Source organism: Streptomyces sp. NBC_00464, assembly GCF_036013915.1.
Classification (GTDB): Bacteria; Actinomycetota; Actinomycetes; order Streptomycetales; family Streptomycetaceae; genus Streptomyces.
Map to the genome: position 1 here is coordinate 3,423,096 of NZ_CP107899.1, position 230,686 is coordinate 3,653,781.

181 protein-coding genes, 15 tRNA genes, 6 rRNA genes, 1 other RNA gene, 2 pseudogenes and 1 riboswitch (2 of these 206 only partly in view) are annotated in these 230,686 nt (G+C 69.5%); of the genes and pseudogenes, 108 read left to right on the top strand and 97 right to left on the bottom strand.

Annotation, left to right across the window (positions count from 1 at the left end):
- The 4 genes in view from OG912_RS15300 to OG912_RS15315 are tightly spaced (at most 40 nt apart) and all read left to right on the top strand, a layout consistent with a single transcriptional unit that may run on beyond the window.
- Positions 1 to 522, top strand: the 3' end of a protein-coding gene (locus tag OG912_RS15300) for a hypothetical protein (protein ID WP_327709818.1). 870 nt of this gene lie to the left of the window's left edge; only the last 522 of its 1,392 coding nucleotides appear in the window; the start codon falls outside the window, past its left edge; the stop codon is at positions 520 to 522.
- Positions 519 to 2,069, top strand: a complete 1,551-nt coding sequence (locus OG912_RS15305) for an SCO6880 family protein (RefSeq protein WP_327709820.1) — start codon at positions 519 to 521, stop codon at positions 2,067 to 2,069. Before OG912_RS15300 ends, OG912_RS15305 begins: the two co-directional genes overlap by 4 nt.
- Positions 2,070 to 2,109: 40 nt before the next feature.
- On the top strand, positions 2,110 to 3,528 hold the full coding sequence (locus OG912_RS15310) for an ATP-binding protein (protein WP_326737585.1): 1,419 nt from the start codon (positions 2,110 to 2,112) through the stop codon (positions 3,526 to 3,528).
- A 1-nt stretch (position 3,529) separates the two neighbouring features.
- Complete coding sequence (locus OG912_RS15315; protein WP_327709821.1) at positions 3,530 to 5,122, top strand: type IV secretory system conjugative DNA transfer family protein; 1,593 nt, start codon at positions 3,530 to 3,532, stop codon at positions 5,120 to 5,122.
- 13 nt (positions 5,123 to 5,135) lie between these two features.
- On the opposite strand, the gene OG912_RS15320 is transcribed toward OG912_RS15315, so the two are convergent.
- The gene (locus OG912_RS15320) at positions 5,136 to 5,693 is read right to left on the bottom strand and encodes a GNAT family N-acetyltransferase (protein ID WP_327709822.1); all 558 of its coding nucleotides are present in this window, start codon (positions 5,691 to 5,693) and stop codon (positions 5,136 to 5,138) included.
- Positions 5,694 to 5,834: 141 nt separating this feature from the next.
- Here OG912_RS15320 and OG912_RS15325 point away from each other — a divergent pair, with 141 nt between their 5' ends.
- The 4 genes from OG912_RS15325 to OG912_RS15340 are packed head-to-tail and all read left to right on the top strand — an operon-like array spanning position 5,835 to position 9,553.
- Positions 5,835 to 6,767: an ABC transporter ATP-binding protein gene (locus OG912_RS15325; RefSeq protein ID WP_327709823.1), complete on the top strand. Its 933-nt coding sequence runs from the start codon at positions 5,835 to 5,837 to the stop codon at positions 6,765 to 6,767.
- Complete coding sequence (locus OG912_RS15330; protein WP_327709825.1) at positions 6,764 to 7,567, top strand: ABC transporter permease; 804 nt, start codon at positions 6,764 to 6,766, stop codon at positions 7,565 to 7,567. Before OG912_RS15325 ends, OG912_RS15330 begins: the two co-directional genes overlap by 4 nt.
- Before the next feature lie 31 nt (positions 7,568 to 7,598).
- Positions 7,599 to 8,891, top strand: a complete 1,293-nt coding sequence (locus OG912_RS15335; protein ID WP_327709826.1) for a sensor histidine kinase — start codon at positions 7,599 to 7,601, stop codon at positions 8,889 to 8,891.
- A complete protein-coding gene (locus OG912_RS15340) occupies positions 8,888 to 9,553 on the top strand; it encodes a response regulator transcription factor (RefSeq protein ID WP_327709827.1) in 666 nt (221 codons plus the stop codon). The genes OG912_RS15335 and OG912_RS15340 overlap by 4 nt, the downstream gene beginning before the upstream one ends.
- Positions 9,554 to 9,615: 62 nt before the next feature.
- On the opposite strand, the gene rrf (OG912_RS15345) is transcribed toward OG912_RS15340, so the two are convergent.
- From rrf (OG912_RS15345) to OG912_RS15370, 6 genes are all read right to left on the bottom strand, one after another.
- Positions 9,616 to 9,732: ribosomal RNA gene (gene rrf, locus OG912_RS15345) — 5S ribosomal RNA — on the bottom strand.
- Positions 9,733 to 9,811: 79 nt separating this feature from the next.
- A 23S ribosomal RNA gene (locus OG912_RS15350) occupies positions 9,812 to 12,936 on the bottom strand.
- 297 nt (positions 12,937 to 13,233) lie between these two features.
- Positions 13,234 to 14,759: ribosomal RNA gene (locus OG912_RS15355) — 16S ribosomal RNA — on the bottom strand.
- The 16S, 23S and 5S rRNA genes sit together here, the layout of an rRNA operon.
- A 757-nt stretch (positions 14,760 to 15,516) precedes the next feature.
- On the bottom strand, positions 15,517 to 16,074 hold the full coding sequence (locus OG912_RS15360; protein WP_327709828.1) for a GNAT family N-acetyltransferase: 558 nt from the start codon (positions 16,072 to 16,074) through the stop codon (positions 15,517 to 15,519).
- Between the two features lie 67 nt (positions 16,075 to 16,141).
- The gene (locus OG912_RS15365; RefSeq protein WP_327709829.1) at positions 16,142 to 16,417 is read right to left on the bottom strand and encodes a hypothetical protein; all 276 of its coding nucleotides are present in this window, start codon (positions 16,415 to 16,417) and stop codon (positions 16,142 to 16,144) included.
- Between the two features lie 357 nt (positions 16,418 to 16,774).
- On the bottom strand, positions 16,775 to 17,176 hold the full coding sequence (locus tag OG912_RS15370) for a DUF1877 domain-containing protein (RefSeq protein ID WP_327709830.1): 402 nt from the start codon (positions 17,174 to 17,176) through the stop codon (positions 16,775 to 16,777).
- 205 nt (positions 17,177 to 17,381) lie between these two features.
- Between OG912_RS15370 and OG912_RS15375 the strand changes: the two genes are divergently transcribed.
- A complete protein-coding gene (locus tag OG912_RS15375) occupies positions 17,382 to 17,585 on the top strand; it encodes a transposase (RefSeq protein WP_327709831.1) in 204 nt (67 codons plus the stop codon).
- Between the two features lie 98 nt (positions 17,586 to 17,683).
- On the opposite strand, the pseudogene OG912_RS15380 reads toward OG912_RS15375, so the two are convergent.
- The 6 genes and pseudogenes from OG912_RS15380 to OG912_RS15405 form a co-directional block, all read right to left on the bottom strand.
- Positions 17,684 to 18,217, bottom strand: a pseudogene (locus OG912_RS15380) (transposase); the annotation flags it as partial.
- 137 nt (positions 18,218 to 18,354) lie between these two features.
- Positions 18,355 to 19,449, bottom strand: coding sequence for a DUF4037 domain-containing protein (locus OG912_RS15385; protein WP_327709832.1), 1,095 nt, complete (start codon positions 19,447 to 19,449; stop codon positions 18,355 to 18,357).
- Between the two features lie 272 nt (positions 19,450 to 19,721).
- Positions 19,722 to 19,838, bottom strand: a 5S ribosomal RNA gene (gene rrf / locus OG912_RS15390).
- A gap of 79 nt (positions 19,839 to 19,917) precedes the next feature.
- Positions 19,918 to 23,042 (bottom strand): 23S ribosomal RNA (locus OG912_RS15395).
- Between the two features lie 296 nt (positions 23,043 to 23,338).
- Positions 23,339 to 24,863: ribosomal RNA gene (locus OG912_RS15400) — 16S ribosomal RNA — on the bottom strand.
- A 596-nt stretch (positions 24,864 to 25,459) separates the two neighbouring features.
- Positions 25,460 to 26,014, bottom strand: a complete 555-nt coding sequence (locus tag OG912_RS15405) for a MarR family winged helix-turn-helix transcriptional regulator (RefSeq protein WP_326737575.1) — start codon at positions 26,012 to 26,014, stop codon at positions 25,460 to 25,462.
- Between the two features lie 147 nt (positions 26,015 to 26,161).
- Here OG912_RS15405 and OG912_RS15410 point away from each other — a divergent pair, with 147 nt between their 5' ends.
- Positions 26,162 to 27,469, top strand: a complete 1,308-nt coding sequence (locus OG912_RS15410; protein WP_327713445.1) for an MFS transporter — start codon at positions 26,162 to 26,164, stop codon at positions 27,467 to 27,469.
- Between the two features lie 22 nt (positions 27,470 to 27,491).
- Here OG912_RS15410 and OG912_RS15415 read toward each other — a convergent pair whose 3' ends face one another.
- Positions 27,492 to 29,156, bottom strand: coding sequence for an ATP-binding SpoIIE family protein phosphatase (locus tag OG912_RS15415; protein WP_327709834.1), 1,665 nt, complete (start codon positions 29,154 to 29,156; stop codon positions 27,492 to 27,494).
- 194 nt (positions 29,157 to 29,350) lie between these two features.
- Positions 29,351 to 30,748: an NAD(P)/FAD-dependent oxidoreductase gene (locus tag OG912_RS15420; protein ID WP_327709835.1), complete on the bottom strand. Its 1,398-nt coding sequence runs from the start codon at positions 30,746 to 30,748 to the stop codon at positions 29,351 to 29,353.
- Between the two features lie 336 nt (positions 30,749 to 31,084).
- On the opposite strand from OG912_RS15420, the gene OG912_RS15425 reads away from it, so the two are divergent.
- Complete coding sequence (locus OG912_RS15425; protein ID WP_327709837.1) at positions 31,085 to 31,999, top strand: TetR/AcrR family transcriptional regulator; 915 nt, start codon at positions 31,085 to 31,087, stop codon at positions 31,997 to 31,999.
- Positions 32,000 to 32,505: 506 nt separating this feature from the next.
- Positions 32,506 to 34,503, top strand: coding sequence for a sigma-70 family RNA polymerase sigma factor (locus OG912_RS15430; RefSeq protein WP_327709838.1), 1,998 nt, complete (start codon positions 32,506 to 32,508; stop codon positions 34,501 to 34,503).
- Positions 34,504 to 34,587: 84 nt separating this feature from the next.
- Here OG912_RS15430 and OG912_RS15435 read toward each other — a convergent pair whose 3' ends face one another.
- Positions 34,588 to 37,914 carry an ATP-binding protein gene (locus OG912_RS15435; RefSeq protein WP_327709839.1) on the bottom strand — a complete coding sequence of 1,109 codons (3,327 nt, stop codon included), beginning with the start codon at positions 37,912 to 37,914 and terminating at the stop codon, positions 34,588 to 34,590.
- 240 nt (positions 37,915 to 38,154) lie between these two features.
- On the bottom strand, positions 38,155 to 40,272 hold the full coding sequence (locus tag OG912_RS15440) for an asparagine synthase-related protein (protein WP_326737569.1): 2,118 nt from the start codon (positions 40,270 to 40,272) through the stop codon (positions 38,155 to 38,157).
- A 1,305-nt stretch (positions 40,273 to 41,577) separates the two neighbouring features.
- Here OG912_RS15440 and OG912_RS15445 point away from each other — a divergent pair.
- The 4 genes from OG912_RS15445 to OG912_RS15460 all read left to right on the top strand — a co-directional run bounded on the left by OG912_RS15445 (position 41,578) and on the right by OG912_RS15460 (position 47,357).
- Positions 41,578 to 43,302 carry a sporulation protein gene (locus OG912_RS15445; RefSeq protein ID WP_327709840.1) on the top strand — a complete coding sequence of 575 codons (1,725 nt, stop codon included), beginning with the start codon at positions 41,578 to 41,580 and terminating at the stop codon, positions 43,300 to 43,302.
- A 133-nt stretch (positions 43,303 to 43,435) separates the two neighbouring features.
- Positions 43,436 to 44,692: an L-2-hydroxyglutarate oxidase gene (lhgO, locus tag OG912_RS15450; RefSeq protein WP_327709841.1), complete on the top strand. Its 1,257-nt coding sequence runs from the start codon at positions 43,436 to 43,438 to the stop codon at positions 44,690 to 44,692.
- Complete coding sequence (gene trmB / locus OG912_RS15455) at positions 44,682 to 45,629, top strand: tRNA (guanosine(46)-N7)-methyltransferase TrmB (protein ID WP_327713446.1); 948 nt, start codon at positions 44,682 to 44,684, stop codon at positions 45,627 to 45,629. The genes lhgO and trmB overlap by 11 nt, the downstream gene beginning before the upstream one ends.
- A 96-nt stretch (positions 45,630 to 45,725) precedes the next feature.
- Positions 45,726 to 47,357: a PrsW family intramembrane metalloprotease gene (locus OG912_RS15460; protein ID WP_327709842.1), complete on the top strand. Its 1,632-nt coding sequence runs from the start codon at positions 45,726 to 45,728 to the stop codon at positions 47,355 to 47,357.
- Between the two features lie 32 nt (positions 47,358 to 47,389).
- Here the strand turns inward: OG912_RS15460 and OG912_RS15465 are convergent, their stop codons facing one another.
- The 4 genes from OG912_RS15465 to OG912_RS15480 all read right to left on the bottom strand — a co-directional run bounded on the left by OG912_RS15465 (position 47,390) and on the right by OG912_RS15480 (position 51,608).
- On the bottom strand, positions 47,390 to 48,334 hold the full coding sequence (locus tag OG912_RS15465; protein ID WP_326737565.1) for an aldo/keto reductase: 945 nt from the start codon (positions 48,332 to 48,334) through the stop codon (positions 47,390 to 47,392).
- Positions 48,335 to 48,547: 213 nt separating this feature from the next.
- Positions 48,548 to 49,717, bottom strand: coding sequence for a M23 family metallopeptidase (locus tag OG912_RS15470; RefSeq protein WP_327709843.1), 1,170 nt, complete (start codon positions 49,715 to 49,717; stop codon positions 48,548 to 48,550).
- Positions 49,718 to 49,728: 11 nt separating this feature from the next.
- Positions 49,729 to 49,882, bottom strand: a riboswitch (cyclic di-AMP (ydaO/yuaA leader).
- Positions 49,883 to 50,167: 285 nt separating this feature from the next.
- Complete coding sequence (locus OG912_RS15475; protein ID WP_327709844.1) at positions 50,168 to 51,331, bottom strand: PP2C family protein-serine/threonine phosphatase; 1,164 nt, start codon at positions 51,329 to 51,331, stop codon at positions 50,168 to 50,170.
- A 203-nt stretch (positions 51,332 to 51,534) separates the two neighbouring features.
- Positions 51,535 to 51,608, bottom strand: a tRNA-Met gene (locus tag OG912_RS15480).
- Between the two features lie 501 nt (positions 51,609 to 52,109).
- Between OG912_RS15480 and OG912_RS15485 the strand changes: the two genes are divergently transcribed.
- The 5 genes from OG912_RS15485 to OG912_RS15505 all read left to right on the top strand — a co-directional run bounded on the left by OG912_RS15485 (position 52,110) and on the right by OG912_RS15505 (position 56,181).
- Positions 52,110 to 52,490 carry a hypothetical protein gene (locus tag OG912_RS15485; protein WP_327709845.1) on the top strand — a complete coding sequence of 127 codons (381 nt, stop codon included), beginning with the start codon at positions 52,110 to 52,112 and terminating at the stop codon, positions 52,488 to 52,490.
- 166 nt (positions 52,491 to 52,656) lie between these two features.
- Positions 52,657 to 53,067 (top strand): SHOCT domain-containing protein, encoded by a 411-nt coding sequence (locus tag OG912_RS15490; protein WP_327709846.1) that lies wholly within the window; start codon positions 52,657 to 52,659, stop codon positions 53,065 to 53,067.
- Between the two features lie 324 nt (positions 53,068 to 53,391).
- Positions 53,392 to 54,135, top strand: coding sequence for an FHA domain-containing protein (locus OG912_RS15495; RefSeq protein ID WP_327709847.1), 744 nt, complete (start codon positions 53,392 to 53,394; stop codon positions 54,133 to 54,135).
- Complete coding sequence (locus tag OG912_RS15500) at positions 54,132 to 55,475, top strand: protein kinase domain-containing protein (RefSeq protein ID WP_327709848.1); 1,344 nt, start codon at positions 54,132 to 54,134, stop codon at positions 55,473 to 55,475. Before OG912_RS15495 ends, OG912_RS15500 begins: the two co-directional genes overlap by 4 nt.
- A 127-nt stretch (positions 55,476 to 55,602) precedes the next feature.
- Complete coding sequence (locus OG912_RS15505) at positions 55,603 to 56,181, top strand: peptidoglycan-binding domain-containing protein (RefSeq protein WP_327709849.1); 579 nt, start codon at positions 55,603 to 55,605, stop codon at positions 56,179 to 56,181.
- 86 nt (positions 56,182 to 56,267) lie between these two features.
- Here the strand turns inward: OG912_RS15505 and OG912_RS15510 are convergent, their stop codons facing one another.
- Positions 56,268 to 58,184 (bottom strand): alkyl/aryl-sulfatase, encoded by a 1,917-nt coding sequence (locus OG912_RS15510; RefSeq protein WP_327709850.1) that lies wholly within the window; start codon positions 58,182 to 58,184, stop codon positions 56,268 to 56,270.
- 229 nt (positions 58,185 to 58,413) lie between these two features.
- Between OG912_RS15510 and OG912_RS15515 the strand changes: the two genes are divergently transcribed.
- Positions 58,414 to 58,674: a hypothetical protein gene (locus OG912_RS15515; RefSeq protein ID WP_327709851.1), complete on the top strand. Its 261-nt coding sequence runs from the start codon at positions 58,414 to 58,416 to the stop codon at positions 58,672 to 58,674.
- A gap of 147 nt (positions 58,675 to 58,821) precedes the next feature.
- On the opposite strand, the gene OG912_RS15520 is transcribed toward OG912_RS15515, so the two are convergent.
- Positions 58,822 to 59,763, bottom strand: a complete 942-nt coding sequence (locus OG912_RS15520; protein WP_327709852.1) for an SDR family oxidoreductase — start codon at positions 59,761 to 59,763, stop codon at positions 58,822 to 58,824.
- Between the two features lie 47 nt (positions 59,764 to 59,810).
- Positions 59,811 to 60,443, bottom strand: coding sequence for an NADPH-dependent F420 reductase (locus tag OG912_RS15525; protein ID WP_327709853.1), 633 nt, complete (start codon positions 60,441 to 60,443; stop codon positions 59,811 to 59,813).
- A 280-nt stretch (positions 60,444 to 60,723) separates the two neighbouring features.
- Here OG912_RS15525 and OG912_RS15530 point away from each other — a divergent pair, with 280 nt between their 5' ends.
- Positions 60,724 to 61,635 carry a LysR family transcriptional regulator gene (locus OG912_RS15530; RefSeq protein ID WP_327709854.1) on the top strand — a complete coding sequence of 304 codons (912 nt, stop codon included), beginning with the start codon at positions 60,724 to 60,726 and terminating at the stop codon, positions 61,633 to 61,635.
- Between the two features lie 129 nt (positions 61,636 to 61,764).
- Here the strand turns inward: OG912_RS15530 and OG912_RS15535 are convergent, their stop codons facing one another.
- Positions 61,765 to 62,781 (bottom strand): ArsR/SmtB family transcription factor, encoded by a 1,017-nt coding sequence (locus tag OG912_RS15535; protein WP_327709855.1) that lies wholly within the window; start codon positions 62,779 to 62,781, stop codon positions 61,765 to 61,767.
- Positions 62,782 to 62,807: 26 nt separating this feature from the next.
- Between OG912_RS15535 and OG912_RS15540 the strand changes: the two genes are divergently transcribed.
- A complete protein-coding gene (locus OG912_RS15540) occupies positions 62,808 to 64,145 on the top strand; it encodes an MFS transporter (protein ID WP_327709856.1) in 1,338 nt (445 codons plus the stop codon).
- 104 nt (positions 64,146 to 64,249) lie between these two features.
- On the opposite strand, the gene OG912_RS15545 is transcribed toward OG912_RS15540, so the two are convergent.
- The 8 genes from OG912_RS15545 to OG912_RS15580 all read right to left on the bottom strand — a co-directional run bounded on the left by OG912_RS15545 (position 64,250) and on the right by OG912_RS15580 (position 73,048).
- The gene (locus tag OG912_RS15545; RefSeq protein WP_327709857.1) at positions 64,250 to 64,468 is read right to left on the bottom strand and encodes a hypothetical protein; all 219 of its coding nucleotides are present in this window, start codon (positions 64,466 to 64,468) and stop codon (positions 64,250 to 64,252) included.
- Between the two features lie 24 nt (positions 64,469 to 64,492).
- Positions 64,493 to 64,984 carry an AAA family ATPase gene (locus tag OG912_RS15550; RefSeq protein WP_327709858.1) on the bottom strand — a complete coding sequence of 164 codons (492 nt, stop codon included), beginning with the start codon at positions 64,982 to 64,984 and terminating at the stop codon, positions 64,493 to 64,495.
- A gap of 250 nt (positions 64,985 to 65,234) precedes the next feature.
- Positions 65,235 to 65,308: transfer RNA gene (locus OG912_RS15555), tRNA-Lys, on the bottom strand.
- 91 nt (positions 65,309 to 65,399) lie between these two features.
- On the bottom strand, positions 65,400 to 67,004 hold the full coding sequence (locus OG912_RS15560) for an amino acid permease (protein ID WP_327709859.1): 1,605 nt from the start codon (positions 67,002 to 67,004) through the stop codon (positions 65,400 to 65,402).
- A gap of 68 nt (positions 67,005 to 67,072) precedes the next feature.
- A complete protein-coding gene (locus OG912_RS15565) occupies positions 67,073 to 69,214 on the bottom strand; it encodes an FG-GAP repeat domain-containing protein (protein ID WP_327709860.1) in 2,142 nt (713 codons plus the stop codon).
- Positions 69,215 to 69,445: 231 nt separating this feature from the next.
- Complete coding sequence (locus tag OG912_RS15570; protein WP_443060982.1) at positions 69,446 to 71,734, bottom strand: DEAD/DEAH box helicase; 2,289 nt, start codon at positions 71,732 to 71,734, stop codon at positions 69,446 to 69,448.
- 211 nt (positions 71,735 to 71,945) lie between these two features.
- The gene (locus OG912_RS15575) at positions 71,946 to 72,521 is read right to left on the bottom strand and encodes a hypothetical protein (RefSeq protein WP_327709862.1); all 576 of its coding nucleotides are present in this window, start codon (positions 72,519 to 72,521) and stop codon (positions 71,946 to 71,948) included.
- Between the two features lie 176 nt (positions 72,522 to 72,697).
- Positions 72,698 to 73,048, bottom strand: a complete 351-nt coding sequence (locus OG912_RS15580; protein WP_206309567.1) for a metallopeptidase family protein — start codon at positions 73,046 to 73,048, stop codon at positions 72,698 to 72,700.
- 85 nt (positions 73,049 to 73,133) lie between these two features.
- On the opposite strand from OG912_RS15580, the gene OG912_RS15585 reads away from it, so the two are divergent.
- From OG912_RS15585 to OG912_RS15600, 4 genes are all read left to right on the top strand, one after another.
- The gene (locus OG912_RS15585) at positions 73,134 to 74,699 is read left to right on the top strand and encodes a metallophosphoesterase family protein (RefSeq protein ID WP_327709863.1); all 1,566 of its coding nucleotides are present in this window, start codon (positions 73,134 to 73,136) and stop codon (positions 74,697 to 74,699) included.
- 176 nt (positions 74,700 to 74,875) lie between these two features.
- Positions 74,876 to 74,948, top strand: a tRNA-Glu gene (locus OG912_RS15590).
- A 36-nt stretch (positions 74,949 to 74,984) separates the two neighbouring features.
- Positions 74,985 to 75,059, top strand: a tRNA-Asp gene (locus OG912_RS15595).
- Between the two features lie 22 nt (positions 75,060 to 75,081).
- Positions 75,082 to 75,158: transfer RNA gene (locus OG912_RS15600), tRNA-Phe, on the top strand.
- 38 nt (positions 75,159 to 75,196) lie between these two features.
- Here OG912_RS15600 and OG912_RS15605 read toward each other — a convergent pair.
- The 3 genes from OG912_RS15605 to OG912_RS15615 all read right to left on the bottom strand — a co-directional run bounded on the left by OG912_RS15605 (position 75,197) and on the right by OG912_RS15615 (position 77,343).
- A complete protein-coding gene (locus tag OG912_RS15605; protein ID WP_326737553.1) occupies positions 75,197 to 76,069 on the bottom strand; it encodes a cytochrome c biogenesis CcdA family protein in 873 nt (290 codons plus the stop codon).
- Entirely contained in the window at positions 76,066 to 76,920 is an 855-nt protein-coding gene (locus tag OG912_RS15610; RefSeq protein ID WP_327709864.1) for a DsbA family protein, read from the bottom strand. The genes OG912_RS15605 and OG912_RS15610 overlap by 4 nt, the downstream gene beginning before the upstream one ends.
- 63 nt (positions 76,921 to 76,983) lie before the next feature.
- Positions 76,984 to 77,343: a hypothetical protein gene (locus OG912_RS15615; RefSeq protein ID WP_327709865.1), complete on the bottom strand. Its 360-nt coding sequence runs from the start codon at positions 77,341 to 77,343 to the stop codon at positions 76,984 to 76,986.
- 158 nt (positions 77,344 to 77,501) lie between these two features.
- Here OG912_RS15615 and hrpA point away from each other — a divergent pair, with 158 nt between their 5' ends.
- The 3 genes from hrpA (at position 77,502) to OG912_RS15630 (ending at position 82,468) form a co-directional block, all read left to right on the top strand.
- Positions 77,502 to 81,422, top strand: a complete 3,921-nt coding sequence (hrpA, locus tag OG912_RS15620; RefSeq protein WP_327709866.1) for an ATP-dependent RNA helicase HrpA — start codon at positions 77,502 to 77,504, stop codon at positions 81,420 to 81,422.
- Positions 81,423 to 81,537: 115 nt separating this feature from the next.
- Positions 81,538 to 81,612 (top strand) — tRNA-Asp (locus tag OG912_RS15625).
- Between the two features lie 139 nt (positions 81,613 to 81,751).
- The gene (locus OG912_RS15630; RefSeq protein ID WP_327709867.1) at positions 81,752 to 82,468 is read left to right on the top strand and encodes a DUF6274 family protein; all 717 of its coding nucleotides are present in this window, start codon (positions 81,752 to 81,754) and stop codon (positions 82,466 to 82,468) included.
- A gap of 445 nt (positions 82,469 to 82,913) precedes the next feature.
- Here the strand turns inward: OG912_RS15630 and bldC are convergent, their stop codons facing one another.
- Together bldC and OG912_RS15640 are read right to left on the bottom strand one after the other, a co-directional pair.
- On the bottom strand, positions 82,914 to 83,120 hold the full coding sequence (gene bldC / locus OG912_RS15635) for a developmental transcriptional regulator BldC (RefSeq protein WP_003949541.1): 207 nt from the start codon (positions 83,118 to 83,120) through the stop codon (positions 82,914 to 82,916).
- 512 nt (positions 83,121 to 83,632) lie between these two features.
- Complete coding sequence (locus OG912_RS15640) at positions 83,633 to 84,478, bottom strand: hypothetical protein (RefSeq protein ID WP_327709868.1); 846 nt, start codon at positions 84,476 to 84,478, stop codon at positions 83,633 to 83,635.
- 176 nt (positions 84,479 to 84,654) lie between these two features.
- Between OG912_RS15640 and OG912_RS15645 the strand changes: the two genes are divergently transcribed.
- On the top strand, positions 84,655 to 85,737 hold the full coding sequence (locus tag OG912_RS15645) for a Leu/Phe/Val dehydrogenase (RefSeq protein WP_326737548.1): 1,083 nt from the start codon (positions 84,655 to 84,657) through the stop codon (positions 85,735 to 85,737).
- A gap of 331 nt (positions 85,738 to 86,068) precedes the next feature.
- Positions 86,069 to 86,326 (top strand): DUF3073 domain-containing protein, encoded by a 258-nt coding sequence (locus OG912_RS15650; RefSeq protein ID WP_327709869.1) that lies wholly within the window; start codon positions 86,069 to 86,071, stop codon positions 86,324 to 86,326.
- 184 nt (positions 86,327 to 86,510) lie between these two features.
- On the opposite strand, the gene purM is transcribed toward OG912_RS15650, so the two are convergent.
- On the bottom strand, positions 86,511 to 87,584 hold the full coding sequence (gene purM / locus OG912_RS15655; RefSeq protein ID WP_326737546.1) for a phosphoribosylformylglycinamidine cyclo-ligase: 1,074 nt from the start codon (positions 87,582 to 87,584) through the stop codon (positions 86,511 to 86,513).
- 60 nt (positions 87,585 to 87,644) lie between these two features.
- The gene (purF, locus tag OG912_RS15660) at positions 87,645 to 89,171 is read right to left on the bottom strand and encodes an amidophosphoribosyltransferase (RefSeq protein WP_326737545.1); all 1,527 of its coding nucleotides are present in this window, start codon (positions 89,169 to 89,171) and stop codon (positions 87,645 to 87,647) included.
- Between the two features lie 483 nt (positions 89,172 to 89,654).
- On the opposite strand from purF, the gene OG912_RS40060 reads away from it, so the two are divergent.
- A complete protein-coding gene (locus tag OG912_RS40060; RefSeq protein ID WP_398965465.1) occupies positions 89,655 to 89,747 on the top strand; it encodes a putative leader peptide in 93 nt (30 codons plus the stop codon).
- 350 nt (positions 89,748 to 90,097) lie between these two features.
- Positions 90,098 to 91,540 (top strand): sulfatase family protein, encoded by a 1,443-nt coding sequence (locus OG912_RS15665; RefSeq protein ID WP_327709870.1) that lies wholly within the window; start codon positions 90,098 to 90,100, stop codon positions 91,538 to 91,540.
- Between the two features lie 19 nt (positions 91,541 to 91,559).
- Here the strand turns inward: OG912_RS15665 and OG912_RS15670 are convergent, their stop codons facing one another.
- From OG912_RS15670 to purS, 5 genes are all read right to left on the bottom strand, one after another.
- Positions 91,560 to 92,360 (bottom strand): maleylpyruvate isomerase family mycothiol-dependent enzyme, encoded by an 801-nt coding sequence (locus OG912_RS15670; RefSeq protein ID WP_327709871.1) that lies wholly within the window; start codon positions 92,358 to 92,360, stop codon positions 91,560 to 91,562.
- 140 nt (positions 92,361 to 92,500) lie between these two features.
- Positions 92,501 to 93,139 carry a TetR/AcrR family transcriptional regulator gene (locus OG912_RS15675; protein WP_327713447.1) on the bottom strand — a complete coding sequence of 213 codons (639 nt, stop codon included), beginning with the start codon at positions 93,137 to 93,139 and terminating at the stop codon, positions 92,501 to 92,503.
- A 181-nt stretch (positions 93,140 to 93,320) separates the two neighbouring features.
- Positions 93,321 to 95,570, bottom strand: a complete 2,250-nt coding sequence (gene purL / locus OG912_RS15680; RefSeq protein WP_327709872.1) for a phosphoribosylformylglycinamidine synthase subunit PurL — start codon at positions 95,568 to 95,570, stop codon at positions 93,321 to 93,323.
- Positions 95,567 to 96,247 (bottom strand): phosphoribosylformylglycinamidine synthase subunit PurQ, encoded by a 681-nt coding sequence (purQ, locus tag OG912_RS15685; protein WP_326737540.1) that lies wholly within the window; start codon positions 96,245 to 96,247, stop codon positions 95,567 to 95,569. The genes purL and purQ overlap by 4 nt, the downstream gene beginning before the upstream one ends.
- Complete coding sequence (gene purS, locus OG912_RS15690) at positions 96,244 to 96,504, bottom strand: phosphoribosylformylglycinamidine synthase subunit PurS (RefSeq protein ID WP_030929711.1); 261 nt, start codon at positions 96,502 to 96,504, stop codon at positions 96,244 to 96,246. Before purS ends, purQ begins: the two co-directional genes overlap by 4 nt.
- Before the next feature lie 384 nt (positions 96,505 to 96,888).
- Here purS and OG912_RS15695 point away from each other — a divergent pair, with 384 nt between their 5' ends.
- From OG912_RS15695 to OG912_RS15730, 8 genes are all read left to right on the top strand, one after another.
- On the top strand, positions 96,889 to 97,224 hold the full coding sequence (locus tag OG912_RS15695; RefSeq protein WP_326737539.1) for a histone-like nucleoid-structuring protein Lsr2: 336 nt from the start codon (positions 96,889 to 96,891) through the stop codon (positions 97,222 to 97,224).
- Positions 97,225 to 97,389: 165 nt separating this feature from the next.
- Positions 97,390 to 97,461 (top strand) — tRNA-Gly (locus OG912_RS15700).
- An 80-nt stretch (positions 97,462 to 97,541) separates the two neighbouring features.
- Positions 97,542 to 97,614, top strand: a tRNA-Gly gene (locus OG912_RS15705).
- Positions 97,615 to 97,815: 201 nt separating this feature from the next.
- Positions 97,816 to 98,760: an ABC transporter ATP-binding protein gene (locus OG912_RS15710; protein ID WP_327709873.1), complete on the top strand. Its 945-nt coding sequence runs from the start codon at positions 97,816 to 97,818 to the stop codon at positions 98,758 to 98,760.
- A complete protein-coding gene (locus OG912_RS15715) occupies positions 98,760 to 99,572 on the top strand; it encodes an ABC transporter permease (protein ID WP_327709874.1) in 813 nt (270 codons plus the stop codon). The genes OG912_RS15710 and OG912_RS15715 overlap by 1 nt, the downstream gene beginning before the upstream one ends.
- A gap of 19 nt (positions 99,573 to 99,591) precedes the next feature.
- Positions 99,592 to 100,884, top strand: a complete 1,293-nt coding sequence (locus OG912_RS15720; RefSeq protein ID WP_327713448.1) for a sensor histidine kinase — start codon at positions 99,592 to 99,594, stop codon at positions 100,882 to 100,884.
- On the top strand, positions 100,881 to 101,492 hold the full coding sequence (locus OG912_RS15725; protein WP_326737536.1) for a response regulator transcription factor: 612 nt from the start codon (positions 100,881 to 100,883) through the stop codon (positions 101,490 to 101,492). Before OG912_RS15720 ends, OG912_RS15725 begins: the two co-directional genes overlap by 4 nt.
- 22 nt (positions 101,493 to 101,514) lie before the next feature.
- Positions 101,515 to 101,587: transfer RNA gene (locus tag OG912_RS15730), tRNA-Gly, on the top strand.
- 60 nt (positions 101,588 to 101,647) lie between these two features.
- On the opposite strand, the gene OG912_RS15735 is transcribed toward OG912_RS15730, so the two are convergent.
- From OG912_RS15735 to ffs, 6 genes are all read right to left on the bottom strand, one after another.
- Positions 101,648 to 102,562, bottom strand: coding sequence for a phosphoribosylaminoimidazolesuccinocarboxamide synthase (locus OG912_RS15735; protein ID WP_327709875.1), 915 nt, complete (start codon positions 102,560 to 102,562; stop codon positions 101,648 to 101,650).
- A gap of 126 nt (positions 102,563 to 102,688) precedes the next feature.
- Positions 102,689 to 104,152 carry a N,N-dimethylformamidase beta subunit family domain-containing protein gene (locus OG912_RS15740; RefSeq protein WP_326737534.1) on the bottom strand — a complete coding sequence of 488 codons (1,464 nt, stop codon included), beginning with the start codon at positions 104,150 to 104,152 and terminating at the stop codon, positions 102,689 to 102,691.
- Positions 104,153 to 104,352: 200 nt separating this feature from the next.
- A complete protein-coding gene (locus tag OG912_RS15745) occupies positions 104,353 to 106,074 on the bottom strand; it encodes a hypothetical protein (RefSeq protein WP_327709876.1) in 1,722 nt (573 codons plus the stop codon).
- Between the two features lie 282 nt (positions 106,075 to 106,356).
- Positions 106,357 to 107,607 carry a phosphoribosylamine--glycine ligase gene (gene purD, locus OG912_RS15750; protein WP_327709878.1) on the bottom strand — a complete coding sequence of 417 codons (1,251 nt, stop codon included), beginning with the start codon at positions 107,605 to 107,607 and terminating at the stop codon, positions 106,357 to 106,359.
- A 234-nt stretch (positions 107,608 to 107,841) separates the two neighbouring features.
- A complete protein-coding gene (locus OG912_RS15755; protein WP_327709879.1) occupies positions 107,842 to 110,010 on the bottom strand; it encodes a DNA polymerase III subunit gamma and tau in 2,169 nt (722 codons plus the stop codon).
- A 121-nt stretch (positions 110,011 to 110,131) separates the two neighbouring features.
- Positions 110,132 to 110,228, bottom strand: an RNA gene (gene ffs, locus OG912_RS15760) — signal recognition particle sRNA small type.
- Positions 110,229 to 110,360: 132 nt separating this feature from the next.
- Between ffs and OG912_RS15765 the strand changes: the two genes are divergently transcribed.
- Positions 110,361 to 110,448, top strand: a tRNA-Ser gene (locus OG912_RS15765).
- 125 nt (positions 110,449 to 110,573) lie between these two features.
- Here the strand turns inward: OG912_RS15765 and OG912_RS15770 are convergent.
- Positions 110,574 to 111,329, bottom strand: a complete 756-nt coding sequence (locus OG912_RS15770) for an HNH endonuclease signature motif containing protein (protein WP_327709880.1) — start codon at positions 111,327 to 111,329, stop codon at positions 110,574 to 110,576.
- On the bottom strand, positions 111,326 to 112,678 hold the full coding sequence (locus OG912_RS15775; protein ID WP_327709881.1) for an AAA family ATPase: 1,353 nt from the start codon (positions 112,676 to 112,678) through the stop codon (positions 111,326 to 111,328). Before OG912_RS15775 ends, OG912_RS15770 begins: the two co-directional genes overlap by 4 nt.
- A 268-nt stretch (positions 112,679 to 112,946) precedes the next feature.
- Between OG912_RS15775 and OG912_RS15780 the strand changes: the two genes are divergently transcribed.
- From OG912_RS15780 to OG912_RS15790, 3 genes are read left to right on the top strand one after another with little or no spacing between them, the layout of a single operon-like run.
- The gene (locus OG912_RS15780; protein ID WP_327709883.1) at positions 112,947 to 115,952 is read left to right on the top strand and encodes a DEAD/DEAH box helicase family protein; all 3,006 of its coding nucleotides are present in this window, start codon (positions 112,947 to 112,949) and stop codon (positions 115,950 to 115,952) included.
- 3 nt (positions 115,953 to 115,955) lie between these two features.
- On the top strand, positions 115,956 to 117,551 hold the full coding sequence (locus OG912_RS15785) for a hypothetical protein (RefSeq protein ID WP_327709884.1): 1,596 nt from the start codon (positions 115,956 to 115,958) through the stop codon (positions 117,549 to 117,551).
- A complete protein-coding gene (locus OG912_RS15790; RefSeq protein WP_327709885.1) occupies positions 117,548 to 119,122 on the top strand; it encodes a class I SAM-dependent DNA methyltransferase in 1,575 nt (524 codons plus the stop codon). Before OG912_RS15785 ends, OG912_RS15790 begins: the two co-directional genes overlap by 4 nt.
- A gap of 100 nt (positions 119,123 to 119,222) precedes the next feature.
- Here OG912_RS15790 and OG912_RS15795 read toward each other — a convergent pair whose 3' ends face one another.
- From OG912_RS15795 to OG912_RS15805, 3 genes are all read right to left on the bottom strand, one after another.
- Positions 119,223 to 120,995: a tyrosine-type recombinase/integrase gene (locus OG912_RS15795; protein ID WP_327709886.1), complete on the bottom strand. Its 1,773-nt coding sequence runs from the start codon at positions 120,993 to 120,995 to the stop codon at positions 119,223 to 119,225.
- Complete coding sequence (locus tag OG912_RS15800; RefSeq protein WP_327709887.1) at positions 120,992 to 121,291, bottom strand: helix-turn-helix domain-containing protein; 300 nt, start codon at positions 121,289 to 121,291, stop codon at positions 120,992 to 120,994. Before OG912_RS15800 ends, OG912_RS15795 begins: the two co-directional genes overlap by 4 nt.
- Positions 121,292 to 121,421: 130 nt before the next feature.
- Positions 121,422 to 121,967 carry a helix-turn-helix transcriptional regulator gene (locus OG912_RS15805; RefSeq protein WP_327709888.1) on the bottom strand — a complete coding sequence of 182 codons (546 nt, stop codon included), beginning with the start codon at positions 121,965 to 121,967 and terminating at the stop codon, positions 121,422 to 121,424.
- A gap of 275 nt (positions 121,968 to 122,242) precedes the next feature.
- Here OG912_RS15805 and OG912_RS15810 point away from each other — a divergent pair, with 275 nt between their 5' ends.
- From OG912_RS15810 to OG912_RS15830, 5 genes are all read left to right on the top strand, one after another.
- The gene (locus OG912_RS15810; RefSeq protein WP_443061092.1) at positions 122,243 to 123,772 is read left to right on the top strand and encodes a DnaB-like helicase N-terminal domain-containing protein; all 1,530 of its coding nucleotides are present in this window, start codon (positions 122,243 to 122,245) and stop codon (positions 123,770 to 123,772) included.
- A 296-nt stretch (positions 123,773 to 124,068) separates the two neighbouring features.
- Complete coding sequence (locus OG912_RS15815; RefSeq protein WP_327709890.1) at positions 124,069 to 124,857, top strand: DUF2637 domain-containing protein; 789 nt, start codon at positions 124,069 to 124,071, stop codon at positions 124,855 to 124,857.
- Positions 124,858 to 125,176: 319 nt separating this feature from the next.
- Positions 125,177 to 125,728: a MobC family plasmid mobilization relaxosome protein gene (locus OG912_RS15820; protein WP_327709891.1), complete on the top strand. Its 552-nt coding sequence runs from the start codon at positions 125,177 to 125,179 to the stop codon at positions 125,726 to 125,728.
- Positions 125,729 to 125,733: 5 nt separating this feature from the next.
- Entirely contained in the window at positions 125,734 to 127,467 is a 1,734-nt protein-coding gene (locus OG912_RS15825; RefSeq protein ID WP_327709892.1) for a relaxase/mobilization nuclease domain-containing protein, read from the top strand.
- A 470-nt stretch (positions 127,468 to 127,937) separates the two neighbouring features.
- Positions 127,938 to 128,792, top strand: coding sequence for a DUF4231 domain-containing protein (locus tag OG912_RS15830; RefSeq protein ID WP_327709893.1), 855 nt, complete (start codon positions 127,938 to 127,940; stop codon positions 128,790 to 128,792).
- Positions 128,793 to 129,692: 900 nt separating this feature from the next.
- Here OG912_RS15830 and OG912_RS15835 read toward each other — a convergent pair.
- The 6 genes from OG912_RS15835 to OG912_RS15860 all read right to left on the bottom strand — a co-directional run bounded on the left by OG912_RS15835 (position 129,693) and on the right by OG912_RS15860 (position 133,599).
- Positions 129,693 to 130,058 (bottom strand): hypothetical protein, encoded by a 366-nt coding sequence (locus tag OG912_RS15835; RefSeq protein ID WP_327709894.1) that lies wholly within the window; start codon positions 130,056 to 130,058, stop codon positions 129,693 to 129,695.
- Positions 130,059 to 130,079: 21 nt separating this feature from the next.
- Positions 130,080 to 130,667: a class IV adenylate cyclase gene (locus OG912_RS15840; protein ID WP_327709895.1), complete on the bottom strand. Its 588-nt coding sequence runs from the start codon at positions 130,665 to 130,667 to the stop codon at positions 130,080 to 130,082.
- Positions 130,668 to 130,687: 20 nt separating this feature from the next.
- Positions 130,688 to 131,341: a class I SAM-dependent methyltransferase gene (locus OG912_RS15845; protein ID WP_327709896.1), complete on the bottom strand. Its 654-nt coding sequence runs from the start codon at positions 131,339 to 131,341 to the stop codon at positions 130,688 to 130,690.
- Entirely contained in the window at positions 131,259 to 131,903 is a 645-nt protein-coding gene (locus OG912_RS15850) for an AAA family ATPase (protein WP_327709897.1), read from the bottom strand. The genes OG912_RS15845 and OG912_RS15850 overlap by 83 nt, the downstream gene beginning before the upstream one ends.
- On the bottom strand, positions 131,896 to 132,798 hold the full coding sequence (locus OG912_RS15855; protein ID WP_327709898.1) for a radical SAM protein: 903 nt from the start codon (positions 132,796 to 132,798) through the stop codon (positions 131,896 to 131,898). Before OG912_RS15855 ends, OG912_RS15850 begins: the two co-directional genes overlap by 8 nt.
- A gap of 108 nt (positions 132,799 to 132,906) precedes the next feature.
- Positions 132,907 to 133,599, bottom strand: coding sequence for an HAD family hydrolase (locus OG912_RS15860; protein WP_327709900.1), 693 nt, complete (start codon positions 133,597 to 133,599; stop codon positions 132,907 to 132,909).
- 98 nt (positions 133,600 to 133,697) lie between these two features.
- Here OG912_RS15860 and OG912_RS15865 point away from each other — a divergent pair, with 98 nt between their 5' ends.
- Both OG912_RS15865 and OG912_RS15870 read left to right on the top strand, forming a co-directional pair.
- A complete protein-coding gene (locus OG912_RS15865; RefSeq protein ID WP_327709901.1) occupies positions 133,698 to 134,471 on the top strand; it encodes an XRE family transcriptional regulator in 774 nt (257 codons plus the stop codon).
- Complete coding sequence (locus tag OG912_RS15870) at positions 134,458 to 134,925, top strand: NUDIX hydrolase (protein WP_327709902.1); 468 nt, start codon at positions 134,458 to 134,460, stop codon at positions 134,923 to 134,925. The genes OG912_RS15865 and OG912_RS15870 overlap by 14 nt, the downstream gene beginning before the upstream one ends.
- On the opposite strand, the gene OG912_RS15875 is transcribed toward OG912_RS15870, so the two are convergent.
- Entirely contained in the window at positions 134,913 to 135,476 is a 564-nt protein-coding gene (locus tag OG912_RS15875) for an HD domain-containing protein (protein WP_327709903.1), read from the bottom strand. The two genes, OG912_RS15870 and OG912_RS15875, sit on opposite strands and share 13 nt — an antisense overlap.
- Before the next feature lie 268 nt (positions 135,477 to 135,744).
- On the opposite strand from OG912_RS15875, the gene OG912_RS15880 reads away from it, so the two are divergent.
- The 5 genes from OG912_RS15880 (at position 135,745) to OG912_RS15900 (ending at position 140,254) form a co-directional block, all read left to right on the top strand.
- Positions 135,745 to 136,959 (top strand): PIN-like domain-containing protein, encoded by a 1,215-nt coding sequence (locus OG912_RS15880; RefSeq protein ID WP_327709904.1) that lies wholly within the window; start codon positions 135,745 to 135,747, stop codon positions 136,957 to 136,959.
- A 650-nt stretch (positions 136,960 to 137,609) separates the two neighbouring features.
- The gene (locus OG912_RS15885) at positions 137,610 to 138,665 is read left to right on the top strand and encodes an LAETG motif-containing sortase-dependent surface protein (protein WP_327709905.1); all 1,056 of its coding nucleotides are present in this window, start codon (positions 137,610 to 137,612) and stop codon (positions 138,663 to 138,665) included.
- Positions 138,666 to 139,015: 350 nt separating this feature from the next.
- Positions 139,016 to 139,231 (top strand): type II toxin-antitoxin system VapB family antitoxin, encoded by a 216-nt coding sequence (locus OG912_RS15890; RefSeq protein ID WP_327709906.1) that lies wholly within the window; start codon positions 139,016 to 139,018, stop codon positions 139,229 to 139,231.
- Entirely contained in the window at positions 139,228 to 139,650 is a 423-nt protein-coding gene (locus tag OG912_RS15895) for a PIN domain nuclease (protein ID WP_327709907.1), read from the top strand. The genes OG912_RS15890 and OG912_RS15895 overlap by 4 nt, the downstream gene beginning before the upstream one ends.
- Positions 139,651 to 139,939: 289 nt before the next feature.
- Positions 139,940 to 140,254 (top strand): hypothetical protein, encoded by a 315-nt coding sequence (locus OG912_RS15900; RefSeq protein ID WP_327709908.1) that lies wholly within the window; start codon positions 139,940 to 139,942, stop codon positions 140,252 to 140,254.
- Between the two features lie 25 nt (positions 140,255 to 140,279).
- On the opposite strand, the gene OG912_RS15905 is transcribed toward OG912_RS15900, so the two are convergent.
- Positions 140,280 to 143,894 (bottom strand): WD40 repeat domain-containing protein, encoded by a 3,615-nt coding sequence (locus tag OG912_RS15905; protein ID WP_327709909.1) that lies wholly within the window; start codon positions 143,892 to 143,894, stop codon positions 140,280 to 140,282.
- A 490-nt stretch (positions 143,895 to 144,384) separates the two neighbouring features.
- Here OG912_RS15905 and OG912_RS15910 point away from each other — a divergent pair, with 490 nt between their 5' ends.
- Entirely contained in the window at positions 144,385 to 145,689 is a 1,305-nt protein-coding gene (locus tag OG912_RS15910) for a glycosyltransferase family 39 protein (protein ID WP_327709910.1), read from the top strand.
- Between the two features lie 362 nt (positions 145,690 to 146,051).
- On the opposite strand, the gene OG912_RS15915 is transcribed toward OG912_RS15910, so the two are convergent.
- Both OG912_RS15915 and uppS read right to left on the bottom strand, forming a co-directional pair.
- Positions 146,052 to 147,461 (bottom strand): oxygenase MpaB family protein, encoded by a 1,410-nt coding sequence (locus tag OG912_RS15915; protein ID WP_327713449.1) that lies wholly within the window; start codon positions 147,459 to 147,461, stop codon positions 146,052 to 146,054.
- Between the two features lie 98 nt (positions 147,462 to 147,559).
- The gene (uppS, locus tag OG912_RS15920) at positions 147,560 to 148,327 is read right to left on the bottom strand and encodes a polyprenyl diphosphate synthase (protein ID WP_443061093.1); all 768 of its coding nucleotides are present in this window, start codon (positions 148,325 to 148,327) and stop codon (positions 147,560 to 147,562) included.
- Positions 148,328 to 148,916: 589 nt separating this feature from the next.
- Between uppS and OG912_RS15925 the strand changes: the two genes are divergently transcribed.
- From OG912_RS15925 to OG912_RS15950, 6 genes are all read left to right on the top strand, one after another.
- Positions 148,917 to 149,213: a hypothetical protein gene (locus OG912_RS15925; protein WP_326737529.1), complete on the top strand. Its 297-nt coding sequence runs from the start codon at positions 148,917 to 148,919 to the stop codon at positions 149,211 to 149,213.
- Positions 149,214 to 149,572: 359 nt separating this feature from the next.
- Positions 149,573 to 149,986, top strand: a complete 414-nt coding sequence (locus OG912_RS15930; RefSeq protein WP_326737528.1) for a YciI family protein — start codon at positions 149,573 to 149,575, stop codon at positions 149,984 to 149,986.
- A complete protein-coding gene (locus OG912_RS15935) occupies positions 149,983 to 151,230 on the top strand; it encodes an RNA polymerase sigma factor (protein ID WP_327709912.1) in 1,248 nt (415 codons plus the stop codon). Before OG912_RS15930 ends, OG912_RS15935 begins: the two co-directional genes overlap by 4 nt.
- A 162-nt stretch (positions 151,231 to 151,392) precedes the next feature.
- On the top strand, positions 151,393 to 152,013 hold the full coding sequence (locus OG912_RS15940) for an HhH-GPD-type base excision DNA repair protein (protein WP_327709913.1): 621 nt from the start codon (positions 151,393 to 151,395) through the stop codon (positions 152,011 to 152,013).
- Positions 152,014 to 152,436: 423 nt separating this feature from the next.
- Positions 152,437 to 152,733, top strand: coding sequence for a type II toxin-antitoxin system VapB family antitoxin (locus OG912_RS15945; protein ID WP_073736427.1), 297 nt, complete (start codon positions 152,437 to 152,439; stop codon positions 152,731 to 152,733).
- A 156-nt stretch (positions 152,734 to 152,889) separates the two neighbouring features.
- Positions 152,890 to 153,486: a LytR C-terminal domain-containing protein gene (locus OG912_RS15950; RefSeq protein WP_326740687.1), complete on the top strand. Its 597-nt coding sequence runs from the start codon at positions 152,890 to 152,892 to the stop codon at positions 153,484 to 153,486.
- 79 nt (positions 153,487 to 153,565) lie between these two features.
- Here OG912_RS15950 and upp read toward each other — a convergent pair whose 3' ends face one another.
- Complete coding sequence (upp, locus tag OG912_RS15955; RefSeq protein WP_219573448.1) at positions 153,566 to 154,201, bottom strand: uracil phosphoribosyltransferase; 636 nt, start codon at positions 154,199 to 154,201, stop codon at positions 153,566 to 153,568.
- A gap of 103 nt (positions 154,202 to 154,304) precedes the next feature.
- Between upp and OG912_RS15960 the strand changes: the two genes are divergently transcribed.
- The 9 genes from OG912_RS15960 to OG912_RS16000 all read left to right on the top strand — a co-directional run bounded on the left by OG912_RS15960 (position 154,305) and on the right by OG912_RS16000 (position 160,108).
- Complete coding sequence (locus OG912_RS15960; RefSeq protein WP_326737525.1) at positions 154,305 to 154,514, top strand: hypothetical protein; 210 nt, start codon at positions 154,305 to 154,307, stop codon at positions 154,512 to 154,514.
- Positions 154,515 to 154,763: 249 nt separating this feature from the next.
- Positions 154,764 to 155,324, top strand: coding sequence for a tRNA adenosine deaminase-associated protein (locus OG912_RS15965; RefSeq protein ID WP_326737524.1), 561 nt, complete (start codon positions 154,764 to 154,766; stop codon positions 155,322 to 155,324).
- A 9-nt stretch (positions 155,325 to 155,333) separates the two neighbouring features.
- Complete coding sequence (tadA, locus tag OG912_RS15970) at positions 155,334 to 155,846, top strand: tRNA adenosine(34) deaminase TadA (RefSeq protein WP_443060983.1); 513 nt, start codon at positions 155,334 to 155,336, stop codon at positions 155,844 to 155,846.
- Positions 155,847 to 155,924: 78 nt separating this feature from the next.
- Positions 155,925 to 156,009 (top strand) — tRNA-Ser (locus OG912_RS15975).
- Positions 156,010 to 156,468: 459 nt separating this feature from the next.
- Positions 156,469 to 156,633: a hypothetical protein gene (locus OG912_RS15980; protein ID WP_187285206.1), complete on the top strand. Its 165-nt coding sequence runs from the start codon at positions 156,469 to 156,471 to the stop codon at positions 156,631 to 156,633.
- A 9-nt stretch (positions 156,634 to 156,642) separates the two neighbouring features.
- Positions 156,643 to 156,936 (top strand): Dabb family protein, encoded by a 294-nt coding sequence (locus tag OG912_RS15985; RefSeq protein ID WP_326737522.1) that lies wholly within the window; start codon positions 156,643 to 156,645, stop codon positions 156,934 to 156,936.
- A gap of 343 nt (positions 156,937 to 157,279) precedes the next feature.
- Positions 157,280 to 158,104 (top strand): RNA polymerase sigma factor SigF, encoded by an 825-nt coding sequence (locus tag OG912_RS15990; protein ID WP_443061094.1) that lies wholly within the window; start codon positions 157,280 to 157,282, stop codon positions 158,102 to 158,104.
- A 234-nt stretch (positions 158,105 to 158,338) separates the two neighbouring features.
- Positions 158,339 to 159,205, top strand: a complete 867-nt coding sequence (locus OG912_RS15995; RefSeq protein ID WP_326737521.1) for an RNA polymerase sigma factor SigF — start codon at positions 158,339 to 158,341, stop codon at positions 159,203 to 159,205.
- A gap of 57 nt (positions 159,206 to 159,262) precedes the next feature.
- Positions 159,263 to 160,108 carry a hypothetical protein gene (locus OG912_RS16000; protein WP_327709914.1) on the top strand — a complete coding sequence of 282 codons (846 nt, stop codon included), beginning with the start codon at positions 159,263 to 159,265 and terminating at the stop codon, positions 160,106 to 160,108.
- Positions 160,109 to 160,137: 29 nt separating this feature from the next.
- Here OG912_RS16000 and OG912_RS16005 read toward each other — a convergent pair whose 3' ends face one another.
- Positions 160,138 to 160,350, bottom strand: a complete 213-nt coding sequence (locus OG912_RS16005; RefSeq protein WP_326737519.1) for a hypothetical protein — start codon at positions 160,348 to 160,350, stop codon at positions 160,138 to 160,140.
- 491 nt (positions 160,351 to 160,841) lie between these two features.
- Here OG912_RS16005 and OG912_RS16010 point away from each other — a divergent pair, with 491 nt between their 5' ends.
- The 5 genes from OG912_RS16010 to OG912_RS16030 all read left to right on the top strand — a co-directional run bounded on the left by OG912_RS16010 (position 160,842) and on the right by OG912_RS16030 (position 166,297).
- Complete coding sequence (locus OG912_RS16010) at positions 160,842 to 161,363, top strand: MarR family winged helix-turn-helix transcriptional regulator (RefSeq protein ID WP_327709915.1); 522 nt, start codon at positions 160,842 to 160,844, stop codon at positions 161,361 to 161,363.
- Between the two features lie 23 nt (positions 161,364 to 161,386).
- Positions 161,387 to 163,852 (top strand): MFS transporter, encoded by a 2,466-nt coding sequence (locus OG912_RS16015; RefSeq protein WP_326737517.1) that lies wholly within the window; start codon positions 161,387 to 161,389, stop codon positions 163,850 to 163,852.
- Between the two features lie 199 nt (positions 163,853 to 164,051).
- Complete coding sequence (locus tag OG912_RS16020; protein WP_326737516.1) at positions 164,052 to 164,870, top strand: YceI family protein; 819 nt, start codon at positions 164,052 to 164,054, stop codon at positions 164,868 to 164,870.
- A gap of 24 nt (positions 164,871 to 164,894) precedes the next feature.
- A complete protein-coding gene (locus OG912_RS16025) occupies positions 164,895 to 165,365 on the top strand; it encodes a PPOX class F420-dependent oxidoreductase (protein ID WP_327709916.1) in 471 nt (156 codons plus the stop codon).
- Between the two features lie 5 nt (positions 165,366 to 165,370).
- On the top strand, positions 165,371 to 166,297 hold the full coding sequence (locus OG912_RS16030) for an NAD(P)-dependent oxidoreductase (protein WP_327709917.1): 927 nt from the start codon (positions 165,371 to 165,373) through the stop codon (positions 166,295 to 166,297).
- On the opposite strand, the gene OG912_RS16035 is transcribed toward OG912_RS16030, so the two are convergent.
- Together OG912_RS16035 and OG912_RS16040 are read right to left on the bottom strand one after the other, a co-directional pair.
- The gene (locus OG912_RS16035; RefSeq protein WP_327709918.1) at positions 166,291 to 167,085 is read right to left on the bottom strand and encodes a TetR/AcrR family transcriptional regulator; all 795 of its coding nucleotides are present in this window, start codon (positions 167,083 to 167,085) and stop codon (positions 166,291 to 166,293) included. The two genes, OG912_RS16030 and OG912_RS16035, sit on opposite strands and share 7 nt — an antisense overlap.
- 93 nt (positions 167,086 to 167,178) lie before the next feature.
- Positions 167,179 to 168,702 carry an MFS transporter gene (locus OG912_RS16040; protein ID WP_327709919.1) on the bottom strand — a complete coding sequence of 508 codons (1,524 nt, stop codon included), beginning with the start codon at positions 168,700 to 168,702 and terminating at the stop codon, positions 167,179 to 167,181.
- A gap of 162 nt (positions 168,703 to 168,864) precedes the next feature.
- Between OG912_RS16040 and OG912_RS16045 the strand changes: the two genes are divergently transcribed.
- A complete protein-coding gene (locus OG912_RS16045; protein WP_327709920.1) occupies positions 168,865 to 169,728 on the top strand; it encodes an endonuclease/exonuclease/phosphatase family protein in 864 nt (287 codons plus the stop codon).
- A gap of 24 nt (positions 169,729 to 169,752) precedes the next feature.
- Here the strand turns inward: OG912_RS16045 and OG912_RS16050 are convergent, their stop codons facing one another.
- The 6 genes from OG912_RS16050 to OG912_RS16075 all read right to left on the bottom strand — a co-directional run bounded on the left by OG912_RS16050 (position 169,753) and on the right by OG912_RS16075 (position 177,541).
- The gene (locus tag OG912_RS16050) at positions 169,753 to 171,924 is read right to left on the bottom strand and encodes a glycosyltransferase family 39 protein (protein ID WP_327709921.1); all 2,172 of its coding nucleotides are present in this window, start codon (positions 171,922 to 171,924) and stop codon (positions 169,753 to 169,755) included.
- A complete protein-coding gene (locus tag OG912_RS16055) occupies positions 171,921 to 173,267 on the bottom strand; it encodes a bifunctional glycosyltransferase family 2/GtrA family protein (protein WP_327709922.1) in 1,347 nt (448 codons plus the stop codon). The genes OG912_RS16050 and OG912_RS16055 overlap by 4 nt, the downstream gene beginning before the upstream one ends.
- Positions 173,268 to 173,293: 26 nt before the next feature.
- Positions 173,294 to 174,820 carry a HAMP domain-containing sensor histidine kinase gene (locus tag OG912_RS16060; protein WP_327713451.1) on the bottom strand — a complete coding sequence of 509 codons (1,527 nt, stop codon included), beginning with the start codon at positions 174,818 to 174,820 and terminating at the stop codon, positions 173,294 to 173,296.
- Between the two features lie 64 nt (positions 174,821 to 174,884).
- Positions 174,885 to 175,625, bottom strand: a complete 741-nt coding sequence (locus tag OG912_RS16065) for a response regulator transcription factor (RefSeq protein ID WP_327709923.1) — start codon at positions 175,623 to 175,625, stop codon at positions 174,885 to 174,887.
- Between the two features lie 92 nt (positions 175,626 to 175,717).
- Positions 175,718 to 176,590, bottom strand: a complete 873-nt coding sequence (locus OG912_RS16070) for an amidohydrolase family protein (protein WP_326737507.1) — start codon at positions 176,588 to 176,590, stop codon at positions 175,718 to 175,720.
- Positions 176,591 to 176,623: 33 nt separating this feature from the next.
- A complete protein-coding gene (locus tag OG912_RS16075; protein WP_327709924.1) occupies positions 176,624 to 177,541 on the bottom strand; it encodes a DUF2797 domain-containing protein in 918 nt (305 codons plus the stop codon).
- Between the two features lie 170 nt (positions 177,542 to 177,711).
- Here OG912_RS16075 and OG912_RS16080 point away from each other — a divergent pair, with 170 nt between their 5' ends.
- The 5 genes from OG912_RS16080 to OG912_RS16100 all read left to right on the top strand — a co-directional run bounded on the left by OG912_RS16080 (position 177,712) and on the right by OG912_RS16100 (position 183,279).
- Positions 177,712 to 179,109: an FAD-binding oxidoreductase gene (locus tag OG912_RS16080; protein ID WP_327709925.1), complete on the top strand. Its 1,398-nt coding sequence runs from the start codon at positions 177,712 to 177,714 to the stop codon at positions 179,107 to 179,109.
- A 46-nt stretch (positions 179,110 to 179,155) separates the two neighbouring features.
- Positions 179,156 to 180,136, top strand: coding sequence for a tetratricopeptide repeat protein (locus OG912_RS16085; protein WP_327709926.1), 981 nt, complete (start codon positions 179,156 to 179,158; stop codon positions 180,134 to 180,136).
- A gap of 30 nt (positions 180,137 to 180,166) precedes the next feature.
- A complete protein-coding gene (locus OG912_RS16090) occupies positions 180,167 to 181,111 on the top strand; it encodes an RNA polymerase sigma-70 factor (RefSeq protein WP_327709927.1) in 945 nt (314 codons plus the stop codon).
- A 103-nt stretch (positions 181,112 to 181,214) separates the two neighbouring features.
- A complete protein-coding gene (locus tag OG912_RS16095) occupies positions 181,215 to 182,432 on the top strand; it encodes an NAD(P)/FAD-dependent oxidoreductase (protein WP_327709929.1) in 1,218 nt (405 codons plus the stop codon).
- A 436-nt stretch (positions 182,433 to 182,868) separates the two neighbouring features.
- Entirely contained in the window at positions 182,869 to 183,279 is a 411-nt protein-coding gene (locus tag OG912_RS16100; RefSeq protein ID WP_327709930.1) for a hypothetical protein, read from the top strand.
- Positions 183,280 to 183,356: 77 nt separating this feature from the next.
- Here OG912_RS16100 and OG912_RS16105 read toward each other — a convergent pair.
- Together OG912_RS16105 and OG912_RS16110 are read right to left on the bottom strand one after the other, a co-directional pair.
- A tRNA-Arg gene (locus OG912_RS16105) sits at positions 183,357 to 183,429 on the bottom strand.
- 219 nt (positions 183,430 to 183,648) lie between these two features.
- Positions 183,649 to 183,739, bottom strand: a tRNA-Ser gene (locus tag OG912_RS16110).
- Between the two features lie 224 nt (positions 183,740 to 183,963).
- On the opposite strand from OG912_RS16110, the gene OG912_RS16115 reads away from it, so the two are divergent.
- Entirely contained in the window at positions 183,964 to 184,422 is a 459-nt protein-coding gene (locus OG912_RS16115; protein WP_327709931.1) for an SSI family serine proteinase inhibitor, read from the top strand.
- A gap of 213 nt (positions 184,423 to 184,635) precedes the next feature.
- Positions 184,636 to 189,024 carry a PAS domain-containing protein gene (locus OG912_RS16120; RefSeq protein ID WP_327709932.1) on the top strand — a complete coding sequence of 1,463 codons (4,389 nt, stop codon included), beginning with the start codon at positions 184,636 to 184,638 and terminating at the stop codon, positions 189,022 to 189,024.
- A gap of 92 nt (positions 189,025 to 189,116) precedes the next feature.
- Here the strand turns inward: OG912_RS16120 and OG912_RS16125 are convergent, their stop codons facing one another.
- The 8 genes and pseudogenes from OG912_RS16125 to OG912_RS16160 all read right to left on the bottom strand — a co-directional run bounded on the left by OG912_RS16125 (position 189,117) and on the right by OG912_RS16160 (position 197,466).
- Positions 189,117 to 190,766: a long-chain fatty acid--CoA ligase gene (locus OG912_RS16125; RefSeq protein ID WP_326737497.1), complete on the bottom strand. Its 1,650-nt coding sequence runs from the start codon at positions 190,764 to 190,766 to the stop codon at positions 189,117 to 189,119.
- Positions 190,767 to 190,966: 200 nt separating this feature from the next.
- A pseudogene (locus OG912_RS16130) lies at positions 190,967 to 191,494 on the bottom strand (SigE family RNA polymerase sigma factor); the annotation flags it as partial.
- Positions 191,495 to 191,961: 467 nt separating this feature from the next.
- Positions 191,962 to 193,128: a lipid-transfer protein gene (locus OG912_RS16135; RefSeq protein WP_326737495.1), complete on the bottom strand. Its 1,167-nt coding sequence runs from the start codon at positions 193,126 to 193,128 to the stop codon at positions 191,962 to 191,964.
- Positions 193,125 to 193,520 carry a MaoC family dehydratase gene (locus tag OG912_RS16140; RefSeq protein WP_327709933.1) on the bottom strand — a complete coding sequence of 132 codons (396 nt, stop codon included), beginning with the start codon at positions 193,518 to 193,520 and terminating at the stop codon, positions 193,125 to 193,127. Before OG912_RS16140 ends, OG912_RS16135 begins: the two co-directional genes overlap by 4 nt.
- Positions 193,517 to 194,587 (bottom strand): acyl-CoA dehydrogenase family protein, encoded by a 1,071-nt coding sequence (locus tag OG912_RS16145; protein ID WP_327709934.1) that lies wholly within the window; start codon positions 194,585 to 194,587, stop codon positions 193,517 to 193,519. Before OG912_RS16145 ends, OG912_RS16140 begins: the two co-directional genes overlap by 4 nt.
- A 1-nt stretch (position 194,588) precedes the next feature.
- A complete protein-coding gene (locus OG912_RS16150; protein ID WP_327709935.1) occupies positions 194,589 to 195,623 on the bottom strand; it encodes a bifunctional MaoC family dehydratase N-terminal/OB-fold nucleic acid binding domain-containing protein in 1,035 nt (344 codons plus the stop codon).
- Positions 195,620 to 196,792: an acyl-CoA dehydrogenase family protein gene (locus tag OG912_RS16155; protein ID WP_327709936.1), complete on the bottom strand. Its 1,173-nt coding sequence runs from the start codon at positions 196,790 to 196,792 to the stop codon at positions 195,620 to 195,622. The genes OG912_RS16150 and OG912_RS16155 overlap by 4 nt, the downstream gene beginning before the upstream one ends.
- Positions 196,793 to 197,154: 362 nt before the next feature.
- A complete protein-coding gene (locus OG912_RS16160; protein ID WP_327709937.1) occupies positions 197,155 to 197,466 on the bottom strand; it encodes a hypothetical protein in 312 nt (103 codons plus the stop codon).
- A 310-nt stretch (positions 197,467 to 197,776) separates the two neighbouring features.
- Here OG912_RS16160 and OG912_RS16165 point away from each other — a divergent pair, with 310 nt between their 5' ends.
- A complete protein-coding gene (locus OG912_RS16165; RefSeq protein ID WP_327709939.1) occupies positions 197,777 to 198,643 on the top strand; it encodes a bifunctional DNA primase/polymerase in 867 nt (288 codons plus the stop codon).
- Between the two features lie 94 nt (positions 198,644 to 198,737).
- Here the strand turns inward: OG912_RS16165 and OG912_RS16170 are convergent.
- Positions 198,738 to 198,824, bottom strand: a tRNA-Ser gene (locus OG912_RS16170).
- Between the two features lie 53 nt (positions 198,825 to 198,877).
- On the bottom strand, positions 198,878 to 200,371 hold the full coding sequence (locus OG912_RS16175) for a S1C family serine protease (RefSeq protein WP_327709940.1): 1,494 nt from the start codon (positions 200,369 to 200,371) through the stop codon (positions 198,878 to 198,880).
- A 189-nt stretch (positions 200,372 to 200,560) separates the two neighbouring features.
- On the opposite strand from OG912_RS16175, the gene OG912_RS16180 reads away from it, so the two are divergent.
- The 3 genes from OG912_RS16180 to OG912_RS16190 all read left to right on the top strand — a co-directional run bounded on the left by OG912_RS16180 (position 200,561) and on the right by OG912_RS16190 (position 203,384).
- The gene (locus OG912_RS16180; RefSeq protein ID WP_327709941.1) at positions 200,561 to 201,406 is read left to right on the top strand and encodes a glycerophosphodiester phosphodiesterase; all 846 of its coding nucleotides are present in this window, start codon (positions 200,561 to 200,563) and stop codon (positions 201,404 to 201,406) included.
- An 86-nt stretch (positions 201,407 to 201,492) separates the two neighbouring features.
- On the top strand, positions 201,493 to 202,164 hold the full coding sequence (locus OG912_RS16185) for an ATP-binding protein (RefSeq protein WP_327709943.1): 672 nt from the start codon (positions 201,493 to 201,495) through the stop codon (positions 202,162 to 202,164).
- Positions 202,165 to 202,418: 254 nt separating this feature from the next.
- A complete protein-coding gene (locus OG912_RS16190) occupies positions 202,419 to 203,384 on the top strand; it encodes a DUF5926 family protein (protein WP_327709944.1) in 966 nt (321 codons plus the stop codon).
- Between the two features lie 754 nt (positions 203,385 to 204,138).
- Here the strand turns inward: OG912_RS16190 and OG912_RS16195 are convergent.
- Positions 204,139 to 204,894, bottom strand: coding sequence for a bifunctional DNA primase/polymerase (locus tag OG912_RS16195; RefSeq protein ID WP_327709945.1), 756 nt, complete (start codon positions 204,892 to 204,894; stop codon positions 204,139 to 204,141).
- A 480-nt stretch (positions 204,895 to 205,374) separates the two neighbouring features.
- Between OG912_RS16195 and OG912_RS16200 the strand changes: the two genes are divergently transcribed.
- Both OG912_RS16200 and OG912_RS16205 read left to right on the top strand, forming a co-directional pair.
- Entirely contained in the window at positions 205,375 to 206,862 is a 1,488-nt protein-coding gene (locus OG912_RS16200) for a PP2C family protein-serine/threonine phosphatase (protein WP_327709946.1), read from the top strand.
- A 122-nt stretch (positions 206,863 to 206,984) separates the two neighbouring features.
- Positions 206,985 to 208,448 (top strand): aminopeptidase P family protein, encoded by a 1,464-nt coding sequence (locus OG912_RS16205; RefSeq protein ID WP_327709947.1) that lies wholly within the window; start codon positions 206,985 to 206,987, stop codon positions 208,446 to 208,448.
- A 37-nt stretch (positions 208,449 to 208,485) separates the two neighbouring features.
- Here OG912_RS16205 and OG912_RS16210 read toward each other — a convergent pair whose 3' ends face one another.
- The gene (locus OG912_RS16210; protein ID WP_327709948.1) at positions 208,486 to 209,085 is read right to left on the bottom strand and encodes an ATP-binding protein; all 600 of its coding nucleotides are present in this window, start codon (positions 209,083 to 209,085) and stop codon (positions 208,486 to 208,488) included.
- Between the two features lie 257 nt (positions 209,086 to 209,342).
- Here OG912_RS16210 and OG912_RS16215 point away from each other — a divergent pair, with 257 nt between their 5' ends.
- From OG912_RS16215 to OG912_RS16255, 9 genes are all read left to right on the top strand, one after another.
- Positions 209,343 to 210,140 (top strand): hypothetical protein, encoded by a 798-nt coding sequence (locus tag OG912_RS16215; protein ID WP_327709950.1) that lies wholly within the window; start codon positions 209,343 to 209,345, stop codon positions 210,138 to 210,140.
- A 102-nt stretch (positions 210,141 to 210,242) separates the two neighbouring features.
- Entirely contained in the window at positions 210,243 to 210,986 is a 744-nt protein-coding gene (locus OG912_RS16220) for a YcnI family copper-binding membrane protein (protein ID WP_327709952.1), read from the top strand.
- Between the two features lie 47 nt (positions 210,987 to 211,033).
- Positions 211,034 to 211,687, top strand: a complete 654-nt coding sequence (locus OG912_RS16225) for an SCO family protein (protein ID WP_326737477.1) — start codon at positions 211,034 to 211,036, stop codon at positions 211,685 to 211,687.
- Positions 211,684 to 212,133 (top strand): copper chaperone PCu(A)C, encoded by a 450-nt coding sequence (locus OG912_RS16230; protein WP_326737476.1) that lies wholly within the window; start codon positions 211,684 to 211,686, stop codon positions 212,131 to 212,133. Before OG912_RS16225 ends, OG912_RS16230 begins: the two co-directional genes overlap by 4 nt.
- A 14-nt stretch (positions 212,134 to 212,147) precedes the next feature.
- Positions 212,148 to 214,139 carry a copper resistance CopC/CopD family protein gene (locus OG912_RS16235; RefSeq protein ID WP_327709954.1) on the top strand — a complete coding sequence of 664 codons (1,992 nt, stop codon included), beginning with the start codon at positions 212,148 to 212,150 and terminating at the stop codon, positions 214,137 to 214,139.
- Between the two features lie 8 nt (positions 214,140 to 214,147).
- Positions 214,148 to 215,491, top strand: a complete 1,344-nt coding sequence (gene efeB, locus OG912_RS16240) for an iron uptake transporter deferrochelatase/peroxidase subunit (RefSeq protein ID WP_443060984.1) — start codon at positions 214,148 to 214,150, stop codon at positions 215,489 to 215,491.
- Positions 215,492 to 215,518: 27 nt separating this feature from the next.
- Entirely contained in the window at positions 215,519 to 216,454 is a 936-nt protein-coding gene (gene pheA, locus OG912_RS16245) for a prephenate dehydratase (protein ID WP_326737474.1), read from the top strand.
- 719 nt (positions 216,455 to 217,173) lie between these two features.
- The gene (gene serS, locus OG912_RS16250) at positions 217,174 to 218,463 is read left to right on the top strand and encodes a serine--tRNA ligase (RefSeq protein ID WP_326737473.1); all 1,290 of its coding nucleotides are present in this window, start codon (positions 217,174 to 217,176) and stop codon (positions 218,461 to 218,463) included.
- Positions 218,460 to 219,257 carry an HAD family hydrolase gene (locus OG912_RS16255; protein ID WP_327709955.1) on the top strand — a complete coding sequence of 266 codons (798 nt, stop codon included), beginning with the start codon at positions 218,460 to 218,462 and terminating at the stop codon, positions 219,255 to 219,257. Before serS ends, OG912_RS16255 begins: the two co-directional genes overlap by 4 nt.
- Positions 219,258 to 219,286: 29 nt before the next feature.
- Here OG912_RS16255 and OG912_RS16260 read toward each other — a convergent pair.
- The 6 genes from OG912_RS16260 to OG912_RS16285 all read right to left on the bottom strand — a co-directional run bounded on the left by OG912_RS16260 (position 219,287) and on the right by OG912_RS16285 (position 224,271).
- A tRNA-Ser gene (locus OG912_RS16260) sits at positions 219,287 to 219,374 on the bottom strand.
- Between the two features lie 313 nt (positions 219,375 to 219,687).
- Entirely contained in the window at positions 219,688 to 220,383 is a 696-nt protein-coding gene (locus OG912_RS16265) for a hypothetical protein (RefSeq protein ID WP_327709956.1), read from the bottom strand.
- Between the two features lie 329 nt (positions 220,384 to 220,712).
- Positions 220,713 to 221,432 carry an ABC transporter permease gene (locus OG912_RS16270; RefSeq protein WP_326737470.1) on the bottom strand — a complete coding sequence of 240 codons (720 nt, stop codon included), beginning with the start codon at positions 221,430 to 221,432 and terminating at the stop codon, positions 220,713 to 220,715.
- Positions 221,433 to 221,460: 28 nt separating this feature from the next.
- Entirely contained in the window at positions 221,461 to 222,372 is a 912-nt protein-coding gene (locus OG912_RS16275) for an ABC transporter ATP-binding protein (RefSeq protein ID WP_326737469.1), read from the bottom strand.
- Positions 222,369 to 223,277, bottom strand: a complete 909-nt coding sequence (locus tag OG912_RS16280) for an ABC transporter permease (RefSeq protein ID WP_326737468.1) — start codon at positions 223,275 to 223,277, stop codon at positions 222,369 to 222,371. Before OG912_RS16280 ends, OG912_RS16275 begins: the two co-directional genes overlap by 4 nt.
- Positions 223,267 to 224,271, bottom strand: coding sequence for an ABC transporter ATP-binding protein (locus OG912_RS16285; protein ID WP_327713453.1), 1,005 nt, complete (start codon positions 224,269 to 224,271; stop codon positions 223,267 to 223,269). The genes OG912_RS16280 and OG912_RS16285 overlap by 11 nt, the downstream gene beginning before the upstream one ends.
- A gap of 330 nt (positions 224,272 to 224,601) precedes the next feature.
- Between OG912_RS16285 and OG912_RS16290 the strand changes: the two genes are divergently transcribed.
- The 4 genes from OG912_RS16290 to OG912_RS16305 all read left to right on the top strand — a co-directional run bounded on the left by OG912_RS16290 (position 224,602) and on the right by OG912_RS16305 (position 228,890).
- Positions 224,602 to 225,453: a M24 family metallopeptidase gene (locus OG912_RS16290; RefSeq protein ID WP_327709957.1), complete on the top strand. Its 852-nt coding sequence runs from the start codon at positions 224,602 to 224,604 to the stop codon at positions 225,451 to 225,453.
- Positions 225,450 to 227,231, top strand: a complete 1,782-nt coding sequence (locus OG912_RS16295; RefSeq protein ID WP_327709958.1) for an SDR family oxidoreductase — start codon at positions 225,450 to 225,452, stop codon at positions 227,229 to 227,231. The genes OG912_RS16290 and OG912_RS16295 overlap by 4 nt, the downstream gene beginning before the upstream one ends.
- A complete protein-coding gene (locus OG912_RS16300; protein ID WP_327709959.1) occupies positions 227,228 to 228,199 on the top strand; it encodes a MerR family transcriptional regulator in 972 nt (323 codons plus the stop codon). Before OG912_RS16295 ends, OG912_RS16300 begins: the two co-directional genes overlap by 4 nt.
- Before the next feature lie 148 nt (positions 228,200 to 228,347).
- Entirely contained in the window at positions 228,348 to 228,890 is a 543-nt protein-coding gene (locus OG912_RS16305; protein ID WP_327709960.1) for an RNA 2'-phosphotransferase, read from the top strand.
- Positions 228,891 to 229,019: 129 nt separating this feature from the next.
- On the opposite strand, the gene OG912_RS16310 is transcribed toward OG912_RS16305, so the two are convergent.
- On the bottom strand, positions 229,020 to 229,982 hold the full coding sequence (locus tag OG912_RS16310; RefSeq protein WP_327709961.1) for an LLM class flavin-dependent oxidoreductase: 963 nt from the start codon (positions 229,980 to 229,982) through the stop codon (positions 229,020 to 229,022).
- A 287-nt stretch (positions 229,983 to 230,269) separates the two neighbouring features.
- Between OG912_RS16310 and OG912_RS16315 the strand changes: the two genes are divergently transcribed.
- On the top strand, positions 230,270 to 230,686 hold the beginning of the coding sequence (locus OG912_RS16315) for an HAD hydrolase family protein (protein WP_326737462.1). The gene runs 450 nt beyond the window's last position; the window shows 417 of its 867 coding nt (coding positions 1-417); the start codon lies at positions 230,270 to 230,272; its stop codon lies off the right edge, out of view.

Here is a 230,686-nt window from a genome sequence, read left to right on the forward strand (position 1 = left end):
CTCGGCCTGGCCGGCGCGCTGTCCTCGGACGACGGGCCCGACGCGTTCTCGGCCGTCGTGTCCGGACTGGCCATCATCCTCCTCGCCATCTTCGCCTCCGGGATGATCTACCGCTTCGTCCCCGGCTTCGGCGACGAGATCCAGGGCGCCCGTACCAACCGCAAGCAGGCCACCGACGGCTCCCAGGCCGCCGCGATGATCAGCTCGCCCGCCGCTCTCGTCTCGCAGGGCATCAAGACCCACAGCAGCCGCGGCGGCGGCCAGGACGGCAGCGGCGGCGGCAACAGCGGCGGCGGACGGCCCGCCAACCCGGCCAGCGGCGGAGTCGCCGCACACAGCTCCCGTAACTCCGGGAGCGGGGTCGGCGGCGGATCTGTCCCCTCCGCCGCACCTCCGCCCCGCAGCGGTTCGGGCCCCACGTCCGGCACCCCGCACGGCAGCCGCGGCTCACGCGGCGGATCAGGCGGATCAGGCGGATCAGGCAGTTCAGGTAACAAGATCACAGGAGGTGGCGGGCGTTGAGCACGCAGTCCCATCCGATCGCGCCCCGCCGTACGTATCTCATCGGCCGTGCCCGGCCGAACGCGATCGTCGGCAAGAACCGCGAGACGGGCGAGATCGCCCTGATCATCGGCGGCGCGTTCCTCGGCATGATGAGCGGGCTGCTCGTCCCGGTCCTGTCCCTGCGGATCGTGCTGCTCACCGGCTTCCCGCTGCTCGCCCTGGCGATCGTCTACGTCCCGTACAACCACCGGACCTTCTACAAATGGTTCGAGATCAACCGCAGCTTCAAGCGCTCCCTGCGCCGCGGCACGTCCTACCGCTCCACCGCCATGGAGGCGGGCATCAGCTCCGACGGGCGTGAGGTCGAGATCGGGCCACCCCCCGGCATCGGCCGGATCAATTGGCTGGCCGCACCCTTCGGGCCCGACGAGATCGCCGTACTGCTGCACGCCGACCGCCGCACCGTCACCGCGGCCATCGAGATCGAGGGGCCCGGCGTCGGGCTGCGCGACAGCGAGGACCAGGAAGCGCTCGTCGACCGCTTCGGCACCCTGCTCAAGCACGTCGCCAACGGCGACGGCTTCGTGACCCGCATCCAGATGCTGGCCCGCACCCTGCCCGCCGACCCCGACGCCCACGCCAAGGACGTCGCCCAGCGCGGCGACAAGGCCTCCCCGGGCTGGCTGCAGGAGTCGTACGAGCAGCTCCAGTCCATGGTCTCCACCTCCAGCGAGCAGCACCGCGCCTACCTCGTCGCCTGCATGCACTTCAACCGCGAGCTCGCCGCCGAGGCCCACGCCATGGCCCGCGCCGCCCGCCCGCACGCCGGCCGCAAGATCGACCGGGACGCCGGACTCGCCGTCGTCATGGCCCGCGAGCTCACCGACATCTGCGCCCGCCTCGCCGAGGCCGACATCCGGGTCCGCCAGCCGCTCGGCCAGAGCCGGCTCGCCTCCCTGGTCCACTCGATGTACGACCCCGACCACCCCATCGACCACATCCAGGCCATGACGAAGCGCAACGCCTGGCCGGCCGAACTGGACGCCGTCGAGCCGACGTTCCTCCAGGCCAAGACCCGCGAGTCCTCCACCCGCGCGCCCTGGTGCCACTCCACGGCCTGGGTGAAGGAGTGGCCGATGACACCCGTCGGCGTCAACTTCCTCGCCCCGCTCCTCGTCCACACACCCGACGTGATCCGTACGGTCGCGGTCACCATGGACCTCGAACCCACCGAGATCGCCATCGAGCGGATGCTCACCGAGAAGACCAACGACGAGGCCGAGGCCAGCCGCCAGGCCAAGATGAACCGCACCATCGACCCCCGCGACACCGCCGCCTACGGCCGGCTCGACCAGCGGGGTGAAGATCTCGCGAGCGGCGCGGCCGGGGTGAACCTCGTGGGGTACATCACCGTGTCGTCGCGTTCCCCCGAGTCCCTCGCCCGCGACAAGCGGACGATCCGGGCCTCGGCAGGGAAGTCGTATCTGAAGCTGGAGTGGTGCGACCGCGAGCACCACCGCGCCTTCGTGAACACCCTGCCGTTCGCCACCGGCATCCGCCGCTAGCCCACCAGTCCGCGACACAGAGAGGGAGGTCAGTCACGCCATGCGAGATCCGATGTCCGCGTTGTCGGACGCCTTCACCGCCTTCCTCTTCGGGAAGGTGGAGACGACCCGGCTGCCCGTCCGCACCTCGACCGGACAGGCCCAGGCGGTCTACCTGCCCACCGCCGCCCCCGGCCTCGGCGACTCCGGCGTGATCATCGGCCGCGAGGTGTACTCCGGCAAGGGCTACATCTACGACCCCTTCCAGCTGTACGGGCAACAGCTCCCCGCCCCGCACTGGCTGGTGCTCGGCGAGTCCGGCAACGGCAAGTCCGCGCTGGAGAAGACGTACGTGCTGCGCCAGCTCCGCTTCCGCGACCGCCAGGTCGTCGTCCTGGACGCCCAGGGCGAGGACGGCGTCGGCGAATGGAACCTCATCGCCCAGGAACTCGGCCTGACCCCCATCCGCCTCGACCCCACCTCCGCGCTCAACGGCGGCATCCGCCTCAACCCGCTCGACCCCGCGATCACCACCACCGGCCAGCTCGCCCTGCTGCGCACCATCATCGAAGTCGCCATGGGCCACGGCCTCGACGAACGCTCCGGCTTCGCACTCAAGGTCGCGCACGCCTATGTGAACGAGACGACGACCGACCGCCAGCCGGTACTGATGGACATCGTCGACCAGCTCCGCCACCCGGAGCCCGAATCCGCCGAGGCGATGAACGTCGACATAGACGACGTACGGGCCTGGGGCCTGGACGTCGCCCTCGTCCTGGACCGGCTCGTCGACGGCGACCTGCGCGGCATGTTCGACGGACCGACCTCCGCAGGCATCGACCTCGACGCCCCGCTGATCGTCTTCGACCTCTCGCACATCGACCGCAACTCGATCGCCATGCCGATCCTGATGGCGATCGTCGGCGTCTGGCTGGAACACACCTGGATCAGGCCCGACCGGAAGAAACGCATCTTCCTGGTGGAAGAGGCCTGGCACATCATCAACTCCCCCTTCGTCGCCCAGCTCTTCCAGCGCCTGCTGAAGTTCGGCCGCCGCCTCGGACTCTCGTTCGTCGCCGTCGTCCACCACCTCAGCGACGTGGTCGACGGAGCCGCGGCACGGGAAGCGGCGGCCATCCTGAAGATGGCCTCCACCCGCACGATCTACGCCCAGAAGGCCGACGAGGCCCGAGCGACCGGCCGGGTCCTCGGGCTGCCCCGATGGGCGGTCGAGATCATCCCCACGCTCACCCCCGGCATCGCCGTCTGGGACGTCAACGGCAACGTACAGGTCGTCAAACACCTGATCACCGAGGCCGAACGCCCCCTCGTCTTCACCGACCGCGCCATGACCGAGTCCTCCGCCGTCGACCTGCTCCCCGAGGACGTACGCGCCGCCGAGCTGGAGGCGGAGCAACGCGCGGCACGCATCGAGAACCAGCAACGGCTGAACGAGTCGTCCGAGTCAACGGTGGCATGACATGGCGGGTGCGGGGCGCGGCAACGTACGCAACGGGAACGGCGGCGACAACGGCAACGGGAACGGCAGCGGAGGCATCCCCGACGGGCTGCTGATCGGTCTGCTGCTCTTCCTCCTCGGCCTGACCCTGCTGGCCTGGACGGCCACCGGCCTGGCCGGGCTCCTCGCCCACGGCGCCTGGCCGGAGGGTGTCACCCTCGCCGAGACCCCACTGGCCATGCGCCGGCTGGTGGAGGCCCCGCACGACCTGCCCGCCGCCTGGCCGGTCACCCCGGCCGGGGAGCTCTCCGGATACGGGCTGTTCTGGGGCCTGTTCATCGGCGAACTGATGGTGCTGGTGGTACTGACGGTGTTCGTGATGGGCGTGGTCGCCCGCTGGCGAGGCGTACGGGCACGCCAACGCGCCGAACGCCTGGAGCAGCGGAACGAGGAGCCGCGGGGTGAACCGCGGCAGGAGTACGCGTACGAGGAACAGGCCGCCCACCGGAAACCCACCCCCGAACCGGTCAACGAACCGGTCTCCGACCAGGTCACCGAACAGGCACCCCCGCCCGACGCCCCCCATACCCAGACGCGCCAGACCCCCCAGGCTTCCCCCGTCCCCGTCCCCGTCCCCGTCCCCGTCCCCGTCCCCCTCCCGCCCGTCGTCCCCTCCCCGCGCACCCCCCTCGTCGTCTACGGCCCCGCCGCCACCCGCCGGCCCACCGCCGTCCAGGCCATCCGCGAGGCGGACGGGCCCGTGCTCGTCGTCACCTCCGACCCCAGCGTCTGGGCCGAGACGAAGGACGCCCGCGCCAAGCTCGGCCCGGTCCTCGTCTACGACCCCGGCCACCTCTGCGACACCCCGGCCCGGCTCCACTGGTCCCCCACCGCCGGCTGCGAACAGCCCGACCGCGCGGCCGCCCGCTCCGCCGCACTCCTCGCCCCCGTACGACCGCAGTCCCGCATCGACGCGGCGACGGCCGACACCGCGGAGACCCTCCTGCAGTGCTGGCTGCACGCCGCCGCCATCGACGGCCGCCCCTTCCGCCAGGTCCACCGCTGGGCCCTCGGCGGCAGCGCCCACGAACCGGTGCGCCTGCTCCGTACGCACCCCAAGGCAGCCTCAGGACTCGCCGGACTCCTGGAGTCCGCGCTCACCGGCTATCCCGAACGCCGCGAGATGGCACAGGAACTGACGGTGCGGGCCTTCGGCGCCCTGTCCTCGGTCCACATCCGGGACGCCTGCACACCGAACCGCGCCGATTCGCTCGCGCTGGAATCTTTTGCGGACGAGGGGGGCAGCCTTTACGTGGTCGGCGAACCCATCGAGAACCCGCGCTCGGGCCCCGGGGCGATGCCCCTGCTCACCGCGCTCGCCGCAGACGTGGTCGAGCACGGCCGCCGCATGGCCGCACGGTCATCCGACGGTCGGCTCGACCCACCAATGACGCTCGTCCTCGACGACATCGCGGCCGTGGCGCCACTGCCCCGGCTGCCTGAGCTGCTGACGACCGGCGAGGACCAGGGCCTGCCCACCGTCGCCCTCCTCCGCTCCCCCGAACAGGCCCGCGCCCGCTGGACCCAGCAGCTCCCCACCCCGACCACGCTCTGACCACAGCCGCCCCTCAGGGACGCGCCACCGCGTACTCCAGCTCCCGGGCCGTCGGATCACCCGGCATCGGCACGGTCTCCCCGGTCGGCACGAACCCGATCCGCCGGTACAGGGCCGCGGCCCGCGGATTGTCCTCGTGCACATACAGCCGTACGCGCTCGATCAGCGGCTCACCCAGCGACCACGCCCAGTCCATGCCCACCCGGAACAGCTCCTCGGCCAGCCCGCCGCCCCGCACCTCGGGCCGCACGAACACGCCGACCACATGGGCCTGGTGGACCACGGGCGCCCCACCGAACACCGCGCTCCCGTCGGGCCGCTCGATCAGCACGGTCACCGTGCCCGCCCAGCTCCCGTCGGGCGCCTCGGCGACGAACTGCCGCACCCCGCCCGATCCTTCTTCCGAAGCGCCGAGCGTCCGCTCCCGCCAGAAGTCGTCGCTGCGCTCCAGGCCCTGCTCGTACGTCTCCAGAAACGCCACCGGAGCGGCCGGATCCTGTAGCGCAACCAGCCTGAGTTCCTTCGCCGACTGCCACTCATCGGCACGCACGGCTCGTATCACGTAGTCCATGCACCGATCCTGACCTGCTGCCCACGGCCGTGCAAACAAATTCGGCCGACGCCGAAACGTCGTACCCCGGTACTACGTCCACCGCCACGTCCCACCCCCGGTCCGACGCCCGGCGCCCGCCCGCTCCGTAGCGTCGACCGCATGATCAGGGCATACGAACTCACCAAACGGTACGGCGACACCACCGTCGTCCAGGACCTCGACTTCACGGTCCGGCCCGGCACAGTCACCGGCTTCCTCGGCCCGAACGGCGCCGGAAAGTCCACGACCATGCGCATGCTCCTCGGCCTGGACGCACCCACCCGCGGCCGCTCCACGGTCGGCGGACGCGCGTACGCCACCCACAGCGCACCCCTCACCGAAGTCGGCGCGCTGCTGGAGGCCCGCTCCGTCCATCCCGGACGGACCGCCTTCCACCATCTGATGGCGCTCGCCCACACCCACGGCATCCCGCGCAGCCGCGTCGAACACGTCCTCGGCCTGGCCGGCCTGACCGCCGTCGCCGGAAAGCGGGTCAAGGGGTTCTCGCTCGGCATGGGCCAGCGCCTCGGTATCGCCGCGGCCCTGCTCGGCGACCCGGCCACCCTGATCCTCGACGAGCCGGTCAACGGCCTCGACCCGGAGGGCGTGCTCTGGATCCGTAACCTGCTCAGATCCCTCGCCGCACAGGGCCGCACGGTCCTCGTCTCCTCACACCTGATGAGCGAGATGGCCCTGACCGCCGACCACCTCGTCATCATCGGACGCGGCCGCCTTCTCGCCGACACCACAGTCGCCGACTTCGTCGCCACGGCAGGCGGCGGCGCCGTCAAGGTCGTCACCCCGCGGGCCACAGCCCTGCGCGACCTCCTGCGCGGCCCCGGCATCGACATCACCACCGCGGACAGCCCCGACCAACTGGAGATCCGCGGCACCGACGCCGCCCACATCGGCCGCACCGCCGCCGCCCACGCCATCCCCCTGTACGAACTCACCCCGCTCGCCGCCTCGCTGGAGATGGCCTTCATGGACCTCACCCAGGACTCGGTCGACTACCGGATCACCACCCCCGAACCGACCGGAGCCCTCGCATGACCACCACGGCACCCACTCCAACGCCCGCCCCGCGCCCCTACCGCGTCACTCCCACCCGGGTACTGCGCTCCGAGTGGCACAAGCTCCGCACCCTGCGCTCCAGCTGGATCACCCTGGGCTCCGCCGCCGCACTGGTCCTCGCCGTCGGCATCGTCATGGGCACCACCTACACGTCCGACGGCGGCGACTCGGACGTCGACACCGTCATCCTGGTCCTCTACGGCACCACGCTCGGCACGCTGTGCACGGTGGTGCTCGGCATCCTCGTCACCGCGGGCGAGTACTCCTCCGGCATGATCCGCGCCTCGCTCACCGCGGTCCCACGACGGCTCCCGGTCCTGTGGGCCAAGGCGGCCGTCTTCACCGCCACCGTCCTCGGCACCATGCTGGCCACGTCACTGCTCACGTTCGTCGTCGCACAGTTCTTCCTCCACGACACGGACCAGGCCGCCTCCCTCACCGACCCCGGCGTGCTCCGGGCCGTCGCGGGCAACGCCGTCGGGGCCACGCTCCTCAGCCTCATCGCCCTCGGCCTCGGCGCCCTGCTCCGCTCGGTTCCGGGCGCGATCGGCGCCTTCATCGGAGGCGTGATGGTCCTGCCGGAGGTGCTCACCATGCTCCCGTACGACGCCGTCGAAACCGCCGTCCGCTACTTCCCCACCCAGGCGGCCGGCGTACTGGGTTCCGCCACACCGCTCCCCGACGCCGCCTCCACCGGCGGAGCCCTGCTCGCCCTCGTCCTGTGGGCTGCGGCCACACTGATCGCAGCGGCCCAGCTCCTGCGACGCCGCGACGCATGACGCGGACGCGACCGGACGCGAGGATGGGCAAGTGACGGACCAACCAGTGACGGACGACGACGAAGGCACGCACCGCCCGCCCGGCGGCGCCTCCCCCCTCACCGGTCACATCCAGCGCCTGCTCCAGTGTGTCCGCGCGTCCGACCGCCGTCGGCCTCTCGTCTGGGACGGTCTGCTCACCACGTTCTGGGTGCTGTTCGCCGTCCTCGACGTCTCGTCCGGCGGCTGGCGCACGGTCGCCGTCGACCGGGACGTGTCGGCAACGCTGGTGTTCTGGATGAGCGTGGCGTTCTCCGCCCCGCTGCTGTGGCGCCGCACCCATCCGCTGGCCGTGCTGGTGTTCATGGCGCCGTTCTCCCTGGTCAACGTGTGGACGGGGGCAGTCATTCAGGCCGCCTTCCTCCAGGAGATCGTCGTCTTCAACATCGCGCTACGGCAGCCGATGCGCACCCTGGCCGGGTCGGGCGCCATCGTCCTCGCCCCGCTCGTGATCGGCTCGGCCCACTTCCCGGACGACTGGAACCGGCTCTTCATCCCTCACCTGTACGCGTTCGCGTTCGCGTCCCTGGTCGGCATCGTGGTGCGTACGCGCAAGGAGTACACGGAGGCCCTCGTCGACCGCGCCAACCGGCTCGAACTCGAACGCGACCAGCAGGCCCAACTCGCGGCAGCAGCCGAACGGACCAGGATCGCCCGGGAGATGCACGACATCATCGGGCACAACCTCTCCGTCATCACGGGCCTCGCGGACGGCGGCGCCTACGCCGCGGCCAAGAACCCCGAACGGGCCACCCAGGCCCTGGACGCCATCGGCACCACCAGCCGCCAGGCCCTCGCCGAACTCCGCCGCCTGCTGGGCGTCCTGCGCGACCACCCGGACCGGGCCGACCGCACCCCGCAGCCCACCCTCGACGACCTGGACGCCCTGATCGCAGGCGTACGCAGCGCAGGCCTCCCCGTAACCCTGCACCTCCACGGCACACCACCGGCCGTCCCACCCACCCCCGGGCGTCAACTGACGGTGTACCGGGTGGTGCAGGAGGCACTGACGAACACGCTGAAGCACGCCGGACCGGCCCCCGCTCTGGCGGCGGAGGTCACGCTGACATACGGTCCGGCGGAGCTGGAGGTCCTGATCACGGACAACGGCCCCCCACACCCCACCGCCGGCCCGCCCGACAGCACCGGCCAGGGCATCACGGGCATGCGTGAACGCGCATCCCTGTACGACGCCACACTCGAAGCGGGCCGACCAGCCACCACAGCCTCGGAACCCGGCTGGCAGGTACGGCTCCGACTCCCCCTGGAGGACTCCCCCTCGTGACGACCGTGCTCATCGCGGACGACCAGCCGATGCAACGCTTCGGATTCCGCATGCTGCTGGAGAGCCAGGACGACATGACAGTCGTCGGCGAGGCCGCCAACGGCCACGAAGCCCTCCAACTCGTCGCCCGGCACCAGCCGGACGTCGCCCTGATGGACATCCGCATGCCCCTGCTCGACGGCATCGAGGCCACGCGCCGCATCATCAGGACCGGCTCCCGTACGCGCGTCCTCATCGTCACCACGTTCGACCTGGACCGCTATGCGTACGACGGTCTGCGCGCCGGCGCCAGCGGCTTCCTGATCAAGGACGCGCTGCCGGAGGAGCTCCTCTCCGGCATCCGCGCGGTGGCCGGCGGCGACGCGGTGGTCGCCCCGAGCCTGACCCGCCGCCTCCTGGACGCGTACGTACAGCACTTGCCGGCCACCCCCGGCGGACCCGCAACACCGGACGCCCGTATCGCGAAGCTAACCGACCGGGAACGCGAAATCCTCACCGTGATCGGCCAGGGCTGGAGCAACACGGAAATCGCCGAACGCTTCCACCTGGCCGAATCGACCGTGAAGACCCACGTCTCGCGCATCCTCGCAAAGACCGAAGCCAGAGACCGAGTACAGGCAGTCATCCTGGCGTACGACACCCACTTGGTCACCGCAGGCTGAAGACCCTGTAAACGCAGAAAAGCCCCGTGCCACAAGGGCACGGGGCTTAACTATCAAAAGGAGTTCGGCGGCGTCCTACTCTCCCACAGGGTCCCCCCTGCAGTACCATCGGCGCTGAAAGGCTTAGCTTCCGGGTTCGGAATGTAACCGGGCGTTTCCCTAACGCAATGACCACCGAAACACTATGAAATTAACCAACACCGGATAAAAACACGGCCGTTCGTTATTTCAGAACTAACACAGTGGACGCGAGCAACTGAGGACAAGCCCTCGGCCTATTAGTACCAGTCAGCTCCACCCGTTACCGGGCTTCCACATCTGGCCTATCAACCCAGTCGTCTACTGGGAGCCTTAACCCTTCAAGAGGGTGGGAATACTCATCTCGAAGCAGGCTTCCCGCTTAGATGCTTTCAGCGGTTATCCTTTCCGAACGTAGCCAACCAGCCATGCCCTTGGCAGGACAACTGGCACACCAGAGGTTCGTCCGTCCCGGTCCTCTCGTACTAGGGACAGCCCTTCTCAATATTCCTACGCGCACAGCGGATAGGGACCGAACTGTCTCACGACGTTCTAAACCCAGCTCGCGTACCGCTTTAATGGGCGAACAGCCCAACCCTTGGGACCGACTCCAGCCCCAGGATGCGACGAGCCGACATCGAGGTGCCAAACCATCCCGTCGATATGGACTCTTGGGGAAGATCAGCCTGTTATCCCCGGGGTACCTTTTATCCGTTGAGCGACAGCGCTTCCACAAGCCACTGCCGGATCACTAGTCCCGACTTTCGTCCCTGCTCGACCCGTCGGTCTCACAGTCAAGCTCCCTTGTGCACTTACACTCAACACCTGATTGCCAACCAGGCTGAGGGAACCTTTGGGCGCCTCCGTTACTCTTTAGGAGGCAACCGCCCCAGTTAAACTACCCATCAGACACTGTCCCTGATCCGGATCACGGACCCAGGTTAGACATCCAGCACGACCAGAGTGGTATTTCAACGACGACTCCACAACCACTGGCGTGGCCGCTTCAAAGTCTCCCACCTATCCTACACAAGCCGAACCGAACACCAATATCAAACTATAGTAAAGGTCCCGGGGTCTTTCCGTCCTGCTGCGCGAAACGAGCATCTTTACTCGTAGTGCAATTTCACCGGGCCTATGGTTGAGACAGTCGAGAAGTCGTTACGCCATTCGTGCAGGTCGGAACTTACCCGACAAGGAATTTCGCTACCTTAGGATGGTTATAGTTACCACCGCCGTTTACTGGCGCTTAAGTTCTCAGCTTCGCCGACCCGAAAGTCAGCTAACCGGTCCCCTTAACGTTCCAGCACCGGGCAGGCGTCAGTCCGTATACATCGCCTTACGGCTTCGCACGGACCTGTGTTTTTAGTAAACAGTCGCTTCTCGCTGGTCTCTGCGGCCACCCCCAGCTCACCGAGTAAATCGGATCACCAGTGATGGCCCCCCTTCTCCCGAAGTTACGGGGGCATTTTGCCGAGTTCCTTAACCATAGTTCACCCGAACGCCTCGGTATTCTCTACCTGACCACCTGAGTCGGTTTAGGGTACGGGCCGCCATGAAACTCGCTAGAGGCTTTTCTCGACAGCATAGGATCATCCACTTCACCACAATCGGCTCGGCATCAGGTCTCAGCCTTAATGTGTGACGGATTTACCTACCACACGGCCTACACCCTTACCCCGGGACTACCACCGCCCGGGCTGGACTACCTTCCTGCGTCACCCCATCGCTTACCTAGTACAAGTCTGGTTCGTCGGCTCCACCACTACCCTCAACTCCGAAGAGATCGGGCCGGCTTCACGGACTTAGCATCGCCTGATTCAGTATTGGGCGTTTCAAAGCGGGTACCGGAATATCAACCGGTTGTCCATCGACTACGCCTGTCGGCCTCGCCTTAGGTCCCGACTTACCCTGGGCAGATCAGCTTGACCCAGGAACCCTTAGTCAATCGGCGCACACGTTTCTCACGTGTGTATCGCTACTCATGCCTGCATTCTCACTCGTGAACCGTCCACAACTCGCTTCCGCGGCTGCTTCACCCGGCACACGACGCTCCCCTACCCATCCACACAGGCGTTGGCCCTATATGTGTGAATGACACGACTTCGGCGGTACGCTTGAGCCCCGCTACATTGTCGGCGCGGAATCACTTGACCAGTGAGCTATTACGCACTCTTTCAAGGGTGGCTGCTTCTAAGCCAACCTCCTGGTTGTCTCTGCGACTCCACATCCTTTCCCACTTAGCGTACGCTTAGGGGCCTTAGTCGATGCTCTGGGCTGTTTCCCTCTCGACCATGGAGCTTATCCCCCACAGTCTCACTGCCGTGCTCTCACTTACCGGCATTCGGAGTTTGGCTAAGGTCAGTAACCCGGTAGGGCCCATCGCCTATCCAGTGCTCTACCTCCGGCAAGAAACACACGACGCTGCACCTAAATGCATTTCGGGGAGAACCAGCTATCACGGAGTTTGATTGGCCTTTCACCCCTAACCACAGGTCATCCCCCAGGTTTTCAACCCTGGTGGGTTCGGTCCTCCACGAAGTCTTACCTCCGCTTCAACCTGCCCATGGCTAGATCACTCCGCTTCGGGTCTTGAGCGCGCTACTAAATCGCCCTATTCGGACTCGCTTTCGCTACGGCTTCCCCACACGGGTTAACCTCGCAACACACCGCAAACTCGCAGGCTCATTCTTCAAAAGGCACGCAGTCACGACGCACCGAGCAAGCTCGATGCGCGACGCTCCCACGGCTTGTAGGCACACGGTTTCAGGTACTATTTCACTCCGCTCCCGCGGTACTTTTCACCATTCCCTCACGGTACTATCCGCTATCGGTCACTAGGGAATATTTAGGCTTAACGGGTGGTCCCGCCAGATTCACACGGGATTTCTCGGGCCCCGTGCTACTTGGGTGTCTCTTAAACGAGCCGTTGATGTTTCAGCTACGGGGGTCTTACCCTCTACGCCGGACCTTTCGCATGTCCTTCGCCTACATCAACGGTTTCTGACTCGTCTCACGGCCGGCAGACCATGAAAAAGAGATCCCACAACCCCGCATGCGCAACCCCTGCCGGGTATCACACGCATACGGTTTGGCCTGATCCAGTTTCGCTCGCCACTACTCCCGGAATCACGGTTGTTTTCTCTTCCTGAGGGTACTGAGATGTTTCACTTCCCCTCGTTCCCTCCACACTGCCTATGTGTTCAGCAGTGGGTGACAGCCCATGACGACTGCCGGGTTTCCCCATTCGGAAACCCCCGGATCAAAGCTTGGTTGACAGCTCCCCGGGGACTATCGTGGCCTCCCACGTCCTTCATCGGTTCCTAGTGCCAAGGCATCCACCGTGCGCCCTTAAAAACTTGGCCACAGATGCTCGCGTCCACTGTGCAGTTCTCAAACAACGACCAGCCACCCATCACCCCACCCTTACCGGATGAGTTCACTGGGGCCGGCAACCGAAGGACGACCATTACGGCCGTACCTTCAGATACCCAACAGCGTGCCCGACCCGACCGATCACCCTCACATTCCACGCCGAAGCAGTACTAGTGAGAACAACCTGTCGTGCCGAATAGTCAACGTTCCACCCATGAGCTAACCACCGCCGAACATTTGCCGGCGTAGTGGCTCTGGATTCCTTGCGGAATCTAGATGCTCCTTAGAAAGGAGGTGATCCAGCCGCACCTTCCGGTACGGCTACCTTGTTACGACTTCGTCCCAATCGCCAGTCCCACCTTCGACAGCTCCCTCCCACAAGGGGTTGGGCCACCGGCTTCGGGTGTTACCGACTTTCGTGACGTGACGGGCGGTGTGTACAAGGCCCGGGAACGTATTCACCGCAGCAATGCTGATCTGCGATTACTAGCAACTCCGACTTCATGGGGTCGAGTTGCAGACCCCAATCCGAACTGAGACCGGCTTTTTGAGATTCGCTCCGCCTCGCGGCATCGCAGCTCATTGTACCGGCCATTGTAGCACGTGTGCAGCCCAAGACATAAGGGGCATGATGACTTGACGTCGTCCCCACCTTCCTCCGAGTTGACCCCGGCAGTCTCCTGTGAGTCCCCATCACCCCGAAGGGCATGCTGGCAACACAGAACAAGGGTTGCGCTCGTTGCGGGACTTAACCCAACATCTCACGACACGAGCTGACGACAGCCATGCACCACCTGTATACCGACCACAAGGGGGGCACCATCTCTGATGCTTTCCGGTATATGTCAAGCCTTGGTAAGGTTCTTCGCGTTGCGTCGAATTAAGCCACATGCTCCGCTGCTTGTGCGGGCCCCCGTCAATTCCTTTGAGTTTTAGCCTTGCGGCCGTACTCCCCAGGCGGGGAACTTAATGCGTTAGCTGCGGCACCGACGACGTGGAATGTCGCCAACACCTAGTTCCCAACGTTTACGGCGTGGACTACCAGGGTATCTAATCCTGTTCGCTCCCCACGCTTTCGCTCCTCAGCGTCAGTAATGGCCCAGAGATCCGCCTTCGCCACCGGTGTTCCTCCTGATATCTGCGCATTTCACCGCTACACCAGGAATTCCGATCTCCCCTACCACACTCTAGCCTGCCCGTATCGACTGCAGACCCGGGGTTAAGCCCCGGGCTTTCACAACCGACGCAACAAGCCGCCTACGAGCTCTTTACGCCCAATAATTCCGGACAACGCTTGCGCCCTACGTATTACCGCGGCTGCTGGCACGTAGTTAGCCGGCGCTTCTTCTGCAGGTACCGTCACTTTCGCTTCTTCCCTGCTGAAAGAGGTTTACAACCCGAAGGCCGTCATCCCTCACGCGGCGTCGCTGCATCAGGCTTTCGCCCATTGTGCAATATTCCCCACTGCTGCCTCCCGTAGGAGTCTGGGCCGTGTCTCAGTCCCAGTGTGGCCGGTCGCCCTCTCAGGCCGGCTACCCGTCGTCGCCTTGGTAGGCCATTACCCCACCAACTAGCTGATAGGCCGCGGGCTCATCCTTCACCGCCGGAGCTTTTAACCTTCCCCCATGAGAGGGAAAGTGTTATCCGGTATTAGACCCCGTTTCCAGGGCTTGTCCCAGAGTGAAGGGCAGATTGCCCACGTGTTACTCACCCGTTCGCCACTAATCCACCCCGAAGGGCTTCATCGTTCGACTTGCATGTGTTAAGCACGCCGCCAGCGTTCGTCCTGAGCCAGGATCAAACTCTCCGTGAATGTTTTCCCGTAATCGGGTAGACACCACGAGAGCGGAACGACCATGTCGGAATATGACCGGTCGTCCACTGAATCCTCGCTGTGTGCATTGCCTACCAGGCCAGAGGCCTGTTAGGACTTTCAAAGGAACCTCGAACCTGCCGAAGCAGGTCGGGGTATCAACATATCTGGCGTTGACTTTTGGCACGCTGTTGAGTTCTCAAGGAACGGACGCTTCCTTTGTACTCACCCTCAGAACATTTTCTGGGGCTTTCCTCCGGGCGCTTCCCTTCGGTCTTGCGTTTCCGACTCTATCAGACTCTTTCGTGTCCGATTCCCGGTCGAAGCGGGCCTCGCGTTTTCGCTTTCCAGTTCTTCGCTTTCGCGCTTTCCCTTTCCAGCGAGCTCAACTCTACCAGAGTATTTCGGGCCTGTTTCCCACTGCCGAGCCGAACCTGACGACCCCTCGTCCGACAGATCGCCGTCGTGAGATCGGCCTGCTGACGGTGCGTCACGCGGTCCCGCCGGGCCCCGGTGATCCTGGGGCCTGTGCAGCAACGATACCCACGTCCAACTCGCCGGCGGATTCGGGGCCCGGGTTCTCCGTGGTCTACCGCTGCATCCGCGAGGCGACAGAGATCCTGGCCTAGGTCACACCGCCTGAGCGTTGCCACTCGCCACATCCTCGGAGATGCCCCTATGGACGAAGCCCTGGTGACGTTCCTCAGGGCACGGTTGGACGAGCCGCGGGACCACGGGCTCCGCCCGGGGGCTGCTGTCAGCGCAGGTCGAGAAGCATCACGTCATGGAGGTCAGCATTTGTCCCCCAGGGCCGCGCCTCGCCGATCTTTCGGTATCCCCACGCCCGATAGGCCGCCGGCGCTGCCCAGCTGCCCGGGTGGACGTTCAACAACACCCGATCTGCCTCGATGCCGTCGAGCAGCGTCTCGTGCAGACGCCGCGCGATGCCCTGCCCGCGCCACGGTCCACGCACGGCAAGTTCCATCAGCCCGAAGGTCCGGCGTCCGTCCTCCCGTCGCAGGTCGTCGGAGACCGGCTCCGTCAGCTCGTCCCACCAGCCCGTATCGGGCTCGAGCGGGAAGCCGTACGTCATTCCGACCGGCTCACCGTCCTCGGTACGGGCCAAAGCAGCGCAGAAGGTGTGCTTGCGTGCCTGGGAGGGAAAACGTCGGAAGGCGGCGGCAACATCGTCCTCGGTCTCGTTGTAGGGAGACTCGGCGAACGCCTCGGCGTAGATCAGCCTGAACGCGTCCTCGACCTGCGCTGCGGCTGAGCCGTCCATGCGCGCTATCGCGACAGTCTCCTGCTGCCTCATGTGATGCCCCTTCGGACGGTCTCACGGATGCCCTCCCCACACAGGCACGTCCGTCTCGGTCTCGGGACTATGACACGCCCAATGACAGGAGTCGACGGATGTCTGCCATTGCTCGGTGCAAGTACCCGTTCATGGAGGAGCGGGAGCCGGCCCGGCCGAACATCTGGCGCTTGAGCATCTTGATGTGGTTCCTCCGGACCTCGACGGGGCCGGTGTTCCAGTGACCGGCCAGGCTCTGGACGACGCCCCCGTCCTCCTCCCGGTCGGTGGCGAAAGAGTGGAGGCCGGGAAGGTCCTCGGCTCGTGCGCGGACTCCCGCCCTGCCGGCGAGCACGACGGCCACCGCCTCCAGGAGTCGGCTCGAGGCAGACGTCCGTTTCCCGTAGGGAACCTCAGCCCTTCGACAGAGCGGACAACGTCCCCATTTGTCAGACCGCTTCGCTCTCTACCTCTCCGGCTTTGAGGAGGGCTCCCAGAAGCCGTTGCCGTATCGATCGTGAGGCCTGCCGATCGAACGAGAATCCACCCTGCACCGAAGCCAGTGAGGTCGATCCGCAGAATCTGAACCCTCGTCGTGTCCCGGGCCGGGCTCAGTCCCACCACAGGACGACGGTGAGCCGCCCTTCAGCCGCCTGTTCGTAGAAGGTGCGGAGTGCCTCGAAGTGGCAGGTGAGGTACGGGCGCGGGTCGCCGGTGATGTTCATTCCCAGGGCAGTTGAGCCACTTGGGCATCCCCCGGCAGCACCGCGATTGCAGCCTCCCAGTCGACCGCAGCGAGCGTGGTGGCGATCTCCGCTACCGCGGCGGGGGCTACGGCTCTGGGCGGAGGCCCGAAGATGCCCACGGCGTCGTCATGGTCGAGGTAGGCAACATCGACCAGCGCATCGCCGATGGTGGACCGTTCGAGTGCTGCAACTGCCGCCGGTCCGACCTTGGCCAGCTGGAGGAGTTGCCGGAGGGACTCGGGCGCCCAGTCGAGATCGATCCAGTCAGCCCTCGGCGGGTCCCACTGGGGATTGGCGTCCGGAGAGACCTCTGCTGCCTGCCGGCAGAAATTCAAGTACTCCGTCGTCACTCGTGCGAGCTGCTGCGTTACTGCCATGGCGGCAGTGTTCCGAACGGGCTTCGCCGCTCACCAGCGGATTAATACGCCAGTACTGGAAGCCGCTGCCGTCCCGATCTTGTTCGATCGCAGGAGCTCAGTGGGGTGATCTTGTGGCCTGCCATGCATGAGGACAGGGCGGCCTCCGGTACAGCTCGTGGGTGTTGAAGCCGGAAAGGCACCAGGGAAGCCGTATCCCTCGGGCATGACGGATGCCGAATGGGCCATGGTCCGCATGTGCTGCCGGTACCGAGGTGGCTGGAGGGTGTGGGGAGGGCAGCCGGAGGGCTACTGCCACCGGCAGTTGGTCGACGCCGTGCGTTGCCTGGTCGCGGGCGGGATCACCTGGCGGGCGATGCCCGCGGACTTCCCCGCCTGGGACCGCGTCTACGCCTTCCTCCGACGCTGACGGGACAAGGGCCTGATCGCGGAACTCCACGACCGGCTGCGGGACCAGGTCCGCGAGGCAGCGGGCCGCGCTCCCGAGCCGACCGCCGGAATCATCGACTGGCCGGCCGCGATGAGCCGCTCGATCACGGCGCGGAGCTGGGCGGCGGTGACCGCAGTCGCATCATCTTTGGGATCGAGCCGGACTACGTCCACAATTCCCGTCCACGATGTGGCCCCGGGCTCCAGGACGGCGACGAAGGAGTACGGCCGGCCCGGGATGAACTGCGACGCCGACTTCGCCCGTCCGTAGACATGGCAGAACAACCGGTCTGCCGAACATGACGCATCCGAGCGTAGCCACAGCGACACGTCGACGGCGAGCACCAGGCGACCGCCGTCAGAACGTGGCAGGGACATGTCGACCAGCAGAGTCCGCAACCTGTCGACGTTGATCCGGCTGCGGTTGAGGGCTCAGTACCGAGCGCCATACCCACGCCGGTGCTCGGGCGCCAGCGTCAACTCCACCGGTAGGGCGTCGGCCAACTCGAACAACTCATCCCGGCGGGCGGTCGGGCACTCGTGGAACTCGCCCCGGAAGCGTGACGCTTCCGCGAACGCTTCCTGCCGGACATCATGGTGCAGCAGACTCACCCCTGGCGGTCTAGGCCCCGGTTCGGCTCTTGATGAAACACGCGCTCTGGACAGCACGCAGGATCACGCCGAGGACGCCCCACCCCTGAGTGATCAAGTTCGGGATGTCGTTCGAGGCCGGTAGATGAAGAACAAGCTCAGCGGAAGAGCAAACCGTCGGTGGCGGCGCGTGCCAGTCCCGGGTGGCTGAGGACGTCCGTGCTGTCCACGAATTGATCGACTGCGCCGACCGTCGGCAGGGAGCTGATGTCAGGGTCGTTGATGCGGGCGCTCAGCGCCGCGGTGAATCGTTCCGCATGCAGAACCTGGAATGGTCTGTTGTGGTAGGGCCGTGTGTCGGGGTCGACAGGGTCGGTCAGGCCGAGCTGGTTGTGTGTGGCCGCGACGGCCTCGTAGGCACGGGCCAGGTGGTGCTCGCGTGTGTGCCAGTCGGTGGCGGCAAGTGCCGCCGTGAGGACCGGGGTGAGGGCGGGCGCCTGGGGAGAGCGGGCGAAGGCGCTGCCGAGCCATTTGCTGTAGGGCGGGTAGCGGCGCTCCATGAGCAGGCAGAGCCGCATCAGCTCGCGGACCAGGCGGGCGGCGACGACAGCGGAGCCGAGTTCGTCACCCACTTCGCCGCAGCGGCCCACAAACGCCTCCTCCTGGGAGATGCGCTGCCACTGGCAGGCGAGTAGGTGGAGCCAGAAGTCGTGGGGGTACCAGTCGAGTTTGGCGCGGGCCGGTACGAGTTCACCGAGCCCATCGTGAAAGACGGCACCGGCAGTGGCCTCGGCGAGGAGCTGAGTCGGGGTGGCCAGCCAGTCCGCCAGGGTGATGTCGGTACGCGGGTCGAAGCCCAGGTGCGCAGTGAACCAAGCACCTGCGTCAGTGACTTCGACTCGGTGGTGGACCGGCCCGTCAGTTGCCTGCATGACCCGGATGTCTGCGTCGCCGGCAGATACGAAGTGCGTCGGGTACCCGCAGAAGGATTTCGGCAGGCGCTCGGAGAGCAGTGCCGAGATCCTCGCACCGTGGCGTGTGGCGTCCTGCGAGCGCAGGAAGATCTGCAGGCGGGGTCCCCATTCGTGGTCGGCGGAGCGAGCGGTGTCGAATCCGAGAACCTCCGAGCCGGCGCCGAGGCGGGCAGCGGAGTGCGTAACCCCCGGGGCGGCCTCGTCCAGCAAAGGCCGTACGGCTTCGAAGTAGAAATGGCGGGAGAGTTCCAGGCCAGGGATGAAGGACGACGTGGTCATGCTGGAGAGGATGCCGGATCGGGATTTGGTCGGTCGAAGGGTTTTCCCGTCTGCAGCTGATCGTGCGGTGGGGCAGCACCAGTTCGGTGCGCTGTCCACGGCCGGCCAGCGGCGGTGGCTGCCGCCACGAGGCGGAGGCCATCCTGACGCGTCGCTTCTCGCAGACAGGCGTAGAGGTGCGACCAACCCGTCGATTCCGGCCCGGTTCGTCCTGGTCCGGAACGCAGAAAAGCCCCGTGCCACAAGGGCACGGGGCTTAACTATCAAAAGGAGTTCGGCGGCGTCCTACTCTCCCACAGGGTCCCCCCTGCAGTACCATCGGCGCTGAAAGGCTTAGCTTCCGGGTTCGGAATGTAACCGGGCGTTTCCCTAACGCAATGACCACCGAAACACTATGAAATTAACCAACACCGGATAAAAACACGGCCGTTCGTTATTTCAGAACTAACACAGTGGACGCGAGCAACTGAGGACAAGCCCTCGGCCTATTAGTACCAGTCAGCTCCACCCGTTACCGGGCTTCCACATCTGGCCTATCAACCCAGTCGTCTACTGGGAGCCTTAACCCTTCAAGAGGGTGGGAATACTCATCTCGAAGCAGGCTTCCCGCTTAGATGCTTTCAGCGGTTATCCTTTCCGAACGTAGCCAACCAGCCATGCCCTTGGCAGGACAACTGGCACACCAGAGGTTCGTCCGTCCCGGTCCTCTCGTACTAGGGACAGCCCTTCTCAATATTCCTACGCGCACAGCGGATAGGGACCGAACTGTCTCACGACGTTCTAAACCCAGCTCGCGTACCGCTTTAATGGGCGAACAGCCCAACCCTTGGGACCGACTCCAGCCCCAGGATGCGACGAGCCGACATCGAGGTGCCAAACCATCCCGTCGATATGGACTCTTGGGGAAGATCAGCCTGTTATCCCCGGGGTACCTTTTATCCGTTGAGCGACAGCGCTTCCACAAGCCACTGCCGGATCACTAGTCCCGACTTTCGTCCCTGCTCGACCCGTCGGTCTCACAGTCAAGCTCCCTTGTGCACTTACACTCAACACCTGATTGCCAACCAGGCTGAGGGAACCTTTGGGCGCCTCCGTTACTCTTTAGGAGGCAACCGCCCCAGTTAAACTACCCATCAGACACTGTCCCTGATCCGGATCACGGACCCAGGTTAGACATCCAGCACGACCAGAGTGGTATTTCAACGACGACTCCACAACCACTGGCGTGGCCGCTTCAAAGTCTCCCACCTATCCTACACAAGCCGAACCGAACACCAATATCAAACTATAGTAAAGGTCCCGGGGTCTTTCCGTCCTGCTGCGCGAAACGAGCATCTTTACTCGTAGTGCAATTTCACCGGGCCTATGGTTGAGACAGTCGAGAAGTCGTTACGCCATTCGTGCAGGTCGGAACTTACCCGACAAGGAATTTCGCTACCTTAGGATGGTTATAGTTACCACCGCCGTTTACTGGCGCTTAAGTTCTCAGCTTCGCCGACCCGAAAGTCAGCTAACCGGTCCCCTTAACGTTCCAGCACCGGGCAGGCGTCAGTCCGTATACATCGCCTTACGGCTTCGCACGGACCTGTGTTTTTAGTAAACAGTCGCTTCTCGCTGGTCTCTGCGGCCACCCCCAGCTCACCGAGTAAATCGGATCACCAGTGATGGCCCCCCTTCTCCCGAAGTTACGGGGGCATTTTGCCGAGTTCCTTAACCATAGTTCACCCGAACGCCTCGGTATTCTCTACCTGACCACCTGAGTCGGTTTAGGGTACGGGCCGCCATGAAACTCGCTAGAGGCTTTTCTCGACAGCATAGGATCATCCACTTCACCACAATCGGCTCGGCATCAGGTCTCAGCCTTAATGTGTGACGGATTTACCTACCACACGGCCTACACCCTTACCCCGGGACTACCACCGCCCGGGCTGGACTACCTTCCTGCGTCACCCCATCGCTTACCTAGTACAAGTCTGGTTCGTCGGCTCCACCACTACCCTCAACTCCGAAGAGATCGGGCCGGCTTCACGGACTTAGCATCGCCTGATTCAGTATTGGGCGTTTCAAAGCGGGTACCGGAATATCAACCGGTTGTCCATCGACTACGCCTGTCGGCCTCGCCTTAGGTCCCGACTTACCCTGGGCAGATCAGCTTGACCCAGGAACCCTTAGTCAATCGGCGCACACGTTTCTCACGTGTGTATCGCTACTCATGCCTGCATTCTCACTCGTGAACCGTCCACAACTCGCTTCCGCGGCTGCTTCACCCGGCACACGACGCTCCCCTACCCATCCACACAGGCGTTGGCCCTATATGTGTGAATGACACGACTTCGGCGGTACGCTTGAGCCCCGCTACATTGTCGGCGCGGAATCACTTGACCAGTGAGCTATTACGCACTCTTTCAAGGGTGGCTGCTTCTAAGCCAACCTCCTGGTTGTCTCTGCGACTCCACATCCTTTCCCACTTAGCGTACGCTTAGGGGCCTTAGTCGATGCTCTGGGCTGTTTCCCTCTCGACCATGGAGCTTATCCCCCACAGTCTCACTGCCGTGCTCTCACTTACCGGCATTCGGAGTTTGGCTAAGGTCAGTAACCCGGTAGGGCCCATCGCCTATCCAGTGCTCTACCTCCGGCAAGAAACACACGACGCTGCACCTAAATGCATTTCGGGGAGAACCAGCTATCACGGAGTTTGATTGGCCTTTCACCCCTAACCACAGGTCATCCCCCAGGTTTTCAACCCTGGTGGGTTCGGTCCTCCACGAAGTCTTACCTCCGCTTCAACCTGCCCATGGCTAGATCACTCCGCTTCGGGTCTTGAGCGCGCTACTAAATCGCCCTATTCGGACTCGCTTTCGCTACGGCTTCCCCACACGGGTTAACCTCGCAACACACCGCAAACTCGCAGGCTCATTCTTCAAAAGGCACGCAGTCACGACGCACCGAGCAAGCTCGATGCGCGACGCTCCCACGGCTTGTAGGCACACGGTTTCAGGTACTATTTCACTCCGCTCCCGCGGTACTTTTCACCATTCCCTCACGGTACTATCCGCTATCGGTCACTAGGGAATATTTAGGCTTAACGGGTGGTCCCGCCAGATTCACACGGGATTTCTCGGGCCCCGTGCTACTTGGGTGTCTCTTAAACGAGCCGTTGATGTTTCAGCTACGGGGGTCTTACCCTCTACGCCGGACCTTTCGCATGTCCTTCGCCTACATCAACGGTTTCTGACTCGTCTCACGGCCGGCAGACCATGAAAAAGAGATCCCACAACCCCGCATGCGCAACCCCTGCCGGGTATCACACGCATACGGTTTGGCCTGATCCAGTTTCGCTCGCCACTACTCCCGGAATCACGGTTGTTTTCTCTTCCTGAGGGTACTGAGATGTTTCACTTCCCCTCGTTCCCTCCACACTGCCTATGTGTTCAGCAGTGGGTGACAGCCCATGACGACTGCCGGGTTTCCCCATTCGGAAACCCCCGGATCAAAGCTTGGTTGACAGCTCCCCGGGGACTATCGTGGCCTCCCACGTCCTTCATCGGTTCCTAGTGCCAAGGCATCCACCGTGCGCCCTTAAAAACTTGGCCACAGATGCTCGCGTCCACTGTGCAGTTCTCAAACAACGACCAGCCACCCATCACCCCGTTCCGAAGAACGAGTGCACTGGGGCCGGCAACCGAAGGACGACCATTACGGCCGTACCTTCAGATACCCAACAGCGTGCCCGACCCGACCGATCACCCTCACATTCCACGCCGAAGCAGTACTAGTGAGAACAACCTGTCGTGCCGAATAGTCAACGTTCCACCCATGAGCTAACCACCGCCGAACATTTGCCGGCGTAGTGGCTCTGGATTCCTTACGGAATCTAGATGCTCCTTAGAAAGGAGGTGATCCAGCCGCACCTTCCGGTACGGCTACCTTGTTACGACTTCGTCCCAATCGCCAGTCCCACCTTCGACAGCTCCCTCCCACAAGGGGTTGGGCCACCGGCTTCGGGTGTTACCGACTTTCGTGACGTGACGGGCGGTGTGTACAAGGCCCGGGAACGTATTCACCGCAGCAATGCTGATCTGCGATTACTAGCAACTCCGACTTCATGGGGTCGAGTTGCAGACCCCAATCCGAACTGAGACCGGCTTTTTGAGATTCGCTCCGCCTCGCGGCATCGCAGCTCATTGTACCGGCCATTGTAGCACGTGTGCAGCCCAAGACATAAGGGGCATGATGACTTGACGTCGTCCCCACCTTCCTCCGAGTTGACCCCGGCAGTCTCCTGTGAGTCCCCATCACCCCGAAGGGCATGCTGGCAACACAGAACAAGGGTTGCGCTCGTTGCGGGACTTAACCCAACATCTCACGACACGAGCTGACGACAGCCATGCACCACCTGTATACCGACCACAAGGGGGCACCATCTCTGATGCTTTCCGGTATATGTCAAGCCTTGGTAAGGTTCTTCGCGTTGCGTCGAATTAAGCCACATGCTCCGCTGCTTGTGCGGGCCCCCGTCAATTCCTTTGAGTTTTAGCCTTGCGGCCGTACTCCCCAGGCGGGGAACTTAATGCGTTAGCTGCGGCACCGACGACGTGGAATGTCGCCAACACCTAGTTCCCAACGTTTACGGCGTGGACTACCAGGGTATCTAATCCTGTTCGCTCCCCACGCTTTCGCTCCTCAGCGTCAGTAATGGCCCAGAGATCCGCCTTCGCCACCGGTGTTCCTCCTGATATCTGCGCATTTCACCGCTACACCAGGAATTCCGATCTCCCCTACCACACTCTAGCCTGCCCGTATCGACTGCAGACCCGGGGTTAAGCCCCGGGCTTTCACAACCGACGCAACAAGCCGCCTACGAGCTCTTTACGCCCAATAATTCCGGACAACGCTTGCGCCCTACGTATTACCGCGGCTGCTGGCACGTAGTTAGCCGGCGCTTCTTCTGCAGGTACCGTCACTTTCGCTTCTTCCCTGCTGAAAGAGGTTTACAACCCGAAGGCCGTCATCCCTCACGCGGCGTCGCTGCATCAGGCTTTCGCCCATTGTGCAATATTCCCCACTGCTGCCTCCCGTAGGAGTCTGGGCCGTGTCTCAGTCCCAGTGTGGCCGGTCGCCCTCTCAGGCCGGCTACCCGTCGTCGCCTTGGTAGGCCATTACCCCACCAACTAGCTGATAGGCCGCGGGCTCATCCTTCACCGCCGGAGCTTTTAACCTTCCCCCATGAGAGGGAAAGTGTTATCCGGTATTAGACCCCGTTTCCAGGGCTTGTCCCAGAGTGAAGGGCAGATTGCCCACGTGTTACTCACCCGTTCGCCACTAATCCACCCCGAAGGGCTTCATCGTTCGACTTGCATGTGTTAAGCACGCCGCCAGCGTTCGTCCTGAGCCAGGATCAAACTCTCCGTGAATGTTTTCCCGTAATCGGGTAGACACCACGAGAGCGGAACGACCATGTCGGAATATGACCGGTCGTCCACTGAATCCTCGCTGTGTGCATTGCCTACCAGGCCAGAGGCCTGTTAGGACTTTCAAAGGAACCTCGAACCTGCCGAAGCAGGTCGGGGTATCAACATATCTGGCGTTGACTTTTGGCACGCTGTTGAGTTCTCAAGGAACGGACGCTTCCTTTGTACTCACCCTCAGAACATTTTCTGGGGCTTTCCTCCGGGCGCTTCCCTTCGGTCTTGCGTTTCCGACTCTATCAGACTCTTTCGTGTCCGATTCCCCGTCAGCGGGGTTTGTCTTCCCGGCTGTTGGGCCGTTCCGACGTCCAAACTCTAGCGAATTTTCCCGGCGACTCATAATCGAGTCTTCGTTCTCTATTTCGGCATGCCGAAATAGATCCCGAGTGGGAGTTCGTACTGAGTGTTGGTTGCCGCATTCGCGGCGGATCGGTTGTCGTGGAACCGTTCCGGCTCCGTGACAACTCGAAGAACCTTACGGATCCCGGCGGGGCGTGTCAACCCCTCCCCTGCGGCCCCCGCAGGGGTCGCGCCGGGCGGTCTCAGCCCAGGTCGGTGAGCCGGCCGCCGGCGTCCGGCTGGGCGTGCTCGACGCGGCGCAGGAGGCGGATCAGCATCTCGCCGAGGACGCCTCGCTCATCGCCCGAGAGGTCCTGGAGCAGGTCCTCCTCGAAGTGCGAGGCCATCCGCATCGCCTCCAGCCACTTCGTACGGCCCTCGTCCGTCAGCTCGACGATGACGCGCACCCGGTTGTTCTCGTCGCGGTCGCGGGTCACGAGGCCCTCGCCCGCCATGCGGTCGATGCGGTGTGTCATCGCGGCCGGGGTGAGCCCGAGACGCTTGGCGAGCTCCCCGGGGCCCAGTCGGTAAGGGGCACCGGACAGGACGAGGGTCTTGAGGACCTCCCACTCGGCATTGCTGATGCCGAGGGCGGCGACCTGCCGTCCGTACGCCACGTTCATCCGGCGGTTCAGCCGGCCGAGGGCCGAGACGACCTGCTCGACCTGCGGGTCCAGGTCGTGGAACTCGCGCTGATAGGCGGCGATCTGCTCGTCGAGGCTCGGCTCCTGGAGCTCGGGCTCGGTGGTGTCAGGCATGGCGCGCAGTATGGCACGCCCTCCATAGCTGTCGAAGTCCTTCGATCTGTATTGTTGAACCTCTAACTTTAGTGCTAAAGTCTTCGGGTTCGAGTCGTTCGATGACGTGGTTTCGAGACCTTGAGGTAGGTGAGTGTGACCAGGGAAATGGGTGCAGCACTGCGGCGGATCCAGCTGGGGAGCGCGCTGAGCGCGTTCGGGCTGGGGTTCACCGTTCCGTATCTGTACGTCTACGTGGCGCAGGTGCGGGATCTGGGTGCCGGTACGGCGGGCGTCGTACTGGCGGTCTTCGCCATGGCAGCGCTGGTCGTCCTTCCGTTCACCGGCCGGGTCATCGACCGCCGCGGGCCGCTGCCCGTGCTGGTCGTCGCCTCGGCCGTCGCCTCCCTGGGCGCTGTCGCACTGGGCTTCTCCTCGCAGGTCACCGCCTCCGTCCTGTCGGCGGCGGTGCTCGGTGCGGGCACGGCTGTCATGCAGCCGGCCCTCGCCACGATGCTCGTCCGCTGCTCCGACACCACCACCCGCACCCGCGCCTTCGCGACGCAGTTCTTCCTGCAGAACCTGGGACTGGGCATCGGTGGTCTGGTCGGCGGGCTGATCGTGGACACGAGCCGGGCCTCGTCCTTCACCCTGCTGTTCCTGATCGAAGCGGTGATGTTCCTCGTGCTCGGCGCCATCTCGGCGACCGTGCGGATGCCGCGTACCCCTGCCGTCGTGAAGGTAGCGACGGCCGACGGGTCCGCTCCGCGGGGCGGGCTGCGGGTGCTGCTCTCGCACCGGGCCATGGTGCAGCTGTGCGTGCTGGGCTTCGTGCTGTTCTTCGCCTGCTACGGACAGTTCGAGTCCGGGCTCGCGGCGTACGGCACCGAGGCTGCCGGGATCCAGCCCTCGACGCTCGGGATCGCGCTGGCCGCCAACACGGCCGTCATCGTCGTGGCCCAGTTCGTGGTGCTGCGTCTGGTGGAGCGCCGCAAGCGCAGCCGGGTCATCGCGTCGGTCGGTCTGATCTGGGCGTTCGCCTGGATCGTGGCGGGCTACGCGGGCCTCGGACACGGCAGCCAGACCATGGCGACCGCCGCGATGATCTCCACATACGCGCTGTTCGGGCTCGGTGAGTCGATGCTGTCGCCGACCGTCGCGCCGCTGGTCGCGGATCTGGCGCCGGAGTCGATGGTGGGGCAGTACAACTCGGCGTTCGCTCTGTGCAAGCAGCTGGCGCTGGCTGTCGGGCCCGCTGTGGGCGGTCCGATGGGGGCCTCGCTGCACGGGCCGTACATCGTGACGTTCGTACTGTTCTCGCTCGGCATCACCGTGCTCGCTCTGCGGCTCGGGCGGCGGCTCACCCCCGTACAGGACCAGCCCTCCCTCGCGGCCGTGCCGTCACGGGTGGTGGCCGTGTCACTGCCGGAGAACGCCTCGGCCGAGGGGCCGGCGCCGGTCGCCGCCGTGCACTGACGGGCCGGCCGGCTCCGGTCGGCTACTGCGGCAGGGAGAACTCGCACCAGACCGCCTTGCCGCCGCCGGGTGTGCGGCGGCTGCCCCAGGACGTGGCGATCGAAGCGACGATGGAGATGCCCCGGCCCGCCTCGTCCCCCGGTTCGGCACGGCGGCGGCGCGGCAGGTGGTCGTCGCCGTCGGTCACCTCGATGATCAGCCTGCGGTCCGTGCGCCGCAGGCCCAGGCGCATCGGCGGCGTCCCGTGCTGCAGGGAGTTGGCCACCAGCTCACCGGCCGCGAGGACGCCCAGCTCGCACAGCTCCATCGGGAAACGCCACGACGTCAGCACACCCGTCGCGAAGGCGCGGGCGCGCGGGGCCGCCTCGATGCCGCCGAGCAGGTCGAGCGAGGCGTTGTGGAACAGCTCCGCCGTCGGGCCCGTGCGGGCGGGGTGCTGGACGACCAGCACCGCCACGTCGTCGTCGTGTTCCGCGGTGATGTTGAGGGAACGCATCAGGCGGTCGCAGACCACCTGCGGCGCGCCCTTCGCGCCGGACAGCGCCCGCTCCAGCGCGGCCATGCCCTCGTCGATGTCCTCGCTGCGACGCTCGACCAGGCCGTCCGTGTAGAGGACGGCGGTGGAGCCGGGCGGCAGGGCGATCGTGCCCGAGGTGTGGATCCAGCCGCCGGTGCCGAGCGGGGGGCCGGTCGGGTCCTCGGCGCGGTGGACCGTACCGTCCTCGTCGCGCACCAGGATCGGGAGGTGGCCCGCGGAGGAGTAGACGAGCAGGCCCTCGTTGGGGTCGTGGACGGCGTAGGCGCAGGTCGCGATCTGGCTGGCGTCGATCTCGGCGGCGAGCCCGTCGAGCAGCTGGAGCACCTCGTGCGGCGGGAGGTCGAGGCGGGCGTAGGCCCGCACCGCCGTGCGCAGCTGGCCCATCACCGCGGCGGCGCGCACCCCGCGGCCCATCACGTCCCCGATGACCAGCGCGGTGCGGCCGGCGCCGAGCGTGATGACGTCGTACCAGTCGCCGCCGACCGCGGCGTCCGTGCCGCCCGGCTGGTAGGTGGCGGCGATCCGCAGGTCGTCGGGCTGTTCCAGCTCCTGTGGGAGCAGCGAGCGCTGAAGGGTGACGGCCGTTTCGCGGTGCCGGCTCTCGCTGGTGCGCAGCCGCTCGGCCGCCTCGGCGTGGTCGGTGACATCCGCGGCGTAGACCAGGACGCCGCTCTCGTGCTTCTTGTCCTTGTCGCGCCGTACGGGGGTGCAGGTGACGGTGTACGAGTTTCCGCTGCCGGCCTTGCGGGACTTGACCGTGCGCGGTGTGCCGCTGCGCAGGACCTGGTCCATCAGCGGCAGCAGGCTGAGCTCGGTGAGCTCGGGCATGGCCTCGGCTGCGGGCACACCGCAGGGGCGGGGGCCGAACGCTGCGGTGTAGGCGTCGTTGACGTACGCGACGCGGTGGTCGGGTCCGTGCACCAGGGCGACGAGGGCGGGCAGCTGGCCGAGGATGTCGCGGGCGGAGAGGTCTTCCAGGGCGGGTGCGGCGGACCGGGTGCCGGGGCCGCCCGGATCGCCGTCCGGAGGGCCCGATCCGGTGTCGGCCTGTGCATACTCTGCGCGGGCCGCCGGTACGGGACTGCGGTCGTCCCGGGCGGCTCGACGCTGCGTACCGGGTAGGCGGGCGCTCCAACGCGTGAAGTTCACGGAATCCATTGCCTCGTGTGTCGGTCTGGTCCGCTCGGGCGGGCTGCTTCCTCTGCCGGGGCGTCACAAGTATGTGGTGGCGGTCTGTTGCCCCTGGGACGGTCTTCCTCGATGGTCACTGTCGGTCGCTGCCTGCCGGGTCACTCTGTGCAGATGTGAGCCCACCTATGGTCACACGTCCAGTGTGTCGGACCCTACTGACAGTCGCCGTCGTCCGGCCTGGGGCGCCTGCCTGCGGCGATTTGGAACTCGGCCCGTGGGTGTTCCAGTGAGCCCAGGGAGACGATCTCGCGCTTGAAGAGTCCGGCGAGGGTCCATTCGGCCAGCACCCGGGCTTTCCGGTTGAACGTCGGGACGCGGCTCAGGTGGTACATGCGGTGCATCAGCCAGGCCGGATAGCCCTTGAGCCGGCGTCCGTACACGTGGGCTACGCCCTTGTGGAGGCCGAGCGAGGCGACGGATCCCGCGTAGCTGTGCCGGTACTCCTTGAGCGGGCGGCCGTCGATCGCCGCGACAAGGTTGTCGGCGAGGACCTTGGCCTGGCGGACCGCGTGCTGGGCGTTGGGGGCGGTCTCCCTGCCCGGTTCGGCGGCGGTCAGATCGGGGACGGCGGCGGCGTCACCGGCGGCCCAGGCGTGCTCCGTCCCGTCGACGGTGAGCCGGGCGGTGCAGACGAGCCTGCCGCGTTCGTTGAGGGGCAGGTCGGTGGCGGCGAGCAGCGGGGCGGGTTTGACTCCGGCGGTCCACACGAGTGTGCGCGTCGGGAAGCGGGAGCCGTCGCTGAGCACGGCGATCCGGTCCTCGCAGGACTCCAGCCGGGTGTCGAGGCGTACGTCGATGTTGCGGCCGCGCAGTTCCCCTACCGCGTATCGGCCCATCGACTCCCCGACCTCGGGCAGGATGCGGCCGGTCGCTTCCACGAGGATCCATTTCAGGTCCTCGGCCTTGATGTTGTGGTAGTACCGCGAGGTGTAGCGGGCCATGTCCTCCAGCTCTGCCAGCGCCTCCACGCCTGCGTAGCCGCCGCCGACGAAGACGAAGGTGAGGGCGGCGTCGCGGATGGCGGGGTCGCGGGTGGCGGAGGCGATGTCCATCTGCTCGATCACGTGGTTGCGCAGGCCGATGGCCTCCTCGATGGTCTTGAAGCCGACGCCGTGATCGGCGAGGCCGGGGACCGGGAGGGTGCGCGAGACGGAGCCGGGGGCGAGGACGAGTTCGTCGTACGGGATCTCGATGGCGCCCGTGCCGTCCTCGCCCGTGGCGAGCGTGGTGACGGTGGCGGTGCGCTTGGCGTGATCGATGCGCCGGGCCTCCCCGACGACGAGGGTGCAGTGCTTCAGGACCCGGCGCAGCGGCACGACGACATGGCGCGGCGAGATGGAACCGGCGGCGGCTTCGGGGAGAAACGGCTGATAGGTCATATAGGGGTCGGGGGTGACGACGACGATCTCCGCCTCACCGCTTCTCAGTCTCTGCTTCAGCTTCTGTTGGAGACGCAGCGCCGTGTACATCCCGACATAGCCCCCACCGACGACGAGAACGCGCACACCCGGCGGGGGGCCGGGGGGTGTTCCCCCGGAATCTGAAGCCATCACCACCCCATGACGCAACGTGCGCAGGAGTTTGTCCACAGCCCCGGCAAATTGTGTGACCGGAGGATTCCCGCGGATCGCGACCGGCCTCCGTGCCGTATGTACGGAAGCTCGCAGGTCAGGGGTTATGGGAGGGGTGAGGGGAGGGGTGTGGATCGGTGACCGGCCGGTCCGTGCCCCGATCGGGGGGCGCTCCCGGCGGGCTGCCCTCTTCTGAATTGACCCTGGCTCAACTATGTTCGTATGTCGTCGGGGTGTCGGACGGTGACCATCGGTCCACCCTGACTGACACGGCGGGAGTCTCCGGGGGGAGACGTCATAACCGGGGGAAAAGTTATGCATATTCAGGAATCGCATTGGCCGAATGCTGCGGTCACGTCCGAAGGAAACGGACGGATCGGGGCAGTCGGCACAGTGAGCGGTGTCGGGTCCAGCGGGACCACCGCACCGTCGGCGGCCGTGAGCACCCTGGGGGCCGCGCTCGGCGCCCAGGCCGGTGGAGCCGGCGCCCACAGCCGTTCCGCACCGCTGCGCGTGGACGCGCAGCGCAATCTGGAGCACGTGCTGCGTGCCGCACGCGAGGTGTTCGGCGAGCTGGGGTACGGCGCTCCGATGGAGGACGTGGCGCGTCGCGCCCGGGTCGGCGTCGGCACGGTGTACCGGCGCTTCCCCAGCAAGGACGTGCTGGTGCGCCGGATAGCCGAGGAGGAGACCTCCCGGCTGACCGACCAGGCCCGGTCCGCGCTGGGCCAGGAGGAGGAGCCGTGGTCGGCGCTGTCGCGCTTCCTGCGGACCTCGGTGGCCTCGGGCGCCGGGCGGCTGCTGCCTCCGCAGATACTGCGGGTCGGCGTCGAGGCCGATGAGTCTGCGGTGGTCGGCGATGCGGGTGCCGCACGGGCGGGAGGGGCGCCGGGTGACGGCTGGGACGAACCTCGGGTGCCACAGCAGCGCCAGGAGGCCGGGCAGGCCTCGGCCCAGAGCGGTCCAAGGGGAGCCGAGCACCGTTCCGGACCGGTTGAGGCGGAGGACGAGGACCTCGGCGCCGGAGCGGCCGATCTGTTGGAGGTCGTGGGCCGGCTGGTCGACCGGGCGCGCACGTCCGGTGAGCTGCGCCGCGATGTGACGGTGGCCGATGTACTGCTGGTCATCGCGACGGCGGCGCCCTCGTTGCCGGACGCGGCTCAGCAGGCGGCGGCGTCCGCCCGGCTGCTGGACATCCTGCTGGAGGGACTGCGCTCGCGGCCTGCGTGAGGCCGCCTGATTGAGGCCGCCTGATTGAGGCCGTCCGACTGAGGCCTCCTGATTGAGCGCGGCCTCATGGCGGACTGGGCAGGCCCTCGTCCGGAGGGGGCGGCCTCGTCCGGGGTGCGGTGCTGTCCGAGTGGGGCGGCACTCGTTCAGGGGGCGGTTCCTGCGATGCCTGTCCGAGTGGGGCGGCCTCGTCTGGGTGAGACGACCCTCGTCCGGGTGGGGCGGTCCCCGTCCGGAGGAGGTGGCCCCTTCCGGAGAAGGTGGTCCCCCTCCGGAAGGGGCGACCCTGCCCGGAAGGGGCGCTTCCGCCGCGCTCGTCGTGTTCCGTCCCAACTGTCCCGTCAACACGTCCCGTTACTCCTTCCCCGAATGAGTGCCCGCTAGTGCTCGCATTCGGGAAAGCGCCCCGGATGAGTGGTTGGCGGGGCTGAAGGGTCGCCGCTTCCACGCTCTGTGGCACGCTTGCCCGGTGTTCGGGTCCGAAAGCGCATACGGGGGCGTCCGCGATGAGCGGTGACGGGCAACAGGAAGAGTCGCTCGACGGTGTCTCCACCGCGGACGGCGGCATGGAGTCGACCGGGCTGCCCGGGCACCAGGTGCCGAGCCAGGCCGGGCCTCGGCGCTCGGACGACGGGGAAGAGAGCGGCGGCACCGTCCTGCCCGGACCGTGGCCGCCCGCTCCGGCCGAGAACCCGGCGGACACGGACGCGATCGATGCCGCCGCCGCGGTGCCCATGCAGCGGGCCCCCAGCAGCATGCCCGCCGGGGACGCGCCCTCCGACGCCCAGTTGATCCAGCGGATGCGGGACGGCGACGACCTCGCGTACGAGGCGCTGTTCCTTCGCCACTCCGACGCCGTACGCCGCTACGCGCGCACCTGCTGCCGGGACGCGCACACCGCCGACGACCTGACGGCCGAGGTCTTCGCCAGGACCCTGCAGGCGGTACGGGGCGGCAAGGGGCCGGAGGAGGCCGTGCGGGCCTACCTGATGACGGCGGTCAGGCACGTCGCCGCCGCATGGACGAAGACCGCGAAGCGCGAGCACCTGGTCGACGACTTCGCGGTGTTCGCCGCGCAGGCGTCGCGCACCTCGGAGGTGTCGGACGCGGACACGCTCGATCTCGGCGCCGACGTGATGGCGATGCACGAGGCCGAGCAGTCGATGGCGATGCAGGCGTTCCGCAGCCTCCCGGAACGCTGGCAGGCCGTCCTGTGGCACACCACCGTCGAGGAGGAGTCGCCCAGCGACATCGCGCCGCTGTTCGGACTGACGGCCAATGCCACGTCGGTGCTGGCCAGTCGCGCCCGTGAAGGGCTCAAGCAGGCCTATCTGCAGGCCCATGTGAGCCAGGCGCTGACCTCGGGCGGCGACTGCGCGCGCTACGCCGACCGCCTCGGCGCCTATGCCCGCGGGGGCCTGCGCATGCGGGCCGAGCGCGGCCTGCGCGGGCATCTGGACGAGTGCGTGAAGTGCCGGCTCGCGGCGGGCGAACTGGCCCATGTCAACGCCGGGATTCCCGCACTGCTGCCGGTCGCGGTCATCGGCTGGTTCGCCGCCGGATACGCGCTCAAGGCCGCCGGGATTGTGGCGGGCGGGGCTGCCGGTGCCGCCGGTGCGGGAGCCGCAGCCGCAGCGACCGGAGGAAGCTCGTCCGCTGGTTCTGCCGGTGGCGCCGCAGCCTCCGAGGGGCTCGGCGCTCCGGCGAAGGCCGGCATCGCGGCGGCGGTCGCCGTCGCGGCCGCGGCCGGGCTGGTGTGGGCGCTGGTCGGGGACGACCAGCCGCGCCCCGAGGCGAAGCCGGTCGCCAGGCCCCCGGCCGTGGCACCTGCGGTGCCGACCCCCGCACCGCCGAAGCCGGAGCCGAAGCCCAAGCCGACACCCCCCGCGCCCGCGCCGCCGGCACCCTCACCGCCGGCACCCACGCCTACGCCCACCCCGACGCCGACGCCCACTCCAACGCCGACGCCGACCCCAACGCCCACACCCACGTCCCCTCCAACCCCTCCGCCGCCCGCGCCGAAGCCCACACCGCCCCCGTCCCCGACTCCCCCGCCCGCACCCGCGCCGGAGGTGTACCAGATCAGCGAGCTGGACTACACCCTGCTCGGCGACCACACCGGCCCCGAGGTGGTGCTCGGTGAGAGCAGTTGGGTCTGGCAGCGTTCGGGTATGTCCATCGGCGGCACGCAGTACGCGCACGGGGTCACGGTCCACAGCCGTTCCTCGGTCTACATCCAGCTGAACCGCCCGTGCACGCGTTACGAGGCGATGGTCGGCGTGGACGACCTGACCATGGGGCTCGGCTCGGTGCGGTTCTCGGTGTTCAACAACGACGGGGCGCGGCTGTGGCAGTCCCCGGTGATGAACGGCGACGACCCGGCCGTTCCGGTCAGCGTCGGCGTCGAGGGGCAGGAGCGGATCCGGCTCGTCGTGGAGCCCGCGACACCGTTCGGCAGGGTCGCTCTCGCCGACTGGGCCGAATCACGGATCAGCTGCCGCTGACCGGGCCGGAGCCGCGTCGTACGCTGCCGCTGACCGGGCCGGAGCCGCGTCGTACGCTGCCGCAGCCCTGCGGGCGGAGCTCACTCACGGGAGGTCCGCGGTGACGCCCTCCATCAAGTCGATGACGTCGTCGAGGGTCAGCTCGCGACCCGCCGCGTACTCCTCCTCGTACCGCAGATCGCCCAGCTCCTTGCGGGCCTGCCGCTCGGCGGCGTCCACCTCGGACTGCTCCGCCGCGGACCTGTGACCGGACAGCCTCCAGTCGTCGGCGGCGCCCAGGACGCGTGCGGCCTCCGCGGGGCGGCCCACCTTCGGCAGCACGATCGCCGCACCGTCCGCCAGATACCCCGTGACGATCTCGGCGCACTGCGCGTCCTTCGCCACGACCAGGGCCGCCGTCAGCCCGCACACCCCGGCGGCGGGGCCGCCGGCGGGCTCCGGTTCGTACATCGCGATCCGGGCCGAGAGCCCGTCCTGGACGACGGTGAAGTGCGACGCCGGGCCGCCGCGCCCGTTCGCCTCCTGGGCGGACGTGAGCTTCCGCCTGGCTGTCACCGGATCGCCCTGGTCGAGCGCCATGAGGGCTCGCAGGTAGTGGACGTACGAAGTGGCGTCATGCGTCCGGTGGCGCTCCGCCTCGGACTCCGAGCGGTCCAGGCCCTCCTCGGCGGCGGCCAGGTCGCCGGTGCGGTAGGAGAGTTCGGCGAGCCGGGCCAGCAGGAACGGGGCCTCGGCATGGGCTCCGACCTCACGGGCGAGCAGCAGCGACTCCTCGTAGTCCGCACGCGACTCCTCGTACCGTCCGCGCATCATGCCTGCCTCGGCCGCCGCGCTCGCGACCTGGGCGCGCATCCAGCGGTCGCCGATGCGGCGGCTCAGCACACGCAGTTCGGCGAGGTCCTCGTCGACGCCGGGCATGCCACCCGGCATGTCGACGACCATGTGGGTGCGGAACATCAGGGTGATGCCGTACTCCCAGTCCCCGCCGTGGGCGCGGGCGTTGTCGACGGCGACGTCGATCTTCTGCCGTACGTCGACCGTGGACCAGGTGAGGAACGAGGTCATAGGCCAGAGCAGTCCGGGGAACCGGCCGCCATGCGGCCCGGACGCGGCGAACGCCACGGCCAGGCGGCCCATGAGCTCCTGGACCCCGGGGTCGTTCTGATCCTGAGTCTCCGGCCGGCTGTCCATCGCGAAGAAGAACCGCAGCATCTGCAGATTCATCCAGGGCCAGTAGCGGGGATCCGCCTCGTCGGCGGGCTCCGGGCCGAGGGACAGGGTGCGCTCGGTCCACGTGAGGCCTTCGGGGCGGTAGTTGCGCAGCCACCAGAACCAGGCCATGCCCAGCACCAGTCGTGCCGCTTCCGCCTCGTGGGGCGGACCGGCGGCCGTGGTGCGCTGAAGGGCGGCACGGATGTTGTCGAGGTCCGTCTCCAGCCGCCGGATCCAGGGCAGTTGCTCGCCCGAGCGCAGGAGCGGTTCGGCCTCCTCGACGAGCGCGGTGAAGTACGCGGTGTGCGCGCGGCCGGCTGCGGTCCGTATCTCCGGGGCCTCGGCGCAGCGCTCCACGGCGTACTCGTGAATGGTCTCCAGGAGGCGGTAGCGCATCGTGCCGTCCCCGGCCGGGGCGGCGACGACGAGGGACTTGTCCACGAGGGCGCCGATCAGGTCCGCGGTGTCGCCGCGGGCGTTACCGCGGCCGGGGCCGTCCGGTGTACCGACGACGGATTCCGCGGCGGCCAGGTCCCAGCCGCCCGCGAAGACGGAGACCTGGCGCAGGGCGGTGCGTTCGTCCTCGTCGAGGAGGTCCCAGGACCAGTCGACGACGGCCCGCAGCGTCTGCTGGCGAGGCAGCACGGTGCGGCTGCCGCTCGTCAGCAGGCGGAACCGGTCGTCGAGCCGGTCGGCGATCTGACGCGGACCGAGCAACCGGAGTCGGGCGGCGGCGAGTTCGATCGCGAGCGGCAGACCGTCCAGGCGGCGGCAGATCTCGGCGACGGCCTCGGGGTCGTGCGCCGGCTCGTGCTCGGGGTCGAATCCGGGGCGTACGGCCCGCGCACGCTCGGTGAACAGGCGCAGGGCGGGATCGGCGGGCAGCGGGTCGACCGGCCGTACGGACTCGCCGGGGACGCCGAGCGGTTCACGGCTGGTGGCGAGGACGCGCAGGTCCGGGCAGCGGGTCAGCAGCGTTTCGGCCAGTGCGGCGGCCGCGTCGATGACGTGCTCGCAGTTGTCGAGGATGAGGAGAACGGACCGGGCGGGGGAACCGTGCGCGAGATGGTCGACGAGCACGTCGACCGGGTCGGTGCGCGGCAGGGGGCCCTCGTGGGTGCTGTCCCGCAGCAGTGAGGTCTCGCGCAGCCCCAGCGCGGAGAGTACGGCTCCGGGGACGGCTTCGGGGTCCTCCACCGGGGCGAGTTCGGCCAGCCAGACCTCTCGTGGGGCTGCGGCCGTGCGGCTCGCGTGGGCTGCGGACTCCTCGGCGAGACGGGTCTTCCCCGAGCCGCCTGGGCCGGTGAGGGTGACCAGCCGGGACCGGGTCAGGTCGTGGCGGATGGCGCGGAGTTCGGGCTCGCGCCCGACGAACGAGGTGAGGCGGGGGCGGAGGTTGCCACGGGCGGGGGCAGGTTCGAGCGGTCCGGGAGCCGCGAAGAGGAGCTCTTGGTGGAGGGTGGTCAGTTCGGGTCCGGGGTCGGTGCCGAGGCCGTCGGCGAGGGTGCGGCGCGCGTCCTCGTACGCCGCGAGGGCGTCGGCCTGTCTGCCGTCGGCGCGCAGGGCGCGGATGAGCTGGGCCCGGAAGCGCTCGTCGTACGGCTGGGCGGCGGTCAGCTCCGTCAGCTCGGCGACGAGGGAGGCGGGGTCCGGAGCGGCGTCGCCGTCGTCGGCCTGGGTCGCACCGGCCGCCGCCGCCCACCGCAGGTCGGCCTCGATCCGGCGCTCCCGTGCGGCCAGCCGGTGGGCCTCGGGGCGCAGGGCGTGGCCCTGGTCCCCGTCGGGCAGGTCGGCGAGTGCGGGGCCGCGCCAGAGGGACAGTGCGGTACGCAGCGTGCGGGCGGCCTCGGCGGGGGCGTCGGCCTCCAGCTCGGCCGCGCCCTGCCGGGCGAGCCGCTCGAACACGTACAGGTCGACGTCGTCCTGACCGGCCGTGAGGCGGTAGCCGCCCGGGGTGCTGGCCAGCGCGTCCTTCCCGAGCACCCGGCGCAGCCGCCCGACGAGGGCCTGGAGCGCGGCGGGGGCGTCGGCCGGAGGATCGTCGGCCCAGACGTCGTCCACGAGGTCGGTGACCGGCACCGGGCGGCCGGGCCGCAGGGCGAGGGCCGCGAGCAGGGCGCGCAGACGCGTGCCGCCGAGGGGCAGCGCACCGCCGCTCTCGTCTCGCGCCTCCGTGACGCCCAGGATCAGATACCGCACCCTGCCATTGTGTCCCGCCCCTCGGACAGCGGTCACCGAACACCTGTACCGGGCGCGGTCACGGGCCGTGGGCAGCGGCCGACAGGCCTCGGACCACCGCCCCAGCGACCGACGTACCGGGGTCACCGCCCCAGCGACCGACAGGCCTCGGACCACCGCCCCAGCAGCCGACGTACCGCGGTCACCGCCCCAGCAGCCGACGTACCGGGGCCACCGCCCCAGCGACCGACAGGCCTCGGGTCACCCCTGCAGCGACCGCCGTGCCGGGGCCACCCCGCCGGCGACCGCGCGCTGCCGGGGCGCCGCCGTCCCCGTCCAGCAGGTGCCGCGTCGCGAGATGAGGCGGCGCAGCCACAGTTCCGTGGAGGCGAGGTCGGCCAGGCCGTCCAGGGGGAGGGGTTCCCCCTCGGAGGCGGCGCGCAGGGCTTTGCGTACGACGCGGGCCTCGACCAGACCCGCGTCGGCGAGCAACGGGGCGTCGAAGAGGGCGATCAGTTCGGGCAGCGATGCGCGCAGGCCGGTCCGGGTGACGGCGGTCGAGGTGGCCTGGGAGGGGGTGCCCCAGCCCGGCGGCAGCTCGTGGATGCCCGCACCCGCAAGGACCCGGCGCAGGATCGCCGCGCGGGCGCCCGGCTGGACCCGGAGGGATTCGGGGAGCGCGCGGGCGGCCCGTACGACCTGGTTGTCCAGGAAGGGGGCGTGCAGCCGCTGGCTGCGGACCTCGGCGGCCTGTTCCAGGATGCGGTGGCCGGCGGCGTGCCGGGCGAGGGCGGCTCGGGCGCGGGCTTCGCCGGGGCGCTGGACGGAAGTGGGGCGGATCGCCGCCTCCTGAAGGCGAACCGATACTTCAGCCAGCGCCTCCCCGGTGAGCCACCGGGCCGCGGGACCGGGGCGGGACCAGGTCAGCGCGGCGAGCGAGGCGTCGGCGGGGGTGTCGAGGCCGGGAGTGAGGCGGTTGGCGTCGGGCAGGCGGTCGGCGGCCGCTTCGAGACCGGTGCGGTAGGACGTACGGGCCAGCCGGCGGGCCGCCCGGTAGACGGTCAGCGGGACGAACAGGGAGTGCGCGGACGGGCCTTCGGCCTTGGCGAGTGCGGCGACCGGGCGCAGCAGATGGCGGCGTCTGCGGTCGATCAGCAGATCGGCGAGGCGGGCCGGATGGGCGTCGAGCACCTGCCGGGCGCCGTCGCCCACGAAGTGGTCGGCGCTGCCCGCGGAGAGACGGCGGCGGTTGCGTTCGACGAGGACGAGGGAGGGGGCGGGTTCATCGGTGAGCGGGCCGCTCTCCAGGTCCAGGTCGGCGTACGGCAGGGCCTCTTCGCCCGCGGCGACCACGACATGGTGGAGTCGCGGGTTGGCGGCGATGACGCGGGCGCGTTCGAGCTCGTCCTCGTGGGCGCGGGTCGTCAGGTCGTTGAAGGTGACGGCGAGCAGCCGCTCCCCCGCTCCCGTGCCGTGGCCCAGGATCGTGCCGGGCAGACCGGGGAGCCCGGCGGCGAGCAGGGCGAGGGTCGCCGAGGCGCTGCCCCCGGAGAGGTCGGAGCCGATTCCGGGGACGGGCGCGCCCCGGGCGGCACGGCGTTCGGCCGGGCCCATGCCGGGAACGGGGCCGGGGTCGGGGGGCTGGGTCTCCGGGGCGTGGCGCGGGGCCAGGAGCCGGGCCCGCACCGCTTCGACGAGGGCGTCGCGCACCCCGTCGACCGCGCTCACCGGGTCGAGTTCGGGCGCGGCCACGGCGAGGGAGGCCACCGCCTCGTATCCCGTGATCTCCCGCGAGCCCTCGCGCAGGATCAGCGCGTGCCCGGGAGGGATGCGCTTCACCCCCTCGTACGGAGTGCCGTCGCGCAGCGCCTCCGGGGTTTCGGGGCAGGCGAGCAGGGCGGCGAGGTGACCGATGTCCAGCTGGGCCTCGATGAGGTCGGCGAGGGGGAGCGCGGCGGTGGCGTAGGCCGTGCCGCCGGCCCAGGGCGTGTAGAAGACCGGGCGGGCTCCGGCGAGGTCTCCGGCCACGGTGATCCGTCGGCCTATCTGGACGACGGCCGTGTAACTGCCGGTCCATGCCGTGAGGTGGCGCAGAGCCCCGCCGCGGGCGGCGAGCAGGCCGACGCGCAGTTGTTCGTCCGTGGCACCGCAGCAGCCGAGGACGGCAAGCCGTGCGGTGGGGGTGCCCTCGGCGGTGTCCACCCGGACGGTGCGGATCTCGTCGGGCCGCCAGTCGCCCACCGCCCAGAGCGGATCCGGGTCTCCCCACAGGAGTTGGGAGCCCACGGGGTGCATGGTGCGTCCCTCGTCGCTGCCGCCGACCGCCCCGGCCGTGCCGAAGCTCGCGGCGATACTGCTCCAACCCACCAACCAACGCATCGCCGCCTCCACAGGCTGTGGACAAAACGGCACAGCAGGGCAGTATCGGGAGAACTCCGGTAACGCGCGGCGCCGTTGCGGACATGCTGCCACGACAACGGCGTGCAGGAGTGGCTACGGACGGCGCACGTCGCGAGCGCATGCGCCCCTGGCAAAGGCCGGAGAGCGGCCGTCGGACCTGGTGTTCCGCGAACGGCCCGCGCGCGTCGGCCCCGGCGGCAACGGAGTTACGGATTCCGCGCGTTGCGTTCCCCGCACGGGGCGAGGCGTAACGGCCCGGATCCGGCCACGGCCGACGCCCCGGCCGGGTGGTCGTCGGGATGTCCGCGAATCCGTCGGCCCAACCTCGACCGACCGGCGACATCAGGCCAATCTCAGGGGGTACGGGAACCGTTCGACCGGCGCACAGTGGAGTCTTTTATTACTGTATGCACTCTTTGTTCCGGGCCGTGGGCGGGCTGCGGCACACCCGGCCCGAACCCGTGGCGCTCCTCACCCGAGCCCCGGAAGTACTCCGTCGTCCCCTCTCGGGCGACCCGCGCCGCACCGGCTCGACACACGGTCCGGGAGGTGTGGTCCACCCCCCGGACCGGTCCGCCGCCTGCGGGGAATGAGGCGACGGTGTTCCCCCAGCCCGCCGTTTCCAGTGCGACGGGCCGACCCACGCAGCACCCATGCAAGCGCTCCCGCCGAGGCCGGGCCAGAGCGCACGGCCGGGCGCACGGCCACACACAAGGAGCACGCGCGGGCACCCCGGACGGGGCTCCGGCGATGACCGCCGGAACCGTACGAACAGGGCGCCGGCCCCAACCCCTCGCGCGCGGGTCCGGGCTGGTCCGCGGCCTGGACCGCATCCCCTCCCCCGTTCTCCGCACCGCGCCCGCGGCCTCCGTCCGCCCCCTCCCGGGCACCACCCCGGCGATCTCCGCACGGGGGCGCGGGCGGGCTCCACGAAGTCTCCTCCCGGCCCCCGCTCTTTCTCCGCCTTTCCTCCGCGCGACGTCCGCCTCCCCCTCGCCCGTCCCGCCCCTTCGGCCCCTCGGGCCGCCCGACTCCCCGTTGTTCGCCGCGCGGTGGCCGGTACGGACAACAATCCCGCCATACGGACGTCCGGCCCTTAACGGTAGGGATGCGGCGAACTACGCTGGGTTTACTGATGTTCTCAGCAGGGCGGCATATTCCTCGGGGCTCGGCCAAATGCGTGTGCGGCCGGAGTGCCGGGGTTCGTCCCTGGGGAGAACCCGGTACGAATGCCGCGCGCCGCATCGGTGACGCGGCTGCCGTCTGTGTGTCGAGGGGTGGCGCATGTCCAGGGAGCAACGCGGGCCGAACGAGAAACTCGGAACCGTTCTCGCCCTCGCGGGAATCAGCAACGCCGGGCTCGCCCGGCGGGTCAACGACCTCGGGGCGCAGCGCGGACTGACACTTCGGTACGACAAGACCTCGGTGGCCCGGTGGGTCTCCAAGGGCATGGTGCCCCAGGGCGCCGCGCCCCATCTCATCGCCGCGGCGATCGGCGCCAAGCTCGGCCGGCCGGTCCCGCTGCACGAGATCGGGCTGGCCGACGCCGACCCGGCGCCGGAGGTCGGGCTGGCGTTCCCGCGCGATGTGGGTGAGGCGGTCCGTTCGGCGACCGAGCTGTACCGGCTGGATCTGGCCGGGCGGCGGGCGGGCAGCGGCGGGATCTGGCAGTCGCTGGCGGGTTCGTTCTCGGTGAGTGCGTACGCGACCCCGGCGTCCCGCTGGCTGATATCCCCCGCCGACCCGTCGGTGGAACGCGCCTCGACGGCGGCAGTGGCGGCGATCCTGGGGACACCCAGCACGCACAGCGCGCAGAGCACGCAGGGCGCACGAGGCGCATCGGGGGCGCATGGGGCATCGAGTGCGCCAGGCGTTTCGCCTCCGCCCGGCACCCATGGGCAGCCGGGCGGGTCCGGCTCCGCAGCGGCGCAGGACGCGCCGGGGCAGCCGACGGCAACGGCCCCCCCACGCCACGCATCCGCCGCGTCCGGCACCTCGCCGGTGCCCGGCCACGGCACGCCGCTGTCTCCCGGGCACGGCCTGTCGATCCCCGTCCAGCCGGGCCCGGACTCCGCGCACGACGTCTCGCCGCTGCGGGTCGGCCACAGCGACGTGTCCAAGCTGCGCGAGGCCGCCCAGGATGCCCGCCGCTGGGACTCCAAGTACGGCGGCGGGGACTGGCGTTCGTCCATGGTCCCGGAGTGCTTACGCGTCGACGCGGCACCGCTGCTGCTGGGTTCGTACAGTGACGAGGTCGGCCGGGCGCTCTTCGGCGCGGCGGCCGAACTGACCAGGCTCGCCGGGTGGATGGCCTTCGACACCGGTCAGCAGGAGGCGGCCCAGCGCTACTACATCCAGGCGCTGCGCCTGGCGCGGGCCGCGGCCGATGTGCCGCTCGGCGGCTACGTCCTCGCGTCCATGTCGCTTCAGGCGACCTATCGCGGCTTCGCCGACGAGGGCGTCGACCTCGCGCAGGCCGCGGTCGAGCGCAACCGAGGCCTCGCGACGGCACGCACCATGAGCTTCTTCCGCCTGGTGGAGGCCCGTGCCCACGCGAAGGCGAACGACGCACCGGCCGCCGGAGCCGCGCTGAAGGCCGCCGAGGGGTGGCTGGAGCGTTCCAGGGACGGCGACGCGGACCCGTCGTGGCTGGGCTTCTACTCGTACGACCGGTTCGCGGCCGACGCCGCGGAGTGCCACCTCGACCTGAAGGCGCCGCGGCAGGTGCGGCGGTTCACCGAACAGGCGCTGTCCAGACCCACCGAGGAGTTCGTCCGCTCGCACGGTCTGCGGCTCGTCGTCTCGGCCGTCGCCGAGCTGGAGTCGGGCAACCTTGACGCGGCCTGCGCGGCGGGCACCCGGGCCGTGGAGGTGGCGGGCCGTATCTCGTCGGCCCGGACCACCGAATACGTGCGCGACCTGCTGCACCGGCTGGAGCCCTACGGGGACGAGCCGCGCGTCGTCGAGCTGCGGGAGCGCGCCCGCCCGCTGCTGGTGGCGCCCGCGTAGCCGCCCCTGCGCCGGCCCGGCAGCCGGGCCGGCGCCCCGGGCCTGCCCGGAACCGAATGCGCCACGCTGTGCCCGCACGGGTTTGAGTGCGTTGTCAGTGGGTCAGTGCACTATCGGGGTGGGAGGTGGCGTGATGATGACGCACGCGGCGTACGACTGCGATGTGCTGGTGATCGGCGGCGGGATCGTCGGCCTGTCGGCCGCGTATGCGATCACGCGGACCGCACCGGGCACGAGGGTGACCGTGCTGGAGAAGGAGTGGGGCCCCGCGCGCCATCAGACCGGGCGCAACAGCGGGGTGATCCACAGCGGCATCTACTACGCCCCTGGCTCGCTGAAGGCGCGGTACGCGGTGCGCGGCGCCGCGGAGATGACCGACTTCTGCCGGGAGCACGGCATCGCGCATGCCGTGACCGGCAAGCTGATCGTCGCGACCGGCCGCTCCGAGCTGCCCCGGCTGCACGCCCTGGTGCAGCGCGGCCGGGAGCACGGACTGCCCGTGCGCGAGCTGGGGCCCGCGCAGATCGCCGAGTACGAACCGCGGGTGCGGGGCCTCGCCGCGATCCGGGTGGGCACGACGGGGGTGTGCGACTTCGGCGCGGTCGCCGAGCGGTTCGCCACCGAGGTGCGGGCCGGCGGCGGCCTGATCAGGTTCGGCGCGGAGGTCGTCGCGATCGACCGGCGGCCGTGGGGCGTCGCGGTGCGCACGGCGGACGGCCTGGTGGTGCGGGCCCGGGTACTGGTCAACTGCGCGGGGCTGCACTGCGACCGGGTGGCGCGGCTGGCGGGCGACGACCCGGGGATGCGCATCGTGCCCTTCCGGGGGGAGTATTACGAGCTGGCCCGGCCCGAGCTGGTGCGCGGCCTGGTCTATCCGGTGCCCGATCCGGCGTTTCCCTTCCTCGGCGTCCATCTGACCCGCGGCCACGACGGCAGCGTCCACGTCGGGCCGAACGCGGTGCCGGCGCTGGCCCGCGAGGGATACGGCTGGCCGGTGGTACGCCCCCGCGAACTGCTGTCCACCCTGAGCTGGCCGGGCTCCTGGCAGATCGCCCGCAGGCACTGGCGGTACGGGGCGGGCGAGGTGCACCGCTCGCTGTCGAAGCACGCGTTCACGGCTGCCGTGCGACGGCTCCTGCCCGAGGTGACGGAGGACGACCTGCGCCCCGCTCCTGCCGGGGTCAGGGCCCAGGCGGTGCTGCGGGACGGCACGCTGGTGGACGACTTCCTGATCCGCGAGGCGCCGCACACCGTGCACGTACTGAACGCCCCGTCGCCCGCCGCCACGGCCGCGCTGCCCATCGGGCGGGAGGTGGCACGCAGGGCGCTGCTCCGGGCACAGGGGACGGGGTGGAAGCCGCCCGCCGTAGAATCAGGGCATTGTGTCTGAGCCCTTGAACCCCTCCCCCGCGACGCCCGGCGACGCCGCTGCCGAGACGGACAGCACGCTCCCCACCGGGGCGCTCCCCACCGATCCGCCCGCCACAGGGCCGGACGGCACGGCCGGCATGCCCCCCACCGGGGCGGACGGCGCCGTGCCCGCGACCGCCGGAATCCCGGACGATCTGCGCGCCGCGGCCCTGGACCGCCAGCGCAGGCTGCGCCAGGAGCCCCGCTTCCCGGGCGGCCCCGCGGCCGATCCGGCCGGTTCGCACCACGAGCGCCGGATCCGGAGCTTCCAGCCGCGCCGCAGCCGGGTCTCACCCGGCCAGCAGGACGCCCTGGAGCGGCTCTGGCCGAAGTGGGGCCTGGACATCGACGGGCTGCGCGTCCTCGATCTGCCCGAGCTGTTCGACGGACTGCCCGTGGTCCTGGAGATCGGCTTCGGCATGGGCGAGGCCACCGCGCAGATGGCCGCCGACGACCCGGGCACCGGCATCCTCGCGGTCGACGTGCACACCCCGGGCCAGGGCAACCTGCTCCGTCTCGCGGACCGGAACGGCATGTCCAACATCCGGGTCGCCAACGGCGACGCGATCATCCTGCTCCGGGAGATGCTGACGCCGGACGCACTGGACGGGCTGCGGGTGTATTTCCCCGACCCGTGGCCCAAGGCCCGTCACCACAAGCGCCGGCTGATCCAGCCGGAGTTCCTCGATCTGGTGGCACAGCGGCTGAAGCCCGGAGCGGTCCTGCACTGCGCGACCGACTGGGAGCCGTACGCGGAGCAGATGCTGGAGGTGCTCACCGCGCACCCCCGCTTCGAGAACACGGCGGCGGACGGCGGCTACGCACCCCGGCCCGCGTTCCGGCCGCTGACCCGGTTCGAGGGACAGGGCCTGGACAAGGGCCACGTGGTGCACGACCTGCTGTTCGCCCGCTGCTGACCGGCCGGCCCGTCACCTGGTGAGCGCACCCCTGCCGGCCGGGGGCGTCGTCCACACCCCATGGCCGTTGTCAGTCCCGCTCGTTAGGGTCGTGGGGTGTCCGACGGGTCTGATCAGCGACAGTCACAGCCGGCCGTCCCGGTGCTCGGGGAGCACCTGGACGGCGAGATCCTGGCTGCCGCGCCGGACCGGGGCCAGTGGCGCTACCGCCCGCGCCGCGTCGGCATGCTGTGGCGGAGCCGGACGCTCCGCGTCGTCGTCGTCTTCACCGTGCTGGCGCTCTGCGGTCTGGTGATCCTCGCCCTGGTCCGTGACCAGACGGGGACGCAGGGGTTCCTCGTCGGTCTCGGCCTGGCCGTGTTGCCCGTCCCGGTGCTGATGACGGCGTTCCGCTGGCTGGACCGGGTCGAACCGGGCCCGTGGCGCAACATGCTGTTCGCCTTCGCCTGGGGCGCCTGCGCGGCGGCCCTGGTCGCGATCATCGCGAATTCCTTCGCGACGCAGTGGATCGCCACCGCCACGGCCGACCCGGGCAGCGCGGACACGCTGGGAGCCACGGTCATAGCGCCCGTCGTGGAGGAGAGCGCCAAGGCGGCGGCCGTCCTGCTGCTCTTCCTCTTCCGGCGACGGGAGTTCGGCGGAATCGTCGACGGCATGGTCGTCGCCGGATTCACCGCGACGGGTTTCGCCTTCACCGAGAACATCCTCTACCTGGGCAACGCCTTCGGTGAGGACCGGATGATGGGCTCGGGCTTCGCCTCGGTGACCGCGGCGACCTTCTTCGTGCGTGTGGTGATGACGCCGTTCGCCCATCCGCTCTTCACCGTGCTGACCGGCATCGGTTTCGGGATCGCCGCGAGCAGCGCGCGCCCTCAGCGGGCCCGGCGCATCGTGTTCCCGCTGCTGGGCCTGGTCCTCGCGATGGGCATGCACGCCCTGTGGAACGGATCGTCCGCGTTCGGCCCGTACGGCTTCTACGCCGTGTACGGGGCCTTCATGGTCCCGGCCTTCGGACTGGTGACCTGGCTGGCGATCTGGGCCCGCCTGCGCGAGCTGCGCACCCTCGGCACCGAGCTGCCGGTGTACGCCGCGGCCGGCTGGCTGTCCTCCGCCGAACCTCTCGCCCTCTCCTCGATGCGGGCCCGCGGCATGGCCAGGAACATCGCACGCAGGCGCGCGGCAGCGGCGGCCGGCGGCCCGTACGGCAGGCCCCACGGCCAGGCGCACCACCCGGCATACGCTCCCGCACACGCCGCCCCTCACCCCGCGCACGCCCACCTACCGGCCGCAGCGCGGAAGGAGAGCAAGGCCCGCGGCAGGGCGGCGGCCCGCACGGTCGCCGAGTACGAGTCGTTCGCGACCTCGCTCGCCTTTCTGCGCCGACAGGCCCGCCGCGGCACGGCGGGCCCCGACTTCGCCGAACGCGAGCGGGAGTTGCTGCACCACCTGTGGCAGCGCAGGGAGACCGCAGGCCCCGCCCTCGGGTACGCGGCGCAGGCCACGGGCCGACTGCGCCCCCGGTTCGTGCCCGCGGTGCACCGGCCGTACCCAGGACAGGTCCAGCGGCAGGGCCCCGGGCAGGGCTACGGGGCGCATCCACCCCACGGCGGCCACGCCCCGCACCCGTACCCCGCATACCCGTACACCGGACAGCCCTACAGCGCACCGGCGTACCCGCCGCGCGCCAACCCTCCGTACGACCGGCCGCGCTACGGAAAGCAGGATTAGGGCCCCGTCCAACGGATCAGGGCATGTCCGCCCTAGGCGGAAGCTTCGGTGAGGTCCGCCAGCTCCTGGTCCGTCAGCCGCAGTCCGGCGACGGCCACCAGCGCGGGAAGCTGCTCGACCGTACGGGCCGAGGCGATCGGTGCGGCGACGGTCGGCCGGGCGGCCAGCCACGCCAGCGCCACGGTCGCGATCTCCGCGTCCCGCTCCTGCGCCACCTTGTCGAGCGCGGCGAGCACCTTCTGTCCGCGCTCCGACTCCAGGTGCGTGGACGCCTTGTCGGCACGGGCGCTCTCCACGGCCGTACCCGGACGGTACTTGCCGGTGAGGAACCCGGAGGCCAGGGCGAAGTACGGGACGGCCGCAAGACCGGCGTCGGCTGCGGTGTCCTGGAGCTCACCCTCGTACGTGTCCCGGGAGACGAGGTTGTAGTGGGGCTGCAGGGCCACGTACCGGGCGAGCCCCTCGCGCTCGGAGAAGTCCAGCGAGGCGCGGAGCCGCTGGGGGCTGATGTTGGAGGCGGCGATCTCGCGGACCTTGCCGTCCTTCACCAGCTGGTCGAGGGCGGTGATGATCTCCTCGACCGGGACCGTCTCGTCGTCGAAGTGCGTGTAGTAGAGGTCGATGTGGTCGGTGCCGAGCCGGCGCAGCGACTCCTCGGCGGCGGCCTTGATGGTGGTGGCGGAGAGCCCCTTGTACGCGGGGTGGGCGCCGACCTTGGTGGCCACGACGATGTCGGAACGGTTGCCGCGAGCGGCGAGCCACTTGCCGATGAGGGTCTCCGACTCGCCGCCCTCGTTGCCCGGGACCCAGGCCGAGTAGGCGTCGGCGGTGTCGATGAAATTGCCGCCGGCCGCCGCGTACGCGTCGAGAACGGCGAAGGACTGCGCCTCGTCGGCGGTCCAGCCGAAGACATTGCCCCCGAGGGCGAGCGGGAAGACCTGGAGGCTGGAGGAACCGAGCTTACGGAGAGAAGTCATGGGAGGAACAACCGTTTTCACGGGCTCCGCTATTCCGTGGCCTGTGCATCCGAACCGGTGCGGCCAGGACCTTTCGTCCGGGCCCCGCGAGCCCGGCATGATCCAAACGAGAGGCTCTGGCGGACGGAGACAGACCGGCAGCCCTGACGTCGGGGGGTGAGCGTCAGGGCTGCCGGGGTTTCGTGGCCGGAGAACCGGCGTGGGGAAACGGTCTCAGACCGTCAGACCCCGGGCCTGCAGCCAGGGCATCGGGTCGATGCCGGTGCCGTCCGGGGTGTGGACCTCCAGGTGGAGGTGCGGGCCGGTCACGTTGCCGGTCGCGCCGACGCGTCCGATGGTGTCGCCGGTCGTGACCTTCTGACCGATGCTGACATCCATCGAGGACTGGTGGCAGAACCACAGCTCCGTGCCGTCCTCCAGCTCCAGGACCGTGCGGTAGCCGTAGGCGCCGGAGTAGCCCGCCGACTTGACCGTGCCGGTGTGGATCGCCTTGATCGGCGTGCCGGTGGGAGCCGCGAAGTCGAGTCCCGTGTGGTAGCCGGAGGACCACATCGATCCGGCCTCGCCGAAGGTCGAGGTGATCGTGTACGAGGAGGTGGGGATGGCGTAGCTGGCGGCGAGCTTGGCGAGCCGCAGGGCCTCCGCCTTCTTCTTCGCCTCTTCCGCCGCCTTCTTCTTCTCCGCGGCGATCTTGGCCTCGGCGGCGTCCTGCTTCTTCTTCGCCTCCGCGGCGGCCTTCTCGGCTGCTGCCTTCTCGGCGGCGGCCTTGACCTCGGCGTCGGCGGCGTCCTGCTGCTGCTCCGCCTGCTGGAGGATGCGGGCGCGAAGGGCCTCACCGGCGTCGGTGGTGCCCTGCTCGGCCTCGGCGGTGGTGATGCCGGCGGTGGTCAGCGGGGCGGCGGCGATCGCAGCGTCGGCCTTGTCCGCCGCGGACTCGGTCTCGCCCGAGAACAGTGCGCCGACGCCCGGGAGGGACTTGGCGTCGGGGAGATTGTCCGAGATGGAATCGGGCAGAGAGATGGAGACCGGCGGCTTGCTCTGGGCGGTGGCCATGCCACCCGCACCGACGGCCGCGATGACGCCGACGCCGAGGACGGTGGAGCTGCGGGCCAGACCATTGCGCTGCTTGGCGACGCGGTGCTTGCCGCGCACGGGACGGACGGAGTCCTCGGTGGGATTCCATTCCTCCCAGGTCCTGTCGGCCCCGGAGTCGTCGGCGCGGAAGTCGTTTCCGAAGTCGCTGCCCCGATCGGTCCCGTAATCGGTCGCGTAGGCGGCCCCGTACTCCGTACCGACAACGGTTCCGGGCCGGGTGGCGAAGTCATCGCCGTACTCGGACACGAACCGGGAGGGAGCTTCGGGGGCAGGCTTGTTGGACGCCACGGGGGCGCACTCCTTTCCTTCCTTCTCGCCTACCGGGTTAGCTGACGGGTTCGGAGCAGGAAGGTCTCCTACGGGTTCCTCCGTCTCGTCACGAGACAGAGATGCCCGATTCACCCCATGTAGGTGGTTCCCCGGTTCCCTTGCGGAATTCGGCGCTCGCGCACGGTGCCGCCACTGACGGCGGCTGGGACAACCGCGCTGCGTTATCGAACGTTAATAGACACCAGGGTCCGATTCCAAGCCGTTCCCACTGATCGTTCAGGCCTTTGGCCTGGACTTTACGGGACACAAGTGGGTGGAAACGGACGAGTTGATCACCTCCCGGTCACCATCCGTTTTCTGACGTTGCATCAAATGTTATGCGGAGGGGTGTCCTTCAGTTACGGACGGTGGTATCGCGGTCAACCGCTCCCACCACGCCCGCCACCCAGGCCGGCCCCGGACCCGTGCTCACCCTCCGCCGTCCCCCAGGCCGACGATCTTCACGGTCCTGCGCCGGTCGGGCTGACCCTCGGCCGGCCGCCCGACCGCGAGCAGCGCCATGTCGTCCGTCGACTCACCGCCCGTATGCAGCCGCACGTCATCGGTCAGCGCGGACAGCAGCTCCTCGGGCCCCGGGAAGATCCGCCCCCGCAGCCGCTCGGCGGGGTCGTAGAAGACGCCTTCTGTGTCACGGGCCTCGGAGAGGCCGTCCGTATAGAGGAGGAGCGTCGCCCCGGTGGGCAGGTGCCACTCGTCCGCCCGGTCCGGCCACACCCCCAGGTCCATCCCCAGCGGCAGCGCGGGCACCGAAGGCCCGAGGATCTCCAGCGCCCCGTCCCTGTGCAGCAGCAGCGGGTCCGGGTGGCCCCGGTTGACGATCCGCACCGAGGACGCGCCCGGCGGGATCTCCGCGAGCACGGCGGTGACGAACCCTTCGACCGCGTCGAGGCCGCCGCGCGTGCTCGACTCGCGCGCCAGCGCGCGCTCCAGCCGTTGCGCCACGCCCTCCAGCGACTCCTCCTGCTCGGCCGCCTCCCGGAACGCCCCGATGATCACCGCCACCGCCTCCACGGCGTCCAGCCCCTTGCCGCGCACGTCCCCGACCACCAGCCGCACCCCCTGCGGGGTGTCCGTGACCGAGAACAGGTCGCCGCCGACGAACTCGTCCGCCTGCGCCGCCTCGTACCGCGCGGCAACATGCAGCCCGCCGATCCGGTCGGACGGCGTCGGCAGCACCGCCCGCATGGCGGTCTCCGCGATGACCCGGGCCGAGGCCAGCTGCTCGTTGCTGCGCCGTACGACGTCGTTGATCACGACGGCGAGGACGGAGACGGTGAGGACGGTGAGCAGTTCGATGGACGGCACGACCCGGAACAGGGTGCCGCTGTAGAGCCGCAGCCCGATCACGGCCACCATCGCGGCGACTCCGGTACGGATGGTGCTGGCCCGCGAGAAGAACGGCGCGGCAACCAGCGGGGCCGCCGCGAACAGTGGGATGGCGGTGAATTCGGGCGGGGTGAAGCCGTCGAACAGCACGCCCCCGACGATCATCAGGGCAGGAAGCGCCCGGACGAACCGGCGGGTCCGCACGCCACCGGCACGCCTCTTCCGCCGCTTCTCCCGCTTCCCCACCTGCTGTTCTCCTACCCGGTGCATCCACGGCCGCGGACGGTACCGCGCACCACCCCCAGGTTTCCCGGAGCAGGGTCGCGGGGCGACTCCTCGTCGGCCAATGGGGGTACGTACGCGGTATACGGCCGGCGACCCGGCGGGCCGACGACGTACAAACGAATCAGGCCCGGCACGCTGTATGCATGCCGGGCCTGATTCTTCAGTAGCGGGGACAGGATTTGAACCTGCGACCTCTGGGTTATGAGCCCAGCGAGCTACCGAGCTGCTCCACCCCGCGTCGGTAAACACAACTCTACGGCATGTTCGAGGCACTCATGACCACCCGGCGCCCACACCTCCGCGGGCGGCACCCCGACCGGCCGGCCTCGCACACAGCGGCGGGCCGGCGCCCGCACGGTCGGCGGGCAGGTACCCGTACGACCGGCGGGCAGGCACCCGCACCCCGACCCATGACGGCGCTCCGCCGCGAACCACGACCGCCCCTCCCCAACCGCAGGACGAGAAAAGCGGATCGGCGTCGACGAAACCGAACAAACCACCCCAGCAACCCCTTTGGCGGTCAGGAACATCTCCACCCCCGTGGACGATCTTCGCGATGCCGTCAAAGTGTCGAAAACGAGAAGGTGTTGCAAGGAACACGTGTTCTGCCGCAAGGTAACTGCTGCATCCCCCGGCATGGTGGGCTGCCCGTGCGAGCAGGCCCGGGAGTGCGCATGTCGCCGCGCCCGTCAAGCCGCTCCCGGTCTCTCATCGCAGCCTGTCTGGAGGGCCCTCGACGATGACCGCACCGCTCACCCCCGCTCCCGCCCCTGCCCCGGCCGCCACGGCCGCCCCGCCCTCGCCCGTGCGCGGCGCCGTCATCAGCGGTCTCATCGGCGGCCTGATGGGTGCGGTGATGAGCGCGGCGGTGAACTACGCCGCCGTCGGCCTGCCGGACAGCGAGTCGGCCAATGCGATCAACCACGCGATATCGGGCCTGATCAGTGGGTTCATCGCCGGCTTCATCGGAATCCTGGTGCACAGCCGGAAGGCTTCCGCGGCCGCACGCGCGGCGGAGCCCGGGGCGGCAGCCACGATTCCGCAGCAGGCCGAGCCCGCGGAGCGCTCCACCGAACCGGCCACGGCCGAGGCCCCTGCTTCCGCCGTATCGAAGAAGTAGTCACCGCACCCCACGCCACCGCATTCCACCCCGCACCGCATCGCGCCCACCCGTTCCCTTTCGCTCTCCCGGCGGAACGCAGGAAACCCCAACGGGCGAGTGCGTAAATGCGGTGATATGACTGATTTCAGATTCAGCCATTCAACGCGGCGCCTGGAGTGGAACGATGGATGACTACCCCCTGCTCAACCTGTTCTGGACCATGCTCTGGTTCTTCCTCTGGATCATGTGGCTCTTCCTCCTGTTCCGGGTCATCATGGACATCTTCCGCAGTGACGACCTCGGCGGCTGGGCGAAGGCGGGCTGGCTGGTGCTGGCCCTGGTGCTGCCGTATCTGGGCGTCCTGATCTACGTCATCGCGCGCGGCAAATCCATGGGGACGCGCGATGTGAAGGAAGCGAAGGAACGTGACGCGGCCTTCAAGGCGTACGTGAGAGACGCAGCGGGCACGTCCGACGCGAACGGTGCGCCGAAGAGCAGCCACGTCGAGGATCTGTCGAAGCTCGCGGACCTCAAGGACAAGGGCGCCATCTCGGAAGAGGAGTACCAGCGGGCGAAGACGAAGCTCCTCGTCTGACCCCCGGATCGTCTGACCCTCGGATCGGCTGATCCCCGGGCACACGGCGGCGGTGCCGGCAGCTCCACGGCCGGCACCGCCGTCGTGCCACGGTGAACGACGCGGGCGGCGCTCCCCCGGCGTACCGCCCCTACGCCGTCCGCGTCGCTCACCGCCTCAATAAGTACCAGCCCCTGAGGCGGAATTGACCCTATGAGGTCAGAGGTGGACGCGACCCGCCCGGACCGCTCGAATGCCTCGGCCGTCCGTGCACGCCTCCCGTAATCTGCCCGGTGTTGGACTGGGGAAAGCAACCCCGAGCAATCGGGGGAGGGGGACGACTCCATGTACAGCGTCATCGTCGTGCCGCCGTCGTGCGGCAGTGTCACCGAACAACTGAGGATCGGCGCCGGCGAGCGCATCGAGTTCGGCAGGGCGGAGCCCGGGGGCGGCGGACTCGTCATCGCACACGCGGGGGTTCCTCGGATCGCCGGGGAGATCGCGGCGCACCGAACGTTCTGGCTGCTGAGCAATCTCAGCGAGGACCAGACCTATGTGGTGGAGAACCCGGAGGGCGCCGGCGAACACGTCAAGGTCGCGCCGGGCCGCGTGGACGCACCCGTGCCCTTCGAGCTGTCGCGGGTGACCCTGCCCGCCGCGGGCGACCTGCTCACCTTCGACGTATGGGCGCCGCGGCACGCCTTCCGCACCGCCGAGCGCGGCGAGCTGGAGGGCGCCGGCACCGTCCCGGCGTTCGCCCTGGACCGCACCAAGCGGTACTTCGCGGTCCTGGCCGCCCTGTGCGAACGGCGCCTGCGCGGTGAGCCCAGCGCCCCGTTGCCCGCCGTCGAGGAGATCGTGGAGCGGCTGCGCCCCAGCTGGCCCAAGGTCAGCCGCTCGGCCGTCTACTGGAACATCGACTACCTCGCCCTCAAGTTACGGCTGCGGCCGGGCCCGGACACGGCCGAGCCCGGCCGGCGCACGCACGGCAAGAAGGAGTCCCTGGCGTCGCTCGCCCTGCGCTTCGACCTGGTCCGCGAGGACGACCTCGTGGCGCTCGCGCCGGTCCCGTCCGAGGCGGCGCGGTGACCCGGCGGCCGTACGCGGTCCCGGTGCCCAAGGGCTACCGGATCGGGCTGTGGGAGGTGCGCGCGCCGGTCGCTTCCGGGGCGTTCGCCACGGTCTACGAGGCGGTCCGCCGCACCGCCTCCGACGACGGCGAGCTGCCCCACCGGGTGGCGCTGAAGTTCCTGCCCACCGGCACCCGCACCCCGCGCCAGCTGCACCACCTGCGCGACCTGGCCGACCGTGAGGTGCAGCTGCTGCGACGGCTCCGCTCGCCCCGGCTGATCCGGATGTACGACACGCTGACGGTCGACGACCCGGACCACCCCGAGCTGGACGGCTCGACCGTCCTCGTACTGGAACGGGCCGAGGGCTCCTTGGACGCCGTACTGGCCCGGACCCCGGCACCCGGGTCCGGGCCCGCGCTGCTGGCCCAGATCTGCGAGGGCCTGCACCAGCTGCACCACGCCGGCTGGGTGCACGGCGATCTGAAGCCGGCGAACGTACTGCTGATGGCGGACGGTTCGGCCCGGCTCGCGGACTTCAACATGGCCGCGGAGATGGAGGGCACCCACGCCTACACGCCCGCCTTCTCCACCCCCGACTACACACCGCCCGAACTCCTGTGGCCGGAGGTGGACGAGCGCGGGACACGGATCCGGCCCTCCGCCGACGTCTGGGCCTTCGGCGTACTCGCGCATGTCGTCCTGACCGGGGAGTTCCCGCTTCCCGGCAGCACCTCGGAGGCACGCTCCGACGCGGCGATGCGTTACGCGAGCGGCCGTGAGGAACTGCGCCTGTCCCCCGGTCTCCCCGATGCCTGGCGGGAGATCCTGCGGGACTGCCTGGCCCCGAACCACTGCGAACGTGCGGCCGGTACCGCCGAGTTGCTGCGCCGCGTGGAGGAGGCGACGGGCACCGCCCGGTCGGCCCGGCTGCCGAGGCTGCGTCCCCGGCGGTGGCGCCGTCCGGCCCTGGTGGCGGCCCTCGCGGCAGCGGTGGTGGGTGCGGCGGGCCTCACCTACTCCGCCCCGTGGGAATCGGACCCGGCCGCCGCGGCGCCCCCCACCTGCGAGAAGCCCGTGGTCTACGAGGACGCCTCCCACCGGGCCGGATACATGGCGGGCCACAGCGGCACGTGGGACTTCACCATCAAGCGGGGAGACGGCGGAAGCCAGGTCAGGGAGTTGCAGTGCCTGCTCAGGCATCTGCACGGCATCGAAGAGGTCGGCGAGGTGGACGGCGACTTCGGCCCGATGACCCACGGGGCCGTCGTCATCTTCCAGAAGCGGGCGGGGCTGGACGCGGACGGCATGGTCGGACCTGCCACCTGGCGCGCGCTGCGCAGGGGCGAAGCGGCATGAAGACCGCTGAGCACGGGGTGCGGACTCTCCACACCTGAAATGTTGCAGGTACCGTCACCGCCCCTTCCCGCCCAGCATGGGCACAGCGAGAACAACGCGCTTGAACCCAACGGGGGAAGGACCCTTCATGAGCTTCCGTACCACTCGCGCCCGCCTCTGCACCGCCGCCGTCGCCGCGCTCGCCGCCGGCACCCTGGCGGTGGGCGCCTCACCCGCCGCGGCCTCCGCCTCCAGCGGATACGTCAGCGGAGCCGACTCCTACTACGACGACTTCGGGGACGAGGGCACCCTTTCGACGTCGTCGTACTCCAGCTCCAACGCCACCTGCCTGTGGCAGATCATCCTGCTGGCGGAGGGCGCCAAGGAGAGCAACGGCACCGCCTTCGACTGGGCCGACATCGACGGCCACTTCGGCCCGAACACGAAGGAAGCCACGGAGAGCCTCCAGAGTTCCTGGAGCCTCGGGGTGGACGGCAAGGTCGGGCCGCAGACCTTCGGCGCCGCGGACACCCAGTGGAACTCGTCCACCGGCAGCGGCGAACTGGAGTACCGCGGCGCCGGCTCGACCGACGCCACGAAGTTCAAGCTGCGGTACCACGGCGCGAAGGCCTACTTCGACTTCTACCGGACGGCCTCCGGGCAGTACCGCTTCTTCCACGACGGCGCTTGGCACTACGCGAGCTACGCCTCCAACACCTGCGACTGACGATCGCCTGTGCTCGGACGGTGGGCGCACCGGCCACAGGCCGGTGCGCCCATCAGCGATTCCGCCCCGCCGCTCGACGGACCTGCTCAGGGCGTGACGATGTTGAAGTGCGGGTCGAAGGTATCGATCACCGTGGCGAGGACGTCGAGACTCGCGGTGTCACCGTCGGTCCGCAGGCCGTATTCGGTGATGGTCGCGGCGGCGTGAGCCGGGTCGAGCAACAGAGCGGCAAGGGCGGGCTTGGGTCCTGCAACGGTGAGTCGGGCGTCGCCGGCGTGGCCGGGTCGTGCGTTGAGGACACCGTGGCGCACCCACATCGTCCAGTCCTCGCCGTCAGTGCTGCCCGGCTGGGTGAAGGTGAGGTTGACGCGTACGTCGACGTCGTTGGCGGCCCGGCCGTTGATGTGGACTCCGACGAAGTCGAAGAGCAGGCCGATCGGCATCGCCAGGATCGTGTCGAGGTTGTCCGTGCGGACGCCCTCCTCGGTCCGTACGCCTTCACGGAGCTCCTGGGCGGCGGTCAGGAAGACCGCCCGGTACTGGGGGACTTCCTGCTGGTATCCGAGCTGTTCGTACGCGTCCGCCTGAAGGTTCTTCGCCTCGGTGTCGTCGGGGTCGGCGAAGACGAGGTGGTGCAGGATCTGGACGGCCCAGCGGTAGTCGCCGGACCCGATCGCGGACCGGCCCTCGGAGAGGATCCTGTCGCGGCCGATGAGGTCCACGTGTCGTCGGGCGTGGTCCTGGGGCAGCAGCGGCATGATCGTCGCGGGATCGCCGTCCCAGAAGCCGAGCTCCTTGTGGAAGACGGCGCGAACGTTGTGGTGCAGGCCGCCGTGGTAGTAGCGGTTGAACCACTTCTTGCCGATGGCGTCGGGGAGTTCGACGATCTCCGCGGCCTCCAGCGGGGTGAGTCCCTGGTTGGCCAGGCGCAGGGCCTGGTCATGGATGTACTTGTACATGTCCCGCTGGGAGGCGAGGAACGTGGTCACGTTGTCGTTGCCCCAGACCGGCCAGGTGTGCGGTCCGTAGTGGACCTCGGCGTCCTCGCCCCACCTGACGAGTGTCTCGTCGAGGTAGCGGGCGAAGTTACGGGCGTCGCGGGTACGGGCACCGCGGATGGTCTGGATGTTGTGCATGGTGTGGTTGGCGTTCTCCGCACAGGTCAACGCCTTGATCGCCGGGATCCAGATGTGCATCTCCTCCGGCGCCTCGGTGTCCGGGGCATAGAGGAACTCGAAGTCCCAGCCGCCGAGCGTGCGCACCTCGCCGGTCCTGGTGATCGGGTCCGTGGGCGGGATGTAACTGAACTTCGTACGAGAGCCGTCGTCCTCGGAGCCGATGCCGCCGGTGACCACACCGCAGTCGCAGTGCGGCAACAGGAGCCCGAAGGTGTATCCCATGCGCCTGGACATGGCGTTGCCGGTGATGACGTTCTCACCGATGGCGTGCTTGTTGAACGACTCGATCGTGCCCGGGGCGACGATCGGAACCTTGCCGGAGGTGACGTCGGCCTCGTCGACGATGCCCTTGATGCCGCCGTAGTGGTCGAAGTGCGTGTGGGTGTAGATCGCGGCCACCACCGGCTTGTCGTTGCCGGTCTCGCGGCGGAACAGTTCCAGTCCTGCCTTGGCCAGCCCCACATCGGTGCCGAAATCGATCACCACCAGGCCGTCGGGGGCGTCGACGATCGTGATGTTCGCGCTGAGGCGGATCTGGTAGAGGCCCTCGACGACCTTGTAGAGGCCCTCACGCCTGATCAGCTGGGACTGCCGCCACAGGCTCGGATTCACCGAGTCCGGAGCGGGGGCGTCATCGGTGACGTAGTCGAGCATCCGGCCGTCGCGCAGCAGGTCGCCCTCCTCGCTGTACAGCTTCTCCGGAAAACCGGCGAGGAAGCCACGGTCCACGTCGGCGAAGTCCGCCCGGTCGGCCATCGCGTACCTGGCCACCGCCTCTCGGTTGACCTCGGCGGTGAACTCACTCGCCTGCTGCGGCTCAGCCATGCTGCAACACACCCCTTGACGCCAATACACCCGAATGGTGCGATTAGTATTTAGCAGACTAAGCGGGCATTCAGTGGCTTGCGACCAGGCGCGGGCAAGGGATTACGTTCCTTCCCTCTCGTATCGAGCTGAGTGCCCCTCCCTTGAAGGCGGAGGCGCGAGACGGGGCGCCTGCGGGCGCCTGGAGGTACGCCCCAGGGACGGCGACCCCGATACGGGAACGGTGGCCGTGGACCTGCTGCCACAGCACGACCGGGTTGATCCGGAGGCGGTCCTCGTTCGGCAGCCTCGGGAGGAGGCACCGTTCGACTACGGCTGGCCCGGCGCCGCTTGGCATCCGGCGGACGATCCCGAACTGGTCGTGCGGGCCCAGCAATGGGACGACGGCCCCTGGCGCTGGATTCTCTTCGTACGGGGAGAGCCGCTGCCCGACGAGGCGCTGAGGCGTGTCCAGCACACCATCGAGTGGCGACCCGCCCGGTTGCTTTGACCGTCCGGTTGCTTTGACCGTCCGGTTCAACCGCCCGAGACGATGGGTGCCGCCCTCCCGGACGGACGCCGAGATGGCCGGCCACCTGCGGCCGCCGCAACCTGGACCAACTGCGCACGACGCGGACAGCGACTCTGCTCCCTGCCGTCAGCCGGCGGAGAAGTAGTGCCCGTTGTCCAGATCGGCTAGCACGCCGGGCTGAGCGGGTTCCCAGCCGAGGGTCCGGCGGGTGATGAGGCTGGACGCCGGAAGGTCCAGCGTGACCGGATTCGCGAGGAACCCGAAGTATCCCGGCAGCATCAGTACGTCCGCGGGAATGCTCACGGCGGGCAGGCCCAGACGGCTGCCGATGGCCTCGGCGATCTCGCGGAACGGGATGCCCCCGTCCTCGATCGCGTGCCAGTACCTGCCGGCCGGCCCCTTCTCCAGCGCCAGGCGGAACAAGGAGGCGACATCGCGGATGTGCACGGCGTGCCACAGGTTCGCGCCGTCTCCGGGGTAGCCGACAACGCCCTTCTCCTTCGCGAGCGCGATCAGCAGGGGGAGGAACCCCACCCTGTCGGTCGTGCTGTGCGCGATGGGGGGAATCCGCACGACCGAAGACCGGACTCCCCGCTCGGCGAGGCCCACCACGGCGATTTCCACGACGTTACGAACCCGCAGGGTGCCCCTGTACTCGTCGCCGCCGGGAAGGGCCGGGTCCTCCTCGGTGGCCGGCCGGCCCAGGTCCTCCCACCCGGGCGAGCCTATACTCCCCGCGGCAACCAGCGGCTTTCCGGTTCCCGCGAGTGCCTCGCCGAACGCAAGCACGGCCGGAAGCTCGGCGGCGGCCACGGCGTCGATCCCGCCGGACGGAAGCAGGTCCTGCCTGTGCGCGAGGTGGATGACGCCGTCGGAGTCCGCAGCCGCCTCCTTGAGCCCGTCGAGGTCCTGGAGGTCGCCGCGACGCACCTTCGCACCCTGCGCGGACAGCGCCGCCGCAGCAGTCTCCGACCGGGCCAGGCCGGTGACCTCGTGCCCGGCGGCGATGAGCTCGGGGACGATGTACGAACCGGAATGGCCGGTCCCGCCAGTGACGAAAACGCGCATGCGACTGCCCTTCTGAGGATGGATGAGAAGTGGTCGTGCGAGTGCGCTCAGCCGAGAACGCTGACGCCGAGGAAGAAATTGGTGTGCTTGACGGAGTGGGCGACGAGGCCCAGCATCAGCAGGGCCGCGTTCTCCAGTGCCCGCGCCATGGGCAGCTGCCCGGTATCCATCGGGCGCATTCCCAGGCTCTCGATGAACGCCGAAACGTGCGCCTTTGCCTGCGCGTCATCGCCGGCGATGAACACGTCCAATGGGCGGCCCTCGGCTGGGCCGGCGGCCAGGACATTGGAGTACAGGGTGTTGAACGCCTTGACGACATGCGCGTCGGCGGGGGCCGCCTTGGCGATCTCCTGTGCGCCGGAACTGCCCTCAGGGGTGACAAATCCCGTGAAATCGGCGTTGACGGGATTGGTGATGTCGATAATCACCTTGCCGCGCAGCGCGTCCCCGTACTCGCTGACCACCGCCGCCGCGCTGCCGTACGGCACGGCGAGGACAACGATGTCCCCGGCCGGAGCGGCACCGGCCGCCCCCACGGTGGCACCGACGAGCGCGGCGGCCACTTCCTTGGCTTTGGCCGGGTCGCGGCCGATGATCTCGACGGCGTTGCCGCCGGCAAGCGCCCGGCCGGCGAGGGCGCCGGCCATGTTGCCCAGGCCGATAATGCTGATGCCGCTCATTGGTGTTCCTGCTTTCTGAAGCTGGACAGGCGTCGTTGACGGCGATGCCATTGACGGCGATGTCGTCGAATCCGTTGAATGACACGACGGGCCTGACTCAATTCGCGATGCGCCCATTCCGATTCCGGGCCTCGCCATGAAGTCTCGATATCGAGTTCTCATACCGAATGCGCCCGGCCTCATCAGGCCCTTATGGAGAGTCCCATTGCCCTGATGGGGTGTCCAATACTTCTTTCAGCTGTGGCGATACCCTGGGGGCATCGCCGGACCGGGAGGCTCCATGGATCTGGACCTACGCAAGTTGCGTTACTTCGTCGCCGTCGCCGAAAAGCTGCATTTCGGTCGCGCCGCCGATGAGCTGCACATCGCGCAGCCGGTGCTCAGTCGGCAGATCCGCGCACTGGAACAGGATCTCGGCACCCCGCTGCTGACAAGGGACAGCCACGGCGTGGCACTGACCGACGCCGGCAGACAGTTGCTGACCGACGCCGGCCCGCTGCTGGCTTCCGCGCACGCGGCCCGCCGCCGGGTGACCGTGGCCGCGCGGGGCGGCCGGCGGCTCATGGTCGGCTTCCGGGCGGGCATCGCGGTCGCCCCGGCGGTACGGACGTTCGCCACCCGGCACCCGAGCGTGATCGTGGACGTACAGCGCATCGAATGGGACGACCAGGCGACGATGCTGCTCGACGGCCGCATCGACGTCGGCTATGTACGGCTGCCCATCGACGAGGCCGGTCTGCGCGTCACCCCGCTGTACACCGAGCCGCGGGTGGCGGTGCTGCCGGCCGGCCACCGACTGGCCGGCCGGGAACAGATCACCGAGGCGGACCTGGCCGGCGAGCCGCTGGTCTGGCACGCGGACACGAGCACACAGCCCACCAGGCGCCCGCACCCCAACTCCGGGTACCTGGTGCGCGGGGTGGACGAGACGCTCGAACATGTCGCGGCCGGCCGGGGCATCTCGTTCCTGGCCCGTTCGGCGACCGTGTTCCACTCACACCCGGACGTCAGCTTTGTGCCCATCCCGGACCTGGCGCCCGATCAGGTGTGCCTCGCGGTGGCGGCCTTGCGCACCTCGCCGTTGGTCGACGACTTCTTCACCGCGGCTCAGGAGGCGGCCGAGATCACGGCAGAGTGCGGGAACTATGAAATGTGGCAGCTCGGAAGCGGTGCCGTTTCAACGCGGGGTTGAGCAGTTCGTCCGACCGTCTGCGGGACCGGGCATCCCTGCCGGGCTGTGCCGGAACGTCCGCTCACGCATCGCTCACGCGCAGAGGACGGCGAGGAAGTGCCGGCAGAAGGGACGAGAGCCCACTCTCGTTCAGTCGCCAGAACCGTCGTCGACGTGCGGCTCACACAGGGCCGTGCCGAGCGCGCTGCGCCGGTATCGGACGTGGCGCCCGTGACGGGTTCGCTCCAGGAGGTGAGCTGCTCGGAGGACGGACAGGTGCTGGCTGACGGCGGCGGGGGTGACGCCGAGGCGGTGGGCGAGCTCCGTGGTGGAGGCGGGCTCGGACAGAAGAGTCAGCAGGCGCGCGCGCGGAGCGCCCAGAAGCCGTTCCAGAGCCTGGGAGGCCGGCGGCTCAGGACGTTCGGAGAGGGTGGCCAGGCCGCGTGCGCCGTAGACGATGTGCGGCAGCGCCTGGGAGCTGAGCATGGTGGAGACGCCGTCCGCGAAGCAGCTGGGGGTCAGCAGCAGGCGGCGTCCGTCGATCGGGATCTCGGTCGGGGGAGAGGGCCACGGTCCGCTGCGTTCGATGGTGAGCATGTCCTCCGCCCAGGACAGCCGTGAGCTGATTCCGGCGAACAGGGCGTCCGCGCCGCCTTCGGCCAGGACGCGGGAGCGGTACGCGATGTCGGCCTCCAGCATCGCCTTGGCCCTGGGCCACCAGACGGGTCGCAGGCACACCGCCCAGTACTCCTCCAGGGCGTCGGCGATATCGGTGAGCAGGCGGGCCGGGTCTCCCCAGGCGTCGGCCAGCCTGGCCGGAACCGGCTCGCCCAGCGGCAGGAACGTCTGCTCCAGCCCCGCCCGCACCACGGCCGGGTCGGTGGCGCGCAGCGCGTCGAACTCACGACGGACGTCGGGCGCCGAGGTGTGCGGGCGAGGGGTGAGAAAATCGGGGACCCAGTACCGGCGCCGGGCCACCAGCGAGGTCAGCAGAACGTGGTCGAGACGTTCGAAGGCCGGGCGGAGGCCGGCGAAGGTCTCGCGCAGAGCGGGGAAGCGCCACGCATGGCCACTCCACATCCGCAGGCTGAGAACGGTCTCCTGCAAAGGCGAGTGGGCGAACGAGGTCGCCGCGAGGTCGGCCACGGCGAGACGGAAGCGAATCATTAAGCACCAGGGTAAATCCATTCCGCGTGCGTCAGACCGAAGATGTGCTGGTGGCCATGACCACCAAGACCACCCCGGCGCCGATCCCGGCCTCTCCCGCCCCGCCTCACCGGCTGAGCGGCGACCCGACCGTGCGAGGGCTCGCCGCGTTGCTGTCGGTCAACGCCGTCGGCAACGGGCTCTTCCTGACCATCAGCGCCCTGTGGTTCACCCGGGGGCTGGGGTATCCCGTCGCGAAGGTGGGGCTGGCGCTCACGGTGGCGGGACTGTGCGGGGTCCTCGCCGCCCTTCCCGCCGGCCGCGCGTGCGACCGCTGGAACGCGAAAAGCGTGCTGACCTGCCTGCATCTCCTGCAGGCAATCGCACTCGCCCTGTACGCCGTCGCCGGGTCCTTCCCGGTCTTCCTTGCCCTGGCCTGCCTGGCCACGGCCGGCAGCCGCGCCAACGCCGCTGCGCGCGGCGCCCTGTACGCGCACACTCTCCCTCCCCACCTGCGCACCCGTGCCCTGGCGCTCCTGCGGGCGGTCAACAACGTGGGCATCGGGGCGGGCGCCGCCCTCGGATCGGTCGTCCTCGCCTTCGACACCGACGCGGCCTACCGGGGGGCGATCTGCCTGAGCGCCGCCGCGTTCCTCCTCGCACTGATCCCGCTGCGCGCGATTCCCTCGACGGCCCGCCCGGCACCCGCGCAGCCGCCCCGGACAGCCCGGGCAGCAACATCCCGACGAGGCGCCCCCGTACCTGAGTCCGGTCGCCACGTGCCCCACCCGCTTCGCGACGTGCCCTATCTCACCGTCACCGCGCTCAACGCGATCATCAACACCCTCTACGTCGTTCTCGAAGTGGCCCTGCCGCTGTGGCTCCTCACCCGTACCAGCGCGCCGCAGGCCATGGTCGGCTGGCTCCTCGTCACCAACACCGCGCTCGTCGTCGCCTTCCAGGTCCGGGCCGCCCGCGGTGTCACCGGACCGGTCCAGGCCGCGCGCGCCTTCCGCCGTGGCGGCCTCCTCGTCACGGCCGCCTGTCTCGCCGTCGCGTGCTCCGCCGGCCGCTCACCGATCGCGGCCACGGTGATTCTCATCGCCGCCGTAGTCCTGCTCACCCTCGGCGAGGTCACCTCGCAAGCCGGCAGCTGGGCCCTCTCCTACGACCTGGCACCCGATCACGCGCAGGGCACCTACCAGGGCATCTACCAGACCGGAATCTCCGTCAGCCAGGCACTGGGCCCCGGCCTGCTGACCACGTTCGTCCTCCCGCACGGCACCGCGGGCTGGGCCGCCCTGGCCACCGTCTTCGCCGGCGCGGCACTCGCCCTGCCCGCCACCACTCGCTGGGCGGTACGGGAACGCCGGGTGGACCGGTGAGCCGGTTCCCACGGGCGGGGCACGTGCGGCCGGGCGGTGCATTCGAAGGACCCGACCAGGTGTCGGGGTGCCGCTGATCCGGGGCCGATATCTCCCGCCGGCTCTCACGTGAGTTGGTGGCCGAGCTCAGCCGGTTCTCGGGCAGCTTTCGGCGAGGTGGTGACCCGATGGGTCACAGTCAGGGCCTGGCCTTCGGTTGCCGCCTCGAAGGACAGGCCCCCCGTGCCGTAGCCGTTGCCCGACGGGGAGTCGAAATCAGCCTGGCGCTGGACACCTGATCCGGCCCGACTGTCGACCGCGGCCTGGACCTGCGCGAAAGGCATCTCAGCCAGGGAACTCTGTCAGGCTCAGGTTGGAAGTACCGGGGGCTCTTCGCCCTCCCCCACAGGGGCTTCGGAGTGCTCGGCGATCCAGGCGAGGGTCTCTGGCGAGATGACGCCGTGTTCCGTCTCGTTGTTTCGTACGGCCAGGCGCCGCAACAACTCATCGTGATCAGCCTGGAAGTGGACGAGCCGCCACCTGCCACCATGGTCCGTCACCAACCGCTTGTATTCGTCCCTGACCGCGCGCGTGCCCAGACCGTGATCCAGCACCACCGAACGGCCTTCCCGCAGGAGTACGACGAGCTGTCGCTTGACGTCCTCGATCACGGGTGCCTGAAGCGCGAGGTGTTCGTGCTCGGCGTGGTCCTTGCCGATCCGTCCGTGCCGAGCTGTCATCTGGTCATCCACTGACAGACGGACGACACCAACTCGGGCTGCCAACGCCTTCGCGAAAGTGGTCTTACCTGAGCCGGGCATGCCGGTAAGCAGCCATACGACAGGCTGAAGAACACTCATCCGGCTGACCCTAACGGTCCCGGCGCCCTGTACCGAAGTCGACGGCATCCGCAGCAGGTCATGACCATCGCCCCACCCGTCCCCAGGCAGCCGTCACCGCTCCCCGCCCCATCCGGCACCGGTTGAATTGGTGGCTGTCGCTCACGCATCGCGCACACAAGCACCCCCGAACAACAGAGCGCCCCATCCGGAATGAACCGGACGGGGCGCTCCACCGCAGGTCAGAGAGTTGCCCCTGCCCTGCGATCGGTAGGCCGTGTGGGACTCGAACCCACAACCAACGGATTAAAAGTCCGCTGCTCTGACCAATTGAGCTAACGGCCCTCGGCGAATCACCCCCGAGCATAGCCCGCCGCGGCCCGGCCGCCGATCGGGTATCGGTTGCCGGGCCCCGCCGTCGTTGCAGCGGCCTCGATCAGTGGGGTGTATTGCGGGCGATCGTGCGTTTGTGATCCGGATTGAGGAACCAGTGACGGGCCGAGGCGAACCACCAGGTGGCGGCGAAACCCAGCACCACCAGGACGGCTACCGGGGCGTAGTTGAAGGTCTCCCAGGTGACGGGCGAGACCTGGGGCAGCATGAAGAGCACCGTGATGACCGCCACCCACACCACCGCGACGATGCCGATGGGGCGGGACCAGCGGCCGAGGTGCCAGGGGCCTGGGCGGAAGTCGTCGCCGCGCAGGAGGCGGAGCAGGGTCGGGATGACGTACGCGATGTAGAGGCCGATGACCGCGATGGAAGTGACGGCGGCGTACGCGGTGACGTTGATCAGGTACGGGAGGCCCAGGACCAGCGCTCCGAAGGCGGCCAGCCAGACCGCTGCCACGGGGGTGCGGGTGCGGGGGCTGACCGTGTGCCAGACGCGGGAGAAGGGCAGGGCGCCGTCCCGGGAGAACGCGTAGATCATCCGGCTGTTGGCGGTCACGGAGGCCATGCCGCAGAAGAGCTGGGCGCCGATCACCACGAGGAGCAGGAGCTTGCCCGTGGTGGCGCCCAGGGCGTCGAGGAGGATCTGGGCGGGCGGGGCACCGGTCGGGGAAGCCAGGGCTCCGTCGTACGACTGGATGGCGAAGGTGAAGCCGAGGAGGAGGACGAAACCGGCGATCCATGACGTCCAGATCGACTGGACGATGCCGCGCGGTCCTGCGGTCGCGGCGTCGTGCGTCTCCTCGGTCATATGGGCGGAGGCGTCGTACCCGGTGAAGGTGTACTGGGCCATCAGCAACCCGATCATCACCACGTAGAAGCCGCTGCCCCAGCCGGTGTTGTTCACGAACTCGGTGAAGACGAACGACGCCGACTGGTGCGTGTCGGGTACGAAGGTCAGCGCGCCGACGATCACGGCGACACCGAACACGTGCCACCAGACGCTCACGCTGTTGAGGATCGCGACGATGCGCACGCCGAAGGTGTTCAGCAGCCCGTGCAGCAGCAGGATCGCGGCGAAGAGAAGGATCGTGCGGCCGGGCGTGACCCGGAAGTCGAACTGGAGGTTCAGGTACGCCCCGAGGAACGACGCCGCCCCGAAGTCGATCCCGGCGGTCACGGCGACCTGGCCGAGCACGTTGAACCAGCCCGTGAACCAGGCCCAGGCCGCCGCCGAGCGGGGCGGGGCCAGCCGGTGGGCCCAGAAGTAGAGGCCGGCGGAGGTCGGGTACGCCGAACAGATCTCGGCCATGGCCAGCCCGACGAACAGCGTCATGAGGCCGACGCCGACCCAGCCCCAGGTGATGACGGCGGGACCGCCGGTGTTCATGCCGAACAGATACAGCGTCAGGCAGCCGGAGAGCACCGAGATGATCGTGAACGAGACGGCGTAGTTGGAGAAGGCGGACATACGCCGTGCGAGTGTCTGCGTGTATCCGAGTTCGGCCAGTCTCGCCTCGTCGGATCCGGCCGGCGGACCGGTGGGGAGGGCCTCCGTCACGCGGGCGTCGACCGCAAGCGCGTCTGCCGGACCGGTTGCGTCGGCGGGGGCGGGTTCCTCGGACGGGGCACCACGGGGGTTGATTGTCATGCCCCCAGCGATTCCCTCGCCGGGGGCATGACATGCGCCGCTTGCCGGCCGTGTAGGCCGTCAGCCCCTCAGAAGATCCCCTTGTACGGCCCCCACCCGGTGGCGATCTGTGTACGGGACCCGAACGAGCCCTTGCCGTTGCCGTTGTTTCGGTACAGCTTGCCCGCCGTGTCGCGTACGACGATGTCGTTCTTTCCATCGCCGGTCAGGTCGCCGACGCCCACCATCGCGTTGTACGAGCTCCCCCAGCCCGAGAACACCTGCACCCGCGGCGCGAATCTGCCGTTGCCCAGGCCGTTGTAGCGCCACAGACCGCCCTTGCGGTCGTGGCAGAGGAGGTCGGCACGGCCGTCGCCGGTGATGTCACCCACGCCGGTGATCTGGGCGTACGTCTTCCAGTTGGTGTAGATCCTGACCTTCGGCGCGAACTTCCCGCCGGCCGCCCCCGGGAAGAGGTACATGTCGCCGGTGGTCGTCTGCCGGGCCAGAAGGTCGGCCCGCCCGTCCCCGTTCAGATCGCCGGGCGAAGTCAGCACGTCGAACTGCTGCCAGCCCTTGCCGATCGTGGTGTGGCTGCTCTGCGGCGAGTAACCCGAGTTGCCGCAGCGGCCGGTGTACTGGCGCAGCTCGCCGCCCGGGATCCGTACGAGCAGTTCGGCGCACCGGTCGCTGCCGGTGTCCGCGAACGGGACGGCGAGGGTGCCGGCCGGCCAGCCGGTACCGGTCCTCTTGCCCGAGAAGCTGCCCGATGTCTGCCCGAACTGAACGGTCAGCCCACCGGACGGATTGAGGGTGACCAGGTCACCGATGCTGAAGAGTCCCTGGTCGTGAAAGCCCGCGATGCCGCCGCCCACCCCGATGTTCGCGCTGGTGGTGTACGTCCCCGACCCGTCCTCGGCCGTCGCCCGCAGGGTCCAGGTGTGTCGGCCGTTGCCGGTGTACTTTCCCGCGTCCGTCCGGCCGTCCCACGTAACGTCCGCCTCGGTGCCCGAGCCGCCCTTGAGGGTCCGTACGGTACGGCCGGTCCAGTCCTTGACGGTGTAGGTCCAGGTGACGGGCTTGTTGAACTGCCAGGTTCCGAGCCACGAGGGCAGGCCGTCCACGCCCTTGAGGTCGATGTGCTCCTGGTCACTGTCGGAAGCCATCTTTGCCAGGGGCTGTGCGGGCACACCGCTGGGCACGATGTGGATGGACTGGGCGGCATCCACATAAGCGATGTCCCCGCCGAACTTGTCCACCGCCCAGGTCAGCCGTCGCTGGTCCGCGGTCTTCCCGCCGGGCAGGTCGGCCACCGCCCGGGGAGCGGCGGCCTTGCCCGTGTGGAAGTCGGTCAGCAGCAGCTTTCCGGCGGTCCGGTCGTGCCGGACGAGGTAACCGTCACCGACGAGGGCGGGCCCGGACGGCACGGTGAACGACTTCTTCGCCGTACGGTCGTACACCCCGGCCGCCCCGGTCGTCCCGCAGTTCCAGTAGAGCCAGCGTCCGACCGCGCGCACCTCCTTGATCACGCAGGGGGCGCCCGTGGCGAGTGTCTGCACGACCTTCCGCTGCTCCAGATCGGTGGCGGAGAGTGCGCCGGTGGTGGAGGTCGCCGCCCAGAGCGTGGTGCCCCAGACGGATGCGGCTGTGGGCTTACGGACGACGGGGTCGGCGGTGGCCCGGTAGCTCGGGTGCATGCCGGCCTGCTGTTCGGCGGTCGAGCCGCCGTTGACGACCCATGAGCGCCCGGTCATATCCACGATCTTCGCGGTACCCGCCGGGTAGGACGTGCCCCCGTAGTGCGAGGTTCCCGACATCCTGTAATTCACGCTCTCCAGGCCGGCGTTGTCGCCTTCACCCTGGACGAACACGACGCCGAAGCTCCCGTTGCCCGCGCCGACCAACTCCACGCAGGCACCCACGTCGCAGGGCACGCTCCTGAGGTGAGCGCCGTTGGCAAAGGGGCCCACGTACCCGCGGCTCTCCCGCTCCCCCACGGTCACGCCGTCGGCCGACACCTGACGCTCGTACACCATCCGGTCACGGCTGGGGTTCAGCTCCACGGTGTTCAGCCGCCCGCCGGAGAAGTCGAGGCCGTAGGTACCGGCGGTCGCCACGACGGCCGGAGCCGCCGTGGGGGCAGCCTCGGCCGGAACCACGGCCGTTGTCAGGACGGTCGCCCCCACCACGGATCCCACCAGTGCTGCACGGCCACGGACAAACGCTGTCAAAGCAGTTCCCTCCCGGGTGATGGATCGAACACGGGGAGGACGCGGCAGCGTGTGCTGCGGTCTGTGCGAAGTGTGAAAGCCCCCCGGCCCCAACTCCCCCTGCAAGTCGGCTGACTTTAACAGCAGCCTCACAGGCACCGATAGGGGATTTCGAACCCGTTCAACAAAACAGGGCCCGTACATCACCGAGGTGATGTACGGACCCTGCCTGGCAGTCAGGCGATCGGACGATCAGCCGTTGCGCTTCCAGCGCGGCTTGTCGTCACGACGGCCGAAGGAGCCGGTGCTCGTGCCGGTTCCCGTGGAGCGGTGGTCGTCACGGCGACCGGTGGGGCGGTCGGCGGCGCCGCCGGAGCGGAAGCCACCGGACGGACGGTCGTCACGACGGTCGCGGTTGAACGGACGGTCGCCGCCACCGGAGCGGAAGCCACCGGACGGGCGCTCGTCACGACGGTCGCGGTTGAACGCCGGACGGTCGTTGTCGCGGTTGAAGCCGCCCGCCGGGCGGTCGTTGTCGCGACGCTCGAAGGAGCGGCCGCCACGGTCGTCACGACGGTCGCCGCCACCGGAGCGGAAACCGCCCGAGGGACGCTCGTCACGACGGTCACGGTTGAACGCCGGGCGGTCGTTGTCACGGCGCTCGAAGGAGCGGCCGCCACGGTCGTCACGACGGTCGCCGCCACCGGAGCGGAAACCGCCACCGACCGGACGGTCCTCACGACGGTCGTTGCTTCCGCGGAACGACGGACGGTCGCTGCTGCCGCGGTAACCGTTGCTGCCGGCCGGACGGCCGCTGCGCTCGCCGACACGGTCGCTGCCGCGGTCGTTGCCGCCGCGGTAACCGCCACGGTCGCCGCCGCGGTTGTCCCGGCGCTCGTAGTTGCCGCGGTCGTCGCGACGCTCCTCGCGCGCTGCGGGCTGCTCCGGCACGGAGGTGGCGGCCAGCAGTGCGGCCTCCGCCTCGGCGGCGACCTCGGCCACCGCTGCCTCGGGGTCGTCGCCCCGCTCGCGTGCGGCGCGGGCGACCAGACGGTCGGCCTCCTCGCGCAGCTCCACGGCACGGCGCTGGATGCGCTCCAGCTGCTTGGTCAGGTCGGCGGCCTCGCGCTCGGCCTGCTTGGCGGCGTTGTTCGCGGAGTCGGCCTGGACCTCGGTGAGCGAACGGGCGCCGGTGATCTCGGCGACCTCCGGCTCGAAGACGCCCGCGCCCTGGACGATGTGACGCGAGGCGTCGACGCCCGCGTCCTCCATCAGGCGGAAGATCTGGCGACGCTGGTGCGGAAGCGCCAGCGAGACGACGACACCGGACTTGCCGGCACGCGCGGTACGGCCCGAGCGGTGCAGGTAGTCCTTGTGGTCACCGGCCGGGTCCACGTTCAGGACCAGGTCGATGCCGTCGACGTGGATACCGCGGGCGGCGACGTCGGTCGCGACGAGCGCGTTGACGTAGCCCTTCTTGAAGTCCTCGAGAACGCGGGTACGGGCGCCCTGGGTCATGCCGCCGTGCAGCGCGTCGGCCTTGACGCCGGCCTCGATGAGCTGCTCGGCGATGCGGTCGGCGCCCAGCTGGGTGCGGACGAAGATGATCGTGCGGCCCTTGCGGGCGGCGATCGCCGAGGTGACCGGCGCCTTGTCCTTCGGCTTCACGACGAGGACGTGGTGCGACATGGTCGAGACGTTGCCCTGGGCGGAGTCGACCTCGTGGGTGACCGGGTTGCTCAGGTAGCGCTTGACCAGGGTGCCGATCTCGTTCTCCATGGTGGCGGAGAAGAGCATGCGCTGGCCGCCGCCGGGGATCTGGTCGAGCAGCTCGGTGACCTCGGGCAGGAAGCCCAGGTCGGACATCTGGTCGGCCTCGTCGAGGACGGCGACCTGGACGTTCTCCAGGGAGCAGGCGCCCCGGTTGATGATGTCGCGCAGTCGGCCCGGGGTGGCGACGAGGACGTCGACACCGCGCTCCAGCGCGTAGATCTGGTTGCCCATCGACGTACCGCCGCAGACGACCTTCATCTTCAGGCCGAGCACGTCGCCGTAGGGCTGCAGTGCGTCCGCGACCTGCATCGCGAGCTCACGGGTCGGGGTGAGGATGATCGCGCGGGGCTTCTTCTTCTCGGTGTGCCCACCCGACAGCGCGGTCAGGGTCGGCAGACCGAAGGAGAGGGTCTTGCCGGAGCCGGTACGGCCACGGCCCAGGATGTCCTTGCCGGCCAGGGCGTCCGGGATGGTCGCGGCCTGGATCGGGAAGGGCGCGGTCACACCGTTCTGCGCGAGCTTGCGGACGATGCCCTCGGGCAGGCCCAGCTCGGCGAACGTGATGGTCGGCTCGGCGTCCGCCTCGTCGGCGACGGCGGAGTCGGCGTCTGCGCCGGATTCGGCCTGCTCGGCCTGGGGGGCGTCGGTCTCGACGGTCTCTGCGACCTCGGCGACGACGGCCTCTGCGGCCTCGATGAGCTCGGCGCTCTCGACGTCGTTCTCGATGCTCTCGGGCATGACGGTGTGGTCAGAACTGGAAATTGACATGCGAAATGCGAAACCTTCCGGAGTCTCGGCACGCGCCCGTAACTCCGTGTTTTCGCAATTTCGACCGCCTCAATGCGGTCCAGCCACGGCAAGGGAGAGTACGCGCCACACGGCGCTCTTCTGTGTCGGCGCCGGGCAATGGGATCAAACGATCTATAACCATACGCACTCTTCCCCCCATTGCGCAAACCGCCCCTTGCCGGTGACCCCCTCAGGCCGGTCCCACCTGCGGTGATGCCTCCGGAGTCCGCATCGCGTACACGCCGTCCGGCACACCCGAAGCGCCGTTACGGGACTGAGCGGCCGGAGACGCCGAGGGCACCGGCGGCGCCGGTTCGGAGGGCTCCGGCTCGGGCTCCGGCGGATCCGGCGGCTGCGGGGTCTCGGGGGTACCGGGTCCCGGGTCGGACGGTGCGGGCGGCTCCGGCTGCTCGGGAACCCCGGGGCCCGGTGCGGAGGGCGTCGGCGTCGCCGGGTGGCCGCCCCTTGCCGGGCCGGACCCGTCGGGTTCCGCACCGGGGCTGCCCGAGGGGGCGGCCGAGGCACTCGGGCCGGCGGACCGGCCGCCCTCGCGCTCGGAGTGCGCCCCGGCGCCGCCTCCGGAACGGGCCCGGCCGGTACCGGCCACCGTGGATCCGTCCGGCTCCGCCACCGATCCCTTCGGCGCGGAGGAGCGGGAGGGCTCCGGTTTCCCGCCGTCGGAGCCGACGCTCATACAGCCGGTGGACGCGGCGATCGTCACCGCAGTGACGGCCGCCCAGCGGACGGGAACGGGCAACTGGCGCACGGGGGCACCTCCGGGGGCGCGAAGAAGGACGAGGCATCACGGAAACGAGCCGGGAGCGCTGTGCCCAACTCCCGCCGCCCCGCCGGGGACACGCCCCCGGTCCAGGCCCGCACACCTCGTTCACACCTCACGGGTGTGCCGCATCTCACCCGGAAATCCGCGCGCGGCCGCCGCCATCACCCGTACCCGAGCGCGTGCAGCCTCTCGTCGTCGATGCCGAAGTGGTGGGCGATCTCGTGCACGACCGTGATCTCCGTCTCGGCGACGACGTCCTCGCGCGACTCGCACATCCGCAGCGTCGGCCCCCGGTAGATCGTGATCCGGTCCGGCAGCACTCCCGCGTACCACTCACCGCGCTCGGTCAGCGGCGTGCCCTCGTAGAGCCCGAGCAGTTCTGGATCATCGGATTCCGGTTCGTCCTCGACAAACACCGCGACGTTGTCCATCAGCCGGGTGAGCTCCGGCGGGATCCGGTCCAGCGCCTCGCCGACCAGTTCCTCGAACGCTTCCCGCGTCATCTCCAGCACCCCGCCATTGTCACGTACGGGCGCCTGATGTGCCCCGGTGTGCCGGAAGCGCATATCCGCCTTCCCGCCGGGGCATACGCGCCCAATGGCCCGCGACCCGTTCCGTGCCGCAGCAGCCCGCGTCCGGCACCTCATCCGCCCCCGCCCACGCCCGCGCTCCGGCAGTCGGCCCGGCCGCCGGTCCGCCAACAGCCGCCTGCTCGCCGGTTCGCCGCGTCCGCTCGCCCGCGCGCTCGGCCTGGTCGCCGTCGTGCTGTTCGGCGCCTGGCTGGGACTGCTCGCCGTCGGCAGTGTCCGTACGCCCGTGGGCCCGATGGACACGACCATGACCCTGCGGCCCTCCCTCAGCGGCGGCACCAAGATCAACGTGTCCCCGCTCGGAGCGCTCGAACTGGACTCGCACCACGCCCCGGTCCGGCTCGACGTCGATGTCGACCGTCTCGACCCGGTCCGCTCCGAGGCCCTGGTCCAGCACCCCGAACGGCTCGCCGGCCTGGAGGACGAGGTGAGCGGCGACGTGAGCGCCGGCGCCCGTGAGCTCGCCGTGCGCTCCTGCGTCGCGGTCGTCTCCGGCGCCACCGCGCTCGGCCTCGCCGTCTACCGCAGGCCCCGGCGCGCCCTGGCCGCCGGCGGGCTCGCGCTCACTCTGCTGGCCGCATCGGGCGTCAGCGCGTACGCCACCTGGAATCCGGAGTCGGTCCTGGAGCCGAAGTTCTCCGGGCTGCTCTCCAGCGCCCCCTCCGTCGTCGGCGACGCCCGCTCGATCGTCACCGACTTCGACGTCTACCAGCAGGAACTCGCCCGGCTGGTCACCAACGTCACCAAGCTGTACGACGCCACATCGACGCTCCCCGTGTACAGCCCGGACCCCGCCACGCTCCGCGTCCTGCACGTCTCCGACATCCACCTCAACCCGGCGGCCTGGCACATCATCGGATCGCTCGTCGAGCAGTACGACATCGACGTGATCATCGACTCCGGCGACACGATGGACCACGGGGCGGCCGTGGAGAACAGCTTCCTCGACCCGGTCAGCGATCTGGGCGCGCCCTACGTCTGGGTCCGGGGCAACCACGACTCGGCGGTGACGCAGAAGTACCTGGAGGGGAACAGGCGCTTCAGGAACGTGCACGTGCTGGACGAGGGCCGCGCGGTGAACGTCGGCGGTCTGCGGGTGGCGGGCATCGGGGACCCGCAGTTCACCCCGGACCGCACGGGTCCGGAGCAGGCCGAGGGCGCCCAGCGGGCAGCGGGCCTGCGACTCGCCGCCGCGCTGCGCGACCAGCGGCGGGCGGGCACCCCGGTCGACATCGCCGTCGCCCACGAGCCGGAGGCGGTGAGGCAGACGGACGGAACGGTCCCCCTCGCCCTGGCCGGCCATGTGCACCACCGGCAGAACGAGCTGATGAAGGGCGGCACCCGGCTGATGGTCGAGGGCTCCACGGGCGGCGGCGGGCTGCGTGCCGTACAGAACGAGAAGCCGGAGCAGGTGCTCGCGTCGGTGCTCTATCTGGACCGCTCCACCCGCCGTCTACAGGCCTGGGACGAGATCACCCTGGGCGGCCTCGGCCTGACGACCGCCGAGGTCAGCCGCCATCTGCCGAAGGAGAGCCGGCCCGGCGCGACGCCCTCCCCTATTCGGTTTGGCTGACACCGAAACGCACGTGTATTGTCTCCGACGTGCCCAAGGGCGCCGGTCAGGGCTCGACCGTTCTGAAACCTCAAAGGTTGAAGGAGAAGCGGAACCTCTTGAGGGGAAGCGGAGTCGCCGGCTTCTCACTTTCCCTTCGGGCGACTGACGTAGAAGCAAGCTGTACCAGCAGTTCTGCCCTCATCGTCTAGTGGCCCAGGACGCCGCCCTTTCAAGGCGGTAGCACGGGTTCGAATCCCGTTGGGGGCACGCACAACCTGTGCGACACTTAGTCGCACAAAGCTTGGTCCTGTGGAGCAGTTTGGAGTGCTCGCCACCCTGTCAAGGTGGAGGCCGCGGGTTCAAATCCCGTCAGGACCGCTGCAGCCCGTATGAGCTGCGTGGCTGGGTAGCTCAGTTGGTACGAGCGATCGCCTGAAAAGCGATAGGTCGCCGGTTCGATCCCGGCCCCAGCCACCACCCGAAGGCCCCGTCCACCGGACGGGGCCTTCGTCGTGTCAGGCGTCCTCCCGCTCCGCCGTGTTCACCGCATCCGCTTCCGCGCCGGCCCCACCCCGCCGCCGCCCGGACCGCACCGCGAGCACCAGCAGCACCACGCCCACCACCGCAACCAGCAGCACCGCGTCCGGTACGTGCTCACCGATGCCCCGGGCCCACTGCTCGACCGCGAACGACTGGTCCACGTTCAGCAGACCGGGCAGCGCCGTCGTGCCGTCGTACGCCAGGAACATCACGCCGAGGCCGACGAAGAAGAGCCCCGAAAGCAGCGTCGTGGTGTGCAGCTCGAAGCGGCCGAGCCGCAGGGCACGACCGCGCAGCCACGCCCTGCGGCCCAGCTCGAACCGCTCCCAGAGCAGCGCGAGCAGGAAGAGCGGCACCGCCATGCCCAGCGCGTAGACGGCGAGCAGCAGTCCTCCGTACGCCGGGCTGCCGCTGACGGCCGCGACGGTGAGGACACTGCCGAGGATCGGTCCCGCGCAGAAGCCGGCCAGGCCGTAGACGGCACCGAGCGCGTAGACGGACAGGGCGGTCGTGGGGCGGATCCGGCCGCTGAGGGCGGAGATCCGGCGCGAGGCGAAGCCCATGCCGATGATCTGCGCGACGCCGAGCCCGATGATCAGCCAGCCCGCGCCCAGGACGAGGGCGTCGCGATGGCTGTAGAAGATCCGTCCGGCGTACGAGCCTGCCGCCCCGAGCGGGACGAGAGTGGTCGCCAGGCCCGCGTAGAAGATCCCCGTCCGGGCGAGCAGCCGGGAGGCGGAGTCGATGGAGTACGCGAAGAAGGCGGGAAGCAACAGGGCGCTGCACGGGCTGAGAAGCGCCAGCAGCCCGCCGAGAAAGGCGGCGAAGTAGCCGATGTCCGCCGTCACTTCGCGGAGTCCTCGGGGGACGCGGAGCCCGCTTCCGGGGAGGCGGAGCCCTTGGTGTCCTGGCCCGCGCTGCCCAGGTTCTTCGCCCGGTCCGCCGCCTGTTCGATGGCCTGGGTGAACGTCTGGGCCGGCTGCGCCCCGGCGATCGGGCGGCCGTTGATCAGGAAGGACGGGGTGGACGTCGCGCCGATCCCGTACCCCTGCTCCTGGTCCTCGCTCACGGCTGCCGCGGCCGCCGAGCCGTCCGCGTCGCGGACGAAGCGGTTGAGGTCGGGCACCCCGGCCTCGGTGGCGAGCGCCTTCAGCCGGTCCTTGCCGAACCCCTTCTCCTTGGCTCCTTCGGCGTACGCGGCGCGGTGGAACTCCCAGAATCGGCCCTGCTGCCCGGCGGCCCAGGAGGCGCGCGCGGCGGCCTCGGACTCGGCGCCGAAGATCGGGAAGTTGCGCCACTCGATGCGCAGGGTGCCGTTGTCGACGTACTTCTTCACGAGGGCGGGTTCGGTGTCGCGGGCGAACTTTCCGCAGTAACCGCACTTGAAGTCGGCGTACTCGATGAGGACGACGGGCGCGTCCGCCCGGCCCAGTGCCAGCTTGTCCCCGGCGTCGCGCCGGGCGAGCTTCGCCAGCTCCGGGTAGACGCCCTCCTCCGGGTCGGCGGTGACATCGGCCACCGCCGAGGCCGAGGAACCGGGGCCGGCGTCGTCGGGGGCGGTCGCCCGGTAGGACACGTAACCGAACAGCGCGGCGGCGACGACGACCCCGGCGCCGTAGATCAGCGGCTTCTTTCCGGACGTCCGGGACGACGGCTTGAGGGACGGCTTGGGCGTGGATGTGGGCCTGGACGTGGGCATGCGGAACTCCGAGCTGGTGATGCGGGAGGGACGAGAAGGGACGGCAGGGCAGGGGCGGGCCGTCTACACCCTCAGTACGGAGAGTTCCACCGGGCTCGGCGCGGCCTCGTCGGGGCCGCGCAGCGTCATCGGCGCGGGCTGCCGGACCGGCTCCGGAACGGTGGCCGCGGGCAGACCCCATTCGGCGAGGCCGGGCGCCTGGTCGTGGGCCGCGCGGGCCCGCCCGGGAACAGCCGGCTCGGTGCCGTCGTGCTTGCCCTTCCGGCCGCAGCCGGGAAGTCCGTCCCCCTGCCCGATGCTCATCGCCACGTCCACGGACGGACCCGCCGGGGCCGTCGACGCCGAAGCCGTCGACGGTCCGCAGAACAGCCCCAGGACGACCGCGAGGGCCGCCACCAGGCAGCACCACGACGAACGGGACATGACGGGCAGGCCTTCCGACAGGGGGCTCGGCAGAGGATCAACTGTCCGGAATGGTACGTGCTGTGATCGCGTCGTCCCCGGCTGTACGGGTCCGGTGACCGAGACCGCGCGAAATACGTTCGCCGTTCCTCGGGCCCGGGTGAGATCCTGGGACCCGTATGTCTACTTCCTTTGCTGATCTCCAGTCCCAGCTCGGGCAGCTCTCGCTCCGCGACGCTCACCGGCTCGGCCGCCGCCTCGAGGGCGCGCGCCGCATTCGCAAGCCCGAGGCCCAGCAGGTCGTACTGGACGAGATCGCCGCCCAGGCCACCAAGGCAGCCGGGCGGCTCGCGCTGCGGGCCGGCCGGGCGCCGGCCCTCTCGTACCCGGAACAGCTGCCGGTCAGCCAGAAGAAGGACGAGATCCTGGAGGCGATACGCGACCACCAGGTCGTGATCGTCGCCGGTGAGACCGGATCCGGCAAGACCACCCAGATCCCCAAGATCTGTATGGAGCTGGGCCGTGGCGTCCGCGGCATGATCGGGCACACCCAGCCGCGCCGGATCGCGGCGCGCACGGTGGCCGAGCGGATCGCCGAGGAGCTGAACACGCCGCTGGGCGAGGCGGTCGGCTGGAAGGTCCGCTTCACCGACCAGGTCAACCAGGACGCGACCTTCGTCAAGCTGATGACGGACGGCATCCTGCTCGCCGAGATCCAGACGGACCGCGAGCTGCTCGCGTACGACACGATCATCATCGACGAGGCCCACGAGCGGTCGCTGAACATCGACTTCCTGCTCGGCTATCTGGCCCGGCTGCTGCCCAAGCGCCCGGACCTGAAGGTCGTCATCACCTCGGCGACCATCGACCCGGAGCGCTTCGCGCGCCACTTCGGCGAGGCGCCGATCGTCGAGGTCAGCGGGCGTACGTACCCCGTGGAAGTGCGGTACCGCCCCCTCCTCGAAGAGGACAGCGAGGACTCCGACCGCGACCAGATCACCGCGATCTGCGACGCCGTCGACGAGCTCCAGAACGAGGGACCCGGCGACGTCCTGGTCTTCCTCTCCGGCGAGCGGGAGATCCGCGACACCGCGGACGCGCTCGGCAAACGCAACCTCAGACATACCGAGGTGCTCCCCCTCTACGCACGCCTGTCGCACGCCGAGCAGCACCGCGTGTTCCAGCGCCACACCGGACGCAGGATCGTCCTCGCGACGAACGTCGCCGAGACCTCGCTGACCGTTCCCGGCATCAAGTACGTGATCGACCCGGGCAACGCCCGTATCTCCCGCTACAGCCACCGCACCAAGGTCCAGCGGCTGCCGATCGAGCGGATCTCGCAGGCCAGCGCCAACCAGCGCAAGGGCCGCTGCGGCCGTACGTCGGACGGCATCTGCATCCGGCTGTACTCCGAGGACGACTTCCTGACCCGTCCGGAGTTCACCGACCCGGAGATCCTCCGGACGAACCTGGCCTCCGTCATCCTCCAGATGACCGCGGCCGGTCTCGGCGACATCGAGAAGTTCCCCTTCATCGATCCGCCGGACCACCGCAACATCCGTGACGGCGTGCAGCTCCTCCAGGAGCTGGGCGCGCTGGATCCGGAGGAGAAGGATCCGAAGAAGCGGCTCACCCCGCTGGGCCGCCAGCTCTCCCAGCTGCCGGTGGACCCGCGCCTCGCCCGGATGGTCATCGAGGCAGACCGGAACGGCTGCGTCCGCGAGGTCATGGTCATCGCCTCCGCGCTCTCCATCCAGGACCCGCGCGAGCGGCCGTCCGAGAAGCAGACGCAGGCCGACCAGCAGCACGCCCGGTTCAAGGACGAGACGTCCGACTTCCTGGCGTTCCTGAACCTGTGGCGCTACATCCGCGAGCAGCAGAAGGAGCGCGGATCCTCCAGCTTCCGCCGGATGTGCAAGCAGGAATATCTGAACTTCCTGCGCATCCGCGAATGGCAGGACATCTACGCGCAGCTTCGTACGGTCGCCAAGCAGATGGGGATCGAACTCAACGAGGACGATGCCCCCGAGCAGTCGGTGCACACCTCGCTGCTCGCCGGTCTGCTGTCGCACATCGGGCTGAAGGACACCGAGAAGAACGAGTACCTGGGCGCCCGCAGCGCCAAGTTCGCGATCTTCCCCGGGTCGGCGCTCTTCAAGAAGCAGCCGCGGTTCGTGATGTCGGCCGAGCTGGTGGAGACGTCCCGGCTGTGGGCACGGGTCAACGCCCGGGTCGAGCCCGAATGGATCGAACCGCTGGCCCAGCACCTGCTGAAGCGCACCTACAGCGAGCCGCACTGGGAGAAGGACCAGGCGGCGGTGATGGCGTACGAGCGGGTCACGCTGTACGGCGTACCCATCGTGGCCCAGCGCAAGGTCAATTTCGGCCGGATCGACCAGGAGGCCTCGCGGGATCTCTTCATCCGCAACGCCCTGGTCGAGGGCGACTGGCGCACACACCACCAGTTCTTCCACGACAACCGCAAACTGCTGGGCGAGGTCGAGGAGTTGGAGCACCGCGCCCGGCGCCGCGACATCCTCGTGGACGACGAGACGCTGTTCGACTTCTACGACCAGCGGATCCCCGAACACGTCGTCTCGGGCGCGCACTTCGACTCGTGGTGGAAGCACAAGCGCAAGGACGAGCCGGACGCGCTGGACTTCGAGCGCTCGATGCTCATCAACGAGAAGGCCGGGGCCGTCACCAAGGACGACTACCCGGACTCCTGGCGGCAGGGGAAGCTCAAGTTCCGTGTGACGTACCAGTTCGAGCCCGGCGCGGACGCCGACGGTGTGACCGTCCACATCCCGCTCCAGGTGCTCAACCAGGTCACGTCCGAGGGCTTCGACTGGCAGATCCCGGGCCTGCGCGAGGAAGTGGTCACCGAGCTGATCCGCTCCCTGCCCAAGCCCATCCGCCGGCACTACGTGCCCGCGCCCAATTACGCGGACAAGTTCCTGGACCGGGCCGTGCCCCTCCAGGAGCCGCTGCCGGTGACGCTGGCCCGTGAGCTCCAGCGGATGGTCGGGGTCCCGGTCACCGCGGACGACTTCGACCTGAGCCGGGTCCCCGACCACCTGAAGATCACCTTCCGGGTCGTCGACGAGCGGCGCCGCAAGGTGGCCGAGGACAAGGACCTGGAGGCGCTGCGGGTCCAGCTGCGCCCCAAGGCCCGTCAGGCCCTCTCCCAGGCCGCTGCGGCGACCGCGGGGCCGTCCGGGGAGTCCATCGAGCGTTCGGGCCTCACGGACTGGACGATCGGCACGCTGGACCGGGTCTTCGAGACCCGGCGGGCGGGCCAGCCCGTCAAGGCCTTCCCGGCCCTCGTCGACCAGGGCGACACAGTGGCCGTACGGCTCTTCGACACGGAGGCCGAGCAGCAGCAGGCGATGTGGCGCGGCACCCGGAAGCTGATCCTGCTGAACATCCCGGTGAATCCGGCGAAGTTCGCCTCGGACAAGCTCACGAACCAGCAGAAGCTGGCCTTGTCCCGCAATCCGCACGGCTCCATCCAGGCACTCTTCGACGACTGCGCGACGGCGGCCGCCGACCGTCTGATCGCCGCCCACGGCGGTCCTGCCTGGGACGAGGCGTCGTTCCGGAAGCTGTACGACAAGGTGCGCGCCGACCTGGTGGACCTGACCGTCCGCACGATCGGCCAGGTCCAGCAGATCCTGGCGGCCTGGCAGGCCTGCGAGCGCCGGCTGAAGTCCACCAACAGCCTGGTCCTGATCAACAACGTCACGGACGTACGGGAGCACCTCGCCCGTCTCGTACCGCCCGGGTTCGTCACCCTGACCGGGCTGCGCAGGCTTCCCGACCTGATGCGCTACCTGGTCGCCGAGGACCGCCGGCTCCAGCAGATGCCGACGAACGTCCAGCGCGACACCACGCGCATGGAGAAGGTCCACGAGATGCAGGACGAGTACGCCTGGCTGCTGGAGCAACTGCCGCAGGGCAGGCCCGTTCCGCAGGAGGTCCTGGACATCCGCTGGATGATCGAGGAGCTGCGGGTCAGCTATTTCGCGCATGCCCTGGGCACCGCGTTCCCCGTCTCCGACAAGCGGATCGTGAAGGCGATCGACGCCGCAGCCCCGTAGGCCGTACGGCGGTGGGCGCGTGACGGCCCCACCACCAGGAGTGAGGTCGACCGCACCCTCTGACCTCCTGTACAGTCTGTCTTCGCAGCCAGCCGCAAGGCAGCCGCGAAAACCTGGTCCTGTGGAGCAGTTTGGAGTGCTCGCCACCCTGTCAAGGTGGAGGCCGCGGGTTCAAATCCCGTCAGGACCGCAGTAACGAAAGCCCGGATCCCCTGGATCCGGGCTTTCGTGCGTCTTGACTCCGGCGTCCGCCGACGAGTACTCAGAAGCCAAGGGCTGCCCCTGGTTTCCCGGACGGGGCGGCGCGCATCCACCCGGAGGTGGCGCGGATGGCGGCATCCACGGACGAGGGCTTCCTGCCGGACCGGTCCGGTGCCCGCGAGCCGGTCCCGGGCCCTGCGCGCAGGCGTGCGCCCCGACACGAGATCCGCGCCCTGCTGCGCGCCCACCTGGCGGCGGCTTCCGGCTATCGCCACCTCACCCGGCACTGCGCGGTCTGCGCGCGACTACTGCGGCTCGCCATGGAGCCCCTGACGGCCCCTGGGCCACCGGAGGGAACGGCGGAGCCCCTGACGGGTCCCGGAGCCCCGGAACAGACCAAGCGGCCCGTGACGGCCCCCGGGCCGCCGGAACAGACCACATGCCCCGTGACGACCTCCAGGCCGCCGGAACGGACCACGCCCACCCCCAGGCCGCCGGAACAGACCGCGATCGCCTCCAGGCCGCCGGAACAGACCGCGGGGCCTGTGATGGCCCCCGGGCCGCCGGGGCGGACCACAGAGCCCGTGACGGGCCCCGGAGCCCCACAAGCGGCCGTTGAGCCGTCGGATGCGGCTCCCGCGAGGCGGTCCGACCGCCCGCAGCCGCCGGCCCGCACGGCCCCCTCACTCCTTTCGGCACCCCCAGGCGACCCCGAAGCGGGTCCGGCGGCCGCCGCGACCCCACAGGGACACAGGACGAAAGTCCTCCCGCCACGTGACCAATGGCTTGGCCTTCCACTCCACAGCAGTGGCAGGCTCGTACTTGGCAAGACTCAAGCCATGTGACGGGTGTCACCGAATCAGTTTTCAGAAGGGGTGGCTTTACACCCTTCCTACAACTGGCGAATTTAATATGTGCAATTGCACCCCTCGGCGAGAGTGCCCCCGGGAGCCTTCACCCCACCCCGATCCACCCTCTACAGGGTCAGGGTGCACACCCCCTCACAGAGGCGAACATGCCCGCACAAGCCCGGCCCGGAGCCAACCGGACGCCCGGTTTCCCCTGGCGGGATACGGACAGGCAGCGGGAAGACGAGGGGTGCTGACGCCGGCCGGGCGCACAAAAAAAGATCGCGCTGGACCCGGCGGAGTCCAGCGCGATCTCATGACGACACCCGTATGGCACAGGTATGGCGCCCGTTGGGGCGGGCGCCCGTCATATGGAGCTATGGGTGGGCTATGTGGGTTGGGGGACCCAAAAGCCCAGTTGTGACGCGGCGACAGGGGTATGTCAGGCCTCGCTGCGCTGCTGCGGAATACCCGCAAGCAGTGCGCGGACCTCTGCCTCGCGGTACCGGCGATGTCCACCGAGCGTGCGGATGGACGTGAGCTTGCCTGCCTTGGCCCAACGGGTAACCGTCTTCGGGTCCACGCGGAACATCGTGGCAACCTCAGCCGGGGTCAGCAGCGGCTCGGCATCAGGGGTGCGAGCGGTCATGAGCGGCCTCCTCGGGAGAACCGAACCATCTCGGTTCTTTCCTCTAAATTCTGCACCTTGACCCGCGTTGCCCGAAATGGCGGACGCGGGCCGAGTCGGTTATAGGACGAACGGCTTGTCCTCGGCACTACAACTACACCATCCGTCCAGCCACGTCGGCCAAACCGATGGAATTGCCCTCCCAGGTGTTCATCAGCGACGGAAGCCGATGGACCATGCCATAGCGGACAGTCACACCACCGTGACGATCAGTCACAGAGCGATCAGGAGTCATCAGACCCCCCATAGAGTGCAATGCTGAGCGTTCCGCCCACACTTGGGCGAATGGAGCCCTCCCCGGACTCCTTGTCCTATTTTGGCACGAGGAGTAGGGAAGGACGCAAGGGCCCCGTAAGTGCTATCCATCACGCTTGAGGCAAAGGCCCGGTTCGGGACGTAGGTCCCGACGCCACTGAGGTACGGTTCCGCCTCTTCACTCTCACGTGTCACACGGGTCACAGGTTCATGGATCGTCAGTTCGCGAACTGGCGGTCCCTCACGGCCCTCCAGCGCTCCGCAAGACGGGCATACGCCTCGCTCGCCCCCTCGGCGTCCCCGGCACCCAGCGCGGCGATGCCCTCCGCCACATCCGCGGCACTCCGGTCCCCGGCAAGCTGCCCGGCCGGCAGCGCGTGCACCAGCCCGCCGTAGTCCAGCTCCACGAGCGCGCGCGGATGGAACTCCTCCAGCCACCGCCCGACGTCCACCAGCCCCTCGGTCAGCGGACCGTCGTCCATGGACTCCCGCAGCGTCTTCAGCCCCCGGGCCAGCCTGCGCCGCGCCTGGACCATCGGCGTCCGGTAGCGCAGCACGGGCGGCTCACCGTCCTCCCCCGCCTCCAGGTACTCGCGCTCCTCGTCCGAGAACAGGACGAACCAGCGCACCGGGACCTGCCACACCGCCGTCCTGATCCACGGCCGGGCATCCGGATTGCGCTCCGCCCACCGTTCGTGGTCGGCCACGGCCTGCCCGCGCACCACCGGCGGCAGCAACGCGTCGAGCACCGCACCCGGAAACATGTCCGCCAGCCCGCCCAGCGCCAGCCACCCGCGCAGCCGGGTCCGCCACGGGCAGACGCACACCACGCCGTCCACCTCGGCGACGAACGCGTCGGCGCTCTCGTGTGCCGGCACGCCGACCGGCGGTGTCGCCACCAAGTCGGCCAGGGAACGGCGCAGTTCGTCCTGGGCCGTAGGAATCAGCCCGCGGCCCGCATAGCGGGCCCAATGAGCACGTTCGGCCTCCGGGAAGGCCGCCAGTGGCTCGTACACCCGGAGGTAGGACGCGTAAGGGACGAGCACCGAAGACACCACCGACATGCAGCGATCGTGTCACGCCAGTACTCCTGTAGTGGGTGATCCACGGCACTGGACCGGATCCGCGCCCCCGGAGGACTTACGCTCTTGCCCAGTCGGACCGTCCGTGCCGGTCGGTCCGGGGCCCTCCCCACCTTCAGGAGGGTCTTCCCGCCGCTTCGTACTTGGGAGTCACCACAGTGACCGATGTGACCGACGGCGTCCTGCACACCCTGTTCCACTCGGATCAGGGGGGCCACGAACAAGTCGTGCTCTGCCAGGACCGTGCCAGCGGCCTCAAGGCCGTCATCGCCATCCACTCCACCGCCCTGGGCCCGGCCCTCGGCGGCACCCGCTTCTACCCTTACGCCTCCGAGGAGGAGGCCGTCGCGGACGCGCTGAACCTGGCGCGCGGCATGTCGTACAAGAACGCCATGGCCGGTCTCGACCACGGCGGCGGCAAGGCGGTCATCATCGGTGACCCCGAGCAGATCAAGACCGAGGAACTCCTGCTGGCCTACGGCCGTTTCGTGGCCTCGCTCGGCGGGCGCTACGTGACGGCCTGCGATGTCGGCACGTACGTCGCCGACATGGACGTCGTGGCCCGTGAGTGCCGCTGGACCACCGGCCGCTCCCCCGAGAACGGCGGCGCCGGCGACTCCTCCGTGCTCACCGCGTTCGGCGTCTTCCAGGGCATGCGGGCCTCCGCCCAGCACCTCTGGGGCGACCCGACGCTGCGTGGCCGGAAAGTGGGGGTCGCGGGCGTCGGGAAGGTGGGCCACCACCTCGTCGAGCACCTGCTGTCGGACGGCGCCGAGGTCGTGATCACGGATGTACGGGACGAGTCCGTGCGCCGGATCACCGAGAAGCACCCCGAGGTCGCCGTCGTGGCCGACACCGAGGCGCTGATCCGTACCGAAGGTCTGGACATCTACGCGCCGTGCGCACTCGGCGGCGCGCTGAACGACGTCACCGTTCCGGTGCTCACCGCCTCGGTGGTGTGCGGTGCGGCCAACAACCAGCTCGCGCACCCGGGCGTCGAGAAGGACCTGGCGGACCGCTCGATCCTCTACGCACCCGACTACGTGGTGAACGCGGGTGGTGTCATCCAGGTCGCGGACGAGCTGCACGGCTTCGACTTCGACCGGTGCAGGGCGAAGGCGTCGAAGATCTTCGACACGACGCTGGCCATCTTTGCGCGCGCGAAGGCTGACGGCATTCCGCCGGCCGCCGCCGCCGACCGGATCGCCGAGCAGCGCATGGCCGAAGCCCGCCGTAGCTGAGCCCCCGGCCCCCTGGCCGAACGTGCCGGGATCCCTACAGGGCGTCATCCCCGTGCGGGGCCTGCCGACCCGCCGACCGCGAGACAAGACTCACGCCGGTCGGCGGGTCGCATGCCAATAAGAGGTTAAAATCGCAGTTGACCAGCGAGGACGGAGCACCTCGCGGGTCCTCTTCCGGGGCGTGTGATGCGGGCGGCGTACCGTATGGCCGCGGAAGCAGGTACCGTTAAAGCCCTACAGGCACGGTCTCTCTTCCGAGAGTCCGTCCTGAAACATGAACGCGTGTCAAGACTCTGGGGCCGTCGAGCCCCGTCACCGAGGGGGTCGAGCCATGGGGCGCGGCCGGGCAAAGGCCAAGCAGACCAAGGTCGCCCGTCAGCTGAAGTACAGCAGCGGCGGGACTGACCTGTCGCGTCTGGCCAATGAGCTGGGCGCATCACCTTCGAGTCAACCACCGAACGCCGAGCCGTTCGAGGACGACGACGAGGAAGATGACCCGTACGCACAGTACGCGGATCAGTACAACGACGACGATGACGAGGACGAGGACGACAAGTCCGGTCCGTCGTCACAGCGCCGCGGCGCTTGACCTCGCGCTGACACATCAACCCGGTCCGGGCCTGTCCCGGACCGGGTTCTGTGCTGTCCCGGCCCGGAACCGACAGGGCTTCCGGATGCCGGGCGGACCTTCCGGCCCGCCCGGCATTCCGTACGAATTCCCGCAGCTCGCCCACCGCCGGGGTTGAGCGTGTCCGCCGGACCCGCTCCCGCGCTCAGCGCGCGTACGTGCCCACGAGCTCCGCGCCCGTGGTGTGCGCACCGCGGTCGGTGATCTCGCCCGCCACCCAGGAGTCGACCCCACGGTCGGCGAGGGTCGTCAGCGCGGCGTCCACCGATTCGGCCGGGACGATCGCGATCATGCCGACGCCCATGTTGAGCGTCTTCTCCAGTTCCAGCTGCTCGACCTGACCGGCCTTGCCCACGAGGTCGAAGACCGCGCCGGGCGTCCAGGTGGAGCGGTCCACCGTGGCGTGCAGGCCGTCCGGGATGACCCGGGCCAGGTTGTTGGCCAGTCCGCCGCCGGTGACGTGGCTGAAGCCGTGCACCTCGGTCGTACGGGTCAGGGCCAGGCAGTCCAGGGAGTAGATCCTGGTGGGCTCCAGGAGCTCCTCGCCGAGCGTCCGGCCGAACTCCTCGACCTCGCGGTCCAGCGTCCAGCCGGCCCGGTCGAAGACGACGTGGCGGACGAGCGAGTACCCGTTGGAGTGAAGACCGGACGACGCCATCGCGATGACGGCGTCACCCTTGCGAATACGGTCCGGGCCCAGCAGCCGGTCGGCCTCGACCACACCCGTACCGGCGCCGGCGACATCGAAGTCGTCCGGGCCGAGCAGGCCGGGGTGTTCGGCGGTCTCGCCGCCGACCAGGGCGCAGCCTGCCAGCACACAGCCTTCGGCGATGCCCTTCACGATGGCCGCGACACGCTCGGGATGCACCTTGCCGACACAGATGTAGTCGGTCATGAACAGCGGCTCGGCACCGCAGACGACGAGGTCGTCCACGACCATGCCGACGAGGTCGTGGCCGATGGTGTCGTACACGCCCATCTGACGGGCGAGGTCGACCTTCGTGCCGACGCCGTCCGTGGCGGAGGCGAGCAGCGGACGCTCGTAGCGCTTGAGCGCCGAGGCGTCGAAGAGTCCGGCGAAGCCGCCGAGCCCGCCGAGGCCCGCGACCTCGGGGCGCTGCGTCTTCTTCACCCACTGCTTCATCAGCTCTACGGCACGGTCGCCGGCCTCGATGTCGACGCCCGCTGCCGCGTAGGAAGCACCTGTTGTCTCAGACATTGCCTGGGATCTTTCGTGTGGAAATACGGGGCTGGTGGGAGGGCTGTCGTGCGGTCCGGGTCACGGACGGCGCAGCGCGTCGGCCGCGGCGGTCGCCGCAGGGCCTGCCGCCAGCTCGGTCTCCAGCAGCTGCTTGCCGAGCAGCTCCGGGTCCGGAAGCTCCATCGGGTACTCGCCGTCGAAGCAGGCGCGGCACAGATTCGGCTTGTCGATCGTCGTCGCCTCGATCATCGCGTCGAGCGAGATGTACGAGAGCGAGTCGGCCCCCATCGACGTGGCGATCTCGTCGACGGACATGCCGTTGGCGATCAGCTCGGCGCGGGTGGCGAAGTCGATACCGAAGAAGCAGGGCCACTTCACCGGCGGGGACGAGATCCGGATGTGGATCTCGGCGGCGCCGGCCTCGCGGAGCATCCGGACGAGTGCGCGCTGGGTGTTGCCGCGGACGATCGAGTCGTCGACGACCACCAGCCGCTTGCCCTTGATGACTTCCTTGAGCGGGTTCAGCTTGAGGCGGATGCCGAGCTGCCGGATGGTCTGGGACGGCTGGATGAAGGTACGGCCGACATAGGCGTTCTTCACCAGTCCGGCGCCGAACGGGATGCCGCTGGCCTCCGCGTAACCGATGGCGGCGGGGGTGCCGGACTCCGGTGTCGCTATGACCAGATCGGCCTCGACCGGGGCTTCGGCGGCCAGCTTGCGGCCCATCTCCACCCGGGAGAGGTAGACGTTGCGCCCGGCGATGTCGGTGTCGGGGCGGGCCAGGTAGACGTACTCGAAGACGCAGCCCTTGGGCTTCGCTTCTGCGAAGCGGGAGGTGCGCAGGCCGTTCTCGTCGATGGCGACGAGCTCGCCCGGCTCGATCTCGCGGACGAAGCTGGCGCCGCAGATGTCGAGGGCGGCGGACTCGGAGGCCACCACCCAGCCGCGCTCCAGCCGGCCGAGGACCAGCGGGCGGATGCCCTGCGGGTCACGGGCCGCGTAGAGGGTGTGCTCATCCATGAAGACGAGGGAGAAGGCGCCCTTCACCTCGGGAAGCACCCTGGTGGCGGCTTCCTCGATGGTGAGCGGCTTGCCGTCGTCGTCGGTCTGGCCGGCGAGCAGCGCGGTCACGAGGTCGGTGTCGTTGGTCGCGGCGACCTGGGTGGCGCGACCGTCCTTGCGCGGAAGGTCGGCGACCATCTCGGCGAGCTGGGCCGTGTTGACCAGGTTGCCGTTATGACCCAGGGCGATCGAACCGTGCGCGGTCGCACGGAACGTCGGCTGCGCGTTCTCCCACACCGAGGCACCGGTGGTGGAGTAACGGGCATGACCGACCGCGATATGGCCCTGGAGCGATCCCAGAGACGTTTCGTCGAAGACCTGCGAGACCAGTCCCATGTCCTTGAAGACCAGGATCTGGGACCCGTTGCTCACTGCGATGCCCGCGGACTCCTGTCCACGGTGCTGCAGGGCATACAGTCCGAAATAGGTGAGCTTGGCGACCTCTTCGCCCGGAGCCCAGACACCGAAGACGCCACAAGCGTCCTGGGGGCCTTTCTCTCCGGGGAGCAGGTCGTGGTTGAGTCGTCCATCACCACGAGGCACGCCACCGAGTGTAGGCGAGATCGACCACTGGTCCGAATTGGGGACGCCCCGCCGGACTGCGGAAGAAGCGCCCCCGAACCCCCCTCCACAGCCGTACCGGAGTGTGACGCGGAGTGATCACCGCCCGGGGGCGAACGGCCGGCCGCAGCCGCCTCGGGGCAGTCGTCGCCCGGATCAACGGCGGGTTACCTACGGGTTCCAGCCACGGAACCACAGGGCGGCCGGGCCGGTCCGTGGCCCTCCGTGAGGACCCCCGTCGCGGCCTCTCGCGGGGTGGCCGAACGCTCGTTTCGTGGCGAGCCTCACACCGGGCACACGCGGGGACGACCGGTATGCGGCTTCTGGCGTCGCCCGGAGAGGTTCCTGTGCGGGTCAGGGGAAGCCGCGGGCTTGGTGCGGGGAACGTCCGGAGAGTGCCGGGGGCCGTCCGGAGTGCGAGACCGGCGTTGACAGGCGCATGCCTCGTTGGCAGGCTCCTGCCTCATGCAGCCCCTCGGTGACCACACGGTCACGCTCGTGGAGCGCCGTCACGTCGATCTGGGACGTGTTTCGAGCGCCATCTGTCGCCACGCCTGATTTCACCGGCGCGCGCGAGGGCTTCTGCTGTTCTCTTCACTCGGTCTCCCGTTCTCCCGATCTCCCGCTTCTCCACGTGACCGCTGTACGCCTTGGCCCTGGCGGGCCCGGTAGGTCTCGTGGGCGTGGGTCTCCTGGGTCCCTTGCGCTCCCGCCGCTCCCTGCGCCTCTTGCCTCTCTTGCGCCCTTTGCACGTCCGTAACTGTCCGGACTGTCCGGTCGGCCCCTGACCGGTCCCGTACGCCTCCGGATCCACACCCGCACCCGTCTCCGCGCCCCGTCGTCGGCGGGCGGAACGGGCCCTTTCGCCTTCGTCGCCCCGTGCGGCCGAGTCCTGCCCTGGAGCAGCCATGCCTACTCGTGACTCGAACACCAGTTCCAGCAATTCCTTGACCCGGCGCGCCTTCGGAACGGCTGTGGGTGCCACGGCCGCGACCGCCGCGGTGGGGCTGCCGGCCGCCCCTGCCTCCGCCGCACCGGCGGAGACGGCCGCACACGAGCAGCCTTTCCGGGCAGCCCGGGGCCGGCACTCCCGGCGTCCCAACATCCTCTTCATCCTCGGGGACGACCTCGGCTGGGCCGATCTCTCCTCCTACGGTTCGCCGGACATCCGCACCCCGAATCTGGACCGGCTCGGCCGGCAGGGAGTGCGGTTCACCGACGCCTACGCCGGGTCCGCGACCTGCTCGCCGACCCGGTTCAGCCTGTACACGGGCCGCTACCCCGGGCGCACGAAGGGCGGCCTCGCCGAACCCATCGCAGACCGCTCGGCCGGTCTCGAACCCACCCATCCGACCCTCGCCTCGCTGCTGCGCGGTGCCGGGTACGCGACCGCGCTGATCGGCAAGTGGCACTGCGGCTATCTGCCGGACTACAGCCCCACCAAGTCGGGCTGGGACGAGTTCTTCGGCAACTTCGGCGGGGCGCTGGAGTACTACTCGAAGCTCGGCCTCGGCGGCGAGTACGACCTCTACGAGGGCGATGCCGAGTACAAGGACCTGCGGTACTACACCCGCATCCTCACCGAGCGGGCGAGCGAGTACGTACAGCGCGACCACGACAAGCCATGGCTGCTGAACCTCAACTTCACCACCCCGCACTGGCCCTGGATCGCCGAGGGCGACACGGCGGAGAGCGCCGAGATCGTACGGAAGATCAAGGAGGGCGGCCTCGGCGGGCTGTTCCACGCCGACGGGGGATCGGTCGCCAAGTACAAGGAGATGGTCGAGGATCTGGACCGGTCGGTCGGCGAGGTGCTGAAGGCGCTGAAGCGGTCCGGCCAGGAGGAGGACACCCTGGTGTTCTTCGCCAGCGACAACGGCGGTGAGCGCTTCTCGTACCAGTGGCCGCTCTCCGGCAACAAGAGCTCGCTCCAGGAGGGCGGCATCCGGGTCCCGGCCGTGCTGCGCTGGCCGGCCAGGATCGACCCGCACCAGGTGAGCGGTCTGCCGCTGTTCTCGCCCGACTGGACGGCGACACTGCTGGAACTCGGTGGCGCCCGGCCCGATCCGGCCTACCCGCTGGACGGCATCAGCCTCGCCGGATACCTGCTGCGGGGCGAACAGCCGAAGGAGCGGGACCTGTTCTGGCGGGTACGCGGGGAGCGTGCGCTGCGCCGCGGCGACTGGAAGTACTACCGGGGCAGGGGTGGGGCCGATCAGCTCTTCAACCTGGCGCACGACCAGCGGGAGCAGGCCGACCGGGCCGCCGCCGAACCGGAGCTGCTGGCCGGACTGCGGGCAGCCTGGGAACGGACGGACGCCGGCCTGCTGCCGTACCCGAAGGCCTCCTGAACTCCGCCCGAACCGCTGTTCACCCCATCAGGGGCAGCAGCGCGGCAAGGTCAGCCCGTTCACCACTGGCGCTGACCTTGGCCGCGTCCAGTTCCTGTGCCCACTCCGTACGCCCGGTGGCGAGCCCGATCCAGGTGAGCGGGTCGGTCTCGACCACGTTGGGCGGCGTACCGCGCGTGTGCCGGGGGCCCTGGACGCACTGGACGACCGCGAAGGGCGGGACCCGCACCTCGACCGAGCCCCCCGGCGCCTTCTCCGCCAGGGCGTCGGCAAGCAGCCGGGTGCAGGCAGCGAGCGCCTGGCGGTCGTACGGGATACCGAGCCCGGTCGCCTCGTTGAGGTCGTACGTGTGGACGACCAGCTCCACGGTGCGGGTCACCAGGAAGTCCCCGAGCCGCATGGCACCGACCCGGGTGGCCAGCAGGCGGTCCTCGGGAGCGCCCGGCACCAGCGCCTCGAAGCGGTCGGCCACCTCTGCGTACAGGGCGTCCACATCGGGGTGAGCGGCGGCGAGCGCCACAGTGTCATCGGCGATCCGGCCGGCCCGCCCAGCCGTGGAGAACGGCCACTCCAGCAAGCTCACCTCGGGCTTGGCGAGGGCCGGTTCGGGGAGCTCCAGGGTCCGGCTGACATGCGAGAGCGCCATGGTCAGGTGGACGGCGAGCTCACGCACCGTCCACGCGCCGAGTCCGCTCGGCGCATTCAGCTGCTGAGACGTCAGGGTGCTGACGGCGGACCGGACATGGGCGAACTGCGCCAGGACCGCGGCGCGGGTCCTGACCGGGTCGTAGCGGCGGGCGGGCTTCTGGGACGGCGGCATGGAGGGGAGCCTACGGCGTCATCGCCCGGCACAAGGCACATTCCCGGGTCAGCCCCGAGCCCGCCCCGGCAGGGAAGGAGACGGGCCCCGAGCCCGCCCCGGAAGGGAAGGAGACGGGCCCCGATCTCGACAGGAACGGGTCAGGCGCGGGTCGCGAAGCCGCTCAGGCCCGTCTCAAGCAGGCCGAAACCTCGCGCGGCGAGCACTTCGGCATCCGCCGCGATCGCGTCGGCCGCTTCGCCGGCCAGCAGCCGGCGCTGGTTCTCGGCGATCAGGGCGTTGCGGGTGCCGATCAGCTGGGCGGCCACGATGCGCGCGACGGCCGGCTCCTCGCCCTCGTCGACCAGGACATCGGCGAGCAGCTCGCCGGTGCGGACAAAGAAGGCGTGGGCCCGGGTGAGCAGGGCCGGTGTCTGCTGGATGAGCTGGAGGAGCCCGAGGACCACCGGCGCATCGCTCATCCCGACCGCGGGATCCCGGCTCTCGACGGCAGCCAGGAACTGGCGCCGCACGCCGGTCACCACCGACTCGCCGGGCGCCCGGTCCCGTACCACCTGGGCGACATCGCCGATGTGCTCCTCCAGAGGAGCGAGAACCAGATCTTCTTTGCTGTCGAAGTAGTTGAAGACAGTCATCTTCGACACGTCGGCCGCTTCGGCGATCTCCGCGACCGAGACCTGGTCGAACCCACGGTCGCCGAAGAGCCTCATGGCCTCGGCCAGCAGACGGCGTCGCGTCTGGATCTTCTTGCGCTCGCGCAGGCCCAGCCCCTCAGACAGCATGCAATCACTGTACCAGGATGAAAGTTAATCTTGGATGAGTAATGTACCAAGTACATGTTAATGGAAGAGGCACCTTCCGTGGCGGAAACCCGGGCCGTACGGGCCACGCGGAAGCCCCCGCACGGTCGGACCGTGCGGGGGCTTCCGCGAAGGGTGACGGGCGAACCCGCCGGGGCAGCTACGCGAGCAGCGCGGGGATCGTTCCCTCGTGCGCCGTACGCAGCTCGTCCAGCGGAATGCTGAACTCGCCCTGGATCTCGATCTCCTCGCCGTCCACGACACCGATCCGGGTCACGGGCAGACCCCGCGCCCCGCACATGTCGTTGAACCGGAGCTCCTCGCTGCGCGGGATCGAGACGATCGCGCGTCCCGCCGACTCGGAGAACAGGAACGTGAACGCGTCCAGTCCGTCCGGCACGACCAGCCGGGCACCCTTCCCGCCGCGCAGGCAGGACTCGGTGACCGCCTGGATCAGGCCGCCGTCGGAGAGGTCGTGCGCCGCGTCGATCATGCCGTCGCGGGACGCCGAGATCAGGATCTCGCCGAGCAGCTTCTCGCGGCCCAGGTCGACCTTGGGCGGCATGCCGCCGAGGTGCTGGTGGACGACCTCGGACCAGGCCGAGCCGCCGAACTCCTCGTGCGTGTCACCCAGCAGGTAGAGGAGCTGGCCCTCTTCCTTGAAGGCGACCGGCGTGCGCCGCGTGACGTCGTCGATCACACCGAGCACGGCCACGACCGGCGTCGGGTGGATCGCCGTCTCACCGGTCTGGTTGTACAGCGACACATTGCCGCCGGTGACCGGGGTGCCCAGCTCCAGGCAGCCGTCCGCCAGACCGCGGGTGGCCTCGGCGAACTGCCACATGACGTCCGGGTCCTCGGGCGAACCGAAGTTCAGGCAGTCCGAGATGGCGAGCGGCTTGGCGCCGGAGGCGGCGACGTTGCGGTACGACTCCGCCAGCGCGAGCTGCGCACCGGTGTACGGGTCGAGCTTCGCGTACCGGCCGTTGCCGTCGGTCGCCATGGCCACACCGAGGTTGGACTCCTCGTCGATGCGGACCATGCCGGCGTCCTCGGGCATCGCGAGCACGGTGTTGCCCTGCACGAACCGGTCGTACTGGTCCGTGATCCAGGACTTCGACGCCTGGTTCGGCGAGGAGACCAGCCGCAGGACCTGCTCGCGCAGCTCCGCGCCGTTGGCCGGGCGGGCCAGCTTTCCGGCGTCGTCGGCCTGCAGCGCGTCCTGCCAGGACGGGCGGGCGAACGGGCGGTGGTAGGTCGGGCCCTCGTGGGCGACGGACCGCGGCGGCACGTCCACGATCTGCTCGCCGTGCCAGAAGATCTCCAGCTGGGAGCCCTCGGTCACCTCACCGATGACGGTGGCGATGACGTCCCACTTCTCGCAGATCTCCAGGAAGCGGTCCACGTGCTGCGGCTCGACGATCGCGCACATGCGCTCCTGCGACTCGCTCATGAGGATTTCCTCGGGCGAGAGGGAGGAGTCGCGCAGCGGCACGGTGTCCAGCTCGACGCGCATACCGCCGGAACCGGCCGAGGCCAGCTCGGAGGTGGCACAGGAGAGCCCGGCGCCGCCGAGGTCCTGGATGCCCGCGACGAGCTTCTCCTTGAAGATCTCCAGGGTGCACTCGATGAGGAGCTTCTCCTGGAACGGGTCGCCGACCTGGACGGCGGGCCGCTTGGTGGGCTTGCTGTCGTCGAAGGTCTCCGAGGCAAGCACGGAGACGCCGCCGATGCCGTCGCCGCCGGTGCGGGCACCGTAAAGGATCACCTTGTTGCCGGGGCCGGAGGCCTGGGCCAGGTGGATGTCCTCGTGCTTCATCACGCCGATGCAGCCGGCGTTGACGAGCGGGTTGCCCTGGTAGCAGGCGTCGAAGACGACCTCGCCGCCGATGTTCGGCAGGCCGAGACAGTTGCCGTAGCCGCCGATGCCCGCGACGATGCCCGGCAGGACGCGCCGGGTGTCGGGGTGGTCGGCCGCACCGAAGCGCAGCGGGTCGACGACCGCGATCGGACGGGCGCCCATGGCGAGGATGTCGCGGACGATGCCGCCGACGCCGGTGGCCGCACCCTGGTAGGGCTCGATGTACGAGGGGTGGTTGTGCGACTCGACCTTGAAGGTGACCGCGTAACCCTGACCGACATCGACCACACCGGCGTTCTCGCCGATGCCGACGAGCATCGCGTCGTTCTCCGGGACCTTCTCGCCGAACTGCTTGAGGTGGACCTTGCTGCTCTTGTAGGAGCAGTGCTCGGACCACATCACGGAGTACATGGCGAGCTCGGCACCGGTGGGGCGGCGGCCCAGGATCTCGCGGACCCGGGCGTACTCGTCCTCCTTGAGGCCGAGCTCCTTCCAGGGCTGCTCCACATCCGGGGTTTCGGCCGCGTGCTTGACCGTGTCCAGGCTCATGCGTTGACCAGCTTCTTGATGATCGAGGTGAAGAAACCGAGACCGTCGGTGCCGCCGGTGCCGATCAGCGGCTCGACAGCGTGCTCCGGGTGCGGCATCAGGCCGACGACGTTGCCCGCGGCATTGGTGATGCCGGCGATGTCGCGCAGCGAGCCGTTGGGGTTGACGTCCACGTAGCGGAACGCGACGCGCCCCTCGGCCTCCAGCTCGTCGAGCGTGTGCTCGTCGGCGGTGTAGCGGCCGTCCATGTTCTTGAGCGGTACGGAGATTTCCTGGCCCGCGGAGTAGTCCGAGGTCCAGGCGGTCTCCGCGTTCTCGACACGGAGCTTCTGGTCGCGGCAGATGAAGTGCAGGTGGTTGTTGCGCAGCATCGCGCCGGGCAGCAGATGCGCCTCGGTCAGGATCTGGAAGCCGTTGCAGATGCCGAGAACCGGCATGCCCGCCTTCGCCTGCTCGATCACCGTCTCCATGACCGGCGAGAAGCGGGAGATGGCTCCGGCCCGCAGATAGTCGCCGTAGGAGAAGCCGCCCGCGAGGATGACCGCGTCGACCTGGTGCAGGTCCTTGTCGCGGTGCCACAGCGATACAGGTTCGGCGCCGGCGACTCGTACGGCCCGAAGGCTGTCCTGGTCGTCGAGCGTGCCCGGAAAGGTGACGACTCCGATACGAGCAGTCACTTCGACTCCTCGGCCTTCTCCACCTTCACGGTGAAGTCCTCGATCACGGTGTTGGCGAGGAACGTCTCGGCCATCTCGTGAATACGGGTGAGGGCGGCGTCATCGACCGGCCCCTCGACCTCCAGCTCGAAACGCTTTCCCTGACGTACGTCCGCGATTCCCTCGAAGCCGAGACGGGGCAGCGCACGCTGCACAGCCTGTCCCTGCGGGTCGAGGATCTCGGGCTTGAGCATGACGTCGACTACGACGCGTGCCACTGGCACTCCCGGTGTGGTGGTGTGGTGCGGCTGTTTCTCCGGGGGGTTCCCCAGACCCCCGCGGGTTCACTCAGCCTACCTGGCCAGAAATTCTACGCGGGTAGATATCGAGCGGCCCAGATCACGCCGAGATATCGGCCGCGACAACGGATGCCGAAAATCCTGCGAAAAAGATCCCCACCAGCAGCACGCAAAGCCGGTTGACACGCGCAGGTAATTGGGCGGGCTTCACAATGCGGTGCTCACCGCTGTACAAATGATTACCGGGGAAAGCAACATTGCCCCTAAACGGCCGACACCAGTCGGCCCGCATCCGCGCTCACAGCCGGAAGGCCGGCATCCGCGCATGTCAGGCGCGGACGCCGTAGGAAAGGACCGATATCCGTGGCTCAGCGCGTAGTGGTCACGCTCTCCGACGACATCGACGGGGGAGCAGCGACGGAAACGGTCACCTTCGCCCTGGACGGGAAGTCGTACGAGATCGACCTCAATCCGTCCAATGCAAAGAAACTGCGCAAGACCCTGGCGCCGTACGTTGCGGCCGGCCGCAAGCAGACAAACGCGGCCAAGCACGGCAAGGTTCCCATCTTGTACCGGCACACCTCACTCGCACCCGACCCGGCAGCCGTCCGCGCCTGGGCACGCTCGCACCGGATGGAGGTGCCGGCCCGGGGCCGGATCCCCAAGAAGGTCTACGAGGCGTTCCAGGAAGCGAGTTGAGCGGACGGGCGGCGACGATCGGCCGGACGGCGGGCACCGGACCGCCCGCCACCGGCCACCCGGGCGACACCCCGCGGGAGCCGACTTGCGCGACACCCCTGCAGGTCGGCTAGAGTCTGGAGCACGCCGAGGGGCAAGGCCGCAAAGCCAAACCTCGCGCAGCGTGCGGGTGTAGTTCAGTAGTAGAACATCCCCCTTCCAGGGGGAAGGCGCAGTGTGCAATTCCTGTCACCCGCTCTGCATCGCTCTTCTCAACCACTCCGGTGGATCGGGTAGAGTAGTGCTCGCTCCACCGGTGAGAGCCGAGTGGCTGCAATGCGGACGTAGCTCAGTTGGTAGAGCGCAACCTTGCCAAGGTTGAGGTCGCCAGTTCGAACCTGGTCGTCCGCTCTTGATCGAAGGCCCCGGTCGATTTCGACCGGGGCCTTCGTCGTATTCGCTTTCGGTCCTGTCTCTTCGCTCTCTCCGCTCTCTTCACCCTCTTCGCTTGCCTTCATCTCCCTTCACCGCCCTTCACCCATGACGTTTGTCATGGGCAGCGGTGACAGCTCGCACTGCTCTTGGTCCTGTCCGGACGGAAACCTTGAGTGCATGACCAGCGACGATATTCCTCGTGAGTGCGTGATCGAGGCGACCGGTGTCCGGCGCAGTTATGCGGGCGGCTTCGAGGCCGTGACCGGCGTCTCCTTCTCCGTGGCTCGCGGCGAGCTGTTCGCCCTGCTCGGGACGAACGGCGCAGGCAAGACCTCCACCGTCGAGCTGCTGGAGGGCCTGGCCCGTCCCGACGGCGGCACGATACGGGTGCTCGGCCACGATCCGTACGCCGAACGCGCCGCGGTCCGCCCCCGCATCGGGGTGATGCTGCAGGAGGGCGGCTTCCCGTCCGACCTGACGGCCGCCGAGACCGTACGGATGTGGGCGGGCTGCACCAGCGGCGCCCGGCCGACGGGCGAGGCACTCGACCTGGTGGGGCTCGGACACCGGACAGGGGTCCGGGTCAAGCAGCTCTCCGGCGGTGAGCGGCGGCGACTGGATCTGGCTCTGGCCCTCCTCGGCCGGCCAGAGGTGCTCTTCCTCGACGAGCCGACCACCGGCCTCGACGCCGAGGGACGGCGCGACACCTGGGAGCTGGTGCGCCGGCTGAAGGAGGACGGCATCACCGTCCTCCTCACCACGCACTACCTGGAAGAGGCCGAGGCGCTGGCCGACCGGCTGGCGATCATGCACCGGGGACGGATCGTGACCGCGGGAACCACCACCGAGGTGACCGCCGCCCGCCCGTCCCGGATCCGGTTCGAGCTGCCCGCCGGGACCACGGCCGGACAGCTGCCGCTGGGGCTGCGCGCCGCGGCCGAGGGCCGGCGGATAGAGATCCGTACCCATCGGCTGCAGGAGTCACTGACCGAACTGCTGCGCTGGGCTGCGGAGTCGGATGTCCGGCTGATCGGGCTCGATGCCCGGTCGGCCTCGCTCGAAGAGGCATTTCTCGATATCGCGAAGTCCGCGGCGGAGACCGAAGAAAAGGTGGCTGTGTGATGACGACCGCGACAAGCCCCGCGAGGAGCACGACGAAGCCACCTTCGACCACGACGGTCCGGGGCAGGCTGACCGCACTCGGACGGGCCGAACTGACGCTGCTCTTCCGCAACAGGACGGCCGTCTTCGTCGCCCTGCTGATGCCCGCCGCCATGGTCGTGGCGATGAAGTCGACGCTCGAACAGGTGGATCTCGGCGGGACCGGGCTGACCGTCGCCGGAGCGGCTCTTACCGGCGGCATCGGGATGGTGCTGCTCCAGGTCATCTACATGAACATGGTCGCCGCCTATGTGGCGCGGCGTGAGGAACTGGTCCTGAAGCGGCTGCGTACCGGCGAGGTGACCGACGGAGAGATCCTGACCGGCACCGCGCTGCCCTCGGCCGCACTGGCCCTGGCGCAGACCGTGGTGATCGTCGTGGCCGGAACGGCCTTCTTCGGCCTCGACGCACCCGAGCGCCCCGAGCTGCTCCTCCTGGGGCTGCTGCTGGGCGTGGTCCTGATGACGGCACTGGCCGGAGCCACCTCCGTTCTCACCCGCACCGTGCAGACGGCTCAGCTCACGACCCTCCCGCTGTTCTTCCTCTCGATCATGGGCTCGGGGCTCTTCGTGCCGCTGGAGATCCTTCCGGACCCGCTCGCATCGGCGTGCGAGTTCCTGCCGCTGACCGGAGTGATGACGCTCGTACGGGCCGGCTGGCTCGGCAGCGCCGACGGCACCGAACTGCTCGGGGCCGCGCTGACCGGGCTGGTCTGGACAGCGCTCGCGGTGTTTGCTGTGCAGCGGTGGTTCCGCTGGGATCCGCGACGCTGAGGGAGGTTGTGCGGTGTTGATGCGCATACGTGGCTGGCGCCGCGGCTGGCAGGAGCACAGCAAGCTGGAGCGGATCGACCTGTACTCGCGACTGACGGTCGCCTCGGTTCCCTGGCTCTTCACCGTGTCGTGGCAACTGGCCGCGTTCGCGTCGGACATCCACCGATCGAGGCTCCCGCTGGCCCTGGGCGCGGCACTGCTGCTGGTGAGCGTGGGGCAGTGCCTGCTGAACAACCGCAACATCCGACGGTCGTACGCCCACTACCTCGGCACCCGCGTCTTCCCCCGGCAACGGCTGCTCGCCCCCCTGGTCCTGATGCTGCTGGGGCTGGGGCTGCTGGCAACGCTGGCCGGGGTGTCCGGTGTGGAGAACGACGGCCTGCTCCTGATGGTCATGAACGCGCCGGTGGCGTTCACGATCACGTACGTCCTGCTCGTCCCCGTCCGCACCTTCACGATCCAGTCGCTCGTCCTCGCCGCAGGGATCGCCGGACTCCTCGGCGCGGCCGGCGAGCCGGGCCGCATGCTGGTGGGAGCGGCAGTGACGACGCTCTTCAGCTGCCTGGTGGTGGCGCTCTGCGTACGCCCCAGCGCCTGGAGTCTGAGTGTGATGTGGCAGGCCGAGGAGGCCCGCGACATACAGGCCCGGCTCGCCGTCGCCGAGGAGCGGCTGCGGTTCGGGCGGGACCTGCACGACGTGATGGGCCGCAATCTCGCCGTGATCGCGCTGAAGAGCGAACTGGCGGTGGAGCTCGCGCAGCGCGGCAGGCCCGAGGCGCTGGACCAGATGGTCGAGGTGCAGCGGATAGCCCGCGCCTCTCAGCAGGAGGTACGTGATGTCGTGCGGGGTTACCGGGAGGCCGACCTGACCACGGAACTGGCCGGGGCCCAAGCGGTGTTGCGGGCAGCCGGCATCGACTGTGCGGTGACGGGCCGCGATGGCACGGGACTGGCCGGGCCCGTCCAGTCGGCGCTCGGCTGGGTGGTGCGCGAGGCCGCGACCAATGTGCTGCGGCACGGCGATCCGCGCCGCTGCACGATCCGGCTCGAAGTCTGGGCGGATGAGGTGGTGCTGGATGTGGAGAACGACGGGGCGCCTGCGACCGCGCCCGAGGAAAGCGGCTCCGGGCTGGCCGGACTGCGCGAACGGCTCGGCGCACTCGACGGGGAGCTGGACGCCGGCCCGGCAGAGCACGGCCTGTTCCGGCTGAGCGCGCGGATCCCGCTGGCCCGCACGGAATCCACCGACACCGTCCCGTATGCGGCCGCCGCTGACGTATCGCGAACGACCCTTCTGGAGGAAAGACGATGACCGCGGTACGGGTGCTGCTCGCCGACGACGAGCACCTGATCCGGGGCGCGCTCGCCGCGCTGCTCGCCCTGGAGGACGATCTGGTGGTGGTCGCGGAGGCCGCGACCGGCCCCGAGGCGCTCGCCATGGCCCGGGCGCACCGCCCCGATGTGGCGGTGCTGGACCTGGAGATGCCGGGAGCGGACGGTGTGAGCGTCGCCACATCGATACGGGCCGAACTTCCGGGCTGCCGAACCATGATCGTGACCAGTCACGGCCGGCCGGGGCACCTGAAACGGGCCCTCGCGGCGGGTGTGCGGGCGTTCGTGCCGAAGACCGTCAGCGCCCGTCAACTGGCCGGGATCATCCGTACCGTCCATGCCGGAAATCGTTATGTGGACCCGGAGTTGGCAGCCGACGCGATCGCCGCCGGGGACTCGCCACTGACCGCGCGCGAGGCCGAGGTGCTGGAACTGGCGGCGGACGGAGCGCCGGTCGCCGAGATCGCGGAGCGGGCATCCCTGTCGCAGGGGACGGTGCGCAACTACCTCTCGGCGGCGGCTGCGAAGCTCGGGGCGGAGAACCGTCATGCCGCAGTGCGTCTCGCACGCCGGCGGGGATGGGTATAGTAGTTCTCGCGCTTCGGCGCTTGCGGACGTAGCTCAGTTGGTAGAGCGCAACCTTGCCAAGGTTGAGGTCGCCAGTTCGAACCTGGTCGTCCGCTCGGTTCAGCAAGAAGCCCCCGGCCTTTCGGCCGGGGGCTTCTTCGTGTGCGGCGGGGTGCCTACTTCCAGGGCGTACCGGTGAGGAGTTCGTACGCCTCCAGGTACTTGGCGCGGGTGGCGTCCACGATCTCCTGGGGCAGCGCCGGGGGCGGCTGCTCGCTCTTGCGGTCCCAGCCGGAGGCCGGCGAGGTCAGCCAGTCACGCACGAACTGCTTGTCGTACGACGGCTGGGCGTGGCCCGGCTCCCAGTCGGCGGCAGGCCAGAAGCGGGAGGAGTCCGGGGTGAGCACCTCGTCGGCGATGATCAGTTCCTCGCCGCCGTCGGCGGTGGGTGCGAAGCCGAACTCGAACTTCGTGTCCGCGAGGATGATTCCGCGCTCGCGCGCGATGTCACGGGCCCGGCTGTATACGTCCAGGGTCGTGCGGCGCAGTTGTGCGGCGGTCTCGGCACCGACCTGGCGGGCCACTTCCTCGTAGCTCACGTTCTCGTCGTGGTCGCCGACGGCCGCCTTCGTGGCGGGAGTGAAGATCGGCGTCGGCAGCTCGGAGCCGTCGACGAGGCCCTCGGGAAGGGCGAGTCCGCAGACGGTGCGGGACGCGTTGTACTCGACGAGACCGGAGCCGGTCAGGTAGCCGCGGGCGACGCACTCGACCGGGACCATCCGCAGCGACTTGCAGATCGTCGTACGGCCGGCCCAGTCCGCGGGAGCGCCGGCGGGCAGCTCCGTGGACAGGACGTGGTTCGGCACGAGATCGGCGAGCTGGTCGAACCACCACAGCGAGAGCCGGGTCAGGACGCGGCCCTTGTCCGGGATCTCGGTGGGCAGGACCCAGTCGTAGGCGGAGATCCGGTCGCTGGCGACCATGACGAGGTCACCGGCCTCGTTCCGGTACAGGTCGCGCACCTTGCCCGTGTGCAGGTGGGTGAGCCCCGGAACCTGCACGGGCTCGGGCTTTTCTACAAATCCGGACACGCTGCCTCCGCGTAGGTTGATCCAGGAGCTGTTCCGATTGTCCCGTATCCGGGTGCGGGCGGCTGCGGAGGGGGTACGGAGGGCGTGCGAATGCGTCCCGGAGGTCGGGCGGGCGCACCTGCGTCCTCAGGCGCGCTTGCAGATGCGGTCGAGGAGGTTGGCGGTGGCCCGCTGGATGCGTGGGTCCACATGGCCGGGGCGGTCCAGGGCCGGGGACCAGGCGAAGGTGCCGGAGGCGAAGACGAGCGCGCCCGACGGGGACCGGTACAGGGACGTCTCCTGGTGACGGGTCACGCCGTCGCCGTCCTGGTACGGGGAGTGCGCGAGCAGGATGCGGTTGTCGTGCTCGGGGAGCGTGGTGCGCGGGAAGTAGCGGTCGGCCTCGCCCGCGACCAGGCCGTCGATCTCGTCGCCCTCGACGGCATCGGTCGCGTCCCAGAGCCAGTGCTCCGCGTTCCGCACGACCAGGGGGTGGGGGTCGGGGACCCGGCCCGCGTACTGAATACCGAGCAGCTGCTGCTCGGGGCGGTCGAGCTCGCGCCAGAGCGCGGGCTTTCCCGGGCCCCGGCGCTTGCGGCAGCTGAGCAGCCGGTCGGGGACGCCGGAGGGCGACGGCGCGAGGCTGACCTGCCAGTACATGGTGTTGGCGGAGAGGAAGACGAGCGAGGTGCCGTTGTCGCGGGCGCGTTCGGCGGTACGGCGCATGGGTACCGACCAGTACTCGTCGTGGCCGGGGAAGACCAGGCCCCGGTAGCGGGTCGGGTCGATCCGGCCCGCGTGCAGGTCACGGGTGTCGGCGTAGGCGATGTCGTAGCCGTAGCGCTCGGCCCAGCGGATGAAGTCGTAGGCGTGGCCGACGTGGAGCGGGAGGCCGGCACCCGCGTAGGGGCGGTCGAAGGAGACCGTGACCGCCGCGTCCTCCTCCCCCAGCAGCCGGCCCTGTTCGTCCCAGGCGTGGTAGAGGCTGGCGCCGGTCCGGCCGTCCTCCGGGTAGAGGTTGTACGCCTGCCAGGTGATGTCCGGGAGCACCAGCAGCAGGTCGGCCGGGTGGTCGTCGCGGACCGTGAACGGAATGTGGGAGCGGTATCCGTCGACCGTGGTGAGCACGGCGACATACGCGCCGATCGACCAGTACGTGGGGATCTGCAGCCGCCAGGACTGCCACCAGTGGTGGCAGGAGACCGTGCGGTCGGCGGTGAGGGGGGCCGGCTGGACGATGCCGGAGAGCCGCGGGCTCGTGGTGATCTTGGCGGCGCCGTCGCCCCCGTAGTGGCCGATCCGGTAGATGTCCACGGAGAACTGCTGGGGCGGGTCCACGGTGATGTGGAAGTCGATCGCCTCGCCCGGGGCCGCGGCGCCGGTGGAGATGAAGCCCTTGATCTGGCGGCGGACGTCGTCAGCGGTACGGGTGCCCCCACCGGTGGAGCCGCGGGACAGGGTGGGGTCGGCGTACCAGGGCACCACCTGGCCCGTGTCGTCGAAGTAGTTCTCACTGCCGCGCAGCCAGGGAAGTGGCCCCTGGCCGAAGGGATCGGTGACGGCGTGCGCGAGGGCACCTGACTCCCAACGACGAATCTGCTCCGCCCCCATGACGCATCCCTCCCTCAGGCCCCCGGAACAACAGTGGTGCGCCGACTGTCAGCGCCGGTCCCCAGCACATCACATAACGCATGCACTCCGTCACCGTTCGTCGCGAATTGACGTGAACGGAACCTGCTATTCCGGGTATCGGGTGCCGTTCGGTGTGAACGGCCCACCGTCCAGGCGAGCTTCGGACGAGCAGGCGTGGTTCAGACGAGACGGACGGGCTTGTCGGAACGCACGCCGACGGAGGCGAGCCAGGACCGCAGCGGCTCTGCGTCGCCGTCCTCGACGAGGCTGAGGACAGGGCTGCCGAGGTCGGCCCGGCGTTCGCCGTCGACCAGCAGCGCGGGCCCGTCGAGCCAGTCCAGTCCGGGTGCCGCACCCGCCGTGTCGACGGCGGCGCAGCAGACCATCGCCGCGACATGGTCCGCGAGCAGCTCGGTCCCGGTACGGGGCGGCTGGAGCGGGAAGAGCGGCAGCGGATCGGGGCCCCAGAGGTCCAGCACATCGCCGCCCGAGCCCCCTGCGCCGCCGGTGACCGGCTGCGGGGCCTGCGCCTCCTCCCGGGCCACGGCCGCGCCGATCCCGGCCGCGAGCGCCTCGCCCCCGTCCCGGCCCGCGGCGAGGTGCTCGACGACGCGCGCCAGTGTGGGCACCCCGACGCCTGCGCTGTCGGAGGCATGGGGCACGCCCATGGTGTCCAGGACACGGTGCAGCCGGGCCGCCTCCGTACGCCACTTCCGGTCGACGACCTCTTCCGGATACTGCTGCCAGTCGACCGGAGCCCAGTCGGGCCCGGTCTCCGCGGGGCCGCCGTGGAAGAGTCGGGCGGCCAGCAGGGACGCCGCCTCGTCGGCCGCTCCCGGTTCCTCCAGGAGGTCGCAGGCGGGGCGCTCGCCGAGCCGGGTGGTGAACCCTTCGGCCAGCCGGTCGCGCCGGGAGAGCTCGGTGAGGGCGGAGACGACGCCCGCGTCCAGCCGGGAGGGCCAGCGCCCCATCCGCCAGGCGGGGAGCGCGACGCGGGTGAGCAGCCGGTCCCAGCCCGCGTAGGCGAGACCGACCTGTTCCTGGGCGACGACCCGCAGCCCGTAGTCCACGGCCTGGGCGCGCGTCGACGCGGCGGCGGCGACACCACGCTCCATCTCGGCGGCGTGGCCACGACAGCTGCGCAGCAGCAGCCGGGCGATCCGTCCGATGAAGCGGCCGGGCAGCCGCAGGACCTTGCGCAGCGGCCCGTGGACGGGTGCGGCCGCATCGGCGACCGCGCCGTCCAGCCCGCGTACGAAACGCCGGGCCGCGGCTATGTCGGGGTGGGCGGAGGGGCCGGTGCCTGCCACGACCGGGGCGAGCACCGCCCGCAGCTCGGCGACCCGCATCCACCAGAGGAACGGGGAGCCGATCACCAGCACGGGCGCGGCCTGGACCCGGCGACGGCGTCCCGGATGATTGCCCGAACCGTCCGCCGGACCTCTCGGGTCCCGGCGCGCGGCCTCCTTGGCCGCGCGGTCCGCGGCCGGGTGGGTTCGGTCCTCCAGCCAGCTGTCGCAGTCGGGCGTGAGCGCTATGGCCGAGGGCGCGGGCACTTCGAGCCGCTCCGCCAGGTCGCGGACCAGCCGGTAGAGATCCGGGGCCGCCTCCTCGCTGAGCGGGACGGTCGGGCTGACCGCCGGCTTCGCCCGTACGACCGCGATCGCGACGGCCGCGGCGATGAGCAGGACGACGACGGCGCCGGCCGTCACAGCCCAGCGCACCGCGTCCCAGCCGCTGCCCTCCGCGAAGCCCTGCGCGCCTGCGGCGAACAGCACGACGGCCAACGCGGCCGGCAGCAGTGCCACTGCCGTTGCCCTGCTGCGGATGCGCAGCAGGACGAGAGCCCGGGCGCGCGCTGCCTGCGCACCCAGCTCCTCACCTGTACCGGTACCGGACACGGCCGGACGTCACCCCCTCTGCCCCCACGGCGGTGTTGCTCACTCCCCCACTGTGGCACCCGTCACTGACATCGCAATGCCGGTGGGCCAAGTGCCGGAACGCTTGCGCCGCACCCTAGTTGGGGGTTCGGCGGGCGTCATCCGGATGGCCCAGTCGTCACTCGATGGAATGGCTTTGGGTAAAGGTGCTGACGCGCCGCTGTCCATAGGGCAGCGGCGCGTCAGTGGTGGTCGGGGCGGTACGGCTCAGGTGTCCGCGGCTCTCGTGGAAACGGGTGGGGCTCAGGCCTCCGCGGCCTTCTTGGCGATGTCCGTACGGAGCTGTGAGCCGTCGAGCCGGATCCTGGCCGCAGCCGTGTAGGCACGCTCACGGGCACCCGCGAGGTCCTTGGCGGTCGCGGTCACGGAGAGCACGCGCCCGCCCGCGCTCACGACCGTGTCGCCGTCCCGCCGGGTACCGGCGTGCAGCACGTACGCATGCGGCGCATCCTGTGCCGCGACCTCGTCGAGCCCCTCGATCGGATCACCCGTCCGCGGGGTCTCCGGGTAGTTGTGGGAGGCGATGACCACGGTGACGGCGGCCTCGTCCCGCCACTTCAGCGCGGGCAGCTCGTCCAGGGTCCCGTTGGCGGAGCCCAGCAGGACACCGGCCAGCGGGGTCTTCAGGCGGGCCAGGACCACCTGGGTCTCCGGGTCGCCGAAGCGGGCGTTGAACTCGATGACCCGTACGCCGCGCGAGGTGATCGCGAGGCCCGCGTACAGCAGCCCGGAGAAGGGCGTACCGCGGCGGCGGAGCTCGTCGACGGTCGGCTGGAGGACCGACTGCATGACCTCGTCGACCAGCTTCGGGTCGGCCCACGGCAGCGGGGAGTAGGCACCCATGCCGCCGGTGTTCGGGCCCTCGTCGTTGTCGAGGGCCCGCTTGAAGTCCTGGGCGGGCTGGAGCGGCAGCACGGTGGTGCCGTCGGTGATCGCGAAGAGGCTCACCTCGGGGCCGTCGAGGAACTCCTCGATGACCACGCGGTCACAGGCCAGCGCGTGAGCACGGGCCGCCTCGATGTCGTCGGTGACGACGACGCCCTTGCCCGCGGCGAGGCCGTCGTCCTTGACGACGTACGGAGCTCCGAACGCGTCGAGGGCGGTGTCGATCTCCGCGGGCGTGGTGCAGACATAGCTACGGGCTGTCGGGACGCCCGCTCCGGCCATCACGTCCTTGGCGAAGGCCTTGGAACCCTCGAGCTGGGCGGCCTTTCCGGACGGGCCGAAGCAGGGGATACCGGCGGCGCGCACGGCGTCGGCGACCCCGGCGACAAGCGGTGCCTCCGGGCCGACGACCACCAGCTCGGCGCCCAGTTCGGTGGCGAGGCGCGCGACGGCAGCGCCGTCGAGGGCGTCGACCGGGTGCAGTTCGGCCACCTCTGCGATGCCGGCGTTGCCGGGAGCGCAGTACAGAGCGGTGACGTCGGGGTCGAGGGAAAGAGAGCGGCACAGGGCGTGTTCGCGGGCGCCGCCGCCGATGACGAGGACCTTCACGGGGTGCAGCCTAGCCGCCGGGGCGCGGCGCCCTTGACGGAAGCCGCTCCGTGGACACCGCGGGCGCCGGTCCGGGAAGGCCCGGGGCGGCACGGACCCGCACGGCCTCGGAGGCGACCGGGGCAGCGAGGGGCGACCGGGAGCGACCGAAGGCAACCGCGGCGACCAGGCGCCGCCCGAAGACCTGACCATATGGCCCGGACCGCTCAGCGAAGGGCCCCGCCGCCACCCGCCCTACTCGTTGGTGAACTCCTCGACGACCGTGGCGCCCAGTTCGCGGACGATCAGGTCGTGGCCGGAGAGAGCCGAGTCCACGAGGTCGGGATCGTCGGCCTCGGGGGTGTCGTCCTCGGGGGCGACCGACCGGGGCGGTTCGGGAGCGGCGTACGACGGGGGTGCGGGCTCCGGGGCGGAGCCACCGCCGCCCGGCTGCGGATGCTCCGGTGCGGGCCGGGGCTCGTACGACTGCGGTGCGGGGGCCGCGGGGCGCTGCGGTGCGGGCGGCGCTGCTGCGGAGGGGCGGCCGCCGCCGACCTGCGGGGGCTGGCCGGCACCGCCCGACGGGTCGACGATCGCCTCGACCTTCCACTGCGCGTTGAACCGCTCGGCCAGGGCCTGCTTCAGCACTTCCTCGCTGCCGCTGCTCGCGAAGTTGTCGCGGGCGCCGGCGTTGAGGAAGCCGATCTGCAGGGTGGTGCCGTCGAATCCGGTGACCTGGGCGTTCTGGCTGAGGAGGATCCAGGTGAACCGGCGGCGGCCCTTGACCGCCTCCAGGATGTCGGGCCACATGTTGCGCACCTGCGCGGCGCCCTGTGCCGAGCCCGGAGCGGGCTCGGCGGCGACGGGTGCCGGAGCGGCGGCGGGTGCGGCAGGGGCCGGTGCGGGGGCGGCGGCCTGCGGTGCGGGGGCCTGGCCCGGGGTGGAGGCGGTCGGCCAGCCTCCGGGCCTCCGCCCCTGCTCGGGCGCGGCAGGCCAGGCGCCGGGCCGCTGTCCGGCGGCGGGCGGCGGCTGTACGGGGTCGGGGACGGGAGCCGCCTGCACGGGAGCGGGCGGGGGTGCGTCCCCGCGCGCTGCCGCACGTGCGGCAGCGGGCCCCGTTCCGGCCTCCGGCTGCGTGAAGGGGGGCGGTGCGGGGGCCTGTGGCGCGGCCGGGGCGGGGGCCTGCGGTGCGACGGGGGCGTGGGCCAGCGCCTCGGGCCCGGGGACGTACCCCATCGAGGGCCCCGGCCCGGTGGTGGCGAAGGACGCGCCCCGCTCCAGCCGGTCCAGCCTGGCCTGGAGGGAACGCTCGTCGTCGAAGGCGCCAGGCAGCAGGACCCGGGCGCAGATCAGCTCGACCTGCAGGCGCGGCGACGTCGCCCCGCGCATTTCCGTGAGCCCCTCGTTGACCAGGTCGGCGGCGCGGCTCAGCTCGGCGGCGCCGAAGACGGACGCCTGGGCCGTCATCCGCTCGACCACATCGGCCGGTGCGTCGATCAGCCCCTTCTCCCCCGCGTCCGGCACGGCGGCCAGGATCACCAGGTCGCGCAGCCGCTCCAGGAGGTCGGCGACGAAGCGACGCGGGTCGTTGCCGCCCTCGACCACCCGGTCCACGACCTCGAAGGCGGCGGCCCCGTCGCCCGCGGCGAAGGCGTCCACGATCGAGTCGAGCAGGGAGCCGTCCGTGTAACCGAGCAGGGACGTCGCCATGGCGTACGTCACACCCTCGTCGGCCGCACCGGCCAGCAGCTGGTCCATCACCGACATCGAGTCACGCACGGATCCGGCGCCGGCCCGCACGACGAGCGGGAAGACCCCGTCCTCGACGTAGCTGTTCTCCTTGCCGCACACCTCGGCGAGATACTCGCGCAGCGTCCCGGGCGGCACGAGCCGGAACGGGTAGTGATGGGTACGCGACCGGATGGTGCCGATGACCTTCTCGGGCTCCGTGGTCGCGAAGATGAACTTGAGGTGCTCCGGCGGCTCCTCGACCACCTTCAGCAGGGCGTTGAACCCCGCCGATGTGACCATGTGCGCCTCGTCGATGATGTAGATCTTGTAACGACTCGACGCGGGCCCGAAGAACGCCTTCTCCCGCAGGTCACGGGCGTCGTCCACGCCACCGTGCGAAGCGGCGTCGATCTCGATCACATCGATCGATCCCGGTCCGTTGCGCGCGAGGTCCTGGCACGACTGGCACTCCCCGCAGGGCGTGGGCGTGGGCCCCTGCTCGCAGTTCAGACAGCGGGCGAGGATGCGCGCACTGGTCGTCTTGCCGCAGCCTCGCGGACCACTGAACAGGTACGCGTGATTGACCCGGTTGTTCCGCAGGGCCTGCTGCAGCGGGTCAGTGACATGCTCCTGACCGATGACCTCGGCGAACGACTCGGGGCGATAGCGGCGGTACAGCGCAAGGGACGACACACATACGAGGTTATCGGGGCCGACTGACAACCGGCCCCGGACCGGGCACACCACCGGCCACGGAAACACCTCACCGCAGATTTCCGGGCGCCTCGGCCCCCGCCCCGGACGGGTCCGGACATACAAGGGCCCCCCACGCACCCGCCAGAGCCAACTTACCCTTGCTGCCTTCCGGCCCTGGGGGAGTTCAGTCAGATAGCGCCACGTGAGGGGCTGACGCCCACCTTAGCCGATCCCCACCCCCGCAAGTCCACCTCCCCCGCACCCGGGGACCCCTCCGGGACCGCCCGAAGAGCTCCGAGGCGGAACGGGTTCGCGAGCACTCCTCAACGTCTTGTATTGTTTGCCGCGGAGGATTCGCCTAGTGGCCTAGGGCGCACGCTTGGAAAGCGTGTTGGGGGCAACCCCTCACGAGTTCGAATCTCGTATCCTCCGCCATTGCTCTCACCGGGCAATACGTTGAAGGGCCCCACCGCTTGCGGTGGGGCCCTTCGGCGTGGGGTGGTCTCAGTTTTGGTCTCAGTTGACGCGATCGGCCGTCGCGGCGGCGCTCGGCGGACCACTCACATCTGGAATGCGGCCCGCAACTCGTCGTCCTGGAGAAGAGCCAGGACTCCTGGCTCCTCGGCCGCGAAGACCTGGGGCGCCTCATCGGATACGGCCTTTCGCAGCGCCGCGTAACCGACGTCGGCGAACGGCTGGGTGCGCATGCGGTAGATCTTGCGGCGCATGTTCCTGACATCGCCAGCGTCCCTCGCCCGAGCCCAGCCCTGCAGGTCGTCGGCCAGATTGAGCCAGGCTTCGGCCCTGACCCGGGGCCGCTTCCCCTCATTCAGGCCGCAGACTTCGATGGTCCACTTGCCCTTCGGCGAGCCCTCGACCGACCGGTAAACGCCACTGGCGAGCCCGAGGTCCAGGTGCTCGAAGGGGTCCTCGCGGGTCGGGTCGATGAGCAGCGAGCCGACAAGGCCGTCGCTGCGGTGCTTGTTGCCCTTGAAGCGCGTATTGCAAGTGGAACAGGCCAGCAGCAGGTTCGGCCAGTAGAAGGTCCGTACGGCGCAGCGGGACTTGGGTACGAAGTGATCCACCGTGTCAGCCATGTGATTGCCGCAGTACATGCAGCAGTCGATGCCTGGAGCCATGTCCTCCAGGGCTTCGCGTACCGGCTGGTACACGTCGCGACGCACGGTCTTGCGTTCCCACATTCGGTCGGTGTGCTTGTCCCGTTCGGGGACCGGGGTATCGGCCATCTCCTGGGACAGGGCAAGCAGGGAGGCTTCCAGCTCAGTGGGGAGCCTCGGTCGTACGATCCTGATCACGAACCGCCGCTCTCCCGCCTCCTGGCTCGCAGGCTGGAATCTTCGACGTAGGTCGCCTGTGAGCTGGCCAGAGTCCGGCGCAGGTTACGGAACCGGCGCACCGTCTCCGGATCGGCGTCCCCCGCCGCGACCTCGTACTCCAGGTCGGCGAGTTGTTCCCTGAGCTCCTCGGCACGACGGGAGAAGGGGGATCTCAGGCCGAAGAAATCGGACAGGACCGCGTCGTCGCCGGTGCCATAGACGATCGTGCCGTACTCCTTCTCGTCGACGACCTCCGGCGGGGCCTCCTCATCAGGGCTCGGCAACCGGACGAGACCGCCGGGGTCGGCGGCCTGGCAGATGTAAGGGCTGTGGGTGGTAACGATGAACTGCACTGCGGGGAAGTGGGTCTTGAACCACTCACCGATGCGTTGCTGCCAGGAGACGTGGAGGTGCGCGTCCACCTCGTCGATGAGGACGACGCCCCGGTACGGCAGGTACGGCCGGCCGATGTCGTCGCGGCGCAGTGCCAGCGCGCCGTAGGCGGCGTGCATCTGTCGTACGACGTCCAGGACCAATGCCGTGACGGTGCGCAGACCGTCGCTCATCCGCCACTGGGCGACGAGCGGACCCTCGCCATCGGCTCGCCGAAGCCACAGGCCACGCGAGGTAACCTCCTCGACGCGGAAGTCGCCGGGCAGCAGTTCGTCGTTCAAAAGTGCGAGTACCGATTCCAGCACCTCGGTGGCGCCGGCCTCGCCCTCCAGACGGCGTGTATGGAGGGAAATGAGCCAGACCACCGATTCGGTGAGTGCCGACTGTTCCTCGAAGAGAGTGCGCAGGGCCTCGGTCCGGTCCGGATTCTGACGGTCGCGCTCGAAGAGGCCGGTGCCACTGAGCCGACGGAAGGGGCCGTACGCGGCGTGGAACCAGCCTGCCGGCGGCGAGGAGGACCACAGCAAGTTGGCCACCTTGGCACCCGGATCGGGGAGGAACCGTACGCGGGTCGGGGGTGTGTCCTCCGCGCTGAGCGGCTCCCGGCCCGGTGCCCACGCCATCTTGACCGTGCGCGGATCAGCAACTGAGGGAGCACCTAGGTCAGCCTCAGTGTCCGTGATCAGAGACAGCTCCAGGCTCCCCCGGGACTGGCCGTAGGAGAGGTAGTCCTCGACCTCGCCGTCCAAACGGCTGGCCCGTTCTGGGCCGGCCAGGGCAAGGGCGATGGACCTCAACAGAGTCGTCTTCCCCGATCCGTTGTGGCCGGCGAGGACGGTCCATCCGGCGAAACTCCCGTCCGGACGTGTGAAGTCGAGGTCGCAGGCTCTGGCACCGTGGAAACCACGTACGCCGTCGAGCCGGAGCCTCGTCACATACACCGCAGCGCCCTTCCTGGTCTTTCGCCGGCCTTCCCGTTCGGTCTGGGCCCGCTGGCCCATCGCAACTTACCGCCCACTGTACGGACGTGCACTGACAGTGACCCAACGGGCCCATGGCCTGATCCGGACGTTCATCATCCACGTACTGACGAAGGCCCTGGGCGTGCGTACGTCGGCTGGTGTAATGGGTGTGGCTGACGGGCTGCTACAGGCGCGAAGCATGAGGCAGGAACGTGAGGACCGCGAGGTACGGGGAGGGGCCATGAGCGCTTCTGGCGCGCAGGCGAACGAGGGCAGGAACGGCAAGGCCGAGCAGGCGTTGCGCGAAGCCGGCTGGCGGGTGTGCGCGCCGCACGAACGCGACCTGAAACCAGACGCAACTGCCGTCCGTACCCCGCATCCCGAACTCGACGGGTTGTTCCTCTACATGCTCCACGTGGACCGGGACCTCAGCGGCGTGGTGGTAGCGGGGAGTGAGACCACCGACCCGCACGAGCTGCTCGCGGAGGCGGACCGTCTCGCCGTCCACCTCTCGGTGCAGCACCAGCGGCGCATTTGGCAGGAACGTCCTCTACCGTTCCGCTACGGGACCAACGGACATGTCTGGCGCTTCCTCAACGCCCTCGACGCCGAACATCTCGACGGCGCACCCGCCGCCGATGCGCACCAGGGCGGAGCACGCAGCCGCTACGTCTTTGCCCCCGCACGGCCCACCACCGTCGCACGCTGGAAGCGGCAGGCCGTGCAGCATCCTGAGGCGCCCTCTCTGCGTGCTCGGTTGCGTCGGCTGCCGGGTGTCCACCTCGACCCCCAGCGGCAGCTGTACGACGCCCAGCGCCGGGCCATCGAAGGACTGGAGGGCTCACTGGCTGCCGACCGTCAGCGGGCGCTGATCCAGATGGCGACCGGGGCAGGCAAGACCTACACAGTCGTCCAGGCCAGCCACCGGCTGTTGCAGAACGCGGGGGCGCATCGCGTGCTCTTCTTGGTGGATCGCTTCAACCTGGGTGATCAGGCGTACCAGGAGTACCGCGACTTCCAGCCCACGAACTCGAAGAAGCCACTGCACGAGGAGTTCCCGCTCAAGCACCTCTCCGGCGCACGGTCGGGCCTGGCGGACTCCGACAAGATCGTGATCACGACGATCCAGCGGCTGTGGTGCATGCTGACCGGCCGGACCCCGCCCGAGCCCGGCAGCGAGGAGGCGCGGAACTTCGAAGGCAGCGGAAAGGCCGGCCTCGGCAAGGCGCTGCCGGTGGTCCGCTACTCCCCCATACTTCCGCCCGACTCCTTCGACTTCATCGTCATCGACGAGTGCCATCGCTCGATCTACGGCGCGTGGCGGCCCGTGCTCGAGTACTTCGACGCACACATCATCGGTCTGACCGCGACGCCGATCGGCCCAACCTTCGCCTTCTTCGAGAACAACCTGGTCAGCCAGTACACCTACGAGGAAGCGGTCGCCGATGAGGTCAACGTCGACTACGACGTCTACCGGATCTCGACCCGGATCACCCGGGACGGCTCGAAGATCCCCGCCGTCACCGAGACACAGGCGCCGGACGGCACCGTCGAGCAGATCAACACCGTCGTCGCCCAGGTGGACCGGGTCACGCGGGAGAAGCACTGGCACCAGCAGGAGGAGGACGACGAGTACACGGCGCCCGAGCTGAACGCCCGGGTCGAATCCACCAGCCAGATCCGCACGGTCGTCGAGACGTTCCGGAACCGGCTGTTCACGGAGATCTTCCCGGCCGATGCCGATCCCGACACGGGCGAAATATTCCAGCCGCGGTCCATCGTCCCCAAGACCCTGATCTTCGCGGCCACCAACCGGCACGCGGACGCCATTGTGGCCGAGGTGCGCAGGGCCTGGAATGCGGGCGACAGGTTCTGCTTGAAGATCAACAGCGAGACGACGAATCCAGCCAAGGCGATCAAGGACTTCCGCAACGAGCCAGAGATTCGGATCGCCGTCACCGTCGACATGATCGCCACTGGCACCGACATTCCGGCCCTGGAATGCCTGGTCTTCATGCGGGATGTGCGCACCTGGTCCTACTTCGAGCAGATGAAGGGACGCGGTGCTCGGATCATCAAGCCTGAAGACCTACGCCGGGTCACCGAGGACGCCGTGTGCAAGGACCGGTTCGTGATCGTGGACGCGGTGGGTGTGACCGAGCACCCGATGATCGACGCCCGGCCACTCGTGCAAGACAATCTGCGGGACCTGCCCAGTCTGAAGGAGCTTCTCCGCGCTTGTGCGGAAGGGGTCTCACTCAGCGTGGCCCAGGTCTCCACTCTGGCCGGCCGCCTAAGTCGGCTCGGGCAGCGGATCGACGAGCAGCAGCTGGCCCTGATCGAAGGGCGCACGGGCGGCCGCAAGCTGACCGAGCTGGTGACGGATCTGGTGCACGCCACGGATCCGGACCGGCTGGCGAAAGTGCGGGGGCGTGTCAGCGAGGAGGCAGAGGGCGGTGCCGGCGAGCCGGTGGACGGTGCCGCATCCGCACCGGATCAGGCCGATTCTGTTGCCACTGGGGAAGCCGACGTCGATGTCGTGCTGGTACAGGCCCTGCGACCGTTCGTCGAGCGGGAAGCGTTGCGTGAGGCGCTGCTCGACGCGGCTCGCAGTCGCTTGATCAAGATCGATCACCTCAGTCAGGACGGTGGCGTGATCGCCGAGGGTGTGACTGACGTCATGCGGGCCGAGCGGACGGTGAAGGACTGGCGTCGGTTCATGGCGGACCGCCAGGACAAGTTCGCCGCGCTGAGCATCGCCTTCGAGAAACGGTGCTCGCTGCGCGAGGTTCAGGCACAGATCGACGAACTTCTCGGCCTGGTCAGCGCGCCGCAGCAGCGGTGGACCGGGCAGCAGCTGTGGAAGGCGTACGTCGACCTCGGCATCGCGCGTACGAAACGGCGGCGGAACGCCGGGCTGCCCGAGCTGATCTCAGTACTCCGGTGCGAGCTGAAGCTCGACGGGGGCGAGTTCCGGCCGTACCGGGATACCGTGGGGCTTCGCTTCCGAGAGTGGCTCGCGCGTCAGGAGACAGCGGGCGTGACGTTCACGGAGGAGCAGCGGCGCTGGCTGAAACACGTTGCGAATGTAGTCGCCACCTCGGCGGCAGTCTCCGTGGACGCACTGGACCAGCACGCGGTGTGTCGGGCCGAGGGCGGCTGGAGCAGGTTCAGAACGGTGTTCGCGGGAGGAACGCGGAATCCGGGTGAACTGATCGACGAACTGGATCGGGAACTGGGTGCGTGAGTAGTGGAGAGTGACGCGGAAGGCACCGGGGCGCCGGAAAGAGCAGCCATCGAGCTTCCGGCCAGCTGGAGCTGGGCCGAACTCGACGACCTTCGATCCGCTGACGAGCGCCCCGTCACGGACGGCCCATTCGGCTCGAATCTTGCGACACGGCACTACACCCACTCAGGGCCGCGCGTTCTTCGCCTTCAGAACATCGGCGATGGAGAGTTTCGTGATGTCCGGACACACATCCCGGAGAGCCACTTTGAGCGTCTGGCCGTGCATGAGGCGCGAGAAGGTGACCTCGTCATTGCGTCGCTCGGCGACGACCTGCCGCGAGCCTGCATTGTCCCGGAGCACGTGGGGCCAGCCATCGTCAAAGCCGACTGCATCCGGTTCCGGGCACATCCCGAGGTATCCACCGAGTGGTTGCTTCGGGCGCTGATCGCACCGGCGACCAAGCAGCATGCGGCTGCCAGTCTGCGAGGAATCGGACGGGCCCGTCTGGGGTTGAACGGAATCCGGTCGCTGCCCGTCCCTGTCCCGCCAGCAGCTGAGCAGCGACGGATCGCCGATGCCCTAGACACGCGGCTCGCCCGGCTCGCCCGCATTGAGGAACGCCTCGTCACCGCACAACAGCACCTGGCCCGGCTGGGAGACATGGTCATGGTCGCCGCCGCGACCGGCATCCTGGCCAGCGATTCCGACCCCCAGCACGTAACGCTCGACAACTCACCAGGCGTAACCGACGGCGAGCTGCCCCCACTCGCGACAGGATGGCGATGGGCCCGCCTCCAGGACATCGCCGACGTGGTCGGCGGTGTAACCAAGGATTCCAAGAGCCAGGACGACTCCGGTCTCCCCGAAGTGCCATACCTACGCGTCGCCAATGCCCAGCGAGCACGGCTGGACCTCTCGCAGGTGACGAAGATCCGGGTCGCCCCAAAAGCGCTGAAGAAACTCCGCCTCCGTGCCGGCGACCTCCTGATGGCCGAAGGCGGTGATCGGGACAAGCTCGGTCGCGGCTGGATCTGGGAGGACCAGATCAAGGAATGCATCCACCAGAACCACCTCTTCCGGGCCCGGGTCCAGGAACATGCGACACAGCCCAAGCTCCTCGGCTGGTACGTAAACTCAGCTGCGCGCTCCTGGTTCGAGGCAAACGGCAAGCAGAGCGTGAACCTGGCCTCCATCAGCATCTCCAAGGTCAAGATGCTCCCGGTCCCCGTGCCATCGGCAGACCGGGACGACCAGAAGGCATTCGTCGCTCTCGGGGAGCGGGTGTTCTCTCGCTTCCACCGCCTCACCGACGCCTGTGAGCAAGGGCTCGCCCACGTCACCGCCCTCCGCCGAATCCTCCTCTCCGAAGCATTCGCCGGTCGGCTCGTCCCCCAGGACCCTCACGATGAGCCCGCCGAGGACCTCCTCAAGCGGATCCGGGCTGAGCGCGAGGCCGCCGAGGCCGAGCGGAAGGAAGCCCGGCGGGCCGCTGCCCAGGCCCGGCGGAAGGAAAAGCAGGCAGCGGCCGGGCCACCCACGGCAACGCCGCCACCGGCATCCCACACCCCCCTCCCCGAGGGCGAACAGACCACCCTCCCCCTGGAGTTCACCGAGTGAAGCCGGAAGCCCGACGTCTTGTCGACCGTCTCTGGAACTACTGCAATGTGCTGCGCGACGACGGCGTGTCGAGCCTCGAGTACCTGGAGCAACTCAGCTTCCTGGTGTTCCTCAAAATGGCTGCCGAGAAGGAGATCGCCGACAAGGATCTCTGCGACGAGCAGCGCCGACCGGTGCTTCCCGACGCCGAGGAGTGGCAGGGCCGCGGCTGGCCTGAACTGCTCGAACTCTCCGGTGAGCAGCTGGAGGAGACCTACACCCAGCTCTTGGCCGACCTCGGCAAGGAGGACGAGGGCCGCAAGAGCACGCTCGGTCTGATCTTCTACCGCGCCCGGAACCGCATCCAGAACGCGGCCAATCTCCGCCGTCTCATCGTCGACCTGATCGAGAAGGAGGACTGGCTCCAGTCCAGCAAGGACATCAAGGGCGATGCCTACGAGGCATTGATCGCCCGCAGTGCGGAAGACACGAAGGCCGGCGCCGGTCAGTACTTCACCCCACGGGTGCTCATCGAGTCGATCGTGCGGTGTATGCGACCCACGCCGGAGGACACCATCACCGACCCCGCCTGTGGCACCGGCGGCTTCCTGCTCGCCGCGCACAGCCACATCGTGGACACCTACGGCGAGGAGATGTCCGTCGAGGAGTCCGCCCGGTTCGACGAAGGTGCGATCTGGGGCACCGAACTGGTGCCGGCAACCGCACGCCTCGCCGCGATGAACCTGCTCCTCCACGGCATCGGCAGGCCCGACGGCAAACCCCTGATCCACGTAGAGGACGCTCTGGCGAAGCCGCCGGCCGAGAAAGCCTCCCTCGTCCTGGCCAACCCGCCCTTCGGTAAGAAGTCCTCCATCGTGATCACCCATGTCGACGGCACACTCAGCCGCGAGGACATGTCATACCACCGCAAGGACTTCTGGGAGACCACGACCAACAAGCAGTTCAACTTCGTCCAGCACATCGCGAGCCTGCTCGCCGACAGCGGCAGAGCTGCGGTGGTCCTGCCCGACAACGTCCTCTTCGAGGGCGGGCGGGGCACAACCATCCGTCGTGAGCTCCTCAAGCGGTTCAATCTGCACACGATGCTGCGGCTGCCTGCCGGCATCTTCTACGCGGGCGGCGTCAAGGCCAATGTCCTCTTCTTCGACTCGGCGTCGCCACGCCGCAGCGAGGACGAGCCCCCGCACACACAGCAGCTGTGGGTGTACGACCTGCGTACCGGCAACCGTTTCACGCTGAAGCAGAACCCGCTGCTCCCCGGGCATCTGGAGCAGTTCGAGAAGCAAGTGTTCGGGGTCGGCGAGTGCGAGGTGATCGCCGAGGCGGTCGCCCGGCGAAAGCCCGGGGGACGGCTCCAGGTCTTCGACGGCGCGAAGCTCGCCGCCTCGAAGGAGGTCAACCTCGACATCGGCCTGATCGAGCCGGACGATAAGGATGCCGCAGAGGCCAAGTCCCTGTCCGAACTGACCCTCGCTCTTTCTGCTGATCTTCGCGATGCACTTCTCCAACTCGAAGAACTGGCAGCGGACTTGGATGTGAAACTGCCGCCGCTGCTCCGAGAAGAGGCATAAGCCAGGCCACACAGGGCCGTGTTCTGCTCCAGCATGGAGAACACGGCCCTGTCATCTCGTCATGGCATGCCCCTGTTGTGACAGCGAACTCAGATCACCATCACACTTCGCTATCCCCGTGCCCTCCGGGGTTCACCGTTCGGTCCACAGCTTGTGCGCACGCGTCCCCGAACGCGGCGCCGACCGATCCCTCGTCCGTGCCACGAACGAGGACCTCGACCTCCCGGCCCGGGCGGCGCCTGGTGTGCCAGCGCACCGGAAGGTCGGTGTAGGCGTCGGCCTCGAACTCCCAGGCTGGTGCGGACCACTGCGCGGGTTGGCCGGTGTACAGGCGGTGACCGCCGACCACGAACAGCGCATGGGCGTGATAGACCACGCGGCGATCCGGTATCCGATCGCCTATGGCCGTCGCGCCGCCCGGGCCATGGTGCTCCCACTTCTCCCGGTCCCACTCCTCCACCTCTGCGGAGAGCTCGGGGTGATCAGCACCCCACTGAGCAGTGACAGCTTCCGCGTGCGCCCGGTAGGAGAAGGGCATCAAGCGCTCCCCGAGGCGAGCGACGTACACCGTCGGTCTGGCCGGGCTGGAGCCCCTGCTGGCGCCGACCGCAAGCCTCTCGGGGACTGGCGTAGACATGGCCGGGGCCGTTCCCCAGAGCAGGGCTCCGATCTTGGCGGCTGTCTGCTGCAGGACGGGGCCGGTCATGTGCTGGTAGCGGCGACGCATCCGAGCGGACTTGCCGGGCTCCCAGCCCATGATGCTGTCGACGACAGTGTCGGAGATCCCGAGGATCAGCAGGACAGTGGCCGCGGTGTGGCGGGCGTCGTGGAGGCGTCCGTCGCGCACCCCCGCAGCCTTCAGCAGGTCCTTCCACCGGTGGAAGTCGGTGTTCGGGTTCAAAGGTTCGCCGACCGGTGAGGTGAAGACGTACCCCTTCTCCGTCCAGAGGTCTCGAGCTAGAGCACGCTCCCGGCCCTGTTCCTCCTTGTGCCGGCGGAGTAGATCCATCAGCTCGTCCGGGGCACCGATAGGTCGCTGCCCAGCCCGTGACTTCACGTTCTTGGTCTCGCGCCGAACGTTGATCTTCTGCGGGCAGAAGCCGGGCTTGCGCCCGCAGCGGTCCCCACATCCGTGTTGGTAGCGGGGCCGCAAACGACCTCGTCGAACACGGATCACGCCGAGTTCGAAGTCCACGTCAATCCACTGCATGCCGAGGACCTCGCCCTGGCGAAGTCCGAGCGCCAAGGCAATGACCCAGCGGGCCGCATTGCGGTGCTTCCCCGCCTCTGCCAGGAGGCGCTGGACTTCCTCGACCGAGTACGGCTCGACTTCGTCCTCTTCGAGGCGCGGGGACTTCGCAATCGCGGCTGGGTTACGGGCGAGGTGGCCACGGCGAACGGCCTCGTTGAGGGCGGTGCGGATGGTGCGGTGGGTTTGGTGCGCGGTGCCGGCAGCACTGCCGGTCTCCTGCATCTTCTTGTAGAAGCGCTCCAGGTGCTCTGGCTCCAGCTTCTCCAGGCGGTGGGCACCGAGGCCGGGGATGAGGTGGTGATTCACCGCGACGCGGTAGCCGTCGATGGTGTTCTCGGAGACGTTCGGCGCGGCAATGTTCTCGACCCAGTGGGTGAGCCAGGTCTCTAGGGTCCAGCTTTGACCAGCCTTGCGGACTGCACCCTTGTCGCGTTGCCGCTCCAGCTCCCGTACGGCTTTGGTGACCTCGGCACGGGTCTTGCGGCTGATGTGACGGCGGTCAGGCTTGCCGTCGTCCTTCACTCCGACGGTGACGCGGCCGTGCCATCGGCCGTCCTTGCCGAGATAGATGCTGGAGGCGCCGTTGGGCTGACGGCTCTTCGCCGTCGCGCCCCGCGTCATGCTGCGGTCCCGAAGTCGCTGGTCGTGAGGCGCCGGGTCAGGAAGTCGTTCACCGCCTCCGCTGGGATGCGGCGCAAGCTGCCGATCTTGACCGAGGCGATCTCCCCGGAGGTGACGTACTCGTACAGCTTCGTACGGCCGATGCCGATGCGGCGCGCGGCCTCGGCAACGGTGAGGGCGACGAGGGTGGTGTCACCTTCGGCGGGACGGCGTTCGGACAGCAGGTTCCGCAGGGCGCCCTCGGGGACGTCCAGGAGGTCGGCTATCTGGGCAAGCGGCAGTTCGCTTCGGTGCAAGGGAGGGTCCTCTCCTGGCAGACCATGGGACGGCGAATCCCTATTGGCCGGCGAGTCGTTCAGGGATGGGCGTGAAGAGAAGGAGCCGGAGACGGCAAGCCCCCGCTGTTCGTAGCAGCGAGGAGCCGAGTCAGCTCTGTTCGGGCGGCGCGTCCATGCGCTCGCCGAGGTAGCTGCGGAGTTGTGACGGGGCGCCGCGGTGGTGATGGAACTCGCCGTTCGAGGCGATGGTCAGCTCGTGGGTCAGCAGAGCCTTGACCATGTCTTCCTGATTGGGGTTGGCGTCCGTGTACGCCGCGAGTTCGTCCTGGATCCGGCGCATGTCCTTGCCCAGGGCCCGCCATTCCTTCCATCTCGCGACGTAGTCGCCGACGAGACGACGGACCAGCGGGTTGGCGAGCTGGCCGGGGGGGCTGGTCAGCTCGTCGAAGGTCAGGTCGAAGACCTTGCAGAAGCCGAGCGCCTCATCGAGGTTGACCCGGCGGCGGGGCTTCCCGCTCTCGATGCGCCAGATCGCGGACTGGTTGACCGGGTGGCCAGCGTCTGCCATTCGCTCGGCCAGTGTGACCGTGCTCCATCCGCGCGCCTCGCGTTCGAGCTTGATGCGCTCCGCGACGTGATCTTCGGCCAGCGGCCGTTCCGGCCCCGCGCGGGAGGCGCCTTCGTCACTGCTCATCACTGCACCTCCTTGCCGGGGCCCGACGGACAGCCGGGGCGATGGTGAAAACTAAACACCATTCCGGAGCCGAATGCAACCGTTGCGCTTCCGAAAACGTCAGGTACTGTAGACGTCCACCCTCGAACGGGGGTGAACGCAAAAAGCCCCCGACGCTACGAACGTCGGGGGCCAAGCACGAACTCTCGTAACCGCCCATCCCTGAACGATTGACCCGCGTGGCCTGGGATTCGCCGTCCCGTACGGTCCGCAAGTTGAGGAGCTCAATGTCCAGTATGGACGAACCCCGGCCGAACGCGCCACACCTCGCGGGAACCGGCCGCCAGCCCACGGCGGGCGACCTCACCGCGGTTCCGCCGCACGACGTCGACGCCGAAGCCGCCGTGCTGGGGGCCTGCATGCATCAGGCGGCGGTGATCGACGAAGTACGCCAACTGCTCGACGCAGCCGACTTCTACCGCCCCGCGCACGAGACGGTCTGGCGCGCCATACTCGCTCTGCACGGCGAGGACAAGCCGACCGACCCCATCGTCCTGTCGCACCAGCTGCGTGCGCAGGACGACCTGGAGCGGGTCGGCGGTGTGGTGTACGTCCACCAGCTCGCCGACGCCGTGCCCTCCGTCAGCAGCGCTGTCTACTACGCGGGCATCGTGCGCAGGATGGCCGACCTGCGCCGCTTGCGCGCCTCCGGCATCCGGACCGCCCAACGCACATTGGAGCCGGGCGCCGACCCGGACGCCATCCGCAGCGAGGTGGAGTCGGGGGTTCGGATCGAGCGCGAGCGTGCACTCGCCTCCGGCCAGGGGCGACTTTCCCGGTTCATCACTGACGGATGGCGCTTCGTCACCGAGACCGGGGCCGATACAGAGCCTCTCTGGGGTACGCGGGAACAGACGGCCTGGTCGTCCGGAGAGAGCCTGATGATCGTCGGCGCACCGGGAGTCGGGAAGACCACGCTGGCCCACCAGGTGATCCTCGCTCGTCTGGGCCTGGCGGGCAGCGTCCTGGACATGCCAGTCGCACCGAGCCGGCGGGTGCTGTACCTGGCACTGGACCGGTACAAGCAGATCGCCCGTGCCATGGCCCGCAGCGTCGGATCCGAGCACGAGCAGCGCCTGCGCGACGGTCTCGCTGTCTGGCAGGGCCCTCTGCCCGCCACTCTGGACAAGGAGCCCGACCTCTTGGCGGACCTCGCCGCCGCTCATCAGGCTGACACGATCGTGATCGACAGCCTCAAGGACGCGGTGAGCACGCTGGTAGACGACGCCCTTGGCGTCGCCTACAACAACGCCCGCCAGCGAGCCATGCGCAACGGCGTCGAGATCATGGAGCTCCACCACCAGCGCAAGGCCACCGAGGGGACCCCACGCACCCAGAAGCCCACCCTGGACCGCGTCTACGGCTCCACCTGGATCACCTCCGGCGCGGGCAGCGTCCTCTTCATCGCCGGGGAAGCGGGCGACCTCGCCGTCACCCTTCATCACCTCAAAACCCCCACCGGCGAGATCGGCCCCCTCCAGGTCGTCCACGACCACGAACGCGGCACCTCGACGCTCGACCCCGCTCTCGACCCGGTCGCCATCCTGCGACAGCGCCCCGACGGCCTGACCGTGCGCGAACTCGCCATGATCCAAAGCGGCCAGAACAACCCCGAGCGCTCGGCCACCGAGAAAGCCAGGCGCACCCTGGACCGACTCGTCAGGGCCGGACTCGCAGGCAAGGCCGAAGGCACCGCAGGCGGCACCGGAGGCGGCCAGCAAGCCCGCTACCGCGCCTCAGTCCGCCATATCGGCGCCGTCTCCTGACCTGATCGCCGGACGCCGGGACCGTACACGAGGGCGTACACGCACCCCTCCCCCGCGCACCGGCGCACGCCTCACCGCAGGCGTACACGCCAAGAACGAAACCCCAGGTCAGACGATCACGCGATCGTTCACGCCGTACACGCACACCAGCGTTCACGCGTGAGCCCCCCTTTAGAAGGGGGCTCACGTGTACGCCCCCTGCGTGAACGCCGTGATCGCCTCCGCAGAACCACCCCGGAGAACCCCGCATGACCACACCCGCTACACCCCACGACACCCCCCGGCACACTCACGCGATGCCCCGCGCCCAGGACAAGAGGCGGCAAGCAACGCCCCAGCACGGTGCCGAGCGATACGCCCTCGCCGCGGCCGGAACCGTCATCATCGCCCTCACCGCCGGCGGCTTCTGGCTCTCCTACGCCCACCTTGCCCAGGTCGCCGGACAGCATGGGCTGGGAAGCTCCCCTGTCCGGCAATGGGCCTGGCCCGCGACCCTGGACGCCTTCATCGTCGCGGGCGAACTGCTGATGCTCCGCGCTGGCCTTCGCCGGGTGACCGACTGGTGGGCGGTCGGTCTGACCGCCATCGGGTCGGCCGGATCCATTGCGCTCAACGTGGCCGGGGTGAGCGGCACGGGCAACGAGAGCGTCGCACCCCTACTCGACTACGTGGTCGCGGCGGTTCCCCCGACCGCAGCCCTGCTGGCTTTCGGAGTGCTGATGCGGCAGATTCACCAACTGGTCGACCGAGCTTCCGACCGGCCCGCCACCGGTTCCGGCGAGACGCCGGAACCGCCTGCCGTACCGCCCGCGCCCACCGGACAATCACAAGCCACCGCATCCGGCCCCCGGAACGCGCTGCCCGGAATCTCGAAGAGCCTTCCGCGAGGCGGCCGACCGGTCAGCGCAACGGTCGAAGAACTGGTCGAGATCGGGCGGATCGCCGCAGCCGAGAAGCGCAAGCTCACACGGGGCATCGTCCAACAGGCCATACGGGACAAAGGACACACGGTCGGCGGCCAGAGGCTGACCGAAGTCATGGAAATCCTCCGGTCGGAACCCGGCGCCGATCGGAACGTCAGCTGATCGCCCGCCATCCGGTGGCCGGAACTCCTCCGGCCACCGGTCAGAGCGTGCCCCGCCCCTCCGCCTGATCGCTCGTTACCGCCTACGGCCGTAGCCGTGCCCCCGCATGCCGCCATCCCTCCCGCGCTACTCCGGAGCAATATCCGTGACCCACGACCCGCACCACCCCGACTCCGAAATCGGATCGCCGCTGACACTGACGAAGTCGCCTACGCTGACAGAACGTCTACGGCGGGCGTTCGGACGGACGGCTCCTGGCGGAGCCAGTAGTACCCCGAGTCCGACTCGTGGCCGGTCTTCGGGGGTCTCCGCCCCAGGGGTGGCGGAGACAGCCCAGCGCCAGGGGGCGCCGGACCAGGTGCCCGTGGCCGAGGACGGCCCCGACCCGGACAAGCTTCACGCCACCCAGCAAGCGATCCTCCGCCCGACGCGCACTGACGCCCCAACCGTCAGCGAACCCGCCGCGCAGAGCGTCCAGCCAACGATCCGCCGGTTCACCGGCGATAAGCGCACCAAGCGCGTCGGGCCCTTGCGCTTCACCGACGACGAGCGCATCAGCCTGCGTGAGGGCGCAGCCGAGCACGGCTACAAGGGCGAATCGGGCTTCGCCGCCGACATAGTCCTCGCCTTCCTCGGCGGCCGCTTCACCGCGAACCTCCCCCTGTCCGAGGATCGACGACGCACCCACATGTTCCGTGCCCAGGTCCTGCGCGCCCTCAACCGCACCGGCGTCAACGTCAACCAGATCGCCCGCGCCCTCAACAGCGACTACACCCCGCCCGACATCCGTCAGCACCTCGACGAACTCCACCGCCTGCTCACCCTGATCGCCGGGGCTCTGCGCGAGCCCACCGACGCGACGGAGGTCTGATCCGCGTGATCGCCGCTATCAAGCCCGCCGGCTCCAACACCCGCGGTCTGCTCGCCTACCTCTACGGCCCCGGCCGGCACGACGAACACCTCGACCCGCACCTCGTCGGCGGATTCTCCATGCTCGGCATGCCCGACCCCGGCCGCGACGAAAACGCCACTCTCACCCAGCTCGCCCGCCACCTCGACGAGCCCGTTCAACTTCGGAACAGCGAGTTCGGCAAGCCTGTCACCGACCATGTCTGGCACTGCCCCGTCCGCGCCGCACCCGAAGACCGCTACCTCTCCGACACCGAGTGGGCCGAGATCGCCCAGCGCATCGTCCACGCAGCCGGCATCGCCCCCGCAGGCGACGATCTGGCCTGCCGCTGGATCGCCGTACGCCACGCCGACGACCACATCCACATCCTGGCCACCACCGTCCGCGAGGACGGCCGCCGCCCCAAGCTCCACGGCAGCGGCATCCGCGTCGGCAACGAGTGCCGGGAGATCGAGAAGGAATACGGACTGCGACCCCTGACGAAGGGCGACCGCACCGCCACCCGGCGCCCCACCCAGGCCGAGATGCACAAAGCTGAGCGCCTCGGCTGGGAGCAGACCAGCCGCGAATGGCTCCAGGACCAGATCCGCGCCGCCATCCCCCACACCACCAGCGCCGAACAACTCCTTGCCTACCTCGAAGCCGACGACATCCTGGTCAAACCCCGCCGCGGCCCATCCGGAGACCTCCTCGGCTACGCAGTCGGCCGGCCCGGCGACTTGAACAAGGACGGCGAGCAGATCTACCACCCCGGCGGGAAGATCGCCCCCGACCTCTCCCTGCCCAAACTGAAAGCCCGTCTAGAGACCAGCGCCCCCGAAGAACACCCCACCGCCCGCCGCAACCAGTCCACCACTCCCTGGCATCAAGCCACTGACGCCCTCGACACCCTCCACGCAGAGATCACCGGCACGAACGCCGATGACGGCGGGGACGCACGAGCACAGGCGCACATCACCGCCCTGGGCGAACTCCTCGAAGCCACCGCTCAGAAGGCCCCCGTCAACCTCCGCCCCCACCTGCAAGCGGCCAGCCGGGCATTCGCCCGTGCCCAGCGCTCCCAAGTACGGGCCGAAGACCGGGCCGCCCATGCCCTGCGGACCGCCGCCCGCGACATCGCACACACCGCTACCGGCCCCGACAGCAGCGCGCTCGCAGCCTTGGTCGCTGCACTCGTCTGGGCAGCCATACTCGCCGGACGCTGGCACGAGGCCAAGGGTCATGCACACCAGGCCGACGCCGCCCGCCAAGCCGTCCAGCACCTCCATCCAGCAGCCGACGACGCACTCGCTCCGACGCTCACCGAACTCGAAACCCGCCGCACCACGGAGGAGACCCGCCGCACCCTGGCCAGCGACGTACGCGCCGCCGTTCCTGAACACGCCGAGCGGATCCTCGCCGACCCCGGCTGGCCCGCCCTCGCCACCGTCCTCGCCGACGCTGAAGCCGGCGGCCACGAACCCCACCAGCTCCTCAAGAAAGCCGCCGCCCGCCGAGAGCTCGACACCGCCCACAGCCCCGCCCGCGTCCTGCTCACCCGCATCCAGCACACCAGCCGCAACCCCGCACCCAACCGCCGCGCGGAAGCAGCCCGCCTGCGAAGCACCACCGCAGCAGCCTTCAGCGCGCCGTACGCCGATACCCAGCCGCCCACGGCACCCTCAGCCCCCACGAACAGGCTAAGCCGCCCACGCCGCTGACCCCAGCAAGGAGAGCTCGCTCCCAGAGCCCGCCAGCAGCACGAGCCCGCCCCACCACACTCCTGTCCGATCCATCAGGAGTCCTGCAGCCCTGGACCGCAATCCGCCGGATCGACTTCAAGTACCGCCTTGGCCCCGCTTGCCACGCTCCAGTGGCGCGTCTCACCAGGAGCTTCTTCTCCCCGCCCGGAAAACGATTCCTTAGAGAAGATTCCCTTCTTGGAAAAAATGAGAGAGATCATCGAAATTTGATCTTGGCCTGTATTCAACATCGATGACGATCACACCTGTTGAGCGAGGAACTAGTTCTCGCCATTCGGATCTTGGCGAAATTTCCCCCGTGGGTAATGGCTTGCAAGGCGCTCTTGTTGGCCCGAAAGGCCGGTTCTACGATCGCCCACTCGTGTCACCGAAAGCTACCGGGCATTTCATCTGCCGCTGGGGTGGCTTGAACTAAGTGGGGGTCGCTGGTGAGTTGGGGAAGTGCTGAGGCAAATGAGATTTCTGAGGCTGATGAGGCTCGACGCCAAGAGGAATACCGGAGCAGTGTCAAGAGATTCGATGAGATCGAAGATGACCTGCGGACATCACGAACCTTTCAAAGGATATATGTTCTCTGCCTGCTGGGCGGCATAATCCTTACGTTCCTCCTCGGCTACACGGTTATCGTGGGTCTCTGGAAGTCGCAGCCTGTCTTTACTAGATGGGCAGGGCTCATCATCGTCAACTGCCTCTGGGTGGCGATGGGGTGGGCGTTATGGAGGAACCGAAAGAAGGTTGTTGCTCGAACTGGCGCGCTGCGCAACGCACTTCAGGATCGGCAAACTGCCGCTGCCAAGCTACCTCTTGACTCCCCTTCCGGACTTCGCATCTACCGCGAAGCGTCGCTTGACCTGATTGATCAGTACCGAACTTCAGCGAACAAAAATCGCCGGATTCACAACGTCTTTCAGGGCATCATCATCACTGGGTCAATTGTCACTTCGACGCTTGCGGCGATGAATGAGGGCAGTAGTCAAGTGCTGCGCCTTTCTGCGGCTTCCCTCAGTGCACTCGTCGGAATTTCGGCAGGCGTCACCGGATACTTCAAGTTTCGCGAACGAGGATACAATCTACAATCCACGGCCGATGATATCGAGAAGCACTATAACGCATCGCAATTCATGCTCGATGAATACGCTGGGCGGGATGGTGAACCGCCTCTTCCTGAAGCTGAACGGCTTCGGATATTTGCGCGTTATGTGGAACGGCTGAAGGAAGAGCAGCGAAAGCGCGAGCTTCAGCTCGAAACATCCAGCTCCGGGAATGAGGAGCGCGCGAGCTGATGTTTGTCCTGTGCAACCCTGCGCACTCCGTCGCAATGAGACGCTTGACGGGGCCTTCTGGAGTCCGGAAATGAGGGCGCGGCAAACCAGGTGGCTCCTCGCTCCGCTCTGGCAATGGAGGGCTCGACGCCTCGTAGACGCTCATGGCCTATCTATGTCTGACTCGACGGCTTGGTGTCTTGTCGCTCTCGCGCGAGACCCAGTGGAATACATGCCGCTCGTTCGGCACGTAGTGCTTCAGCGATCGCTGGGTACATCGATTACTCCAGGGGTGATCCTCGATTCGTGGCGGGACCTTGATTCGTGCGAGAAAACGAGACGCGTTGCTTGGCTCAACCGGTATGGAGCTACACCTCTGTACCGATTGGGCGTGCCCGAAGAAATCATCGAGTTGGCGGGCCTGCACGTAATTGAATGGCAGCTCCCGCCGGGGCGAGACGCGGCTTCCTTGGTTGCTCAGAAACGCCCTCACTTTCCGGGAGATGTCCAGTAGAGCGTTTGTGAGAGGCCGACAGGCACTGGCTATCCTTTTATGCCCTCACGAGGAAGTAGAATTATTTATGTGGCCGTTCCAACGCGAGGTGAGAAGCATTGGTATTTTCTTCCTCCGGCGATGGTCGCTCTTTTACTCGGTGCTCGCAGACTCTCCGATGCTGATTGAATTGGAAAGCGGTCATGGTGCAATCCTCAAGGCCAGAGCCCGCGTCGGAGGCCCCTGCCACAGCCGCAGATCGACAACGCCGGCATCGTCATTAGAAGCCCGTGGCAAGACGCCGCAGCAACAACGGCTGCTGGGCCGGTCACCATGCGTGGTGACCGGCCCAGCAGTCGGCGTACTTCTGATTGCGGATCCTTCGCTGTGAAGAGACGTCACGGGGCTATTTAGTTCTGCCGTCGTCCTCACCCACGACGCAGCACGCTGCCCCGCGCGCGATGCTTACCAACGCGGCGTCCGCCAGGTTGCTCGGCCGTCGCGAACGTTCTCAACGAGGCCGGACACGACGGTGCATCGTGGAGGAGGATGGCCTGCCAGACCTGCTCTTGCAGGGCCCGGATGCACGGGCCACAGGCGTACATGGCGGCCTGGGCGCCGGCCACGCTAACGGGGCCGATCCACAGAACGCGGGTCCAGCCCTGACCGCAGTAGAGCCAGCAGTGCCCATCGGTCCAGGTGTTGCCGTCGGCGGTGTCCGCCGCTGCCGGCAGACCGCCGCGGGCGAACTCGGCGACGCCGGGTACGACCCGCGGCGTCACAGCCAGTTCCATAAACGCGCTCGGTCCTCAAGATCACTCGCTCGGTGCAGCCGCCCCGGCCTGCTCCTGCTTGCCGGCGTCGGCGAAGAGGAGCGTCGGTTCGGCGAGGATGTCCCGGCTGGACTCGCTCTTGTAGATCTCGTCGACGCTGCCGAACCGGGCCTGTGCGTAGTCAAGGTCGAGCAGATCTGCAGCCTGTCGGACGGATGCTTCGTCGGGTCCTTCGATCTCGACGAAGGTGGGGAGGTCCGGCCAGGTGTCGAAGTCGAAGGCGACTTCGCCCAGGCGCCACTCCTCCCGGTAGTTCTCCTGGTAGCGCACCTCACGCAAGCCGACGTTGCGGAGGATCTCGGCCATGGCGTGCAGGTCGGACACCTCGGTCTCGATCTCGGTGGTGCCGTCGATCGTCGTGGAGTCGGTGACCTGCTTCAGCGTGAGCGTGGAACGCGTGCCCTCGTCCCTCAGGCGGATCCAGGCGCCGCCTTCGAGGGCGTCGTTCTCGAAGATTTTCCTGGTGAGGAGGGTGCGCGGAAATGCCTGGACGGCTCCGAGCGCCGTCAGTTTGGCCTGGAGGGCGTCGACGTCGACGGCGAGGAACTTGGCTTCGTACTCGTGCTTCATCGGTCCTTCTTCCCGTAGCTCTAGGAGGGGGTGGCCGCACGGGCGGCGAGGAGGAGGCCCATGCGGTGGTTGTGATCCTGCAACTGTCCGACGTGCGCCTGCTCTGTGAACTCGTTGGTCCGCAGAGTGAGCAGGACGCCCCAGTCCCCGATGAAGTAACGCCGCAGCTTCTCGGGGGATGTGTAGTGCTCCAGCACGTGGTGGCGTTGCGTGAGGGGCATCATGAACTCCGCGCCGAACAGACCGCCGGGCCGGACCAGGCGCTGCATGCGGTCGACGAACTCGCCCAACGGGCGGTGGTGGTTGGCACTGTAGTGCCACGAGCAACTCGTCCAGACGGCATCACAGGGGGCGGTGATGGGTTCGGAGGCGAGGAAGTCCTCCTCCACGACCTGGACACGGTCGTGAAGCCCTTCCTGCTTCAGCCGCTCGATCATGCCCATCGCGTGACCGGTTCTGCCACCCGGAAGTTGGACCTCGCCGCCGTGGAGGGCGAGCGGGTCGCGCTCGATGGCGACGACCCGGTAGCCGGCCGCGGCCAGTGGCACGACGAGTCTGCCGTCGCTCGCGCCGATGACCGTCACCGTGGAGTTAGGCTCCGTACGCTCCTTCAGCGCGGCGAGGAACTGAGGGAAGAAGGTGAGGGTGTGCCGCCACATGCTGGGTGTCTGCACTGGCTTGCTCTCCTTGCGGGTGGGTGCTGCTCAGGACGGCTCGGAGTGCCTCGTCAGGGGTGAGACCGGTGGTGTTCACGCGGTGCATCGGGAACGAGGCGTAGGCGTCGGTGATCTTGTCTGCGGTGATCTCAGCGAGGGCGTCCCAACGCGAGACAGGCTTGTCGCGCCTGGCGAGTCGGCGCTGGCGCTCGTCCTCCGCGCAGACGAGGTAGTAGGTGACGGGACGCGGGATGCCTGGCGGCAGGGACACCGAGAGGTCGGCCCCGAAAGCGCTGTGGTTGGCCAGGCACCGTGCGAAGTAGCTCTCGACGACGACCGGGATACCGGCGGACAGGTACCGCTGGATCTGATCGGTGGCGGTGAACAGGGCCGAGAGGTAGAAGCACATGCGTGCCTCGGCGTTGCCCAGCCGGTCGACCTCCTGCCGCAGTGCCTGGTAGTTGGGTGGCACGGTCGGGACCAGTACTGCGCCACGGGCGGCCGCGAGCAGGGGGGCGAGCGTCGACTTGCCGGTGCCACGTAGCCCTTCGACGCTCTCGAAGGACGCCGGGTCAGACACGTCCGTACACCACGTCCGGCACCGCGAGGGTGAGTTCGTCGGTGGCGGAGGGCCGGTGGTCGATGTGGTCGGCGAGCTTGTCGTACCAGAAGGCGTGCGAGTCCTTGCCGACGGCCTTGCAGGACATGGTGAGCGCGCCGCGCGGGTCGGCCTCGATCCGCTCGATCTCCACGGGACCCCCGGCGGGGAGGCAGGCGTCCGGCGCACCGAGCTCGGACAGGTCCTCGTCGAGGATCACCTCGATGCCCAGCTCGGCCGAGGCCAGGCGCTCCCGCAGACGGGTGTAGGCCGTGGCGTCGCTGACGAGGAGCTCGGGGTGGTCCGCTGCGTTGCCGACCGGCCGGAGGCAGTGGAGTTTCAGCTGCTCCACCCCGTAGTGCTGCAATGTGCGGGCGAGCGGCAGAACCTCGTCGATGTTGCGTGAGGTGACCGTCATGGTCGCGCCGGCGCGGACGCCGAGCTGCTGGGCGATTTCGAGTGCGCTCAGGGCACTGCGGTAACTTCCGAACTTCCGGATCTTGTCGTTGGTCGTACCGATGCCCTCCAGCGACACCCGGAGCAGGTCCAGGTCGGGGGCGATCTCGGTCAACCGGCGCTCGATGCGGTAGCCGTTGGTGCAGATCTCGACCTGCATGCCCAGGTCCCGCTTGGCGTACCGGACGACCTGGGCGAGGTCCCGATAGACGAACGGCTCGCCGCCCAGCAGGGTGACGGCCTCGGTGCCGTACTCGTCGCGCATCAGCGTAAGGAGGTTGACCGCCTCGTCCGTGGTGAAGGCGTCGGCGTGCTGAAGCCGTTTGCCGTGGAAGCAGTGCAGGCATTCGAAGTTGCAGCGGTAGAGCAGCTGCAGGTACAGCATCCGGATCCTGCGGATCCCGGTGACTTCGCTGATCACGAGGGTCTCCTTCGAGGCGCTTGCCTGGTGGGAGACCTGATATTGGCGGGACAGGTACGGACCTCGTCACCGCGTATCGGGACGCTGTAAGGACGTCCTGGGACGTTTTCAGCGTGCGGAGAGCCCCTCCAGGATCCCGAGTACACGGCCGGTGTCCGTGAGATCGGGCAGGACCGTATGGGCACCGGCGTCTGCCAGCTCCTGGGCGCTGTGGACGCCGGAGGCGACCGCGATGATCTCGGAGCCCGTGGAGAGTGCGGCTTCCACGTCCCTTGGGGTGTCTCCGACGAGCACGACGGGCACGCCATCCTGGGCGCCCCGCAGTCGCTGGGCCCGCTCCCGGGCGACAGCGACCAGTTCGGGGCGCTGGAGGGCATCGGCCCCGTAGGCACCGACCGGCAGGTCGAGGAGTGGATCAAGGCCGAAGGCCGCGACCTTCACGCGGGCGTTGTCCGCGATATTGCCGGTGAGCACCGACGACACCCAACTGCTGCGTACAGAGACCTCCTTCAGGACTTCCCGTACGCCGGGCAAGGCTGTTCCCCGACGGCTGAGGTCCTGGAGACGCGCCTCCCCTGCGTCGGACAGCGCCCCCTCGACCGCTGCCCAGTCCGGCTCGGCCAAGCCGTTCCGCTCGAACATGTCGCGCATGATCAGCCGGTCCGTACGCCCTTCCGTCCGCGCCGGCCCTGCGGGCGCCCTTCCCGCCAGAGCCGTGAAGGCGGCGGCGTAGATCTCCTTGCTGACCCCGGCGTTCTCGATGAGGGTGTGGTCGATGTCCCACAGGACGATGAGCTCCATGCATCCAGCGTAAATACAGCAGCCATGACCCCCTCCTTCCGTGGAACGTCCCGAAACGTCCTTGCCGCTCCTGACCGGTCTCGGCTTGTATGGCGTCTGTGAACGAGCGATTGCACTCCGTGCTCGCCCAGCGCGGCATCCCACCCGAATCACTCGCCGAAGTCTGCGAGGTGGACCCCAAGACCGTTGGCCGGTGGCTCGGCGGACGCGTTCCCCATCCTCGCCACCGCTTCCGCGTGGCCAAGCACTTACGGGTGGAGGAACTGTTCCTCTGGCCCGCACCGGCGCCGAGCACGCAGCAGCAGCTCACTGGTTCAGGACAGGAGCTGATCGGGACCTACCAGAACCGGGCGAGCGTCCCGCGCGACACGTGGCTGTCGCTGCTCAACGGCGCCCAGGAACAGATCAGCGTCCTCGTTTTCTCCGGCACCTTCTACGCCCAGTCCAACCCCCACGTCGCCAAGATGCTCGCCGAGCGCGCGTCGAGCGGGGTGCGAGTGCGGCTCTGCTTCGGCGACTCGAAGGGCCAGGCGGCAGCAATCCGGGGCCACGAAGAGGGAATCGGCGACACACTCGCCGCCAAGATCCGTGCCTCCCTGACCTACTACCGGCCCTTGTTGTCCGAGGCCGGATGCGAGGTGAGGCTGCACGACACCACGCTCTACACCTCCATGTTCCGGTACGACGATGACCTTCTGATCAACCCGCACGTCTGGGGCCAGCCGGCCAGCGCCAACCCCCTCCTCCATCTCCGCAGAGCAGACACGGCGGGCTGGTTCGACAACTACGCTCAGAGTTTCGATGCTGTCTGGGCCACCGCACGGCCCTGGACACCAGACCAGGAGGAGCCCTCGCCACATGGGCAGGACTGAGTACTACAACGACCCCAAGGCCCCCAAGGCGAACACGCTCATCCCCGCCAATAACCTGCTCGTCGTCGACGACGACGGCGCCATACTGCTCCAACGCCGCCGGGACACCGGCCAGTGGGCCCTGCCCGGAGGAGCCCAGGACATCGGCGAGACGGCGGCCCAGTGCGCCGTGCGGGAATGCCTGGAAGAGACCGGAATCATCGCCGAGGTCACGGGGTTCCTGGGGGTCTACACGAACCCGAACCACATCGTGGCCTACAGCGACGGTGAGATTCGCCAGCAGTACGAGAACACCTACATCGGCCGCCCGGTGGGCGGCGAGCCCACGATCAACGACGAGGCCGACGGGGTCCGTTACGTCCTGCCGAGCGACCTGGACCAGTACGACATCCACCCCAGCATGCGCCAACAGATCGGCGACTACCTCGCCGGCACCTATCCCTACCTGGGCTGAGCCGCCAAAGCCGCCTCCACCCGACTCACGGCCGCGAGGATGTCCGGCGATGCGCGACGGATGAACCGCCCCACCAGGCTGTCTGCACCGTAACGATCCATGATCTCCTCCAGCCGATCCTCCGCAGACGTGCCCAGCCCGTCAGGCGTCGTCGTCATGTCGCAATACACCAAGGCATCCACGAGCCGGTGGTCGTCGAGCAGCGGAAATTCGGCTTCCAAATCGCCGCGCAGCCCGCGCTCCTCGGCCTCCAGTAACGCCAACGAGTGGTTCGCCACCAACCGCACCAGCCGCTCATCCGCAGCATGGTCGTCACGAAGAAACCGGGCACCATCCAGCGGATGAAAACCTGTCGCTGCCAGCCGCGGTGCGTAGCCCACGTCGTGAAGTACGGCGGCAGAAGCCAACAGGTCCGCGTCATCACCTAGGAGTTCAGTCAGGTCGACCGCGCGCCGCGCGACCCCTTGCGAGTGCATCCATCGACGAGGAAGGGACTCACGCAGCTCCGCCTCGGCCACCGAACATGCCCACTTCGCCATCGATCCGTTCATGCTCATTGGGTGCCCCAGCAGAACCCTTCCCAGTCTCAACTCAAGCGATCAGAGCGTGCCTCGGCAACGGCGGCCAGGAGAATCCGACAACACCAGCACACATCGGCGCCCGCTGTAGCAGGATCAGGATGTGACTGAGCCCACCGCTAGAGACTCCTCTGCCTCAGAACCTGCCCGGCCACAGTCGGCACGGGGCATCTTCGACGGGTTCGAGAGCTATCGATCGCCTTCCGACACTGACCTGGCGGAGGTGATGAAACATGGCCTCGTGGCCGCCGACGCCAACGTCCTGCTTGACCTCTATCGGTACACAGAACAGGGACGCAATCTTCTGCTGTCGGTGCTGGGCAAGCTCGGCGGGCAACTCTGGATTCCCCATCAGGCGCTGGTGGAGTTCTGGCGCCATCGCCTGGAGACCGTGAGCGCACCCAAGTCATCCGCCTCAACTGCGATCAAAGAGCTCGGAGACCTCAAGGGTCGCGCGACCGGCGTTCTGCGCAACTGGGCTGGGCGCTTCGCCCTCCCGGACGATGAGTTGGCCAAGATCTTCGACGACCTGAACGCTGGCTTCGACGCGGCGACCCAGGCAGTGAATGCCCTGGTCACAAAGCATGCCGGTCCTGCCGACCGGGACACCGCCGCAGATCCAGTCGTCGCCGCGCTCGCAAAGGCCCTGGAGGGGCAGGTGGGGCCCTCGCTGTCGCAGGCGGATCACGATGCAGCCGTAGTTGAAGCCCAGCGTCGCATCACGATGAAGATACCGCCGGGCTACATGGATGCGGGCAAGGGGGACAACGCCGTCGGTGACTACCTGGTGTGGCGGCAAATCCTTGACGAGGCACAGAGTCGCAAATGCGACGTCCTGCTGGTCACTGGCGACGTGAAAGAGGACTGGTGGCGCAAGGACAATCGGCAGGCCAGCGGGCCGCGGCAAGAGCTCATCGACGAGCTGTCGCGTGAGGCCGGAACACGGCTGTACATGCTGACGCCGAGCCAGTTCACCGCTCTGGGCGCCTCCGTCTTCGAAATCGACGCCGCCGAGACAGGTCTGGAGGACATTGACCGAGTGGACCGCTCCCGGGAGGAGGACTCGGCCGATGAAGTCGCTCCCTCCGAGCAAGGTCACTGGAACGCACCAGCCGTCGAAGCGCTCTTCGAAAGGCTCGCTTTGGCAGGATATGAGGACCGTGTCGCGGTCATCCGGTGGGCTGCCGATAACGAAGGCTTCGTAAGCCAGGAAGTCATCCGAGAGCTCTGTCACTACTCACCTGAGGTCAAGCTCAATGGCATGGCGCGCCCTATCAGCCGGTTCACAGCTGAACTCCAGGCCGCAAAGCTGCTGCCCGAAGCCGTCGCGCCACTGCTCAAGGCTGTCTACGACCCCGAGCACAGCTACGTGAAGGCTTCCGGATTCCGCCTCCATGCCTCGGCAGAGCCACTGGTACGGGCTATGGCCGAGGCCGAAGGAGACGATCCGCGGTGAGGGGGCCACCACTCCGATCGCGGATGCGCGGGTCGAACGGGATCAGAGGGAGATTGGTCCAACTCCAGGTGACCGCTACAGAGCCATGGTGACGTGCAGGAACTGGCCATACTCCGGTCTCAGTTTCGGTCTCATTCACTCCCGTTCAGCGGCATCCATCGTCTGCCCGCCGCTCCACTCCATGGCAGGTCAGGACACACATGCTCGCCCCCGGACCCCCAGGCGAACATTTGGAAAGCGTGTTGGGGGCAACCCCTCACGAGTTCGAATCTCGTATCCTCCGCCATTGCTCTCACCGGGCAATACGTCGAAGGCCCCCGCAGCTCGCTGCGGGGGCCTTCGACGTTGCTGGCGCCACCTACGAACGTTGCCGCTCGCGCGTTCGTCTCCCACGCCCGTCATCCACTGCGGCGTGCCTATGCCTGGCTTCGGGGCGTACCAAGACCCGGACCGACGGCGTGCGCCGGATCGATACCGGCCTCGCCTCTGCCCCTGGCCCTGCCCATGTGCCGCGGGAGGGATCGAAGGGAGAACATCCGTGCGCCGTACAACCTACTGACGACCTCGTTGATCTTCTCCGTGTATACGTACGGCCGTGCTGCTTCCCCCACCAGGCGACCGCTACAACCGCACGTCCCCGGAAGGATCACATGAAGCTCCGCCACATTCTGGCGACCGCTGCCCTCACCGCCGTCGTCGGTCCCATGGCGCTGTTCGCAGCTCCTGCCGCGTATGCGACAGGAGACACCTCATCCGCCGGCACCCCCTCCGCTTCCGCGTCCCCGGCAACGACACCGGCGCCGTCCGCCCCTGTTGAAGCCAGTGGCGATGCGCAGGAACCCGCCACGCAGTTGGAGGCAGCCCCCTCCACAGCGGCCGGATCGCCCGCTGCGAAGCCGGCGGAGTCGAGCGCCGAGCCGTCTCCGACGTACACGCGCCCGACGTTCTGTTCCGGCATACCCGACGAGGAGCGCGGCAAGACGGCCCTTCTCGGACTTCCGAGCAAGATCGTCGCCGGGTCCGGCTGGCATGACTTCACCTATCGCGTGACCAACGTTTCCAAGGTCAAGGTGATGGAGACGGACATCTCCCTCTACCTCGGCACCGCCGACCCGCAACTCGACGACATTGCCGAACTGAACGTCACGGTCCAGTGGTTCAACTCGGCCACCGGAAAGTGGAAGGCCATTGAGGGCGAGGGGGCGGACACCCTCGGCGACCACGAGTTCGCCACCGTGAAGACCCTCGGACCGGGTGAGTACGCGGACGCCGCGATGCGCATCAAGGTCGGCACCGAGGCCGAGCCGGGAACGGGCTACTTCTTCACCATCGGCCACTCGTACGGCGAAGACGGCAAGTGCGGGTTCGACGAAATCAGCCAGTTCGACTTCACGGTCCTCGCCCCCGACAGCGAGCCCGGCAAGGTGGATGACTCCGAGGGCACACCTGACAAGGTGGGCACCAAGGACCAGGACGCCTCCGGCAAGAACACCAACGGGAAGAGGCCTGCACCGCAGGGCGAGAACGGGAACAAGCCTGCGCCACAGGGCGGGCTCGACGAGATCCCCGCCAGCGGCAGACTCGCCGAGACCGGGGCCTCCAGCGCGATGCCGACCGCCGCCGCCCTCGGGGCAGCCGCGGTCGTCATGGGTGCAGGGGCTGTTTTCGTCGTGCGCCGTCGTAGGTCCGCCGGATCCGCTTCGTAAGTCGGAGAGCGTGTTGGGGGCAACCTCTCACGAGTTCGAATCTCGTATCCTCCGCCATTGCTCTCACCGGGCAATACGTCGAAGGCGCCCGCAGCTCGCTGCGGGCGCCTTCGACTCATCCTTGCAGTCTCGACGAGATTCTTCGGGACCCACCGGCCCGCTCGACAGAGGGACCTCCGGCCGGTGAGCAAGGCGATGCACGGAGTAACGCTCATCCCCGGCCGCCGTGCCGCACGCGAGGGCCACCCCGGGTGGCGGCTGCCGAAGGGTTCGCCAGATGCCCGTCTGAGACGGATTGATATCCAACGAGATATACTCGCTGCACGATCTGATATCACCGGAGGTGCTCGATGAGTCGCACAGTGATCGATCTCGACGACGAACTGCTGGCCGACGTGGCTCAGGCACTGGGGACCGGCACCAAGAAGGAGACGGTCAACACCGCTCTCCGCGAGGTGCTCGAGAACCGACGACGGGCTCTCGCTCTCACTCGGCTGCGGGCCGCAGCGGGCGAGGGTGGCTTCGATCTGGATGCCTTCGAGGACAAGAGGAACTACCGGCGGTGAGCGCGGCTCAGTTCCTGATCGATACCAGCGCGCTCGCTCGATTCATCCGCGACGACGCCGAACAGTACGGCTGGGATCAGGCAGCCACGGCAGGGCTCATCGCAACCTGCCCCATTACCGAGCTGGAGTTCTTCTACAGCGCCCGTTCCGCCGCAGACCGTGCGCGCGGCATCGAGGACATGCGGCTGCTGTTCGGCTGGGTGCCCGTCGATGACCGAGCGTACGACCGCGCCTGGCAGGTTCAGGAGTTGCTGACCCAGCGCGGTCAGCACCGTGGTGCAGGAGCTGTTGACCTCGTCGTTGCCGCCACCGCGGAACTCCAAGGGCTGACCCTCCTGCACCGAGACCACGACTTCGAATGCATCGCCGCCATCACCGGCCAAGCCATGCAGTGGTATGGCCCGGGGGCCGGCAAATGAACACGCCTCCGCTCTCGGTCCTGGTCTCGTTCGCAGGCGTACACCACAGTTCGGCGCGCCTGTAGCCGCGCCGCTCCATCCAGACGTGGGAACGCGACCTTCAGGACGCCACGCAGGAGAACAACCTATCCAGTGCCGCTCTTCCTCTTTTTGTTCACGGCGGTCCTCGTAATTCCGGTGTGGGGGCAGAATCCCGGCTCCGCCGCCGCTCTGATGCTGGGCATGTGTATCGCTGTCGGCCCGATGACAGCCGCTTCGTGCACTCCCCCAAGAAGGACCGCGAACAGTGGTGCGATGGCCGGAGGCGATGCCCGCCGCAGCTCCGGTGGCACTCGCCGTCGCCCTCACCCTCGCCTGGACCCTGCCCCTCGGATACGAGCTCGAAGGCGGGGGCGGGGCACGGCTGCACTCGGCGCCCGTGGCCGCTGGGGTCGTGGGGTTCGGGCCGGCCTGGACGACCATGGAGTGCGCGTACCACCACCAGCGGAGGCAGCTCCGGATGTTCCACGCGGAGGCGGTACGCCAGCTCGCGCTGGTAGGGGCGCGGGTCGACACGCTGAGCTCCCCGTCCCGTACACGGCTGACAGCGGCAAGGAAACGCTAGGTGGGTCGAGCAGCGGCATCGGGGCTCAGCAGGTCTCCCGGTAGGGGATCTTCGGCAGGTAGGCGCTCCACTGTTCCGTCCCGAGTCCGCCTCCAGCTCGTTCGCACACCCGGCGCACGGCCCGTTGCGGGTCGAGTACGCCGATCTCCTGGTGCACACCGTTCGGGGTCGCGATGCGCAGAGTGGTGCCGTCGTCGGTGAATCCGAGCCCGAAGATCCGGCCTTCGCCGATCTGGACGAGCGTGCCCGCGGTGCCGGGCGAGGCGGTTTCCCAGACTCGTACCGAATCGTCCTGGGTTCCGACCGCGACAAACGCGCCGTCGGCCGAGAAGGCGACGGCCGGCGGCTCGCGTTGCCCGCGGTGGACCGACGGTGCGAGGACCGCGATCCGGTGTTGGCCGAGGCGGTCCCAGAACGTGACCCGGCCCTCAACGGTGCTGACCACCAGGTGGTTTCCGCCCCGGCTGAACCGTGCAGACTGCAGCGTGTCCTCGCCCCGAAGGCCGGTGATTCTGCGGCCGGTGTCCAGATCGTATCGATCACCGGCCGACGTGAGCAGAGCGGTCGCGTCCGGTGTCAGGAACGCGGAGAACGTCTCCGTCTGTGTGCGCAGGAGACGGTGTCTGGTCTGCTCGGAAGCCCGCCACACCTCGACGATGCTCGGGGCGTCGTTCTGCCCGCCGATCGGCCGGGACGTGGCGAAAACCAGGGCCGTGCCGTCCGCGCCCACGGCGATGGTCCGGGTCGGTTCCGGCACCTTGATTCGCGCGGTCTCACGTCGGTGATCCACGTCCCACAGGCGGACTTCGGAGCCCCCGTAGGCGACCGTACGGCCGTCCGACGAAAAAGCGACGTGGGGTGTTGCGCCCCCGCGTGCCCGGCCCGGCAGGCTGATCGTCCTGCCGCCTCGTTCGTGCAGCCGGAACTCCCAGTCCTCACCGTGTCGCTGTGTCGTCACGGCCGTGTGTCCGTCCGGGCTGAACTCGGCCTGTTGGTAGGGCTGTCCTTGCCGCCCTGATCCGGTGGTCTCCACTGCGGTGCGAACGTCCAGCGTCTTCACGGTGCTCGCCCCGCCGACGACGAAGCGCAGCACTCCGTCCGCCGGATTGATCCGTGGCTCGTCGGCGTAGGACGCTTCGGGTGTGTAGGTCATCAGCGGGTGGTTCGGACGCGCGGTGCGCCACAGGGCGACGGCGCCCCGGAGCGTGACGGTGTACGCGCCGTCGGGGCTGAACGACACCTCCGGCCTGTCCGTGCCACCCGTCTTGATCACGGGGCGCTCCCGGCCGTCCCGTACATCCCAGGTTCGGACTCCCCCTTCCACTCCGACAGCGACGGCACGGCTGTCGGGCAGGAACATGAATCGGGCGCCGTTTCCACACAGTTCGCGATCCGCCTCGCGGGCCCAGGGGGTGGGCAGTCGGCGCTTCGCCTCGATGTCCCAGACGAACAGTCGGGCGGCCTCGAGCGCGCAGACCGCTAACAGCTTGCCGTCCTGGCTCAGTTGGGCGCTCGGGCCTTCGCTCTCGCGAGCCCCCGTCGTGAACACGACCCGGCCCGTGTTCACGTCCCAGACCTGAACCCGGGCTCTGTTCTCCTCGTTGGCCTCGTCCTTGGTGATGAGGAGCCGTCCATCGGGGCCGAACCAGGCTTCGGGACGGTCCCCCCGAAGGTCGCCGATCCGCTGCGACCGCCGCCCGTCGCGCAGGTCCCGCACAACGACGGCGCCCCGGCTGTCGAGGTACGCGATCCGCCCGGCGTCGCCGCTGACGGCAAGGACAGAGGCGAAGGCGTCGCCCGGGATCCTGACCGCGCCGAGCGAGCGGCCGGTGCCTGCATCCCACTGGTACACGCGGTCCCTGCCGACCTTGGTCAGGATCCGGCCGTCCGAGCTGAGCCGGCCCGGTGACTGCATATCGCCCGTGCCGTCGCGCGGTGTGAAAGACGACTGCTCGCGCTGGGCGGCCGCACCTCGCACCGCCTCGCGGGTCTCCGGCAGGTCGGCAATCCGCCAGGAGGCCACACTCAACTGCATGGCAAGACGGGGGTCCGAGGCGCGCAGAGCCGTGGCGACACCGGCAACACGGCGGGCCTCGGCCTCGTCGTGGCGGCGGTCGCTGATGCGGCTCTGCTGCCAGGCCGCAGTGCCGGCGACCGCCGCCAGGCAGATCAGCAGGGCCAGGGCCGCAATCACGGAACGGCGTCGGCGGGCGCCACGCGTACGTGTCCGTAGTGCCTGCTGGTGGGCGGCCACGCTCGCATGGTGAAAGGCGCCTTCCAGTGCCGTCAGTTCATCGGCAGCCCTCGTGTCCTCCCCAGCCTCCGGATCGCCGAACGCCTCACGCGCCGCCGAGAGTCGTACTCCTCGGTACAGCGCCCCGGGGTCCCGGCCCAGCGTCTCCCACACACGGGCCGCCTCCGTCAGCGCCCGATGCAGGCGCAACCGTTCCCGGTCTGCCTCGATCCAGCCGTGCAGCCGTGGCCAGGCAGTGAGCAGCGCTTCGTGGGCGAGGTCGACCGTGGCGCCGTCGACGGTGAGCAATCGGGCCCGCACGAGCTCTTCCAGGACGGCCGACTCGGCGAGTGCCAGGGGAAGTTCGGAACGTTCCACGGGCCTACGGGTGTCCTGGGTGCCCTCACCCGGGGAGACCATGCGCAGCAGCAGCCGACGGGCGACCGCAGCCTGGTCGTCGGTGAAGCGGGCGTACACCGCCTCGGCGGTGTGGGCGATGGCGCCGCGCACTCCACCGATCGCGTCGTACGCCTGCTCGGTGAGCGTCTTGCCGCGGCGTCGGCGCCAGACTTCGAGGAGGGCGTGTGCCATCAGTGGCAGACCGCCCGGCTGCCTTTCGACGTCGGCCACGATGCGGGCGGTCAACGCCCTCTCCACGATGAGGCGGTCACGCTGCGCCGGTCCGATGACGGCCTCCCTGAGCTGGGCGGGCGTCATCGGGCCAACGAGGAGCGTGGCGGATCGTAAGGCGTCGGCGAGCCGACCGTGCTCGGCGCAGCGGCCGTAGAAGTCGGCGCGTACGGCGATGACGACGCGTAGTCGGCTCTCGGGGGCGCGGGCCTTGAGCAGTGCGTCGACGAACCGGGCGCGGGCGGAGTCGTCATGGCAGAGCGTGAACAGCTCCTCGAACTGGTCGATCAGGACGACCGTGTCGCCCTCTTCGGCATCGACCGGTGCCAGCAGGGCGGGATCGGGGTGATCCGACGGGGTAATGACACGGACGAGGGCTGGCCTGCGCCGCGGGTCCTGTTCGTCGCGCAGGGTCGGTACGAGCCCCGCGCGCAGCAGGGAGGACTTGCCGCTGCCGGAGCCGCCCACCAGGGCCACGATGCGGTGGCGGGCGATGGAGGCGGCGAGTTCCGCGACGAGTTCATCGCGCCCGAAGTAGGTGTCGCGGTCGTCGGGCTCGAACCGGGCCAGTCCCTTGTAGGGGGAGGCAGCCGTCTCCACCACGGCCTCGGCTTCCTCGGCAGCGTCCGCGGTGGCCCGGCGCCAACGCCGCTCCCAGTCCGCCTCGTCGCCACCGCAGGCACGTACGTAGGCGAGCACCACGGGCAGAGTGGGCACCCGTTCACCGGATGCGGCGGCTGACAGGGTCGGGGCCGAGAATCCGACGTGCTCGGCCATCGCCCGATATGTAGGTCCGCCCGCTTCCCCCCGCAACTTCCGCAGTTCGCAGGCGAGGTGTGAAGCGGCGCCCGCAGCCCGGTCGAGCGGCTTCTCCCGGCGTCCCATCGGTGGCTCCCCCCGTCGTGCGATGCGAGCCCCACAACCACCCGGCCGAGCCCCCCGTCAGCCCCACGACCCTATCCGGCAGGCGTTCTGCTGTTCGGCGTCCCGCCGGGAATTGATTGGGCCCCGGAACCGGGACTGCGCATCAAATCCCCGGCGGCTGGACTCGATCTGTCCCACCCGTCGAGCCTTGCAGGAGTCAGCCATCGCCACCGTCCAGTCCCGCACGCCCCGCACGCTTCTCGCACGGTCTCGCGACACGTCAGCCTCCCGTGCAACAGCGGCCCTCGGACGGCGGTGCGTTGTCGTCGTCCCGGTGCTGCTCGCTCTCGTACTGGGTCTATGGGGTCTGCGGCGCGATGGTGCCGTTTGGCATGACGAGGCCGTGACGATCGGGCTGGCGAATCGCGATCTTCCCGATGTATGGCAGACGTTGGGGCACATCGACGCGGTGCACGGCCTCTACTACCTGTTGATGCACGGCCTGTTCGGCATCCTCGGCACTGATGTGCTCGTGCTGCGGCTGCCCTCGGTGCTTGCCGCGGCGGTGGCCGCGGCCGGTGTCGCGATGATCGGCCTTCGCCTGGCCGGGGCGCGTGCCGGGCTGTGCGCGGGCCTCGTGTTCGTCGCTCTGCCCGGGGTACAGCGGTATGCGCAGGAAGGCCGCTCGTACGCGTTGGTGTGCGCCCTTGTCGTCTGGGCGACCTACGCCCTGGTGCGAGCGGTCGAGCGCGATCGGCGGGGCATATGGGCGGCGTACGCGGGGCTGCTGCTCGCTGCTTGTTTGCTCCACGAGTTGGCGGTTCTCGCGTTGGCCGCGCATGCCCTGTTCGTACCGCGCGAGATGCGCCGGACCTTCGTGGGGACGGCTGTGTGTGTCGTCGTGGGGCTCACCCCCCTTGTGCTGGTGAGTATGCGGCAGTCCACCCAGGTGAGTTGGCTGGATGCCACGAAGCCTGACGAGTACGCCCACTTCTCACTCATGGCCGGCACGGCCCTGGCGGCGGCAGCGATCGCCGGAACGGGGCGGCGGGCCCGCACCGCATGCGAGGGCACGCTGGTAGTCCTCGGTCTCGGTCTGTTCCTCGCGCCGACCGGGCTTCTGATGCTGCTGTCCCTGGCCAAGCCGCTGTACCTGGACCGCTATGTGCTCTACGGTTCCGCGGGCCTCGCGCTGCTCCTCGGTGCTGCGTTCGACCGGGTACTGAGGCGCGGGCGCAGGATTCGTGCGGGCGCGGTCGTCGCGGCCGTCGTCGCCTGCGCGGCACTGGTGCCGACCGCCCTTGACCTGCGTACTCCCGCAAGCCGCTCGGACGACATGACCGCCCTCGCCGCCGTTCTGCGCGAGACCGTCCGGCCCGACGACGGCGTGGTGTACCTGTCCGTGAAGCGCAGAGCCTGGGAACTCGCCGATCCCGGGCCCGCCCGCGGGGTGGATCTGGCAAGGGCACGCGGCCCGCTCACCTCGCACAGCCTGTACGGCACCGAGGTGGCACCCGGCGAACTGCGTGCTCGGATACTGGCTCGCCACCGGATCGTCGTCGTCGCCTCACCATCGGGCGTGACGGTGGAGGACAGCGCCATGGCCCGGGTGAAGCGGGACGCGCTCGCCGGCCACTTCGACGTGTGCGGCAAGCGAACGGTCGACGGTTCGGTGATCACGGTGTACGCGCACCCCGGCCACTGCTGAGGCCGGGCCGGCGTCCCGTCCGCAGTCCCAGGCTGTGCCGTGCGAAGAACCGACGAACGAGGGCCACCACGGCTGGCTCTGGGCTTCCAGGATTCACTCTGCCGATTTAGTTAATATGCTCGAACGAGTGACGAGCACCCCATGGCTCAGCAAAGAAACAATAAATCACGCTCTGGCCTCGATCACAGGCGTACACCACAATTCGGCGACCCCATAGCCGGACAAGCATTTGGAAAGCGCGTTGGGGGCAACCCCTCACGAGTTCGAATCTCGTATCCTCCGCCATTGCTCTCGGGGGCCTTCGACGTTCAGGAGCGCAACGGGCGCCCCGGTATCGCAGTGGTCGGGCGGGGGCCCCAGCACTATGCGTCGGACAGCAGCGGATCGTAGGGGGTCGAGCGCTGGCGGCCTGACATGAAGGACAGGAACTCCCGGACGAACGCGCTTCGGGAGTAGCGGCCTTCGCCCTCCGCGACGGAGCGTGCGAAGCCTCTCCTGAACAGGGCCCGGTACTCCTCGGCGTCGATGAACTGGTCACCGTCCGCGTCGGTGACATCGAAGAGGACCTCGGCGACCCTGATCAGAGCCGGCCCCGCAAGGGACGGGGCTGCGGCCGCGTACTCGTCCGCGCTCACCCGGCCGTCGCCGTCGCTGTCCAGGGCTGCCTGGAGTTCCTTCCACCACGCGGCGAACGCGTCGTACAAGCGGGTCTCCTCCGGCTCGTCCAGGTCGAGACGGGAGCAGAGTTCCCGAGCCATGGCGGCGAGATCGGGCCAGTCCAGACAGCCGTCCCCGGTCTGGTCCAGCACCTCGGTGAAGAACTCTCGGGCACCTCGCTGGTTCCCGGCCCCGCCGGGAGCGCCCTGTTGTGCCGCTACCGGTGTGATCAGCCGGAACAGTGCGCCGGCCCGTTTCGTCCGGGCGCGCAGGGTGGTGAGCCTCTCGGACCAGGGCCCGTCACCGTCCGGCGACAGATTCAGCAGACTGACGACGTTCTCTGTCTGGATCCAGTTGTCGGGCAGGGAACCGGTCAGACGGGCGGCCATGTAGGCACCCTGCATAAGGGTCTGGGCACCAGGGATCTCCGGCAGCCCGGCACGACGGCGGAAGACCTCGGGAAGCGATGCCACGGTGATGGTGCCGATCACCGGCCCTGCCAGCGCGCGACCGGTCGCCCAGAGCGTAGGAAGTCCACGGAACAGCGGCGGTGCCGGCAGATGTTCGAAGAGCTGGTAGAGAATGATGCGCAGCGCCTCCGTGTTCTGCAGTTCCTCCGCGACCATGCGGTCGTAGTACTGCCAGAACTCGGGCAGCGTGGGCGGGAGATATCCCGCCTGATCCCCCAAGGCGGCCAGGAAGGCCCGGAATTCGGCGTAGAGCCGTTCCATCGTGATCTGGTCCAAGGGCTGTCCGCTCAATCGGCACATGGTGACGGAGCTCTCGAAGAGCGTCGCGACCACCCACGCCCGTACCTCGGGGTCCATCGCGTCGTAGGGCTGGTTTCTGGCGTCCGTGCCGCTCAGCCGTGCGTGCAGGCGGTTGAGCCGCGCCGCCTCTCTCTGCCTGGTGTCCTCGTCGGCGCCGAACATGCGTTGCAGGCTCACGAGGGTGTTGCTCAGGCGGCGCCACGGGTGCACCACGAAGGAGGAGTTGTCGGCCAGGGCCGCGCCGATCTGCGGGTGGGCCGCTTCCAGCACCGTGGCCCTGACGACGGCCAGTGCCCATCGGGGATCGTTGAAGAAGCGGTGGAACTGCGAGCCGGGGCCGAACAGGGATTCCTCCGGGGATTCGGTGACCTCCCGGTCGGGGTTCCCGTACGGCGCCCCGGTACCGGGCCCGTTCGGCGTGAAACGGCTGCTGTCCGTGTCCTTCACCTTTGAGGTCGTCCCTTCGCTTGCGGTGCCACCCCGCCGAATCGGCGGTCGCGGCGTCGGTATTCGTGCAGGCACTCCAGAAGGTGCGGCGCACGGAAGTCGGGCCAGAGCACCGGCGGGAAGACCCACTCGGCGTAGGCCACCTGCCAGAGCATGAAGTTGGAGATGCGCTGTTCGCCGGAGGTACGGATCACGAGGTCCACGTCAGGCGTGTCCGGCACGGGCAGATGCGCGGCGAAGCACGCTTGGTCGACGGAATCGGCGGGCACCCCGGCGCGGATGAGGGACCGCGCTGCGGCGACGATGTCCTGGCGCCCGCCGTGGTCGAACGCCACGGTCAGCGTCATGCCGCGATTGGCCTCGGTGAGCGTCATCAGGTCGGCGAAGTCCTGGGCCAGCGGGGCGGGAATGCGCGGGTCCTCGGCTCCCAGGAGCCGGCACCGGATGCCGCGCGCGTGCAGCAGCAGCGCGTGTTTGCGCACCACTCGGCGTACCAGACGCATGAGAAAGTCGATCTCGTCGCCCGGGCGCCGCCAGTTCTCGGTGGAGAAGGCGTACAGGCTGAGCCATTCGACCCCCGCCGACCGCGCCGCCTCGATGACATCGATCACCGTCGCCTCCGCCGCCCTGTGCCCGGACGTGCGCGGCAGGGAGCGTTGCTGCGCCCACCGGCCGTTCCCGTCCATCACGCACGCGACGTGGCGAGGCACCGGGCGCCACCCCTCATCGGGCGGCTGGGACGGTTGCTCCGGAACCGTCCGCACGCCGGGAACCTCCGGCTGCACACCGGCGCTGTCGGCCTGCTCGTCCGTCGCATGCGTGTGGCCGGACGGCCCTGTTGCACCGAACTCCACTGAATCGCCCCCTTCGACTCGCGTCCGCCGGACTTCGCCGGGACCGTGATGCCGCTTGCGGAGGGCGGAGGCAGCGGGCCACCGGCCTGCACAGCGCGTACCCCGCCTGCTCCTCACTCAGCAGGGTTCCGGAGCCCGACCCGCGGCGCACCGCGATGCGCGCCTATTCACCCGTAGCACGTCAGTCGGAGAGATCGGCGGCGTGTGTGTGGGGCAGCCCCGCACACGTTCGGATCTCGCGTCCGCCGCCCCTGCTCGCACCGGCGGTACGTCGCGGTGGGACCGGGCCCTGCGGCGTACGCCGCACCTTGGAGGCGCACGGCAGGCGGCCGTTGCAGCCGCCCGACGGTCGGGCAGTGCGGGCAGTGCGGGCAGCCCGGATGGTGCACGAGATGTTGGCTGCCCCCACACCCCGCGGTGACGCTGAGCGGGACGTCGCCGGGGCCCCGTGTGCGCGGACGGATCCGCGCCGGTCCCGGAGGACGGAAGGAGCCAGGCCATGAGGGTCATGCTGCGAGCCCAGCTGGACACCCAGCTCGCGAACGAAGCGGTCAAGAACGGCAGCCTGCCGAAGATCATGCAGTCGCTCGCGGAACGCCTCAAGCCTGAGGCCGCCTACTTCGGCCCCAGCGAGGGCATGCGCTGCTGCACGTTCGTCTTCGACATGCAGGACAGTTCCGTGCTCCCCTCGATCGCCGAGCCTCTCTTCGAGGGCCTGGGCGCGAAAATCGAAATTCAGCCGGTCATGAACACCGAGGACATGCAGAAGGGCCTTGCCGCGCTGCGACAGGGCTGACCGCGACTCCTCCCCCGCACACCCGGCCGCACGCCGCCGCCCCTACGATCGCTCACCGATTCCGCGTCGGGCCCGACGATCCGCCCGGCCGGGTTCTTGCCCATCGCCCGCAGGCCGGGCACCGAGCCGCGCGCCGGTCGCAGGAGACGGCACAGGAGGCGGGGTCCGTGCCTGCCGCTTCGTCCGACACCCCGGTGCCCGCCTGAGCAGCCGGCCGGCCGGGCGCCTGAGCCGTTCCGGGAGTTCTCTGCGCTTCCCGGGAATCCCTCCGGCGCGGTGTCGAGAACTGTCGACCCGCTCCGACGTCCCCTGTGAGAGTCGCCCACGAGGGACGGCAGGGACACAGAGGGAGCGGACTCATGAAGTACCTGGTGATGGTGCAGGGCTCGCAGGCGGACTACGAGGCGATGCGTGGGAACGCGTCCGCCGGCAATCCGGCCTGGAGCGAGAAGGACGTGCAGGCCATGTTCGCGTTCATGGGCGCGGTCAACGACGATCTCGCCGAGACCGGTGAGCTCATCGACGCCCAGGGACTCGTCGAACCGGCGAAGACCCGGTTCGTCTCGGCGGGTGAGGACGGCCGTCCGGTGATCACCGACGGTCCGTACGGAGAGACGAAGGAGCTGCTCGCCGGGTACTGGGTGCTCGAATGCGAGAGCCTGGAGCGGGTCACCGAGATCGCCGCGCGCGTCACGCAGTGCCCGGCACCCGCCGGTGCGCCCACCCGCCCGGTGGCCATCCGGGCCATCGACAGCGGCGGGGGCGATGTGTGAAACGTACGACCGAGGTCGAGGACCTGCTGCGGCTGCACGCCCCGCAGGCCCTCGGCGCGCTGGTGCGCCGGTACGGGCACTTCGACCCGGCCGAGGACGCGGTACAGGAGGCCCTGATCGCCGCCGCCCGGCAGTGGCCGGAGCAGGGGGTGCCGGACAATCCGCGGGGGTGGCTGATCAGGGTGGCGTCCCGGCGGCTCGTGGACCGGCTCCGCAGCGACGACGCCCGGCGCGCGCGTGAGGAGGCGGCGGCCGCGCTCACACCCCGGGACGCCTTCACCGCGCCGGCACCCGATGAGCCCGTGCCGGGCGGCAGCCGGGCGCCGTCCGAGGACGACACCCTCACGCTGCTCTTCCTGTGCTGCCATCCGGACCTGGCCCCGGCCGCACAGGTCGCGCTGACCCTGCGGGCCGTCGGCGGACTGACCACGGCGGAGATCGCCCGGGCGCATCTGGTGCCCGAGGCGACGATGGCCCAGAGGATCAGCCGGGCCAAGCGGAAGGTCCGGGGCGCCCCCTTCGTCCAGCCGGTTCCCGCCGACCGGGACGCGCGGCTCGCGGCCGTGCTCCAGGTGCTGTACCTGATCTTCAACGAGGGCTACACGGCGACCTCGGGACGTGCCCTGCACCGTGCCGGCCTGGCCCGGGAGGCGATCCGGCTGACCCGTTCGGTCCGCCGGCTGCTGCCCACGGACGGCGCGGTGACCGGGCTTCTGGCGCTGATGCTGCTCACCGACGCCCGCAGCGCCGCGCGCACCGGACCGCACGGCGAGCTGATCCCGCTCGACGAGCAGGACCGCACCCGATGGGACGGGGCAGCCGTCGCCGAGGGCACCGCCCTGGTCGAGGAGGCCCTGCGCGAGGGGCCGGCCGGGCCCTACCAGGTGCAGGCGGCCATCGCCGCGCTGCACGACGAGGCGTCCCGTGCCGAGGACACCGACTGGCCGCAGATCCTGGCGCTGTACGACGTCCTCGTACGCATCGCCCCCGAGCCGATGGCGCAACTGAGCCGGGCCGTCGCCGTCGCCATGGTGCACGGCCCGCAGGCCGGTCTTGCCGAGGCCGACGTCCTCGCGAACCGGCTGGCGGGCCACCACCGCCTGGACGCCGTCCGCGCCCATCTGCTGGAACGGGCCGGCGACACGGAGGGCGCCCGCGCCGCCTACCGCTCGGCCGCCGCCAGGACCCTGAGCCTCCCGGAAGCCCGTTACCTGTACGGCCGGGCCGACCGCCTCGACGGCTGACACGGGCTCCGGCCGGCGGCATCGGCGCCGGAAGCCGGTCCGGCACCCCGAAAGCGCCAGAAGCGACAGAAGCGCCACAAAACATCGGCAAACGGCTGCAAACCGTCACACCGGCGGTGGTTTCACTGGCCGTCGCACCCCCGGCTGGCAATCATCGGGTCCATGACCAACAGCGACAAGGGCCGAGACATCACCCTCCGGATCGCTCAGCAGCCGGAGGCGGACGAACTTCTCGCCCGCAGCCCGCTCGCCGCACTCGTGGGCATGCTGCTGGACCAGCAGGTGCCGATGGAGTGGGCGTTCTCCGGACCGTACGCACTGGCGCAGCGCATGGGCGGAGACGATCTGGACGCCCATGAGATCGCCGCGTACGACCCCGAGGCATTCACCGAACTCTTCACCGCCAAACCTGCGTTGCACCGCTATCCGGGTTCGATGGCAAAGCGGGTGCAGCAGCTGTGCCAGTTCCTGGTGGCGCAGTACGACGGTGAGGCGAGCGTGGTGTGGACCGGGGCCACCACCGGGGCGGAGCTGCGGAGGCGGCTCAACGCGCTGCCCGGGTTCGGCACCCAGAAGGCGCAGATCTTCCTGGCGTTGCTGGGCAAGCAGTTCGGCGTCCGGCCGCCGGGCTGGCAGGAGGCGGCGGGGCCGTACGGGGAGCCGGGCTCGCACCGTTCGGTCGCCGACATCACCGGACCCGAGTCGCTCGCCGAGGTCCGCGCCTTCAAGCAGGAGGCCAAACAGGCCGCGAAGGCCGCGAAGACGGCGGCCAAGGGCAGGTGAGGCAAACGACCCCGCCCCGGGCGGGGTCCTTCGGCGCTGTGCAATCGGCGACGGGTCGGTTCTTCGGTGCCATGCCGTCTGCCGGGGGCCGGTCTTCGGTGCCATGCCGTCTGCCGGGGGGCCGGTCTTCGGCGCTGCGCAATCCGCCGCGGGCCGGTCCTACGGCGCTGCGCAATCCGCGGCAGGTCGTACCGAAGCGCACCGAGCGCGCCGGGCGCCGAACCTCCCGGCCTCGCCACCTCCCCACCGGCCGTGCCACCGCTCGCACCACCCTCTGCGCTCCCGGGTGCGCCCCCGCCCGTACTGCCGTTCTCGTTCAGCACGGCCCCAATTCCGGAATGGACGCCCATATGCCTCCTCGGACGGCGCCGCAGTCCCGTCCCATGGCTGCGCCCGGAGGCCCTTGACCGGTAGGCTTTCCGTGTGATCTTCAAGCGCATCGGAAATGGGCAGCCCTATCCCGACCACGGCCGGGAAAGCACCCGGCAGTGGGCGGATGTCGCGCCGCGCCCGGTCCGCCTCGACCAGCTCGTGACCACCAAGGGCCAGCTGGACCTCGAAACGCTCCTCGCCGAGGACTCCACGTTCTACGGCGACCTCTTCGCACACGTCGTGAAGTGGCAGGGCGACCTCTACCTGGAGGACGGACTGCACCGCGCGGTCCGCGCCGCGCTCCAGCAGCGCCAGGTGCTGCACGCCCGCGTGCTCGAACTCGGCTGAGGCGCCGCCACCGGCTCCAACGGCCCGTTCGACTCCCCAACAGGGGTCGTTCGAGTGCAATTTCGACTCGGACGGGTGCGATCCACCGATCATCAAATAGTCATCATCACCGGGTCGCACTACGCTGCGCCCATGAGCATGCTCACTCCCCCCGGCATGGGCGGAAAGTACCGCATCACGGGTGACAAGTACCCGCGCATGCGGCGCCCCCGCCGCCGCAGCAAACTGGTTCTCTCGGCCATCGCCTCCGTGGTCGCCCTCGGGCTGGCCGGATGGGGCACGCTGCAGCTCATCGATGTCTTCACGGGCGGCGACAAACAGGCCAGCGCCGCCGACCGCAAGGCGGACTGCCCGACCGCCAAGCCGTCCGCGCCCGCGAAGGTCCTGCCGAAGCCCGCGAAGATCACGGTCAACGTCTACAACGCGACCCCGCGTGGCGGACTGGCCAAGGCGGCGGCCGACGAGCTGAAGAAGCGCGGCTTCACCATCGGCAAGGTGGGCAATGCCACCGCCGCGTACGACAAGAAGGTCCCCGGGACCGGCCTGCTGCTGGGCGCCCCGACCGCGGTCAACGGCACGTTCCCGGTGCTCGGCACGCAGTTGCCGGGCGCGGCGACGAAGACCGATGCCCGCAAGAGCGGGGACGTCGATCTGATCATCGGGACGAAGTTCAAGGCGTTCAGCACGCCGCAGGCGGCCGCCGGGGCGCTGACCGCCCTGACGAAGCCGGCCCCGGCGCCGTCCTCCTGCTGAGGAACGCGCGGGGCGGGTACGGCACGACGGCCGGGGCGCTGAGAAGCGCCCCGGCCGTCGGCCGTCCGAACGAGAGGTCCTAGCCGGCGGTGCCGTACATCCGGTCCCCGGCGTCGCCGAGGCCCGGCACGATGTAGCCGTGCTCGTTGAGCCGCTCGTCGACCGAGGCGGTGACCACGGTGACGGGCGTCCCCGCCAGCTCGCGCTCCATCACCTCGACGCCCTCGGGCGCCGCGAGCAGCACGACCGCGGTGACATCGTCCGCACCGCGCTTGATCAGCTCCTGGATGGCCGCGACCAGGGTGCCGCCGGTGGCGAGCATCGGGTCCAGGACGTACACCTGGCGGCCCGAGAGGTCCTCCGGCATGCGGGTCGCGTACGTGGACGCCTGGAGCGTCTCCTCGTCGCGGATCATGCCCAGGAAGCCCACCTCGGCGGTCGGCAGCAGCCGCACCATGCCGTCGAGCATGCCGAGGCCGGCCCGCAGGATCGGCACGACGAGGGGCCGCGGGTACGACAGCTTCACTCCGGTGGTGGGCGTCACCGGGGTCTCGATGTCGACCTGTTCGGTGCGCACATCGCGGGTGGCCTCGTACGCGAGCAGGGTGACCAGCTCGTCGGCGAGGCGCCGGAAGGTCGGGGAGTCGGTGCGCTTGTCGCGCAGGGTGGTGAGTTTGTGCGCGACCAGCGGGTGGTCGACGACGTGGATCCGCATGCCGTCAACAGTAACCGCGCCTCCCGCACCCGTGCGCTGGCATCAACCGCACGTTCGGGGGGAAGGTGGGGGCATACGGACCCAGCCTGGGGGTGACCAGCCGATGCCGGACGGGGCGAAGCAGGAGCGGGACGCACCGGACCCGCGGGACACGCAGGACGCGCCGGAGACCGACGCGCAGCGCCGCAGACGGCGCGCCCAGTTCCTCCGCGAGCTTCACGAGGCCAAGGCGCTCCGCGACCGGGTCCAGCCGCGCCGGGTCAAGGCCGCCAGAATGCGCCAGGCCATGCGGATGCGGACGTTCCGCTGGTAGCCGTCCGGCCGGCGGCGGAACCGCCAGGTGGCGGCGTCGGAGAGAACTGATGGCCGACTCAACGGCGGAACTGCTCTCGCGAAGCCCTCGTTTCTGCCACGATTCCGATGGGCGGGACACAGGGCGGCCGGACCACCGGCCGGCCCCCCGCCGGACCGACACACCCAGGGTTTTTCGTTGGGATCGGACCCCGCTTCCTGATCCGGTCCGATCCGAACGAGAGGCTCTAAGACCAGTGGGAGAGTCACGGTGTACTTCGCCGCACTGCTCGCGCGCACCGAAGACGGGTGGGAAGCGAGCGACACGGAGCTCGACGATGTGGAGACCCTGTCCGATCTGACGGATCTGGCCCGTGAGGCCTCGGTGGACGAGGACACGGTGCTCGTCTTCATCGAGCAGGAGGACGCCTGGTTCGGCGTCGTCCGGGTGGACGGTGAGGAGGACCCGCGTATCTACGTCTCCAACGCCTCCGCCGCCGCCCGCTCCTCGTACGGGGAGATCCTGCTCACCGATGAACTGCTCGGCCGCGAACCCGCGGCCGAGGACTCGATCGCCGCCCTCGAAGAGCTCGTCGGCCTCGACGGCACGGAGGACGGCGAGCCGGAATCCCCCGACAACGCCAACAACAACACCGACGATGACGACGACGGGCCGGACCCCGACGCCGTACCGGCGGGTCCGCTCGGTGACACCGGGGTGCTGTCCGACCTCGGGCTCCCCGAGGCGGAGCTGCTGATGCTGCGGACGGACGTGCTGACGGAGATCGCGGACGCGCTGGGAGCGGCCGAGGTCCTGGAGACCGTCCGTTAGGGTCCGCGGGTGACCGAAGCACCACACCCGCACCACCCGTCCCCAGCACAGCACCCCCTGCACGATCCCGTACGGGACCCGTGGCGGGCGCCCATGCGCCGCGCCCTGGACGAGGCGGGCCTGGCGGCGGCGGCCGGCGATGTGCCGGTCGGCGCCGTCGTCCTCTCCCCGGACGGCACCCTGCTCGCCACGGGCCACAACGAACGCGAGGCGACCGGCGACCCGACCGCGCACGCCGAGGTCCTCGCGCTGCGCCGGGCCGCCGCCGCCCTCGGCGAATGGCGGCTGTCCGGATGCACGCTCGTCGTCACCCTGGAGCCCTGCACCATGTGCGCGGGCGCCCTGGTGCAGTCCCGCGTGGGCCGGGTCGTCTACGGCGCCCGGGACGAGAAGGCCGGAGCGGCCGGCTCGCTCTGGGACGTCGTACGGGACCGCCGGCTCAACCACCGCCCCGAGGTGATCCACGGCGTCCTGGAGACCGACTGTGCGGCCCTCCTGACGGCCTTCTTCCGCGACCGCTGACCTGGCGTCCCCGTACGCGCGAGGCGCTGCACGGAATCGGATTTCGACGGACGGCCGAGATGGTCTAAGCTCTCTCTCGGTAGCGTGTCCGAGCGGCCGAAGGAGCTCGCCTCGAAAGCGAGTGTGGGGAAACTCACCGAGGGTTCAAATCCCTCCGCTACCGCTCTTGTGAAGGGCCCGACGCACAGCGTCGGGCCCTTCGAGTTTCTCTCCGCACAGTGGGTACGGCGGTGGCTCCGGGTACGGCAGCGGCCCCGGGTCCGACGACGGTCGGGCCCGGGGCCATCTGTGCGTTTGGGTCGGGGGAAGCGGCATCGGGGGGACAAGCCGCTCCCCCCGATGAGAACAGGGCCTGCCAGCCCTCGCCGCGATCGGGGGAGGCCGCGGCGAGAACCCCACAGAGAGGTCCTGTTCCTCGCCCCTCGGATTCCTGCCGGATCCGCTGGGCTCGTTCACCATCCTGCCGCGCCGCAGATGCCGCACGGGCGGGCAAAGGACCTCGATCACCGGGTCCTTGGTCCCTAAAGTCCGCATGAGTGATCGGAAACAGCAAGCCGATACGGCCATACGTGCGGATAGACTCGCCCGACTGCACAGGGGATCGAAGGGGAGTCAGGGGCCGATGGTGCAAGCGAAGAAGATCGCTCTCTACTTGATAGTCGTCTTCGTGCTCTACACGATCATCACGTCCCCCGCCCGGGCAGCGGATCTCGTCCAGGTAGGGTTCGAGGGCGTTTCGGATGCCGCGCAGGGCGTCGGCGACTTCATGTCCGAGCTTGTGAAGTAGGAGTACCCCATGATCCGCCACCTGGTCCTGTTCAAGCTGAACGACGGCGTCGAGCGAGACGATCCGCGGGTCGTCGCAGGCGCCGAGGCCTTCCGGGGACTGGCGGACAAGGTGCCCGGGCTGGAGTTCTGGGAGTGCGCCTGGAACATCACCGACCGGCCGATCGCGTACGACTTCGCCATCAACTCCGCGGTCGCCGACGAGGCCGCGCTGAAGAGCTACATCGAGCATCCGGCCCACCAGGCGGCTGCCGGGCAGTGGCGTGAATTCGCCACCTGGGTGATCGCCGACTACCCGTTCTGACGCCTTCGGCCCTGCGAGCCCCTCACCACGACGGTGAGGGGCTTTCTTTGTTTTTAAACCGATTCGAGGTCAACACGGCGCTATGGGGTGCTTGCACATAGTGGACATGTCTTGTGATGCTATGACCGCTTTTGACGGATGAGTTGACCGAAGTTGACCGCAAAGGGGTGGCGTCATCGTGCCGGCCAGTACAGCGCCTCAAGTGCCTCCCCAGACCGTCCAGGCGGTCCAGGCCGCCCGGACGACACCGGCGGCACAGACGCCCCCTGCGTCCCAGGCGCCCCATGCGGTCCAGGCACCGCCCGCACCCCAGGCATCGTCTGCACCGCAGGATCCCCAGGCGATCCAGGAGCCCCAGACGATCCAGACCGAGACACCCGACGACACCGTCCCGGCCGGCAGGACCCGGGGCGCCGACACCAGGGCGCTCACCCAGGTGCTCTTCGGCCGGCTCCAGGGGCTGGAGCCGGGCACCGCGGAGCACGGCCGGGTCCGGGCGGCGCTGATCGAGGCGAACCTGCCCCTCGTGCGCTACGCCGCCGCGCGGTTCCGCAGCCGCAACGAACCCATGGAGGACGTCGTCCAGGTCGGCACCATCGGCCTGATCAACGCCATCGACCGGTTCGACCCCGAACGCGGGGTCCAGTTCCCCACCTTCGCGATGCCGACCGTCGTCGGTGAGATCAAGCGGTACTTCCGGGACAACGTACGCACCGTCCACGTGCCGCGACGGCTCCACGAGCTCTGGGTCCAGGTCACCGGCGCCACCGAGGACCTGACGACCGCTCACGGCCGCTCGCCCACCACCGGGGAGATCGCCGAACGGCTGAAGATCTCCGAGGACGAGGTGCTCGCCTGCATCGAGGCCGGCCGCTCGTACCACGCGACCTCGCTCGAAGCCGCCCAGGAGGGTGACGGGCTGCCCGGCCTGCTGGACCGGCTCGGCTACGAGGACCCCGCCCTGGCCGGCGTCGAACACCGCGACCTGGTCCGGCATCTGCTCGTACAGCTGCCCGAACGCGAACAGCGGATCCTGATGCTCCGGTACTACAGCAATCTGACGCAGTCCCAGATCAGTGCCGAACTGGGAGTCTCCCAGATGCATGTGTCAAGGCTCCTGGCCCGAAGTTTCGCCCGACTTCGATCCGCAAACAGGATCGAGGCGTAACCGGAACGGGTAGACCGGTCCTGGGGCGTTTCCCGTGGACCAAAAGCCGTACACCCCTTGTTAACTGGGCAGACTCCCCCGGAACTTGTCGACAAGTCACTACAGCGTGTTGCCGACATGTGACATTCTGCGGGAACCGCGTTTGCCGCAGCCTCCCCTCCGGTATTCAGGTGGAGGCTGCGTTCCTCCGATGGTCGTGGCCACCGCGACCGTCCGCGACCTCAAGGGGGTGGCATGTCCGCAGAACAGGGCAGCTCGAAGGTGCTCACGCTCACCAAGAGCGCACCAGCACCCGTTGTGCTCACCAGCTCGCCGGAAGCCATCGACACCCGTACGCTGTCCCGCTCCCTGTTCCTGCGGCTCGCCGCACTGGGCCCCGCACCGGGCCCCGACGGAACGGACACTCCGGAGCGTGCCTATGTGCGGGACACACTCATCGAGCTCAACCTGCCGCTGGTGCGTTATGCCGCGGCCCGGTTCCGCAGCCGCAACGAACCCATGGAGGACATCGTCCAGGTCGGCACGATCGGCCTGATCAAGGCGATCGACCGGTTCGACTGCGAACGCGGCGTGGAGTTCCCGACGTTCGCGATGCCCACCGTCGTCGGCGAGATCAAGCGCTTCTTCCGCGACACCTCGTGGTCGGTGCGGGTGCCGCGCCGGCTCCAGGAACTGCGCCTCGCCCTCACCAAGACCAGCGACGAGCTCGCCCAGAAGCTCGACCGTTCGCCGACCGTTCCGGAGCTGGCCAAGGCGCTCGGGGTCTCCGAGGAGGACGTCGTCGACGGCCTGGCCGTCGGCAACGCCTACACCGCCTCCTCCCTGGACTCACCCTCGCCCGAGGACGACGGCGGCGAGGGCTCACTCGCCGACCGGCTGGGATACGAGGACGCGGCCCTGGAGGGCGTCGAGTACCGCGAGTCGCTCAAGCCGCTGCTGGCCAAACTCGCCCCGCGCGAACGCCAGATCATCATGCTGCGGTTCTTCGCCAACATGACCCAGTCGCAGATCGGCGAGGAGGTCGGCATCTCGCAGATGCACGTCTCACGGCTGCTGACCCGCACGCTCGCCCAGCTCAGGGAAGGGCTCATCGCCGACTGACCGGGAACCCCGATCCCGGGGGTTCCGATTTGACGACCCGTCAGACACACTGTCGCGATGCGACGTCAGACATTCGGCCGGCCCGGCCGCCGGGGCACAGCGATCGCCGCCTCGGCGGCCGTGCTGTGTCTGGGCGGGGCACTGGCAGGCTGCGGCGACCAGATGGGCGGCGACGACGGCTACACGGCGGTCGGGGCGGCCGCGGCAGGGCCCGGGAAGGCACCCTCGGGGGCGGTGGCGCCCTCGGGGAAGGTCACGCTGGTGCCGCTGGACGGCGCCGGGGACGGAGGCGGGGGCGGCAAGGACCGCTCCGGCGCCTCACCCTCCCCGGGGTCCTCGGACGCGACGGACGGCACGGGCGCCGACGGTACGGGGAACGCGGGCGGCTCCGATGGCTCCGGCCCGGACACCGCGCGGCCCGGCGCGTCCCGCGGCCCGGCACAGACCTCGGGAGCGTCCGGCTCCACCGGAACGACGGGCGGCGCACCCTCAAGCGGCTCCGGCTCCGGCTCCGGTTCGGCAGGCGGCTCCACAGGCTCCACCGGCCCCGCCGACTCCCCGCCCCCGCCCTCGCCCGGCTCCACCGCTCCCGCCGGGGCCGCCGTGCTGGAGGTCGGCGCCCCCGTGCGCGCGGCGACGGACAAGCGGTGGTGCGAGAAGGTGACCGTGGAGTTCCGCAATACGGGCGGTTCGCCGGCGCGTTCGGGCACCGTCACCTTCGCCACGCACATCATCGGCGGGCTGGGGATCGACTGGGCGACCCGGGAATCGACAGCGCCGCTGCCCGTGCCGATCGGCGCGGGAGCGGCGCGGAAGATGACGTACACCGTCTGCGTGGACGCCTGGCGGGTGCCCCTGGGCATGCATGTCGAGACCCGGGACGTGACCGCCGTCTGGAAGTGACGGGGGACCGGGACGGTCCGAAGGGCCGGTCAGCCGAGCGCGAGCCAGGCGACCGCGCCGAGCACGACGATCACCGCGACGACGGCGGCGATCAGTCCGGTCCTCGGGCCGGACGACACGGCGGCCGGCTGCTGCCGGCGCTGCGGCTCACCCTCGTCGACGAAGGCGCGGAACATCTGGGTGTTGCCTGCCGGGTCGCTGTTGCCCTCGGGACCCTGCGGAGCGTGGGGATTGTGTGCCATGTCGCAGGACCCTAGCGAACTCGGCCGACGGGCCCAACCCCCGGGCAGTGAAGGGGCGGGGCCATAACCGGGGAACCGGTGAAGGAGGAGTGGCCGAGCCGCCCCGGCCGCCACACCCCGAACGGCGCCCGTCACCGCGGAGAGAGGCCAACCCCCTCCCCCGACCGCCCAGTTGAGTACCGCGCCGTCCGCCGCACCCGCACCCACTCGTATATATGCGCGAAGGGCGGCCGTCAGCACCGCCCGAAGCCGTCACGTACGGGAGAACCGCCCCGGTGCGGTCCCGAGGCGACCGCCACCCCCGCCTCCTGAAGTGGCGCACGACACACCTGCCACTCGCACACCGCACACGCTGGGCGTTTGACCCGCACCCTACGCAGCCTTTTGCGTTCCTTTACTTCTGCAAGGCCCTTTTCGTTTGCCTGCAGCAACCAACGGCTTCTATGGTTGCCCTAAGCAACAAGATGGTCGGTGAGATGTCTGGGGGTCCCGTGGCCGCACGGAGTCAGTACCAGGAACTGGCCCGGCAGCTCAGCGCCGTCGGCGCCGTCAAACGGGGCCTGGCCCGCATCCTCCCGGCTGAATGCCCCGCCGGCTCGGCGGCCGTACTGGCCCTGCTGAGTCAGCACGGTGAAATGCGGATCAGCAGACTGGCCGAACTCCTCTCTGTCGACATGTCGGTGACCAGCCGACACGTCGCTCACGTGGCGGAACGCGGCTGGATCGAACGGTCCCCGGACCCGGCGGACAAGCGCTCCCGCATCCTGCGGCTGACCCCCGCGGGCGAGGGCGTGCTCGACGATCTGAACTGCCGGACGACCGAAATGTTCGCCCACAACCTTCAGGATTGGTCCGACGAAGAGGTCGGACAGCTCAACACGTTGTTGGCCCGGCTGCGCGACAGCTTCTCCTGTCGCGGCTCCGGCGGGTGCGCCCCCGGAAAGCACAGCGGGGACTGCCGCTACCGGCACACCGACAGCCACGACGGCTCGTACACCCGTACACCCGTGTAACAGAAGCAAAGAGAAGGAATTAAATGGCTACGACCACACCAACCGGTGTGCGGGGCGGCCACGCCAAGCACGGAGGGAACGACTCCTCCGACGGCACGCCGATGACACACCGGCAGATCATGGAAGCGCTCACCGGGCTGATGCTCGGCATGTTCGTCGCGATTCTGTCGTCCACCGTCGTCACCAACGCCCTGCCGGAGATCATCTCCGACCTCGGCGGCGGCCAGAGCGCCTACACCTGGGTCGTCACGGCCTCGCTGCTGGCCATGACGGCGACCACCCCCCTGTGGGGCAAGCTCTCCGACCTGTTCAGCAAGAAGCTGCTGGTCCAGATAGCACTCGTCATCTACGTCGCCGGTTCGGTCGTCGCCGGTATGGCGACCAGCAGCGGCATGCTGATCGCCTGCCGTGTGGTGCAGGGCATCGGCGTCGGCGGTCTCTCCGCCCTCGCCCAGATCGTGATGGCCGCGATGATCGCCCCGCGCGAGCGCGGTCGCTACAGCGGCTACCTCGGCGCGGTCTTCGCCGTCGCCACCGTCGGCGGCCCGCTGCTCGGCGGTGTCATCACCGACACCAGCTGGATGGGCTGGCGCTGGTGCTTCTACGTCGGTGTGCCGTTCGCGGCCATCGCCCTCGTCGTGCTCCAGAAGACCCTGAAGCTCCCGGTCGTCAAGCGCGAGGTCAAGGTCGACTGGACCGGCGCCTTCTTCATCAGCGCCGCCGTCTCGCTGCTGCTCCTGTGGGTCACCTTCGCGGGCGACAAGTACGACTGGATGTCCTGGCAGACCGGTGCGATGCTCGCGGGCGCCCTGGTCCTCACCCTGCTCTTCGTCTTCACCGAGTCCAGGGCCAGTGAGCCGATCATCCCGCTGCGGCTGTTCCGCAACCGGACCATCACGCTCGCCTCGCTCGCCTCGCTGTTCGTCGGTGTCTCGATGTTCGCGGGAACCGTCTTCTTCAGCCAGTACTTCCAGCTGGCGCGCGGCAAGTCGCCGACGATGTCCGGTGTGATGACGATCCCGATGATCGCGGGTCTCTTCCTCTCCTCGACCCTCTCGGGCCAGATCATCACCAAGACGGGCCGCTGGAAGGCCTGGCTGGTCAGCGGCGGATTCCTGATCACGGCCGGACTCGGCATGCTCGGCACCATCCGGTACGACACCGAGTACTGGCACATCGCGATCTTCATGTTCGTGATGGGTCTCGGCATCGGCATGATGATGCAGAACCTGGTGCTCGCCACCCAGAACCAGGTCGACCCCGCCGACCTCGGTTCGGCCAGCTCCGTCGTCACGTTCTTCCGTTCGCTCGGTGGCGCGATCGGCGTCTCGGCACTGGGCGCCGTCATGGCGAACCGGGTCACCCACTACGTCAAGGACGGCCTGACGGACCTCGGTCCCCAGGGCGCGTCCATGGGCACCGGCGGCGGGGGCATCCCCGACCTGGACGCGCTGCCCGCGCCGATCCGTACGGTCGTGGAGAGCGCCTACGGACACGGCGTCGGTGACGTCTTCCTGTACGCCGCCCCGGCGGCGCTGATCGCCTTCCTGATCACGATCTTCATCAAGGAGGTCGCGCTGAAGACGAGGGCCGCCAACGACGCTCCGGTCGAGGCCGCGGCGCTCGCCGAGGTCCCGTCCGGTACGGGCGCCCTGGTCTCCGAGGGAGCCGCCGGCGTCACCGCCGTCGACACCCTGGTGGACGCTCCGGTGGCGACCGTGCAGGGCACCGCGGTCCGCGGTGTGGTGCGCGGCGCCGAGGGCGCACCCGTCGGCCGGGCCGCCGTCACGCTGATCTCGCTGGGCGGCCGGCAGCTGGGCATCTCGGTCGCGCAGGCCGACGGCAGCTACGGTCTGGACGCCCCGGGCACCGGCTCGTACGTGCTGATCGCGTCGGCCGACGGCTTCCAGCCGCAGGCGTCGACCGTGGTCGTCGGCGACGAGCCGCTCACGTACGACATCCTGCTCGCCGGTACGAGCGGCCTGGCCGGAACCGTGCGGGCCGCCGAGGGCGGTACGCCCGTCGAGGGCGCCATGGTCATCGTGACCGATGTGCGCGGCGACGTACTGGCCACCGGCAAGTCCGGCGATGCGGGCGAGTTCACCTTCGGTGAGCTGGTCCCGGGTGCGGTGACCGTCGCGGTCAACGCGGCCGGCTTCCGTCCCATGGCGCTGCCCGTGGAGATCGGCGGCCAGGGTGTCACCCGGGTCGACGCCGCACTGCAGTCCGGTGCGCTGGTCCAGGGTGTGGTGCGGGCCGGTTCCGGCCGGCAGCCGCTGCCCGACGCGCGCGTCACGCTGGTCGACGCGGCCGGCAACGTGATCGCCACCTCGACGACCGGGGAGGACGGGGCGTACGCCTTCGCCGACCTGGACGCGGGCGAGTACTCGGTCATCGCGACCGGTTACCCGCCGGTGGCCGGCGCCCTGACCGTGGCCGGTCGCGGGGTCGACGGCCACGACATCGAGCTCGCCCACCCGGGCGCGTAACCGATCCGGGGAAACCCGGACGCAAGACCCCTGGCGGGACGGCACTTCGAGCGGAGAGTCTGTCCCGGCCGGCGGAAAATGGGCCCCGGCGGTGGGGACGGCAGGCAGGGGACGGCCTGCCGTCCCCGCCCCGGGGCCCGACTCATTGAGTGACCCGTTCCTTGAGGGGGCGGGGCATTGAGCAAGGAGAGAAAACGGGATGGGACTTCGCGCACAGGTACGCACGCGGGACGGCTGGGCCGTCCAGCACGCGGTCGTGACGGTCACCGACATGACCGGTACGCAGGTGCTGCGGGCCGCCGCCGACGAGGACGGGACGGTGCGCACCGACGCCCCGCTGTCCGCCGGCGCGTACACCGTGATCGTGACAGCGGTCGGGTACGCCCCCGCCGCCTCCACCGCCCTCGTCACGGCGAGCGGCCGGGTCGAGGCCGGCACGGTGGTGCTGGCCCGCCAGGGCGGCGTGGAGCTGCCGCCGCCGGGCGCCTGGTCGCTGGATCCGGCGCACTCCTCGGTGGGCGCGGTCGCGCAGCACCTGGGGATCTCCAGCGTGCACGGCCGGTTCACCGATTTCGGCGGCCGGATCGAGATCGCCGAGGACATCCAGCGCTCCCGGGTGGACGCGGTCATCAACGCGGCGAGCATCGACACCGGCAACGGCATGCGGGACAAGCACCTGCGCTCGCCGGACTTCCTGGACACCGAGCGGTTCCCGGAGATCACCTACCGCTCCAGCGGGCTGACTCCGGCCGGACCCGACCGCTGGACCGTGCACGGCGAGCTGTCGCTGCACGGCGTGGAGCGTCCGGTCGACCTGGACCTGAGCTACCTCGGCACCGGCCCGGACCCGTGGGGCGGCGTCCGCGCGGCGTTCAGCGCCACGGCCGAGCTGCGCCGTGAGGACTTCGCCATGAACTACAACCAGGTGGTCCAGGCGGGCATCTCGGCGATCGGTACGACGCTGCGGGTGGAGCTCGACATCCAGGCCGTGCAGGGCGATTCCCTGCCGACCGCCTGACCGCACGGTCGTAAGGTCGGTTCCATGGCATCGAACATCGCGACCAACACCGCCGTGGAACTCGACGACTTGCTGGCCTTCGTACGGCCCCGGCACCGGGCGATCCTGCTGACCACCCGGTCCGACGGCCGCCCCCAGGGCTCCCCGCTCACCTGCGGCGTCGACGACGCGGGCCGGATCGTCGTCTCGACGTATCCCGAACGGGCCAAGACCCGCAACGCGAAGCGGGACGAGCGGGTGAGCCTCATCGTCCTGTCGGACGAGTGGAACGGGCCCTGGGTCCAGATCGACGGCTCGGCCGAGGTGATCGACTCACCGGATTCGGTCGAGCCGCTCGTCGAGTACTTCCGGAACATCTCGGGGGAGCACCCCGACTGGGACGAGTACCGGGCGGCGATGGTGAAGCAGGGCAAGTCGATCATCCGTATCACCCCCGAGCGGTGGGGGCCGATCGCCACCGGCGGCTTCCCCGCCCACCTGGCCCCGGGCAGCTGACCGCTGTGACGCTCCCGCTGCCCGAACTGCTCACCCGGGCCCGGCTGCTGGCCGGGCCCGAGGTCGGCGATGCCGTGGCCAAGGCCCTGGAGCGGGCCGCCGGCCGCCCCGTGGAGCGCGGCGGCCCCGCCGACGGCGGTCCCTACGCGTATGTGGGGGCCGCGCTGCCCGAGGCGCTGCGCGGGGACGGTCTGTTGTGGTTCCACAGCGTGAACGCCGGTACGGACGCCCTGCTGGGCGCCGGGCCGTGGCCCGCAGGGGCGCTGCTCACCCGGACGGTGGGCCGGATGGGCGAGCGGATCGCCCAGTACGTGCTGGCCTGGGTGCTGGCGGAGTGCCAGTCGGTTCCGGAGTTCGCCGCGCAGCACGCCCGGGGTGAGTGGCGCCGGATCCCCTCGGAACTCGTGGCCGGGCAGACCGCTGTGGTGCACGGCACCGGCCGGATCGGCTCGGCTGTTGCCGGGCTGCTGCGGTCGTGCGGCATCCGGACGGTGGGCGTGGCCCGGACGCCACGCGAGGTGTTGCCGGGCTTCGACGCGATGGCCCGCTCGGACGAGCCGGTGGCCGCCCGCTGGGTGGTGGCCGCGCTTCCGCTGACCGGGGCGACGGCCGGGTACTTCGGGGCGGACCGGTTCGCGGCCATGGGCGGGGCCACCTTCGTCAACGTGGGCCGCGGCGCGACCGTGGACCTGGGGGCGCTGGAGGCGGCGCTGCACGCGGGGACGGTGGGACGGGCGGTGCTCGATGTGCTGCCCGACGAGCCGGCCGCGCCCGGCGACCCCTGCTGGCGGCTGCCCCGTACGGTGATCACCTCGCACTCCGCGGGCATCACGGCGGACGACGACGTCGTCACGGACTTCGCGGCCTGCCTGCGGGAGCTGACGGCGGGCCGGATCCCCGCACTCGCCGTGGACACGGCCCGCGGTTACTGACGGGGCCGGGTCTCCTCGCCGGGGGACAGCTCCCACTCACGCATCGCGTCGATCCCCGCGATCAGCAGGTCGAGTGCGAACGCGAAGTCCCGCTCGTGCATTTCGTGGACGGTGTCGGCGCCCCGCGCCGCCATGAGGTCCTGCGAGTTCTCCACGATCGGGCCCAGCTGCGGCTGGCCCTGGATGGCCACCATCGCCTGCTGGAAGTACTCGTCCTGGGTGAGCCCCGCCTCGGCGCTGCGCTGGGCGAACTGGCCCTCGACGGTGCCGAATCCGTACACGAACTGGAAGACCGCGGAGAGCGCGCCGGTCTGCTGCGACGGCGGCAGGCCGGTCGCACGGACCACGTCCTGGATGGCGTACGACATGAGCATCGCGTGCGGTCCCACGTTGAGGAACTTCCCGACGAGCGGGGAGACCCAGACGTGCCGGACCAGCAGGGCCCGGTAGGCCCTCGCCAGCGCACGCAGCCGGGTCTCCCAGGGCGCGTCCTCCTGCGGCGGGTCGATCTCGCTGTAGACCGAGTCGAGGGCCAGCTCCAGCAGGTCGTCCTTGGTGTCGACGTACCAGTAGAGGGACATCGCCGTGACCTTCAGGTCGGCGGCGAGCCGGCGCATGGAGAACTTCGCGAGGCCCTCGGCGTCCAGCAGCCGGACCGTCGCGGCGGTGATCCGGTCACGGTCGAGTCCTGCGGGCTGGTCGGGTTTCCGGGTGCGCGACGGTGGCCGGTGGTTGAGCCACACGCTGGTCCGGGCAGGGTCCTTCGCGCGATCGGCCGCGGACACCATGGCGCACTCCCTCGTCTTGCCGGCAGGACGAACCGGATACGTACCCCGTGCCCCAAAAACGGAGCCGTACGGTCCGGTACGTCCCGCCTGATGCTATGCCGCTGCCGCGGCCGAGTCAGCCCGAGCCGATTCTCCTCGCTCCGCCCGGCGCAGCAGCACTGCGGCCAGCAGTCCACCGGCCAGCACGGCCACCGCCCCCACCAGCATGCTGGTCTCCAGTCCGGAGGAGAACGCGTCCGTGATCCGCTGCCGTTCCCCGTCACCGCTCGCGGCGGCCAGGGCGGCGGGCAGCGAGGCCGCGCCGACGGCCGACGGAACGAGTGCGGCGAACCGGGAGTTCAGGACGGCGCCGAGCACCGCGACCCCGAGGCCGTTGCCGAATTCGGCGAGCGTGCCGTTGACCCCGGCGCCGACGCCGGCCTTCTCGGGCGGGATGGCGCTCATGATCGCGTTGGCCATGGCGGGCATGGCGAGCGCGATGCCCGCGCCCATCACGAGCAGACCGAACAGCGTCCCGCCGTAGCCGTCCCCGCCCAGCAGGGCGATCGCGGCCAGACCTGCGGCGAGCAGCCCCATGCCGGTGGCGATGGTGACGGGCGTACCGAGCTTCGGCACCAGCCGTGCGCCCAGCCCGGTGAGGTTGAGCGCGACGACGCTCAGGGCGAGCGGGGCCGTACGCAGGCCCGCTTCCAACGGCCCGTACCCGAGCACGAACTGGAGCTGCTGGGTGAGCAGGAACAGCGAGCCGCCCATCCCGAACGCGACCAGGATCGCGCCCGCGACCGCGCCGATGAACTTCTGGTTCCGGAAGAAGTGCATGTCCAGCATCGGATACGGGATGTGCAGCTCCCACAGCACGAATCCGGTGAGGACGGCGACCCCGACGAAGGCGGTCAGCAGCACCTGGCCGGAGGTCCAGCCGTGTCCGGGGCCGGAGATGATCGCGTACACGACCGCCGCCATCCCGATGGTGGAGAGCAGCGCGCCGAGCAGGTCGGGGCGCTCCCCGCTCGGGTTCTTCGACTCGGGGACCAGCCGCGCCACGGCCACCAGGCCGATCACGGCGACCGGGATGTTGATCAGGAAGATCGCACCCCACCAGAAGTGGTCGAGCATGACCCCGCCGATCAGCGGCCCGACGGCGAAGCCGAGTGAGCTGACGGTCGACCAGATGCCGATCGCCTTCACCCGTTCGGTCTCGTCGAAGATCTGGACGACGACGGCGAGCGTCGTCGTCATCAGCAGCGCCCCGCCTATGCCCATGCCGGCCCGTGCGGCGATCAGTTGCGCGGACGACTGGGCGAGCCCGGCCACCAGCGAGCCGATGCCGAACAGGGCGAGACCGGCGATCAGCATCTTCTTGCGGCCGTAGCGGTCGGCGGAGCTGCCGGCGGTCAGCAGCAGTCCCGACTGCACGAGCGAGTAGGCGTTGATCATCCACTGCACATCGGCGGTGGAGGCGTCCAGCTCCCGGGTGAGGGAGGGGATCGCGACGTTGAGGACGGTGTTGTCGAGCAGCACGGTGAGCTGGGCGAGGCAGATGACGCCGAGGATCAGCCAGCGCTGCGGGTGGCTCGATGGTGAGAGGTGGTTCTGCTCGGCGGCGGTCGCCGTCATGCGGACTCCCGGGGCGTTGGGTCAGGACTTGTACGGGGACGGGAACGCGTCTTATACGGTGTACAGGAACACGCTGTACACCGTATAGCCGTGCAGGGCCACGTACAACCGACTTTCCCGCGATACGGTGCCGATCACTGATCCGACAAGGGCTGGAGTGGCATGTCACTGCGTCGTCGTACGGTGGAAGTCATGGTGGCCGCAGGCCTGTTGGGAACGGCTCTCGCCTCTCCCGCAGCAGCCGCGGGGCACGGTCCGGGGCAGCTGGTGCCCCTTCGCGTTGCCACGTACAACATCCATGCGGGGGCCGGCATGGACAACGTCTTCGATCTCGACCGGCAGGTGGCCGAGCTCCGCTCGCTGGACGCGGACGTGATCGGGCTCCAGGAGGTCGACGTCCACTGGGGCGACCGCAGTCAGAACCGGGACCTGGCGGCCGAGCTGGCCGAACGGCTGGGCATGCAGGTGTCGTTCGCCCCGATCTACAGCCTCGATCCGGTGACGGCGGGGGCCCCCAGACGCGAGTTCGGTGTCGCGGTGCTGTCCCGGTACCGGATCGTGAGCGCGGAGAACCACGACATCACCCGGCTCTCCACCCAGGACCCGAACCCGGTCCCGGCGCCCGCACCCGGCTTCGGCGAGGTGGTGCTGCGGGTGAAGGGGGTGCCCGTGCACGTGTACGCGACGCACCTCGACTACCGCGGCGACCCGTCCGTCCGCATCGCCCAGGTGGCCGACACCCGCCGGATCATGGCGGAGGACCAGAAGTCGGAGCGGCGGCCGGTGCACCAGATCCTGCTCGGCGACTTCAACGCGGCCCCGGCGGCTCCCGAGCTGGCCCCGCTGTGGGAGACGCTCACCGATGTGGAGCCCGGCGGCCCCACCTATCCGGCGCTGAACCCGGTGCAGCGGATCGACTACGTGGCGGTCTCGAAGGACACCGTGCGGGTACGCGACGCGGCGGTAGCCGAGACGCTCGCCTCGGACCACCGCCCTGTTGTCACGGACCTGTTGCTGCGACGCTGAACTTCCTGAGTCCTGCTCCCGGCCTCAGCTGCTCGCCGGCTGCGTCAGGTCGTAGAAGGTCGCGCTGCCGACGGTGACCTTCTTGAAGCTCTTCTCCACCCAGGTGGAGATCTGCGACGAGGTGCCGCTGCTGCCGCCCATGCCGCCTCCGCCGCCCGTGCCGCTGGAGATGAAGTAGTGGATCCGGCCGTCCTCGACGTACTTCTTGAACTGGGAGAGCGTCGGGGACGGGTCGCTTCCGTTGAAGCCGCCGATCGCCATCACCGGGTCGCCGGTGGCGAGCTGGTAACTGGCGGCGTTCTGCGAGCCGATGGCCGCGGCGGCCCAGGTGAAGTCGTCCGCGTTCGCCGCCAGGAGCTTCTTCGCCGCGGCATCGACGGTAGCGCCGTTGAGCAGACCACCCATACCGCCGCCACCGCCGCCACGGGTGCCTTCGCCCATGCCGGGCATGGCTCCGGGCTGCTGTCCCTGCTGCGCCGTGCCGGTACCGCCCTGACCCTGCCGGCTGCCGGTCGGGGGCTGCCCGCCCTGGCCACCGGTCGGAGGCCGGCCCATGCCGCCGCCCTGCTGGTTGCCTTGCTGATTGCCCTGCTGGTTGCCCTGTCCGGGCGGCTGCATGCCACCGCCACCACCGGGACCACCGGGGCCACCGCGACCGCCACCACCGCCGCCGCCCATCCCGCCGGAGGACGGGCCCGCGGTGACGATCGAGCCCTGGTGCCCGGTGTTCAGCGTGCTCACGGTGTACGCGGTCGGCCCGGCCAGTGAGGCCGCGAAGCCGAGACCCACTGCGGCGAGCGCCAGTTGACGCCCCAGCCGGGACGCGAGCAGCAGGCCCAGCGCGCCGACGATCCCGGCGACGAGCACGGTCGGCCGCAGCCACGGCTGGTAGTCCGGGGTCCGCCCCAGCAGCACGTACGACCAGTAGGCCGTCACGGCCACCGTGACACCGAGCGTGGCACCCGCCCACCAGTGGGAGCGTTCCTCCCACAGGACCGTGGCGCCCATGCCGATCAGCGCCGCGAGGTAGGGGGCCAGGGCCACCGTGTAGTACTGGTGGAAGATGCCGGCCATGAAGCTGAACACGGCCGCGGTCATCAGCAGCGAGCTGCCCCAGGCGAGGAAGGCCGCCCGAGCCGTGTCCGTCCTCTTCGCCCGCCAGGTCAGCCAGATGCCCGCGACCAGCAGGATCAGCGCGGCGGGCAGCAGCCAGGAGATCTGGCTGCCGATCTCGGAGTTGAACATCCGGCCGATGCCGGTCTCGCCCCACTGACCGCCGGCTCCACCGCCCCCGCCGCCACCGACACTGCCGGTCTCCTCGCCGTTGATCCGGCCGAGCCCGTTGTAGCCGAAGGTCAGCTCCAGGAAGGAGTTGTTCTGCGAGCCGCCGATGTACGGGCGCGAGGAGGCGGGCCACAGTTCGACGACCGCCACCCACCAGCCGCCGGCAACGATCATCGCCAGGGCCGAAAGGCCAAGCTGGCCGAACCGCTTGCGTACGGAGACCGGTGCGAACACCGCGTACAGCACCGCGAGCGGCGGGAGGATCAGGAACGCCTGGAGGGTCTTGGACAGAAACGCCAGACCGACGGCGACGCCCGCCCAGACCAGCCACTTGGTGCGGCCGTTCTCCATCGCGCGCAGCACGCAGTAGACGGTGACGGTCATCAGCAGCGCGAGCAGCGCGTCCGGGTTGTTGAACCGGAACATCAGCGCGGCGACGGGCGTGAGCGCGAACACCGCCATGGTGATCAGCCCGGCGGCGGCGCTGAACCGGCGGCGTACGGAGGCGTGGAGCACCCCTGCCGTCGCCGCGGCCATCAGTACCTGCGGGGCCAGGATCGCCCAGGAGTGCAGGCCGAAGATCCGCACCGACAGCGCCATCGGCCACAAGGTGGCCGGGGGCTTGTCGACGGTGATGGCGTTCGCCGAGTCCAGCGAACCGAAGAAGAACGCCTTCCAGCTCTGGCTGCCGGCCTGAACGGCGGCGGAGTAGAAGGAGTTGGCGTAGCCGGAGGCGCTGAGGTTCCACAGGTAGGCCAGCGTGATGACCAGCAGCATGGCGAGGAAGGCCGGGCGCGCCCAGCTGGGGTCCTCGGGCCGGCCGCGCCACACGCGGTGCGGCAGTGAGGGGCCGGGCCGTGCGTGGCCGGCCGCGCCCTGGGGCGGGGCCGGGAGGTGGTCGAGCGTGGTCATCGGACGTTCCTCAGTTCGTGGTGGGTGTCGTCGGCCGGTGCGGCGGCCCGGCCGGCCGCCTGGGCGTCCGCGCGGCGGGCCGTGTCACCGCCCCGGTCGCGGTCCGGGAAGACCCAGGCGCGGAAGAGCAGGAACCGCAGCACCGTCGCCGCGAGATTGGCCGCGATCAGCACGGCGAGTTCGGTGCCGTGCGAGGGCGAACCCGAAGCCGCCCCGAGTGCGGCCAGCGAACCGCTGGTCAGCGCCAGGCCGATGGCGAAGACCACGAGGCCCTGCGCCTGATGGCGTACGGCGCTGCCCCGGCCGCGTACCCCGAAGGTGAGCCTCCGGTTGGCCGCCGTATTGGCGACGGCGGACACCAGCAGCGCGCCGCCGTTGGCGATCTGCGGGCCGACGCCCTGGCGGAAGAGCGAGTACAGGACCAGGTAGAAGAGCGTCGAGAGGGCTCCCACGACGCAGAACCCGACCAGCTGCCGGGCCAGTCCGCCCGGCACCCCGCCGATCCCCCGGTCGCGCGGGTCGTCGCCGAAGGGCCGCGCGAGCCGGTCCAGCGGCAGCGCACCGACGGCCAGCGCCCGCCCCACCCGCCACACGCCCTTCAGGTCCTCGGTGGCGGTCCGCACGATGTGGACCGTCGAGTCCGGGTCGTCGACCCAGTCGACCGGCACCTCATGGATGCGCAGCCCGGCCCGCTCGGCGAGCACCAGCATCTCGGTGTCGAAGAACCAGCCGGTGTCCTCGACCATCGGCAGCAGCCGCTGCGCGACCTCCCGCCGGATCGCCTTGAACCCGCACTGGGCGTCGCTGAACCGGGCGGCCAGCGACGAGCGCAGGATGATGTTGTAGGCCCGCGAGATGAACTCCCGCTTCGTCCCCCGCACCACCCGCGAACTGCGCGCGAGCCGCGAGCCGATGGCCAGGTCCGAATGCCCGGAGATCAGCGGCGCGACCAGCGGGAGCAGCGCGTTGAGGTCGGTGGACAGGTCCACGTCCATGTAGGCGAGGACCGGGGCGTCCGAGTGCGACCAGACGGTACGCAGCGCCCGCCCCCGGCCCTTCTCCTCCAGCCGGTACGACCGCACGCCGGGAAGCGTCCGCGCGAGCCGTTGCGCCACCTCGGGGGTCCGGTCGGTGCTCGCGTTGTCCGCGACGGTGATCCGGAAGGCGTAGGGGAAGGTGCGCGCCAGATGGTCGTGCAGCCGCAGCACACACGGCTCCAGATCCTTTTCCTCGTTGTAGACGGGTACCACCACATCGAGTACGGGGGCACCTGCCGCATCGCCCGCGCCGGCCAGGAGGTGGTCCCGGGCCGGCAAGGTGCTCCAAGGAGTGTCGGTTCGCATGACATCGACACTCGCCAACCGCGCTGTCACACCCGTGTGGTGCGCCTGTGGTCCTGCTGTGAGTAGGAAGGACCGCTTTCGTACGCTTCTCCCGGGTGCCCGGGGTCCGCCGGCAGATGAACGGCGAACACCGTGTCGCCGGGCACCGAACGCACCTCGACGACGCCGCCGTGCGCGACGACGACGGCCTGCACGATGGCGAGCCCGAGCCCCGTCGAACCGGCGTGCCGGGACCGCGAGGCGTCCCCGCGCGCGAACCGTTCGAAGACGTGCGGCAGCAGCTCCGGGGGGATGCCGGGCCCGTTGTCCCGGACCTCCAGCGTCACCCAGGGATGTCCGGCCTCCGCGAGCACCCGGGCCGTGACCGTGGTGCCGGGCGGGGTGTGCGTACGGGCGTTGGCCAGCAGGTTGACCAGCACCTGCTGGATCCTGGTCGGGTCGGCGCATACGGTCGCGGGCACCTCGGGGAGTTCCAGCCGCCAGTGATGGGCGGGCCCGGACCCGTCCGTGGAGGCCGGCCGGCCCGCGACGCGTGCGTCACTCACCGCGTCTATGACGAGCGGGGAGAGATCGGTGCTCTCGTAACTGAGCGGCCGGCCCGCGTCCAGCCGGGCGAGCAGCAGCAGATCCTCCACCATGCCCGTCATGCGCTGCGCCTCGGACTCGATCCGTCCCAGTGCGTGGCGGGTGTCGGGGCCGGTGTTCTCCCGGCCGCGCCGGGTGAGTTCGGCGTACCCGCGGATCGAGGCGAGCGGGGTGCGCAGCTCGTGGCTGGCGTCCGCGACGAACTGGCGTACCCGCATCTCGCTCTTCTGCCGCGCGTCCAGGGCCGAACCGACGTGTCCCAGCATCCGGTTGAGCGCCGCGCCGACCTGGCCGACCTCGGTGCGCGGGTCGGCCTCGGCGTCCGGGACCCGTTCGAGCAGGGCGACCTCGCCGCTGTGCAGCGGGAGTTCGGAGACGCGCGTCGCGGTGGCGGCGACCCGGCGCAGCGGCCGCAGGGCGACCGTGACCATGGCGGCGCCCGCGATCCCGGCGGCGATGAGTCCGGCGCCGGTGACGCAGACCTCGACGAGGATCAGGGTGCTGAGGGCGCCGCTCACCTCCGAGGTCGGGACGCCGACCAGGACGGTCGTGCCGTCGCTCGCGGGGGCCGTGGCCTGCACCCGGTAGCCGCCCAGTCCGGGCAGCTCGACGTCATGCGCCTCACCGTCCGCGGGGACGTGGGCCGCCTCCAGCGCGTCCGCCTGCGCACCGGTCAGCGCCTCGGTGTTCTCCGAGACCTCGCCGTCGCCCGCCTTGGCGACCGCCGAATCGGTGACGTCTCCGTCCACGGTGAGCGCGCCGAACGTCTTGAGGGGCTGGCCGCCGCCCATGCCGATGAAGCCGAGGGGATTCTTGTCCTTGGGCCCGCCGGGCGCGGGCGCACCCGGCATCCGGTCGGCTCTCATGGTGAGTTCGCGCAGCTGGCCGTCGAGCTTCCCGTACATGTAGGTGTGGAAGGCGATGGCGGTGACCGTGCCGATCACGGCCGCGACGACCGCGATCAGCATCACGGAGGAGACGGCGAGCCGGGTCCGCAGTGTCCACGGCCCCTTCGTCAGCCGTTTCACGCGGCTACTCACCGGGCTTGATGAGGTATCCCGCCCCGCGCCGGGTGTGGATCATCGGTGTGCGGCCCGCGTCGATCTTCTTGCGCAGGTACGAGATGTAGAGCTCGACGACGTTGGCCTGACCGCCGAAGTCGTAGTTCCAGACCCGGTCCAGGATCTGCGCCTTGCTCAGCACCCGGCGCGGATTGCGCATCAGGAACCGCAGCAGCTCGAACTCGGTCGCGGTGAGGTGGATGTTGGCGCCGCCGCGGCTCACCTCGTGACTGTCCTCGTCCAGCATCAGGTCGCCGACGACGAGCGTCGACTCGCTGCGTACCGCCGCCGTGCCGGAGCGACGGATCAGCCCGCGCAGCCGGGCGACGACCTCCTCCAGGCTGAACGGCTTGGTGACGTAGTCGTCGCCGCCTGCCGTGAGCCCGGCGATCCGGTCCTCCACGGAGTCCCGGGCGGTCAGGAAGAGCACGGGCACCTCGGAGAGCTCCCGGCGCAGCCGGCCGAGCACGGCGAGCCCGTCCGTGTCGGGCAGCATCACGTCGAGGATCACCGCGTCGGGCCGGAAGTCCCGGGCCGTACGCAGGGCGCCGGCACCGTCGCCCGCGCTGCGGACCTCCCAGCCCTCGTAGCGAAGCGCCATGGAGAGCAGCTCGGCCAGCGGGGCCTCGTCGTCCACGACCAGGATCCGGACGGGGGTACGGTCCGGCCTGAGCATTTCGGTACGCCCCTGGGGCGAGGTCGTCATCGTCATGCCTCAACCCTCTGAGACGCCCCTGAGAGAGTTCTTTCCCGATTCTGTGAATTCCCTGAGAAAGCGCACGGGACGGCCGGGCCCGCGCTCCCTCAGGCGAAGAGGGCGTCCGCGTTGTCGTGGCAGACCGCCCGCAGCCAGTCGTCCCCGAGCCCCAGCCGCTCCAGGGCGTGCAGCTGGTGGGCGTACGGATACGGAATGTTCGGGAAGTCCGTCCCCAGCAGGATCCGGTCCCCGAGCGCCGCGAGCCGCCCGCGCTCCGCCACGGGGAAGGGGATGAAGTCCTCCGTGAAGTCCGTGAAGGTCATCGTCGTGTCGAGCCGCACCTCCCGGTACGTCTCCGCGAGCGCCAGGAACTCCGTGTACTCCGGCATCCCCATGTGCGCCACGATCAGCCGCAGCCGGGGGTGCCGGGCGAGGAGCCGGCCGATGGGTTCCGGCCCCGTGTACCTGCCGGGCGCGGGCCCGGAGCCGCAGTGGATGACCACCGGGACGCCGGCCTCGGCGAGCAGCCCCCAGACGGGCTCCAGCAGCGGGTCGTTGGGGTCGTAGGCCCCGACCTGGATGTGCGACTTGAAGACCCGCGCCCCGGCCTCGACGGCCTCCGCCACGTACTTCTCGACGCCCTCCTCCGGGAAGAAGGTCGCGGTGTGCAGACAGTCGGGCACCCGGCCGGCGAAGTCGGCCGCCCAGCCGTTCAGCCAGGGCGCCATGCCGGCCTTGTGCGGGTAGAGCATCGAGGTGAACCGGAGCACGCCGAACGAGCGCAGCAGCGCGAGCCGTTCGTCCTCGTCATGGCGGTAGGCGATCGGCCACTCCATCCCGGTCAGCGGACCGACCGAGTCGAAGTAGGCCCAGACCTTGCGCAGCACCTGTTCCGGCATGAAGTGCGTGTGTACGTCGATGATTCCGGGCAGTCCGAGCCGCTCCCGGAACCGCACCACGTCGTCGCGATCGTCACTCATCAGGCGCTCCTCCTTCGACTGCCTCCGACGATGTCAGAACAGCCCGCCCTGCGAAGCGCCGCCCCCCGCGACGACCGTCGGCACGCTCACACCGGTGCCCGAACCGGCCGCTGTCAGGTCCCAGCCGGTCATCAGCCGGGTGTCCACGACGACGACCCCGTCCGCCCCCGTGTCCAGATGCAGATCCGGCCCGGCCGCCGCGACCAGCCGCCCCGCGACCACACCACCGTCCACAAGCCCGGTCACCGCACGCACCACCCGGCCACCCACCGCGAACGCCCCGTCGTCCACCGCGGCGCCCGGCCCGCCGATCCCGAAGAGTTCCGCATGGTCGACGGCCTCGAACGGCAGCCGCTCCAGCACCTCGGGCCGGCCTCCCCCGTCGAGCGCCACCGCCCGCCCGTACAGATCCGCCACCTCACCGGCCCGCTCCGCCGGTCCCGGAAGCTCCCCGCGCACCGCCCGCTTGCGCGCGTACGGAATCCGGTCCGGCACTCCGAGCGCGACCCGCAGCACTTCCTCGGCCCGCCGCGCCGCCATCAACGGCCCCCGCCCCAGCCAGCTGAAGACCACCGCCCCCTGCTCCCGCAGCCGGGCCGCGCCCCGCTCCTCGGCGGTGATCCCGACCTTCACCAGCCCGGCCCCGAACCAGGCGAGATACACGCGGTACGTGCGCGGATCGTCGGGAATCGTGTCGGCGGCCACCGAGTGCGCCCGGTCCAGCCGCCCGCACTCCGCACAGCGCGCGCCCGTGCTCCGCTCCGGCACCGGGGCCGCCACCGGACAGGCGTTTCCGCGCGCCCCGGTACAGGTCCGCTTCCCCGAGGCCCGGAACCCGAGCTCGTTCCCGTACGCCAGAGCGCTCCCCCGCACCTGCGGGCCCTTCCGCCACCCGAGCACGGGCCCGTCGGCCCCCTCGGGCCAGCGAAGGCCGGTGCACTGCCACTCCATGCGTGAACTCCCGGACTCCCGGACGTGAATACCGACAGACACCGGCGGATACCGGCGGACACCGACGGATACGAACCCGCCATGCTCCCACACATCGCCCTTCAATGTGATCTGCGTCACACTGGAGGGGTGGTGGGCTCGAAACCAGGAACCTTCAGAGGTGTTCGACCATGACCAACATCGACGGCACTGCTCTCGACAGTCTGCGTACCGCCTTGAGGGGACCTGTCGTCGCGCCGGGGGATGCCGACTACGACGAGAGCCGCAGCATCTACAACGCCATGATCGACCGGCGCCCCGCTGCGATCGCCCGGTGCACGGACGTGGCGGATGTGCGCACCACCCTCGCCTTCGCCCAGGACACGGGGCTCGACCTGGCCGTACGCGGCGGCGGACACAGCGGACCGGGACTGTGCCTGGCCGACGGCGGACTGACCCTCGACCTGTCCCCCATGCGCTGGGCACGCGTCGACCCCGAGGCCCGGACCGCCCAGGTGGGCGGGGGCAGCCAACTGGGCGATCTGGACCATGCGGCGCACACCTTCGGCCTCGGCGTACCGGCCGGGATCATGTCGACCACGGGCGTGGGCGGCCTCACGCTGGGCGGCGGGCACGGCTATCTGACCCGCGCCCACGGCCTCACGGTCGACAGCCTGCTCGCTGCGGACGTCGTCCTGGCGGACGGCACCTTCGTCACCGCCTCCGCGACGGACCACCCCGACCTGTTCTGGGCCCTGCGGGGCGGCGGCGGCAACTTCGGCGTGGTCACCTCGTTCACCTACCGGCTGCACCCGGTGGACACGGTCGGCGTGGGGGTGACCGTATGGCCGGTCGACCGCACGGCCGAGGTACTGCGCTGGTACCGCGACTTCCTGCCCGCCGCACCGGACGACGTGTACGGATTCTTCGCCCTCCTGACCGTGCCCCCCGGGCCCCCGTTCCCGGAGGAGATCCACGGACAGAAGATGTGCGGCGTCGTCTGGTGCTACACGGGCGACCTGGCGGCCGGCAAGCTGGAGGACGCGCTCTCGGCGGTCAACGACCCGGCGCCACCGGCCTTCCACTTCACCAGCCCCATGCCCTACCCCGCCCTCCAGACCATGTTCGACGGCCTGATCCCCAAGGGACTGCAGTGGTACTGGCGCGGCGACTTCTTCGACGGGATTCCGGACGCCGCGATCGAGGTCCACGCGAAGTACGGCCGCAACCTCCCCACCGGCCTGTCGACGATGCACCTGTACCCCGTGGACGGAGCGGCCCACCGGGTCGGCCCCGGAGAAACCCCGTGGGCCTACCGGGACGCCGTGTGGTCCGGCGTCATCGCCGGCATCGACCCCGATCCCGCCAACGCCGAGGCGATCCGGCAGTGGTGCGTCGACTACTGGACGGAGCTGCACCCGCACTCCATGGGCGGCAGTTACGTCAACTTCCTCGGCGAGGCCGAGGCCCCGGACCGCGTCCGGTCCACCTACCGCGGCACCTACGACCGACTGGCCGCGGTCAAGCACACCTACGACCCGGACAACTTCTTCCGCGCCAACCAGAACATCGCGCCGGCCGCGGCATGAGGGACCCGGACCCCGCACGCAGTCCGGCCGTGGATATTCTCCGGCCATGTCGAATCGGTCGGTGGCAACGGGCGTCACTCTCGCGGGCGTCATGGCGCACTGCGGCGGAAACCCGGTAGGCGCCGTGAAGTTGCTGGTGGGGGCCATGGCCTCCGCGCCGGCCGCCCCGGAGCCCTACGCGGCTCTCGCCGATCTCCGACGGGCCCGGCAGGCGGAGTTGAAGGCAGGTCTCGAAGGGGACGGCTCCTTGAGCACGGTGCCCGCGCAGGCGTATCTCCTGTTCCTCGAAGGGGACATGGACAACGCGGCGATGGCCCTGGGTTCGGTCACGGGGGTGAAGCCCGGTGTGCCGTGGGGCGCTGCCCCGTGGTTCGGCGATGCGCGTTTCCTCGACACGGTGAGCGCCGAGGCGCTGGCCGAGGCATGCCTGCGGGTCCTGGACTACGGCCACGACCTGGACAGCGACGCGATGCGTGAGCGGTTCGTCCCCTGGCTCCATGCCATCGACAGGGTCTCCCGGCGCAGTCCGGTGCCGGAGTCGCTGGCCGCCATGGCCCGGCTGCCACGGGCCTGCGGCCGCTACGGGCTCGCCTTCGCCCTGTGCGACCGCGCCGATGCCGGCGAGCGGGTGATGTGGACCGCGGTGGCGCGGGCGAACACCTGGCGCGCCACGGGCGACCTGGGCCGGGCGGCGGAGGCCTTCGAGGACGCCCTGGCCCTGGACCCGCGCAACTGGTCCCTCTGCCTGGACCTCGGCGACGTACGCGCCGAACAGGGCGACTTCGCCTCCGCTGCGGCACTGGCCGAACAGGGCCTGCGACACGAACCGCAGGAGATCTCCCTGCGCGTGGCGGCTGCCGCCTATCGCACGCGTCTGTCCGGCTCGTCCGACGACCTGCGGGCTCTCGCCGCCCTGGCACCGGAACTCACGAACACTCCCTACCGGGATCTGCTGATCGACCACGCCTGCGCGGGGCCTGGGCTGCCCCCGGACCTCGTGGCCGAGGTCCGCGCCATCCGGACCTGACCGCGCACCGCGGGCGTTAGGATCCGGGCCATGCCCCTGACCGTGCAGGACGTGGAGCGGTTCCAGGCCTCCAGGCCCCGTCTGGAGGCCATCGCCTACCGCCTCCTCGGCTCAGCGAGCGAGGCCGAGGACGCCGTGCAGGACACGTTCCTGCGCTGGCAGGCCACCGACGTGGACCGGATCGAGGTCCCCGAGGCCTGGCTGACGAAGGTCCTCACCAACCTGTGCCTCAACCAGCTCACCTCGGCGCGCGCCCGGCGCGAGATGTACGTGGGCCAGTGGCTCCCCGAGCCGCTGCTCGCCGGAGACCCGATGCTCGGCCCCGCCGACACCGTGGAGCAGCGCGACTCCGTCTCGTACGCGGTCCTCACCCTCATGGAGCGTCTCTCCCCCAACGAGCGGGCGGTGTACGTCCTGCGGGAGGCCTTCGGCTACCCGCACCGGGAGATCGCCGAGATCCTCGACATCACCGAGGCCGCCGCCCAGCAGATCTACCACCGGGCCAGGAAGCACATCGCACACGGCAAGCCCCGCACCGAGATCGACGAGGCAGCCGCCCGGCGGATCGTCGAGGAGTTCCTCGCGGCCGCCACCACCGGCCGGACCGAGCCGCTCGTACGGCTGCTCACCGAGGACGCCGTCGCGATCGGCGACGGCGGCGGCAAGGTCCCGGCCCGTGCCAAGGCGTTCGAGGGCGCCCTCGCGGTCGCGAAGTTCATGCGCGGCCTGTTCAAGCCCAGCAAGGCCAAGCGCGACATCGCCGGCGGCTCTCCCGACGTCTACGTCACGACCGCCAACGGCACCCCCGCCGTCCTCGCGGTCATCGACGGCCAGGTCATCGGCGTCATGTGCCTGGAGATCACCGCCGAGGGCATCACCGCGTTCCGTAACCAGGTCAACCCCGACAAGCTCGAACGCGCGACCCGGCGCTGGGCGGCCTCCGACCACGGAGAACCCCTGTTCAACGCCTTCTGACGCCTCCTGACACCACTGTGACGTGGCTCACATCCTCAACCTGTCAGGAAACGGCGGGCTGCCCGGCTCAAGGGGCGAACCCGCGCGAGACAGGAGCAGGGAAATGCAGCAGCAGCACCGCATCATCGTCCTCGGAGCCGGCTACTCGGGAGCCATCGCCGCCGGCCGCCTTGCCAAGCGGCTGCGTCGCGAAGACGTCGCCATCACCCTCGTCAACGCAGAACCCGACTTCGTCGAGCGCGTCCGGATGCACCAGCTGGCGGTCGGCCAGGAGCTGACGCCCAGGCCGTTCAGCGAGATGTTCGCGGGCACCGGCGTCGCACTGAAGTACGCGAAGGTGACCGCTGTCGACGCCGACCGCAAGCACGTCACCGTCGTGGACGCGAACGGCGCGGAGAGCGACACCGAGGAACTTCCGTACGACACCCTCGTGTACGCCCTCGGCAGCGGCTGGAACAGCCAGGGCGTCCCCGGTACCGCCGAACACGCCCACGAGATCGCCGGCCGCCCCGGCGCTCTCCGGCTGCGCGAACGCCTCGCCGGCCTGAACGCCGGTCAGCAGGTCCTCGTCATCGGCGGCGGCCTCACCGGCCTGGAGGCCGCGACCGAACTCGCCGAGGCCCGCCCGGACCTCGACATCGCCCTCGCCGCCCGGAGCGGCCTCGGCGACACCCTCTCCCCCAAGGGCCGCGGGCACCTGCGGAAGGTCTTCGACAAGCTCGGCATCACGGTGCACGAGCACACCGCCGTCACCGAGGTGACGCCCGACCACGTCACGACCGCGGACGGCACCACCCTCCCCGCCTCGGTCACCGTCTGGACGGCAGGCTTCGCGGTCCACCCGATCGCCGAGGCCACCACGCTGGAGGTCTCCGGCACCGGCCAGATCATGGTCGACGCCACCATGCGCTCGCGCTCTCACCCGGACGTGTACGCCATCGGCGACGCGGCCCTGGTGGCGGGCCCCGGCGACAAGCCGCTACGGATGTCGTGCGCCTCGGGCGTCCCCACCGCATGGCAGGCCGCCGACGCCATCGCGGCCCGCCTGACGGGCACAAAGCTGCCGAAGACCCCGCTCCGCTACTTCAACCAGTGCATCTCGCTGGGCCGCAAGGAAGGCCTCATCCAGTACGTCACAGCCGACGACCGCGCCGTCAGCACGGCCCTGACCGGCCGTCTCGCCGCCATCTACAAGGAACTGGTCTGCAAGGGCGCGGCCTGGGGCGTCGCCCACCCGACCCTCGGCGTTCCGGCCCGGCGCCGGCCGGTCGTGCGCGAACGGGCCCTCGAGGCCCCGGCTGTCAGCGCGTCGGCGGCCTGACCGACCGGAACCACCCTCACACGAAAGGCCGGAGTCCTTCAGTACCTCTCCTGAAGGATTCCGGTCCGCACGAAAGCGTCGCATCCATCCGTGTACCGGCCGGCTAGAAGCTGTCCAGCACTTGCGCGACCACAGACGTGACCCCGAACTTCACCTGGTGCCAGCGGTTGCAGTACCGCTTCGGCCGCCACCGTCTGCGCTGCTTGATCGGTCGATCACACCACCTGCACGGCTTCAGGCGCAGGTCGACATCCAGTTCCCCCATGCCGTGACCGTAGCTGCACCGGCAAGGAATCGCTCCGGAGAAGCTGTTGAGTCCCCGACCGATCCGGTGCGGTTGCGGCACGGGTGGCTTGTGATCCGCAGCCGAACTACTCAAGCCGAGGTGAGTACGTGAACTCTGACCGGTCCCAGGGGCAGCCGGAACACTTGAGCCATGGCACAACGACCTCTGAAACTCGTACCCCAGCTGATGGCAATCCTCGCGCTGGCTGTGATCACGCTGGCGATGTGGGCTGCCTGGCTGGGCTGGGACCAGCACCGTGACGTGCACCCTGATGGTTCGGAGACCGGCCCGTACGAGGCGTGGCAGGTGATCGGGCTGGTGCTGACCCTGCTGGCGCCGGTGTACTGGGCGGCGTCCCGGCGCTACTTCGCGGGCGCCGTGCTCGGCGTCACGGCCGGCCTGACCGCTGCCGCCGCTTACGACTGGTCTGACGACTCCAGCGGCCTGTACATGGTCGGCGTGGGGATGGTCATGGTGGGGAGCCTCGTCGTTACCGGCGCCGTTTCCGCCGTGATCGCCTCCGTGAAGACAAGGACCGGCTCAGCTCGACAGCGATCTTGAAATCCGTCGCCGTACTTCGCTGCTGCAGACAACGCGAGAGGCCCTCAGGATTTCTCCTGAGGGCCTCTGGCCTGCTGTGCACTCGGCAGGATTCGAACCTGCAACCTTCTGATCCGTAGTCAGATGCTCTATCCGTTAAGCTACGAGTGCTTGTGCGTCCCGGGCTTTTTTCTGCCCCGTCGGCGTTGCGAGAACAACATTACATGACCTGCGCCGTGACGCGAAATCCATTAGCCGCACCGCTGCTGAGCTGCGAGATCACGCGTTCCAGGCACCTCCCGATCGGCCCGGTTCCGGCCCCTCCCAGACCCGTCCCGGTCCAGGAACGACCGAAGCCCCGGCCAGTGGCACGGGGCTTCGGTGATCAAGCGGAGGCGGAGGGATTTGAACCCTCGATGGGCTTTAAGACCCAAACCGCATTAGCAGTGCGGCGCCATAGACCGGACTAGGCGACGCCTCCAGCACACCCCGCGCGAGCGCGGGTGGTGCGTGCAGATGATGACACAGCTGAGCACTGCGTCACCAATCGCTGCCTACGGTACTAGGCAGTCGGCCGCGAGGGCAAAGCGCCTGCGGTTGCGCAACGCCGTGGCGTGCGGAGCGTTAGTCAGGGCGGGGCGCCCGCCCTTCGTTCTTCTTCGTCGCCGGCCGGTGTCGGCGGCACGTACGACCACAGGAGCCCGCATGATGCGTCGTCTCGCCCTCACCGCCGTCGTGTCACTGGCCGCGCTGTCCGCCGCCGCGCCCGCGGCAACGGCCGTGGCCGGTCCTCTTCCGCTGCCGTTGCCGTTGCCCGTGCTGCAGAACGACGACGCCGACACGCGTCTCACCGTGGTCGTCTCGGGGTCGGGGGACTCGGAGGCCGACGGCACGTACGAGCTGGAGTGCGAGCCGGCGGGCGGCAGCCACCCGGTGGCGCAGCAGGCGTGCGACCGGCTGGCGCAGCTGCCGGGCGAGAGCGCGGACCCGTTCGCGCCCGTGCCCCGCGACGCGATGTGCACGCAGCAGTTCGGCGGGGCGGCCACCGCCCGGATCACCGGAACGTGGCAGGGACGAAGCATCGACTCCACGTTCGAGCGGACCAACGGGTGCGAGATCGGGCGCTGGAACAGCCTGCGGCCGGTGCTCCCGAACGTCCGGTGAGCTGCGGCTGCACCTGATTCGGGGCGGCCCGAGGGGCACGTAATGGGCCAGAGTCGTACACCGTATGCACAGAACCTTGGTGAGAGCTCCCCCTCATCCGCCGCCCCTTGGCCCTCCCCAGCCTTTAGACTCCTCCAGTGACAGCCTGAGGCCCGAGGGGCAAGATGGGGCCCGCTGTCGGCAAGGTGCAGTAATCAGGGAGGAAGCGTCGTCGTGAGCAGCAGGCCATCCCGAGGCGCTGCTCGCCTCGCAGCCATACTCGATGCCCTTCCGGACGGGCTTCTGCTCGTCAACTGCAACGGTACGGTCGTCAACGCCAACACCATCGCCCTCGAAATGTTCGAGACGCCGGGCACCGCGCTCGTCGGTCGCGGACTGCTCGATCTGCTGCCGGAGTTCGACTCCAAGCTGATCCCGGGTTCGATGCGGAGGCCGGAGGCTGCGGACGAGCGGGGCCGGACCAAGCCCACGCGGATGACCGCGCGGCGTACCGACGGCAACGAGTACCCCGTCGAGGTGACGAGCGCCAGCCTGGAGGACGGGCAGGCGGCTTACACGGACGTCCAGAGCTCCTACAGCGGCAGCTATACGGGTGACGAGCTGCTGATGCTCGTCGTGCGCGACCTGTCGGGCACCGTCGACACCGAGGCCGAGCTGGCCCGGTCGCAGCGGCAGACCGAGATGATCCTGCGGGCCGCGTCCGAGGGTGTCGTCGGCACGGACACGGACGGCCGTGTCGTGCTGGTCAATCCCGCCGCCGCACAGATCCTCGGCTTCCGTGCCACCGACCTGGGCGGCCAGGAGCTGCATCCGCTGATCCTGCACTCACGGGCCGAGGGTGAGCCGTTCCCGTACGAGGAGTCGCCGCTGGCCGACACCCTCAAGTCGGGGCGCAAGCACCGGGTGCGCGGGCAGGTCCTGTGGTCCAAGAGCGGCGCGCAGGTGCCCGTCGACCTGACCACCGCGCCCGTGCGGGACGGCGACCAGCTCGTCGGCGCCGTCATGACGTTCACCGACCGCCGGCCGTACGAAGAGCTCGACGAGAAGCGCAGGACCGAGGTCACCGAGCTGACCGCGAGCCACGCCGCCGAGGTCACGGACCTGACCGAGCGCCACGCCGCCGAGGTCACCGGGCTGACGGAGGCGCACGCCGCCGAGCTGGCGGACCGCACCGAGCGCTACGCCTCCGAGCTGGAGGAGCAGGCCGAGCGGCTGGTGGACCTGTCCGCCCGGCACACCCAGCTGACCGCCGTGCTCGGCGAGTCGCTGCGCGGGCCGCTCCAGGAGCTGCGCGGCGAGCTGTCCACGCTCGCCGCCGACCCGGCCGGCCAGCTGTGGCCCGAGGCCAACCAGATCCTGCACCACCTGGCCGCCGGCTACGCGCGCATGACGACGCTCGTCGACAACGTGCTGAGCTACCAGCGCCTGGACGGCGGCTCCGAGGCGCTCGTCAAGACGAACGTGCTGCTCGACGGCGTGGTCACGGCCGGCATCGACGCCGCCGTCGAGCTGATCGGCCCGGGCCGTGCCCAGTTCGCCGTGCACGCGCCGCCGATCGAGGCCGAGGTCGACGCGGGACGGCTGGTGACCGCGCTCGCGCACCTGGTCGCGGACGTCGCCGGGGTCGACTCGACCGGCAAGGCCCGGCTGGTGCCGGGCGGCGGCTACGTCGACTCGACGGTCGTCGTCGCCGCGGCACAGCGCGGTGACGTCGTACGGATCGAGGTACGCGGACCGTTCGCCGGGGGAGACCCGGTGCACGAGCCGATCGTGCGCGGGATCGTGCGGGCGCACGGCGGTGTGCTCCAGACCCATGAGATGCCGGGGATGAGCGGCAGCGCGTACGTACTCGAAGTCCCGCTCGGCACGGGTTCGGGGACCGTGATGCCGCCGATGCCTCCCGAGGCGGCTGTGGCTCCGCCGGTCCCTGAGGTCCAGGGCGATTCCGGGGCATCGGGCGATGTCGCGGTCACCGAGGGCGGCAGGGGGCGGCGCCGGGCGCGCAGAGGCTCCACGGATGCCTTCCTGGAGAGCCCGGTGGGCGGCTCCGACGGCACCGGCGAGCTCGGGGCCGACGAGTCCGCGGTGGCCGCTGCCGGGACCGCCGAACCGACCGGGCGCCGGCGTGCGCGCCGGGAGGCCGGGACCGGTCCCGTTCCCGGGTCCGTCGATGCGGCCGCACCCGACGCGGCGGGCCCGCACGAACTCGCTCCGGCCCCGCAGAGCGGGGGCTCCGGGCGCAGGCGCGGCCGGCCCAGTCCGGCGGAGAACGGCGACCTGGCCGGCGCCGGGCAGCAGGGGCCGGGGCAGGCCCTCGCGCTGCCCGCGGCCGCGGCGCCCGCACCTTCGGAGGGGTCCGTGGTGACGGCCGCCGAGGGTGCCCAGGGGGCCGGTGGCCGTCCGCAGCGCGGTCAGACCGTTCCGCCGCAGGGTGTTCCGGCGCAAGGCGTACCGCAGGGTGTTCCGGCCGAGGCGCCGATGGCGGTGTCCGCGGGCGGACACCGGGCGCACCGCGGCGGTGAGAACCAACTGGCGCTGCCGGCCGCCGGGAACGCCGGCACCGCCCTGGAGGTCGCGGGTCCCGCGGACTTCCCCGGCCACGACGACACCGCCCGGACGCACGGGCAGCCGACGCACGAGCAGCCGATGCACGGAGAGGCTCCGTCCGGGCAGGCCCAGGCGCCGGGGGGTACGCCCGCGCAGCAGCCGACCGGCCGGCGTGCCCGTCGTGCCCTGTCGGCCGCCCAGGACCGGGCCGCCCAGGCCGAGGCGGGCCCGCGCGTCCCGTTCGCGCTCCCGCCCGCCGCCGCCGACCGGGCGACGCCCACCACCGATGAGGCCGACGCCTCACTGCCCGAGCGCCATGACGCGGTGTCCGGGCGCCATGACGCGGTGGCCGGTTCCGGGCACCATGACGCGGTGGCCGGCGCGCCGGAGCACGACCACACCCCGCCGCAGGCGCACCCGGTCCCGACCGGGCGACGCCGGGCCCGGCACGCCGATGCGCCGCAGAGCCCGCAGTCACCGCAGTCACCGCAGAGCCCGCAGTCACTGCAGTCACCGCAGAGTCCGCAGTCACCGCAGGAGGAGCAGGCCGTGTCGTTCGGTCTGCCCGAGCAGAGCGGGCCGGCCAGTTCGTCCGATCAGCCCTCGCCGCCCACGCAGCCCGGTGGCTGGGGAACGGACGAGGTATCGGGCCAGGGCCCCGCCATCCAGGAAGGGCCCGACGGTGAGCCCCGCCCGGCCGCCTCCGGCCGGACCACGCACACCACCGGTACGACCACGGCCGGGAACGCCCGTGGCACCGCTCCCGAGGGCGCTGACGGCCTTGCGGGCCCGGTCGGCCCCCCGGACCCGGCCGCCCACGACGGGAGCCGTCCGCGGCGGCTCTCGCCCGGTCCGGACGCGCGGCGGCAGCCGCTGCCCGCCGAAGCACCCATGCCCGGCTCACCGGACTCGACGCAGGGGCGCGCGTTCAGCGTGCGGACGCTGGGGCAGGGCGTGCCGTTCGCCCAGCACATCGCCCACCAGCAGAACCAGACACTCGGCGGCGGTGGCGGAGCAGGCAGGCGACGCAAGCTCGCCGCACCGCCCGAGGACGACCGGGGCGAGCGCACCGCACTGCCGTCGGCGGCCAACGCACCGGCCGTCGCCCCGCCGCAGCCACCCGCCCCGCAGACCGGACCCGGTGGCACGAGCGGCACTGTGCAGGGCCAGGGTTCGGGGCAGTTGCTCGCCGCTCCGGCGGCCGAAGGACGCGCGTACGCCATAGGGGCGCCCGACGAGGGCGCAGCCGAGGGACCGGAGCCGCTCGACGGCCCCGGTGGCGCCGTCGAGGTCGCCAACCGCCCCTCCCCGCAGCCCGTCGACGACGAACTGCCCCCGGAGCCCCTGGACAACCCGCGTCGGCTCCTCGTCTGGCCGGCCCCGGACGTCTCCACCCAGCAGGCGCTGAGCGACCGCGGCTACCGGCCGGTGATCGTGCACTCGCGCGAGGAGGTCGACGCGCAGATCGCGGCGTTCCCCGCCGCGCTCTTCGTGGACCCGCTGACCGGCCCCATCACCCGCAAGGCCCTGCAGTCGCTGCGCCAGGCGGCGGTGGCGGCCGAGGTGCCGGTCCTGGTGACCGCCGGTCTGGGACAGGCCTCGCGGGACGCGGCGTACGGTGCCGACCCGGCCGTACTCCTGAAGGCACTCGCCCCTCGCGACAGCGAACAGCATCCGCCCCGCGTCCTGCTGATCGAGGAGCACGAGGAGATCTCGCTCGCGCTGACGCAGACGCTGGAGCGGCGCGGCATGCAGGTCGCCTGCGCCGCGACGGACAGCGAGGCGGTCTCGCTCGCGACCCGAATGCGGCCGAACCTGGTGGTGATGGACCTGATGCAGGTACGCCGCCGGCGCGCCGGGATCGTCGACTGGCTGCGCGCCAACGGCCAGCTGAACCGCACTCCGCTGGTCGTCTACACCTCGGCCGACATCAACCGCTCGGAGCTGCCGAAGCTGAGCTCGGGCGAGACCGTCCTCTTCCTGGCCGAGCGTTCGACGAGCGACGAGGTGCAGTCCCGCATCGTCGACCTGCTCGCGAAGATCGGCACGAACTGATCCGCGACGGCATCACGGACATGACGAGGGCGGTACGGGAGTGATCCCGTACCGCCCTCGTCATGTCCACGGCCCGCGGACGGGCCCTCGGCTCAGAGCTGGGTGATGTCCAGCTCGCCCGCCGCGTACTGCTTGCGAATGACCTTCTTGTCGAACTTCCCGACGCTCGTCTTCGGTACGGCCGCGATGACCGACCAGCGCTCCGGCAGCTGCCACTTGGCGATGCCCGACTCGGCGAGGAACGCCTTCAGCGCCTCGTAGTCGGCGGTGGCGCCCTCCTTGAGGACGACGGTCGCGAGCGGGCGCTCGCCCCACTTGTCGTCCGGGACGGCCACGACCGCGGCCTCGGCCACATCCGGGTGCGCCATCAGCGCGTTCTCCAGCTCGACGCTGGAGATCCATTCACCACCGGACTTGATGACGTCCTTGGCCCGGTCAGTGAGCGTGAGGAAGCCGTCCTCGCTGATCACACCGACATCGCCGGTCTTCAGCCAGCCGTCCTCGCTGAACTTGTCCTCGGGCCGCAGCGCCTCGCCGTCGGCGCCGCCGTAGTACGCACCGGCGATCCAGGCGCCGCGCACCTCCAGCTCACCGGCCGACTCGCCGTCCCACGGCAGGTGCTCGCCGGCCGGGCCGACCAGCCGCGCCTCGACGCCGGCCGGGAAGCGGCCCTGCGTGATGCGGTAGGGCCACTCCTGCTCCTCGGTCAGCCCGGCGGGCGGGTTGGCCATGGTGCCGAGCGGCGAGGTCTCCGTCATGCCCCAGGCGTGGCAGAGGCGGACGCCGAGCTTGTCGTACGCCTCCATGAGGGAGGGCGGACAGGCGGCGCCGCCGATGGTGACGTTGGCCATCGAGGTGAGGTCGCGGGGGTTGGCCGTGACCTCGGCCAGCAGTCCCTGCCAGATGGTGGGGACGGCCGCGGCGTGGCTCGGACGCTCGCGCTCGATCATGTCCGCGAGCGGGGCGGGCTGCAGGAAGCGGTCCGGCATCAGCATGTTGACGCCGGACATGAACGTGGCGTGCGGCAGACCCCAGGCGTTGACGTGGAACTGCGGGACGACCACCAGGGTGGTGTCCTTGTCCGTCAGGCCCATCGACTCGGACATGTTGACCTGCATGGAGTGCAGGTAGATCGAACGGTGGGAGTAGACGACGCCCTTGGGGTCCCCCGTGGTGCCGGAGGTGTAGCACATGGCGGCGGCCTGGCGTTCGTCCAGCTCGGGCCAGTCGTAGCTGGTGGGACGGCCGGCGATCAGCTCCTCGTACTCGTGCACCCGCACCGTGGCACCGTCCAGGACGGAGCGGTCACCGGGACCCGCGACGACCACGTGCTCCAGCGACGTCAGCTGGGGAAGCAGCGGGGCGAGGAGCGGAAGCAGCGAGCCGTTGACGATGACGACCTTGTCGTCGGCGTGCTTGACGACCCAGACCAGCTGCTCGGCGGGGAGCCGGAGGTTGAGGGTGTGGAGCACGGCGCCCATCGACGGGATGGCGAGGTACGCCTCCACATGTTCGGAGTTGTTCCACATGAGGGTTGCGACCCTCTGGTCCCCGTCGATGCCGAGCTCGTCGTGCAGGGCGTGGGCGAGCTGAGTGGCCCGCCGGCCGATCTCGGCGAAGCTGCGCCGGTGCGGCTCGGGCTCTCCGGTCCAGGTCGTGACCTGCGACTTCCCGTGGATGGTCATCCCATGGGTCAGGATGCGGGTGACAGTCAGCGGTACGTCCTGCATGGTGCTGAGCACGGCGTCCTCCCGGTGGGCGCTACGCGGCAGTAAGGTTCCGCTGATTCTGCGCACATACCACTCGGTATGTCACTACTCCAGAAGGAACGAATCGGTGTCGTCCGGCAAATTCACACCAGCCGGGCACGGCCGGAGGTCACCGCACGGATCACCGGACCGTGCCACCGGACGTGGTCACCGCACGGGGTCACCGGACCTGGTCACCGCACGGGTGTCAGCTCCGGGTCCTGGCGCAGTTTGCCGAGCGCCCGGGACACGGCGCTCTTGACCGTGCCGACGGACACCCCCAGCACCTCGGCGGTCTGGGCCTCGCTGAGGTCCTCGTAGTAGCGCAGGACGACCATGGCCCGCTGGCGGTCGGGAAGCTTCAGCACGGCACGCCACATGGCGTCGTGCAGCGTCTGCTGCTCGGCCGGGTCGGGGCCGGGCACGGTCTCCTGCTCGGGCAGCTCGTCGCAGGCGAACTCGTCGACCTTGCGTTTGCGCCACTGCGACGTTCGGGTGTTCAGCAGGGCTCTGCGGACATAGCCGTCGAGCGCCCGGTGGTCCTCGATCCGTTCCCAGGCGACGTATGTCTTGGTCAGCGCGGTCTGCAGCAGGTCCTCGGCATCGCTGGGGTTCGCGGTGAGCGAGCGGGCGGCACGCAGCAGCACCGGTCCGCGGGCCTTCACGAAGGACGTGAACGACGGGTACGGGACGTACGGCGCACGCGCACCGTAGGCCGATCGCGCGACGGCCGGGGTGCGTGAGGCGGCTTGGGCGCGTGAGGCGGCCTGGGTGTGCCCGGCAGCCTGGGGACGCGGGACGGCCTGGGTGCGCGGGACGGCCTGGGTGCGCGGGACGGCGTACGGAGCGAGTGACGGGCGCGGTGGATGCGCGGCGGGCGACGCGTGCTGCCCGCGCGGCGGGTGCCCGGTGTGCGTCGGCGCGTGCGGGCTGCGCTGCGCGTCCGGGGTGGTGACAGCGGCTCCCCTGGAGGCGCCCGTGCAGACTGGCGTGGTCATAACTCCACGCTAGGAGCGGGCACCGCCGGGGGGATCGGCCCCAGGTCCCGAAACGACGTCCGCCTCAGGGTGTAGGGCCGGCGCCCCCTCCACCTCCTGTAGGTGGAGGGGCCGTCCTCCCGTACTCAGGGTCGTCCCCGAGGCCACGGAACCGGACCACGGCCGTCCCCCCTCCGGACTAGCCCCGGCGCTCACCGCGCCCGGCCCAGCACCAGGCCCGATGTCGGCACCCCCGTGCCGGCCGTGACCAAGGAGGTGGCCGCTCCGGGTATCTGGTTCACCGACGTCCCGCGGATCTGCCGGACCGCCTCAGCGATGCCGTTCATCCCGTGCAGATAGGCCTCCCCCAGCTGACCGCCGTGGGTGTTCAGGGGCAGCGCGTCGGCGGCCACGAAGTCAGCGGCCTCACCCGGTCCGCAGAAGCCGAACTCCTCAAGCTGCATCAGCACGAAGGGGGTGAAATGGTCGTACAGGATCGCCACGTCGATGTCGGCGGGGGCCAGGCCCGAGTTGCGCCACAGCTGGCGGGCGACGACTCCCATCTCCGGCAGCCCCGTCAGATCGTCGCGGTAGAAGCTCGTCATCTGCTCCTGCGCCCGCCCGGCACCCTGAGCGGCCGCGACGATCACCGCGGGCGGCTGCCGCAGGTCCCGGGCCCGTTCCGCGCTGGTGACGACGATCGCCTGCCCGCCGTCCGTCTCCTGACAGCAGTCGAGCAGCCGCAGGGGTTCGACGATCCACCGGGAGGCGGCATGGTCCGCGAGCGTGATCGGCTTCCCGTAGAAGTACGCCGCCGGGTTGTTGGCGGCATGGCGCCGGTCGGTGACCGCGACATGGCCGAAGGCCTCCGGCGTCAGCCCGTACGTGTGCAGATAGCGCTGGGCCGCCATGGCCACCCAGGAGGCGGGCGTGAGCAGCCCGAAGGGCAGGTTCCAGCCGAGCGCGGTCCCCTCGGCCGTGGGCTCCCGCTGCTGCACCCCGGATCCGAAGCGGCGCCCCGACCGCTCGTTGAACGCCCGGTAGCAGACGACCACGTCGGCCACCCCGCAGGCGACGGCGAGCGCCGCCTGCTGGACCGTGGCGCAGGCCGCGCCGCCGCCGTAGTGGATGCGCGAGAAGAACGACAGCTCACCGATGCCGGCCGCCTGCGCGACGGTGATCTCGGGGCTGGTGTCCATGGTGAAGGTGACCAGTCCATCGACGTCGGCGGGCGCGAGCCCCGCGTCGTCGAGCGCCGCGTGCACCGCTTCGACGGCCAGTTTGAGTTCGCTGCGGCCGGAATCCTTGGAGAACTCCGTCGCCCCGATACCGGCCACCGCCGCCTTCCCACCGAGCGAATCGGCCCTGCGGACGCTCATGCGGACCCCTCCGGAACGCCTACGGTCACCGTGCCGGTCACATGCCTGCCGATCCCGTTGACGCCGACGACCGCCACCTCGGCCGTCCCGTCGTCGGCCACCGAGGTGACCGTGCCGCTCAGCACCATGGTGTCGCCGGGATAGTTGGGGGCGCCGAGCCTGATGGCGACCCGCCTGAGCACGGCCGAGGGCCCGAAGTGGTCGGTGACATACCGTCCGACCAGGCCGTTGGTCGTCAGGATGTTCATGAAGATGTCCGGGGACCCCTTCTCCTGTGCCAGCTCCGCGTCGTGGTGCACATCCTGGTAGTCGCGGGAGGCGATCGCGCCCGCCACGATCAGGGTGCGGGTCACCGCGATCTCCAGTGGCGCCAGTTCCTCGCCGGTCTTCACTCCGGTCCCTCCTTCACCAGTAGTTCGCCGAGTTCCTGAAGTACCGCGCCGCTGCCGCCGAGATGGGCGTCGAGCTGCCGCCCCCAGAGGAAGTGGCGGTGCACGGGATGGTCGAGGTCGGCTCCGGTGCCGCCGTGCAGATGCTGGCCCGCGTGGACGACCCGCCTTCCGGCCTCGGACGCCCACCATGCGGAGTTGAGCGCCTGCGCCCCGTACGGCAGTCCCTCGTCGTGCCGCCATGCCGCTTCGTACGCCGTGACGCGTATCGCCTCGGTGTCCATGTACGCGTCGGCGGCCCGCAGCAGCACCGCCTGGTTGGTCGACAGCGGGCGCCCGAACTGCTCGCGCGCGCCGGTGTGTTCGACCGCGCGAGCCAGTGAACCCGCGCATACGCCCGCCTGCACTCCGGCGAACGCCGTCCGGGCGGTGGCCAGCACCTCTTCGTACGCCTCCGCTCCGCCGAGCCGCTCCGCGGGTGTCCCGTCCAGCACGAGCCGTCCGGCCGACCACGGGGCGGTGGTCTCCACGGGCTCGGTCACCACCCCGGGGTCCGTGGTCCGTACGATCCACAGGCTCCGGTCCGCGGCCGCGACCAGGACATGGGTGGCGTCCCGCAGCCACGGCACCAACGCGACGCTGCCGCTCAGCCGACCACCCGTCGCCGCCTGCGTGGTGGCACCCGGCCCGCTGTCCGGCTCCGCCCGCACCGTGCCGCGGGCCGGGAACGCCCCGGCCGCCACCGCCGTACCGTCCCGCAACGGCGGCAGCAGGCGCCCGCGCTGCTCGTCCGTGCCGTGCCCGGCGACGGCGAGGAGCCCGTACACACAGCTCGCCACGAACGGCACCTGTGCGGTCGTGCGGCCCTGTTCCTCCGCCAGCAGCACGAGTCCGAGCAGCCCGGTCTCCTCGACCGCGCCGGGCAGTCCGGCCGCGCAGAGTTCCTTCCAGAGCTCGGCGTCCGTACCGCTGCCGGCCGCGACCAGACGGTCATGCGTCGCCAGATCGCCGAAGATCCGGGCGGCGAGGCCCTGCGCCGCGGCCTGTTCCTCGCTCGGCGTGAAATCCATGTCAGCCCTCACTTCCACGGAAGACCGGCAGCACCAATTCGGGGTCCGTACGCAGGAATTCCAGCCGCACCGGCATACCCGCCCGTACCTTGTCGCAGGGCACCCCGATGACATTGCTGACCATGCGGACCCCCTCCGCGAGCTCGATCAGCGCCACCGCGTAGGGTCCGCCCTCGCCGTTCTCGCTGAACGCGGGGAAGGGAGGGTGGTGCATGACGACATGGCTGAAGACAGTGCCCTCGCCCGATGCCTCCACCGTGTCCCACTCGGGCGACCCGCAGGCGTTGCATCCGGGCAGCCAGGGGAAGCGCAGGGTGCCGCAGGCAGTGCAGCGCTGGATCAGCAGCCGGTGGGCGGCGACGCCCTCCCAGAACCCGGCGTTGTCCCGGTTGACCACAGGCCTGGACCGCAGCCTCCGCTCCGGTTCCTCCATCGGTATCGGCTCCGGCTTCAGCCTTGCCTTCGACCCTGACTGCAGCCCCGAATTCGGCACTGGCTTCAGCCCCGGCTTCAGCCCCGACTTCAGCCCTGGCTTCGCTTTCGCCGGCCGGTACTTGAGGATCCGGAAGCGGTGCGTCCCGGCGGGTTCGTCCTGCGCCCGGACGTCCATGCGTGTGGTGACGAAGTAGCCCGTCCCCAGCTTCGTCGTCTTGCGCTCCGACACCGCCTCGATCACCGCGTCGAAGGTGATCCGGTCCCCGGGCCGCAGGGGGCGCAGGTACTCCTGCTCGCAGTCGGTCGCGACCACGGAGGTGTAACCGGCCCCGTCGAGAAGGCCGAACAGTTCGTCATAGGCGCCGCTGCGGTCCGAGTGCCCCGACAGCCCGCCCATCGTCCACGCCTGGAGCATCGTCGGCGGGGCGACGGCGCCGGGCCCGGTGTAGGCGGGGTGCGTGTCCCCCACCGCCTCGCACCAGTGCCTGATCATCGGCTCGTTGACCAGGTCCTTGCCGACACCCGAGGTGGCCGCCGCCCGGCCCTCGTACGCCCTGAGCCGCTCGTACAACTCGTCCTGCCCGCCCTGCCCGGCCGTCACCGCTTCCCCCTTTTCATGCCGAGCCGCATCGTCGCGACGATCTCCCGCTGCACCTCGCTCACCCCGCCCCCGAAGGTGTTGATCTGCGCCGCCCTGTTCATCCGCTCCAGCTCCCCGTCCCCGAAGGCGCCGGGCGAACCGCCCCGGATCAGTCCGGTGTCTCCTGTGATCTCCTGGCACATTCGATACACCTCTACGGCGCTCTCGGTTCCCGCGAACTTCACGCCGCTCGCGTCGCCGGGAGCCAGCGCTCCGGCTCCCACGTCCCCCACCAGGCGCCAGTTCAGCAGGCGCGTCGCCGCCAGCCGGGCATGCGCCTCGGCCAGCCGCGAGCGGACCCACGGCTCGTCGGCCGGCCGCCGCCCTGTCACGGGATCGGCGGTGCGGGCGAACGCGAGCGCCGCATCGTAGAAGTCCTCGGCCTGCATGCCGATCGCGGCGAGCGCCACCCGTTCATGGTTCAGCTGGTTGGTGATCAGCCCCCAGCCGCCGTCCTCCTCGCCGACCAGCGAGGTCGCGGGCACCCGCACGCCGTCGTAGTACGTGGCGGTCGTGGTCAGCCCGCCCACCGTCTCGATGGGCGTCCAGGAGAAGCCGGGCGCGTCCGTCGGTACGAGCACGATCGAGATGCCCTTGTGCTTGGGCACGTCCGGATCCGTACGGCAGGCGAGCCAGATCCAGTCCGCGTTCTGCGCGTTGCTGGTGAAGATCTTCTGCCCGTCGATGACCCAGGAGTCGCCGTCGCGTACGGCCCTGGTGCGCAGGGCGGCGAGGTCGGTACCGGCCTCCGGTTCGCTGTAGCCGATGGCGAAGACGAGCTCGCCGGCCAGGATGCGCGGCAGGAAGTACGCCTTCTGCGCCTCGGTCCCGTACTTCATGAGCGTGGGGCCGACCGTGTTGAGGGTAACCATGGACACCGGGGCGCCGGCCCGGTATGCCTCGTCGAAGAACACGAACTGTTCGTCCGCGCCGCGGCCCTGCCCCCCGTACTCGACGGGCCAGCCGAGACCGAGCATCCCGTCGGCCCCGATACGGCGCAGCAACCGCCGCTGCGCGTCCGGGTCCTGGGTGGCGGGGGCATGCCCACCACCCTTGGGCATCACATCACCAAAGTAGGCGCGGAGTTCGGCGCGCAGCTCCTGCTGGCGCTCGGTCGGGGCCAGATGCACGGCGGCTGCCTCCCGGTAACGGGCATGGGGATCAGGGTTTCTGACTGTCCGTCAGATTCCGCTCGACTGTCAAGGCGCCGGACAGCCCGACCCGACCCGATTCCACACCCGACCCGCCCCCCACCCGGCCCGATCCCCACCCGGCCCGACCCTCACCCCGGCCCGTCCCTCACCCCAGTCCGATCCTCGCCCCGGCCCGTCCCTCACCCCAGTCCGATCCTCACCTCACCCCGCTCCGCTCCGCGACAGGCACCCGCCCTGGAGAGCGAACGGCCCGCGTGCCGCCACCGCAGTGGCTGCACGCAGGCCGTCGTCCCCCCACCGCGGCCCGGCCCCCCGACCGGACCGCGACAGGCACCGGCTCACCAGAGATGGGTGAAGTTCACCGCCACATCGTGGCTGGACTGGTCGATCGCCGTGAACGCCGAGCCATTCACCTGGGCGGAGTTGCTCTGGTTCGAAGCGCCGGAGCCGGTGGCCTGCTGCTGCGAGGTGGACGAATTCCCGAAGTTGTCCCCACCGACCCCGCTTCCGCCGATCGTGGCCACGCCCGCGTTCGATCCGTCGTTCGCGAACGAGCCGTTGTCGGCCTGGGCCACACCACTGAAGAGGACTGCGGCGAGAGGCAACGCGGCAACAACGGCGAAGGCGCGAGCGGTACGGATGTTTGCCATGTCTATTCCTCCAGGAACCGGAAGTAAGGCTGAACCCGGGCCAGTTGGCCGACCGCCCGGTGATGGTCACGACGTCGCGAGATCAAAGCTGCCCAGCACCGCACCCGCGAACCACCCATGCTTTCCGATTCCCCCGCAAGCATGAGGAAGCGAAGATAAACCCCCAGATCTCACCATCCCCCAGGTCACCCCCGGACCACTGGAGGGCCCCGCACCCCGCAGGGGGAGAAGCGTTCCGCCACCGCCCCCCGACCACCACCGCCGAGCCCTCCCCTCTTCCTTTATTCGAACATTCGTACGAAAATAAACCATGGCCACCACCGACCGGCGTACCGCCACCCTGGCCCTGGCCCACGCCCTCACCGCCGCCGAGCACGGGCTCCCCGTCATCCCGCTGTCCGCCACCAAGCTCCCCGCCCTGCGCTCCCCGCACCGTGACGAGTCCCGCCCGTCCGGCTGCCGGGGCGCCTGCGGCCTTCCCGGACACGGCGTCCACGACGCCACCACCGACCCCGCCGCCGTACGCGCCCTCTTCGCCTCCGCTCCCTGGGCCACCGGCTACGGCATCGCGTGCGGGCGCGCCCCGCACCACCTCATCGGCGTCGACCTCGACATCGACACCACCGGCCGGAACGACTCCGTGGCGGCCCTGCAACACCTCGCCCTGCAGCACCTGTTCACCATCCCGCCGACCGTCACGGTGCTCACCCCCAGCGGCGGCCGCCACATCTGGCTGTCCGGCCCGGCCGACGTCCCCGTGCCCAACTCGGCCGGCCGCCTCGCCCCCGGCATCGACATCCGCGGCACCGGCGGCTACCTGGTCGGCCCCGGCTCGGTCACCGCCCACGGCACGTACCGGCTTCTGCCCGGCACCGGCACCCTCCCGCCCGCGCCCTGCCCGAGCGCCCTCCTCCACCTGTTGACGCCCCCGGCCCGCCCCCACCGACACCACACCCACCCCGACGACCGGGGCCGGGGCCTGATCCGGTTCGTCCTGGCCGCGGACGAGGGCCAGCGCAACACCCGGCTCTTCTGGGCGGCCTGCCGCGCCTACGAACACGGCTTCGGCGACGCGTTGGCCGAAGCCCTCACCCGGGCAGCCATCAATACCGGCCTCCCCGAACACGAGGCCCGCGCCACCATCGCCTCGGCCGCCCGCCTCACGACCACCCGCTGAACGGGCCGGCGGGCCGGGCCGACCGCCGCGGAACGCGAGGCAGGGCATGGAAGCGGCCCCCGACCGATTCACCCGGTCAGGGGCCGTTCATCTGCGGTGGGTGTGGGATTTGAACCCACGGTGACATCGCTGCCACGACGGTTTTCAAGACCGTTCCCTTAGGCCGCTCGGGCAACCCACCCCGCGCCAACGGTCAACGAAGCACCGCTTCGACGCGGAGGACAGCCTAGCCGGTCAGCTGTCGCCCTTGCGCTCGCCCAGGGTGACTTCCACCGTGGACGTCTTGCCGTCGCGCTTGTAGGTCAGCTTGACCTTGTCGCCCGGCTTGTGGGTCCAGATCTCGCCGATCAGGGTCGGGCCGCTGTCGACGACGGTGTCGTTGAACTTCGTGATGACGTCGCCCGCCCTGAGGCCGGCCCGGGCCGCGGGGCCGTCCTTGGTGACTGCTTCGGTGCCGCCCGCGCCCTGGTCCGAGATGACCGCGCCACCGGTCTTCTCGTCCATCGTCACCGTGGCGCCGATGACCGGGTAGACCGGCTGGCCGGTCTTGATCAGTTGCTGGGCGACGTTCTTCGCCTGGTTGATCGGGATCGCGAAACCGAGGCCGATGGAACCGGCCTGGCTCTGGCCGGTGCTTCCGGTCGACTGGATCGCCGAGTTGATGCCGATGACCGCGCCGCCGGCGCTCAGCAGCGGGCCGCCGGAGTTGCCCGGGTTGATCGAGGCGTCGGTCTGCAGCGCGCTCATGTACGAGTTGCTGCCGCCGGAGCCGTCGCCGGACGCGACCGGGCGGTTCTTCGCGCTGATGATGCCGGTGGTGACCGTATTGGACAGGCCGAAGGGAGCACCGATGGCGATCGTCGAATCGCCCACCGCCACCTGGTCCGAGTTGCCCAGCGGCAGCGGGGTGAGCCCCTGCGGCGGGTTCTTCAGCTTCAGGACGGCCACGTCGTAGCCCTGGGCCCGGCCGACCACCTCGGCGTCGTACTTCTTGCCGTTGGAGAACGTCGCCGTGAGCTGGCCGCTGTCCGCCGCTGAGGCCACCACGTGGTTGTTCGTGAGGATGTGGCCTTCCTTGTCGTACACGAAGCCGGTGCCGGTGCCGCCCTCCCCGTCACCGCTCTGTGCGTCGATCGTGACCACGCTGGGGAGCGCCTTGGCCGCGATGCCCGCGACCGTGCCCGGGTCGCGCTTGAGGTCCTGAGGAGTGCCCGACGCGGAGACCGTGGTCGAACCGGAGGAGTCGGAGCTGTTGTTGCTGTCCGCTGCCCAGAAGCCGAGGGCCCCGCCGACGCCGCCCGCGACGAGCGCCGCCACGACCACCGCGGCCACCAGGCCGCCCGCGCCCCGCTTGCGCGGCGCGTCGGGCGTCTGCACCTGACCGGGCGGGCCCCACGCGGGACCGCCGCCCTGCGCCCCGTGCGCATGGGCGTACGCCGGGACCGCCGGCGGGGGCGGGGGCCAGCCGGCTTCGGCTGCGGGCTGCGGTGCGGGCGGGGGCGCGTACTGCGGCGCGGCCGCGGGAGCCGGGGCCATGGGGGCCGTCGCCGGGTCCTGGGCGGGGGAGGCCGGCTGCTGCTGTGTGGCGGTCGCGTCCGGGTGCGGCGGGGCGACGGGCGCGCTCTCGGGGAGTCCCTGCGGAGCGTCGGCCGGCACTGGAGGTGCGGACGGAACGGACGGGGCGGCCTCGGCCGCGTTGCCCTCGTTGCCCTCGTTCTCTGTGCTCACAGCTCTTTACTCCTCGGTTCCACATCATGATTCGGCAAGAGATCCGCTGTGTACGTGTCTGGAGTCAGCTTTTCCCACGGCACGTCAGGCCACTGTAAGCAGGACCTGTGCATCTGCGCACGGGCCTTTACACCGGACAAAACGGTCTCGCGCTACAAGTGCGCACACCCATGGTCTCCCGGTGACACCATGATGCGGGTGACCCAAGCACGGCAGCAGCGCCCCAGCCAGCATCCCATCCAGGTCATCGCACACCGGGGCGCGTCCGACGACGCCCCCGAGCACACCCTGGCCGCGTACCGGAAGGCTATCGAGGACGGCGCCGACGCCCTGGAGTGCGACGTCCGGCTCACGGCCGACGGCCATCTCGTATGCGTACACGACCGCCGGGTGAACCGCACCTCCAACGGCCGCGGCGCCGTCTCCGCCCTGGAGCTCAACGAGCTCGCAGCACTCGACTTCGGCTCGTGGAAGGACCGCGAGGAGGCGGAGTCCCCGGACTGGGATCCGGTGCCGGGCGAGCTCACCTCCGTACTCACCCTGGAGCGGCTCCTTGAGCTCCTCGTCGAGACGAGAGCCTCCGGCCGTCCGCTCCAGCTGGCCGTCGAGACCAAACACCCGACGCGCTGGGCGGGCCAGGTCGAGGAGCGGCTGCTGCACCTGCTGAAGCGCTTCGAGCTCGACGTACCACCGTCGGACGGCCCCTCGCCGGTCCGCATCATGAGCTTCTCGGCCCGCTCCCTGCACCGCATCCAGGACGCCGCACCGGAGCTGCCCACCGTCTACCTGATGCAGTTCGTCTCGCCGCGGCTGCGTGATGGACGGCTGCCGGCGGGTGCCCGCATCGCGGGACCGGGGATGCGGATCGTACGCAGTCACCCCGGGTACATCGATCGCCTGCACCGCGCCGGTCATCGGGTACACGTCTGGACGGTCAACGAGCCGGAGGACGTCGAGCTCTGCGTCCGGCTCGGCGTCGAGGCCATCATCACCAATCGCCCCAAGCAGGTTCTGGCACAGCTGGGACGTGCCTAGGGACTGTCCGCGACGGGGACGGCACCCCCTCACCGTCGATTACACGGAGTACACCGGCGCATTCGGCGCGTACCCGATCGTTACGAGTGCGTCACTCGCAGGCCATTGGCCGGTTTCCGGTCCAGTCCAGGGGGGCATCCACTCCGTGGCGTGGGGCAAAGGAGGTCTCGGGGGTGGCGTTGGTGGTGGCACAAGAAGTGCCCACGTCGTCGAGCATGGCCGTACCCCATGGCCCTGCGGGCGTGGGTCAGGCACGGCACCGGATGCGTGAGCAGTTGCGCAGTCAGGGTGTGTCGGATTCGGTCGTCGACGATGCTGTATTGATCCTTTCCGAACTGCTCAGCAACGCCTGCCGGCACGGCAGGCCGCTGGGCCGGCACAGCGACGTGGGAGACGGCGACGTGCGCGCCGCCTGGCACGTCGACAGAACGGGCGGGCTGACCGTCGAGGTGACGGACGGAGGCGGTCCGACCCGGCCGGTTCCGGCCACTCCGTCGGTGACCGCTCGCGGCGGCCGGGGGCTCAACATCATCAGCGCTCTCGCCGAGGAGTGGGGCGTGCGTGACGACTCGTCCGGCGAGGTCACGGTCTGGGTGCTGGTCAACGAGGGGCACGGCCGCCCCGACCGACGGCCGGGCGCTCGGGGCAACGGGCGGGCCCCGGGTGTGACGGGGCTCCCGGGTGGCGGCTCGGAAGTGAACGGCGCGGCGGGCCTCGACGGGCTGGATTTCGCCGACGCGTTCGACGACGCGGGCTGAAACCGGACGGCGTACCCGCGGTGACCGGGCACCCCGGGGAACTGCCCCTGGCATGGCCTTCATCCTGCGTACAGGCCCCGCCAGGCGCGCCAGCCGGACCGCGCCCAGGATTCCCGCGCCGCGATTCCCGCGCCATGTCCGACGGTCCCGGGTCGGCCGCACCCCCGGACGGCACCCGGGCTGCCCCCGGACCGTGCACGGGCGGCTAGGCTCGCGGCCCAGACCGCACTGTCGCAATCGGGAGAAAGCCCACCATGGCGAAGAAGCGCCCTCAGACCAAGGCCGGGAAGCAGCAGCTCACGGATGGCGAGATCCCGGTGGTCGGGGCTCGCGAGCCCTGCCCGTGCGGTTCGGGCCGCCGGTACAAGGCCTGTCACGGCCGCGCCGCCGCCCAGGCCGTGGCCGAACTGGTCCAGCGCCCCTTCGAGGGGCTGGCCGGCGAATGCGACTGGGTCGCACTGCGCGAGCTGGTGCCCGCCGCCACCGTCGAACTGACGCTGAAGGGCGGACTGCCCGAGGGTGTGCCGTCGGTGACGCTCGCGACCGTCCTCCCGATGGCATGGCCCGCCCTGCGCCGCGACGACGGTTCGGTCCTGCTCGCCCTGCAGAACGACACCTCCTCCGGCGACCTCAGCCGCGACCTTGCCGACACCCTCCAGCGAGCGCTGGAGGCCGAGCCCGGCTCGCCCGTCGCCGCCAGGCGCGTACCCGCCGAAGGTCCGCGACTCCAGGACCTCCTGGACGCCGACGCACCGTTCACGCCGGTCGTGCACCCGGGCTTCGAGTTCTGGGTGCCGGACGCGGAGAACGCCACGGCCGAGGTGTCCGCATCCCTGGAGCGCGCCAATGACGCGGCGATCCCGACCGTCCTCCTCTCCGGGGTGGACGCCGGCTACTGGTGCGAGACGCCGGAGAAGAACCACCTGCGCTGGGTCATGCCGCACCCCGAGGAGCAGCTCCTCGACGCGCTCGCCCGGCTGCACGCCGCAGGCGCCTCCTCGCTCGGGGAGGGGACCCGGCTGGTCGGCTCGTTCCGCGCGCACGGCCTGATGGTCCCGGTCTGGGACCTGCCGAGCGGAATGGGTGCCGAGGAGTGCGAGAAGCCCGCCGCCGCGTTCGCGGAGCGGCTCGCGACGGCGCTCGCCTCGGATGCGCCGCTCACGGCCGAGGAGCGGCGCGCGCGTGGCGGGCTCACCAACCGCCAAGTGACCCTCAGCTGACAGTGACCATCAACCGGACTGCACGGTGACGCCCGTCACAACTCACCGTACTCACAGGTAAATCGCTGTCCGAATACGCGAGATCGAATTTGCGAACGGCAGATCTCTTGTTACCGTTCTAGAAGCCCGGTCGCTGGTGCATCCCCCGTCGCCAGCGATCGGGCATCCTCATGTCCCGGTACGGCGCACACGGCGCACTACGCGGCGCACGAACCGCGCACAGGCCCTGCACAGGGCCCCTGGACGAGCCTTTCGGCTTCACATCCAGCCCCGCCCCAGCCCTGCCGCCCTTCAGCGCCCATGTGACGGCTTCGGTAGTGGCACGGCGTCAACCCGCCGCCAGGGGAGCCCGGTTGGACTCGGTGTCGACAACGGCGCCACACGGCCGCCGGACCGCTCGGTATCGGACAGAAGTTGCCGGCCGGCTCCCTTTCCGAAATACACCACGGAACAGCCCGCGAAGAGACCTTCGAGGGCAGTTCGAACGGCTTTCGGAAGGAGCATCAGAAAGCCGGCCACCGGCGGACTTTGCATCGGCAGACTTTGCATGACCGAAACAGCCATCACCGGATGACTGGAACTCCCGCATCGATCACCGCACCCGGAAGGGAAACGCCAGGAATCCGACAGCACTCGGCAATGAAGGCGGAGCGAGAAGAACAGATACGGATCAAGCACGGAAGCCGCATGACGAACGGCCGCCACCGTGGACACGCCGGACCCGGCCCCACCGCCACCGGCCCGGACCCATCGGTCAGTGGGCGAGCCGGCTTCCGCCGTCCGGGGCACTGTTGCTCGCCTCGACCAGCGCGTCCAGAACCGCCCCCACATCCGGCAGCCACGGCGCCGCCGCCGCGACCGGCACCCCACCCCCGCGGCCCGGCCGTGAATCCCGATCCGGCCGTGAATCCCGGCCCGGCCGGGAGTCCCGCTCCGGCGCCCGCTCCCAGCGCACCTGCCCCGTGCCGATCTCGGACGGCGGAAGAACGAGATAGCCGCCCTCACCGTGGAACCGCAGCGAACTGGGCACCCAGTCCTGGGCGTGCAGCAGTTCACCGAGCCGTTCAAGGGTGTACGGGGCGACCAGCAGCGACCACCGGGTAGGCGTCGCCACCACGGGGCCCAGCCGCATGCCCATCCGGTCGAGCTCGGCCACTGCGCGGGCTCCGGCCACCGCAGGCAGGCTCAATGCGCACGGCGCACGACCTCCCGTGGCCAGCAGGACCGGCGCGGCGGGCCGGTTCGTCCACCACCAGCGCACCATCCGCGCATCGGTGGTGGCGGCGAGCAGTCCGGGATCGAAGGGGTGCGCGCCGGGCACGGCGCACTCGGGATCGGGGCAGGCACAGCCGCGGCCACGCTCACCACGGCTGCCCGCTGTCTGGAGGCCCACCCCTGGGAGCACGGGCCACTGCCATACGGTGGCGCAGGTCAGGGCCGCATCGAGACGCGCGGCCCCACCCTTGCGTCCGAACCGCATCCTGCGTCGCCTTCCGAGGATCTCGCGCATGAGCGCTCGTTCCTTTCCGTTGAACGCCGAGGGTCCACATCACACCACGCGCGCGTCACATCACGTGTGCGGATCTTCACTGTGTGTACATGCTCGTCGAGCCTGCGGTACGGGTTGGTCTTCGGTACCGAGCGTGAGCTGTGCTGAGCCGAATCGAGCCGGTTCCAGTCGAAATCAGGGCGAGATGCAGGGCGCTTGCCGCGCCTGCCGTCCGTCGTATGGCCTCACCACTACGGGAGGGGGCGTGGCCGTCACAGGTGAGGACGTCCGGGCCCGCTGTCAGGTTCCGGAGGCGGTCGGGACCGCCCGTGGCCATCTACCGATTTAGGTACCCAGCATGCCCGGAATGACGCCGCCCCTGGGACTCCCCCGGGGACAACCCCCGGTCGAGCAGACCCAGTCGACCGCGAATGACCACCGCAGGGTGCACTTTTTGGCCAAGTTACTTACCCCTTGGACACCACAAATCCCGTAGGGACAATGCTGGACATCGCCTTACTTGTGCGTGTACATGTGGATGCACTGATAGCGGCGCAGAATGACATGGGGGTTTGCGATGCTATTCGACGAAACAAACCAGTCGGAAAGCCGGCGACCATGAGCGCCCCACACCTGCCGAAAGTGGCTGGAATCGATCCCACAGTTGCGGTTTCGGCGCACACTGCCGGGCCTCTCTCCGAGGTACCGGCCGCGCCCGGCGCCTTCATCCAGGACCGTCTCGCGGGCTGGGTCTCCGACCTCACGACGCTGCACGAGCTCACCGAGCGGCTGTCCAGAACCAGCACCCTCGACGACGCCCTGCACGAGCTGCTCGACGCCGGGGCCGCCCTGGTCGGAGCCCGCCGTGGACTGATCGCCTTCGAACCGTCCGACCTCCGCGGCCCCGTCAGCACCATCGGTCTCGGGCTGGCCCACGCAGAGCTCGGCCAGATCGAGACGGTGCCGCGCAGCGCCACCTCCTACGGCCGCATCCTGGAAGGTCTGCCCAACGCCGACGGCCCGCTGACCACCCCCGATCTGCTCGGCGACACCAACCTGGACCCCCGCAGGCGCGAGGTCGCCGCCCGCCTCGGCTACGCCGCCAGCTACGCGCTGCCGATCACCACCGAGCGCACCGGCCTGCTCGCCGCCGCGGTCTGGCTCTACGACGAACCCGCAGAGCCACTGGAGCGTCAGCGCCATCTCGTCGGGCTGTACACCGGGTACGCCGCCGAACATCTGGCCCGGCTGCTGGAACTGGAGCGGGCCAGGACGGACGTCGCCACCATCACCGAGGAACTTCTGCCCAGCCGGCTGCCCCGCGTGCCCGGCGTACAGCTCGCCGTACGCCATCACGCCGCACCGCAGAGCGGCAGCGACTGGTACGACGCGCTGGCCCTGCCGGAGGGTGCGCTCGGCCTCGCCGTGGGCTCGGTCGGCGGATCCGGCCCCAGCGCCCTGGCCGCCATGGGACGGCTGCGCGCAGGCCTGCGGGCGTACGCGGTGATGGAGGGCGAGGACCCGGTCGCCGTGCTCTCCGATCTCGAACTCCTGATGCGGCTGACCGAGCCGGCCCGCTCCGCGACGGCGCTCTTCGCCTACTGCGAGCCCACCCGCCACAAGATCCTGCTGGCCGGTGCCGGGCACACCCCGCCACTGATCGTCGGCGACCGGCGCACCGAGTACGTCGAGACCACCCTCTCCGCCCCGCTGGGGATGCTGTCCTGCTGGGAGGCGCCGAGCGTGGAGATCGTGCCTGCACCCGGCGAGACGGTCCTGCTGTACACCGACGGCCTGCTGCGCCGTGCCGGTGACTCGATGGACCGGGCGTTCGCCCGGCTCCACTCGGCGGCGGCGAGCGTCCCCAAGGCGCTGCGCCACGACGCCGGATCGGTCGCCGACCATGTGGTGCGCACCGTGCTGCCCGACGGGATCGACCAGGGCGACGCCACCGAGGACGTGGTCCTGCTCGCGGCCCGCTTCGACTGAGCCGTCCCGCACCCGCCGGTACCGGCGGGCCACCCTGTGTAAGAGGCCTTCCGGCCCTGGGCCCCCTTCCGTACGCCCGTACGATGGAGGGGGTCCAGTGTCGTATCAAGGAGAGACAAGTCGTGTCTGAGGAGCTCACCCCGGAGAACCCGGAGACCGAAGAGACCGAACCGGTCAAGCAGCGGAAGAACGGCCTTTACCCGGGCGTCTCCGATGAGCTCGCCGCGAGCATGAAGTCCGGCTGGGCCGACACCGAGCTGCACGGCCTGGAGCCGATCGCCCAGGCCGGACACACCGCCGACCGCCGCGCCGCACTGTCGGCGCGCTTCCCCGGCGAGCGGCTGGTCATCCCGGCCGGCCGGCTGAAGACCCGGTCCAATGACACCGAGTACGCCTTCCGCGCCTCCACCGAGTACGCGTACCTCACCGGCGACCAGACGCAGGACGGCGTCCTCGTCCTGGAGCCGAAGGACGGCGGCCACGAGGCGACCGTCTACCTCCTGCCGCGCTCCGACCGGGAGAACGGCGAGTTCTGGCTCGACGGCCAGGGCGAGCTGTGGGTCGGCCGCCGGCACTCCCTCACCGAGGCCGAGAAGCTGCTGGGCATCCCGGCGAAGGACGTCCGCGAACTGACCGCCGCGCTGGCCGAGGCCACCGGCCCGGTCCGTAACGTCCGCGGTCACGACGCCAGCATCGAGGCCGCGCTGACCGACAAGGTCACCGCGGAGCGCGACGAGGAACTGCGGGTCTTCCTCTCCGAGGCGCGCCTGGTCAAGGACGCCTTCGAGATCGCTGAACTGGCGAAGGCCTGCGACATCACCGCGCGCGGCTTCGAGGACGTCGTGAAGGTCCTCGACAAGGCCGAGGCGACGAGCGAGCGCTACATCGAGGGAACGTTCTTCCTCCGCGCCCGCATCGAGGGCAACGACATCGGCTACGGCTCGATCTGCGCCGCGGGTCCGCACGCCACCACCCTGCACTGGGTGCGCAACGACGGCGCGGTGCGCTCCGGCGAGCTGCTGCTGCTCGACGCCGGCGTGGAGACCAACGACCTCTACACCGCCGACGTGACCCGCACGCTTCCCATCGACGGCACGTTCACGCCGCTGCAGCGGAAGATCTACGACGCGGTGTACGAGGCGCAGGAGGCCGGTATCGCCGCGGTGAAGCCCGGCGCGGACTTCCGCGACTTCCACGACGCCGCGCAGCGCGTGCTCACCGAGAAGCTCGTCGAGTGGGGTCTGCTCGGCGACCTGTCCGTGGACAAGGTCCTGGAGCTGGGTCTCCAGCGCCGCTGGACGCTGCACGGCACCGGTCACATGCTCGGCATGGACGTCCACGACTGCGCCGCCGCGCGGACCGAGTCGTACGTCAACGGGACGCTGGAGCCCGGCGTGTGCCTCACCGTGGAGCCCGGTCTCTACTTCCAGGCCGACGACCTGACCGTGCCCGAGGAGTACCGCGGCATCGGCGTCCGGATCGAGGACGACATCCTCGTCACCGAGGACGGCAACCGGAACCTCTCGGACAAGCTGCCGCGGCAGGCCGACGAGGTCGAGGCCTGGATGGCCCGGCTCAAGGGCTGACCGTACGCCCCGTCACCTGCGCCGGAGGGCGCCCTGCTCAGGACACCATGAGCAGGGCGCCCTCCCGCCATTTCAGGACCTTGTCGAAGCTCACCACCGCGCCGCCGCGCCCCGGCCGGTTGCCGAAGTGGACGTGATCGGCGAGCTGCTCGATCAGGCAGAGACCCCGCCCGTCCTCGGCGGTGAGCGGCGGGTGTTCGGCGTACGGCGTTCCGTACGGCTGCCTCGTGCCGTACGGCGGCGTCGCCCCGTGCCGCTCATGCGGTTCATCCTGCTGATGCGCTTCGTGCTGCTGTGCGGCGGTGCGAAGTACGCGCCTGGCGGGGAAGCCCGGTCCGGAATCGGCGACTTCGATACGGCATTTCTCGCCGTCCAGATACGCGGTGACCCGGTACTGCCCGCAGGCAGCACCGGACGGCTCCTCCCAGGCGTCCCAGGGCTCCGTGACATCGCCCGCACCGCCATGGGCCCCACCGTGCTCGACGGCGTTGGCACAGGCTTCGCTCAGGGCGAGCGACAGGTCGAAGGAGATGTCCGGGTCCACGCCCGCGGATTCCATCGTGCCGAGCAGGAACCGACGGGCGAGCGGAACGCTCGCAGCTTCGCGCCGCAAATGGAGTGACCACCAGATGCTCATGCTCCAGCCTCCTGGCTGCGGCTCGACATACCGATACGTATTGCCGCCCGAGGCCATTCGTAAGCGCGGACGGGGTGTGAGACCGCTCATTCGGCGGATACCCGTGCGCGCCACACCTGTGCATCCCCGGCCCACAGAACCGTTCTGCCCCGTCCGTAACCGGTCCGAACGGCCCGCCTCCCGCCCATTCGGGCGGAAGACGACCTTCCGGACCTGCCGTACGGGGACCGGGGGTGCAGTGGGATGATGTCCCGGCCATGACTACGTCTGTGGGACGCGCCGGAGCCGGTATGCGGCTGCTGAGGGCCGCGGTGTTCGCCGCGGTCTGTGTCGCGTTGTCCGCAGCCGGGCACGCGATGGCCGCCTGCGCGACCGTCCCCTGGTGGACGCTGCTCGCCGGATTCCTCGGGATCCTCGCGGTGACGGCCCCCCTCGCCGGACGCGAACGCTCACTGGCGTCCATCGCCACGGCTCTGGCCGGCGGACAGATCGCCCTCCACACGTTGTTCGGCGTGGGTACGCACACCGCCACGCCCCAGGTCACGGCCGGCGGCGACGACGCCCTGATCCGGTTCGCGGCGAGTCTCGTCTGCGGCGCCGGGCCCGGTGCGCTGAACACGGCCGACGCCCATCGCATCGTCAGCACCGCGGGCATCGACCCGGCCTCGGTGACCGAGCAGACCCATCAGCACCTGACGGCCGCCGCCTCCGGTGGCGCGGCCGGGATACTGCCGACCCTGCCCATGCTGCTCGGCCATCTGCTGGCCGCGCTCGCCGCGGGCTGGCTGCTCCGGCGGGGCGAGATCGCCCTGTTCCGCCTCGCCCGGCTGTCGCTCCAGGGCGCCCAGCAGGTGGCGGCCGGGGCCCGGCTGCGGGCGTTGCGCGCCGCGCTCTTCCTTGTGGCCGCGCTGCGCGCCGGCCTTCCCGGCGGGCCGACAACCGGGCCGCGCATCCTCCGTACCGCCGTGGACGCACCGTCCCCGGTCACCGGGGATCCCTTGCAGCACATGGTGATCAGGCGCGGGCCGCCCCCCGTATTCACCCTCGCAGCCTGACGCGACGCCCTCCGCGCAAGAACGGAAGTGGTGTCGCGATCCCGTCGCGCATCCGCGCGCCGGAGCACCCTTCCTTCGTGCATCTGTGGAGTGATCCCTGAAATGAACGTTTCCCGCATCGCCCTCGCCGGCGGCGTCGCCGCGTCCACCGTGCTGATCCTCGCCGGTACGGCCTCCGCCCACGTCAGCGTCCAGCCGCAGGGCGAGGCCGCCAAGGGCGGTTACGCCGTCATCAACTTCAAGGTCCCCAACGAGCGCGACGACGCCGCGACGACCAAGCTCGAAGTCAACTTCCCGACCGATCACCCGCTGGCGTCCGTCATGCCGCAGCCCGTACCCGGCTGGAAGATCGACGTCACCACGAGCAAGCTGGCCAAGCCCCTCGACATGCACGGCAAGAAGATCAACGAAGCCGTCTCCAAGGTCACCTGGACCGCGGACGGCGGCAAGATCGAGCCGGGCCGCTTCCAGCAGTTCCCGCTCTCGGTCGGCCAGCTCCCGGAGGACGCCGACCAGCTGGTGTTCAAGGCCATCCAGACGTACGACAACAAGGAGGTCGTGCGCTGGATCGAGGAGCAGAAGGACGGCGCGGAGGAGCCCGAGAGCCCCGCCCCGGTCCTCAAGCTGACCGCGGCCACCGAGGACGCACACGGCGCCACCGCCGCCTCCGGCTCGGACTCCGCCGACAAGAACGCCGCGGCCGACCACGCCAAGGACGAGCAGACGACGGCTTCGGCGTCCTCCTCCAGTGACACCACAGCCCGGGTGCTCGGCATCGTCGGCATCGTCATCGGCGTCGCGGGCGTCGCCTTCGGCGTCCTGGCCGGCCGTCGGCGTCACGCCTGATCCCTCAAGCCCCACCCGTACACCGACCCATCAGGAATCAGTGCTCCATGGTTAAGAAGTCTGTGCTGGCCGCGGCGCTCGTCGCCGCGGCCATGCTCACCCTGTCCGCCTGCGGCGGCAGTGACAACGACAGCAAGAAGCCCATCGCCGACGTGTCGGTGGAGGAGAAGACCCAGGCCGCGACGGTGCTCGACCAGCCGTTCACCAAGCCGAACCTCGTCCTGACCGACACCCACGGCAAGAAGTACGACCTGCGCGAGCAGACCAAGGGCAAGCCGACGCTCATCTACTTCGGCTACACCAACTGCCCCGACGTCTGCCCGCTCATCATGAGCAACATCGCGATCGCCAAGAAGTCCCTCCCCAAGGCCGACCAGGAAAAGCTCCAGGTCGTCTTCGTCACCACCGACCCGGAGCGGGACACCCCGGCCTCGCTGGGCACCTGGCTCAAGTCCCAGGACCCCTCCTTCATCGGTCTCACCGGTGACTTCCCGACCATCCAGGCGGGCGCCCGGCAGATCGGCATCGGTATCGACGCACCGAAGAAGGAGAAGGACGGCACAGTCGTCTCGATGCATGGCTCCCAGGTCATCGCCTTCTCGCCGAAGACCGACCAGGGGTACGTGCTGTACAGCGAGGACACCACGCCCGACGACTACACCAAGGACCTCCCCAAGATCGTCAAGGGGGAGAAGCCGTGAACGGCCGCACCGCCCTCGCCGGCGTCCTGGCCCTCTCCACCGGGCTGACGCTGGCGGGGTGCTCGTCCTCGGACGGCAAACCGGAACTGAAGGTCATCGGCGCGTTCATGCCGCAGCCCATCAGCGACATGGCGGCCGGCTTCCTCGTCGTGCAGAACAACGGGGGCAGTTCCGACCGGCTCACTTCGGTCACCAGTCCGCTCTCGGACGAGGTCACGATCCACGAGACGAAGAACCAGGCCATGCGCATGGTGACGTCCTTCGACGTACCCGCGGGCGGTGAGCTGGACCTGGAACGCGGTGGAAACCACATCATGTTCGCCAAGCTCAAGCAGCAGCCCAAGCAGGGCGAGAAGGTGTCCGTGGAACTGCACTTCGAGAAGGCCGGCCCCATCAAGGTCGAGCTTCCCGTGAAGGAGACCACCCACAACCCGAAGAAGCAGTGAGGGACTGACAGACCATGACAGCCACCGCCCCGCCCTTCGGGCCGGACCCGTCCATATCCGCACCCACCCGGCGACGGCCGCTCACCGTCGCCGGGCTCCTCGCCGCCCTGGCCGGCGTGGTGTTCGGTCTGCTGCTGGCCGTCGCGGGTCCCGCGTCGGCGCATGCCGCGCTCACCGGGAGCGATCCACAGGACGGGGCGGTGGTCGCCACCGCGCCCAAGGCAGTCACCCTCACCTTCTCCGAACAGGTCGCCATGGGGGAGGGCTCCATCCGGGTCCTGGACCCGGACGGCAAGCGCGCGGACACCGAGGACGCCCCGCGCGATCTGCACAGCGGCTCCACCGTTAAATACGGCGTCTCCCTGCACACCGGGCTGCCGGACGGTACCTACACCGTTGCCTGGCAGGCCGTCTCCGCCGACAGCCATCCGGTCTCCGGAGCCTTCACCTTCTCCATCGGCGCTCCCTCCGAGACCACCGTCGCCCTCCCGGACAACGAGGCCGGCGGCGGCCTCGTCGGCACGCTGTACGGCATCGCCCGCTACGCCGCGTACGCCGGCTTCATCGTGCTCGCGGGCGGTGCGGCCTTCGTGCTGGCCTGCTGGCAGCGCGGGGCGGGCGCCCGCCCGCTGCAGCGCCTCGTCGTCCGCGGCTGGATGACCCTCACCGCGGCCACGATCGCCATGCTGTTGCTGCGCAGTCCGTACACCGGTTCCGGGAAGCTCGGCGACGCCTTCGACCTCGACGGCCTGAAGGCGGTCCTGGACACCAAGCCCGGCGCCGCGCTCGTCTCGCGGCTGCTGCTGCTCGGCGCCAGTGCGCTGTTCATCGCGGTGCTGTTCGGGGCGTACGCGAAGCGCGAGGACGAACGCGAGAAGAAGGACCTCACCTTCGGCCTCGCCCTCGGCGGTGCGGTCATCGCCGCCGGAATCGCCGGGACCTGGGCGCTGGCCGAACACGCGTCTACCGGCATCCAGCCGGGCATCGCCATGCCCGTCGACGTGCTCCATCTGCTGGCCGTCGCAGCCTGGCTGGGCGGGCTCACCGCCCTGCTCGTCGCGCTGTACCGCACGCCCGACATCACGGCCGCCGCCGTACGGCGCTTCTCCCGGATCGCGTTCATCAGCGTGCTCGTGCTCACCGCGACCGGGATCTACCAGTCCTGGCGCCAGGTCGGCTCCTGGTCCGCACTGACCGGCACGGGGTACGGACAACTGCTGCTCGTGAAGGTGGGGCTCGTCGCCGTCCTCGTCGGGGTCGCCTGGATCTCGCGCCGGTGGACCGCCCGCTTGGCGACGGGGCCGGGGGCGGACCGTGCGAACGACACCGACGGCACGGAGGAGGACGAGAAGGAGGAGGCCGGCTCGGGAGCTCCGGAGGCCGAGGCCGCCCCCGGCCCGGAAGCTCCGGAGGCCGCTGATCCCAACGATCCCGCTCGGGCCGCCCAGCTCGCCCGGCAGCAGGCCGCCATGGCAACCGCGGTGAAGAAGCGGGTACGTGACGCCGACCCCGACCGATCCGGCCTGCGCCGCTCGGTACTCGCCGAAGTGGGCGTCGCTGTGGTTCTGCTGGCAGTGACCACCATCCTCACCTCGACCGAACCCGGCCGCACCGAGGAGGAGGCGGCGCGCTCGTCGGCACCGGCCGCCGCGCCGGTGGCAAGCGGCCCCGTCAACCTCACGCTGCCCTTCGACACCGGTGGCAAGAACGGCAAGGGCACGGTCCGCATGGACCTGGACCCCGGGCGTACCGGAGCCAACGTGGTGCACCTCTGGATCGACGGCATCGACGGAAAGGCCATGGACGTCCCCGAGGTGAAGCTCGCCTTCACCCTGAAGTCCAAGGACATCGGGCCCCTGCCGGCCCTCCCCGTCCGGCTGACCGAGGGTCACTGGACCTCCACCGGAGTCCAGATCCCGATCGCGGGCAACTGGAACGTCGCAGTCACCGTGCGGACCTCGGACATCGACCAGACCACGGTCGACAAGAACGTGAAGATCGGCTGAGCAGGACCGTGAGCGAGAAGAAGACGAACAGTGCAGCCACGTCGAGCCGTACTGGCGGCAGGAAAAAGCGCACCGGTGACGCCGTCCCACCGGTGACCGGCGCGATCTCCCGGCGGCGGCTGATCGGCACCGCGGGAGCGGCCGGTGCCACCGGTCTCGTCCTCGGGGCGGCCGGCGGCGCCACCGGCTATGCCGCGACCAGGGACGAGGCGCCGGCCGCCCTGACCTCGGTCGGCTCCACCGAGGTGATGTTTCACGGGAAACATCAACCGGGGATCACCACTCCGCTTCAGGCCCGCGGCCACCTCATCGCCTTCGACCTGTCCCCCGGGGCCGGACGCAAGGAGGCGGCAGCCCTGATGCGCCGCTGGTCGGCCACGGCCGAGCGGCTGATGGCCGGTGAACCCGTCACCGGCGGCTCGGCGGACGGCACCGGGCACGACACCGGCATCGCGCTGGACGCCGGACCGTCCTCGCTGACCGTCACCTTCGGCTTCGGCGCCACCTTCTTCGAACGAACGGGCCTGACGGGGCACCGCCCGCCCGGACTCGACCCGCTGCCGCCGTTCTCGGCCGATCACCTCGACACCGGCAGGTCCAACGGTGACCTCTGGGTACAGATCGGCGCCGACGACGCGCTCGTCGCCTTCCACGCGTTGCGGGCCGTACAGAAGGAGGCCGCCTCGACGGCCACCGTGCGCTGGCAGATGGACGGCTTCAACCGCACGCCCGGCGCCACCGCGAAGCCGATGACCGCTCGCAACCTCATGGGCCAGATCGACGGCACCGGCAACCCGAAGCCTGCCGACACCGACTTCGACCAGCGTGTCTTCGTTGCGGCGGGCGCCGAGGACACCGCTTACGACTGGCTGGTGGGCGGCTCCTACGCGGTCGTCCGGCGGATCAGGATGCTGCTCGACGACTGGGAGAAGCTCCCGGTGGAGCGTCAGGAACGGGTCATCGGCCGGCGCAAGGCGGACGGCGCCCCGCTCAGCGGCGGCACCGAGACCACCGAGATGGACCTCGACAAGGCGGGCCCCGACGGGAAGCTGCTGATCCCCGACAACGCCCACGCCCGGATCTCCTCCCCCGAGCGCAACAGCGGCGCGGCCATGCTGCGGCGCCCGTTCTCGTACCACGACGGCATCTCATCGGACGGCACCCCGGACGCCGGTCTGCTGTTCATCTGCTGGCAGGCCGATCCACTGCGCGGCTTCGTACCTGTACAGCGCAAACTCGACCGGGGCGATGCCCTGTCCCCGTTCCTCCGTCACGAGGCGAGCGGACTGTTCGCGGTGCCGGGCGGTGCGGCGGACGGGGAGTACGTGGGTCAGCGGCTCCTGGAGTCCTGAGCCGACCCGGCGCATTAGGGTGACGGTATGTCCGCCACGCGCTACGCCTATCTCGGCCCTGAGGGCACCTTCACCGAGGTCGCCCTCCGTACGCTCCCGGAAGCCGCCACCCGCGAACTCGTCCCGATGGTCTCCGTACCGGCGGCGCTGGACGCGGTGCGCAACGGCACGGCCGCCGCGGCGCTCGTACCGATCGAGAACTCCGTCGAGGGCGGCATCACCACCACGCTCGACCAGCTGACCAGCGGCGAACCGCTGATGATCTACCGCGAAGTGCTCCTCTCCATCACCTTCGCACTGCTCGTGCGTCCCGGCACCAAGCTGTCCGACGTCAAGACGGTCACCGCGCACCCTGCCGCGCAGCCGCAGGTACGCAACTGGATGGCGGCCCATCTCCCCCAGGCCGTATGGGAATCGGCGGCATCCAACGCGGACGGGGCACGACTCGTGCAGGAGGGGCGGTACGACGCCGCCTTCGCCGGTGAGTTCGCTGCGGCAACCTATGGGCTCGAACCGCTGGTGACCGAGATCCACGACGCGGAGAACGCCCAGACCCGCTTCGTGCTGGTGGGCCGCCCGGCCCGGCCGGCAGCGCCGACCGGTGCGGACAAGACCTCCGTGGTCATCTGGCTGGGGGACGACCACCCCGGCGCGCTGCTCGAACTGCTCCAGGAGTTCGCGGTACGTGGAGTGAACCTGATGCTGATCCAGTCCCGGCCGACGGGCGCGGGAATCGGCAACTACTGCTTCGCGGTGGACGCCGAAGGCCATATCTCCGACCGCCGGGTCGGCGAGGCTCTGATGGGACTGAAGCGGATCTGCCCGAAGGTGCGGTTCCTCGGCTCCTATCCGCGGGCCGGTGTGACCCCGGCGGATGTACGGCCCCTGCGTGCGGGCACGTCGGATGCGGCGTTCACCGAGGCCTCCGACTGGCTGGCCCGGAATCAGGACGGCCGGGCCTGAGCGCCTGAGGACTTAAGGACCTGAGCAACGGAACGAATTCGACTCTTCCGCCCATATCGGATGATTCGGGTGATTCTGATGCATCGCGGGCTCCGGACGCCTCGACGACTTCGAACAGTTCACCCCGAGGTCTGGCGCCCTCGCCCGTCGGTCGATCGCTGCCCATATGTCCGGTGCGATCAGCCGATTACCTCGGGTGGAAAAGTTATCCACAGGGGCCCGCCTCGACCTGGGGACAAGTCGACACCGCAATGCGACATGGTCGACAAATCTGCCCACCTCGCCTAGATCGGTCCACAGGTCGGCGGGTCGCCCCTTGTCAGCTCAATTCCATTGATCAACTCTTTAGGACGAGGAATTCCCACCCGAACGAGCGCGCGAAGGGGGTTTAAGTCGTGAATCCACGAGCCGGCATGCGGCTTTCGGAATGATCTCCTCCATGTCCACAGACCTTCCTCACAGCCTGTGGATAACTTCGGCCGACCATCCACCCCTGTGGACAAGCGGCACCCAACTCCCCTTTCGAGCAAGGCTGATACGTCAAACCGCGTGGCCCTTCTGCCCCATTTAGGGGAATAGGGCCTCTTTCCTGACGCAACCACCTTCACACCTGTCACGGATTCCACCCCCAGCATTACCAATACCGGCAATTCGGGCAAAGTGACACGCTTGGCAATATCGGTTCGAACTACCGAAGCCGACACCGGTAGCCTGGAGGGGTGATTGACCTTCGCCTGCTTCGTGAGGACCCCGACCGTGTTCGCGCCTCCCAGCGCGCCCGTGGAGAGGACGTCGCCCTCGTCGACGCCCTTCTCTCCGCCGATGAACGGCGCAGGTCGTCCGGGGTCCGGTTCGACGAACTCCGTTCCGAGCAGAAGTCGCTCGGCAAGCTCATCCCCAAGGCCTCCCCGCAGGAGCGCGCCGAACTCCTGAAGAAGGCCGAGCAGCTCAAGGCCGACGTCAAGGCGGCCGACGCGACGCAGAACGAGGCCGACGAGGAGACCAGGAGCCTGCTGCTGCAGCTCGGCAACATCGTCCACACGGACGTGCCGGTCGGCGGCGAGGAGGACTTCGTCGTCCTGGAGACGCACGGCACCATCCGCGACTTCGGCGCCGAGGGCTTCGAGCCCAAGGACCACCTGGAGCTCGGCGAGGCGCTCGGCGCCATCGACATGGAGCGCGGCGCCAAGGTGTCCGGTTCCCGCTTCTACTACCTGACGGGCGTCGGCGCGCTGCTGGAGCTCGCCCTCGTCAACGCCGCGATCGCCCAGGCCACCGAGGCCGGCTTCATCCCGATGCTCACCCCCGCGCTGGTCCGCCCGCGCGCCATGGAGGGCACCGGCTTCCTCGGCCAGGCCGCGGAGAACGTGTACCACCTGGAGAAGGACGACTTCTACCTGGTCGGCACCTCCGAGGTACCGCTCGCCGCGTACCACATGGACGAGATCATCGACGCGGACAAGCTGCCCCTGCGCTACGCGGGCTTCTCGCCCTGCTTCCGCCGTGAGGCGGGTACGTACGGCAAGGACACCCGCGGCATCTTCCGGGTCCACCAGTTCGACAAGGTCGAGATGTTCTCGTATGTCGACCCGGCGGACGCCGAGGCCGAGCACCAGCGTCTCCTGGACTGGGAGAAGCAGTGGCTCACCGCACTCGGACTGCCCTTCCAGGTGATCGACGTCGCCACCGGCGACCTCGGCTCCTCGGCCTCCAGGAAGTTCGACTGCGAGGCGTGGATCCCGACCCAGGGCAAGTACCGCGAGCTGACCTCCGCGTCCAACTGCGACGGCTTCCAGGCGCGCCGGCTGTCCGTCCGGATGCGCGACACCCGCGACGGCAAGAAGGTGCTCCAGCCGTTGTCCACGCTGAACGGCACGCTCTGCGCCGTTCCGCGCACGATCGTGGCAATCCTGGAGAACCACCAGCTGCCCGACGGTTCGGTACGGGTGCCCGAGGTACTCCGTCCGTACCTGGGCGGGCGTGAGGTTCTGGAGCCGGTCGCCAAGTGACTTTCCCCTACAAGCTCGTCGCGACCGACCTCGACGGCACGCTGCTGCGTGACGACGACACGGTCTCCGAGCGCACGCGCGAGGCACTGGCCGCGGTGACCGCGGCCGGTGCGGCGCACATCATCGTCACCGGCCGCGCCGTCCCGTGGACCCGGCACATCCTGGACGACCTGGGCTACGAGGGCCTCGCGGTCTGCGGCCAGGGCGCGCAGGTCTACCACGCGGGCGAGCACAAGCTGCTGACCTCGCTGACGCTGGACCGGCAGCTGGCCGGGCTCGCGCTCTCCAAGGTCGAGGCCGAGGTCGGTCCGCTGGCGCTGGCCGCGAGCCGCGACGGGCTCGACGGCGAAGTACTGGTCGGCCCCGGCTACCGCGTACAGGAGGGCCCCCTTCCGGCCGTCCTCGTTGAGGACCCGGCCGAGATGTGGTCCGCTCCGCTGAACAAGGTCTACATACAGCATCCCGAACTGGACGACGACGCACTGGCGAAGGCCGCGCGCGCGGCGGTCGGCAATCTGGTCGACGTGGTCATGGCAGGCCCGGGGGTAGTGGAGATCCTGCCGCTGGGACTCAGCAAGGCCACCGGCCTCTCGCTGGCCGCGCGCCGGCTGGGCGTGAAGGCGGCGGACACGATCGCCTTCGGTGACATGCCGAACGACATCCCGATGTTCGCATGGGCGCAGCACGGCGTCGCCATGGCCAACGCGCACGAGGACCTGAAGGCCGTCGCGCAGGAGATCACCGCGTCGAACGAGGACGACGGGATCGCCGTGGTGCTGGAGCAGTTGCTCTAACGGTCCGGGGCAGGTGCGGGTGCCTGAGGCGGAGGATGCGCGGATCGAACGCGCGCGGGTTTTTCGGCCCCGACGACGGCTTAGCAAGCCGCTGCCTTACCACTCGGCCAATCCTCCGGGAGGCGGCCGCGCGCGCGATGCGCGGTGACGGCCGCCGGGCGTGCTGCTCGGAGCGGCGCGGCGGAGCAGTCTCTGACTACTCCGATGCCGGCTCGGGCAGGCCCTGCTGGGAGCTCGACGGACTCGGACTCTCGGTCATCGCCGCGCTCCTCTCCCGGTCCGGGGGCTCGTTCCCGGCGTGTGCCGTAGCCCTTGCTGTTCCGTGCCGCTTGCTGTTCCGTGCTGCTTGCTGTTCCGTGCCGTCTACTGTGCCGTGTCCCCGAGGGCCAGTGCCACTCATTTACGGGTGGCACCGGCCCTCGGGCCTTCCTCAGCGGCTCCGGTTGCGGCGGCTCAGGTCCTTCAGGCCGCGTGCCAGCTCGTCCATGCGCCCGTCGAGCCGGACGATGTCCTCGGACACCCCGCCCAGCCGCACACTCATGGCGCCGACCACCTGATGGGTGACCTCCAGCCGCCGGTCGAGGACGTCGAGCCGATGTGACATCCGGTTGAGGACCGGCCCGAGCTCCTGCAGAGCGGTGCCGACTCCGGCGAGGCAGCTTTCAACCCGGGTGACGCGGTGTTCGAGCGAGACGTACCCGGCGCGCAAGTCCTGCTCGGCGTCGAGGAGATACGTACGGACGCATCGGGCGATGTCACTGTCGCGAAGAAGCATGGCGACGTTGAGGACGGTCCTGCGCGTGTAGAGAGTGAGCTGGGCGTGCGCCTGTGGATAACTTTCGCCCTGCCCGCCATCCAATAGGGACATCATGTCCCTATTAAAGACTCGCAGGTCAGAGCCTCGAAGAAGCCGAAGCCCGTTCTCCTCCATCTCTGCCCTATGGCGCTGGGTCACCTTCTTGACGACCTCTGTGGATACTTCGAAGTAGCGGGCCACGTCCTCGGTGCGAACGTGAACTCCATCCGGGAGCATGACAAGGCTCTTCACCTTGTCCAGGACGTCGACGCGCCCCATCTGTTCGACGCGCAGTGTGCGTGATTCGAGCAGGGCGACTTCCGTGGGCATGAGCATGCCTTCCGTTCAGGGAATCCGATGCCGAACAGTCCGGTCCGGTGCCAGGCAGTCCGGTGCCGGACGGACAGCCCTCTCCCCGGGCTTCAGGGGTGGAGGACGCTCACGGTTGCCACTCACTCAAGGACCGACCGGTGGGTGATCCCCCACCGCATCGGCTATCCGAATTTCACGAAAGCTACGACGCCACAGATTCCAGTTGCCTCCACGCAGCTTGGACAACGAACCGATAACCGTACAGTTACGCGTAGGACTGTCCGACATGCGACAACCCCCGTCCATCGGACGGGGGTTGTCGCACGGTGCGGCGGGAGGCCGCGTCGTCACTCCTCGCCGGCGAGCTTCAGGGTTCGGAGCTTCTGACCCGCGTACCAGGTCGCCACCACGGTGACCGCGGCCAGCAGGACCGTCGCAACCGGCAGACCGACGTCGGAGGTGATCGCGCCGCCCCCGCCGACCTTCTCCGCCACCGCGAGGGACCACTGCTGCACGCTGAGTGTGCGTGCACCCGGCACCAGACTGCCGAACAGGGCCTCCCAGACCAGTGCGTAGACGAGTCCGAGGACCACCGCGTGCCGGCTGATCGTGCCCAGCAGCAGGAACAGCGCGCTGTAGGCGATCGAGGCGACCAGTGCGGCGATCGTGTACGCCACGGCGATCTGCTGACCGTTGCCGTTGAGGATGAGACCGGCGATCAGGGTCGGCACCGCCGAGAAGACCATCGTCACCGCGATCGCCACGATCAGCTTGGTGAAGATGATCGTCGGCCGGGTCACCGGCTTGGACAGCAGATAGACGATCGAGCCGTCGTCGATCTCCGGCCCGATGGCGCCGGTCCCGGCGATCACGCCGATCAGCGGCACCATGGTGGCGATGGCGAATCCGCCCAGCACGTCCGAGGCCACCTGGTCGTCGGCCCCCGCGAACATCCGTACCGCCACCGCGATGACGATCAGAAGCGCGGGCAGGACGAACAGGATGGCGGCCCGGCGTCGGCCGAGCAGGGCCCGGTAGGTGAGCCGGGCGACTGTGGGGTCGTACATGACGTCACAGCTCCTTTCAGGCCACTACTCAGGCCGCTACGAGATAGGAAAAGACCGATTCGAGGGACTCGTCGGACGGCGAAACGGTCAGAAGGCGAATGCCCTGATCACGCGCCACCTTCGGCAGCAGCGTGGTGAAGCGCCCGAAATCGACGGCCTGGATACGCAGGGCGTTCTCACCGAGGTCGACCTCGATCCCGGCCGTCGACGGGTCGGCGATGAGCGCGGCGGCGAGGGCGCGGTCGTCGCTGGACCGTACGAGATAGCGGTGCGGGCGGTCCGTCATCAGACGGCGGATCTTCCGGAAGTCACCGGATGCCGCGTGCCTTCCCGCCACGATCACCTCGATGTGCGAGGCGAGTTGCTCGACCTCTTCGAGGATGTGGGAGGAGAAGAGAACCGTGCGGCCCTCAGCCCCCATCCGTCGCAGCAGTTCCATCAGCTGCATCCGCTGTCGCGGGTCCATCCCGTTGAACGGCTCGTCGAGCAGCAGCACGGACGGGTCGTGGACCAGCGCGGACGCCATCTTCACTCGCTGGCGCATGCCCTTGCTGTACGTGGAGATCTTGCGGTCCTGCGCGTACTCCATCTGGACCGTGGCCAGCGCGGCGGCCGCCTCGGCGTCGCCGAGACCGTGCAGTTCGGAGTTGGCCACGACGAACTCGCGACCGGTCAGGAAGTCGTACATCCCCTCGCGCTCCGGCACGATGCCGATCTGCCGGTAGACGGCCTCGTTGCGCCAGATCGCCTTGCCGTCGAGCGTGACCGTGCCCGTCGACGGGGCGAGGAATCCGGCCATCATGTTGATCAGCGTGGACTTGCCGGCGCCGTTGGGCCCGAGCAGACCGGTGACTCCCGGGCCCACAGTCATGCTCACGTCGTTGACGGCGACCACATTGCCGAACCAGCGGGACGTGTGGTCGATCTCGATGGTGGTCACAGCCCGACCCTCCGGTAGCGGCGCATCAGTACGGCGTACGAGCCGGCGACGAGCGCGAGAACAACGATCAGATAGACCACACCGGCACCGGCCCCCGGTCCTTCCCCTCCGGGGAAGGCGGAGGTCGCCCCGAGGAACGCGGTCTGCACGCCGTCGATGAGCGTGATCGGGGAGAAGAGCCCCAGCCACGGCACGGCCCCGGTGGACCCCGTGGACCAGGCGATGCCCTGGATCGTGCTGACCGCGCCGTACGTGATGGTCAGCACGGCGATCACCGCGGCAACACCGAAGCCGCGCCGGGGCGTGAGGGCGGCCATCACGAGCCCGAGACCGGCGAAGAGCACGGACAGCAGCGCCACCGACACCATTCCCTGGGCGAACCATTTGGTCTGGTCGGCGAAGTCGAACTTCCCCAGCAGCGCGCCCACGTACAGGATCACGAGCGGTGCGCCGGTAAGGATGAAAAGAGCGGAGACCATGGCCGCGAACTTGGCGAGAACGTAGTCGGACCGCTCGATCGGCCGGGAGAAGTACAGCGGAACGCTCTTGAACCGAAGGTCCCTGGAGACCGACTGCGGTGCCTGCGCGGCGATGAACAGCCCGATGACGGCCTGAAGGTAGATCGCGAACGAGGTGTACTTGATCGGCAGCTTCGTCGAGTTCGGCGTGGCGATGGCGACCGCCACGAGGATCGCCGCGACCAGGCACATCACGCCGAACAGCAGCATGGGAAGCACCTTGGACTTGGCCGAGCGGCCGAGTCCGAAGGAGCCGCGCAGGGACTGCGAATAGAGCGAGCGGCGTGCGTAGGCGCGGCCGAGGCGCGGGCCGTCGTAGGCGCGGTAGCCGATGTTGTGGATCCGGGAGGTCTCGCTCCCGGTCGCGGCGCCGGTCTCAGTGCTCATCGCGACCGCTCCCCTTCTGCTGTACGGCCCCGGCGGCCACGGACGCGGTCCGCGCCTCGGAGTGCGCTGCCGGTGCCTCTTCGGTACGGAAGACCTCGGCGATGTGGTGGCGGCGCTGTTCCATCCGGACGAGGCCGAGGCCGAGCCCGGCGACGCTGTCGCGGACGAGGTCGTACGTCTCCTCGCCGGTCGCCTCGATCAGCAGGATGTGGCCCGCGCCCGGCAGCCCCTCCGCGTCCAGCCCGTCGAGTCCCACCAGCTTGATCCCGGCACCGGTGAGGGCCTGCCGCAGGGCGTCGGTCCCGTCGGGGTGGGTGTCGCTGTCGGTGACCTCCACCGCGAGGGTCGTGGTGGTCTGGGTGAAGTCGCTGGTGGAGCTCGAGCGCAGGAGCGTTCCGCCGTCGATGACGACGACGTGGTCGCAGGTGCGTTCCAGCTCACCCAGGAGGTGCGAGGTGACGAGGACCGAGATGCCGAAGTCCGTGTGGATACGCCGGATCAGGCCGAGCATCTCGTCACGTCCGACCGGGTCCAGTCCGTTGGTCGGCTCGTCGAGGAGGACCAGCTGCGGGTCGTGGACCAGCGCCTGGGCCAGCTTCACCCGCTGTTTCATGCCGGTCGAGTAGCCGCCGATGGGCCGGTAGCGCTCCTCGTACAGGCCGACGTGCCGCAGCGTGTCCGCGGTGCGTTCCCGGGCCGCCGTCGGCGGGAGTCCGGACATCCGCGCCATGTGGACGACGAACTCTGTGGCCGAGACGTCGGGCGGCAGGCAGTCGTGCTCCGGCATGTAGCCGACCCGTTCCCGGATGGCGGCGCCGCTGGTCGCGACGTCGAGCCCGAGCACTGCGGCCCGGCCCTCGGTCGCGGGGGACAGACCCAACAGGATCTTGATCAACGTGGACTTGCCGGCTCCGTTGGCGCCCACCAGCCCGGTCACACCGGGGCCGATGTCCAACGAGAGCCGGTCAAGCGCGGTCACCCGGGGGAACCGCATGCTCAGGCTTTCGGTCGCAATCACAGTCACGTCATCGACGGTAGTGGCGCGGGCCACACCGGTCGTCAGACCTGGCGGCTGGATTCGCGTCAGACTCCAGATGTACGGACCCGTAGGGGGACCCCACGGAGGAGGACCGCGGGGGACCGGGCGCGCCGGACGGGGCGGAACCGAAGCGCCGGACCGGGCGGAACCGGTGCGTCCGACGGGGCGGAACCTGGGGTTGTCCACAGGTGACGCACGCCCCTTGACGTAGCCGCCGGACATTGTCACATTCATCAGTGTCACGTTACGGGCACGTACCGCACACGGCAGGGAACGGACGGTGGCATGGTCTCGCGCGTCAAGGACGAACGGGCCCCGGATCTGCAGGGGTTCAGAGAAGTGCAACGACTCGCGTACGCCTGCGCGGAGGCAGTCGCCGCCCGCCTGAAGCCGGGGGTGACGGAGCGCGAGGCGGCCAGGATGCAGCGTGAGTGGCTGCGCGAGCGCGGGGTGCGCGACTGGTTCCACCTCCCGTTCGCCTGGTTCGGTGACCGCACGGCGTTCACCGGCTTCAAGGTGCCGTTGCAGTTCTTCCCGACCAACCGCCGCCTGGAGCCCGGGATGCCGTTCATCCTCGACATGGCCCCGGTGTACAAGGGATTCACCGCCGACATCGGCTACTCCGGCTGCCTCGGGCTCAACCCCCTGCATGACCGGCTGCTCGCCGACCTCGAAGTTCACCGCGAGCTGATCCTGCGCGAGGTCCGCGAGCGGCGTCCATTGCGCGAGATCTACGAGGACGTCGAGCGCCTGATGATTCAGCAGGGCTACGCCAACCGCCACCGCGCCTACCCGTTCGGGGTCATCGCCCACAAGGTCGACCGGGTCGCCGAACGGCATTGGTCACCCACGGTGTTCGGGTTCGGCACGCAGTCACTCAAAGGGATCCTGAGTGACGCGGTGCACGGGCACCGGGAGGGCTGGTCGCCGCTCTGGAGTCCGTACCGCTTCTCCGACCATCCCCCGCAGCCGGGTCTGTGGGCGGTCGAGCCGCACCTCGGATTCCGGGGCACGGGGGCGAAGTTCGAGGAGATCCTGGTCGTCACCGACTCCCGGGATCCCGAACAGAGTGCCTTCTGGCTGGACGACGATCTGCCGCATGTGCGGCGCTGGGCCGAGGAAAGGGTGACGGCGTGAGTCTGCAGAACCTGCCGGGGGCGCGCGAGCGCCGGGTGTCCACGGGCGGTATCGACCTGTGCGTGGTCGAGCTGGGCGATGCGACACAGCCCACGATCGTGCTGGTGCACGGCTATCCGGACAGCAAGGAGGTCTGGACGCAGGTCGCCCGGCAGCTCGCCGAGCAGTGGCACGTCGTGCTGTACGACGTACGCGGTCACGGCAGGTCGACCGCGCCGGTGCCGCTGCGCGGCGGCTTCACGCTGGAGAAGCTGACCGACGACTTCCTGGCCGTCGTCGACGCGGTGAGCCCGGACCGGCCGGTGCACGTGGTCGGGCACGACTGGGGTTCGGTGCAGGCCTGGGAGTTTGCCACGGTCAGCCGCACCGAAGGCCGGATCGCCTCCTTCACCTCGATGTCCGGCCCGTCGCTGGACCACTTCGGGCACTGGATCAAGCGCCGGATGTCCCGGCCCACTCCGCGCCGGGTCGGCCAGCTGCTGGGCCAGGGCGCCAAGTCCTGGTACGTGTACATGCTGCATACGCCGGTGCTTCCGGAGCTCGCCTGGCGCGGCCCGCTCGGCAAGCAGTGGCCGCGCATCCTGGAGCGGCTGGAGAAGGTGCCACCGGGCGACTATCCGACGCCCTCACTGCCCAACGACGCCGCGCACGGGGCCTGGCTCTACCGCGACAACGTCCGCTCCCGGCTCCGCAGGCCGCGCGCCGACGCGTTCGCCCATGTACCGGTCCAGCTGATCACCCCGACCGGTGACATATTCCTCTCGGAACAGCTCTATGACGAACTCGACGCATGGGTGCCGCAGTTGACCCGCCGCTCGCTGCCCGCCAAGCACTGGGTGCCGCGCACCAGGCCGGACCAGCTGGCCTCCTGGATCGGCGAGTTCGCCGCCGCCAACGAGGAGGCTGCGCAAGGTGGTGTCCCGGTGAGGGACACCTCGCCCACGGGGGCGCACGCGGACCGGTTCGGCGGGCAGCTCGTCCTGGTGACGGGCGCGGCCGGCGGGATCGGGCGGGCAACGGCCTTCGCGTTCGCCGAGGCCGGCGCCCGTGTGGTGGCCGTGGACCGGGACGCGGAGGGGGCGAGCCGGACGGCGGAGCTGGCCCGGCTGATCGGCGCTCCGGCAGCCTGGGCCGAGACCGTCGATGTCAGTGACGAGCAGGCCATGGAGAAGCTGGCCGAGAAGGTGGCCGCCGAGTACGGCATCGTCGACGTACTGGTCAACAACGCCGGTATCGGGCTCTCCGGTTCGTTCCTGGAGACGACCGCCGAGGAGTGGAAGAACGTCCTCGACGTGAATCTGTGGGGCGTCATCCACGGCTGCCGGCTCTTCGGCAAGCAGATGGCCGACCGCGGACAGGGCGGCCACATCGTCAACACGGCTTCCGCGGCCGCGTATCAGCCCTCCCGTGCGCTGCCCGCGTACAGCACGTCGAAGGCCGCCGTACTGATGCTCAGTGAATGCCTGCGCGCCGAGCTCGCCGAGAAGTCGATCGGTGTCAGCGCCATCTGCCCCGGCATCGTCAACACGAACATCACCGCGACCACGCGCTTCGCCGGGGCGGACGCGGCGGAGGAGAAGCGGCTACGGAGGCGGACGAGCAAGTTGTACGGGATGCGCAACTACCCGCCGGAGAAGGTCGCCGACGCGATCCTCAGGGCGGTCGTGCGCAACGAGGCCGTCGTCCCGGTGACGCCGGAGTCCCATGCCGCCCGGTTCGTGTCCCGGCTCAGTCCGGGAGTGCTGCGCGGGATCGCCCGGCTGAAGCCGCCGCTGTGAGCACCACCGGGCCGTCGGCGGCCGGCCGGACAGCTGCTGAGTACCGGATCGAGGACCTTGCGCACGCCAGCGGTGCCACGGTCCGCACCATCCGCGCCTACCAGGACCGCGGGCTGCTGCCGACCCCGGAGCGGCGAGGCCGGGCCAACGTGTACCGGGACACCCATCTGGCCCGGCTCCGGCAGATCGCCGACCTGCTGGACCGCGGTTACACCCTGGCCAGCATCAAGGAGTTGCTGGAGGCCTGGGACACAGGGCGCGGACTCGGCGGTGTACTCGGGCTCGTGGCCGAGGTGCACGGGCCATGGACGGACGAGCGGGCCGACCGCATCACCCGCGCGGAACTGGAAGTGAAGTTCGGCGGACGCCCCGACGACGAAGCGGTCTCCGAAGCGGTGGAACTGGGAGTACTCGAACCAGTCCCGGGCCGTGACGACGAGTTCCTGGTTCCCAGTCCGCAAGAGCTGGCGGTAGCCGTTGAGTTGTATTCCGCGGGCGTACCACTGAGCGCAATCTCCGCTCATCTGCGGGAACTTCGGGGTCAGGTCGAGCAGATAGCCTCCCGGTTCCTGGAGTTCACGACGGAGCATGTCTTCGCCCGATATCTCGGCCACCGCCCCCCGACCGACGCCGACGCGGCCGAGGCGGCCTCGATGGTCCGCCGACTACGGCCGCTGGCTCAGCAGACGGTGGACGCCGAACTGGCTCGGGCCATGCGGACGTTCGCCACCCGGCACTTGGAGCACCACCTCGCCGCCGAGGGGCCCTTCACTGCTCATTCAGCTCCGCCCCCGCCGACATCCGTGGCGCTTCCGGCCGCGACGATCAGCGCTGTGGAGCGCCTGGTTGGACGGGAGAACGCCGCATCCTTCATCACAGCTGCTGCCGAACGAGAGGTGCAATCAAGGACATTGGATGCACTTACCTCATTCCGCAACAATGCACCCACAGTTGACCAAATAACCTAATTCACAGGCCACTTGTCCACAGGAACGCCAAATCGCCTGTGGATAACCCGAGTTGGCTGTGGATCAAACCTGTGGGCAAAAATTGCTGAGGAAAATCAGGACCCAAATCCGGATGCGGCGGAGACGACGTCACGGGCAGGCTGTCGGGATGGATGAAAGACGCACCGTCAAGGTGTCCAAGTACCTTTCAAAACACCTCCGGCATCAGCCCGAACGGATCGGTCTCACGCTGGACGCCAACGGCTGGGTGGCGATCGACGACCTGTTGCGGGCCGTTGCCCGCAACCACTTCCCGCTCACCCGCGCCGAGCTCGACCATGTCGTCGCGTCCAACGACAAACAGCGTTTCGCCATCGAGGGCGCCCGCATCCGGGCGAGCCAGGGGCACACCGTCGACGTGGACCTGGACCTGCCTCCCGCCGACCCGCCCGCGTACCTCTACCACGGCACGGTCGGCCGGTCCCTGGACGCGATCCGCAGTGAGGGGCTGCGTCCGATGAACCGCACACACGTCCATCTCTCGCCCGACCGCGAAACGGCGACCCGCGTCGGCGCCCGGCGCGGCCGCCCCGTCGTCCTGTCCGTGGACGCGGGCGCCATGCACCGGGCGGGACACGTCTTCTACGTCAGCGCCAACGGGGTCTGGCTCACCGCCGCCGTACCCCCGGAGTTCCTGCGCCTGCCGGGCTGACACGGCCGTCGCACCGGCGCCCACCGCACTCGTTGCGGGCGCGCTGCCTTCGCGGCTGCATTCGCTCGGCCTTCGCGCTGTCTTCGCGGCTTTCTTCGCTCGGCTTTCGCGCTGCGCTGGCGCCGGTCGCTAGCCCGCGAGCTGGGCGAGGCCCTGCGTCGCGATCTGCTCGAAGAGTTTCTCGTCCGCCACCGCGGCGGAGAACTCGGGGCTGCCCCCGGGTACCGGTGCGTGGATCACGATCTCGGTGAATCCGAGCTCCGCATGCCTGCCCGCGAAGTCCACGAACGCGTCCACGGATTCGAACGGCCCGCCCCTGCCCCCGGTGAGATCCGGGTTGAACTCCGGCGTGAAACCGGTGAGCAGAATCTTGTCGAGCTCATCCGCATCCCTGCCGCTCTCGGCACAGGCCTTGCCCAGCTTGGCGACCTGACCACGGATGGCTTCGAGCGATTCCGCCGCACTGCCTGCCTCGTACTGCTTCGGATCTCCCGTGGTCACCCATGCCTGCCCGTACCGCGCGGCAAGCCTGAGCCCGCGCGGACCCGTGGCGGCCACGGCGAACGGCAGCCGCGGAAGCTGTGCGCAGCCCGGAAGGTTGCGCGCCTCGGTGGCCACGTAGAAGTCGCCCTCGGACGTCAGCCCGGCAGGCTCACGGAGCAGACCGTCCAGCAGCGGAACGAACTCGCCGAACCGGTCCGCCCGTTCGCGCGGGGTCCACGGCTGCTCGTCCCCCCGCAGGAGCGTCGTCGCATCGAAACCGTTGCCGCCGGCCCCGATGCCCAGCGTGATGCGGCCGCCCGAGATGTCGTCGAGCGAGATGAGTTCTTTGGCCAGGGTGACCGGGTGCCGGAAGTTCGGCGACGTCACGAGCGTCCCCAGCCGCAGACGCGAGGTGACGCAGGCGGCCGCGGTCAGAGTGGGGAGGGCGCCGAACCACGGCCCGTCCCGGAAGGCACGCCAGGCCAGATGGTCATACGTGTACGCGGCGTGCAGGCCCAGCTCCTCGGCGCGCTGCCACTGCGAGCGCCCGCCCTCGTGCCAGCGGCGGACGGGCAGGATGACGGTGCTGAGGCGCAGGGTGGGGCTCATGGCTCAGAGTTTACGGCGGGCGGGCCCGCCCCACCTTTTCGGCTCGAACGCCTGACTGGGTGCCGAGTTCCACGAATGCGACTGCGGTACGGAAGCCGCCCGGCCGCGCCGCCGGACACCGGCAGACATCTTCGGGCAGCTCAGATAACTCCAGACACTTCGGACGAGCGCGGCACGCGAGAATCCGTCGGCATATGCCATAGGAATGTTCCCCTGCTCAGGGGCGTACGTACTCAAATGTGCGCCCCTACGCACGCCCGTGCACCCTCGTGCGAGAGAATGGACCGGTGACCTCAGCTACCGAACAGCCCGCTCCTGCCGCTCCCCGGCTGATCGCCACCGACCTGGACGGCACCCTCCTGCGCGACGACAAGACCGTCTCGGACCGCACGGTCGCGGCGCTGGCCGCTGCCGAGGAGGCCGGGATCGAGGTCTTCTTCGTCACCGGCCGCCCCGCCCGCTGGATGGACGTCGTCAGCGACCATGTGCACGGCCACGGCCTGGCGATCTGCGCCAACGGCGCGGCCGTCGCCGACCTGCATGCGGGGGGCAGGCTGCTGAAGGTGCGGGCCCTGGAACGGCAGACGGCTCTCGATGTCGTGCACACGCTGCGTGCTGCCGCCCCCGGCACTTCGTTCGCCGTCGAGCTGGCCACCGGTATTCACTACGAACCGGCCTACCCGCCCTTCCACCTGGATCCGGGT

Bases quoted from the DNA above. Each gene is read 5' to 3' on its own strand.
- OG912_RS15310 (WP_326737585.1), top strand. From the start codon at position 2,110: ATGCGAGATCCGATGTCCGCGTTGTCGGACGCCTTCACCGCCTTCCTC.
- OG912_RS15315 (WP_327709821.1), top strand. From the start codon at position 3,530: ATGGCGGGTGCGGGGCGCGGCAACGTACGCAACGGGAACGGCGGCGAC.
- OG912_RS15320 (WP_327709822.1), bottom strand. From the start codon at position 5,693: ATGGACTACGTGATACGAGCCGTGCGTGCCGATGAGTGGCAGTCGGCG.
- OG912_RS15325 (WP_327709823.1), top strand. From the start codon at position 5,835: ATGATCAGGGCATACGAACTCACCAAACGGTACGGCGACACCACCGTC.
- OG912_RS15330 (WP_327709825.1), top strand. From the start codon at position 6,764: ATGACCACCACGGCACCCACTCCAACGCCCGCCCCGCGCCCCTACCGC.
- OG912_RS15360 (WP_327709828.1), bottom strand. From the start codon at position 16,074: ATGAGGCAGCAGGAGACTGTCGCGATAGCGCGCATGGACGGCTCAGCC.
- OG912_RS15370 (WP_327709830.1), bottom strand. From the start codon at position 17,176: ATGGCAGTAACGCAGCAGCTCGCACGAGTGACGACGGAGTACTTGAAT.
- OG912_RS15375 (WP_327709831.1), top strand. From the start codon at position 17,382: ATGACGGATGCCGAATGGGCCATGGTCCGCATGTGCTGCCGGTACCGA.
- OG912_RS15385 (WP_327709832.1), bottom strand. From the start codon at position 19,449: ATGACCACGTCGTCCTTCATCCCTGGCCTGGAACTCTCCCGCCATTTC.
- OG912_RS15405 (WP_326737575.1), bottom strand. From the start codon at position 26,014: ATGCCTGACACCACCGAGCCCGAGCTCCAGGAGCCGAGCCTCGACGAG.
- OG912_RS15410 (WP_327713445.1), top strand. From the start codon at position 26,162: ATGGGTGCAGCACTGCGGCGGATCCAGCTGGGGAGCGCGCTGAGCGCG.
- OG912_RS15420 (WP_327709835.1), bottom strand. From the start codon at position 30,748: ATGGCTTCAGATTCCGGGGGAACACCCCCCGGCCCCCCGCCGGGTGTG.
- OG912_RS15425 (WP_327709837.1), top strand. From the start codon at position 31,085: ATGCATATTCAGGAATCGCATTGGCCGAATGCTGCGGTCACGTCCGAA.
- OG912_RS15430 (WP_327709838.1), top strand. From the start codon at position 32,506: ATGAGCGGTGACGGGCAACAGGAAGAGTCGCTCGACGGTGTCTCCACC.
- OG912_RS15440 (WP_326737569.1), bottom strand. From the start codon at position 40,272: ATGCGTTGGTTGGTGGGTTGGAGCAGTATCGCCGCGAGCTTCGGCACG.
- OG912_RS15445 (WP_327709840.1), top strand. From the start codon at position 41,578: ATGTCCAGGGAGCAACGCGGGCCGAACGAGAAACTCGGAACCGTTCTC.
- lhgO (WP_327709841.1), top strand. From the start codon at position 43,436: ATGATGACGCACGCGGCGTACGACTGCGATGTGCTGGTGATCGGCGGC.
- OG912_RS15465 (WP_326737565.1), bottom strand. From the start codon at position 48,334: ATGACTTCTCTCCGTAAGCTCGGTTCCTCCAGCCTCCAGGTCTTCCCG.
- OG912_RS15485 (WP_327709845.1), top strand. From the start codon at position 52,110: ATGACCGCACCGCTCACCCCCGCTCCCGCCCCTGCCCCGGCCGCCACG.
- OG912_RS15490 (WP_327709846.1), top strand. From the start codon at position 52,657: ATGGATGACTACCCCCTGCTCAACCTGTTCTGGACCATGCTCTGGTTC.
- OG912_RS15495 (WP_327709847.1), top strand. From the start codon at position 53,392: ATGTACAGCGTCATCGTCGTGCCGCCGTCGTGCGGCAGTGTCACCGAA.
- OG912_RS15505 (WP_327709849.1), top strand. From the start codon at position 55,603: ATGAGCTTCCGTACCACTCGCGCCCGCCTCTGCACCGCCGCCGTCGCC.
- OG912_RS15510 (WP_327709850.1), bottom strand. From the start codon at position 58,184: ATGGCTGAGCCGCAGCAGGCGAGTGAGTTCACCGCCGAGGTCAACCGA.
- OG912_RS15520 (WP_327709852.1), bottom strand. From the start codon at position 59,763: ATGCGCGTTTTCGTCACTGGCGGGACCGGCCATTCCGGTTCGTACATC.
- OG912_RS15525 (WP_327709853.1), bottom strand. From the start codon at position 60,443: ATGAGCGGCATCAGCATTATCGGCCTGGGCAACATGGCCGGCGCCCTC.
- OG912_RS15530 (WP_327709854.1), top strand. From the start codon at position 60,724: ATGGATCTGGACCTACGCAAGTTGCGTTACTTCGTCGCCGTCGCCGAA.
- OG912_RS15535 (WP_327709855.1), bottom strand. From the start codon at position 62,781: ATGATTCGCTTCCGTCTCGCCGTGGCCGACCTCGCGGCGACCTCGTTC.
- OG912_RS15545 (WP_327709857.1), bottom strand. From the start codon at position 64,468: ATGCCTTTCGCGCAGGTCCAGGCCGCGGTCGACAGTCGGGCCGGATCA.
- OG912_RS15550 (WP_327709858.1), bottom strand. From the start codon at position 64,984: ATGAGTGTTCTTCAGCCTGTCGTATGGCTGCTTACCGGCATGCCCGGC.
- OG912_RS15560 (WP_327709859.1), bottom strand. From the start codon at position 67,004: ATGACAATCAACCCCCGTGGTGCCCCGTCCGAGGAACCCGCCCCCGCC.
- OG912_RS15570 (WP_443060982.1), bottom strand. From the start codon at position 71,734: ATGTCAATTTCCAGTTCTGACCACACCGTCATGCCCGAGAGCATCGAG.
- OG912_RS15585 (WP_327709863.1), top strand. From the start codon at position 73,134: ATGGCCCGCGACCCGTTCCGTGCCGCAGCAGCCCGCGTCCGGCACCTC.
- OG912_RS15610 (WP_327709864.1), bottom strand. From the start codon at position 76,920: ATGCCCACGTCCAGGCCCACATCCACGCCCAAGCCGTCCCTCAAGCCG.
- OG912_RS15615 (WP_327709865.1), bottom strand. From the start codon at position 77,343: ATGTCCCGTTCGTCGTGGTGCTGCCTGGTGGCGGCCCTCGCGGTCGTC.
- hrpA (WP_327709866.1), top strand. From the start codon at position 77,502: ATGTCTACTTCCTTTGCTGATCTCCAGTCCCAGCTCGGGCAGCTCTCG.
- OG912_RS15630 (WP_327709867.1), top strand. From the start codon at position 81,752: ATGGCGGCATCCACGGACGAGGGCTTCCTGCCGGACCGGTCCGGTGCC.
- bldC (WP_003949541.1), bottom strand. From the start codon at position 83,120: ATGACCGCTCGCACCCCTGATGCCGAGCCGCTGCTGACCCCGGCTGAG.
- OG912_RS15640 (WP_327709868.1), bottom strand. From the start codon at position 84,478: ATGTCGGTGGTGTCTTCGGTGCTCGTCCCTTACGCGTCCTACCTCCGG.
- OG912_RS15650 (WP_327709869.1), top strand. From the start codon at position 86,069: ATGGGGCGCGGCCGGGCAAAGGCCAAGCAGACCAAGGTCGCCCGTCAG.
- purM (WP_326737546.1), bottom strand. From the start codon at position 87,584: ATGTCTGAGACAACAGGTGCTTCCTACGCGGCAGCGGGCGTCGACATC.
- OG912_RS40060 (WP_398965465.1), top strand. From the start codon at position 89,655: ATGCAGCCCCTCGGTGACCACACGGTCACGCTCGTGGAGCGCCGTCAC.
- OG912_RS15665 (WP_327709870.1), top strand. From the start codon at position 90,098: ATGCCTACTCGTGACTCGAACACCAGTTCCAGCAATTCCTTGACCCGG.
- OG912_RS15670 (WP_327709871.1), bottom strand. From the start codon at position 92,360: ATGCCGCCGTCCCAGAAGCCCGCCCGCCGCTACGACCCGGTCAGGACC.
- purL (WP_327709872.1), bottom strand. From the start codon at position 95,570: ATGAGCCTGGACACGGTCAAGCACGCGGCCGAAACCCCGGATGTGGAG.
- OG912_RS15710 (WP_327709873.1), top strand. From the start codon at position 97,816: ATGACCAGCGACGATATTCCTCGTGAGTGCGTGATCGAGGCGACCGGT.
- OG912_RS15715 (WP_327709874.1), top strand. From the start codon at position 98,760: ATGACGACCGCGACAAGCCCCGCGAGGAGCACGACGAAGCCACCTTCG.
- OG912_RS15720 (WP_327713448.1), top strand. From the start codon at position 99,592: ATGCGCATACGTGGCTGGCGCCGCGGCTGGCAGGAGCACAGCAAGCTG.
- OG912_RS15725 (WP_326737536.1), top strand. From the start codon at position 100,881: ATGACCGCGGTACGGGTGCTGCTCGCCGACGACGAGCACCTGATCCGG.
- OG912_RS15740 (WP_326737534.1), bottom strand. From the start codon at position 104,152: ATGGGGGCGGAGCAGATTCGTCGTTGGGAGTCAGGTGCCCTCGCGCAC.
- OG912_RS15780 (WP_327709883.1), top strand. From the start codon at position 112,947: ATGAGCGCTTCTGGCGCGCAGGCGAACGAGGGCAGGAACGGCAAGGCC.
- OG912_RS15795 (WP_327709886.1), bottom strand. From the start codon at position 120,995: ATGACGCGGGGCGCGACGGCGAAGAGCCGTCAGCCCAACGGCGCCTCC.
- OG912_RS15805 (WP_327709888.1), bottom strand. From the start codon at position 121,967: ATGAGCAGTGACGAAGGCGCCTCCCGCGCGGGGCCGGAACGGCCGCTG.
- OG912_RS15810 (WP_443061092.1), top strand. From the start codon at position 122,243: ATGGACGAACCCCGGCCGAACGCGCCACACCTCGCGGGAACCGGCCGC.
- OG912_RS15815 (WP_327709890.1), top strand. From the start codon at position 124,069: ATGCCCCGCGCCCAGGACAAGAGGCGGCAAGCAACGCCCCAGCACGGT.
- OG912_RS15835 (WP_327709894.1), bottom strand. From the start codon at position 130,058: ATGGAACTGGCTGTGACGCCGCGGGTCGTACCCGGCGTCGCCGAGTTC.
- OG912_RS15840 (WP_327709895.1), bottom strand. From the start codon at position 130,667: ATGAAGCACGAGTACGAAGCCAAGTTCCTCGCCGTCGACGTCGACGCC.
- OG912_RS15860 (WP_327709900.1), bottom strand. From the start codon at position 133,599: ATGGAGCTCATCGTCCTGTGGGACATCGACCACACCCTCATCGAGAAC.
- OG912_RS15870 (WP_327709902.1), top strand. From the start codon at position 134,458: ATGGGCAGGACTGAGTACTACAACGACCCCAAGGCCCCCAAGGCGAAC.
- OG912_RS15875 (WP_327709903.1), bottom strand. From the start codon at position 135,476: ATGAACGGATCGATGGCGAAGTGGGCATGTTCGGTGGCCGAGGCGGAG.
- OG912_RS15885 (WP_327709905.1), top strand. From the start codon at position 137,610: ATGAAGCTCCGCCACATTCTGGCGACCGCTGCCCTCACCGCCGTCGTC.
- OG912_RS15890 (WP_327709906.1), top strand. From the start codon at position 139,016: ATGAGTCGCACAGTGATCGATCTCGACGACGAACTGCTGGCCGACGTG.
- OG912_RS15905 (WP_327709909.1), bottom strand. From the start codon at position 143,894: ATGGCCGAGCACGTCGGATTCTCGGCCCCGACCCTGTCAGCCGCCGCA.
- OG912_RS15925 (WP_326737529.1), top strand. From the start codon at position 148,917: ATGAGGGTCATGCTGCGAGCCCAGCTGGACACCCAGCTCGCGAACGAA.
- OG912_RS15930 (WP_326737528.1), top strand. From the start codon at position 149,573: ATGAAGTACCTGGTGATGGTGCAGGGCTCGCAGGCGGACTACGAGGCG.
- OG912_RS15940 (WP_327709913.1), top strand. From the start codon at position 151,393: ATGACCAACAGCGACAAGGGCCGAGACATCACCCTCCGGATCGCTCAG.
- OG912_RS15950 (WP_326740687.1), top strand. From the start codon at position 152,890: ATGGGCGGAAAGTACCGCATCACGGGTGACAAGTACCCGCGCATGCGG.
- upp (WP_219573448.1), bottom strand. From the start codon at position 154,201: ATGCGGATCCACGTCGTCGACCACCCGCTGGTCGCGCACAAACTCACC.
- OG912_RS15960 (WP_326737525.1), top strand. From the start codon at position 154,305: ATGCCGGACGGGGCGAAGCAGGAGCGGGACGCACCGGACCCGCGGGAC.
- OG912_RS15980 (WP_187285206.1), top strand. From the start codon at position 156,469: ATGGTGCAAGCGAAGAAGATCGCTCTCTACTTGATAGTCGTCTTCGTG.
- OG912_RS15985 (WP_326737522.1), top strand. From the start codon at position 156,643: ATGATCCGCCACCTGGTCCTGTTCAAGCTGAACGACGGCGTCGAGCGA.
- OG912_RS15995 (WP_326737521.1), top strand. From the start codon at position 158,339: ATGTCCGCAGAACAGGGCAGCTCGAAGGTGCTCACGCTCACCAAGAGC.
- OG912_RS16000 (WP_327709914.1), top strand. From the start codon at position 159,263: ATGCGACGTCAGACATTCGGCCGGCCCGGCCGCCGGGGCACAGCGATC.
- OG912_RS16005 (WP_326737519.1), bottom strand. From the start codon at position 160,350: ATGGCACACAATCCCCACGCTCCGCAGGGTCCCGAGGGCAACAGCGAC.
- OG912_RS16015 (WP_326737517.1), top strand. From the start codon at position 161,387: ATGGCTACGACCACACCAACCGGTGTGCGGGGCGGCCACGCCAAGCAC.
- OG912_RS16020 (WP_326737516.1), top strand. From the start codon at position 164,052: ATGGGACTTCGCGCACAGGTACGCACGCGGGACGGCTGGGCCGTCCAG.
- OG912_RS16025 (WP_327709916.1), top strand. From the start codon at position 164,895: ATGGCATCGAACATCGCGACCAACACCGCCGTGGAACTCGACGACTTG.
- OG912_RS16035 (WP_327709918.1), bottom strand. From the start codon at position 167,085: ATGGTGTCCGCGGCCGATCGCGCGAAGGACCCTGCCCGGACCAGCGTG.
- OG912_RS16040 (WP_327709919.1), bottom strand. From the start codon at position 168,702: ATGACGGCGACCGCCGCCGAGCAGAACCACCTCTCACCATCGAGCCAC.
- OG912_RS16045 (WP_327709920.1), top strand. From the start codon at position 168,865: ATGTCACTGCGTCGTCGTACGGTGGAAGTCATGGTGGCCGCAGGCCTG.
- OG912_RS16050 (WP_327709921.1), bottom strand. From the start codon at position 171,924: ATGACCACGCTCGACCACCTCCCGGCCCCGCCCCAGGGCGCGGCCGGC.
- OG912_RS16055 (WP_327709922.1), bottom strand. From the start codon at position 173,267: ATGCGAACCGACACTCCTTGGAGCACCTTGCCGGCCCGGGACCACCTC.
- OG912_RS16060 (WP_327713451.1), bottom strand. From the start codon at position 174,820: ATGCTGATCGCGGTCGTCGCGGCCGTGATCGGCACGGTCACCGCCATC.
- OG912_RS16065 (WP_327709923.1), bottom strand. From the start codon at position 175,625: ATGACGATGACGACCTCGCCCCAGGGGCGTACCGAAATGCTCAGGCCG.
- OG912_RS16070 (WP_326737507.1), bottom strand. From the start codon at position 176,590: ATGAGTGACGATCGCGACGACGTGGTGCGGTTCCGGGAGCGGCTCGGA.
- OG912_RS16075 (WP_327709924.1), bottom strand. From the start codon at position 177,541: ATGGAGTGGCAGTGCACCGGCCTTCGCTGGCCCGAGGGGGCCGACGGG.
- OG912_RS16080 (WP_327709925.1), top strand. From the start codon at position 177,712: ATGACCAACATCGACGGCACTGCTCTCGACAGTCTGCGTACCGCCTTG.
- OG912_RS16085 (WP_327709926.1), top strand. From the start codon at position 179,156: ATGTCGAATCGGTCGGTGGCAACGGGCGTCACTCTCGCGGGCGTCATG.
- OG912_RS16090 (WP_327709927.1), top strand. From the start codon at position 180,167: ATGCCCCTGACCGTGCAGGACGTGGAGCGGTTCCAGGCCTCCAGGCCC.
- OG912_RS16095 (WP_327709929.1), top strand. From the start codon at position 181,215: ATGCAGCAGCAGCACCGCATCATCGTCCTCGGAGCCGGCTACTCGGGA.
- OG912_RS16100 (WP_327709930.1), top strand. From the start codon at position 182,869: ATGGCACAACGACCTCTGAAACTCGTACCCCAGCTGATGGCAATCCTC.
- OG912_RS16115 (WP_327709931.1), top strand. From the start codon at position 183,964: ATGATGCGTCGTCTCGCCCTCACCGCCGTCGTGTCACTGGCCGCGCTG.
- OG912_RS16135 (WP_326737495.1), bottom strand. From the start codon at position 193,128: ATGAGCGTCCGCAGGGCCGATTCGCTCGGTGGGAAGGCGGCGGTGGCC.
- OG912_RS16145 (WP_327709934.1), bottom strand. From the start codon at position 194,587: ATGGATTTCACGCCGAGCGAGGAACAGGCCGCGGCGCAGGGCCTCGCC.
- OG912_RS16160 (WP_327709937.1), bottom strand. From the start codon at position 197,466: ATGGCAAACATCCGTACCGCTCGCGCCTTCGCCGTTGTTGCCGCGTTG.
- OG912_RS16165 (WP_327709939.1), top strand. From the start codon at position 197,777: ATGGCCACCACCGACCGGCGTACCGCCACCCTGGCCCTGGCCCACGCC.
- OG912_RS16180 (WP_327709941.1), top strand. From the start codon at position 200,561: ATGATGCGGGTGACCCAAGCACGGCAGCAGCGCCCCAGCCAGCATCCC.
- OG912_RS16190 (WP_327709944.1), top strand. From the start codon at position 202,419: ATGGCGAAGAAGCGCCCTCAGACCAAGGCCGGGAAGCAGCAGCTCACG.
- OG912_RS16195 (WP_327709945.1), bottom strand. From the start codon at position 204,894: ATGCGCGAGATCCTCGGAAGGCGACGCAGGATGCGGTTCGGACGCAAG.
- OG912_RS16200 (WP_327709946.1), top strand. From the start codon at position 205,375: ATGCTGGACATCGCCTTACTTGTGCGTGTACATGTGGATGCACTGATA.
- OG912_RS16210 (WP_327709948.1), bottom strand. From the start codon at position 209,085: ATGAGCATCTGGTGGTCACTCCATTTGCGGCGCGAAGCTGCGAGCGTT.
- OG912_RS16215 (WP_327709950.1), top strand. From the start codon at position 209,343: ATGACTACGTCTGTGGGACGCGCCGGAGCCGGTATGCGGCTGCTGAGG.
- OG912_RS16220 (WP_327709952.1), top strand. From the start codon at position 210,243: ATGAACGTTTCCCGCATCGCCCTCGCCGGCGGCGTCGCCGCGTCCACC.
- OG912_RS16225 (WP_326737477.1), top strand. From the start codon at position 211,034: ATGGTTAAGAAGTCTGTGCTGGCCGCGGCGCTCGTCGCCGCGGCCATG.
- OG912_RS16235 (WP_327709954.1), top strand. From the start codon at position 212,148: ATGACAGCCACCGCCCCGCCCTTCGGGCCGGACCCGTCCATATCCGCA.
- pheA (WP_326737474.1), top strand. From the start codon at position 215,519: ATGTCCGCCACGCGCTACGCCTATCTCGGCCCTGAGGGCACCTTCACC.
- OG912_RS16265 (WP_327709956.1), bottom strand. From the start codon at position 220,383: ATGCCCACGGAAGTCGCCCTGCTCGAATCACGCACACTGCGCGTCGAA.
- OG912_RS16270 (WP_326737470.1), bottom strand. From the start codon at position 221,432: ATGTACGACCCCACAGTCGCCCGGCTCACCTACCGGGCCCTGCTCGGC.
- OG912_RS16280 (WP_326737468.1), bottom strand. From the start codon at position 223,277: ATGAGCACTGAGACCGGCGCCGCGACCGGGAGCGAGACCTCCCGGATC.
- OG912_RS16285 (WP_327713453.1), bottom strand. From the start codon at position 224,271: ATGCGGTTCCCCCGGGTGACCGCGCTTGACCGGCTCTCGTTGGACATC.
- OG912_RS16290 (WP_327709957.1), top strand. From the start codon at position 224,602: ATGGTCTCGCGCGTCAAGGACGAACGGGCCCCGGATCTGCAGGGGTTC.
- OG912_RS16305 (WP_327709960.1), top strand. From the start codon at position 228,348: ATGGATGAAAGACGCACCGTCAAGGTGTCCAAGTACCTTTCAAAACAC.
- OG912_RS16310 (WP_327709961.1), bottom strand. From the start codon at position 229,982: ATGAGCCCCACCCTGCGCCTCAGCACCGTCATCCTGCCCGTCCGCCGC.